General features: G+C 59.9%; 195 protein-coding genes, 5 tRNA genes, 1 other RNA gene and 3 pseudogenes (2 of these 204 running past the window's edge). 100 read left to right on the top strand and 104 right to left on the bottom strand.

Features of this window, described 5'->3' with window-relative positions; genetic code table 11:
- Nucleotides 1–1,186, top strand: partial view of an MFS transporter gene (locus tag BLV61_RS07780; protein WP_090463994.1) — the 3' portion only. It extends 689 nt beyond the left edge of the window; 1,186 of the gene's 1,875 nt are visible here — the last part of the coding sequence; the start codon falls outside the window, past its left edge; it ends in the stop codon at nt 1,184–1,186.
- Between the two features lie 123 nt (nt 1,187–1,309).
- Here BLV61_RS07780 and sugE read toward each other — a convergent pair whose 3' ends face one another.
- From sugE to rdgC, 3 genes are all read right to left on the bottom strand, one after another.
- Nucleotides 1,310–1,624, bottom strand: a complete 315-nt coding sequence (sugE, locus tag BLV61_RS07775) for a quaternary ammonium compound efflux SMR transporter SugE (protein WP_047531759.1) — start codon at nt 1,622–1,624, stop codon at nt 1,310–1,312.
- A gap of 119 nt (nt 1,625–1,743) precedes the next feature.
- Entirely contained in the window at nt 1,744–2,709 is a 966-nt protein-coding gene (locus tag BLV61_RS07770) for a bile acid:sodium symporter family protein (RefSeq protein ID WP_047531756.1), read from the bottom strand.
- A 145-nt stretch (nt 2,710–2,854) separates the two neighbouring features.
- Nucleotides 2,855–3,775 carry a recombination-associated protein RdgC gene (rdgC, locus tag BLV61_RS07765; protein WP_008060875.1) on the bottom strand — a complete coding sequence of 307 codons (921 nt, stop codon included), beginning with the start codon at nt 3,773–3,775 and terminating at the stop codon, nt 2,855–2,857.
- 160 nt (nt 3,776–3,935) lie between these two features.
- On the opposite strand from rdgC, the gene BLV61_RS07760 reads away from it, so the two are divergent.
- The 4 genes from BLV61_RS07760 (at nt 3,936) to BLV61_RS07745 (ending at nt 4,474) form a co-directional block, all read left to right on the top strand.
- Nucleotides 3,936–4,011, top strand: a tRNA-Val gene (locus BLV61_RS07760).
- A gap of 19 nt (nt 4,012–4,030) precedes the next feature.
- Nucleotides 4,031–4,107 (top strand) — tRNA-Asp (locus BLV61_RS07755).
- A gap of 199 nt (nt 4,108–4,306) precedes the next feature.
- A tRNA-Val gene (locus BLV61_RS07750) sits at nt 4,307–4,382 on the top strand.
- 15 nt (nt 4,383–4,397) lie between these two features.
- A tRNA-Asp gene (locus BLV61_RS07745) sits at nt 4,398–4,474 on the top strand.
- 220 nt (nt 4,475–4,694) lie between these two features.
- Here the strand turns inward: BLV61_RS07745 and BLV61_RS07740 are convergent.
- Entirely contained in the window at nt 4,695–5,831 is a 1,137-nt protein-coding gene (locus BLV61_RS07740) for a catalase family protein (protein ID WP_090463991.1), read from the bottom strand.
- A 28-nt stretch (nt 5,832–5,859) separates the two neighbouring features.
- On the bottom strand, nt 5,860–7,662 hold the full coding sequence (locus BLV61_RS07735; RefSeq protein ID WP_090469805.1) for a di-heme-cytochrome C peroxidase: 1,803 nt from the start codon (nt 7,660–7,662) through the stop codon (nt 5,860–5,862).
- 268 nt (nt 7,663–7,930) lie between these two features.
- Between BLV61_RS07735 and bamJ the strand changes: the two genes are divergently transcribed.
- From bamJ to BLV61_RS07710, 5 genes are all read left to right on the top strand, one after another.
- Nucleotides 7,931–8,644 carry a BamJ family beta-barrel-assembly machinery protein gene (bamJ, locus tag BLV61_RS07730; RefSeq protein ID WP_047531749.1) on the top strand — a complete coding sequence of 238 codons (714 nt, stop codon included), beginning with the start codon at nt 7,931–7,933 and terminating at the stop codon, nt 8,642–8,644.
- A gap of 292 nt (nt 8,645–8,936) precedes the next feature.
- Nucleotides 8,937–9,392: a YkvA family protein gene (locus tag BLV61_RS07725; protein ID WP_047531738.1), complete on the top strand. Its 456-nt coding sequence runs from the start codon at nt 8,937–8,939 to the stop codon at nt 9,390–9,392.
- Nucleotides 9,393–9,506: 114 nt separating this feature from the next.
- Nucleotides 9,507–9,848: a helix-turn-helix domain-containing protein gene (locus tag BLV61_RS07720; protein ID WP_047531735.1), complete on the top strand. Its 342-nt coding sequence runs from the start codon at nt 9,507–9,509 to the stop codon at nt 9,846–9,848.
- On the top strand, nt 9,845–10,216 hold the full coding sequence (locus tag BLV61_RS07715) for a hypothetical protein (protein ID WP_003223109.1): 372 nt from the start codon (nt 9,845–9,847) through the stop codon (nt 10,214–10,216). Before BLV61_RS07720 ends, BLV61_RS07715 begins: the two co-directional genes overlap by 4 nt.
- The gene (locus BLV61_RS07710; RefSeq protein WP_047531724.1) at nt 10,217–10,624 is read left to right on the top strand and encodes an SEL1-like repeat protein; all 408 of its coding nucleotides are present in this window, start codon (nt 10,217–10,219) and stop codon (nt 10,622–10,624) included.
- 124 nt (nt 10,625–10,748) lie between these two features.
- On the opposite strand, the gene BLV61_RS07705 is transcribed toward BLV61_RS07710, so the two are convergent.
- Both BLV61_RS07705 and BLV61_RS07700 read right to left on the bottom strand, forming a co-directional pair.
- Nucleotides 10,749–12,539 carry a bifunctional diguanylate cyclase/phosphodiesterase gene (locus BLV61_RS07705; protein ID WP_047531722.1) on the bottom strand — a complete coding sequence of 597 codons (1,791 nt, stop codon included), beginning with the start codon at nt 12,537–12,539 and terminating at the stop codon, nt 10,749–10,751.
- Between the two features lie 131 nt (nt 12,540–12,670).
- Nucleotides 12,671–14,752 (bottom strand): carboxy terminal-processing peptidase, encoded by a 2,082-nt coding sequence (locus BLV61_RS07700; RefSeq protein ID WP_167361787.1) that lies wholly within the window; start codon nt 14,750–14,752, stop codon nt 12,671–12,673.
- A gap of 138 nt (nt 14,753–14,890) precedes the next feature.
- Between BLV61_RS07700 and BLV61_RS07695 the strand changes: the two genes are divergently transcribed.
- On the top strand, nt 14,891–15,853 hold the full coding sequence (locus tag BLV61_RS07695; RefSeq protein ID WP_090463987.1) for a zinc-binding dehydrogenase: 963 nt from the start codon (nt 14,891–14,893) through the stop codon (nt 15,851–15,853).
- Nucleotides 15,854–15,959: 106 nt separating this feature from the next.
- Here the strand turns inward: BLV61_RS07695 and BLV61_RS07690 are convergent, their stop codons facing one another.
- The 6 genes from BLV61_RS07690 to BLV61_RS07665 form a co-directional block, all read right to left on the bottom strand.
- Entirely contained in the window at nt 15,960–16,613 is a 654-nt protein-coding gene (locus BLV61_RS07690; RefSeq protein ID WP_090463984.1) for an HAD family hydrolase, read from the bottom strand.
- Between the two features lie 110 nt (nt 16,614–16,723).
- Entirely contained in the window at nt 16,724–17,713 is a 990-nt protein-coding gene (locus BLV61_RS07685) for an ABC transporter ATP-binding protein (RefSeq protein WP_047531715.1), read from the bottom strand.
- Complete coding sequence (locus BLV61_RS07680) at nt 17,710–18,510, bottom strand: ABC transporter permease (RefSeq protein WP_047531714.1); 801 nt, start codon at nt 18,508–18,510, stop codon at nt 17,710–17,712. Before BLV61_RS07680 ends, BLV61_RS07685 begins: the two co-directional genes overlap by 4 nt.
- A complete protein-coding gene (locus tag BLV61_RS07675) occupies nt 18,497–19,333 on the bottom strand; it encodes an ABC transporter permease (RefSeq protein WP_161793951.1) in 837 nt (278 codons plus the stop codon). Before BLV61_RS07675 ends, BLV61_RS07680 begins: the two co-directional genes overlap by 14 nt.
- Before the next feature lie 5 nt (nt 19,334–19,338).
- Nucleotides 19,339–20,145: an alkaline phosphatase family protein gene (locus BLV61_RS07670; RefSeq protein ID WP_047531711.1), complete on the bottom strand. Its 807-nt coding sequence runs from the start codon at nt 20,143–20,145 to the stop codon at nt 19,339–19,341.
- 106 nt (nt 20,146–20,251) lie between these two features.
- Nucleotides 20,252–21,316 (bottom strand): ABC transporter substrate-binding protein, encoded by a 1,065-nt coding sequence (locus BLV61_RS07665; protein WP_090463981.1) that lies wholly within the window; start codon nt 21,314–21,316, stop codon nt 20,252–20,254.
- Between the two features lie 372 nt (nt 21,317–21,688).
- On the opposite strand from BLV61_RS07665, the gene BLV61_RS07660 reads away from it, so the two are divergent.
- Nucleotides 21,689–22,402, top strand: coding sequence for a UTRA domain-containing protein (locus tag BLV61_RS07660; protein ID WP_047531705.1), 714 nt, complete (start codon nt 21,689–21,691; stop codon nt 22,400–22,402).
- A 51-nt stretch (nt 22,403–22,453) separates the two neighbouring features.
- Here the strand turns inward: BLV61_RS07660 and BLV61_RS07655 are convergent, their stop codons facing one another.
- The 7 genes from BLV61_RS07655 to minC form a co-directional block, all read right to left on the bottom strand.
- Nucleotides 22,454–24,607, bottom strand: coding sequence for a mechanosensitive ion channel family protein (locus BLV61_RS07655; protein WP_090463978.1), 2,154 nt, complete (start codon nt 24,605–24,607; stop codon nt 22,454–22,456).
- A 77-nt stretch (nt 24,608–24,684) separates the two neighbouring features.
- Nucleotides 24,685–24,861, bottom strand: a complete 177-nt coding sequence (locus tag BLV61_RS31280) for a hypothetical protein (RefSeq protein ID WP_167361786.1) — start codon at nt 24,859–24,861, stop codon at nt 24,685–24,687.
- Between the two features lie 193 nt (nt 24,862–25,054).
- Nucleotides 25,055–26,344, bottom strand: a complete 1,290-nt coding sequence (locus tag BLV61_RS07650; protein WP_047531698.1) for a M18 family aminopeptidase — start codon at nt 26,342–26,344, stop codon at nt 25,055–25,057.
- A gap of 147 nt (nt 26,345–26,491) precedes the next feature.
- The gene (locus tag BLV61_RS07645; RefSeq protein WP_047531695.1) at nt 26,492–27,127 is read right to left on the bottom strand and encodes an RluA family pseudouridine synthase; all 636 of its coding nucleotides are present in this window, start codon (nt 27,125–27,127) and stop codon (nt 26,492–26,494) included.
- 192 nt (nt 27,128–27,319) lie between these two features.
- The gene (gene minE, locus BLV61_RS07640; protein WP_007974947.1) at nt 27,320–27,574 is read right to left on the bottom strand and encodes a cell division topological specificity factor MinE; all 255 of its coding nucleotides are present in this window, start codon (nt 27,572–27,574) and stop codon (nt 27,320–27,322) included.
- Between the two features lie 3 nt (nt 27,575–27,577).
- Nucleotides 27,578–28,390: a septum site-determining protein MinD gene (gene minD / locus BLV61_RS07635; protein WP_047531687.1), complete on the bottom strand. Its 813-nt coding sequence runs from the start codon at nt 28,388–28,390 to the stop codon at nt 27,578–27,580.
- Between the two features lie 200 nt (nt 28,391–28,590).
- Nucleotides 28,591–29,328 carry a septum site-determining protein MinC gene (gene minC / locus BLV61_RS07630; protein WP_047538957.1) on the bottom strand — a complete coding sequence of 246 codons (738 nt, stop codon included), beginning with the start codon at nt 29,326–29,328 and terminating at the stop codon, nt 28,591–28,593.
- Between the two features lie 118 nt (nt 29,329–29,446).
- Here minC and BLV61_RS07625 point away from each other — a divergent pair, with 118 nt between their 5' ends.
- Nucleotides 29,447–30,379 (top strand): lipid A biosynthesis lauroyl acyltransferase, encoded by a 933-nt coding sequence (locus BLV61_RS07625; protein ID WP_047531685.1) that lies wholly within the window; start codon nt 29,447–29,449, stop codon nt 30,377–30,379.
- 146 nt (nt 30,380–30,525) lie between these two features.
- A complete protein-coding gene (locus BLV61_RS07620) occupies nt 30,526–31,677 on the top strand; it encodes a patatin-like phospholipase family protein (protein WP_047531682.1) in 1,152 nt (383 codons plus the stop codon).
- Between the two features lie 98 nt (nt 31,678–31,775).
- On the opposite strand, the gene BLV61_RS07615 is transcribed toward BLV61_RS07620, so the two are convergent.
- The 8 genes and pseudogenes from BLV61_RS07615 to puuE all read right to left on the bottom strand — a co-directional run bounded on the left by BLV61_RS07615 (nt 31,776) and on the right by puuE (nt 39,904).
- Complete coding sequence (locus tag BLV61_RS07615) at nt 31,776–32,561, bottom strand: outer membrane protein OmpK (protein WP_047531679.1); 786 nt, start codon at nt 32,559–32,561, stop codon at nt 31,776–31,778.
- A 376-nt stretch (nt 32,562–32,937) separates the two neighbouring features.
- Nucleotides 32,938–33,723, bottom strand: a pseudogene (locus BLV61_RS07610) (outer membrane protein OmpK).
- Between the two features lie 162 nt (nt 33,724–33,885).
- The gene (locus tag BLV61_RS07605; RefSeq protein WP_090463975.1) at nt 33,886–35,238 is read right to left on the bottom strand and encodes a nucleobase:cation symporter-2 family protein; all 1,353 of its coding nucleotides are present in this window, start codon (nt 35,236–35,238) and stop codon (nt 33,886–33,888) included.
- A gap of 168 nt (nt 35,239–35,406) precedes the next feature.
- Nucleotides 35,407–36,708, bottom strand: a complete 1,302-nt coding sequence (locus BLV61_RS07600) for a urate hydroxylase PuuD (RefSeq protein ID WP_047531672.1) — start codon at nt 36,706–36,708, stop codon at nt 35,407–35,409.
- Between the two features lie 50 nt (nt 36,709–36,758).
- Entirely contained in the window at nt 36,759–37,262 is a 504-nt protein-coding gene (locus tag BLV61_RS07595) for an ureidoglycolate lyase (protein ID WP_007988150.1), read from the bottom strand.
- A gap of 117 nt (nt 37,263–37,379) precedes the next feature.
- Nucleotides 37,380–38,375, bottom strand: a complete 996-nt coding sequence (gene alc, locus BLV61_RS07590) for an allantoicase (RefSeq protein WP_047531665.1) — start codon at nt 38,373–38,375, stop codon at nt 37,380–37,382.
- A gap of 90 nt (nt 38,376–38,465) precedes the next feature.
- A complete protein-coding gene (gene uraD / locus BLV61_RS07585; RefSeq protein WP_047531662.1) occupies nt 38,466–38,981 on the bottom strand; it encodes a 2-oxo-4-hydroxy-4-carboxy-5-ureidoimidazoline decarboxylase in 516 nt (171 codons plus the stop codon).
- Nucleotides 38,978–39,904 (bottom strand): allantoinase PuuE, encoded by a 927-nt coding sequence (gene puuE, locus BLV61_RS07580; RefSeq protein WP_090463972.1) that lies wholly within the window; start codon nt 39,902–39,904, stop codon nt 38,978–38,980. Before puuE ends, uraD begins: the two co-directional genes overlap by 4 nt.
- Nucleotides 39,905–40,338: 434 nt before the next feature.
- Between puuE and uraH the strand changes: the two genes are divergently transcribed.
- Nucleotides 40,339–40,692, top strand: a complete 354-nt coding sequence (uraH, locus tag BLV61_RS07575; RefSeq protein ID WP_047531657.1) for a hydroxyisourate hydrolase — start codon at nt 40,339–40,341, stop codon at nt 40,690–40,692.
- A 186-nt stretch (nt 40,693–40,878) separates the two neighbouring features.
- On the opposite strand, the gene BLV61_RS07570 is transcribed toward uraH, so the two are convergent.
- From BLV61_RS07570 to BLV61_RS07560, 3 genes are all read right to left on the bottom strand, one after another.
- The gene (locus tag BLV61_RS07570) at nt 40,879–41,505 is read right to left on the bottom strand and encodes a LysE family translocator (RefSeq protein ID WP_090463969.1); all 627 of its coding nucleotides are present in this window, start codon (nt 41,503–41,505) and stop codon (nt 40,879–40,881) included.
- 72 nt (nt 41,506–41,577) lie between these two features.
- Nucleotides 41,578–42,927: an NCS2 family permease gene (locus tag BLV61_RS07565; RefSeq protein ID WP_047531652.1), complete on the bottom strand. Its 1,350-nt coding sequence runs from the start codon at nt 42,925–42,927 to the stop codon at nt 41,578–41,580.
- 297 nt (nt 42,928–43,224) lie between these two features.
- Nucleotides 43,225–43,671 (bottom strand): MarR family winged helix-turn-helix transcriptional regulator, encoded by a 447-nt coding sequence (locus BLV61_RS07560; protein WP_090463966.1) that lies wholly within the window; start codon nt 43,669–43,671, stop codon nt 43,225–43,227.
- Nucleotides 43,672–43,753: 82 nt separating this feature from the next.
- Here BLV61_RS07560 and BLV61_RS07555 point away from each other — a divergent pair, with 82 nt between their 5' ends.
- Entirely contained in the window at nt 43,754–44,920 is a 1,167-nt protein-coding gene (locus BLV61_RS07555; RefSeq protein WP_090463963.1) for an aminotransferase-like domain-containing protein, read from the top strand.
- An 84-nt stretch (nt 44,921–45,004) separates the two neighbouring features.
- Here the strand turns inward: BLV61_RS07555 and BLV61_RS07550 are convergent, their stop codons facing one another.
- From BLV61_RS07550 to BLV61_RS07530, 5 genes are all read right to left on the bottom strand, one after another.
- Entirely contained in the window at nt 45,005–45,376 is a 372-nt protein-coding gene (locus BLV61_RS07550) for a glutathione S-transferase N-terminal domain-containing protein (RefSeq protein ID WP_047531644.1), read from the bottom strand.
- Between the two features lie 103 nt (nt 45,377–45,479).
- Complete coding sequence (gene folE / locus BLV61_RS07545; protein ID WP_024076633.1) at nt 45,480–46,025, bottom strand: GTP cyclohydrolase I FolE; 546 nt, start codon at nt 46,023–46,025, stop codon at nt 45,480–45,482.
- A gap of 77 nt (nt 46,026–46,102) precedes the next feature.
- Nucleotides 46,103–46,660: a Smr/MutS family protein gene (locus BLV61_RS07540; RefSeq protein ID WP_047531639.1), complete on the bottom strand. Its 558-nt coding sequence runs from the start codon at nt 46,658–46,660 to the stop codon at nt 46,103–46,105.
- A gap of 87 nt (nt 46,661–46,747) precedes the next feature.
- Nucleotides 46,748–47,068: a hypothetical protein gene (locus tag BLV61_RS07535; protein WP_047531638.1), complete on the bottom strand. Its 321-nt coding sequence runs from the start codon at nt 47,066–47,068 to the stop codon at nt 46,748–46,750.
- 131 nt (nt 47,069–47,199) lie between these two features.
- Nucleotides 47,200–47,790, bottom strand: a complete 591-nt coding sequence (locus BLV61_RS07530) for a cysteine hydrolase family protein (RefSeq protein WP_090463960.1) — start codon at nt 47,788–47,790, stop codon at nt 47,200–47,202.
- A 239-nt stretch (nt 47,791–48,029) separates the two neighbouring features.
- On the opposite strand from BLV61_RS07530, the gene prmB reads away from it, so the two are divergent.
- Entirely contained in the window at nt 48,030–48,938 is a 909-nt protein-coding gene (gene prmB, locus BLV61_RS07525) for a 50S ribosomal protein L3 N(5)-glutamine methyltransferase (RefSeq protein ID WP_047531634.1), read from the top strand.
- 71 nt (nt 48,939–49,009) lie between these two features.
- On the opposite strand, the gene BLV61_RS07520 is transcribed toward prmB, so the two are convergent.
- Together BLV61_RS07520 and BLV61_RS07515 are read right to left on the bottom strand one after the other, a co-directional pair.
- Nucleotides 49,010–49,801, bottom strand: coding sequence for a hypothetical protein (locus tag BLV61_RS07520; RefSeq protein ID WP_090463957.1), 792 nt, complete (start codon nt 49,799–49,801; stop codon nt 49,010–49,012).
- A gap of 139 nt (nt 49,802–49,940) precedes the next feature.
- Nucleotides 49,941–50,894 carry an alpha/beta hydrolase gene (locus tag BLV61_RS07515; protein WP_047531629.1) on the bottom strand — a complete coding sequence of 318 codons (954 nt, stop codon included), beginning with the start codon at nt 50,892–50,894 and terminating at the stop codon, nt 49,941–49,943.
- A gap of 129 nt (nt 50,895–51,023) precedes the next feature.
- Here BLV61_RS07515 and aroC point away from each other — a divergent pair, with 129 nt between their 5' ends.
- The 5 genes from aroC to mtnC are packed head-to-tail and all read left to right on the top strand — an operon-like array spanning nt 51,024 to nt 55,171.
- The gene (aroC, locus tag BLV61_RS07510) at nt 51,024–52,115 is read left to right on the top strand and encodes a chorismate synthase (protein WP_047531627.1); all 1,092 of its coding nucleotides are present in this window, start codon (nt 51,024–51,026) and stop codon (nt 52,113–52,115) included.
- 28 nt (nt 52,116–52,143) lie between these two features.
- Nucleotides 52,144–53,295, top strand: a complete 1,152-nt coding sequence (locus BLV61_RS07505; RefSeq protein ID WP_161793938.1) for an MFS transporter — start codon at nt 52,144–52,146, stop codon at nt 53,293–53,295.
- Nucleotides 53,292–53,918, top strand: a complete 627-nt coding sequence (locus BLV61_RS07500; RefSeq protein WP_047531625.1) for a methylthioribulose 1-phosphate dehydratase — start codon at nt 53,292–53,294, stop codon at nt 53,916–53,918. Before BLV61_RS07505 ends, BLV61_RS07500 begins: the two co-directional genes overlap by 4 nt.
- A 19-nt stretch (nt 53,919–53,937) precedes the next feature.
- Nucleotides 53,938–54,483: a 1,2-dihydroxy-3-keto-5-methylthiopentene dioxygenase gene (locus BLV61_RS07495; RefSeq protein WP_090463953.1), complete on the top strand. Its 546-nt coding sequence runs from the start codon at nt 53,938–53,940 to the stop codon at nt 54,481–54,483.
- A 4-nt stretch (nt 54,484–54,487) separates the two neighbouring features.
- Nucleotides 54,488–55,171 (top strand): acireductone synthase, encoded by a 684-nt coding sequence (gene mtnC, locus BLV61_RS07490; RefSeq protein ID WP_090463950.1) that lies wholly within the window; start codon nt 54,488–54,490, stop codon nt 55,169–55,171.
- 125 nt (nt 55,172–55,296) lie between these two features.
- Here mtnC and BLV61_RS07480 read toward each other — a convergent pair whose 3' ends face one another.
- A complete protein-coding gene (locus tag BLV61_RS07480) occupies nt 55,297–55,575 on the bottom strand; it encodes a DUF3509 domain-containing protein (protein ID WP_090463945.1) in 279 nt (92 codons plus the stop codon).
- A 344-nt stretch (nt 55,576–55,919) separates the two neighbouring features.
- Between BLV61_RS07480 and BLV61_RS07475 the strand changes: the two genes are divergently transcribed.
- The 4 genes from BLV61_RS07475 (at nt 55,920) to BLV61_RS07460 (ending at nt 59,274) form a co-directional block, all read left to right on the top strand.
- Nucleotides 55,920–57,758 carry a long-chain-acyl-CoA synthetase gene (locus tag BLV61_RS07475; RefSeq protein ID WP_090463943.1) on the top strand — a complete coding sequence of 613 codons (1,839 nt, stop codon included), beginning with the start codon at nt 55,920–55,922 and terminating at the stop codon, nt 57,756–57,758.
- A gap of 96 nt (nt 57,759–57,854) precedes the next feature.
- A complete protein-coding gene (locus BLV61_RS07470; protein ID WP_090463940.1) occupies nt 57,855–58,373 on the top strand; it encodes an ankyrin repeat domain-containing protein in 519 nt (172 codons plus the stop codon).
- A gap of 96 nt (nt 58,374–58,469) precedes the next feature.
- The gene (locus tag BLV61_RS07465) at nt 58,470–59,000 is read left to right on the top strand and encodes a hypothetical protein (protein WP_090463937.1); all 531 of its coding nucleotides are present in this window, start codon (nt 58,470–58,472) and stop codon (nt 58,998–59,000) included.
- An 82-nt stretch (nt 59,001–59,082) separates the two neighbouring features.
- A complete protein-coding gene (locus tag BLV61_RS07460; protein WP_047531608.1) occupies nt 59,083–59,274 on the top strand; it encodes a PLDc N-terminal domain-containing protein in 192 nt (63 codons plus the stop codon).
- A gap of 38 nt (nt 59,275–59,312) precedes the next feature.
- Here BLV61_RS07460 and BLV61_RS07455 read toward each other — a convergent pair whose 3' ends face one another.
- A complete protein-coding gene (locus tag BLV61_RS07455; protein WP_090462387.1) occupies nt 59,313–60,275 on the bottom strand; it encodes an IS110 family transposase in 963 nt (320 codons plus the stop codon).
- Nucleotides 60,276–60,705: 430 nt separating this feature from the next.
- Between BLV61_RS07455 and speE the strand changes: the two genes are divergently transcribed.
- From speE to BLV61_RS07420, 6 genes are all read left to right on the top strand, one after another.
- Nucleotides 60,706–61,581, top strand: a complete 876-nt coding sequence (speE, locus tag BLV61_RS07445) for a polyamine aminopropyltransferase (RefSeq protein ID WP_047531607.1) — start codon at nt 60,706–60,708, stop codon at nt 61,579–61,581.
- A gap of 161 nt (nt 61,582–61,742) precedes the next feature.
- Nucleotides 61,743–61,976, top strand: a complete 234-nt coding sequence (locus BLV61_RS07440; RefSeq protein WP_047538952.1) for a hypothetical protein — start codon at nt 61,743–61,745, stop codon at nt 61,974–61,976.
- Nucleotides 61,977–62,187: 211 nt separating this feature from the next.
- Nucleotides 62,188–62,529 carry a ribonuclease E inhibitor RraB gene (locus BLV61_RS07435; protein WP_047531604.1) on the top strand — a complete coding sequence of 114 codons (342 nt, stop codon included), beginning with the start codon at nt 62,188–62,190 and terminating at the stop codon, nt 62,527–62,529.
- Nucleotides 62,530–62,855: 326 nt separating this feature from the next.
- Nucleotides 62,856–64,265 carry a circularly permuted type 2 ATP-grasp protein gene (locus BLV61_RS07430; RefSeq protein ID WP_047531603.1) on the top strand — a complete coding sequence of 470 codons (1,410 nt, stop codon included), beginning with the start codon at nt 62,856–62,858 and terminating at the stop codon, nt 64,263–64,265.
- Nucleotides 64,266–64,277: 12 nt separating this feature from the next.
- The gene (locus BLV61_RS07425) at nt 64,278–65,228 is read left to right on the top strand and encodes an alpha-E domain-containing protein (RefSeq protein WP_047531601.1); all 951 of its coding nucleotides are present in this window, start codon (nt 64,278–64,280) and stop codon (nt 65,226–65,228) included.
- Nucleotides 65,225–66,034 (top strand): transglutaminase family protein, encoded by an 810-nt coding sequence (locus tag BLV61_RS07420; RefSeq protein WP_090463934.1) that lies wholly within the window; start codon nt 65,225–65,227, stop codon nt 66,032–66,034. The genes BLV61_RS07425 and BLV61_RS07420 overlap by 4 nt, the downstream gene beginning before the upstream one ends.
- A gap of 125 nt (nt 66,035–66,159) precedes the next feature.
- Here the strand turns inward: BLV61_RS07420 and BLV61_RS07415 are convergent, their stop codons facing one another.
- Entirely contained in the window at nt 66,160–66,981 is an 822-nt protein-coding gene (locus BLV61_RS07415) for a c-type cytochrome (RefSeq protein ID WP_090463931.1), read from the bottom strand.
- A 595-nt stretch (nt 66,982–67,576) separates the two neighbouring features.
- Between BLV61_RS07415 and BLV61_RS07405 the strand changes: the two genes are divergently transcribed.
- The 3 genes from BLV61_RS07405 to BLV61_RS07395 all read left to right on the top strand — a co-directional run bounded on the left by BLV61_RS07405 (nt 67,577) and on the right by BLV61_RS07395 (nt 71,776).
- A complete protein-coding gene (locus tag BLV61_RS07405; protein WP_090463928.1) occupies nt 67,577–68,782 on the top strand; it encodes an acetyl-CoA C-acetyltransferase in 1,206 nt (401 codons plus the stop codon).
- Between the two features lie 24 nt (nt 68,783–68,806).
- Nucleotides 68,807–70,951 carry a 3-hydroxyacyl-CoA dehydrogenase NAD-binding domain-containing protein gene (locus tag BLV61_RS07400; RefSeq protein ID WP_090463926.1) on the top strand — a complete coding sequence of 715 codons (2,145 nt, stop codon included), beginning with the start codon at nt 68,807–68,809 and terminating at the stop codon, nt 70,949–70,951.
- Nucleotides 70,952–71,047: 96 nt separating this feature from the next.
- The gene (locus tag BLV61_RS07395; RefSeq protein WP_090463923.1) at nt 71,048–71,776 is read left to right on the top strand and encodes an amidotransferase; all 729 of its coding nucleotides are present in this window, start codon (nt 71,048–71,050) and stop codon (nt 71,774–71,776) included.
- A gap of 54 nt (nt 71,777–71,830) precedes the next feature.
- On the opposite strand, the gene BLV61_RS07390 is transcribed toward BLV61_RS07395, so the two are convergent.
- The 3 genes from BLV61_RS07390 to BLV61_RS07380 all read right to left on the bottom strand — a co-directional run bounded on the left by BLV61_RS07390 (nt 71,831) and on the right by BLV61_RS07380 (nt 74,586).
- Entirely contained in the window at nt 71,831–72,802 is a 972-nt protein-coding gene (locus BLV61_RS07390) for a magnesium and cobalt transport protein CorA (protein WP_047531586.1), read from the bottom strand.
- Nucleotides 72,803–72,962: 160 nt separating this feature from the next.
- On the bottom strand, nt 72,963–73,685 hold the full coding sequence (locus BLV61_RS07385; RefSeq protein WP_047531584.1) for a lysophospholipid acyltransferase family protein: 723 nt from the start codon (nt 73,683–73,685) through the stop codon (nt 72,963–72,965).
- A gap of 211 nt (nt 73,686–73,896) precedes the next feature.
- On the bottom strand, nt 73,897–74,586 hold the full coding sequence (locus tag BLV61_RS07380; RefSeq protein WP_090463920.1) for a crotonase/enoyl-CoA hydratase family protein: 690 nt from the start codon (nt 74,584–74,586) through the stop codon (nt 73,897–73,899).
- A gap of 308 nt (nt 74,587–74,894) precedes the next feature.
- Here BLV61_RS07380 and BLV61_RS07375 point away from each other — a divergent pair.
- Nucleotides 74,895–74,984, top strand: a tRNA-Ser gene (locus BLV61_RS07375).
- A 226-nt stretch (nt 74,985–75,210) separates the two neighbouring features.
- On the opposite strand, the gene BLV61_RS07370 is transcribed toward BLV61_RS07375, so the two are convergent.
- On the bottom strand, nt 75,211–76,428 hold the full coding sequence (locus BLV61_RS07370; RefSeq protein WP_425272116.1) for an MFS transporter: 1,218 nt from the start codon (nt 76,426–76,428) through the stop codon (nt 75,211–75,213).
- A gap of 360 nt (nt 76,429–76,788) precedes the next feature.
- Entirely contained in the window at nt 76,789–78,288 is a 1,500-nt protein-coding gene (gene pdxR / locus BLV61_RS07365) for a MocR-like pyridoxine biosynthesis transcription factor PdxR (protein ID WP_090463914.1), read from the bottom strand.
- A 217-nt stretch (nt 78,289–78,505) separates the two neighbouring features.
- Here pdxR and BLV61_RS07360 point away from each other — a divergent pair, with 217 nt between their 5' ends.
- The 8 genes from BLV61_RS07360 to BLV61_RS07325 all read left to right on the top strand — a co-directional run bounded on the left by BLV61_RS07360 (nt 78,506) and on the right by BLV61_RS07325 (nt 83,408).
- Nucleotides 78,506–79,756, top strand: coding sequence for a benzoate/H(+) symporter BenE family transporter (locus BLV61_RS07360; RefSeq protein WP_090463911.1), 1,251 nt, complete (start codon nt 78,506–78,508; stop codon nt 79,754–79,756).
- Between the two features lie 322 nt (nt 79,757–80,078).
- Nucleotides 80,079–80,399, top strand: coding sequence for a YbjQ family protein (locus BLV61_RS07355; RefSeq protein ID WP_047531566.1), 321 nt, complete (start codon nt 80,079–80,081; stop codon nt 80,397–80,399).
- A gap of 141 nt (nt 80,400–80,540) precedes the next feature.
- Entirely contained in the window at nt 80,541–80,729 is a 189-nt protein-coding gene (locus BLV61_RS07350) for a hypothetical protein (protein WP_047538946.1), read from the top strand.
- A gap of 311 nt (nt 80,730–81,040) precedes the next feature.
- The gene (locus BLV61_RS07345) at nt 81,041–81,409 is read left to right on the top strand and encodes a hypothetical protein (protein WP_047531564.1); all 369 of its coding nucleotides are present in this window, start codon (nt 81,041–81,043) and stop codon (nt 81,407–81,409) included.
- Nucleotides 81,410–81,519: 110 nt separating this feature from the next.
- Entirely contained in the window at nt 81,520–81,981 is a 462-nt protein-coding gene (locus BLV61_RS07340) for a glycine zipper domain-containing protein (RefSeq protein WP_425272098.1), read from the top strand.
- Nucleotides 81,982–82,110: 129 nt separating this feature from the next.
- Nucleotides 82,111–82,293 (top strand): hypothetical protein, encoded by a 183-nt coding sequence (locus BLV61_RS07335; protein ID WP_047531559.1) that lies wholly within the window; start codon nt 82,111–82,113, stop codon nt 82,291–82,293.
- 68 nt (nt 82,294–82,361) lie between these two features.
- Nucleotides 82,362–82,574, top strand: a complete 213-nt coding sequence (locus BLV61_RS07330; RefSeq protein ID WP_090463905.1) for a hypothetical protein — start codon at nt 82,362–82,364, stop codon at nt 82,572–82,574.
- A 138-nt stretch (nt 82,575–82,712) separates the two neighbouring features.
- Nucleotides 82,713–83,408 carry an HAD-IA family hydrolase gene (locus tag BLV61_RS07325; protein ID WP_047531554.1) on the top strand — a complete coding sequence of 232 codons (696 nt, stop codon included), beginning with the start codon at nt 82,713–82,715 and terminating at the stop codon, nt 83,406–83,408.
- Between the two features lie 50 nt (nt 83,409–83,458).
- Here the strand turns inward: BLV61_RS07325 and BLV61_RS07320 are convergent, their stop codons facing one another.
- From BLV61_RS07320 to BLV61_RS31275, 3 genes and pseudogenes are all read right to left on the bottom strand, one after another.
- Nucleotides 83,459–84,205 (bottom strand): 3-oxoacyl-ACP reductase family protein, encoded by a 747-nt coding sequence (locus tag BLV61_RS07320; protein WP_090463902.1) that lies wholly within the window; start codon nt 84,203–84,205, stop codon nt 83,459–83,461.
- A gap of 517 nt (nt 84,206–84,722) precedes the next feature.
- Nucleotides 84,723–86,000, bottom strand: a complete 1,278-nt coding sequence (locus BLV61_RS07315) for an O-acetylhomoserine aminocarboxypropyltransferase/cysteine synthase family protein (RefSeq protein WP_047531550.1) — start codon at nt 85,998–86,000, stop codon at nt 84,723–84,725.
- Nucleotides 86,001–86,525: 525 nt separating this feature from the next.
- A pseudogene (locus BLV61_RS31275) lies at nt 86,526–86,636 on the bottom strand (hypothetical protein); the annotation flags it as partial.
- 318 nt (nt 86,637–86,954) lie between these two features.
- On the opposite strand from BLV61_RS31275, the gene BLV61_RS07310 reads away from it, so the two are divergent.
- Nucleotides 86,955–89,117 (top strand): methyl-accepting chemotaxis protein, encoded by a 2,163-nt coding sequence (locus BLV61_RS07310; RefSeq protein WP_090463899.1) that lies wholly within the window; start codon nt 86,955–86,957, stop codon nt 89,115–89,117.
- A 280-nt stretch (nt 89,118–89,397) separates the two neighbouring features.
- Here the strand turns inward: BLV61_RS07310 and BLV61_RS07305 are convergent, their stop codons facing one another.
- The 3 genes from BLV61_RS07305 to BLV61_RS07295 all read right to left on the bottom strand — a co-directional run bounded on the left by BLV61_RS07305 (nt 89,398) and on the right by BLV61_RS07295 (nt 93,031).
- Entirely contained in the window at nt 89,398–90,126 is a 729-nt protein-coding gene (locus tag BLV61_RS07305; protein ID WP_090463894.1) for an aspartate/glutamate racemase family protein, read from the bottom strand.
- 57 nt (nt 90,127–90,183) lie between these two features.
- Nucleotides 90,184–91,725 carry an NCS1 family nucleobase:cation symporter-1 gene (locus BLV61_RS07300; protein ID WP_090463891.1) on the bottom strand — a complete coding sequence of 514 codons (1,542 nt, stop codon included), beginning with the start codon at nt 91,723–91,725 and terminating at the stop codon, nt 90,184–90,186.
- Nucleotides 91,726–92,296: 571 nt separating this feature from the next.
- Nucleotides 92,297–93,031: a phosphoadenylyl-sulfate reductase gene (locus BLV61_RS07295; RefSeq protein ID WP_090463888.1), complete on the bottom strand. Its 735-nt coding sequence runs from the start codon at nt 93,029–93,031 to the stop codon at nt 92,297–92,299.
- A gap of 163 nt (nt 93,032–93,194) precedes the next feature.
- Here BLV61_RS07295 and thrH point away from each other — a divergent pair, with 163 nt between their 5' ends.
- Complete coding sequence (gene thrH, locus BLV61_RS07290; RefSeq protein ID WP_047531540.1) at nt 93,195–93,812, top strand: bifunctional phosphoserine phosphatase/homoserine phosphotransferase ThrH; 618 nt, start codon at nt 93,195–93,197, stop codon at nt 93,810–93,812.
- A 122-nt stretch (nt 93,813–93,934) separates the two neighbouring features.
- Here the strand turns inward: thrH and pabB are convergent, their stop codons facing one another.
- The 4 genes from pabB to rloA form a co-directional block, all read right to left on the bottom strand.
- Nucleotides 93,935–95,278 (bottom strand): aminodeoxychorismate synthase component I, encoded by a 1,344-nt coding sequence (gene pabB / locus BLV61_RS07285; RefSeq protein WP_090463885.1) that lies wholly within the window; start codon nt 95,276–95,278, stop codon nt 93,935–93,937.
- Between the two features lie 145 nt (nt 95,279–95,423).
- A complete protein-coding gene (locus tag BLV61_RS07280; protein ID WP_047531533.1) occupies nt 95,424–96,410 on the bottom strand; it encodes an alpha-L-glutamate ligase-like protein in 987 nt (328 codons plus the stop codon).
- Complete coding sequence (rloB, locus tag BLV61_RS07275) at nt 96,410–97,945, bottom strand: osmotic stress tolerance membrane protein RloB (protein WP_047531531.1); 1,536 nt, start codon at nt 97,943–97,945, stop codon at nt 96,410–96,412. Before rloB ends, BLV61_RS07280 begins: the two co-directional genes overlap by 1 nt.
- Nucleotides 97,946–97,950: 5 nt before the next feature.
- Nucleotides 97,951–98,487: a retropepsin-like aspartic peptidase RloA gene (rloA, locus tag BLV61_RS07270; protein WP_047531528.1), complete on the bottom strand. Its 537-nt coding sequence runs from the start codon at nt 98,485–98,487 to the stop codon at nt 97,951–97,953.
- Between the two features lie 300 nt (nt 98,488–98,787).
- Between rloA and BLV61_RS07265 the strand changes: the two genes are divergently transcribed.
- From BLV61_RS07265 to prpD, 6 genes are all read left to right on the top strand, one after another.
- On the top strand, nt 98,788–99,507 hold the full coding sequence (locus tag BLV61_RS07265; RefSeq protein WP_090463881.1) for a GntR family transcriptional regulator: 720 nt from the start codon (nt 98,788–98,790) through the stop codon (nt 99,505–99,507).
- The gene (gene prpB / locus BLV61_RS07260) at nt 99,504–100,397 is read left to right on the top strand and encodes a methylisocitrate lyase (protein ID WP_047531524.1); all 894 of its coding nucleotides are present in this window, start codon (nt 99,504–99,506) and stop codon (nt 100,395–100,397) included. Before BLV61_RS07265 ends, prpB begins: the two co-directional genes overlap by 4 nt.
- A 146-nt stretch (nt 100,398–100,543) precedes the next feature.
- Nucleotides 100,544–101,671, top strand: coding sequence for a bifunctional 2-methylcitrate synthase/citrate synthase (gene prpC, locus BLV61_RS07255; RefSeq protein WP_047531522.1), 1,128 nt, complete (start codon nt 100,544–100,546; stop codon nt 101,669–101,671).
- Between the two features lie 195 nt (nt 101,672–101,866).
- Complete coding sequence (gene acnD, locus BLV61_RS07250) at nt 101,867–104,461, top strand: Fe/S-dependent 2-methylisocitrate dehydratase AcnD (protein WP_047531520.1); 2,595 nt, start codon at nt 101,867–101,869, stop codon at nt 104,459–104,461.
- A gap of 67 nt (nt 104,462–104,528) precedes the next feature.
- The gene (gene prpF / locus BLV61_RS07245; protein ID WP_090463878.1) at nt 104,529–105,719 is read left to right on the top strand and encodes a 2-methylaconitate cis-trans isomerase PrpF; all 1,191 of its coding nucleotides are present in this window, start codon (nt 104,529–104,531) and stop codon (nt 105,717–105,719) included.
- Nucleotides 105,720–105,861: 142 nt separating this feature from the next.
- Nucleotides 105,862–107,346 (top strand): 2-methylcitrate dehydratase, encoded by a 1,485-nt coding sequence (gene prpD, locus BLV61_RS07240; RefSeq protein ID WP_090463874.1) that lies wholly within the window; start codon nt 105,862–105,864, stop codon nt 107,344–107,346.
- 118 nt (nt 107,347–107,464) lie between these two features.
- Here the strand turns inward: prpD and ppsR are convergent, their stop codons facing one another.
- Nucleotides 107,465–108,283: a posphoenolpyruvate synthetase regulatory kinase/phosphorylase PpsR gene (ppsR, locus tag BLV61_RS07235; RefSeq protein ID WP_047531512.1), complete on the bottom strand. Its 819-nt coding sequence runs from the start codon at nt 108,281–108,283 to the stop codon at nt 107,465–107,467.
- A 175-nt stretch (nt 108,284–108,458) separates the two neighbouring features.
- On the opposite strand from ppsR, the gene ppsA reads away from it, so the two are divergent.
- From ppsA to BLV61_RS07195, 8 genes are all read left to right on the top strand, one after another.
- Nucleotides 108,459–110,834 carry a phosphoenolpyruvate synthase gene (gene ppsA / locus BLV61_RS07230; protein WP_090463871.1) on the top strand — a complete coding sequence of 792 codons (2,376 nt, stop codon included), beginning with the start codon at nt 108,459–108,461 and terminating at the stop codon, nt 110,832–110,834.
- Between the two features lie 193 nt (nt 110,835–111,027).
- Nucleotides 111,028–112,017: an alpha/beta fold hydrolase gene (locus tag BLV61_RS07225; RefSeq protein WP_090463867.1), complete on the top strand. Its 990-nt coding sequence runs from the start codon at nt 111,028–111,030 to the stop codon at nt 112,015–112,017.
- 137 nt (nt 112,018–112,154) lie between these two features.
- Nucleotides 112,155–112,646 (top strand): ribonuclease E activity regulator RraA, encoded by a 492-nt coding sequence (gene rraA / locus BLV61_RS07220; protein WP_047531506.1) that lies wholly within the window; start codon nt 112,155–112,157, stop codon nt 112,644–112,646.
- A 35-nt stretch (nt 112,647–112,681) separates the two neighbouring features.
- Entirely contained in the window at nt 112,682–113,677 is a 996-nt protein-coding gene (locus tag BLV61_RS07215) for a zinc transporter ZntB (protein WP_090463864.1), read from the top strand.
- Between the two features lie 63 nt (nt 113,678–113,740).
- Nucleotides 113,741–113,989, top strand: coding sequence for a hypothetical protein (locus tag BLV61_RS07210; RefSeq protein ID WP_047531500.1), 249 nt, complete (start codon nt 113,741–113,743; stop codon nt 113,987–113,989).
- A gap of 2 nt (nt 113,990–113,991) precedes the next feature.
- The gene (locus BLV61_RS07205) at nt 113,992–114,816 is read left to right on the top strand and encodes a mechanosensitive ion channel family protein (protein ID WP_008048604.1); all 825 of its coding nucleotides are present in this window, start codon (nt 113,992–113,994) and stop codon (nt 114,814–114,816) included.
- A gap of 90 nt (nt 114,817–114,906) precedes the next feature.
- Nucleotides 114,907–115,497 carry an RNA polymerase sigma factor SigX gene (gene sigX, locus BLV61_RS07200; RefSeq protein WP_075949123.1) on the top strand — a complete coding sequence of 197 codons (591 nt, stop codon included), beginning with the start codon at nt 114,907–114,909 and terminating at the stop codon, nt 115,495–115,497.
- A 107-nt stretch (nt 115,498–115,604) separates the two neighbouring features.
- Entirely contained in the window at nt 115,605–116,654 is a 1,050-nt protein-coding gene (locus tag BLV61_RS07195) for an OmpA family protein (RefSeq protein ID WP_047531492.1), read from the top strand.
- A gap of 85 nt (nt 116,655–116,739) precedes the next feature.
- Here the strand turns inward: BLV61_RS07195 and cobA are convergent, their stop codons facing one another.
- From cobA to BLV61_RS07160, 7 genes and pseudogenes are all read right to left on the bottom strand, one after another.
- On the bottom strand, nt 116,740–117,504 hold the full coding sequence (gene cobA / locus BLV61_RS07190) for a uroporphyrinogen-III C-methyltransferase (protein ID WP_090463860.1): 765 nt from the start codon (nt 117,502–117,504) through the stop codon (nt 116,740–116,742).
- 10 nt (nt 117,505–117,514) lie between these two features.
- Entirely contained in the window at nt 117,515–120,232 is a 2,718-nt protein-coding gene (locus BLV61_RS07185) for a nitrate reductase (RefSeq protein ID WP_090463857.1), read from the bottom strand.
- A gap of 20 nt (nt 120,233–120,252) precedes the next feature.
- A pseudogene (locus BLV61_RS07180) lies at nt 120,253–121,488 on the bottom strand (NAD(P)/FAD-dependent oxidoreductase); the annotation flags it as partial.
- A 290-nt stretch (nt 121,489–121,778) separates the two neighbouring features.
- Nucleotides 121,779–123,446, bottom strand: coding sequence for a bifunctional protein-serine/threonine kinase/phosphatase (locus BLV61_RS07175; RefSeq protein ID WP_090463852.1), 1,668 nt, complete (start codon nt 123,444–123,446; stop codon nt 121,779–121,781).
- A gap of 7 nt (nt 123,447–123,453) precedes the next feature.
- Nucleotides 123,454–124,665 carry a nitrate/nitrite transporter gene (locus BLV61_RS07170; protein ID WP_090463849.1) on the bottom strand — a complete coding sequence of 404 codons (1,212 nt, stop codon included), beginning with the start codon at nt 124,663–124,665 and terminating at the stop codon, nt 123,454–123,456.
- Nucleotides 124,666–124,931: 266 nt separating this feature from the next.
- Entirely contained in the window at nt 124,932–125,507 is a 576-nt protein-coding gene (locus BLV61_RS07165; RefSeq protein WP_090463846.1) for an ANTAR domain-containing response regulator, read from the bottom strand.
- 15 nt (nt 125,508–125,522) lie between these two features.
- A complete protein-coding gene (locus BLV61_RS07160) occupies nt 125,523–126,734 on the bottom strand; it encodes a CmpA/NrtA family ABC transporter substrate-binding protein (RefSeq protein ID WP_090463844.1) in 1,212 nt (403 codons plus the stop codon).
- Nucleotides 126,735–126,963: 229 nt separating this feature from the next.
- On the opposite strand from BLV61_RS07160, the gene BLV61_RS07155 reads away from it, so the two are divergent.
- Nucleotides 126,964–127,983: a quinone-dependent dihydroorotate dehydrogenase gene (locus tag BLV61_RS07155; RefSeq protein WP_047531475.1), complete on the top strand. Its 1,020-nt coding sequence runs from the start codon at nt 126,964–126,966 to the stop codon at nt 127,981–127,983.
- 174 nt (nt 127,984–128,157) lie between these two features.
- Here BLV61_RS07155 and rmf read toward each other — a convergent pair whose 3' ends face one another.
- Nucleotides 128,158–128,373, bottom strand: a complete 216-nt coding sequence (gene rmf, locus BLV61_RS07150; protein ID WP_003223300.1) for a ribosome modulation factor — start codon at nt 128,371–128,373, stop codon at nt 128,158–128,160.
- 530 nt (nt 128,374–128,903) lie between these two features.
- Between rmf and rlmKL the strand changes: the two genes are divergently transcribed.
- On the top strand, nt 128,904–131,174 hold the full coding sequence (gene rlmKL, locus BLV61_RS07145) for a bifunctional 23S rRNA (guanine(2069)-N(7))-methyltransferase RlmK/23S rRNA (guanine(2445)-N(2))-methyltransferase RlmL (protein WP_090463841.1): 2,271 nt from the start codon (nt 128,904–128,906) through the stop codon (nt 131,172–131,174).
- 141 nt (nt 131,175–131,315) lie between these two features.
- Complete coding sequence (locus tag BLV61_RS07140; protein WP_090463838.1) at nt 131,316–133,727, top strand: sensor domain-containing diguanylate cyclase; 2,412 nt, start codon at nt 131,316–131,318, stop codon at nt 133,725–133,727.
- A 195-nt stretch (nt 133,728–133,922) separates the two neighbouring features.
- On the opposite strand, the gene dacB is transcribed toward BLV61_RS07140, so the two are convergent.
- The gene (dacB, locus tag BLV61_RS07130; protein WP_047531469.1) at nt 133,923–135,383 is read right to left on the bottom strand and encodes a D-alanyl-D-alanine carboxypeptidase/D-alanyl-D-alanine endopeptidase; all 1,461 of its coding nucleotides are present in this window, start codon (nt 135,381–135,383) and stop codon (nt 133,923–133,925) included.
- 233 nt (nt 135,384–135,616) lie between these two features.
- Between dacB and BLV61_RS07125 the strand changes: the two genes are divergently transcribed.
- The gene (locus BLV61_RS07125) at nt 135,617–135,961 is read left to right on the top strand and encodes a YggL family protein (protein WP_007896965.1); all 345 of its coding nucleotides are present in this window, start codon (nt 135,617–135,619) and stop codon (nt 135,959–135,961) included.
- Nucleotides 135,962–136,073: 112 nt separating this feature from the next.
- On the opposite strand, the gene BLV61_RS07120 is transcribed toward BLV61_RS07125, so the two are convergent.
- On the bottom strand, nt 136,074–137,267 hold the full coding sequence (locus tag BLV61_RS07120) for a benzoate/H(+) symporter BenE family transporter (RefSeq protein ID WP_090463830.1): 1,194 nt from the start codon (nt 137,265–137,267) through the stop codon (nt 136,074–136,076).
- Nucleotides 137,268–137,562: 295 nt separating this feature from the next.
- Between BLV61_RS07120 and BLV61_RS07115 the strand changes: the two genes are divergently transcribed.
- Complete coding sequence (locus tag BLV61_RS07115; RefSeq protein WP_047531465.1) at nt 137,563–138,327, top strand: GntR family transcriptional regulator; 765 nt, start codon at nt 137,563–137,565, stop codon at nt 138,325–138,327.
- Nucleotides 138,328–138,484: 157 nt separating this feature from the next.
- Here the strand turns inward: BLV61_RS07115 and guaD are convergent, their stop codons facing one another.
- The 4 genes from guaD to xdhA all read right to left on the bottom strand — a co-directional run bounded on the left by guaD (nt 138,485) and on the right by xdhA (nt 144,636).
- Nucleotides 138,485–139,789, bottom strand: a complete 1,305-nt coding sequence (gene guaD, locus BLV61_RS07110; RefSeq protein WP_090463826.1) for a guanine deaminase — start codon at nt 139,787–139,789, stop codon at nt 138,485–138,487.
- Nucleotides 139,790–139,814: 25 nt separating this feature from the next.
- On the bottom strand, nt 139,815–140,672 hold the full coding sequence (gene xdhC, locus BLV61_RS07105; RefSeq protein WP_047531461.1) for a xanthine dehydrogenase accessory protein XdhC: 858 nt from the start codon (nt 140,670–140,672) through the stop codon (nt 139,815–139,817).
- Nucleotides 140,673–140,789: 117 nt separating this feature from the next.
- Nucleotides 140,790–143,189: a xanthine dehydrogenase molybdopterin binding subunit gene (gene xdhB, locus BLV61_RS07100; RefSeq protein ID WP_090463823.1), complete on the bottom strand. Its 2,400-nt coding sequence runs from the start codon at nt 143,187–143,189 to the stop codon at nt 140,790–140,792.
- A complete protein-coding gene (gene xdhA, locus BLV61_RS07095; RefSeq protein ID WP_090463820.1) occupies nt 143,182–144,636 on the bottom strand; it encodes a xanthine dehydrogenase small subunit in 1,455 nt (484 codons plus the stop codon). The genes xdhB and xdhA overlap by 8 nt, the downstream gene beginning before the upstream one ends.
- A 267-nt stretch (nt 144,637–144,903) precedes the next feature.
- Between xdhA and BLV61_RS07090 the strand changes: the two genes are divergently transcribed.
- From BLV61_RS07090 to ffs, 6 genes are all read left to right on the top strand, one after another.
- A complete protein-coding gene (locus BLV61_RS07090) occupies nt 144,904–145,563 on the top strand; it encodes a GntR family transcriptional regulator (protein ID WP_047538940.1) in 660 nt (219 codons plus the stop codon).
- A 2-nt stretch (nt 145,564–145,565) separates the two neighbouring features.
- Nucleotides 145,566–149,054, top strand: coding sequence for a chromosome segregation protein SMC (gene smc, locus BLV61_RS07085; RefSeq protein WP_090463817.1), 3,489 nt, complete (start codon nt 145,566–145,568; stop codon nt 149,052–149,054).
- A 238-nt stretch (nt 149,055–149,292) separates the two neighbouring features.
- The gene (gene zipA, locus BLV61_RS07080) at nt 149,293–150,147 is read left to right on the top strand and encodes a cell division protein ZipA (protein ID WP_047531450.1); all 855 of its coding nucleotides are present in this window, start codon (nt 149,293–149,295) and stop codon (nt 150,145–150,147) included.
- 146 nt (nt 150,148–150,293) lie between these two features.
- On the top strand, nt 150,294–152,651 hold the full coding sequence (gene ligA, locus BLV61_RS07075; protein WP_090463814.1) for an NAD-dependent DNA ligase LigA: 2,358 nt from the start codon (nt 150,294–150,296) through the stop codon (nt 152,649–152,651).
- A gap of 109 nt (nt 152,652–152,760) precedes the next feature.
- Complete coding sequence (locus BLV61_RS07070; RefSeq protein WP_090463812.1) at nt 152,761–153,927, top strand: zinc-binding metallopeptidase family protein; 1,167 nt, start codon at nt 152,761–152,763, stop codon at nt 153,925–153,927.
- Nucleotides 153,928–154,156: 229 nt separating this feature from the next.
- Nucleotides 154,157–154,253: signal recognition particle sRNA small type (ffs, locus tag BLV61_RS07065), an RNA gene on the top strand.
- 169 nt (nt 154,254–154,422) lie between these two features.
- Here ffs and BLV61_RS07060 read toward each other — a convergent pair.
- On the bottom strand, nt 154,423–154,749 hold the full coding sequence (locus BLV61_RS07060) for a helix-turn-helix domain-containing protein (protein ID WP_047531444.1): 327 nt from the start codon (nt 154,747–154,749) through the stop codon (nt 154,423–154,425).
- A gap of 287 nt (nt 154,750–155,036) precedes the next feature.
- Here BLV61_RS07060 and BLV61_RS07055 point away from each other — a divergent pair, with 287 nt between their 5' ends.
- The gene (locus BLV61_RS07055) at nt 155,037–156,773 is read left to right on the top strand and encodes a putative bifunctional diguanylate cyclase/phosphodiesterase (protein ID WP_090463809.1); all 1,737 of its coding nucleotides are present in this window, start codon (nt 155,037–155,039) and stop codon (nt 156,771–156,773) included.
- On the opposite strand, the gene BLV61_RS07050 is transcribed toward BLV61_RS07055, so the two are convergent.
- Complete coding sequence (locus BLV61_RS07050) at nt 156,740–157,492, bottom strand: substrate-binding periplasmic protein (RefSeq protein ID WP_090463806.1); 753 nt, start codon at nt 157,490–157,492, stop codon at nt 156,740–156,742. The two genes, BLV61_RS07055 and BLV61_RS07050, sit on opposite strands and share 34 nt — an antisense overlap.
- 137 nt (nt 157,493–157,629) lie before the next feature.
- On the opposite strand from BLV61_RS07050, the gene dnaX reads away from it, so the two are divergent.
- The 5 genes from dnaX to BLV61_RS07025 all read left to right on the top strand — a co-directional run bounded on the left by dnaX (nt 157,630) and on the right by BLV61_RS07025 (nt 163,397).
- Nucleotides 157,630–159,696, top strand: coding sequence for a DNA polymerase III subunit gamma/tau (dnaX, locus tag BLV61_RS07045; RefSeq protein WP_047531437.1), 2,067 nt, complete (start codon nt 157,630–157,632; stop codon nt 159,694–159,696).
- Between the two features lie 67 nt (nt 159,697–159,763).
- Nucleotides 159,764–160,102, top strand: a complete 339-nt coding sequence (locus BLV61_RS07040) for a YbaB/EbfC family nucleoid-associated protein (protein WP_008028561.1) — start codon at nt 159,764–159,766, stop codon at nt 160,100–160,102.
- A gap of 246 nt (nt 160,103–160,348) precedes the next feature.
- Entirely contained in the window at nt 160,349–161,383 is a 1,035-nt protein-coding gene (locus BLV61_RS07035; protein ID WP_090463803.1) for an NADP-dependent oxidoreductase, read from the top strand.
- A gap of 71 nt (nt 161,384–161,454) precedes the next feature.
- Nucleotides 161,455–162,057 (top strand): recombination mediator RecR, encoded by a 603-nt coding sequence (gene recR / locus BLV61_RS07030; protein WP_008050204.1) that lies wholly within the window; start codon nt 161,455–161,457, stop codon nt 162,055–162,057.
- A 191-nt stretch (nt 162,058–162,248) separates the two neighbouring features.
- Complete coding sequence (locus tag BLV61_RS07025) at nt 162,249–163,397, top strand: acyl-CoA dehydrogenase family protein (RefSeq protein ID WP_090463801.1); 1,149 nt, start codon at nt 162,249–162,251, stop codon at nt 163,395–163,397.
- Between the two features lie 135 nt (nt 163,398–163,532).
- On the opposite strand, the gene BLV61_RS07020 is transcribed toward BLV61_RS07025, so the two are convergent.
- The 16 genes from BLV61_RS07020 to ccoN (BLV61_RS06945) all read right to left on the bottom strand — a co-directional run bounded on the left by BLV61_RS07020 (nt 163,533) and on the right by ccoN (BLV61_RS06945) (nt 179,297).
- Nucleotides 163,533–164,081 carry an adenine phosphoribosyltransferase gene (locus BLV61_RS07020; protein WP_047538938.1) on the bottom strand — a complete coding sequence of 183 codons (549 nt, stop codon included), beginning with the start codon at nt 164,079–164,081 and terminating at the stop codon, nt 163,533–163,535.
- Nucleotides 164,082–164,159: 78 nt separating this feature from the next.
- Entirely contained in the window at nt 164,160–164,894 is a 735-nt protein-coding gene (gene fnr, locus BLV61_RS07015) for a fumarate/nitrate reduction transcriptional regulator Fnr (protein WP_047531430.1), read from the bottom strand.
- Between the two features lie 93 nt (nt 164,895–164,987).
- Complete coding sequence (gene hemN / locus BLV61_RS07010; protein ID WP_047538932.1) at nt 164,988–166,370, bottom strand: oxygen-independent coproporphyrinogen III oxidase; 1,383 nt, start codon at nt 166,368–166,370, stop codon at nt 164,988–164,990.
- Nucleotides 166,371–166,563: 193 nt separating this feature from the next.
- Complete coding sequence (locus BLV61_RS07005) at nt 166,564–167,247, bottom strand: sulfite exporter TauE/SafE family protein (protein ID WP_090463798.1); 684 nt, start codon at nt 167,245–167,247, stop codon at nt 166,564–166,566.
- Nucleotides 167,240–167,458 (bottom strand): cbb3-type cytochrome oxidase assembly protein CcoS, encoded by a 219-nt coding sequence (gene ccoS, locus BLV61_RS07000; protein ID WP_047531427.1) that lies wholly within the window; start codon nt 167,456–167,458, stop codon nt 167,240–167,242. The genes BLV61_RS07005 and ccoS overlap by 8 nt, the downstream gene beginning before the upstream one ends.
- A 22-nt stretch (nt 167,459–167,480) precedes the next feature.
- Entirely contained in the window at nt 167,481–169,931 is a 2,451-nt protein-coding gene (locus BLV61_RS06995) for a heavy metal translocating P-type ATPase (protein ID WP_047531425.1), read from the bottom strand.
- Nucleotides 169,932–170,085: 154 nt separating this feature from the next.
- Nucleotides 170,086–170,625, bottom strand: a complete 540-nt coding sequence (locus BLV61_RS06990; RefSeq protein ID WP_047531423.1) for a FixH family protein — start codon at nt 170,623–170,625, stop codon at nt 170,086–170,088.
- Between the two features lie 11 nt (nt 170,626–170,636).
- The gene (gene ccoG, locus BLV61_RS06985) at nt 170,637–172,052 is read right to left on the bottom strand and encodes a cytochrome c oxidase accessory protein CcoG (protein WP_047531422.1); all 1,416 of its coding nucleotides are present in this window, start codon (nt 172,050–172,052) and stop codon (nt 170,637–170,639) included.
- Between the two features lie 340 nt (nt 172,053–172,392).
- On the bottom strand, nt 172,393–173,376 hold the full coding sequence (gene ccoP / locus BLV61_RS06980) for a cytochrome-c oxidase, cbb3-type subunit III (RefSeq protein ID WP_047531420.1): 984 nt from the start codon (nt 173,374–173,376) through the stop codon (nt 172,393–172,395).
- On the bottom strand, nt 173,373–173,558 hold the full coding sequence (locus tag BLV61_RS06975) for a CcoQ/FixQ family Cbb3-type cytochrome c oxidase assembly chaperone (protein ID WP_003175465.1): 186 nt from the start codon (nt 173,556–173,558) through the stop codon (nt 173,373–173,375). The genes ccoP (BLV61_RS06980) and BLV61_RS06975 overlap by 4 nt, the downstream gene beginning before the upstream one ends.
- A gap of 5 nt (nt 173,559–173,563) precedes the next feature.
- Nucleotides 173,564–174,172, bottom strand: a complete 609-nt coding sequence (gene ccoO / locus BLV61_RS06970) for a cytochrome-c oxidase, cbb3-type subunit II (RefSeq protein ID WP_047531418.1) — start codon at nt 174,170–174,172, stop codon at nt 173,564–173,566.
- On the bottom strand, nt 174,172–175,614 hold the full coding sequence (ccoN, locus tag BLV61_RS06965) for a cytochrome-c oxidase, cbb3-type subunit I (protein WP_047531416.1): 1,443 nt from the start codon (nt 175,612–175,614) through the stop codon (nt 174,172–174,174). Before ccoN (BLV61_RS06965) ends, ccoO (BLV61_RS06970) begins: the two co-directional genes overlap by 1 nt.
- A 482-nt stretch (nt 175,615–176,096) precedes the next feature.
- Entirely contained in the window at nt 176,097–177,050 is a 954-nt protein-coding gene (gene ccoP, locus BLV61_RS06960) for a cytochrome-c oxidase, cbb3-type subunit III (RefSeq protein WP_047531413.1), read from the bottom strand.
- Entirely contained in the window at nt 177,047–177,250 is a 204-nt protein-coding gene (locus tag BLV61_RS06955; RefSeq protein ID WP_047531411.1) for a cbb3-type cytochrome oxidase subunit 3, read from the bottom strand. Before BLV61_RS06955 ends, ccoP (BLV61_RS06960) begins: the two co-directional genes overlap by 4 nt.
- Nucleotides 177,251–177,253: 3 nt before the next feature.
- Nucleotides 177,254–177,862, bottom strand: a complete 609-nt coding sequence (gene ccoO / locus BLV61_RS06950; protein ID WP_047531409.1) for a cytochrome-c oxidase, cbb3-type subunit II — start codon at nt 177,860–177,862, stop codon at nt 177,254–177,256.
- Between the two features lie 10 nt (nt 177,863–177,872).
- Entirely contained in the window at nt 177,873–179,297 is a 1,425-nt protein-coding gene (gene ccoN, locus BLV61_RS06945; RefSeq protein ID WP_090463795.1) for a cytochrome-c oxidase, cbb3-type subunit I, read from the bottom strand.
- A 95-nt stretch (nt 179,298–179,392) separates the two neighbouring features.
- On the opposite strand from ccoN (BLV61_RS06945), the gene BLV61_RS06940 reads away from it, so the two are divergent.
- The gene (locus tag BLV61_RS06940; RefSeq protein WP_090463792.1) at nt 179,393–180,070 is read left to right on the top strand and encodes an alpha/beta family hydrolase; all 678 of its coding nucleotides are present in this window, start codon (nt 179,393–179,395) and stop codon (nt 180,068–180,070) included.
- A 201-nt stretch (nt 180,071–180,271) separates the two neighbouring features.
- On the opposite strand, the gene BLV61_RS06935 is transcribed toward BLV61_RS06940, so the two are convergent.
- The 3 genes from BLV61_RS06935 to acnA form a co-directional block, all read right to left on the bottom strand.
- Complete coding sequence (locus tag BLV61_RS06935) at nt 180,272–181,837, bottom strand: methyl-accepting chemotaxis protein (protein ID WP_047531403.1); 1,566 nt, start codon at nt 181,835–181,837, stop codon at nt 180,272–180,274.
- A gap of 105 nt (nt 181,838–181,942) precedes the next feature.
- Nucleotides 181,943–182,734 (bottom strand): CPBP family glutamic-type intramembrane protease, encoded by a 792-nt coding sequence (locus BLV61_RS06930; RefSeq protein WP_090463789.1) that lies wholly within the window; start codon nt 182,732–182,734, stop codon nt 181,943–181,945.
- Nucleotides 182,735–182,925: 191 nt separating this feature from the next.
- The gene (gene acnA, locus BLV61_RS06925; RefSeq protein ID WP_090463786.1) at nt 182,926–185,667 is read right to left on the bottom strand and encodes an aconitate hydratase AcnA; all 2,742 of its coding nucleotides are present in this window, start codon (nt 185,665–185,667) and stop codon (nt 182,926–182,928) included.
- Between the two features lie 222 nt (nt 185,668–185,889).
- Between acnA and rlmM the strand changes: the two genes are divergently transcribed.
- Both rlmM and tusA read left to right on the top strand, forming a co-directional pair.
- Entirely contained in the window at nt 185,890–186,963 is a 1,074-nt protein-coding gene (gene rlmM / locus BLV61_RS06920; RefSeq protein WP_047531390.1) for a 23S rRNA (cytidine(2498)-2'-O)-methyltransferase RlmM, read from the top strand.
- Nucleotides 186,964–187,054: 91 nt separating this feature from the next.
- Nucleotides 187,055–187,306 carry a sulfurtransferase TusA gene (gene tusA / locus BLV61_RS06915; RefSeq protein WP_047531388.1) on the top strand — a complete coding sequence of 84 codons (252 nt, stop codon included), beginning with the start codon at nt 187,055–187,057 and terminating at the stop codon, nt 187,304–187,306.
- 129 nt (nt 187,307–187,435) lie between these two features.
- Here the strand turns inward: tusA and BLV61_RS06910 are convergent, their stop codons facing one another.
- Nucleotides 187,436–188,845: an MATE family efflux transporter gene (locus tag BLV61_RS06910; protein WP_090463781.1), complete on the bottom strand. Its 1,410-nt coding sequence runs from the start codon at nt 188,843–188,845 to the stop codon at nt 187,436–187,438.
- A 225-nt stretch (nt 188,846–189,070) separates the two neighbouring features.
- Here BLV61_RS06910 and pdxB point away from each other — a divergent pair, with 225 nt between their 5' ends.
- On the top strand, nt 189,071–190,213 hold the full coding sequence (gene pdxB, locus BLV61_RS06905) for a 4-phosphoerythronate dehydrogenase PdxB (protein WP_090469797.1): 1,143 nt from the start codon (nt 189,071–189,073) through the stop codon (nt 190,211–190,213).
- 152 nt (nt 190,214–190,365) lie between these two features.
- Here pdxB and BLV61_RS06900 read toward each other — a convergent pair whose 3' ends face one another.
- Complete coding sequence (locus tag BLV61_RS06900) at nt 190,366–190,545, bottom strand: PA1571 family protein (protein WP_047531384.1); 180 nt, start codon at nt 190,543–190,545, stop codon at nt 190,366–190,368.
- A 246-nt stretch (nt 190,546–190,791) separates the two neighbouring features.
- Between BLV61_RS06900 and BLV61_RS06895 the strand changes: the two genes are divergently transcribed.
- Nucleotides 190,792–192,573, top strand: a complete 1,782-nt coding sequence (locus BLV61_RS06895) for an ABC transporter transmembrane domain-containing protein (protein ID WP_167361785.1) — start codon at nt 190,792–190,794, stop codon at nt 192,571–192,573.
- A 77-nt stretch (nt 192,574–192,650) separates the two neighbouring features.
- On the opposite strand, the gene BLV61_RS06890 is transcribed toward BLV61_RS06895, so the two are convergent.
- Nucleotides 192,651–194,579, bottom strand: a complete 1,929-nt coding sequence (locus BLV61_RS06890) for a transglycosylase SLT domain-containing protein (RefSeq protein ID WP_090463775.1) — start codon at nt 194,577–194,579, stop codon at nt 192,651–192,653.
- 214 nt (nt 194,580–194,793) lie between these two features.
- On the opposite strand from BLV61_RS06890, the gene BLV61_RS06885 reads away from it, so the two are divergent.
- Nucleotides 194,794–196,713: an ATP-binding cassette domain-containing protein gene (locus tag BLV61_RS06885; protein ID WP_047531378.1), complete on the top strand. Its 1,920-nt coding sequence runs from the start codon at nt 194,794–194,796 to the stop codon at nt 196,711–196,713.
- A 183-nt stretch (nt 196,714–196,896) separates the two neighbouring features.
- On the opposite strand, the gene BLV61_RS06880 is transcribed toward BLV61_RS06885, so the two are convergent.
- Nucleotides 196,897–197,337 (bottom strand): universal stress protein, encoded by a 441-nt coding sequence (locus tag BLV61_RS06880; protein WP_047531376.1) that lies wholly within the window; start codon nt 197,335–197,337, stop codon nt 196,897–196,899.
- 103 nt (nt 197,338–197,440) lie between these two features.
- On the opposite strand from BLV61_RS06880, the gene BLV61_RS06875 reads away from it, so the two are divergent.
- From BLV61_RS06875 to BLV61_RS06845, 7 genes are all read left to right on the top strand, one after another.
- Nucleotides 197,441–197,878 (top strand): hypothetical protein, encoded by a 438-nt coding sequence (locus BLV61_RS06875; protein WP_047531374.1) that lies wholly within the window; start codon nt 197,441–197,443, stop codon nt 197,876–197,878.
- 594 nt (nt 197,879–198,472) lie between these two features.
- On the top strand, nt 198,473–200,620 hold the full coding sequence (gene fadB / locus BLV61_RS06870) for a fatty acid oxidation complex subunit alpha FadB (protein ID WP_047531373.1): 2,148 nt from the start codon (nt 198,473–198,475) through the stop codon (nt 200,618–200,620).
- Nucleotides 200,621–200,649: 29 nt separating this feature from the next.
- Nucleotides 200,650–201,825: an acetyl-CoA C-acyltransferase FadA gene (gene fadA, locus BLV61_RS06865; protein ID WP_047531371.1), complete on the top strand. Its 1,176-nt coding sequence runs from the start codon at nt 200,650–200,652 to the stop codon at nt 201,823–201,825.
- A 98-nt stretch (nt 201,826–201,923) separates the two neighbouring features.
- Nucleotides 201,924–202,160, top strand: a complete 237-nt coding sequence (locus tag BLV61_RS06860; protein ID WP_034147901.1) for a DUF1653 domain-containing protein — start codon at nt 201,924–201,926, stop codon at nt 202,158–202,160.
- Between the two features lie 113 nt (nt 202,161–202,273).
- The gene (gene topA, locus BLV61_RS06855; RefSeq protein ID WP_047531368.1) at nt 202,274–204,901 is read left to right on the top strand and encodes a type I DNA topoisomerase; all 2,628 of its coding nucleotides are present in this window, start codon (nt 202,274–202,276) and stop codon (nt 204,899–204,901) included.
- A gap of 151 nt (nt 204,902–205,052) precedes the next feature.
- Nucleotides 205,053–205,577, top strand: coding sequence for a DUF6586 family protein (locus BLV61_RS06850; protein WP_090463772.1), 525 nt, complete (start codon nt 205,053–205,055; stop codon nt 205,575–205,577).
- A 94-nt stretch (nt 205,578–205,671) separates the two neighbouring features.
- Nucleotides 205,672–205,905: a hypothetical protein gene (locus BLV61_RS06845; RefSeq protein WP_047538925.1), complete on the top strand. Its 234-nt coding sequence runs from the start codon at nt 205,672–205,674 to the stop codon at nt 205,903–205,905.
- A 93-nt stretch (nt 205,906–205,998) separates the two neighbouring features.
- Here BLV61_RS06845 and sulA read toward each other — a convergent pair whose 3' ends face one another.
- The gene (sulA, locus tag BLV61_RS06840; protein WP_090463769.1) at nt 205,999–206,472 is read right to left on the bottom strand and encodes an SOS-induced cell division inhibitor SulA; all 474 of its coding nucleotides are present in this window, start codon (nt 206,470–206,472) and stop codon (nt 205,999–206,001) included.
- 10 nt (nt 206,473–206,482) lie between these two features.
- Nucleotides 206,483–207,091, bottom strand: coding sequence for a transcriptional repressor LexA (gene lexA / locus BLV61_RS06835; RefSeq protein ID WP_047531364.1), 609 nt, complete (start codon nt 207,089–207,091; stop codon nt 206,483–206,485).
- 229 nt (nt 207,092–207,320) lie between these two features.
- On the opposite strand from lexA, the gene BLV61_RS06830 reads away from it, so the two are divergent.
- From BLV61_RS06830 to BLV61_RS06820, 3 genes are all read left to right on the top strand, one after another.
- A complete protein-coding gene (locus BLV61_RS06830) occupies nt 207,321–208,028 on the top strand; it encodes a TetR/AcrR family transcriptional regulator (protein WP_090463765.1) in 708 nt (235 codons plus the stop codon).
- A gap of 173 nt (nt 208,029–208,201) precedes the next feature.
- Nucleotides 208,202–209,200 (top strand): beta-N-acetylhexosaminidase, encoded by a 999-nt coding sequence (gene nagZ, locus BLV61_RS06825; protein ID WP_177329354.1) that lies wholly within the window; start codon nt 208,202–208,204, stop codon nt 209,198–209,200.
- Nucleotides 209,201–209,212: 12 nt separating this feature from the next.
- Nucleotides 209,213–209,950, top strand: coding sequence for an S-methyl-5'-thioinosine phosphorylase (locus tag BLV61_RS06820; RefSeq protein WP_047531357.1), 738 nt, complete (start codon nt 209,213–209,215; stop codon nt 209,948–209,950).
- A gap of 139 nt (nt 209,951–210,089) precedes the next feature.
- Here BLV61_RS06820 and BLV61_RS06815 read toward each other — a convergent pair whose 3' ends face one another.
- The 3 genes from BLV61_RS06815 to mfd are packed head-to-tail and all read right to left on the bottom strand — an operon-like array spanning nt 210,090 to nt 216,820.
- The gene (locus BLV61_RS06815; RefSeq protein WP_090463762.1) at nt 210,090–212,783 is read right to left on the bottom strand and encodes a DEAD/DEAH box helicase; all 2,694 of its coding nucleotides are present in this window, start codon (nt 212,781–212,783) and stop codon (nt 210,090–210,092) included.
- 10 nt (nt 212,784–212,793) lie between these two features.
- A complete protein-coding gene (locus BLV61_RS06810; RefSeq protein ID WP_047531354.1) occupies nt 212,794–213,360 on the bottom strand; it encodes a CsiV family protein in 567 nt (188 codons plus the stop codon).
- A gap of 10 nt (nt 213,361–213,370) precedes the next feature.
- Nucleotides 213,371–216,820 carry a transcription-repair coupling factor gene (gene mfd, locus BLV61_RS06805; RefSeq protein ID WP_047531352.1) on the bottom strand — a complete coding sequence of 1,150 codons (3,450 nt, stop codon included), beginning with the start codon at nt 216,818–216,820 and terminating at the stop codon, nt 213,371–213,373.
- A gap of 364 nt (nt 216,821–217,184) precedes the next feature.
- Here mfd and BLV61_RS06800 point away from each other — a divergent pair, with 364 nt between their 5' ends.
- The 5 genes from BLV61_RS06800 (at nt 217,185) to BLV61_RS06780 (ending at nt 225,349) form a co-directional block, all read left to right on the top strand.
- Nucleotides 217,185–218,648: a glyceraldehyde-3-phosphate dehydrogenase gene (locus BLV61_RS06800; protein ID WP_047531350.1), complete on the top strand. Its 1,464-nt coding sequence runs from the start codon at nt 217,185–217,187 to the stop codon at nt 218,646–218,648.
- Nucleotides 218,649–219,301: 653 nt separating this feature from the next.
- Nucleotides 219,302–220,507: an HlyD family secretion protein gene (locus BLV61_RS06795; protein WP_047531348.1), complete on the top strand. Its 1,206-nt coding sequence runs from the start codon at nt 219,302–219,304 to the stop codon at nt 220,505–220,507.
- Complete coding sequence (locus BLV61_RS06790) at nt 220,504–221,748, top strand: hypothetical protein (protein WP_090463759.1); 1,245 nt, start codon at nt 220,504–220,506, stop codon at nt 221,746–221,748. Before BLV61_RS06795 ends, BLV61_RS06790 begins: the two co-directional genes overlap by 4 nt.
- 1 nt (nt 221,749) lies before the next feature.
- Nucleotides 221,750–223,900, top strand: coding sequence for a glycosyltransferase family 2 protein (locus tag BLV61_RS06785; RefSeq protein WP_090463756.1), 2,151 nt, complete (start codon nt 221,750–221,752; stop codon nt 223,898–223,900).
- Nucleotides 223,901–223,939: 39 nt separating this feature from the next.
- The gene (locus tag BLV61_RS06780) at nt 223,940–225,349 is read left to right on the top strand and encodes an efflux transporter outer membrane subunit (protein WP_244159835.1); all 1,410 of its coding nucleotides are present in this window, start codon (nt 223,940–223,942) and stop codon (nt 225,347–225,349) included.
- Between the two features lie 104 nt (nt 225,350–225,453).
- Here the strand turns inward: BLV61_RS06780 and tcuC are convergent, their stop codons facing one another.
- On the bottom strand, nt 225,454–226,752 hold the full coding sequence (gene tcuC, locus BLV61_RS06775; protein ID WP_047531340.1) for an MFS transporter: 1,299 nt from the start codon (nt 226,750–226,752) through the stop codon (nt 225,454–225,456).
- Between the two features lie 276 nt (nt 226,753–227,028).
- Between tcuC and BLV61_RS06770 the strand changes: the two genes are divergently transcribed.
- Both BLV61_RS06770 and sthA read left to right on the top strand, forming a co-directional pair.
- Nucleotides 227,029–228,054, top strand: coding sequence for an FAD:protein FMN transferase (locus BLV61_RS06770; protein ID WP_047531338.1), 1,026 nt, complete (start codon nt 227,029–227,031; stop codon nt 228,052–228,054).
- Between the two features lie 207 nt (nt 228,055–228,261).
- Nucleotides 228,262–229,656, top strand: coding sequence for a Si-specific NAD(P)(+) transhydrogenase (gene sthA, locus BLV61_RS06765; protein WP_047531336.1), 1,395 nt, complete (start codon nt 228,262–228,264; stop codon nt 229,654–229,656).
- A 42-nt stretch (nt 229,657–229,698) separates the two neighbouring features.
- On the opposite strand, the gene BLV61_RS06760 is transcribed toward sthA, so the two are convergent.
- Together BLV61_RS06760 and BLV61_RS06755 are read right to left on the bottom strand one after the other, a co-directional pair.
- Complete coding sequence (locus BLV61_RS06760) at nt 229,699–230,421, bottom strand: glycerophosphodiester phosphodiesterase (RefSeq protein WP_047531334.1); 723 nt, start codon at nt 230,419–230,421, stop codon at nt 229,699–229,701.
- Between the two features lie 14 nt (nt 230,422–230,435).
- Nucleotides 230,436–230,686 carry the 3' end of a PilZ domain-containing protein gene (locus BLV61_RS06755; protein ID WP_047531332.1) on the bottom strand. It continues 331 nt past the right edge of the window, so the window shows 251 of its 582 coding nt (coding positions 332–582); the start codon falls outside the window, past its right edge; it ends in the stop codon at nt 230,436–230,438.

Below are 230,686 nucleotides of genomic sequence, written 5' to 3'. Positions count from 1 at the left end.
GCGCTCGATTGTCGGCAACTCATGGTTCTGGTTTGTCGGGGCGATCTATCTGACGCAAATCCCCGCCTATGCCAAGGAGTGGATGCACGGCGACGAGACGGTGGTGACGTTGATTCTGACGGTGTTCTCGGTGGGTATCGCCCTGGGCTCGATGCTGTGTGAGAAATTGTCCGGACGCAAAGTCGAAATTGGCCTGGTGCCATTCGGTTCTTTCGGGTTGACCGTATTCGGCTTGTTGCTGTGGTGGCATTCCGGCGGGATTCCGGACAGCGTCGAGGGCCATGGCTGGCTCGAGATTCTCGGCTTTGGCCACACCTGGCTGGTATTGATCGACATCCTCGGCCTGGGGATTTTCGGCGGTTTCTACATCGTGCCGCTGTACGCGCTGATTCAGTCGCGCACCCCCGAGAACGAGCGGGCGCGGGTCATTGCCGCCAACAACATTCTCAATGCGCTGTTCATGGTGGTGTCGGCGATTGTCTCGATCGTCTTGTTGAGCCTGGTCAAATTGTCGATTCCGCAGCTGTTCCTGGTGGTGTCGCTGCTGAACATCGGCGTCAATGCCTACATTTTCAAAATCGTTCCCGAATTCACCATGCGCTTCATGATCTGGCTGCTCAGCCATTCCATGTACCGCGTGGAGCATCGCAACCTGGATCTGATTCCTGATGAAGGCGCGGCACTGCTGGTGTGCAACCACGTGTCGTTCGTCGATGCCTTGCTGATTGGTGGGGCGGTGCGTCGGCCGATTCGCTTCGTGATGTATTACAAAATCTACAACCTGCCGGTGTTGAATTTCATCTTTCGCACGGCCGGGACGATTCCGATCGCGGGGCGCCAGGAAGACATCCAGATCTATGAAAAGGCCTTCACGCGCATTGCGCAGTATCTGAAGGACGGCGAACTGGTGTGCATCTTCCCCGAGGGCAAACTGACCGCCGATGGCGAGATCAACGAGTTCAAGGGCGGATTGAAGCGGATTCTCGAAGAGACACCGGTGCCGGTGATTCCGTTGGCCTTGCAGGGTTTGTGGGGAAGTTTCTTCAGTCGCGATCCGAATAAAGGATTGTTTCGCCGATTGTGGTCGCGGGTGACGTTGGTGGCCGGGCCAGCGGTGGCAGCGGAGGTGGCGGAGCCGGCCAGATTGCAGCAGTTGGTGGGGGAGTTGCGCGGGGCCGTTAGATAAAAGTTGTTCGCGCGGGCCTCATCGCGGGCAAGCCCGCTCCCACAAGGATTGGTGATGTGCCTTCTGTGTTTGGCACAACACAAACCCTGTGGGAGCGGGCTTGCCCGCGATGGCGTCAGAGGCTTACGCGCTGACCTTGAGCCCAACCAGTCCGGCAATAATCAATGCCACACTGGCCAGCCTCACCAGCGCCATGGACTCGCCAAACAGGATGATCCCGGCGATCACCGTGCCGACGGCGCCGACACCGGTCCAGATCGCATAGGCCGTGCCCAGCGGCAGTTCCTTCATGGCAAGGCCCAACAAGCCAAGGCTGACGCCCATGGCTGCAACGGTCAGTGCGGTGGGGAGAGGGCGGCTGAAACCGTCGGTGTATTTCAGGCCGACTGCCCAGCCGACTTCGAACAGGCCGGCGAAAAACAGAATGATCCAGGACATCAAAGACCTCCATCGATTGACGGGGTCGTCCCCAGATTAATGACTCGATTGAGCCGCGAGGTCGTCCTCGCGTTGCGCAATATAGTGCCCAGCATTAACCCGGGGATCAAGTTTGTGGATCAATCGGTGGCTTGCCGAGCCGCAATTTTCCGGTCTTCCTTCTCGCTCATGCGACGGAAATACGTCGAGAGCAACGCCCCGGAAATGTTGTGCCACACGCTGAACAATGCACTCGGCACCGCCGCCAGTGGCGAGAAGTGCGCACTGGCCAGGGCTGCCCCCAAACCTGAGTTCTGCATGCCGACTTCCAGCGCCAGTGACTTGCGCTGAGCCAATGGCAACTTGAACAGGCGCCCGGTGAAGTAGCCCAGCAGATAGCCGAAGCTGTTGTGCAGCATGACTACCGCCATGATCAGCAAGCCGGACTCGGCAATCTTCGCCTGGCTGGCGGCAACCACGGCTGTGACGATGATCACGATGCTGACCACCGACACCAGCGGCAACACGTCCACCGCGTGGCGAACCCGATCACCCAGCAGGCGCTGGGCAACGACGCCGAGTACGATCGGCAGCAGCACCACTTGCAGGATCGACCAGAACAGCTCCATGAACGACACCGGCAACCAGGCCGAGGCCAACAGCCAGATCAATGCCGGCGTCAGCAGTGGGGCGAGGAGGGTGGTGACGGCGGCGATGGCCACCGACAGGGCCAGATCGCCGCGTGCCAGCCAGGTCATCACGTTCGATGAGGTGCCGCTTGGGCAACAGCCGACCAGGATCACGCCGACGGCGATTTCGGGCGGCAGATGGAACGCCTGGCAGAGTAACCACGCCACGCCGGGCATGATCACGAAATGTGCGACCACGCCCAGGGCCACGCGCCATGGATGGCGAGCGACTTCGGCGAAGTCTTCGAGCTTGAGGGTCAGGCCCATGCCGAACATCACCAACCCCAGCAGCGGCACGATGGCACCCTTCAGGCCGATGAACCATGCCGGTTGCAGAAACGCCACCACGGCGAATATCAGTACCCAGTAAGCGAAGGTGTTGCCGACAAAGCGACTCAATGCAGCCAGTGCGCGCATGGCTTGATCCTTATTATTAAGTAGCAGCAGAAGCCCCCCTGTAGGAGCGAGCCTGCTCGCGATGGCGCGGTGTCAGTCAGCATTAATGTTGAATGTCAGTCCGTCATCGCGAGCAAGCTCGCTCCCACAGTAAAACCACCAGACTTTAGATCCCTTGCGGAGTCTCTTCTCCACCCAATGCCTCAACCAGCGCCGGCAGGAAGTCGCCGAAGGTGAGCATCATCAGGGTGAAGCTGGCATCCAGTTGACCCAGGGCTTCGTCGCCACCGTCCTGTTCCGCCTGGTCTTGCAGCAGGTCTTCGAACTTCAGGCGCTTGACCACCATTTTATCGTCGAGGACGAAGGACAGCTTGTCCTGCCAGGCCAGCGACAGCTGAGTGACGACTTTGCCAGTGCTCAAGTGCAGCTGGATTTCTTCGCTGGTCAGGTCCTGACGCTTGCAACGCACGATACCGCCGTCTTCGTGGGTGTCGCGCAGTTCGCACTCGTCCAGCACAAAGAAATCGTCCGCGGCTTTCTGGGTGGTGACCCACTCGGTCATGGTCGCGGTCGGAGACATTTTTACCGTCAGCGGGCGCACCGGCAGGGTACCGATCACTTCACGCAGGGTGGACAGCAGGTCTTCGGCACGTTTCGGGCTGGCCGAGTTCACCAGGATCAGGCCCTGTTTCGGCGCGATGGCGGCGAAGGTCGAGGAGCGGCGGATAAAGGCGCGCGGCAGGAAGGCCTGGATGATTTCATCCTTGATCTGGTCGCGTTCCTTTTTATAGACCTTGCGCATTTGCTCGGCTTCGATCTCTTCGACCTTCTCCTTGACCGCGTCACGCACGACGCTGCCTGGCAGAATACGTTCTTCCTTGCGGGCGCTGATCAGCAGGAAGTCGCCACTGACGTGCACCAGCGGTGCATCTTCGCCCTTGCCGAACGGCGCGACGAAACCGTAGGTGGTCAACTCCTGGCTTGCACATGGACGCGCCAGTTTGGTGGCCAGTGCAGTTTCCAACGCCTCGGCATCAACAGGCAGATCTTGGGTCAGGCGATAGATAAGCAGGTTCTTGAACCACATGGGGTGAGTCTCTCCTTTATACAAAGGGAGGCATTATTGTCCTCGCGGTGCCATAGGCCAACCCTTCTCTAAGCCTTTGGAAGGCATGAAAAAATTAATTAAAAAAGTGCTTGCCAGAGGTAGGGTCGCTCCGTAGAATGCGCGCCACACCGAACGTGAAGGGTGATTAGCTCAGCTGGGAGAGCGTCTGCCTTACAAGCAGAATGTCGGCGGTTCGATCCCGTCATCACCCACCATTCGCATTCAGTGTTACGCGCAGCGGTAGTTCAGTCGGTTAGAATACCGGCCTGTCACGCCGGGGGTCGCGGGTTCGAGTCCCGTCCGCTGCGCCATATTCGGTAACCTGGAATACTGAACGCCAGGTCACCACGGAAAAGCCCGCTGATGCGGGCTTTTTTCTGCCCCAAGTTTGTATGTTGTTCCTGTGGGTTGCATCGTTTCACCGGTTTTTAGATTTTTTTGAAAAAAACATCAATTAAATCAACACTTTATAAAAACCTGTGGCATAATGTGTCCCGCAACGAAGGTAAAGGGTGATTAGCTCAGCTGGGAGAGCGTCTGCCTTACAAGCAGAATGTCGGCGGTTCGATCCCGTCATCACCCACCACTTTCAACGCTACGCGCAGCGGTAGTTCAGTCGGTTAGAATACCGGCCTGTCACGCCGGGGGTCGCGGGTTCGAGTCCCGTCCGCTGCGCCATATTCGGTAACCTGGAACACTGAACGCCAGGTCACCACAGAAAGCCCGCTCAATGCGGGCTTTTTGCTGTCTGGAATTTGGCTTTTCCTGCGGCGAATCGGCCCTTCGATGGTAAGAGCGAACGTGCTCCGGGCGGCGTTCCGACGATGGTCGTCAAGGATAAAGCTGCAAATCTGCTCCCCCCGTGGTGTTCTCGGGTTTTTCGCGAGCAGGCTCGCTCCTACTGTTCGGCGTTGCGGGCGTGTCGGTAATCGCTGACGGCTTCGTAAACGGCTTTGCGCAACCGATTGATGCCGCCGATAGGACGATGAGCCTCAAGCCCAAACCATGGGTTGAACGACTGATTGTCGCATTGCAGGTTCAGCGCAGGCGTGTCGAAGTCCTGTGCAGGCACGTTGATGCGTGCCACGGTCTGGAAGGGCGCATCGTTCTCGCTCCACTCAATACTGGTGTCTTCGATCGGCATGTACTTGTTTGCGTCCTGGCGCTGGATCTGCAAGACGAAACACGCAGGTACCCGATCTGTCGACAGCTGTTGGTTCAGCGCATTGCGCAGGAAGTTCGGCAATTTCTGGTTTTGCGCAGGCAAGCTGTAGGGCGGGCAGCTTTGCGGGTCGGGCATTACACGAAACTTGGCGTTGGCTTCACCGAATTTGTAAGGCGAAACTGAAAAGTACATGGCCTGGGTCGGGCTCGGCGGCGCGGGTGACAGGGTCTTCAGCGCAATAAACAGGTGACGAACCTCCCAGGTGCGCGGGTCCCAACCCGGAAAAAAGGCCATGATTTTTTTGCCGTCGGCCTGAGCGGCGACGTTTTGACGATACTCGGCGACATCGCTGACGAAAAAGTTCGGGTGGTTGAACATCACGAAGTCCTGTTCGCTTCGATGTGTTTGATCGCTCAGCAGTTGTTTGCCCGGCACATCGAGCAGCTTGATCGCCATGCCCCGGGCATCGCGGATGCTGTCGAACTGCGGATAGGCATTGCCGTTGGACAGGCGCATCGTCGCTTGCCAGGTTTTGCCCGGTTCGCTGAACACACCCTGACGTAAATCGTTCGCCAGGTCCGGCAGCACTTTGACCTCGGCTTGAACGCAGCCGTGGGCCTTGGCATGAGCATCGCGCAGATATCGGGTGTTATCGCGGTGCTGGTCGACGATGCGCACGGCGGTCTGGATGATGTCCTGAGTCATTGCCGCTTCGCCGTCCGGAATCAGCTCTTGCGCCGATACGGGGCCGCGGTGTTGCCAGGCAAACCACGCGGTGATCAGCGCCCAGCCAAGCAGCCCAAGACCCAGCAGCCAGAGCAGCGTCTTGCCGAGAAATGCGCCCAGGCGCAGCCAGAGGGTCATGAGCATGCAGAAATCCTTTTGCAAAGGGCGAGGGTCATGGCAATTGCGACTCAAGAGGGCCGCCCAGCACCTTCAGATACTCCAGCAGTGCCCAGCGCTCCTGTGGTTGCAGCAGTCGGCCGATCACGCCGTTGCCAAGCTTGCCGGCGCGGAACTCGTGGCCGCTGTTGTGGTTGCCGGTAATGCGCGTGTCAAACACAAAGCCATTGGTAAAGGCTTCGGTGCGATAGCCCAGGTGCCTCGGGTCGTACTCGAACGTGCCTTTGTAAAAGGTGGTTGAGCGTTCATCCTGAGGCGAAAGCAATTGATAAAGGCTTGGCACCGAGCCGTTGTGCAGGAACGGCGCTGTCGCCCAGACCCCCGCCAATGGCCGGGCCTTGTAGGCGCGTAACTCGCGAACACCGATCGGCAAGCCGAATCCATCCATTTCAGGTCGCTCGGCGGGTGTGATGCCGGCCTCGCGATAGGCCCGGTTTTCCACAAACGCTGTGACATAGGCCAGCCCTTTGGCCACCGACATCTGGCTCAGATCAAGGGGGGCTTCAGGTTTGGGTTCGACATCCAGTTGATCAAGGTCGGTTTGACTCCACTGCAGCGCCGTCAGGTCGAAGCGATGATTGGCAATGTTGTTGGCAGCGCCGGGGTCGGTGCCGATGTATTCCACCGGGAGCATTTTCAGGTGTTGCACATATCGTCCTTCGCCTTGAGTCGTCCGCGGGACGTGGCAGCCGGCGCAGTTTTCGCTGAACAGTGCGCGACCTTTTGCGGCCAAGGGTTTGTCGATGGGCCCCAACAGTTCTTCGGGCCAGGCGGGCGGTGCGAGCCGTTGCAGGGTTTCTTCGATCAGATGCAAATCACGCACCCGGACGCTGGAAGGGTAACGATCATCGCCCTTGAGCGGTTGCCGATTACGGTCGAAAAAATTCAGCGTGGCGCCTACACCCAAGGCTTCGCCGATATTGCGAGCCATGGGCTGCTGCGCCGAGCCGTTCCATTGCACCCAGTCGAATGTCCACATATCCCATAGCTGTGGATAGTCCACCGGGGCGTCGGCTACGCGATAATTTTCGGGGGTAATGGCATCGCCGAAACTGGCATTGGCGATGCGCCCGAAAGCATCCGTACGCCCCGGCCCTTCTTCAGTCGGGTAGAGCCCGCGATGGGTGTCGTTCCAGGCCACTTTCAAGAAAGTATCGAGCGAGCCTTTGAATTCGTCGCGCAGTTGCTGGCGCCGGGCGTCGTAATCCTGCCCCAGCACCTGACGTGCGAAACGTTCGAATTTCCAGGGGTTGTAATAAGTCGCTGCCAGGCTCGCTACCAAGGCTTGTCCGAAACTGCCACCTTGTAGTGTAGGCACGCTCGAGGGCAGGACATGTTGCGCCGAACCGCCATCGATGCGCACGGCTTGGCCTTTGAAACGCAGTTCCCCGGTATGGCAGGCGGCACAGGTAATATCCAGAAACGTATCCGCGCTTCCGGGATTTTTGTGCCGGGCAAAGCCCACCGGAAGATTTCCGGGGTTGTTCGGCGTGGGTTTCTGATTGGGATCGATTAAAAAGCCGAAGCGTGCGAGGTATTCAGGAGAGGCGAATCGTTGCTGCGAGAAGGGCAGCTCAAGCGCCGTGAACCAATCGTAGTGCAGGCCTTTGACCTGCGTGCCCTGAGGTGTGAAGTAGTAGGTCTGACGGTCGGTATCGCTCCATTGGTCTAGGTAATGCACCTGTTGCGCAGGTGACCAGGCCGGTAGTTTCGGGTTGGCGACATAATACAGGACCACGGCCAGACACAGCCCGACCAGGATTACGATCAGCATCAGCAAACGGAAGAAGAGGCGCAAGATGAACATCCTTGTCGATTATTATTCTTTTATGCCTCAGTGCCAGATCGGCGGCAAGTGGCCATTACGCCAGACATTGTGAGGTAGCAGAACGGCGTCTATGAAAGTCTGATGACGGAAGTTTCATCATCTACACTCCGAAAAGCGTTTAAACACCTGAACTTATCCAAAATTTCCGGCTCTCATGCCGGTAGCCATTGGTCGTGGCCGCCTGATAAGCTCGCGGCTTTACTCGATTGCCCTTTAGGCGCATGAACAAGGAAATAGCATGAAACAGCATCGGTTGGCGGCGGCGGTGGCCCTGGTTAGCCTGGTACTTGCGGGTTGCGACTCGCAGACCAGCGTAGAGCTGAAAACCCCGGCGCAAAAGGCTTCCTACGGCATTGGCCTGAATATGGGCAAGAGCCTGGCTCAGGAAGGCATGGATGACCTGGATTCCAAAGCCGTAGCCCAGGGCATCGAAGATGCCGTCGGCAAGAAAGAACAGAAACTGAAAGATGAAGAGCTGGTTGAAGCCTTCGCAGCGCTGCAAAAGCGTGCCGAAGAACGTATGGCCAAGATGAGCGAAGAGTCGGCAGCCGCCGGCAAAAAATTCCTCGAAGAAAACGCCAAGAAAGCCGGCGTCGTGACCACCGCTTCGGGCTTGCAGTACGAAGTCGTCAAGAAAGCCGATGGCGCTCAGCCAAAGCCGACTGATGTAGTGACTGTCCACTACACCGGCAAGCTGACCAACGGCACCGTTTTCGACAGCTCCGTCGAGCGCGGCAGCCCGATCGATCTGCCGGTTAGCGGCGTGATTCCGGGTTGGGTTGAAGGCTTGCAACTGATGCACGTCGGTGAGAAGTACAAGCTGTACATTCCTAGCGAACTGGCTTACGGCGCACAAAGCCCAAGCCCGGCGATTCCGGCCAACTCGGTGCTGGTGTTCGACCTGGAACTGCTGGGGATCAAGGATCCAGCAAAAGAAGACGCTGCCAAGTAATCAGCGTCCGCTCTAACAACAACGCCTCGCTAATGCGGGGCGTTGTTGCATCTGGTGTGTGGCGCGGGTAAACAAAGCGAACAGATGCAGCAGGCTGGAGTCATAGACATTGTCGGAGCGGCGTTAACCTCGCCAGATCGCCAAGTCAATGAAATATTGGGTTTTTTTAGATGGGTAAAAAACGCCCGATCTGAGTTCGGCCCTTATGAAACGGGGCTTTCAGCCACGAAAAGCGGCTCTGTTCACAAGGTTATCCACAATTTGTGTGGATAACATTTACATGGGAGGCGTGATGAAATCACCCTGGAATTTTGCTCGTTTCCTGCCATTGGCCGGACGACTGCTTGCTCGTGGTCGTTTGCCGACCTTGCTGTTCGCGGTGGCTAGCAAAGGTGCCAGTCAAGGCAATCGGCTGGGCAAACTCAAGGATGATCTGGGCCTGTTGCAGGCACTATGCCTGGCTTATTGGCGCGGTGAATATCGGGCTATCAGCCCTAAAGCGCTGGTGTCGGTCGTGGCGGGCCTGATGTATTTTCTCAGCCCGGTGGACGCGATTCCGGATTTCATTCCGGTATTCGGCATGCTGGATGACATCGCTGTACTGGCCTGGTTGATGAAAGTCCTCGATGACGAACTCAATGCTTTTCGCGAATGGCGTAAACGTCAAATGCCAGAGAAGCTTGCCGTGGTCGAACGCCTGCCCGACACCCCTGAACAACTTCAGCTTCAGGGGCCGAAAAAGAACTGAACTGATTCAATCTCAGCCACAGATAGATACCCCCCGCGACCTTGGCCGCTGTTAGGATTACACTTCTAGGGAAAAGTGCCGACTCGCTAAGTGTTGTTGTCCTACGGGGTAGTCATGGATATTCAGATAATTACACGCGAAGGCGAGCCCGAATATGCGGTTCTGCCGTGGGCTCAGTATCAGGCTCTACTGAAAGCAGCAGGCATTAACGAAGCACCGTCGCGTCCGGCCGCAGCGCCGCTTGCGACAACCCAGGACCCGATTCTTCCAGGTCTTGATCAACTACGCAGTTTGCGCGAAGGGAAGGGCATCGCCATCGAGGCGCTGGCCCGCACGGTAGGCATCAGCCCGTCTTATCTGGCCATGATCGAAAGTGGCGAGCGTCTGCCCGACGCGGCCATCCGCCGAAGCCTGGCCTGGGAATTGACGGTGCCAGGGTGGAGGGATGAATCGTGAGCGTACGCATCAGTCGTCAACATTGGGACGGATTGCTGGGCGAGCTGGATCAGGCGCGCCGTCAGCGTCATCTATTGACCTATCGGGCATTGCTGGAGCGTTTGCAGCTTCCAACGCCCGCCATGCAAACCCTGACTGCCGCGCTCGAGCATCTGGCGGCACTGGATGCCAAAGCCGAACAACCGCTGCGCAGTTCGCTGGTGATCAGCCAGGGCGCCAGCCGCCTGCCACGTACCGGTTTCTTTGAATGCGTCGAGCGCCTCGGGCGATTTTCCGGGCCGTCCGATGGCGTCGCGGCCGCGTCCTGGCATGCCTCGGAAGTGGTGCGCGTGTTCGAGTACGAGTACCCCGAGTCGGCGGAGGCCTGAGTGTTTTTCCGACTCAAGGCGCAGGTCAGTTACTGGCTGGCACGCCGGCTTTTTCACTGGCAATGGTTCGTGCGACAGCCGCGTGGCTGGAGTTGGCTCGAAGGCCAGTTCGCCCGTATGGCTAACCTGGGCGATGTCGACGCTCAGAGCTTCTATGGCCACATCCTGACCTTTCGCGGCGTCGGTCTGGGCGCTCGCGAAGAGGGCATTCGCTTGCTGCGCCTGGCGGCATTGGCGGGTGATGGCAAAGCGGCGTATCAGGTCGGGGTGATCAGCCTCGCCGGGACGCCGAGCAAGGCGCCGGACCCGGCTGAAGCGGCGCGATTCTGGAGCATTGCAGCGAAGGCCGGGCATCCGCTGGCCGAACTCAAGCTCAAAGAGCTGGCGGCTCGAGATGACGGGCTATAGTCCAAAATCGTGTTGTTCCGGCGGGCGGCATCGCGAGCAAGCTCGCTCCCACAGTGGATTTATTGAAGACGCACAATTCGTGTGATTCAGCATTCCCCTGTGGGACACGATGGCGTCAGACCCTTCATCGATGCCCGGCAAGCAGCACATCCTCTTTCTCCGACACCGCCAGGCTGTCGATTAAATGCACGCTGTACCCCTGCACATTCTTCGCGTGGTGTTTAGCCTGTGACGCCATCTCGGCCAATTGGCTGGCATCGAGTTGGCCGCAAACCTGTGGATGCAAATGCACCACGCCGATGGACAGGGACAGCAAGGGGAACTCCTGGCGCAGGCCTTGGCGATTGGGCGCGATAAAGCAGCCGGCTTCGAGGTGTTCGCTGCGATAGAAGCGTCGGCACTGGCTCTGGAAGTCCTCCAGTAACTGATTCAAACGCTTGCGCCAGTCTTCCGGGCCGAGCACCAGCAGGAAGTCGTCGCCGCCGATATGGCCGACGAAGTCGCGGGATGGGTCGACGCGGTCGTTCAGGCATTGCGCCAGGCATAACAGGACTTCATCACCACGGCCGTAACCATAGATATCGTTGAAGGGCTTGAAGCTGTCGATGTCGACGTAGCAGATCATCGATTCCCGTTGCTGTTGCAGCAGCCGCGTCAGGCATTGCTGGATCGGCACATTGCCTGGCAGCAGGGTCAGGGGATTGGCGTAGCGCGCTTGCTGGATTTTCAGTTCGGTAATCAGTTTTAGTACGTCGATCACCCGGCCCAGGCCCAGGTAGCCGCCGTTGAGGGTGATGATGAAGTCTTCTTCGATGCGTTGGCGGGCGCGGCTGGTGATCAGGCGGCTGACCTGTTGCAGTGACTGGCTCACCTCGACGGCGAGGAAGTCATCGTTCATCAGGCGGCTGATGGGTTTGCGGGCGAACAGATCGGTGGCAAACGGCTTGAGCAGGGCGTCGGAGAGTGAATGGCGGTGGACGATGCCACACGGTTGGCCGTGCTCATCCAGTACCGCCAGCGAATTCAGATTGGCCTGGCGGCGGAAGGCTTCCAGTACCGTGGCCGTCGGTGTGTCGCGCGTCACCGCCGGTTGGTCGTTGAGCAGGGCGCTGAGGTCGCTGCCGTCGTCGTTCAACACCACGGCGGTGTTGTCCTGCCGCGGCATCAAGGGGCGGGCATCCCGGGGCGGATGCTCTTGCGGTCGACAGAGCAAATAGCCCTGGACCAGGTCGACCCCCATTTCCGTCAGCACCGCGAGCTCTTCCGGCAACTCGATGCCTTCGGCGATCACCTGTGCGCGTGAGGCTTTGGCGATTTGCAGGATCGAGCCGACGAATTCGCGCTTGAGGGCGTCCTGGTGTATGCCATCGATGAAGTGCCGGTCGATCTTCACATAGTCCGGCCGTAACTCGGACCACAGACGCAAACTCGAATAGCCGGCACCCAAGTCATCCAGGGCAATGGAAAAACCCATCGCCCGATAGTGATGCAGGGCGGTTTGCAGCAACTCGAAATCGTCGGTGGGAGTCTGTTCGGTGAGTTCGATCACGACCTGGCTCGGCGGGATGCCGAAATCGTCCAGCAGTTGCAGGGTGCGGCCGGGTTGGTGCGCGGCTTCGAGCAGGGATTCCGGGGACACGTTGAGGAACAGCTTGCCGGGCAGTTGCTGTTCATTGAAGCGTCGACAGGCGCTTTCACGGCAGGCGATTTCCAGTTCGCTCAAGCGTCCGGCCTGGCGGGCGACGGCAAACAATGCAATAGGGGAGTGCAGCGGGCTGTTGGACGGGCCCCGACTGAGGGCTTCGTAGCCCAGAATCCGTCGTTCAGAAAGGCAAATGATCGGCTGGAACAGACTGTGCAAACCGCTTTGAGTCAGGATTGAACTCAACGCACTCAGCTGTTCTGTTGTGGTCATGGCGATCTCTGGCGATAAAAAAAGGACCGGGCGGGCTCTTGGTAAGAGAGCACGCCCGGTCCTTATTTCACGACAGAATGATGACTGTTTGATGACGCTCCGCAGAGCATCAGCATTAAATTGCCATCATCTTAGTGCTTGGCTACCGCGGTGTTGAGCTTGAGGTAGTCCAACAGAATGCGCCCGGTCTCGCTCAGGTAGGCGTCGTCTTCTGGCTTGGTCTTGTCCGGCTCGGCCGCGATGGCGTCTTCGTCTTCTTTCTTCAGCTCTTTGAGCGGCTCTTCGCCCTTGGCCTTGCGACGGATATTCTCCATGGCCAGTTGCTTGGCTTCGATGTCGGTGTGCTGGGCGCGACGGTCGGCTTCATTGAGGCTGACGGTTTTTTCTGCCATCAGTTTCTGCGCCAGGGCCAGCTTGTCGCGAATGAACACGAACTCTGCGTCCTTGGCCGTGCGCACGTCATGCTCGGATTTGAGCTGGCTGATATACGGTTTGAACGGGTCGACCGAAGGCCTGATCGCGGCTTTGATGGTGTCCCACGGCATGGCTTCCGGCAGGGCGCTCTCGCCGATTTCCTTGGTGTCGATGATCGACGGGTAATCGATGTCCGGCAATACACCCTGATGCTGGGTGCTCTGGCCGGAAACCCGGTAGAACTTGGCCAGGGTCAGCTTCAGTTCGCCATGGTTCAGCGGCTGGATGGTCTGTACGGTGCCTTTGCCGAAGGTCTGGCCGCCGATGATCAGGGCGCGGTGGTAGTCCTGCATGGCTCCGGCGAAAATCTCCGAGGCCGAAGCGGACAGGCGGTTGACCAGCAACGCCATCGGACCTTTGTAGAACGCCCCCGGGTTTTCATCTTCCAGGACGTCGACGCGGCCATCGGCGTTGCGCACCAGCACGGTCGGACCTTTGTCGATGAACAGGCTGGTCAGCTCGGTGGCTTCCTGCAGGGAGCCGCCGCCGTTGTTGCGCAGGTCGATGACCACACCGTCGACCTTGTCTTTCTGCAACTCGGTCAGCAGTTTCTTGACGTCCCGGGTGGTGCTCTTGTAATCCGGATCACCGGCACGGAATGCCTTGAAGTCCAGGTAGAACGCCGGAATCTCGATAACGCCGAGCTTGTAGTCCTTGCCATCCTGTTTCAGGTTGAGGACCGATTTTTTCACCGCCTGATCTTCCAGCTTCACCGCTTCGCGAGTGATCGGCACGATCTTGCTGGTCTGGTCGTTCGGCGCATTGTTGGCCGGAATCACTTCCAGGCGCACCACGGTGCCTTTCGGGCCGCGGATCAGTTTGACCACTTCGTCCAGGCGCCAGCCGACCACGTCGACCATCTCTTTGTTGCCCTGTGCAACGCCGATGATCTTGTCCGCCGGTGCAACCTGTTTGGTCTTGTCCGCCGGCCCTGCCGGCACCAGGCGCACGATCTTCACTTGATCGTTATCGCTCTGCAACACAGCGCCGATGCCCTCCAGGGACAGGCTCATGTTGATGTCGAAGTTTTCCGCGTTATCCGGCGACAGATAGTTGGTGTGCGGGTCGTAGGACATGGCAAAAGTGTTGATGTAAGCCTGGAAGATGTCTTCCGCACGGGTCTGGTCCAGACGCGCCAACTGGTTCTTGTAGCGCTTGGTCAGGGTTTCCTGGATCTGTTTGGGATCCTTGCCGGCGATCTTCTGCCGCAACACTTCGTCCTTGACGCGCTTGCGCCACAGGTCGTCGAGTTCTGCGGTGGATTTGAGCCAAGGGGCGTCCTTGCGATCGATCAGCAAGGTTTCCTTGGTGGTGAAGTCGATCTTGTCGACGCCCTTGTCCAGCTCTGCCAGGGCAAAATCCAGACGCGATTTGACGCGGTCCAGATAACGCTTGTAGATGGTGAACCCGGCGTTGAGGTCGCCGCTTTTGAGGAAGTCGTCGAACTGGTTCTTCCACTTGTCGAATTCGGCGATGTCGCTGGCCATGAAGTAGCTGCGCGACGGATCCAGCAGTTTGAGGTAGCTGTCGTAGATGATCGCCGAGCGCGCGTCGTCGAGCGGCGGTTTGCTGTAATGGTGACGCTTGAGCAACTCCACGACGTTCAGACTGGCGATGACTTCGTCGCGATCAGGTTGAAGCTTGTCCCAGCTGTTGGCTGCGAAAGAACTGCTCGACATCGGCAACAGGCCGATACCGATGAATAGGGCGAGGGCGGTGCTGGGGAACAAACGCTTCATGTTGATTCGACGCGGGGACAATTGATAACGCATATTAGGCCGTCTTTGAAGTCGCCGGTTCCACAAGGGCCGGTCGCATAATGCAAAAAGCCCGGTGCTACAGCTACGGGCTCAGTCCAGACTCACTATGGAGGCACTGTGAAAGCATTGCAAGGCGTTGAAGGTCAAGTGGAGTGGGTAGAAGAGCCGAGTCCGGCATGTGATGTGGGACAAGTTCGCATTCGAGTCGCTGCGGCAGGTCTCAATCGCGCCGATTTGTTGCAGAAAGCGGGCTTGTATCCGCCGCCACCGGGGGCCAGCCAGGTGCTCGGTCTAGAGTGTTCGGGGGTGATCAGCGAGGTCGGGCCGGGTTCGTCCTGGCAACTGGGGGACAGGGTCTGCGCCTTGCTGGCCGGGGGCGGCATGGCCGAAGAGGTGGTTGTCGACGGACGGCATGTGTTGCCGGTTCCCGACGGAGTGTCGTTGGCTGAAGCAGCCGCGTTGCCGGAAGTGTATGCGACCGTTTGGTTGAACCTGTTTCAACTCGCCGGGCTCAAGCCGGGTGAAAAAGTGCTGTTGCACGCTGGAGCAAGTGGAATTGGTTCAGCTGCCATTCAGTTGTGCAAAGCCTTTGGTAACCCGTGCTGGGTCAGCGTGGGCTCCGCCGAACGCCTGGCCTATTGCGAGGCGCTCGGTGCCCAGGGTGGCGTGGTGCGCAGCACCGACCTGGAGAGCTTGCGCGACCTGGGGCCGTTCGATGTCATCCTCGACCCGGTGGGCGGCAACTATTCGGCGTTGAACCTCAAACTGTTGGCGCAGGATGGGCGCTGGGTGTTGATTGGCCTGATGGGCGGTCGCGAGGCGAAGCTGGATCTGGCTCAGGTGCTGTCCAAGCGCGTGCAGTTGCTGGGATCGACCCTGCGCAGTCGCGACGATCAGTTCAAGGCCGATCTGCTCAGCGACTTGAGCCAGCATGTGTGGCCGCTGTTTGCTGAAGGACGCTTGAGTCCGCAGTTGGCCAAGACTTTTGCGATCAAGGACGCGGAAGCGGCGTTCGCGGAACTGGCGAGCAACAAGGTGGAAGGGAAGGTGGTGTTGGTGATCGACGAAAGCTTGAACTGAATCCTGTGGAAGAGTGGCTTGCCCGCGATGAACGATGGCGCGGTTTGACAGAGACACCGCGTCGCCTGAAACGCGGGCAAGCCACGCTCCCATAGGGGAGTCGTTGTCATTTCCAGAGATGGATCGGCCAGCCCGCTTTCTTTGCGTGCTCGAGGAGCACCGGATCCGGATTGACCGCATGCGGGAAATCCACCTTCAACAGCAACGGCAAATCGTTGCGTGAGTCGGAATAGAAACTCGCGCCTTCGAGGTTTTCCTCTTCAGCATCCAGCCATTCCAGAAGCCGGGTGATCTTGCCTTCGCGGTAGGTCAGGGTGCCCACGGTTTTGCCGGAGTAAACCCCGTGCGCTACATCCAGTTCGATGCCGAGTATTTCGTCGATGCCCAGGCGTTCGGCGATCGGTCGCACCAGGTGGGTGCCCGAGGCGGAAATCACCAGAATGCGATCGCCGAGCTTGCGGTGCTCGGCGATGACCCGGGTGGCGCCGCTGAAGATGATCGGTTCGATGACGTCTTCGACCCATGGACCGACCAGGTGCTCGATCTCCTCCGGCGTGCGGCCGACCAACGGCTCAAGGCTGAAGGCCATGTAGTCTTCCATTGCCAGGTGGCCGCGGCCGTAGGCGTCCATCAATTCCTTGTCTCGACGCAGGAAGGATTCACCGTCGACCCAGCCGAGGCGGACCATTTGTTCACTCCACAGCGAGGCGCAGTCGCCGTGGATCAGGGTTTCGTCCAGATCAAAAATTGCCAGGGCCATCGGGTTCTCTCTGGGAACAGCTCAAGCTTAAAGCTACAAGCTGCAAGAAGTGGATTTGGGGGGCTTCAGTCTACAACTTGAAGCTAGCAGCTTGAAGCTTGGCGCTGCCTTCAAGCTACCTCACACAGCGCCGTCGGATCGATGGAAAGCGCCAGACGCTGACCATCGGGATGCAAATCGGACGCCGAACGGTTGAGCACATCCACCACCAACTCCACACCCCGGGCTTCGATCCTGTAGCGGATCACGTTGCCCAGCAGGCTGTGGCTGCGTACCTGTGCGTCCAGCTCGCCATTGAGGCTAAGCTCGATGGCCTCCGGGCGAATCGCGATGCGATGGCTGATTGGCCGCTGCAGCAGCTTCGAGGCCGCATCGGCGTCCAGCAGGTTGTAGTTGCCGATGAACCCGGCCGCGAATACATCCACCGGTGCGGTGTACAGGGTTTCGGCGTCGCCACTCTGTACGATTTTTCCCTGATTCATCAGGAAAATACGGTCGGACATGGTCAGGGCTTCTTCCTGATCGTGGGTGACGAAGATCGTGGTCAGGCCCAATTCACGCTGGATCTGACGGATCTGTTCGCGCAAGTGCTTGCGTATTCGCGCATCGAGGGCCGACAGCGGTTCATCCAGCAGCAACAGGCGTGGTCGCGTGACCAGCGAGCGGGCGAGGGCCACGCGCTGGCATTGGCCACCCGACAGTTGATGCGGGTAGCGCGAGGCAAAGTCGTTCAGCTCGACCAGTTTCAGCACTTCGGCGACGCGTTTCTGGCTATCGTCGGCGTTGACCTTTTGCATGCGCAGACCGAAGGCGACGTTCTGCTCGACGGTCATGTTTGGGAACAGGGCGTAGCTTTGGAACACCATGCCGATTCCACGCTTTTGCGGGCTCAATGGCACGATATCGACACCATCGAGCAGGATCTTGCCACCATCTACCGACGTCAGGCCGGCGATGCAGCGCAACAGCGTCGACTTGCCGCAACCGGAGGGGCCGAGCAGGGTGACGAACTCGCCTTTCTGGATTTCGCAGTTGATGTCGCTGAACACCGTGGTGCCCGCGTAGTTTTTCTGAAGGTGTTGGACGCTGACATAGCTCATTCGCTTTTGTCCTTGTTCAAGATATTGGCCGCCCAGGTCAGAACCAGTACGAAGAAGAAGTAGGAGATCACCAGCGCACTGGTGAAGTGGCCGCTACTGTTACGCATGTTGTTGAGGTACACCTGCAGGGTTTCGTAGCGGGTACCGACGAGGATGTTGGCGAACACAAACTCACCGAACAGGAACGAGAACGACAGCAGCAACGCCACCATCAAGCCCTTGCGCAGGTTCGGCAGCACCACCAGGAACGCTGCTTGAAAGGTGCTGGCACCGAGCAGTTGAGCGGCGTCCATCAGGTCGCGCAGGTTGATCGCTTGCAGGTTATTGGTAATCGCCCGGTACATGAACGGCAACGCCACGGTGAAGTAGCAACCGATCAGAATCCAGGGCGTGCCGACCATCGCAAACGGCCCGGACCCATAGAGCTGCAGCAGTCCGACCGATGACACCACCGGCGGCACCGCGAAGGGCAGCAGGATCAGGATGTTCATCAGCGCGTCGAGTTTCGGGAAGTGGTAATGCACCACGAACAGCAGCGGCAGAATCAGCACCACCGACAGGATCAGCGCGCCGACGCAGACCAGCAGTGACTGACCGAAGGCGTGCAGGAAACGTGGATCGCTCCACAACTGCACGTACCATTTAAGGGTGAACCCGCTGGGCAAGATGGTCGCCGACCAACTGCTGGCTATCGAATAGACAAGCGTGCCGAGCAGCGGCAGCAGCAGGATGGCGAACAACAGGTAAACCACCACCCGATGGTAAATGCCGACGGGGCCCAATTCAGCGCGAGACATGGTAGCTCCTCTTCAACAGCAGCTGATGCACGATGGTCACCAGGGTCATCAAGGCCACCAACACCACGGCCAGGGCACTGGCCAGGTTCGGATCGAGGGAAATGTCCCCCGAGACCATCGCCGCGATACGGATCGGCAACACGTTGAAGTTGCCGGTGGTCAGGGCGTACACCGTGGCATAGGCGCCGAGGGCGTTGGCCAGCAGGATGACGAAGGTGCCGAGCAGCGCCGGGGTCAGCACTGGCAAGCCGATGTGGCGCCAGAACTGCCAGCCGTTCGCCCCGAGCAGCTCAGCGGACTCACGCCAGTCTTCGCGCAGGGCATCGAAGGCGGGGTAGAGCAGCAGCACGCCAAGGGGAATCTGGAAGTAGGTGTAGAGGATGATCAGCCCGGTTTTCGAATACAGGTTGAAATCCTGAATGATTCCCGCCTGCTTGAGCATGATGGTGAAGCTGCCGTTGAAGCCCAGCAGGATGATGAACGCGAAGGCCAATGGCACGCCGGCGAAGTTGCTGGTCATGTTGGCGAAGGCGTTGACGAAGTTGCGCAGTTTCGAATCGACCCTGCGCAGCGAATAAGCGCCGAGCACCGCGATGATGATGCCGAATACGCTGGACCAGAAGCTGATCTCGAGGCTGTACTGGATCGCCTGCAGGTAAAACTTCGAGCTGAAGATCCTGGTGAAGTTGGCCAGGCCCCATCCGGACTCTTCCGATTCCAGGCTGTTGATCATCACCCATGCCAGCGGGGCGATTTCGAACACGATAAAGAACAGTGCGAAGGGCACCAGGCACAAGGCTGCCAGCCATTTGCCGCGAGTCATGGCGTTCACTTGAGCAACTCCCGGCACACAGGTTTGTCATGGGGCACGCCCAGCAGCTCGCAGACCGTGCCGCAAATGTCCGTCTGTTTCGGCGCCGCGTCGGCATTAAAGCTGAAGGCATCGCCAAGCACGAACAGCGGCACTTCGCGTTCTTCGGGCAACAGGCCGTTATGGGATCGGTCGTTATTCATGCCGTGGTCCGCCGTCACCAGTACCTGATATCCGGCGTCGAGCCAGCCTTGCAGGTAGTCGGCGATGATGATGTCGGCCGAACGGGCGCTGTTGCGGTACTGCGGGGTGTCGAGACCGTGCTTGTGCCCGGCATCGTCGATGTTCATGGGGTGGATCAGCAAAAAATTCGGTGCGTGGCGCAGGCGCAGGTTTTCCGCATCGGCGAACAGGTGCGAGTCGGGGTAGTGATCGTTCCAGTAGAAGTGGCCGTGCTGGATCGGCAGGTCCGGGTCGTCGGTATGACGATCCCGGGCAGGTACGAACGGGGAACGGTTATACAGTTCGCTGACCCAGTGATAGGCCGCCGCAGCGGTTTTCAGGCCGGCATCTCTGGCGTAGTGGTAGATGCTGCGCTGGCTGGACAGGCGCGAGACGTTGTTGTGAACGATGCCGCTGTCGATCGGCGTGACGCCGGTCAGGATGCATTCGTAAAGCGGTCGGGACAGCGCCGGCAGCTCGCACTCCAGTTTGTAGAGCGCTGCGCGTCCTGCGCCGACGTAGGCCTGCAGGTGCCCCATGGCATGCCGGGCAACCTCGTAGCTCAGGCCGTCGAGCACGACAAGGATGACGTTGTGCTTCATAGGGGCGATGACTCCGTGAAACGGGATATCGGAACTCACTTGGTCCACTGTGGGAGCGAGCTCCCACAGGGATTTCCATTGGCCCGTCAGTTGGCGGGCTACAGCATCACTTCATTTCGACAATGACTTCTTCGTTCCACTTCTGCGGCAGTGCCTTGGAAGTCTTCTCCCACGCATCCGCGTCCTTGATCGGCGTGACGTTTTTGTACTGCTCGTTAGGCAGCAGCTTGGCCTTCACGTCTTCCGGCAGTTTCACGTGTTCGGCACGGATCGGACGGGCGTTGCCGCGCGCCAGGTTGGTTTGGCCGGCGTCGCTGAAGATGTATTCGCGGGTCAGCTTGGCGGCGTTCGGGTTCTTGGCGTATTTGTTGATGATGGTGGTGTAGCCGGAAATCACCGAGCCATCGGACGGGATCAACACCTCGTAGTCATCCGGATTGGCCATCTTCGCTTTGTAGCTCAGGCCGTTGAAGTCCCAGACCACGCCGACTTCGATTTCGCCTTTTTCCATGGTCGCGATGGTCGGGTTAGCCATCGACAGGCGACCCTGTTTGGCGATATCGGCAAACATCAGCAGGGCAGGTTGCAGGTTTTTCTCGTCACCACCATTGGCCAGTGCGGCGGCCAGAACGCCGTTGGCGGCCTGTGCGGCGGTGCTCACGTCACCGATTGAGACCTTGTATTTGCCATCCTTGAGGTCGGACCACTTGGTCGGTACATCGGAACCGTGCAGCAGTTTCTTGTTGACGATAAAAGCGATGGAACCGGTGTAGGCCAGTGCCCAGTTGCCGTCCTTGTCCTTGGCCCAGTCCGGAACCTGATCCCAGGTCGTCGGTTTGTAAGGTTGCACCACGCCTTGCTTGACCGCGATCGGGCCGAAGGCAGCACCGACGTCGCCGATGTCGGCGCTGGCGTTGTCTTTTTCAGCAGCGAACTTGGCGATTTCCTGTGCCGAGCTCATGTCGGTGTCGATGTGTTTGAGGCCATAAGTCTTGGCCAGGTCGGCCCAGGTGCCTTTCCAGTTGGCCCAGTCATCGGGCATGCCGACGCTATTCACTGCGCCTTCCGCTTTCGCAGCGGCTTCAAGGGTTTTCAAATCATCAGCCGCCATGGCGGCGGTGCACATGGCAATGGTCGAGCCTAACAGTGATGCCAGGAAAAGCTGTTTCATTCCGAAGCTCCTATGGGCGTTTTCAACGCTGCGATTGCGATTGTTTTGGTCTAGGTCAGCAATACCTGAGCCAATTTAAGCGGGCTCGATGACACTTTGATGTCGCTCGTCGCCCTGCAAGACTTTTATTCGCACGGTATTGGAGGGTGCCCGGTAAGCGTAGACCATGGGCAAGGGCCCGCTACACAGGGGACTTGGCCGGTGAATTGCAGGTTTCCAATCGACCCTTGGCTCACGTTTGAGATGACCGTTCGGTAGGTTGTCATCTCTCAGTCATCTGCACTGCCTACGCTTGCAGGACGTTGATTGAACCGATTTGTCGTGCGGTTCCGCCCCGAAACAGTGCTGGTCTAGTCCAGATAGGTAACATTGATGCGCGACGAGGCAACAAAAGCGGTGACAGCCATTGGCCAGGTGCTTCAGGAGCAGCTCGACCACGGGCTATTGGCTCCAGGCAGCAAATTGCCGGCCGAGCGAAAACTCAGTGAGTTGTTCGGCACCACGCGGATCACCGTGCGTGAGGCCTTGTTGCAACTGGAAGCCCAGGGGCAGATCTACCGCGAAGAGCGACGGGGCTGGTTCGTCTCGCCGCCGCGTCTGGCCTACAACCTGATGCAGCGCAGTCACTTTCACGCGATGGTCAGCGCCCAGGGGCGGGTGCCGTCTACCGAAGTGATTTCGGCGCGATTGCAGCCGGCATCCGCGGCGGTCTGCGCCTGGTTGCAACTGCCGGCATTGTCGAGCGTGATTCAGATTTGTCGCTCACGGCGTATCGATGGGCGGCTGGTGTTGTACGTGGAGCACTACCTCAATCCGCAGTATTTTCCGGGGATTCTGGCGTTCGATCTGAATCAGTCGATCACCGAGCTGTACGCGCGACACTACGATTTGCACTATGGCCGGGTGCGCTTCGAGATTGTGCCGACCGCGTTGTCGGCCGATGCGGCGGCGGCTTTGCGCGTTTCGGTGGGCAGCCCGGGCTTGCGCATCGCCCGGGTCAATTACGATCAGCATGAACGCTTGATCGACTGCGATCTGGAGTTCTGGCGACATGATGCGATTCATGTCGGGGTGGATGTGGTCTAAGGGTAGCCTCGAGCTGCAAGGTTAAAGCGACAAGCCCTGGACCGGCCGCGTTCATTCCTTTTGTGGTCCACCACCGGCCGTGATGACCTGCACGCTCATCCGCGGGGTGGCCAGATCCATCCCGGCTTCATCCAGATGCCGTTTCAGCAACAGATTGAATGCCCGGGACACTTCCCATTGTTTGATCGGCGCGGTCTTGAAGCGGGCGCGCAGAATCGCGTTGCCGGACTCGAAGCTTTCCACACCCTGAATCTCCAGCGGCGACCAGATGTCGCGCCGTTGCAGCGGATCGGTGCGCATTTTCTGGCCGACCTCGCGCATCAGTTTGATCGCGTTGTCGATATCCATGCTCGCAGGCACCGCGACCCGGAAGATCGCGTAGCCGAATTCCCGTGAATAGTTTTTGATGCTTTTGATTTCGCTGAACGGAATGGTGTGGACGATGCCGTCGATATCCCGCAGGCGCACGGTACGAATGGTCAGGCCTTCGACCGTCCCCATGTGGCCGCCGACGTCGACGTAGTCATCGATGGCCAGGGAGTCTTCAATGATGATGAACAGCCCGGTGATCAGGTCGGCCACCAGCGACTGGGCACCGAAACCGATCGCCAGGCCGATCACGCCGGCACCGGCCAGCAGCGGCGTGACATTCATGCCCATGTTCGCCAGGGCGACGATCAGCGCGATGATGAAGATTGCCACGAACAGCACGTTTCGAATCAGCGGCATCATCGTTTGCGCACGGGCATTGGCCAGGCCTTTGCGCGAGCGGGTGAGGGCGTGATGCACGGCGGTATCGCTGAGAATCCAGATCAGCCAGGCAAAGATCAGCGTGCCACCGAGGCTGAACAGTTTGACGCTGATCTCATGGCCTTCGCCTTCAGTGAAGCGGATCAGCGACATGCCCCAGACCCGCAGGCCGAGTTCGATGAACGCCAGCCACACCAACAGGTGGGTGAGGGTGTAGAAAAAGCTGTTCAGGCGTTCCGAGTACAGTGCGTGGCGCTTCACGCCGCGTTGCGGCTTGAGGGCATGGCGGCGCACCAGCCCGTTGATCACCATGCACAGCACCAGCAGCACGGTGCAGATCAGCGACTGACGCAGTGCGGTGCTGGTATCGCCAGCCGAGACAAAGGTGGCGAACAGGGAAATCCCGACCAGCACCAGTGCCGGCACGTACCAGAAGGTGCCAAGAATTTCGATGGTATCGCTAAGGGCGCGGCGGGTCAGGCGCCGGGACAGCGGCTGATTGCGGATCAAGTGGGCAATCGGCCGACGGAATCGCAAGATAAACAAGCCGGTGGACAGCGCGGCCAATACATTGGCCGACGTCGCGGCGGTGTGCGCCAAATGTCTGCCAAGGCTGTCGCTCAGTCGTGGGTCGTTCAGCGCTTCACCGAATGCGGCGAAGCTGCCGATCAGCCACAACGGCCGAAAGGCCTGATGCCGAAGGATGTACAAGGCGCGGTGGCGGTGCGGACCTTCGAGCAAGGAAAAGGCGATCACGCAGATCGCGGAAAAACAGGTGCCGACCACCAGCGCATAGGCCAGCACCATGGCCAGGCTTTTGCCCAACGACGAGGGTAGCGCGTAGCTCATGTACACCGTGATGACCAAGGCAATCAGCCAGGGGCCGAGTTTTCGCAACGCGAAACGCAGCATGTCCAGGGCCTTGGGGTGTTGCGGCAGTTCTTCGGTGAGGCCGAAGCGCATGCGCACCCGATGGCTGATCCAGATCAGCGCTGCCGCCAGCAGGCTCCAGACCATCAGGATCATGGCGAAGGCGAAAGCGATGGGTAGCCATTCATTGGCCGGCAGCGCCAGTGCCATCAGTTCGTCCGTGGCCAGGTCGAACTCGTTGGACCAACGGGTGATCGGGCTGTCGGCTTCGGAAAACTGTTTTCCGAGACTGGCCAGGGTCCCGCCAATCAGGCCCAGCACGCCCTCTTCGGTGATGGGTTGGGCCTTTTTCGCGGCGTCGCGCAGCTTCTTCAGATCCGCCAGTAGCTGGTTTCGCTGCTGATCGTTCTCCAGTGATTTGATCACTTCGTCCAAGGATTGCCCCAAGGGTTCCTGTGCCTCGGGCTGGGTTTTCGCCGGGCTGAGCAGGCTTGGCAGACCGACCGCCTGGGCAGGCGCCATCGGCAGCAGCGTCATGAGGCAGAGCAGGAACAGGCACGGTAGGGCGAGCAGGCGAGCGAACACTAGGCGGTCAACCTCGGGGTGAGCGGGTCGATCGAGTGTACGAGCCCGCGAAAATCAATGCGAGTCGGGGGGAGGATTTATTCGTTGAGTTTGGCGAGGATCTTGAACACCACGGTGGCGAGGATGGTGAGCATACCGATCCACATGGCGAACACGCCGAGATTCTTGTCGCGAAAATTGAAGCCGACGGCCAGCAGAATCATCCCGGTCAGAATCGGGATCAGCATGGCGTGGAACGAAGAGAGTGAGATCATGGCGACTGCCTTGTCGAAAGCGATGGTTAAAGTTTAGGTGGCTTTTGGTGGGGCGGGATGATGTGTATCAGAAATGAACCACTGCAATCATGAACTTTGCGTTGAATGAGCTGGCGTCATCGCGGGCAAGCCCGCTCCCACAGGTGAATGCGAATCCTGTGGGGGCGGGCTTGCCCGCGACGTTTTCCAGGGGTTACGGCAGTTCGCGGCTGGCGTAGAACGCGCTCAGCACTTTGACCAGGTGTGCCAGGTCATGGCTGCCGCACAGTTCGCGAATCGAGTGCATGGCGAAGGTCGGCAGGCCGATGTCCACGGTGCGCACCCCCAAGTGGCTGGCGGTGATCGGGCCGATGGTTGAGCCGCAGCCCATGTCGCTGCGCACCACGAAGCTTTGCACTGGCACTTCTTCGGCCATGCACAGGTGGCGGAAGAACCCGGCGGTTTCGCTGTTGGTGGCGTAGCGCTGGTTGCTGTTGACCTTGATCACCGGGCCAGCGTTGAGTTTCGGGCCGTGGTTGGCGTCATGCTTGTCGGCGTAGTTCGGGTGCACGCCGTGAGCGTTGTCAGCCGAGACCAGCAGGGATTTCTGAATGGTCCGTACGAATTCATCACCTTCGGGCAGCAGGCGGCGCAGCGTCTGCTCCAGCATCGGGCCATCGGCGCCGCAGGCCGAGCAGGAACCCACTTCTTCGTGGTCGTTGCAGACCAATACGCAGGTTTCTTCAGTGTCGGCGTTGAGCAGCGCTTGCAGGCCGGCGTAGCACGACAGCAGGTTGTCCAGGCGCGCGCCGGCGATGAAGTCGCCATGCAGGCCGATGACGGCGGCGCTTTGGGTGTCGTAGAAACTCAACTCGTAATCAAGCACGACGTCGGCGTTCAGACCGTGTTCGCGGGCGAGCTGGTCGGTGAGCACGGCGCGGAAATCCACGCGTTCGTCGCCGGCAAATTGTGCAAGCACAGGCGGCAGCTCGGTCTGGGCGTTGATCGCCCAGCCCATGTTGGCTTCGCGATTGAGGTGAATGGCCAGGTTCGGGATGATCGCAATCGGTGCCTTGAAGTCGATCAACTGGCTCTCGACCTTGCCGTCGCGACGGAAGGTCACGCGGCCAGCCAGGGACAGGTCACGGTCGAACCAGGGGGCCAGCAGTGCGCCGCCATAGACTTCGACACCCAGCTGCCAGAAACCCTGGCGCTGCAGTTCCGGCTGCGGCTTGACCCGCAGGCAAGGGCTGTCCGTGTGGGCGCCCACCAGGCGAATACCGCCGTGCAGTGGCGAGTGGCGGCCCATCTTGATCGCGACGATCGAAGAGTCGTTACGGGTGACGTAGTAGCGGCCATTGGTCTCGGTATTCCATGGCTCGCGCTCGTCGAGGCGCTGATAGCCCGCTGCTTCCAGACGCTGAACAAGGCTGGCGGTGGCATGGAACGGGGTGGGGGAGGCCTTGAGGAAGTCGATCAGGCCTTGGTTCAACTCTTCGCGCATGTGCTAACTCCAGACAGCAATGGCGCCAGTTTAACGTATTGGCCTGGTAAATGGCGTCGCACTGATGGTGCGGCTGGTCACCGAAATTGAATCTGGACGAGATCCCTGTGGGAGTGAGCTTGCTCCCACAGGTTTTGCGCCCGTGGTTCAGAACGGTGCCGGGCACTCGAAACGCAGGCGTTCACCGGTCTGGGGATGGGTGAAGCTGAGCATGCTCGCATGCAGGCACAGTCGCGGCCAGGCGGCCAGTGCCTGCTCATGGGCGTAAAGCCCGTCGCCCAGTAACGGATGGCCGATGGACAGCATGTGCACGCGCAGTTGGTGAGAGCGACCGGTGATGGGCGTCAGCTCGACGCGGCACCAGTCGCCGCAACGCTCCAGCACACGCCAGAACGTCAGGGCGTGTTTGCCGAATTCATGGTCGACCACATGACGTGGCTTGGTCGGTGGGTCGTAGCGCAGTGGCAAATCGATGCTGCCGCTGTCGAGTTCCGGCTGACCCCAGCACAGTGCGGTGTAGGCTTTTTCGGTTTCGCGGTCGTGAAACTGCCGGGACAGCTCGCGATGAGTGTCCGGGTCACGGGCCAGCAGAATGATGCCGGATGTTTCCCAATCCAGTCGGTGGACGATTCGCGCTTCCGGGTAGCCATTTTCTTGCAGACGGGTGATCAGACAGTCCTTGTTGTCGTCGGCCCGGCCGGGGACGGAAAGCAACAGGGTCGGCTTGTTCACCACCAGCACGGCGGCGTCCTGGTGAAGGATGTGAATATTGGACAACGGCATTAAAACAGCCTCGTTACAAACGCCAACGGCGGCTCGATCATTCATACGCCCCTCTCTGTGGGAGCCGGCTTGCTGGCGATGCAGGCAACGCGGTCTGACTGTCACAACGCGTTGATGCTATCGCTGGCAAGCCAGCTCCCACAGGGAAGGCGTTTCGAATGATCGAGCCGCCGTGGCTCCTGCCGGATCGACTCAGCGATCTGGCAGGGTGATGTTGAGTTCCAGAATCGAGCAGCTGCCCTGGCTTTCCAGTGCGACGTGCACGTCATCGGACCCGATATTGACGTACTTGCGGATCACCTCGACCAGTTCCTTCTGCAAGGCCGGCAGGTAGTCCGGGGTGCTGCGTTGGCCGCGTTCGTGCGCCACGATGATCTGTAGACGCTCTTTCGCTACCGACGCGGTGCTTTGCTTTTTGTTGGCACGAAAGAAGTCAAAAAGGTTCATTGCTTAGTTGCCTCCAAACAGGCGCTCGAAGAATCCCTTCTTCTGTACATCGAGGAATCGATGATTCACGGACTTGCCCAGCAGGCGATCAACGGTATCGCTGTAGGCCTGGCCGGCATCGCTCTGGTCGTCGAGAATCACCGGCACGCCCTGGTTGGATGCCTTGAGCACCGCCTGGGATTCCGGGATCACGCCGAGCAGGGTCACCGAGAGGATTTCCTTGACGTCTTCCACGCCGAGCATTTCGCCTTTGCTCACACGCTCCGGGTTGTAACGGGTAATCAGCAGGTGTTCCTTGATCGGATCCTGACCTTGTTCGGCACGACGGGACTTGCTGGCCAGCAGGCCGAGCATGCGGTCGGAGTCACGAACCGAGGACACTTCCGGGTTGGTCACGACAATCGCTTCGTCAGCGAAGTACATGGCCAGGTGGGCGCCTTTTTCGATGCCGGCCGGGGAGTCGCAGACGACGAACTCAAACTGTTCCTTGAGCTCCATCAGGACTTTTTCCACGCCTTCAACGGTCAGCGCGTCTTTGTCGCGGGTCTGGCTGGCGGCCAGGACGTAGAGGTTTTCCAGGCGCTTGTCTTTGATCAGGGCCTGTTGCAGATTGGCTTCGCCGTTGACGACGTTGACGAAGTCATACACCACGCGGCGCTCGCAACCCATGATCAAGTCGAGGTTACGCAGGCCGACGTCGAAGTCGACGATAACTGTTTTGTGACCGCGCAAAGCGAGGCCTGTACCGATAGCGGCGCTGGTGGTGGTCTTACCCACACCACCCTTGCCGGATGTAACCACGAGAATCTTGGCCAAGGTGTTTCACCCCTAAGGAAAAAGGACTTTTAGCCCCTGAAAAACATCTCTTGAAAACTACTGCAGTCGGACAGCCTTGGCTGGAACCCGGTACCTGGCGGCGTTTACCCCCGGTAAACACTGCTTTCGACCTTTTTCCTACTTCGTTTGAGCCGTTTTCGCTACGTTTTAGAGATGCTTGGAAAATGCGGCAGTATCCGTTAAAGCCGAATGATGTTCAACACGTCGCCCGACAGGCTGACCTGTACGCCCGAACCCCATAGAGGGTCGCGACGCAAGTCCTCGGAAACCTTGTAATGACCGGCGATGGAGACCAGTTCAGCGCTCATTTGCTGACAGAAAATCCTGGCTTTCGTGTCGCCTTTGACCCCGGCCAGCACACGGCCACGCATGGGGCCGTATACATGGATGTTGCCATCGGCGAGAAGTTCCGCGCCGGGGCTGACCGACGAGATCACTACCAGGTCACTGCCCTGGGCATAGATCTGCTGACCACCGCGCACCGGCGAGGTGATGATTTTCGTCGGCTTGATGGTCGGCTCCGGTGGTTTTTCCGGTTTTTTCACCACCACGCCTTCGTTCAGGTCCAGCGGTCGTTCACGGGCGCCGGAGGGCGGCAACACGGGCAGATCGACGGCAATGGCGGCCGCGATGTCTTCGATGCGGTTGGCGCGGATCGCCAGGGTGCGCAGACCATGCTGGCGGCAGACGCGCATCAGCCCCGGCAAGTCGACGGAGCCTTCGTTGGCCGGCAGTTTGTCCAGGGCCAGTACCAGCGGCGCGTTGCTGAAGAAGTTCGGCGCCTGGGCGACCTTGGCGGCCAGTTGCCGGTCAAGGCTTTCGAGGTCGTTACGGGCCAGTTCCAGCACCGTAATGGCGAGCATGCTGCCCTTCAGCTGGAACACGGGATCTTGGTCTAGCGGTTCGGTTTGGCTCATGGTCGGCATACAACGACTTGTCACTAAAAGTGCCGAGACTTATAACGAGAACGCCCGCAGGCCGCAAGCCGGGTCGAACGATGTAGAATGCGCGGCCATCGTCTTTTCGGAACCTTTAATGGATCGCCCGCGTTTTCGAACAACCTTTCTTTCTCCGCGCTTCTGGCCGCTGTGGTGCGGCCTGGGGCTGTTGTGGCTGATTGTGCAGTTGCCGTATCCGGCATTGTTGTGGATCGGTCGTGTGCTGGGCGCGTTCATGTATCGGGTGGCCGGCGACCGACGGCGCATCGCCAAGCGCAATCTTGAGCTGTGTTTCCCTGAAAAGACCGCTGCCGAGCGCAAACGCCTGCTCAAGGAAAATTTCGCCTCCACCGGCATCGCCTTTTTCGAAATGGCCATGAGCTGGTGGTGGTCACGCAAGCGTCTGGCGAAGCTGGCCCATGTCGAAGGGCTGGAGCATTTGAAAGAGGCCCAGCGCGACGGCAAGGGCGTGATCCTGATGGCGCTGCATTTCACCACGCTGGAAATAGGCGCGGCATTGCTGGGCCAGCAGCACACCATCGACGGCATGTACCGCGAACACAAAAACCCGTTGTTCGACTACGTCCAGCGCCGTGGCCGTGAGCGGCACAACCTCGATTCGCTGGCAGTGGAGCGTGATGACGTGCGCGGCATGCTCAAACTGCTTCGGGCGGGCCGGGCGATCTGGTACGCGCCCGATCAGGATTACGGCGCCAAGCAGAGTATTTTTGTACCGTTGTTCGGCATTCAGGCGGCGACTGTCACCGCCACCAGCAAGTTTGCGCGGCTGGGCAAGGCCCTGGTCGTGCCGTTCACCCAGGAACGCCTGGCGGACGGCAGCGGTTATCGCCTGGTGATTCATGCACCGCTCGAAGGCTTCCCCGGCGAAACCGAAGAGGCCGACTGCCTGCGGATCAACCAGTGGATCGAAGGCGTCTTGCGCGAATGTCCGGAGCAATACCTCTGGGCCCATCGCCGCTTCAAGAGCCGCCCACCCGGCGAGCCCAAGCTGTACGCCAAACGCGGTTGAAGCACGATCTCCTGTAGGAGCGAGCCTGCTCGCGAAAAGCCTGAGAGCGCCGTGGGGTGTCAGCCCCCCGGCGTTATCGTTGACGACCTCGGCGAGCAGGCTCGCTCCTGCAGTGACATCCCATAAAGCACCATGGAGCGTTGTGCATGAGTCCAAGGGAACCGGTTACAGGGTTGATTCTTTCCGGCGGTGGGGCGCGGGCGGCCTATCAGGTCGGCGTCCTGGCGGCGATTGCCGAGTTGTTGCCGTTGGGCGCGGACAATCCGTTTCCGGTGATCGTCGGCACTTCCGCCGGGGCGATCAACGCGGTCAGCCTGGCCAGCGGCGCGACGGATTTTCGCGCGGCCATCGAACGCCTGACGGCGTTCTGGCAAGGCTTTCGCAGTCATCTGGTGCTGCGCAGTGACTGGCCGGGGGTGATCCACCAGGCCAGCCGCTTCGTCAGTCACAGCTTGCTGGGCCTTGGCGCCCGGGTCCCGGTGGCCCTGGTTAATAGCTCGCCGTTGCGCAGGCTGCTCCACGACAGATTGCAGATGGACGGCATTGCCGAAGCCATCGCGCAAAAGCAGTTGCATGCGGTGGCCGTCACCGCCTTCGGATATGAGTCAGGCCAGGCTGTGACCTTCTATCAAGGGGGCGGCACCATCGACTCCTGGCTGCGCCATCGGCGGATCGGCATTCCCACCCAGTTGTCCGTTGATCATTTGTTGGCCAGCTCGGCCATTCCTCTTCTGTTCGCCCCGGTGAAAATCGGCGAGGAGTATTTCGGCGATGGTGCGGTGCGCCAATCGGCCCCCATCAGTCCGGCGCTGCACCTGGGCGCCAGTCGAGTACTGGTGGTGGGCGTCAGCGGCAACCCGCGCGGGGTCGACCCCGAGCAGCCACTGCAACGTGCCTACACCGGTCAACAGCCAACCCTGGCGCAGATCGGCGGGCACATGCTCAACAGTACGTTCATTGACAGCCTGGAAAGCGACATCGAACTGCTGCAGCGATTGAATCAGTTCAGTCATTTGTTGCCAGACGGTACGCCAACCCGGGCGCTGGGCGTGGCGCCGGTGGAGGTGCTGGTGATTTCTCCGAGCCAGCCCATAGACGAGATCGCCGCGCGCCATCGCCAGGAATTGCCTGCGGCGTTGCGCCTGTTCCTGCGCGGGCCGGGTGCGACAAAGACCAGTGGGGCGGGGGTCCTGAGTTATCTGCTGTTCGAGGCGGGGTATTGCAGCGAGCTGATTGATTTGGGGCGGCGGGACGCGTTGGCCAAGAAGGAAGAGCTGCGCCGGTTTCTCGGGTTGTAGGAGCGAGCCTGCTCGCGATGGACGTTAACGATGACGCTGGGAGCCTGACACCCCGTGGCGCTCTCTGATCCATCGCGAGCAGGCTCGCTCCTACAGGATCAGAAGTGGAACTTCACCAGGAAGCTGGTCACGCTCTGGTCGGTCTTGAAGTACTGGCTGTCTTCAATGCCGTACTTGTCTTTCCAATAATCGTACTCAACACCCACATACAACTGTTTCGCGCCGAAATTCAGCGCTTTGCCCAGGTCGTATTTGATCTGCGGATTAAAGTGCAGGTTGGCGTGGTAGGTGCCTTTGGCGTTCTTGTCGTTATCGACCACCCAGTCCATGTAGCCGTCGATCAGTACGTCCGAGTCGCCCACCGCAATGGTGTAGGACCAGACGGGCGTGATCTGCCAGACGTTGTCGCCCGCACGGCTGCCTTCGGTGTGGCGGTTGTAGAAGTTCAACTGGAAGTAGTCGAAACCGGGGATGGCCAGGTCGAAACCGGGACCGATCAGGTAGGACTCGGTATCGTTTTCACCGAACTCGTAAGTCATGGCGAGCAACACGTCTTTGATCGGACCCAACTCGAGTTTCTGATCGAAGATTTTGCCGAACGACAGCCGCGGGCTGATTTCACCGTAGTAGGTGTTCGAGCCGGCGTAACTGTCTTCCTTGCCGTTGTAGAAAATCTTGTCGACGAACATGAAGTTGTCGCCGTATTTCCAGCCATCGGCGTGTTCGAAGGTCACTGTCTGCTGAATGCGCGGGTTGACCTGGAAGTCCTTGCCATACAGATAGGTCAGGCTGTTGTTCTGCCATTGCAGCAAATCGCCGGCCATGGCCTGGCCCCCTGCCAGCATCGATCCGGCCAGCATCAGGCTAGTGCACGTACGTTTCATTCGGTTGCTCCCAAAAATGTCAGTGGTTCCACGTTATTTTTTTAAGGTCGACGCTCTGGTGTGGCGCCTTTTTCTGTAGCGATAAAAATCATCCAATCGGTCAGCTTTAGTGCTGTTAGCAAAAGCTGCGCCAAGGCATTCGAAAAGCAAAAAAACTCCCGCTCGGCTGCTCAAGAACAGTCGATTGAGAGGGGATTGGGGATGCCTTGGTACCGTCCAGCGCCGGGATAAGTTGGCTTTCTGGTCAGGAATTAAATCCGGGCTTTTTTTTAAAGCGGATTCAGGCGGCCGCGGAGAATACTGACTCCTCGGCCAGGTCTCAAGTGCCCCGCAACAGCGCACCGACGGCAGGTCTGGGGCACGATTGCGGGCCATCTTAGAAATGCACCTTCACCAGCAGGCTGGTGGTGTTTTCATGGGTGTCGAGTCTGGAGCTGTTCTCGATGCCGTATTTGTCTTTCCAATAACTGTACTCGGCCCCGACATACACCTGTTTTTCGCGCCAACCCAAGGCTTTGCCCAGGTCGTATTTGATCTGCGGGTTGAAGTGCAGGTTGGCGTGGTAGGTGCCGTGTGAGTTCTGGTCGTTGTCCACGACCCAGTCGATGTAGCCGTCGATCAACAGGCTCGAATTGCCCAATGGAAGGGTATAGGACCAGCCTGGTGTGATTTGCTAGACCCCATCGCCGGGCCGTGAACCTTCGGTGTGGCGGCGGTAGAAGTTCAGGGTCACATAGTTGAATCCGGGCACCTTGAGATCGAAACCGGGGCCGATCAAATAAGCTTCGGTGTCGTCTTCGCCATTCTCGTAGGTCATGGCGAGCAATACGTCCTTGATCGGGCCGAGTTCGAAGCGGCGGTCGAGGATTTTGCCGAACGAGAGGCGCGGGCTGAATTCGCCGTAGTAGGCGTGAACGCCCTTGTTTCGGTCTTTTTCGCCGTTGTAGTAGGTGCTGTCGATGAACAGGAAGTTGTCGCCGTACTTCCAGCGATCGGCGTGCTCGAAGGTCACTGTCTGCTGAATCGGCGGGTTGACCGCGAAATCCTTGCCATACAGATAGCTCAGGCTGTTGGTTTGCCACAGCAGTAAATCGCCGGCCATGGCCTGGCTGGCGGCCAGAAGGCCACCGCCCAACATCATGGTTTTCTGGGTACGAATCATCTGTTGCTCCTTCTTGTTTTTATTTTTCAGGCGCAGGCAACCGCGCCCTTGTAGGAGCGAGCCTGCTCGCGAAAACCTCAAGGACAACGCGTTCATCCTGGATGCACGCGTTATCGTTGACGACCATCGCGAGCAGGCTCGCTCCTACAGGGGGGGTACCTGTCAGTGGGCGTGGCAGTCGTTGATGGCTGCGCGTTCGGCGCCGCCGAGGATGTTGAACAGCAGGTTCAAGGTCAGCGCGCTGAGCGTGGCCATGGCGATACCGCTGTGGGTGATCGGGCTCATCCACACCGGCAGGTGGGCAAAGAACTCAGGACGCACCACCGGGATCAGGCCCATGCCGATGCTGACCGCTACCAGCAGCTGGTTGCGACGGTCAGCGATATCGGCTTCCTGAAGAATCTTGATCCCGGTCGCGGCAACCATGCCGAACATCGCAATGGCGGCGCCGCCGAGCACCGCTGGCGGAATCGACGCCACCAGGAACGCGGCTTTGGGCAACAGGCTGAGGACGATCAGCAAGCCGCCGGCAACGATGGTCACCGATCGGCAACGCACGCCGGTCATCTGCACCAGGCCGATGTTCTGGGCGAAGGAGGAGTGAGTGAAGGTGTTGAAGAAACCGGCGAAGAACGAAGCGCCGGCATCGCACAACAAGCCGCGACGCAGCATGCGTGGGCAGACATCCTGGCCGGTGATCTTGCCCAGGGCCAGGAACATCCCGGTGGACTCGACGAAAATAATCACCACCACCAGGCACATTGAAAGAATCGGCGCGAGCTCGAATTTCGGCATGCCGAAGTGCAGCGGGGTAACGAACTGCAGCCACGGGGCCTGGGTCATGCCACTGAGGTCGACCATGCCGAGCAGGCCGCAGAGTATGTAGCCCAGGCACATGCCGATCAGCACGGAAATGTTGACCCAGAAGCCGCGCATGAAGCGATGTACCAGCAAAATGGTGCCCAGCACCAGCGCGGCGATGGTCAGGTAAATCGGCGAGCCGAACTGGCTGGCCGCAGCACCGCCTCCGGCCCAGTTCACGGCGACGGGGAACAGCGACAAACCGATCGAGGTGATGACCGTGCCGGTCACCAGCGGCGGAAAGAAGCGTACGACCTTGGACATGAACGGGGCGATGATCATGCCGAAGAACCCGGCGGCGATGGTCGCACCGAAGATCCCTTGCAAGCCGATACCGGGCATGCCGGCCATGGCGAACATGCTGCCGACGGCGGCGAAACTGGCGCCCATCATCACGGGCATGCGAATGCCCACGGGACCGATGCCGAGCGACTGAACGATGGTGGCAATGCCGGCCACCAGCAGGTCGGCGTTAATCAGAAAGGCGATTTCTTCACGACTCAGGCCAGCGGCCTGTCCGATGATCAACGGCACCGCGATGGCGCCACCGTACATCAGCAGAACATGTTGCAGACCGACCAGGATCAGTTGCAAAAGGGGCAAACGCTGAATGGCGGGTGCGTCGGGGATGCGCGCTTTGGAGAGCTCGGACATGCAACACCTCGGATCTTTTTTATTCTTGTGATTTACAGCTGCCGGGTTGCTCACAGCTGTTTCTTTGCATCAGGTAAACCGCGTTGCGGCCAATCGCTGGCAAGCCAGCTCCCACACAGGCAGTGCAAAACCCTGTGGGAGCTGGCTTGCCAGCGATGCTTTTAACGATTAGTTGGTCTGGGCGCCCTGAACGATCCAGGCGCCGATCAGGTCGCGTTCCTGCTGGGTCATCTTGGTGATGTTGCCCAGGGGCATGATCTGGCTGGCGACGGCCTGAGCCTGGATACGCGCAGCGTTCTGGCGGATCTGCTCGGGGGTGTCGAACATCACACCGGCCGGGGCCGCGCTGAACAGCGGGCTGGTCGGTTTGGCCGAGTGGCAAACCGCGCAACGTTCCTGAATCACGCTGTGCACCTTGTTGAAGCCAGGACCGGCATTCGACGCTTGCGCCGGTGCGGGGGCCGGTGCTTCTGCAGGTTTGGCTTCGGCGGGTTTCAAACCACCACCCAATGCTGTTTCCGGCAGCGGCTGGTATTCGATCTTCGCAGGCGCCTTGGCCACGTCCGGGCTGGTCATCGGCGCAGGGCCGGTGACGTAGGCCAGGCTGATCATGCCGACCGCTGCCACAGGCAAGGTCCAGGCAAACTTGTGGCTGTCGTGACGGGTGTTGAAGTAGTGACGCACCAACACCGCCAGCACCGCGATCCCGGCCAGGATCAGCCAGTTGTATTGGCTGCCGTAGGTGCTCGGGAAGTGGTTGCTGATCATGATGAACAGCACCGGCAAGGTGAAGTAGTTGTTGTGACGCGAACGCAGCAAGCCTTTGGCTGGCAGCGCCGGGTCGGGCGTGCGGTTCTCGGCAATCGCCGCCACCAGTGCCCGTTGCGCCGGCATGATGATGCGGAACACGTTACCGACCATGATGGTGCCGATGATCGCGCCGACGTGCAGGTACGCACCACGACCGCTGAACACCTTGCTGAAGCCGTAAGCGGCGCCAATGATCAGCACGAACAGGATGAAGCCGAGCAGGGCAGGGCGTTTGCCCAGGGCCGAGTCGCACAGGAAGGAGTAGACGAACCAGCCGATGAACAGCGAGCCGATGCCGATGGCCACGCCTTCAGGGCCGCTCAGGGTGCTGCCGGGGGCCAGCAGGTAGAGCGTCGGGTTGGAGTAGAACACCACGCACAGCAGCGCGATCCCTGACATCCAGGTGAAGTAGGCTTCCCATTTGAACCAGTGCAGGTTGTCCGGCATGGTCGGTGGGGCCAGTTTGTATTTTTCCAGGTGGTAGATACCGCCGCCATGGATCGCCCACAAATCACCGGCCAGACCACTTTTCGGGTTGACCCGATTGAGGTTGTTTTCCAGCCAGACGAAGTAGAACGATGCGCCGATCCAGGCCACACCAGTAATCATATGAACCCAGCGCACGCTCAGGTTCAGCCATTCCAACAGATGTGCTTCCACAGTCTTTACCTCTCGCCTGTCACTCTGTTGTCGAGTGATCAGACCTTCTCTTATTGGTGGGGGGCGAGGATCAAACGCTCATCCTCTTTGAAAAAATGCTCATCGCAGTTATTGCCTGTGCCACTGCGATCAACCACCAGGAAGTCATCCCGCTTTTCGATCGTCAGCACCGGGTGGTGCCAGACGCCGCGATGGTAATTAATGCCCTGCCTGCCGTTGGTGACGAAGGCGCGGACCAAGCCTGATACAGGTTCATCGCCAAGTGGCGCGACCACGATCAGAAAGGGGTTGCCGAGCAGCGGAATGAAAGCCTGGCTGCCCAGCGGATGACGCTCCAGCATGCTGACGGTCAGCGGCATGTCCTGCGCGTCGGCGCGGAAGATGCTGATGATCGCCTTGTCCTCTGGCGTGGCGGTTTCCACCGTCGCCAGTTTATGGAAGCGCATGGTCGAACCGTTGTTGATCATGAAGTGATCGCTGCCGTCGGTCTCGATGACGTCACCGAAAGGGGCGAAGGCTTCTTTGGTCAGCGGTTCAATCGTCAGTGTGCGCATGCTGTTCTTATCCGAATTCTGTGTTGTTGGTTCTGTCGTCATCGCTGGCAAGCCAGCTCCCCTATTTGGAATGCAGTTCCCCGTGGGAGCCAGCCTGCTGGCGATTGGGTTCAACGCTTATTTAGCGACCTTGCCCAAGACACGCAGGCGGCTCACACCACCGTCCGGGAACACGTTCAGGCGGATGTGGGTGATCGGGCCCAGTGCCTTGATCTGCTCGGCGAAGGTATGTTCGGCGTGCATTTCCAGCTTCTGGCTTGGCAGCAGTTCGCGCCAGAACAGCGATTGGGTTTCGATCTGGCTGTCGGTACCGCCCTTGACGAAGGCGCCCTGGATCGAGCAGCTGTCCGGGTAGTTGCCCTTGAAGTGCAGGGTATCGACGATGATTTTCTCGATTTCGCCCGGGTGGCCCAGTGCGACGATCACCCAGTCATTGCCCGGTGTACGGCGACGCGCGGTTTCCCAGCCGTCGCCCATGTTGATGCCACGGCCCGGGTTGAGGATGTTGCTCATGCGACCGAAGTGTTCGTCGGAGCAGGCGAGGGCGCGGCCACCGTTGAGGGCTGCAGCCAGGTCGACTTGCTCGTTGTCGCCCACAGCGGACCAGTCACGGAACGGGATACCGTACACGCGCAGACGGGCTACACCGCCGTCCGGGTAGATGTTGAAACGCAGGTGGCTGAAGGCCTGGTCGTTGTTGATTTCGTGGTAGTGGTGGCTGTTGCCTTGCAGTTCGACGGCGGACAGCACTTCAGTCCACTGGGTGTTTTCGTCTGGCTCGCCTTCGGCCAGGAAGCAGGCTTCCAGGGAGGCCGACGGCGGGAAGTTGCCGGTGAAGAATGAAGTGTCGATGTCGACGCCTTTGATCGAGCCCGGCACGCCCAGGCGGATCACTGCGCTGTCATAGCCTTCGAAGCGCTTGCGGCGCGATTCCCAGCCGTCCATCCACTTGCCGTTGTCATCGAACACGCCCTCCTTCCAGACGGCCGGGGTCGGTTGGAACAGACGATTGGCGTCTGCGAACCAGTCATCGGTGACCGAGATGATTTTGGTGCCCAGGCGGGCGTCGGCCAGGTTGACGAACTTCTCGAAAGGTACGGCGTAAGCTTTCATTCTTCTTGTCTGCCTTTAATAAGTTGGCTTGGGATGCTCTCGGGGCCCTGGGAAACGCAAGCGTTCATGAGGTTTCTCGGGCCAGGATCGCTATAGGGTCAGTAATCGGAACAGGGCGATCTTGTTGATCTCCGCCAGCGCGCACTTGAATTCGGTGTCGACCGAGTTGTGAATGCGCGTTTCGAACGCCGCGAGGATCTGATGCCGGTTGCTGCCTTTTACCGCCATGATGAAGGGAAACTTGAACTTGGCTTTGTAGGCGTCGTTCAGCTCGGTGAAGCGCTGGAACTCTTCGGCCGTGCATTGGTGAATACCGGCGCCAGCCTGTTCATGGGTGCTGGCTTCGGTCAATTGGCCCTGGACGGCGGCTTTGCCGGCCAGGTCCGGGTGAGCGTTGATCAGGGCCAGCTGGCTTTGCTGATCAGCACTCAACAGGATGTCGCTCATGCGCTGGTGCAGGGTTTCGATCTCGTCGATCGAAGCGTCCTGGCCCAGCTCGAAGGCTTTTTCGGCCACCCATGGCGAATGTTCGTAGATATCGGCGAACACGCTGACGAAAGCGTCGCGGCTCAGGGTCGATGGCTTGATGGATTGAAAGGTGCTCATTTGGCAGCCCCTTGGTACGGATGGGTTGCTTGCCAGTGGCGTGCGATGTCGACGCGCCGGCTAAACCACACCTGTTCATGACTTTTAGCGTATTCGATAAAGCGCTTGAGCGAGGCCAGACGCGCCGGACGGCCAATCAGGCGGCAGTGCAGGCCGATTGACAGCATCTTCGGAGCGTCGGCGCCTTCGGCGTACAGCACGTCGAACGCGTCTTTCAGGTATTCGAAGAAGTCGTCGCCCTTGTTGAAACCCTGGACCTGGGTGAAGCGCATGTCGTTGGTGTCCAGGGTGTACGGGATCACCAGGTGCGGCTTGCCGGTCGGGTTGTTCGGTTCCCAGTAGGGCAGGTCGTCGTCGTAGGTGTCGCAGTCGTAGAGGAAACCGCCTTCTTCCATCACCAGGCGACGGGTGTTCGGGCCGGTGCGGCCGGTGTACCAGCCCAGCGGGCGTTCGCCGGTGATTTCGGTGAGGATGCGGATCGCTTCGAGCATGTGCTCGCGTTCCTGGGCTTCATCCATGTACTGGTAGTCGATCCAGCGGTAGCCGTGGCTGCAGATCTCGTGGCCGGCATCGACCATGGCGCGGATCACGTCCGGGTGGCGCTGGGCGGCCATTGCCACGGCGAAGATGGTCAGCGGAATGTCGAATTCCTTGAACAGTTTCAGAATCCGCCAGACGCCGGCACGGCTGCCATACTCGTACAGCGACTCCATGCTCATGTTGCGCGCGCCTTGCAGCGGCTGCGCCGAGACCATTTCAGACAGGAAGGCTTCGGATTCTTTGTCGCCGTGCAGGATGTTGCGCTCGCCGCCTTCTTCGTAATTGAGCACGAAGGACAAGGCGATGCGGGCATTGCCCGGCCAGTGTGGATGAGGAGGGTTACTGCCGTAACCGATCAGGTCGCGTGGGTAGTCAGCGCTCACTGCAGTCTTCCTTCTTATTCGTGGCGGTCAGGGTGGTGTGGCGTGCCTGAAGTGGAAAGACAGGCTGGCGTCACAGCGATGGGCTGATTGTATACAACTTTATATTCACTTTGTAAGCCTGATTTTTTGCATTTTTCATTAACGGTCATCTTTCCGCGCGCTTGATCCCATCCTGCAAGAAACCTGCCTGATTGGTCAGCTAATGGCTGGAGAGATCAACCAGCCTGTGGTTTGCCAGTTAACCGCCGGGAAATCCATGGAGGGCGCTGCTCGCCGTAAAAATGTCGTTTTTATTGTGTACAATTTTTTTGAAAAGTGTCTTAATCAATCGCTCGCCGCAGCTTTTCGTGCTCCGAAACGGTGCGGTCTCCTTTTCAACTGACTTCGGGAGGCGCGAGGTCTGACTGCTCCACGCAGCCAGGCGCGCAGAATCAATGGGACGTTTGACTACACATGTTTTGGACGCTGCACATGGCTGCCCGGGCAGCTCGATCAAGGTCGAGTTGTACCGTGTTGAAGGTTCGCAGCTGGAATGGGTCGCCAGCGCGATAACCAACAGCGATGGCCGTGTCGATGCACCGTTGTTGCAAGGTGATGACTACCGCACCGGGGTCTATCAGATTCAGTTCCATGCGGGCGATTACTACCGCGCCCGTGGCGTTCAACTGCCGGAACCGGCGTTCCTGGATGTGGTGGTGCTGCGTTTTGGCATTTCTGCGGAGCAGGACCACTATCACGTGCCCTTGCTCATTTCGCCCTACAGCTACTCCACGTATCGCGGCAGCTGATCCCCCAAGCAGCTGCCTCAACCTGGAAGCGACTGCGCATATAGCTTCTTTGGTCTTTCGCCCGCTCACACTGCGGGCTTTTTTTCGCCTGGAGAAAAGTGGTGCCTGTGCTGGCGCTTTCGCCGGCAAGCCAGCTCCTACAAGGAATTCGCACGACCTGTGGGAGCTGGCTTGCCAGCGAAGCTCTTAACGGCTGAGCAGGGACGCTGCCCCCGCGCCACTGAACAACCCGGCACTGATCCGGTTAAACCAGCTCTGTCCCTTGCCACTGCGCAGATACCGCGCCGCACCATGGGCACCCAGCCCGTAAGCCAACTTGCACAGCAGGTCCAGCACGGTCCAGGTGGCAATCATCACCAGCAACTGTGGGAGGAACGGCTGCTCGGCGCTCAAGAACTGCGGCAGGAAAGCGGCGAAGAACAGAATGTCTTTCGGGTTGCTTGCGCCCAGCATGAAGGCACGCCCGAACAGGGCACGAAAGCGTGGCACCGGGGCCGATTGGGGCACTTCGGCACCATGGGACGGTTGACGCGATTGCTGCCAGCTCTGCCAGGCGAGGTAGAACAGGTACAGCGCTCCGACGATCTTCAGTGCGCTGAACAAATGCTCCGACGCCAGCAGCAGCGCGCCCAGACCCAGCGCCGAAGCGCTCAGCAGGCCAATCGAGGCCATCACGCCGCCGAGAAAGGCCGGGTAGGAACGCACCAGGCCGTAATTCAAACTGTTGCTGATCATCAGCAAAGACAGTGGCCCCGGTATCAGGATCACCACCAGCGCAGCGCCGCTGAACAGCAGCCAGGTTTCCAGACTCATCACTTTCCTCCATTTGCACAAAAGCCTCACCCGACGGGGTGAGGCTGGTTTGAAGCGCGTACCGCGTAAGGTCTACAAGAAGATGAACTTGGCGATGAAGATCGCGCAGAGCACCCACAGACTCGCGGAAATTTCCTTGTACTTGCCAGTGCCGGCCTTCAGGACCACGTAGGTGATGAAGCCCAGCGCGATACCGTCAGCGACCGAAAAGGTCAGGGGCATCATGATGGCGGTGACGATCGCCGGAATGCTGTCGGTCGCTTCGTCCCACTCAATGTGCTTCATGCCACCCATCATCAGCATGGCCACGTAAATCAGTGCGCCTGCGGTGGCGTAGGCGGGAATCATGCCGGCCAGCGGGGCGAAGAACATGGCTGCAATAAATAGCACACCTACGGTCACTGCGGTAAGACCAGTCCGACCACCAGCTGCTACACCCGCGGCACTTTCCACGTAGCTGGTGACAGGGGGAACACCCACGATCGCGCCGAATACGCTGGAGGCACTGTCGGCTTTCATGGCGCGGGAGAGGTTTTCGATGCGGCCATCGGCGTTGACCAGGTTGGCGCGCTGCGCCACGCCCATCAAGGTGCCGGCGGTGTCGAACATGTGCACGAAGAGGAAGGCCAGCACCACGCTGATCATGCTGACGTTGAACACACCCGCGAGGTTCATCGCCATCCAGGTCGGGGCCAGGCTCGGCGGTGCCGACATGATCCCTTCGTAATGCACCAGGCCCAGGCCCCAACCGGCCAGGGTCACGGTGATGATGCTGATGAGGATCGCGCCGAACACTTTGTGGTAGCTGAGCACGGCGATCATCAGAAAGCAGATGGCGGCCAGCAGCGGGCCGGGCTCGCGCAGGGAACCCAGTTTGATCAGGGTGGCGGGGCTGTCGACGATGATGCCGGCGGTTTTCAAACCGATCAGTCCCAGGAACAGGCCCACACCCGCACCCATGGCGAAGCGAAGGCTCACCGGAATGCTGTTGAGCAGCCATTCGCGCACGCGCGAGAAGGTCAGGATCATGAATAGCACACCGGACACGAACACCGCACCGAGAGCGGTTTCCCAGTTGTAGCCCATGGTGCCGACCACGGTGTAGGTGAAGAAGGCGTTCAGGCCCATGCCCGGCGCCAGGCCGACGGGCCAGTTGGCATACAGGCCCATCAGCAGGCAACCGAGTGCGGCGGCGATGCAGGTGGCGACGAACGCCGCGCCGTGATCGATCCCGGCGTCGGCCATGATGTTGGGGTTGACGAAGATGATGTAAGCCATCGTGATAAAGGTAGTCAGACCGGCAATCAACTCGGTCTTCACCGTGGTGCCATGCAAGCTGAGTTTAAAGATGCGCTCCAGCCAGCCATTGCGTAAAGGCGGCGAGAGATCCAGCGTCGATGCTTCGGATTTGCGGCTTTCCACAGCGAATACTCCTCAAGAGTTTTATTGTTATTTCCTGGGCCGGACCCGAGAGGGTGGCAGCGGCCCTTTGAGGCACTTGCGAATTTGTTGACTGCTTGGTCAGGAACTCGCACGAGGTGGATTATGCTTTTGTGTACAAATAAAGCAAATATTGTTTTTTGTTTTGTAGACGAAAAGTTTGGCAATAGGGATATATGGCCTTCGCGGGGCTCATCGCCAGCAGGCTGGCTCCCACAGGTTTTGTGCTCGCCATAAATCACGGTGGGAGCCAGCCTGCTGGCGATAAGGGCAGAACAGTCAATCAACAACAGCCTGACTTTTCCCAAGAGCCATATTCACCGCCAACCACCCATTCACCGCCGCTTCCCCGGCGTCGGCAAACACCCTTTCCAACAACTTCACCTGCTCACGACGCAGCGCCTGCTCAAACCGCGCACCCTCGGCGGTCAATTCCAGCAGGCGTTTACGCTTGTCGGTCTCGGACGCGACGCTGTTCACCAGATGCATTTCCAGCAATTGGCGCAGCGGCATGTTCAGCGCCTGCTTGCTCACGCCCAGCAAGGCCAGCAACTGCGTCACACTCAAGTTCGGGTAGCGTGCGATGAAAAACACAATGCGTTGGTGCACGCGGCTCAAGCCTCGACGCGCAAGCATTTCGTCGGCCTTGGCGGTGAAGGCCTGATAACCGAAGAAAAACGCTTCCATGGCTTGTTGCTGGGATATCGGGTTTTTAAGGTCAAGCATATTGACGTATCTGCTCAGGCTGACGTAATTTTGGTCAACAAGTTTGACTCATTTCCCTCTGGCCTCGCTACCGGTGATCCCCATGGCTTTTTCCGAACGTGTCTCGCGCCTTAAAAGTTCTCTGATCCGTGAAATCCTCGCTGCCGCCCAGCGCCCGCAAGTGATGTCGTTTGCCGGCGGGTTGCCGGCCGAAGCCATGTTGCCAAAGGTCGAATGGGATCAGATGCCGCTGAGCATTGGCCAATACGGCATGAGCGAAGGCGAACCGGCACTGCGCGAGATGCTGGCTGCCGAAGCCCGGGCGCTGGGGGTGCCGTGCCAGGCGAGCCAGGTGCTGGTGGTCAGTGGCTCGCAGCAGACCCTCGACCTGGCGGCCAAGCTCTACATCGACAAGGGCACCGAGATCCTGCTCGAAGCGCCGACCTACCTGGCGGCACTGCAAATCTTCCAACTGTTCGGTGCCGAGTGCCTGACCGTGCCGCTGCAAGCCGATGGTCCGGACCTGGCGCAATTGCGCACCCGTCTGGAAAAACACCGTCCGGCATTCATCTACCTGATCCCGACGTTCCAGAATCCATCGGCTGTGCGCTATAGCGAAGCCAAGCGCGATGGCGTGGCGGCGTTGCTCGACGAGTTTGGCGTGACCCTGATCGAAGACGAGCCTTACCGCGAACTGACCTTCGACGGTGGCAGTGCGACGCCGATCGTCAGTCGCCTGAAAAAGGCCAGCTGGATTTACACCGGCACCGTGTCGAAAACCCTGCTGCCGGGGCTGCGCGTCGGTTATCTGATCGCCAGCCCGGACTTGTTTGCGCACTTGTTGAAACTCAAGCAGTCGGCGGATCTGCACACCAACCGCGTCGGCCAGTGGCAAGCCCAACAGTGGATAGGCAGCGAAAAATTCCAGCGGCACCTGAGTGAGTTGCGCGATTTCTACCGGGAGCGTCGGGACGCGTTTCAGGCGGCCCTGGAAACCCATTTTGCCGATCTGGCGGACTGGAATGTGCCCCAAGGCGGGCTGTTTTTCTGGCTCACCCTCAAGCAGCCATTGGATACCCGAACCTTGCTCCATACGGCGTTGGCCAACGATGTGGCGTTCATGCCGGGCGAGCCGTTCTTCCCGGATCCCGACAACAACCCCGGGCATCTTCGGTTGAATTTCAGCCACATCGACCCGGCGCGGCTGGATGAAGGGCTCAAGCGGTTGGCGGCGGTGGTGCGTCAGGCGCAGGCGGCGCAAGCAGCCTGAAAACCAATAAACCGGCGCAAGGGCCGGTTTATTTTTTGCCTGAAGATAGGTAGGGACTGGGGTCGTCAGTCCCGCTGAAGTTTTTCAGGCCGCAGCGAAGCGCTTATCCAGATAGTCAATGATCACCTTGGACTCATACATCCAGGTGGTTTGGCCATTCTCTTCGATGCGCAGGCACGGCACCTTGATCTTGCCGCCTTGCTCCAGCAGGGTCTGGCGATCCTGTTCGTTATTCTTCGCATCGCGCAAAGCCACCGGCACATTCAGGCGGCGCAGGGTACGGCGGGTTTTCACACAGAACGGGCAGGCGTGGAATTGATACAGGGTCAGGTCCTTGGCGGCGCTGTTGACCTGGGCCTGAGCCTCGGCCGGGCGCTGCTTTTTGCCGGGGCGAGTGAGAAAGTCGATGAAGATGATCAGTTGGCCAAGGCCGACACGAAGCGCTTTTACGAACACGTTGAAAGCCTCACGAAGCGAAAAATGAAGGGCGCGCAGCTTACCTGATTTTCGCGGACGAAAAAAAACCGGCGATGAATACCGGTTTTTTTCGTGCTGCGAATTACTTGATGAGGCTGAGGAATTCGCTGCGAGTCGCGGCGTTCTCGCGGAACTCACCGAGCATCACCGAGGTGATCATCGACGAATTTTGCTTTTCCACGCCGCGCATCATCATGCACATGTGCTTGGCCTCAATCACCACCGCAACGCCCAGGGCGCCGGTGACTTGCTGGACCGCGTCGGCGATCTGGCGGCTGAGGTTTTCCTGGATCTGCAGGCGGCGGGCGTACATATCGACGATCCGCGCGACTTTCGACAACCCCAGGACCTTGCCGCTCGGGATGTAGGCGACATGGGCCTTGCCGATGAACGGCAGCAGGTGGTGCTCGCACAACGAGTACAGCTCGATGTCCTTGACCAGCACCATTTCGCTGTTGTCGGAGCTGAACAAGGCACCGTTGGTGACTTCTTCGAGCGTCTGTTCATAACCGCGGCAAAGGTACTGCATGGCTTTGGCGGCACGTTTCGGCGTGTCGAGCAGGCCTTCGCGGGAGACGTCCTCGCCCAGTTGGCCAAGGATCTCGGTGTAATTCTGTTCCAGGGACATGAAACTACCTGTGGGATTTTACGCAAAGGGCAAGGGTACGGTGGCGGACACGACGCTGCAAGCATGACGCATCAGCTTTACTCGTCTCGACCTTCCATCATGGTTCGTTTGAGCATCACATACACGGCACCGGCGCCGCCATGTCTGGGCTGGCACGAGGTGAAGCCAAGTACCTGCGTATGCTGGCGCAACCACGTATTGACGTGGCTTTTGATCATTGGCCGCTTACCGTCCAGGCGCACGGCCTTGCCGTGGGTGACGCGCACGCAGCGGATTTCGAATTTGGTCGCTTCGGCCAGAAAGGCCCAGAGGGTTTCCCGGGCCTTTTCCACGCTCATGCCGTGCAGGTCGAGGCTGCCTTCGAACGGAATCTGGCCGATCTTGAGCTTGCGCATCTGGCTTTCCTGCACACCGTCGCGCGCCCACATCAACTCGTCTTCCGGGCCGACATCGATGACGAACTGATCGGAGAGTCCGTCGACGGTGGTGGCGTCGGTGCGCACGGTTGCGGCCTGACGCAGCTTGGCGATCTGTGCGCGGTCAGCCTTGGGTTTGCCGGTTTCGGCGCGATCGTGCTTGATCGGCTTGACGCCTTGGATCGCACTTTTGAACAGGGAAAAATCGTCGTCTTGCATGTCAGCCTCCGCGAAGGGCGGCCAGTTTACCCAACTCCAGGCGAATGGGCGCGCGACAAAACACGCGCGTTCGGTGGGAGCGCGGGTTCAGTCGTGTTTTTTCATCAAATGCGGGGACATGGCCAGCTCTCGCGACTGGCGCGAGCGACGACGGCTACGACGCCAGAGCCAGACACCGAGGTACAGCACGAACAGGCCAATCACCAGAATCACCGCCGCACCGGCGCGGTTGGTGTTCACCTCGCCCAGGGCGGGCGCATGGCCGAGCAGGCTGGCGATACCGGCCATGGCGAGTAACACACCGGACATTGCCAGCAGCGCGGCAAACGCCGCGCCGATTCGAAAACGCCAGTTGCTTTGGCCTTTGGGCCGCAAGCGGCGAGCGTCAAAACCATCGGATAACTTCATTCCGACCTTCCTCAATGGGTATCGGCCCTTCGACCGGGAGTTGACCGGGTTGTTCCTGAGGCTAAGACAATTACGGCTAACGAGAGACTTTTGCGGATGAGCGGCGGTATAGACCGCTCATTGAGCGTCGATCAGATCAGTTCGCGGGTCAGGGCGAGGGTGGCGAAGTTGTCTGCCATGATCGCCATTTCGGCCTGCTGGACGTGCTCGGCGCTCAGGACGCCGCCCTTGTAAGGCAAGTCGCGGGTGGCGCAGGCGTCTTCCACCAGGGTGCAACGGAAGCCCAGGTTCTTCGCGGCGCGTACGGTGGTGCTGACGCTGGAGTGGCTCATGAAACCGCAGACAATCAGGTCGAGGGCGCCCAGATCCTGCAGGCGTTTTTCAAGTGGGGTGCCGTGGAACGCGCTCGGCAGCAATTTGCCGATGATGGTTTCGTCGCCCTGTGGTTCCAGCCCCGGGATGAACTCGCCGCGTTCGCCTTGCGGGTCGAACAGGCCACCCACGGTGCCGAGGTGGCGCACATGCACGATCGGGCGGCCGGCGGCGCGGGCAGCGCCCAACAATTGCTTGATGTTCGCGACGGCAGCGTCCATGCCACTCAGGGCCAATGGACCGTTGAGGTATTCTTTCTGGGCATCGATGATCACAAGCGTCGCATGGCTCAGATTGGCTGCTGCATAACCGCGGCCGCTGAGTTGAAACATCGTTTTTGGAACGGACATTCTGGGGCTCCTTGGAGTGGGGCTTTTGCGACATTGTCCTCTGGCTGAGCGCTTCTGTGAATGGCTACCATTACAAGCGCCGTCGTTACTGGCGTGCAGCGTTGTCAAGTGGTCCGTTTTGTTCAATACCGAGCGTAAAAAAGAGATTAGTCCTACAACAGTGCCAGTGTTTTTCCTGCGTCGTCGCGGCAGCGTTTGACTGATAGAATCGCCCGTCGATTTTTCTGGAGTTTGCCGTCGTGATCACTTCCCGCCTTCGTACCCTGCGTGACCATATCCGTTGGGCCGTCAGCCGCTTCCATGGGGAGGATCTGTTTTTCGGCCATGGCACCGACAACGCCTGGGACGAAGCCCGTCAACTGGTGTTGGGTGCACTGCACTTGCCGTGGGAAATCGCCGACAGCTATCTCGATTGCAATCTGGAAGAAGACGAACTTGTCCACCTGCAGCACTTGCTCAAGCGCCGTATCGAAAAGCGCGTCCCGACCGCCTACCTGCTGGGCGAAGCCTGGTTCTGCGGCCTGTCGTTCATCGTCGATGAGCGCGTGCTGATCCCGCGTTCGCCGATCGGCGAGTTGATCGAAAGTCGCTTTACGCCATGGCTGGCCAACGAGCCTGCGCGAATTCTCGACCTGTGCACCGGCTCCGGCTGCATCGGCATCGCCTGCGCTTACGAGTTCCAGAATGCCGAAGTGGTGCTGGCCGATCTGTCGTTCGAAGCGCTGGAAGTGGCCAACCAGAACATCGAGCGTCACGGCGTCGATGAGCGGGTCTACACCGTGCAAGGTGATGGTTTCGATGGTTTGCCGGGGCAGCGTTTCGACCTGATCGTGTCAAACCCGCCTTACGTCGATGCCGAAGATTTCGCCGACATGCCGGACGAATACCAGCACGAACCGGAGCTGGGCCTTGCCTGCGGTGAGGATGGTTTGAACCTGGTACGGCGCATGCTCGCCGAAGCGGCCGATCACCTGACCGAGAAGGGGTTGTTGATTGTCGAGGTGGGCAACAGCCAGGTACACGTCGAGGCGTTGTACCCCGAAGTCGATTTCGCCTGGCTGGAGTTCGAGCGCGGCGGGCATGGCGTGTTCATGCTGTCGGCTGAACAGTGCCGGGATCATCAGGCGCTATTCGCCTCCCGCGTCTGACCACAATCACTGTGGCGAGGGAGCAAGCTCCTTCGCCACAAAAGCGTCTCAGCGCAGACCGATTTCGGCGGTTACCGGTGCGTCGCAATCCAGATCAACAACCCCGCCTGAAACACCGCAAACGCCACCAGGCAGGTGATGGTGAACCGCAAGCCGGCGTCTTCACGCTTGTACTTGCTGACCTTTTCTTCGTGTTTCTTGAGTTTGACTTCCTGCTCGGCGAGGTTCTGCTCGGCTTGTTGCAGCATCTGCGCCGCCTCGAGAATTTCCACGATCTGCAGTTTTTCCGTGTTCCAGTCACCCGACAGGTCGCCGACCTGGACTTCCTTGACGCTGCCCTTCAAATGCTGGGCGTCGGCGTAAACCACATCGAAACCGTGCACGCGCAAAAAGTGGTCGCGACGCAGACGGGTGTCTTCGTTCAGCGCATCCTTGTTGTTCAGGTCGGTGCCGTCGACGGTGTAGCCGGGCCATCGCATCTTCGCCCAGGTGATGCCCTGGGCCGCCATGAAGCGACCGATACCACGGTTCATCGGTTCGATTTGCAGGCCGCTGTCCGGCCCGAAATGCACGCGCTTTTCGCTGTGGTCGACCCACACGTCCAGATGATTCTGTTCCTTGCGCACGCGTTGGCCGGGCAGGGTGATGCTCATGCGCATCAGGCTGCGCTGCTTGTCGTTGCGCTCGGCATAACCGAACTCGACAAAGCGCAGGGGGCGCCCGCCGGTGTTGCGGTCGGTCTGCAGCGGCGCCAGACGGAGCATCTTGTGGTGCTCGACGTGAACGTCCGCCCAAGGCAGCTCGACCGCTGGCGGTGCGTCTTTTTCAGCGGTGGTGTCGGGTGAAGTCTGGGTATCGGTCATAATGGCGAGATCCTGTCCAAGCTCTGCTTGCCGCCAGCCAGTGCGCTGGCGACAAAGGCTTATCGGCCGTTTTTTTCAAGACTGGAGGGCCACGAAGCGTTCTCGAGCGGTTTTCACGTCGCGATGTCGTTTAAAGCGCTTAACGGATGCGAATTGCGTCAATAAACCCGAGGATTCGAGTGCCCAGTTCGGCCGCCAGGGGCAATTGCGGATCTCTATAGGAGGCCAATTGTCGTTTTACGTCGTTGGGCACGATGCGCATGACGTGGTTCATGCCTTCGATGAGTGCCAGTTCGGCGTCCGGTTTGGCAGCCTTGAGCATTTTGGCGTCATTGACGCCGACCTGAATATCGTTGCTGCCCTGGATGATCAACGCCGGCATTTTCAACTTCGCGAACGCCGCCGCGGGGTCCTGGCGGAACAGCGAAATCAGGTACGGCTGCACGCTCGGGCGGAATATCGCCTGCAAGGGCGGTGGCACGTTATCGTCGGTTTTCCCGGCCTTGAGGCTGTCGAGCAGTTCGTTACTGCGCAGCATCAGTGGCGGCGGCAGATGATTGCTCAGTTGTTGACGCACCACTTGATCGATCGGACGGGCGCTGCCGGACAAGGAAATCACGGCGGCCGCATCGACACTCGGCGCCGCGAGACTGGCGATCAAGGCGCCTTCGCTGTGCCCCAGTAATATCAGCTTGCCGAAGCGCGGATCGGCCTTGAGCTTGCGCCCCCAGGCTTGGGCGTCGGAAACATAGGCGTCCAGCGTCAGGTTGCGCTCGTCAGGGGTCGCCGCCAGGCTCGCCGCAACCCCGCGTTTGTCGTAACGCACGCTGGCGATGTTGTGTTTGGCCAGCACCCAGGCCAGCCGTTTCAGGCTGTCATTGCGCCCGCCGTCGGGGTTATTGCCGTCACGATCGGTTGGGCCAGAGCCGGAAATGATCAGGACAACCGGTACAGGCGTGTCGGACTTTGGCAGCAGCAACGAGCCGAAAAGCTCTCCGCTCCCGGTATCCAACGTGATCGGCCGTTGCAGGACGGTGGCCTGGACGAAACCGGTAAACAGGGTAAGGCTCAAGGCTAGAACTCGCAGCATCATCACGCCATCATGAACGAAGATGCCGGTTGGACTCGCCGACACCCATAAGGTTCGAGGATGAACTACTTGGGTAGCCTGCGTATACTGGCGCGCATTACGTATTCAGGTTCATTTCACGGAGCGTCCTGCATGTCCGGCAATACCTACGGCAAGCTGTTCACTGTCACCACCGCTGGCGAAAGCCATGGTCCGGCGTTGGTCGCCATTGTCGATGGCTGCCCGCCGGGCCTGGAGATCTCCCTGGAAGATCTGCAGCGCGATCTCGACCGGCGCAAGCCTGGCACCAGCCGCCACACTACCCAGCGCCAGGAACCCGACGAAGTCGAAATCCTTTCCGGCGTATTCGAAGGTCGCACCACCGGGTGCGCCATCGGCCTGTTGATCCGCAATACCGACCAGAAATCCAAGGACTACTCGGCGATCAAGGACCTGTTCCGCCCGGCCCACGCCGACTACACCTACCACCACAAGTACGGCGAGCGCGATTATCGCGGCGGTGGCCGCAGCTCGGCGCGTGAAACCGCCATGCGCGTTGCCGCTGGCGCGATTGCGAAAAAATACCTGGCGACCCAGGGCATCGTCATTCGCGGCTACATGAGTCAGCTCGGCCCGATCGAAATTCCGTTCAAGACCTGGGACTCTGTAGAAGAAAACGCCTTCTTCAGCCCGGACCCGGACAAAGTGCCGGAACTGGAAGCCTATATGGACCAGTTGCGCCGCGACCAGGATTCAGTGGGCGCCAAGATCACCGTGGTCGCCGAAGGCGTGATGCCGGGCCTCGGCGAGCCGATTTTCGATCGCCTCGACGCGGAACTGGCCCATGCGCTGATGAGCATCAATGCGGTCAAGGGCGTGGAAATCGGCGCCGGTTTCGCCAGCGTCGCCCAGCGTGGCACCGAGCATCGCGATGAAATGACTCCGCAAGGTTTCCTCAGCAACAACGCTGGCGGCATTCTCGGTGGCATCTCTTCTGGTCAGCCGATCGTCGCGCACCTGGCCCTGAAGCCAACGTCCAGCATCACCACGCCCGGCCGTTCGATCGACATTCATGGAAACCCGGTGGACGTCATCACCAAGGGTCGTCACGACCCGTGCGTCGGCATTCGCGCCACGCCGATTGCCGAAGCGATGATGGCCATCGTGTTGATGGACCACCTGCTGCGCCACCGTGGGCAAAACGCCGATGTGCGCGTGAGCACCCCGGTGCTGGGTCAGCTTTAATGGCTGACCTGATAGCCGCTGCAGTCTGATGGCTGTGGCGGCGCTGCCGTACTGGCGGCTTTCCAGTTTCTATCTGTTCTATTTCGCCTTGCTCGGTTCGACGGCACCGTTTCTGGCGCTGTACTTCGATCACCTGGGATTTTCCGCCGCGCGCATCGGTGAGCTGGTGGCGATCCCGATGTTGATGCGATGCGTGGCGCCGAACATCTGGGGCTGGCTGGGTGACTACACCGGCCGGCGGCTGGCCATCGTGCGTTTCGGCGCGGTCTGCACGCTGCTGACCTTTTCACTGATTTTCGTCAGCAAGACCTACGCCTGGCTGGCGATGGTCATGGCCTTGCATGCGTTCTTCTGGCACGCCGTGTTGCCGCAATTCGAAGTCATCACCCTCGCACATCTGCAGGGCCAGACCTCGCGCTACAGTCAGATTCGCCTGTGGGGCTCCATCGGTTTCATTATCACCGTGGTCGCGCTGGGCCGGTTGTTCGAATGGCTGAGTCTCGACATCTACCCGGCGGCGCTGGTGCTGATCATGGCCGGGATCGTGCTCAGCAGCCTTTGGGTGCCGAACGCGCAACCGGCGCCGGGCCACCGGGTGGCGGGGGAGGGATTTCTCAAGCAACTGCGCAGCCCCGGCGTGCTGGCTTTTTACGCGTGTGTGGCGCTGATGCAGATGAGCCATGGCCCGTACTACACGTTTCTGACCTTGCACCTTGAGCGATTGGGCTACAGCCGCGGGGTGATCGGCATGCTCTGGGCCGTCGGCGTGGTGGCTGAAGTGCTGATGTTCATGGCCATGAGCAAAATCCTCGCGCGATTTTCGTTGCGCCGGGTGCTGCTGGCGAGTTTTCTGCTGGCGGCGTTGCGATGGTTGTTGCTGGGTTCGTTGGCTGAGTTCCTCTGGGTATTGTTGTTTGCCCAGGTGTTGCACGCGGCGACATTCGGCAGCTTTCACGCCGCTGCCATTTCATTCGTGCAACGTAGCTTCGGCGCGCGTCAGCAAGGCCAGGGCCAGGCGTTGTACGCGGCACTGGCCGGGACCGGCGGCGCACTGGGCGCGTTGTACGCCGGTTACAGCTGGAACGCCCTGGGCGCCGCATTGACCTTTAGTATTGCCAGCCTCGCAGCCCTCGCGGCTGCCGTTATCATTGCCACATGTATGCAAGAGGACAGGCCATGAGCCTTACCCGTGAACACCTCGCCCAGGAAATCATCGACGCCGGGCGTTTCCTGTATGGCCGCGGCTGGTCGCCAGCCACCAGCAGCAATTATTCGACCCGACTGTCGCCGACCGAAGCGCTGCTGACGGTGTCGGGCAAGCACAAGGGCCAATTGGGCCTGGACGATGTGCTGGCCACGGATCTGTCGGGCAACAGCCTGGAACCGGGCAAGAAACCGTCCGCCGAAACCCTGCTGCACACTCAGCTCTACAGCTGGCGTCCGGAGATCGGCGCGGTGTTGCACACTCATTCGGTGAACGCCACGGTGCTGTCGCGCCTGACGCCGGAAGACTTCATCGATTTCGAAGATTACGAACTGCAAAAAGCCTTCAGCGGCGTGTCGACCCACGAATCGCAGGTGCGGGTGCCGATTTTCGACAACGATCAGGACATTGCGCGCCTCGCCGCCAAGGTACAGCCTTGGCTCGACGCCCATCCCGATTGCGTTGGCTACCTGATTCGCGGCCATGGCCTCTACACCTGGGGCGCGCGCATGAGCGACGCCCTGCGGCAGATCGAGGCCTTTGAATTCTTGTTCGAGTGCGAGTTGAAAACCCGCTCGCTCTCTCACCGTAAAGCCTGAACCGTCAAGGAGTTGCCCGATGAGCAGCCTGTCCGTCTACCACGTCTCAAGCCCTGACATTCCGAACAAGGTGCTGACCCATTTCGAAGATATCGCCTCGACCCTGGCCGAGCAGGGCGTACGGTTTGATCGCTGGCAAGCGGCGACGAAAATCCAGCCGGGCGCCAGTCAGGAAGAAGTGATCGCGGCCTATCAAGAGCAGATCGACAAGCTGATGACCGAGCGCGGCTACATCACTGTCGATGTGATCAGCCTGAACAGCGATCACCCGCAAAAAGCCGAATTGCGCGCCAAGTTCCTTGATGAGCACCAGCATGGCGAAGACGAAGTGCGTTTCTTCGTCGCTGGCCGTGGTTTGTTCACCCTGCACATCGACGATTACGTCTACGCCGTACTCTGCGAGAAAAACGACCTGATCTCGGTGCCTGCCGGTACCAAGCACTGGTTCGACATGGGCGAGCATCCACATTTCGTCGCGATTCGGCTGTTCAATAACCCCGAAGGCTGGGTGGCCAATTTCACCGGCGAAGACATCGCTGGCCGCTTCCCGCGTCTTGAGGACTGAAACGATGCCGATCAAAGCGATTCTCACCGACATCGAAGGCACCACCAGCGCGGTGAGTTTTGTGTTCGACGTGCTGTTTCCCTACGCCGCGAAACACCTGCCGGACTTTGTCCGTCAGAACGCCGGGCGCAACGACGTCGCTGAACAACTGGCCAGCGTGCGCCGCGACAGCAACGCGCCGGATGCCGACGTCGAGCGGGTGATCGAGATTCTGTTGGGCTGGATTGCCGAAGACCGCAAGGCCACGCCGCTCAAGGCGTTGCAAGGAATGGTCTGGGAGCAGGGCTACCAGGCCGGGCAACTCAAAGGCCACGTCTACCCCGACGCCGTCGAAGCGCTGAAGCGCTGGCACCAGCAGGGTTATCAACTGTTTGTCTATTCCTCGGGCTCGATCCAGGCCCAGCGCCTGATTTTCGGTTGCTCGGAGGCGGGGGATTTGACGCCATTGTTCAGCGGCTATTTCGACACCACGTCAGGACCCAAGCGCGAAGCACAGTCCTATACCAACATCACACGGGCTATTGGCCTGGAAGCCTCGCAGATTCTGTTTCTGTCGGACATCGTCGAAGAGCTGGACGCGGCGCACATGGCGGGGATGGCCACGTGCGGGCTGGCCCGTGAGGGTGGGGAATTGGCGGGGCATGTCACGGTGGACAGTTTTGAGCGGATCGATCCCTCGACGTTCTAAGCCACACATAACCTGTAGGAGCCAGCCTGCTGGCGATGGACCCGAGTGCGCCGGGTTTAACCAGGCCACACGCGTATTCGTTGACGACCATCGCGAGCAGGCTCGCTCCTACAGTTATTTGGGCTTTACAGCGAATGATAGGTCGGCAGGGCAAACCGCTGCTGGCTTTGGAGCATGGAGATTTGTGGCAGTTCGCTGGCCTGTTCGGCGAGGTCGCGACGGATCGCGCTGATGACCCACGACAGTTGATCGCCGTTGTGCAATTGCTGGTAGGAAATCGAGCGCTTGAACACTTTGTCTTCGCCACCGCGCAGGGTCAGCAGAATCCCGCCGTCAGGTCGTGGCTGGGTGGTGACTTCGAAGTTGGAGAACAAGGACGAAAATTTTTCTTGGATCATGCTCATGTCTTTCGGCTCCGTTAGCGCTGGAATGGCAAACATGAGGTGGTAGTTGCAGCGATTGTGCCAGCACGCGAATTTAATGAAATTCTATATAAATCAATAAGTTACGTTTTTAGCTGATTTATATTTCCGTGCAATTTGCATGAAGGGCCATCGTGCATCCTGCATTTTGCGTGGTCGTCGGCGATTCGATGGAACCATTGCGTGCGCAGATGCTCATGATTTCCAACATCGCTGTGGCGGATACAAAACATTTCAAAAACCGCGTGTACAGCTCAAGAACCGTTGACGTATTTTCGGGCTCAATCAACGCCGCCCGACAATAAAAAGATCGAACGGGAGCTACCATGAGCCGCACGCCACGCGACACCATCACCTGGGGCATGATGCTCCGCAAGCTGCCGTCCATTGCCAAAGCCATTCCGCGGGTGGTGAAGGGAATGAAAGTGGCTAACGTCAAGGACCCGACCCAAGCGTGTGGCCTGGGCTGGAGTTTCGAACAAGCAACCTTGCGCAATCCCCAAGGGCCGGCCTTGCTGTACGGCGAGGTCACGCTGACTTATGCACAGGTCAACCAGTGGGCCAATCGCATCGCCCATCACTTGATTGCCCAAGGCATCGGCAAGGGCGATGTGGTGGCGGTGTTCATCGAAAATCGTCCGGAGCTGCTGGTGACGATATTGGCGGTGGCCAAGGTCGGTGCGATCAGTGCGCTGCTCAATACCTCACAAACCCGCGATACCCTGGTGCATAGCCTGAATCTGGTGGCGCCGGTGGCCATCGTCGTCGGCGAAGAGCTGGTGGCGACGTTTCTGGCGGTACGCGAGCGGGTATCGATGGCGCCGGCTCGCACCTGGTTTGTCGCTGATCGGGACACCTACAGCCATCCGGGCGTTTCCCCCGAGGGTTTCATCAACCTGATGACCGCCAGCCTCGACAACGCCTGTGACAACCCCGTCAGCAGCCAGCAGGTGTTTTTCGACGACCCCTGTTTCTATATCTACACCTCGGGCACCACCGGGTTGCCCAAGGCCGGGGTGTTCAAGCACGGGCGCTGGATGCGCAGCTCGGCGAGCTTCGGCATGATCGCGCTGGATATGCGCCCGGACGATGTCGTCTATTGCACCTTGCCGCTCTATCACGCCACCGGACTTTGCGTGTGCTGGGGTTCGGCCATCAGCGGTGCCTCGGGATTCGCCATCCGCCGCAAGTTCAGCGCCAGTCAGTTCTGGAACGATGTGCGCAAATACCGCGCGACCACCCTCGGTTACGTCGGCGAATTGTGCCGTTATCTGGTCGATCAACCGCCCACTGCCGACGACCGCCAGCACGGCGTCACCAAAATGATCGGCAACGGCCTGCGCCCCGGCGCATGGGGTGAATTCAAGACACGTTTCGGCGTGTGTCACATCTGCGAGCTGTACGCCGCCAGTGATGGCAATATCGGTTTCACCAACATTCTGAATTTCGACAACACTGTCGGTTTTTCCCTGATGTCCTGGGAGTTGGCGGTTTACGACCACGACAGCGGCGCGCCGATTCGCGAAGCCAACGGCTTCATGCGCAAGGTGGGCAAGGGCGAGCAGGGGTTGTTGCTGGCGAAAATCGACGACAAGGCGCCACTGGACGGTTACACCGATCCGCAAAAGACCGAAAAAGTCGTGCTCCACGACGTGTTCGTCAAGGGTGACCGCTACTTCAACACCGGCGATCTGTTGCGCAACATTGGTTTTGGCCATGCGCAGTTCGTTGATCGGCTGGGTGACACCTATCGCTGGAAGGGCGAAAACGTTTCGACCACCGAGGTCGAGAACATCCTCCTGCGACACCCGCATATTTCCGAAGCCGTGGCCTATGGTGTGGAAGTGCGCAACACCAACGGCCGCGCCGGCATGGCCGCCATCACGCCGGCCGAATCCCTGGCGACCCTGGATTTCAGCGAGCTGCTGGCCTTCGCCCGGCAACAGATGCCGGCCTACGCCGTGCCATTGTTCCTGCGGGTGAAAGTGAAAATGGAGACCACCGGGACCTTCAAATATCAGAAAACCCGGCTCAAGTATGAAGCTTTCGACCCGGCCCGGAGCGGCGCTGACCCGATCTACGCCTGGCTGCCGGGAACCGAAACGTACGTGCAGGTGACGGAGCAAATGCTGAAGGATATTCACGGCGGTCGATATCGATATTGAATGTGCCTATGGCCCCGCTTCAGAAAAAAGAAGTGACAGTGCCGGGGCTGCTCGGGAAACTGTCGGCTTTGCGAATAACTGAAAGTGGAGCGTTCAATGTCAGATAAAAGCCGCCAGATGACCCCCGAAGAAGCTGCCGAATTTGCCGAACAGGTATTCAACAAGGCGCGGGAGGGCGATGCGGCCATGATGGCTGCGCTGCTGACCAAGGGCTTGCCGCCGAACCTGCGCAATCACAAGGGCGACACCTTGCTGATGCTGGCCGCTTACCATGGTCATGTGGACACGGTAAAAGTCTTGCTCGAACACAAGGCCGATCCGGAAATCCGCAACGACAACGGCCAGAGCCCGATTGCCGGTGCCGCCTTCAAGGGCGACCTGGCGGTGGTCACGGCGCTGGTTGAAGGCGGGGCGCAAGTCGAAGGCTCGTCGTTCGATGGCCGTACGGAGCTGATGATGGCGGCGATGTTCAACCGCGTCGCCATTGTCGACTACCTGATCAGCAAAGGTGCCGATCCGAAAGCCAGGGACGCCAATGGCGTCACCGCGCTGGAAGCCGCCAGGACCATGGGGGCTGTGGACACCGTTGCGCAGTTGGAAAAACTGCTGGGCTGACGCTGTACTTCTGTGGCGAGGGAGCAACCTGCGCAGTACTCACTGAATGCGTTATCCTTCGCGCCCTCAAAACTCCCTCGCTACAGGATCCGCCCCATGAAAGCCGCACTCGTCGAACTCATCAGCAAAATCAGCTCCGGGTGCATGGGCGATGACGAAATCCTCAAGGTCGCTGACGAGGCGGCCCAGGCTTACGCGGACCCCGAGGGTTTCCTGGCGGCCAATCCGGACATCAACTACGACGACACCTTCCCGATCCCGCTGGGCGAGTGGGTGGTCGTCGGCAGTCTGCCGGAGACCGTGATGTTCCAGGCCGACACCTACATGGACCTGTTCGCGCAGATCGTTGCTTCGTTCGGGCCGGGCGTCGACTTCAATATCAAGCCCAAGCAACTGGCCAAGACCGAAGCCCTGACCGCGCTCAATCGCATTCAGGTGCAAATGAGCAGCCTGAACAAGGAAAACGGTGGCTATGTGCTGATGAACTTCAGCCAGTTGCTCGACGACGAACTGCAAGTCGTTCTGGTCTACGGCAACGACGTGCCGCGGGTGCTGGAGCTGTGCGCCGAAGTCGGCATTGCCGCTGCGCCGTCTCTGGAAGCCTTGAAAGTGGCCGTTCACGTTTGAAACCGCAAGCTGTCAATAAAAACGGAACCCTGGCATCGGGCAGCTATCCTAAGAGGGCCAATCACTCTTCAGGAGCGTCACCATGGGTTCCACGTTCAACAGCCTGGTAGGCCTGATCATCCTTGCCCTGGACATCTGGGCAATCATCAACGTACTCAAAAGTGGCGCCGAAACCGGGATGAAAGTCCTCTGGGTGCTGTTGATCCTGTTGCTGCCGGTTTTGGGCCTGATCATTTGGGCGATCGCGGGGCCACGGGGTAACGTCAGAATATGAAGTCATTCTCCCAAGCGACATAAAATCTGTGGGAGATTCTATGTTTGGGGGGAACCCCCAAACATAGAATTTGGTTGGTACTCACTTTGGTTTTTCATCAAGGCAAACACCACTCTGGCCAGTTTGCGAGCCAGAATCACCAAGGCCTGGGTACCTTTGAGGCCTCGGTCCAGGTAACGCTGATAGAACGGTCTCCAGGTTGGTGAGCGGCTGGCAGCCATTGCGCTGTTGTGAAATAAGCGCCGGAACTCCGAATCGCCCCGTTTGGACAAGTAGCGTCTCTGATCTTTCTTGCCTGATTGTCTCACTCGCGGATCCATTCCCAGGAAGGCGATGAAGCCATCGCTGTCGGAAAACTCTCCGCGCATGAAAGCTGTTACCGCCGCTGTGGCCGTCAGGACGCCTATGCCTTCAACGGCTTGGCAGCGTTTTACCTGAGCGTCCATACCCGCTTCGCTAACGATGTTCTTCAGCGCCTTCTGAATGCCTTTTTCAATCTGCTCTACACAGCGCAGGTATTCACCCAGCGCCTCTTCGAGCAAGGGTTCGTCCCTCCAACTTTGCTTGATTGCCACCCGATGTCGAACAAGCTCAGCCCGGCGTCGCAGCAAGCTTTTGAGCTGCGTGTAAGCCTTGGGAGGCGGACTCCAGACCCTGAGCTTGTCGGACTCCTTGCCCAAATAACGCGCCAGCAAGACCGCGTCCAGAGCATCTGTTTTTGCCCGGACACCTATCCCATCGCGGTATTTATTAAGGCGGCTGCCATCAATGACGTAAACGTCATGACCCAGTTCATGAGCGATTTCCGTCGTGTCGAGGTGGTAGGTGTTGGTCGCTTCAAGCGCCAGTGCACAGTTGTCTGGCAATAACTTAAGCCACTTTTTCAGTGCTGATCGTTCATTGGCGACGATCAAAGTGCTCTCTTCGTCGCATCGATAGACAACGATCTCATCCTTCGCCACATCCACACCAACGACCACCTGCGAATCAAGGATTGTCATGGCCCACCCTCCGAGCTAGGGTTTAGAAACTTGTCGGGGTTCACCGTTGCGCTGGCTTGTCGCTATCGTCGGTCCGAGCCGATGCATTCCTTATCGGCGCATTAGGTGAAGGGGTGGGACGATGTCTCCCACGGTCTGTACTGGCTAGAGTCAGATGACGAGCTTTAGTCCCACCCACCCCTTCAAGTCTAAACATACAAGCGAGCCTGCTCGCGATGACGGCGGCACATTCGGAATTGATGTGGCGGACAAATCGCTATCGCGAGCAGGCTCGCTCCCACAGGGCATTGTGGCGAGACATCAAGTGAGGTTCGACCTGTCATCTTCCTCGACGTAGAATGCGCGCCTTTCCCGGTCAATCGAGCCGATCGATTGGCCATCATGGGCGGGTAACCGTCCGTTGCCACCCGCATTCATCGGAGCACTTCCCATGAGCATCACCCCGACCAACGACTACCTGGAAACCCTCTACGAAGGCTATGGCCAGCGTTTTCGCATGGAAAAACTGCTGCACGAAGTGCGCACCGAACACCAGCACCTGGTGATTTTCGAAAACCCGCGCATGGGCCGGGTCATGGCGCTGGACGGCGTGATCCAGACCACCGAAGCCGACGAATTCATCTACCACGAAATGCTGACGCACGTGCCGATCCTCGCCCATGGCACCGCCAAGCGCGTATTGATCATCGGTGGCGGCGACGGCGGCATGTTGCGTGAGGTGGCCAAGCACCGCAGCGTCGAGCACATCACCATGGTCGAGATCGACGGTACCGTGGTCGAAATGTGCAAGGAATTCCTGCCGAATCACTCCAAGGGCGCGTTCGACGATCCACGCCTGAACCTGGTGATCGACGATGGCATGCGCTTCGTCGCCACCACCACTGAAAAGTTCGACGTGATCATTTCCGACTCCACTGACCCGATCGGGCCAGGCGAAGTGCTGTTCTCGGAGAACTTCTATCAGGCCTGCCACCGCTGCCTGAACGAAGGCGGCATCCTGGTCACGCAGAACGGCACGCCGTTCATGCAGATCGAAGAAGTCAAAACCACCGCCGGTCGCCTGCGCAGCCTGTTCCCTGACTGGCACTTCTATCAGGCCGCCGTACCGACTTATATCGGCGGCGCGATGACCTTCGCCTGGGGCGCGACCAATACCGCTTATCGCAAATTGTCCCGCGAAACCCTGCAACAACGGTTCGCCGGCAGCGGCATCATCACCCGCTACTACAATCCGGAGATCCACATCGGTGCCTTTGCCTTGCCGCAGTACGTTTTGCAGGCTGTGAACAAGCCAAGTAACGACTGATAGCGCGTCAATCAAAAAGGGCTGTCCGCGGTGGTGTTCAATCACGCCGCTGACGGCCCTTTTTTCATGAGGCACCAGAGGAAAATCAGTGGAACGATTAGCCAGCTAATCAGGTCGAGATAGAAGTAAGCCCATCCATGGGTTTTATCGAGGAGGCACTGATGCAAAAGTGGAAAATCACTTTCGTGGATGATCACGGTGAAACTGTCGACGAAGTCTTTGAGTGCGACGAGTGCCCGGATAACGAACACGCCGCCCAACTCATCAAGGCCCGGTTGCTCCCCGTCGCCGCCGAACTGGATCTGAACGATCTGGAAGGGCGAACCCCCGATGCGACTGTCAAAAGTCTCAAGGCCCAGAACAGCATTCAAATCCTCGGCATTACGCCAATCTGAACATCTCCTGTCACATTCTCAACCAGGCCTTGGCAGCGGCTCTATCTTGGGGCTAATCTGCAGGCGAGATCAGCGAATGGATCGCTAAGGTCTGGTCTTGTCAGCTCCATGCTTGTTTCCCGTCGGCACATCGGATGCCGTCGTTCGCACCGTTCGGTGGCGGGCGCTGGGAGTACGGAAAGTCTATCCATCAGTTTGAGGAGGACGTTTCATGAGCACAGCCTATCAAGAAGATGTCAGCAGCAGCGTTCTGCGCCGCATGAAAGAGGGCGGTTTCGACTTTTCACGGTTCCATCCCATCGAGTTCTACGCCATTTTCCCGGACGAGGAGCGGGCACGCAGGGCGGCAGGTCATTACCGGGGTGAATCCCTGAATGCGCAAATCAGTGTGCGCGATGACGGCGCATGGGCCCTGGAACTGAGCAAGGTCATGTACGCCACTTACGATGACATCGGCGACTTCGAACAGGGTTTCGAAGCCGTGGTCGAGCCATTGGGCGGCATCATTGAAGGCTGGGGTGTCAAACAGGAGGTACGAGGGCGACTCGCATAAACTTATGAACAGCAGCAAGCATCAGTAACGGCTGACCTTTGGGTTGGCCGTTTTCGTTTTTGTCGCCGGCAAACCGAACGCGACCTCAAAGAGCTCCCATGACGGAATGACCCCCTTCGCCGCCAAGTCGCCTCCCACAGACTATGCTGGTGACAGGCGACTGCAACGCCTTGCAATGAAGCGGGGGCGATCAGGTTGGGGCATTTACCGCACAGGATTGGTGCGGTGTCTGCGTACCGATTATCCAACCGATTGATATCAAAGCGTTTCTGCCGATGGCACGGGCCTTGCGAAGGCCTGTATGTCCGGGTGACAAGGAGTACGGCATGATCCGCACCTATTTTGATGAGATGTACGATGCCGGCGGCCAGGTCCGCCCGCATTATCGGGAGTTTGCCCGTTGGCTGTCCGAAACGCCTGACGAGCTTTTGGCACAACGGCGACGCGAGGCCGATCTGTTGTTTCATCGCGCCGGGATTACTTTTACGCTCTACGGTGATGAGCAGGGGACAGAGCGCCTGATTCCCTTCGACACCATTCCCCGCAGCATTCCCGCCAGTGAATGGCGCATTGTCGAGCGCGGCTGCATCCAGCGGGTCAAGGCGTTGAACATGTTCCTCGCCGACCTCTATCACGAGCAACGCATCATCAAGGCCGGCATCATTCCGGCCGAGCAGGTGCTGGCCAACGAGCAATACCAGTTGGCAATGCAAGGGCTGAATCTGCACCGCGATATTTATTCGCATATCTCCGGTGTCGATCTGGTGCGCGACGGCGATGGCACTTACTACGTGCTCGAAGACAATCTGCGTACGCCGAGCGGTGTCAGCTACATGCTCGAAGACCGCAAGATGATGATGCGACTGTTCCCCGAATTGTTCGCGGCGCAACGCATCGCCCCCATCGACCACTACCCGAACCTGTTGCTCGATACCCTGAAAAGCTCCAGCCCGATCGACAACCCGAGCGTCGTGGTGTTGACGCCGGGGCGCTTCAACAGTGCATTTTTCGAGCATGCGTTCCTGGCGCGGGAAATGGGTGTGGAGCTGGTGGAAGGCGCGGACCTTTTCGTGCGTGACGACAAAGTGTTCATGCGCACCACCGACGGGCCAAAAGCCGTCGATGTGATCTACCGCCGCCTCGACGACGCGTTCCTCGACCCGCTGGCGTTCAATCCGGACTCGATGCTCGGCGTGCCAGGGCTGCTGTCGTCTTACCGATCCGGCAATGTCGTGCTGGCGAATGCCATCGGCACCGGGGTGGCGGACGACAAGTCGGTGTACCCGTTCGTGACCGACATGATCCGTTTCTACCTGGATGAAGAACCGATCCTGAAGAACGTACCGACGTGGCAGTGTCGTAATCCCTCGGAACTTTCCCACGTCCTGGCCCATCTGCCGGAACTGGTGGTCAAGGAAACCCAGGGCTCCGGCGGTTACGGAATGCTGGTGGGGCCGGCGGCGACGGCGGCGGAAATCGAAGCCTTCCGCGCACGGATCATTGCCAAGCCCCATGCCTATATCGCGCAACCGACGCTGTCGTTGTCGACCTGCCCGACCTTTGTCGAAAGCGGCATCGCGCCACGCCACATCGACCTGCGCCCGTTTGTATTGTCTGGTCGCGAAACCCGGGTCGTGCCCGGCGGTTTGACCCGTGTCGCCCTGCGCGAAGGCTCCCTGGTGGTGAACTCCTCCCAGGGCGGCGGAACCAAGGACACCTGGGTGGTCGAGGATTGAAGGAAGCCTGTCATGTTAAGTAGAACTGCCTCGGATCTGTATTGGATGTCGCGTTACCTGGAGCGGGCGGAAAACCTCGCACGGATGCTCGACATCAGTTATTCGCTGTCGCTGATGCCACAGGATGGACGCGGTGACGGCCTGCACGAACTGGCCATGCCGCTGCTGATTACCGGCACCCTGGACGATTACCTCGAACGCCACGGCGAGTTGCATGCCGAACGCTTGCTGCATTTTTTCGCCCTGGATGCGGCCAATCCGGCCAGCATCTACAGCTGTCTCGGTGCCGCGCGGGCCAGTGCCCACGCGGTTCGTGGCCGAATCACCGCTGATATGTGGGAGAACATCAACGCGACCTGGCTGGAAATTCGCGGCATTGCCGAGCAGGGCCTCAGTCGCTACGGCATGAGTCGGTTCTGCGAGTGGATCAAGGAGCGGTCCCACCTGTTCCGAGGCGCGTCCTACGGCACGATCATGCGTAACGATGCGTTCCGCTTCATTCGTCTGGGGACCTTCATCGAGCGAGCCGACAACACCTTGCGCCTGCTCGATGCCCGCTACGAAATGGCCGGTGATCAGGCTGAGGCGGTCAGCGATGGCACGGCCCACGCGTACTACCAGTGGAGTGCCTTGCTGCGGGCCTTGTCGTCCTTCGAGGCCTACACCGAAATTTATCGCGACGCACCCGGCGCCCGGCATGTGGCCGAGTTGCTGTTGCTGCGGGCGGACGTGCCGCGCTCCCTGCGGGCGTGCACCGAAGAAATCGACCAGATCCTTGCCCAGTTGCCGGGAGCCAACGGCCGTCCCGCCCAACGCCTGGCGGCGGAAATGGACGCGCGACTGCGCTACACCGGCATCAACGAAATCCTCGACGAAGGCCTGCACGCCTGGCTCACCGAGTTCATCCCGCTGGTGCGCCAGTTGGGTAACGCGATTCACAGTTCTTATCTGGAGGCTGCATGAGACTTTCGATTAGCCACGAGACCACCTATCACTACGAAGATCAGGTGCGGGCGAGCATCCAGTACCTGCGACTGACCCCCCATGACAGCGAGCGCCAGCACGTGCTCAGTTGGCAGCTCGACCTGCCGCGGCCGGTGCGCGCGCAACTCGATCCGTTCGGCAACATCCTGCACGTGCTGACCATGGACGAACCGCACGAAGCGATCATCATCGGCGCCCGTGGTCAGGTCGACATCGACGAATTGCGCGAAGCCGAGCACGAGAGCCAGTCGGCGCTGCCCTTCCTGCGCTTCACCCGCCTGACCGAAGCCGACGCAGCCCTGCGCGCGTTTGCCGAAAAGGAATGCAAGCAACGCCGCGATCGCACGGCGCTGATCGACTTGATGCACGGCCTGAACCAGCACATGACCTACACGCCGGGCGCCACCGAAGTGGACACCAGCGCTGCCCAGGCCTTCGCCGGTCGTTCCGGTGTGTGCCAGGACCACACCCACGCGTTCATCGCCTGTGCGCGCAGCCTGGGGATTCCGGCGCGGTATGTCTCGGGTTATCTGTACAGCGAAAACAGCGAACACCTGGCCAGCCATGCCTGGGCCGAAGCCTGGCTGGATGACGCCTGGTACAGTTTCGACGTGACCAATGAACTGGCCCGGCCCGAACGTCATTTGAAACTGGCCGTGGGCCTCGATTATCTGGATGCCTGCCCGGTGCGCGGGATGCGCCGCGGCGGCGGGTGTGAACAGATGCATGCCAAGGTGCTTGTTTCACCGACGCCCGCGCCGGTGATCTCCGTGCAACAACAGTAACCGGGGGGAGGGCGCCGACCCCTTATGGCAGCGAGCTTGCTCGCGATGGCAGGTTTTCAGTCAATACTTCCGTGGCTGATACACCGCCGTCGCGAGCAAGCTCACTCCCGCAACGGCGTGTTTTGTCAGGGCTTCACCTTGCGCCCCGCCATATGCTTCAAATACCCCACCAGCATCCCCAGATCCTCATCCGGCAACACCTCGGTTGAAAATCCGGGCATCTTCGCCTGCGGCCACTGACGCAAACTCTGCGGATCACGGATATAACGCTTGAGGAAGTCCGCGCCAAAGTACTCGGTCGGGTTGTACGGAATATTCAGGTCCGGCCCGAATTGCGCGTCCCCGGCACCATTGAGGCGGTGACAGGCCAAGCAGTTTTTCTGGAACAGCGCAAAGCCCTTGTTCACCGGATCGTCTGCCTTTAGCGCAGGATCGGGCAGCAGGGCAGGGAAGCGTTCGGCCACCGGTGCCATGCGCTTGATGCTGGCAACCTCGAACGGCCATTGCTCCGGGCTGATATTGCCCGCCTGCGGGTTGGTCCAGACCAGATAGAACGGCCCGGCGCCGGGCTTGCCTTCGGACAGTGGCGGCCAGGGTTTGGCCGGATCCTCGATCGCCAGCCAGGCACGCGCGCCTTGGGTATTGAGCAGCGGCGCAGCGGCCATCTCGGCAGCAAAACCGTCCAGGGCCACGGCTTGCAAGTGGTCGTCCGGTTTGATGCCGGTCAACAGCACTGACAGAGGCACGGCGCGATAGCTCATATCACGCTTGTAGGAAACGTCATTGGTAACGGTGATGGTCTGGGCTTGAGGATGATTGAGCAACTCCTCGGTCTGCCAGGTGCGGTTGTTCGCGCCCAGCTGCAGGTTCAGCTGTGCGGCATACAGAGGCGTGCTGAGCAGCAAGGCCCCGAATAAAGTGAGCGCTTTCAAAGAATCGCCGTCCATGTCGTGGAAGTGCTGCAAAGGTTGGCACAGCCACGTTGGCCCGGGTAGCGAGCCAGTCACATTTTTAATGTGGCGATCTAAAACACGGATACCGTATTTTTATGAACGACTAGCCGATCACCTTGGTCAGGTTCGGCAAAATCAACAAAAGTGTGGTCGCGAAGAGAATGAGCCCGGCTTGACGAACTTTCGATTGTTTGAACATGGCTTGACCGCCTTTTTTGTTATTTCCTGATGCCTGCCTGCAAATCTCCATGACGGCAGAGCAATTCACTTCCTGTAGTACGAGCGCCTCGGCAAAACCCGACGACAACTTCGTATAACCTCACCTTAGAGCCCGCGTCACGCTTGATTTAGATCCATTTCGTATGGAGCGCTCACCAAATACGATTAAAAAAGCATGAGGCCTATTGCCAGCTTCTTGGGCGGCCTTTTGCTAGACACCTGCGTGTCCGCAAGCCGCGGATTCTGTAGCGGACTACCGTCCGTCTGAGCGCGTCCGTCAACGCCGGTGAGCGCTGCGGTCATTGAATCCCCGGTGGCTCGGAATAAGGTGGAAGCCTCTTCAAAGATCACCACCCGGTTCGAGGACGTCATGACCCAAGCATTGATTTTCGACGCGATACGTACGCCCCGTGGCAAAGGCAAGGCCGATGGCGCCTTGCACAGTGTCAAACCGGTCAACCTGGTGGCCGGGTTGTTCACGGCGCTGCAACAGCGAACCGCCCTCGATACCAGTCAGGTCGATGACGTGGTACTGGGCTGCGTGACACCCGTCGGCGATCAAGGCGCCGATATCGCCAAGACCGCTGCTCAGGTGGCTGATTGGGACGTCAGCGTGGCGGGCGTGCAGATCAACCGTTTCTGTGCATCCGGGCTGGAGGCGGTGAACCTCGGGGCCATGAAGGTCCGTTCCGGTTTTGAAGACCTGGTGGTGGTCGGTGGCGTCGAGTCCATGTCACGCGTGCCCATGGGCAGCGATGGCGGAGCCTGGGCGCTGGACCCGCAGACCAATCTGCACAGCCACTTCACCCCCCAGGGCGTGGGTGCCGATCTGATCGCGACACTGGAAGGCTTCAGCCGTCAGGACGTCGATGCCTATGCACTGCATTCCCAGCAAAAAGCTGCGCGGGCGCGGGCTGATGGTTCGTTCAACAAATCGCTGGTGCCGGTGCAGGACCAGAACGGCATCATCCTGCTCGATCACGATGAGTTCATCCGCGCCGACTCGACCCTGGAAGGCCTGGGCAAGCTCAAGCCCAGTTTCGAGATGATGGGGCAGATGGGTTTCGATGCCACCGCGCTACGGGTCTACAGCCATGTGGAGCGGATCAATCACGTACATACCCCCGGCAACAGTTCCGGGATAGTTGATGGCGCGGCGTTGATGCTGATCGGCTCGGAGGCCAAGGGCCGGGCGCTGGGCTTGCAGCCACGGGCGCGAATCGTCGCCACGGCGGTCACCAGCACCGACCCGACCATCATGCTCACCGGCCCGGCGCCCGCCACTCGCAAGGCACTGGCCAAGGCGGGGCTGCGGGTGGAGGACATCGATCTGTTCGAGGTCAACGAAGCGTTTGCCTCAGTGGTGTTGAAGTTCATCAAGGACATGGCCGTCGACCCGGACAAGGTCAACGTCAACGGTGGTTCTATCGCCATGGGCCATCCGTTGGGCGCCACCGGTTGCGCGATTCTCGGCACCTTGCTCGATGAGCTGGAAAGCCGGCGCCTGCGCTATGGCCTCGCGACGCTGTGTGTCGGCGGCGGCATGGGCATTGCCACCATCATCGAACGCCTCTGAGCCCCGAATTCAAGGACAAGTGACATGACCCAAGCCATACGTTACGAAAAAGGCCAGGACCAGATTGTCGTCCTGACCATCGACATGCCGGGGCAGAGCGCCAACACCATGAACGCGGTGTACCGTGAAGCCATGGCTGACTGCGTCGCCCGGCTGGTGGCCGACAAGGACGCCATCGCCGGCGTCATCATCACCTCGGCCAAGAAAACCTTCTTTGCCGGCGGCGATCTCAATGAACTGATCAAGGTCGGCAAACCTGAGGCCAAAGCTTTTTATGAGAGGGTGCTGACCCTCAAGGGCCAACTGCGCACCCTGGAAACCATCGGCAAACCGGTGGTTGCCGCGATCAACGGCGCTGCCTTGGGCGGCGGCTGGGAAATCTGCCTGGCCTGCCATCATCGCGTGGCGCTGGATCATCCGTCGGTACAACTCGGCCTGCCGGAAGTGACCCTGGGTCTGCTGCCGGGCGGGGGCGGTGTGGTACGCATGGTGCGCATGCTCGGCCTGGAAAAAGCCCTGCCGTATCTGCTCGAAGGCAAGAAAATACGGCCGCAGCAGGCGTTGCAGGCCGGCTTGATCGACGAATTGGCAACGGATCACGAAGAGATGATGGCCAAGGCGCGGGCCTGGATTGTCGCCAACCCGACGGCGGTACAACGCTGGGATGTGAAGGGTTATCAGATTCCCGGTGGCACGCCGTCGAATCCGAAAGTCGCGCAGATGCTGGCCATCGCGCCGTCGATCCTGCGCAGTAAAACCCAGGGCTGCCTGCCGGCGCCGGAGAAAATTCTCTGTGCCGCGGTGGAAGGCGCGCAAGTGGATTTCGATACTGCGCACTTGATCGAAACCCGTTATTTCACCGAGCTGACCACCGGCCAGGTCTCGAAGAACCTGATCGGTACTTTCTGGTTCCAGCTCAATGACATCAACGCCGGTGGTTCGCGGCCCCAGGGCTTCGCCCCATACGTCACGCAAAAAGTCGGTGTGCTCGGTGCCGGGATGATGGGCGCGGGCATTGCCTTCGTCAGCGCCTCTGCCGGCATCAACGTGGTGCTCAAGGACATCAACCTCGCGGCAGCGCAGAAGGGCAAGGCGCATTCGGCGGCGCTGCTGGACAAGAAAGTCGCACGCGGGCAAATGAGCGCCGAGCAGCGCGAAGGCATTCTGGCGCGCATTCAGACCACTGCAGACGATGCCGATCTGGCCGGTTGCGACCTGATCATCGAAGCGGTGTTTGAAGACCGCGATCTGAAGGCCAAAGTCTCCCTGGCGGCGCAAAAGGTCGTCGGCCCGGACGCGGTGATCGCTTCCAACACGTCGACCCTGCCGATCAGCGGCCTGGCCACGGCGGTGCCGGACCAGAGCAAGTTCATCGGCCTGCATTTCTTCAGTCCCGTGGACAAAATGGCCCTGGTGGAAATCATCAAGGGGGCCAACACCAGCGATGAAACCCTGGCTCGCGGGTTTGACTTCGTCCTGCAAATCAAGAAAACGCCGATTGTGGTCAACGACAGTCGTGGCTTCTTCACGTCGCGGGTGTTCGGCACGTTCACCAATGAAGGCATTGCCATGCTCGGTGAAGGAGTCAGCGCGCCGATGATCGAGACCGAAGCGCGCAAGGCCGGTATGCCCATCGGACCTCTGGCAATCTCGGACGAGGTTTCCCTCAGCCTCATGAGCCATATCCGCCAGCAAACCGCCAAAGACTTGCAAGCCGAAGGAAAACCGCTGGTCGAGCACCCGGCCTTCGCCGTGATTGACCTGCTGCTCAACGAGTACAAGCGCCCGGGCAAGGCGGCTGGGGGCGGCTTCTACGAATATCCCGCCGGTGGCCAGAAGTACCTGTGGCCAGAGCTGAAAGCCCGTTTCGAAAAGGCCGACGGGCAGATTTCACCGAAGGATGTGCGCGATCGGCTGCTGTTCGTGCAGGCCATCGAAACCGTGCGCTGTATGGAGGAGGGGGTGCTGACTTCGACGGCGGATGCCAACGTCGGCTCGATCTTCGGCATCGGCTTCGCGGCATGGACCGGCGGTGCGCTGCAGTTCATCAACCAATACGGAGTCAAGGACTTCGTCGCCCGCGCCCAGTACCTGGCCGGACAATATGGTGAGCGCTTCGCTCCACCGGCACTGCTGTTGGAGAAAGCCGCCAAGGGGGAGACATTTTAAGGGGGGATTGACGCGTTCCGGGGCTTGCCTTGCCACTGTGTTTCAAGGCAGGCTCTGGGGGTGTGCATTATTCCCATCACGTGTCAGGTATTTTTTATGTCGTTACGCATCTGCATTCTGGAAACCGACATCCTGCGTCCGGAATTGGTTGACCAATATCAGGGCTACGGGCAGATGTTCAAGCACCTGTTTTCGCAGCAACCCATCGCCGCCGAGTTCACCGTTTATAACGTGATGCAGGGCGAGTACCCCAGTGATGACCTGACGTTCGATGCTTACCTGGTCACCGGCAGCAAGGCCGACTCCTTCGGCACCGACCCGTGGATCCAGACCCTCAAGACTTACCTGCTGACCCGCTACGAACGCGGCGACAAGCTGTTGGGCGTGTGTTTCGGTCATCAGTTGCTGGCCCTGTTGCTGGGCGGCAAGAGTGAGCGCGCAACCCAGGGCTGGGGCGTGGGCACCCATCAATACAAGCTCGCGGCCAAGGCGCCGTGGATGAGTCCGCTGAAAGAAGAGCTGACGTTGTTGATCAGTCACCAGGATCAGGTCACGGCGTTGCCGGAAAACGCCACGGTGATCGCCTCCAGCGATTTCTGCCCGTTTGCCGCGTACCACATCAACGATCAAGTGCTGTGCTTCCAGGGCCACCCGGAGTTCATCCACGACTATTCGCGGGCGCTGCTGGAAATTCGTCAACAAGCGCTGGGCGAAGAGATTTTCTCGAAAGGTATCCAGAGCCTGGAGCATGAACACCATGGCACCACGGTGGCTGAGTGGATGATGCGATTTGTGGCGCACAAGCCAGAAAACCAGGCTGTATAAGACGGCGGCATCACACCTGTGGCAAGGGAGCACGCTCCCTTGCCACACTGTTTGTCAGAGCCAACCCGACCTCTTGAAACTCGCCCACAAACCCACGCACCCCACCGAAATAAACCCCAGCACCGCGAAATACCCGTAGTGCCAGTTCAACTCCGGCATGTTCTGGAAGTTCATCCCGTAAATCCCCGCCACCGCCGTCGGAAACGCCAGAATCGCCGCCCATGCAGCGAACTTGCGCTGCACCACACTCTGGCGCGATGCCTCCAGCAGTACCCCGACCTCAATGGTCTGACTGGCAATATCGGCCAGGGTCGTCAGGTCTTCCATCTGTCGGGTGACATGAATCTGCACATCGCGGAAGTACGGGCGCATGTTCTTGTCGATGAACGGAAAATTCAGCTTTTGCAGTTCTTCGCCTATCTCCACCATCGGCGCCGCGTACCGGCGCAGCCGCAATACGTCCCGGCGCAGACTGTGCAGGTTCTGGATGTCGCGCTCATTGAGTGAGCCGCACATGACGTTGCGTTCCAGTTCATCGATTTGCGCATGAATGGCTTCGCCCATCGGCTGGTAGTTTTCAATCACGAAATCGAGGATGGCATAGAGCACAAAATCTTCCCCGTGCTCCAGCAACAGTGGACGCGCCTCACACCGTTGCCGGACATGGGCGTAGGACGCCGAGTGACCGTTGCGCGCAGTGATGATGTAGCCCCTGCCGGCAAAGATATGGGTCTCGATGAACTGGAGTTTGCCGTCCTCCATGATCGGGGAATAAATGACGATGAACAGGGCATCGCCGAAGGTTTCCAGTTTCGGCCGGCTGTGTTTCTCCAGGGCATCTTCAATCGCCAGTTCATGCAGGTTGAACTGGCGTTGCAGGTTGTACAGTTCCTCTTCGTTCGGCTCTTCGAGGCCGATCCAGACGAAGTGACCCGGCTTTGCAGCCCAGGCCGCGCCCTCGTCGAGGGTGATATTGGTGACTTTTTTACCGGCGCTGTAAACCGCAGCAGCAACAACTCTACCCATGATGTTGGTTCACTTCTAATTGGCAGCAATCTATTGGCAAATGGCCATGGCAGACAGTGTTCAGCTTAACCCTGACTACTGCTTGAGAGTCAGTGAAATCTGTTGAATTCGCAGGCAAAAAATCGCAGGCAAAAGAAAACCCGCACGCGGCGGGTTTTGTTCAAGCGGCTTGCAGTTGCCGGTCCATCGAGTCGATGCATTCACGCATCTGCTCACGGCACTGGGCAATCAGCATCGGTAGGTCATCCAGGCTCAAGCCTGCCGTAGGAATCGCCGGTAGCGAGCGAATCAGAATTTTCCCACTGCGCCATCGGTTCAATCGCATGTGCTTGACGTAACTGCTGACACACACCGGCACGATCGGCACCCCGGCAGCGATCGCCATTTGGAAGGCGCCTTTCTTGAACGGCAACAGCTCCTCGCCCAGATTGCGTGTGCCTTCCGGGAAGACCCAAATCGAGGTGTCTTCGTTTTGCAGGGTGTGGGTGGTGGTCAGCATCGACTGGCGTGCCTTATGCGCGTTGCCGCGATCGATCAACACATTGCCGGCCAGCCAGAACAACTGACCAAACAAAGGCACCCATTTCAGGCTCTTTTTGCCGATGCACACGGTACGGCGGGGCACCACGTTACCAAACACAAACAGATCATAATTGGACTGGTGGTTGGCGATGATCACGCAACTGTCGGGTTTGTCCATCAAGGGTCCGACATCGGCTTTTACCCGCAGGCGCAAAATACGCATTGCCGGCCACGCATAAAGGCGCGCGCACAAACGGCTGTTGTCCGGGTTGAACGGGCGACTCAGGCCGAGCAGGACGCCCAGCACGCCTGCCAGAATAAAGTGCAGGCCCATCAATGACATACGTAAAGCGAACAGCATTTGCAGGCCCCTCGGGACAAAAGGTGGCGCAGTGTACGGATGTGCACTGTTTTCGGCAATTGCCGTTATATAGGTAGGAGATAGCCGATGTTTGAGCGGATGTTTCCGACTGATGGGTCAGACCCGTACTAGAGCAGTTGCGATCTTTTCAACAGACTGCATAGCAAAAAGCCCGACACGATGGTCGGGCTTTTCGTTATTGCCGGCCGGATTAGCCCAGATGTTCCTGATCCAGGATGATCGCGTTATCCAGGGCTTCCAAAAACTCTTTGCGCACTTTCAGTTTGGTGTTCTTGTGCGCGGTCATGTTGATCTTCTTCAACTGACGAGCCGCAGCCAGTGCCGCGCCTTGCAGTTCCTCGGCCGACACCACGACGTCAAGGAAGCCGGCATCCACGGCGCTCTTCGGGTTGAACATCTCACCGTTGATGACCGAACGCGGGAATGCCGATTTGCTCAAGCGATCACGGGCGATCTCGATACCCGCGTGATGCATGGTCATGCCGATCTGCACTTCGTTGAGGCCGATACTGAACGGGCCGTCCGTACCAATGCGGTAGTCCGCCGACAACAGCAGGAAGGCACCCTTGGCCACCGCATGGCCGGGGCAAGCCACGATCACCGGGAAGGGGTGGGACAACAGACGACGGGCCAGTGTCGAGCCGGCAGTCACCAGCGCGACCGCTTCCTTGGGGCCGGACGTCATCACTTTCAGATCGTAACCGCCCGAGAGAATCCCGGGCGTACCGGTAATGATCACCACCGCACGATCAGACACTGCCTGATCCAGCGCAGCGTTAAACGCAGCAATCACGTCCGGAGAGATGGCATTCACCTTGCCATTGCTCAAGGTCAGGGTCGCGATACCGTCTTCGAGATGGTAGGAAATCAACTCACTCATGACGCTATTCCTTTTATTAAAGTTGGGCAGACGTTACCCACCGTCACAGGCCAGGTAAAGCGCCGTGACTGACCCGCCAGTCACGCTTCGCGTGTCCGGCAAGCGTGCTCCGCTACGCCAGCCAAGCGTTGCCCTCTATATAGAAGGGCGGTCGGAGCCGGAGAATGGCCGGTTTGCCATTCCCTTCATCGGTTCAAAACCCTTGATCGAGTTAAGCGCATGAAAATTCTCAAAAAAATGTTTGCCAACAGAAAAGCTTTCGACTACATTAGCGCGCCTCGACAGACAGAACATGTTTGAAGAGATACGGTGAAGTGTCCGAGTGGCTTAAGGAGCACGCCTGGAAAGTGTGTATACAGGAAACTGTATCGAGAGTTCGAATCTCTCCTTCACCGCCACATTCTGAAAACACAAACCCCTGATTTTCCTAGAGAAAGTCGGGGGTTTGTGGTTTTTGGCGTCTGAAAAAGGCTCATATGGGAACATTCATATGAACGCGGGCTGTTGTCACAGTCGCTGACAGGGGGTGAGCCGCTCCTGGTGTTCAGGAAAGCGAAGTGCAGCTTGTGCTTGCGAATCGTCTTGTTGTCCCGTTCGACGATGCCGCAGAGGCCTTATCCCCAGTCATTTAAAGGCCACAGGCAGGGGCGTCGATGTTCTGGTTCTTGCCAGGTACCACTCCTGCATCAGGGTCAGCACGACGGTCAGGCTCATGAATGTCACGCTGGCCCAGAAGATGGCCGTTGGGTGCCCTTGGTCCAGCATCCAGCCGAAGCCGATGGGCCCGATTGCGCCACCGATGTTGAAACCGGTGGAGACGATGCCGAAGGTTTTGCCTTCTGCGCCCTTGGGCGATGCCGCCCGCACGAGCATATCGCGCGAGGGTGCGATCAACCCCGTCAGAAACCCTACGGCGCCAAGAGCGATGATCAATGCCAGTTCGCTCAATCGGGTCGTGGCGACGATGGCCGTCAACACGGCGGCCAGTGCAAAGGCAGTCGCGGCAACCACCCCATGACGTTGGGTACGATCGGCCAGCGCACCGCCGGCGAGCACGCCAAAGGCGCTGGCAAACAGGAACGCCGTCAGCGCCGAGTTGGCCCAGGGCAACGTTGCGCCCTGTCCTTGCATGAGGGCGGCGACAGAAAACTTTTCAATCGCACTGGTGCTCAAGTTCAACAATACGAACAGCAAGGTCAGGCTCAGGATCATTGGCGAGAGCAGTGACAGCCTTCGGGTGCTGGCGATATTGAGTGCAGGTTCGCGTGCGTGGTGAACCCGGGTCACCCGTGCCAGCCCCGAGCCGGGTATCAACAACAGCCCCAGCGCGACAAAACCCACCAGCGCAGCGCCAACGAATGCGAGTCCCGGGTCGCTCGCAGTGGCGATCCCCAACAGAAAAACCGGTGCAATGGCAGCGCCCAGAAACCCGGCAAAGGTATGGACAGAGAATGCTTTGCCGATGTGGGCGGGATTGATTTCTTGAGAGAGCAACGCGTAGTTGGCCGGGTGGTAGACGGCGTTGGCAACCCCGGCCAATGCCATGGCAATCAGCAAACAGCTGTAGCTCGGGAACAGTGCGATCAGCAGGAAGCTGATGCTGCCCAGGGCAACCCCGGCGATCAGCAAACGCCTGGCCCCGTAATGATCAACGACAAAGCCCATAGGGGCCTGCACCAGTGCCGTGACGATATTGAAGATGCTCAGGGCCAGGCCCAGCTCGACATAACCCACGCCAAAAAACACCGGCAGCAGGGGGAACAGGGCCGCCAACACCATGATGTGCAAATGACTGACAAAGTGCGCCGTTGCGACCTGAGGAAGCAATCCGACATGAACGATCGACATGGCTAAACCTGTTCTATGAGCATTAACGCTCTGGCAAGAAGTGGTCTGCCAAACCGGTTGGTTCTGCGCCTTCTGGCGGTCGAAACACTACGGGACCGGGTTGGCTCGGCGCTGATCTTAAGCACGTCATGGTCTTGCGTAATAGTCCATTGTCGGCGAGGTAACCAGACCACTTTAAAAATCGCCAGAGCCCGGGGCGCCGATGTGGCCTGCATACCCGCACGCTCGTCAGCCACGCAGTGCTCGAGGCGCAGGGATTGGTTCTGACCAGCAAGCACTGAGGCTATCCGGGGCGCCGCTACTGCGCCGGTTGCCGCGATGTCGATGCGCGGTATTCCAATGCCAGACGTTGCCCTAGCGGGTTTTCAGTGCATGGGCCAGGTGCTGCATGGCCGCTTCGATTTCATAAGCGGTCAAGGACGAGTAACCCAATAGCCAGCCTTGTTTCTTCTTCTCGCCGGCGTACAAACGGCTCAGACCGGAAAGCTGTATGCCCGCGCTGGCCGCTTGGCGAATGGTTTTTTCCTCAGACCAGCCATCGCGCAGCAGGCAGGGGATTTGCAGTCCGCCGGGAGGGCGCAAGGCGGTAACGATGCCGTCCAAATGCTTGTCGATCGCGTCGAGCATGCTGGTGCGGCGCCCGGCATACAGCTTGCGCATGGCCCGGATATGGGCGTTGTAATGGCCGTCTTCCATAAAGCGCGCCAGGGTCAGTTGCAGGATTTGCGGTGTGTGACCGTCCATCATGCTGCGCGCATAGGTGAAGGCTTTGATCAATTCGTGGGGCAGTACCATGTAGCCCATTCGCAACCCAGGGTAGAGGGTCTTGCTGAAGGTGCCGATGTAGAGCGTGCGCTGGTACTTGTCCAGGCCTTGTACGCAGGCGGTCGGCTGCCCGTCGTAGTGAAACTCGCTGTCGTAGTCATCTTCGATGACCCATTTGCCCTGCTGCGCTGCCCAGTTGATCAACTCAAGACGACGCTCCAGCGGCAGGGACGCGCCGGTGGGGTATTGATGGGAAGGCGTGACATAAACGCAATGGGCACCGCTGCGGTCGGCGTACAGCAGGTCCGTGCGTATGCCCAGTTCATCGACATCAATGGGCAGAACCCTGGTTTCGGCGGTCTCAAAGGCCTTCCTGGCGCCGTAGTAACCCGGGTTTTCCAGCAGGATCGGTTTGCCGACATCCACCAACAACTGCGCACACAGAAAAAGGGCCTGGCGAGTGCTGCTCAACACCATGATCTGGTCGGGGGTGCATTTGGCTCCGCGCTCAAGGTTCAAGTAGGTGGCAATCGCCTTGCGCAGCGGCTCGGCTCCTTGCGGGTCGCCATGCAACAGCACATTGGCGCGATACTCCTTCATGACCCGGCGTTGCAGGCGCTCCCAGACATCGGTGGGGAAGGTGCGGGTTTCCGGCAGGCCGGTCGCAAATGCCTTGATCACCTGCTGATCGTTCACACCGCCACTGTCGAGGATCATCCGCCCGCGCTGGCTCAAGCCCGCCCCCGGTGCCGCCTGGCTGCTTTTGACCTCTTGGGCCTTGATGCGGCGACGTGTCACGCCTCGCAATTCAGTGCCCACCGTTTCGCTGACATAACTGCCGGCCCCCTCGCGCCGCACGATGAAACCGTCCCGATGCAGTTGCACGTAGGCGTTCTCCACGGTGTCGCGGGCAATCCCGAGTGACTTTGCCAACACCCGAGTCGCGGGCAGCTTCAAACCAGGGTCAAGGGCGCCGTCGAGGATCAGCTCACGCAGCGCGCGCTGAATCCGCTGGTGCAGATCCAGCAACTGAAACTCGGCGTCGTTGAGGCGCATTTTCAGCGTTTCCAGTTCGAACGTTTTCGCCATGCGGTCTGCCTTACTTCAATAAATTGGCCTGCAAAGGCAGGCCAGTCTATCCGTAGAATTCACCCCTCGCCACGGCCTTTGTGCGGGGCAAGCACGCACGTTGCGAGCGATTTTGAACAGCGGTAGGTCACACGACTACGACGCAGGTCCGACGGCGTTGCCGTCAATCATCCTCACTCGAGGCCGAATACTTCGTTTCGCAAGGAGCAAAGCCATCATGTCTTCTTCACCATCCTCGTCCACCCTGCGTCTACGCGATCTTGTGCATCCGATTGTCGCCGGCCTGATTTCAGTCATCGTCAATTATGGCGGCACATTCATCCTGGTCTTTCAGGCCGCCAAGGTCGCCGGGCTCAGCCCCGAGCTGACGGCGTCGTGGGTGTGGTCGGTGTCGATTGGCGTGGGTATTACCGGGCTGTTTCTCAGTTGGAAAAGCCGTGAGCCGATCATTACCGCCTGGTCGACACCCGCCGCGGCCTTTCTGGTCGTCGCACTGTCCACCACACCCTACGCCGAGGCTGTGGGTGCATACATCATTTCGGCCGCCGCCTTCGTACTGCTGGGTTTGTCTGGCTGTTTCGAAAAAATCATCCGCCTGATTCCGCCGGGCGTGGCTGCGGGGCTGCTGGCCGGTATCCTGCTGCGGTTCGGTATCGGCGCGTTTGGTGGCATGAGTATTGACCCCGCGTTGGTCGCGTTACTGGTTGCCACTTACGTTGTGCTCAAGCGTTTCACCGCACGCTACGCAGTGGTGGGCATTCTGCTGCTGGGGCTGGCGTTTCTCCTGACGCAGGGGCGTGTGGATCTTTCCGGGCTGGAGCTGCAATTCGCGGCGCCGGTATTCACCCGGCCTGAGTTCTCGATCAATGCGTTGCTCAGCGTGGCGCTGCCGCTGTTTCTGATCACACTCACCGGCCAGTACATGCCGGGCATGCTGGTGCTGCGCAACGATGGCTTCAGCACCAGCGCCAATCCTATCCTGACGGTCACAGGGTTGGGCTCATTGCTGATGGCGCCCTTCGGTTCTCACGCCTTCAACGTTGCGGCCATCACCGCGGCCATCTGCACCGGCAAGGAAGCCTCGGAGGATCCGTCCAGGCGCTGGATCGCCGGGGTTGCCGCGGGTGTGTTCTACATTCTCGTCGGGATTTTCGGGGTGACCCTCGCCGCCGTGTTCATGGCACTCCCGGCCACCTTCATCACGACGCTGGCCGGGCTGGCCCTGCTTGGCACTATCGGCGCCAGCCTGGCCAGCGCCATGGCGGAGGTCAAATCCCGCGAAGCCTCGCTGATCACCTTTCTGGCGTCCGCGGCGAACATCACCTTGCTGGGGATCGGTGGGGCGTTCTGGGGGTTGCTGATCGGTCTGGCGGCCTACGTCTTACTCAATGGCCGTTTGCCGCGTCGCGAGGCGCGGGTCATTCCGGCGGCCGACACCGTAGTAACCACCCAAGGCGCCAACCACTGATGTTCGCTCAACTGGAAACAGTCGCGACCCGGCACCAGTGCCATGGCGTTACCCACGGGTCATCAGCGTCGAGCACTGTCGTCGCAACCTGGCGGCCGTGCAGCAGGTCGAACTGATCGCTTCGGAAAACGATGCCATCGACCTGATCCGCCCAAGGACAAAGGACTGTCCCAAGGCACGCGGTTCTTCAGGGTCTGATTAATCGAGAGTGGGGGGCGAAGTCATGCCGCCCATTTTTTCCAGAGAGGGATGTTGGAGGCGATAGACTGACGTTGCCGGCATTTGATGCGCTGGCTCAATACCTGAGTAAAAAGGAAGGCCCATGATTACGACCACCACCCACGCCATCGAAGGCCGACAAATCACGGCCTACCTGGATATCGTCAGCGCCGAGTCAGTACAAGGCATCAATGTTGTACGTGACGTCTTCGCCGGAATGCGCGACTTCTTCGGTGGTCGCTCCCAGACATTGGAGCGTGCTCTGCAGGAAGCACGAATCCAGGCCACTGACGAAATCAAGGAGCGCGCCCGTGCGCTTCAAGCGGATGCGGTGGTGGGGCTCAATTATGAGATCGCCATGCCGGCCGGGAAGGGAGGAATGGTCGTGGTGTTTGTCACCGGTACGGCGGTGAAGCTCAGGTGATGCGTGGGCCATTCGTCGGGCACTCGGCAAGCTGAATAACAAGTCCAGTAATGACCGGCTAGTCTCAAAGGCTTCGTGATCGGTATTTTTCAGGCAAAGGGCTTGCCGGTATTGATCACGCATTTGATAGGGGGTGAAGAGATGGCTGATCCGTACATTGAAGACGACGGGGCAGAGTTTCCGATCAACAATTGCGTGCAGTGTGGACAGACGGTCTATGTTGCGAGTTTCGGTGAAGACCAGACCGAGGTCGACAAGATCAAATCCAGGGCGCGCCGAATGTTGAAAGCCAAATTTTTACCCAGGGTAGCGGCACCGGTCAGGAAGTAATGAACCGCCAGCAGACCCCGTCATCGAGCGGGGTTTTTTTATGTCTGGCGGATTGTTTAACTGTTTGTTTCTGCGAATTATCTTTCACAAAGTTTTCACATCGCCTTACGTAGGCTCAACTCATCCGTTAGAAAGCAACACCCTGCCCGTTCCCCAGCGGGCTTTTTTTTGCCTGGCATAAAACCTTTTCGATAAATGCTGTCCAACCGTCGCCAATAACGAGGTTGAGCGCACGCCTGTCTGGACTTTTTCGTCGCTAAAGCATTCAATCTCGCCCCTTTCGATTTACACCCTTTTTTGAGGTTTTTGTCATGCGTTTCACTCTGCCTGCTTTGGTTCTGGGTCTTCTGGTTGCTCAAGGTGCAATGGCTGGCGACGGCACGGCTGCCGTTGGTGGTGGTTTGGGCGGCGCCTTGGGTAACGTCGTGGGCCAGAGCATGGGTGGCAGCACCGGCGCAGCGATCGGTGCTGGCGTAGCGGGCGCGGCGGGCAGTGCCGTTGCGGCCAAGAAAGGCCATCGCACCAGCGCCGCCATTGGCGGTGGCGTTGGCGCGGCCGGTGGTTCGGTGATCGGCAACAGCCTGGGCGGCAAGACCGGTTCGACTATCGGTGCAGGTCTGGGTGGTGCATTGGGCGGCGGCGTTGGCAGCAACCTGGCCAAGGGTCACAAGCGTCACTGATCCTGATCGGCTGACTGAAAAAGCCCGGCTCGATGCCGGGCTTTTTCGTTTATGAACGATTTTCCCTACGTCGCCTCAAAGGGGTAAGCCCATTGAATACGAGGCATGCCATGACCCCCATGAGTAAAAGCAAGGAAGTGAAGATGTCCGGCCGTTTGAGGTTGCCTGCATTGGTTTTAGGCCTGTTGCTCACACCGCTGGCGATGGCGGCCGGTGACGGTACGGCAGCGGTCGGCGGCGGGCTTGGCGGTGCGCTGGGGAACGTGGTCGGTGGGCAGATGGGTGGCAGCACGGGTGCCGCGATCGGTGCCGGTGTAGGGGGTGCCGCAGGTAGTGCGGTCGGCGCACCCAAGGGCAGTCGCACAGAAGCCGCGGTGGGCGGTGGGCTGGGCTCCGCGGGTGGCTCGGTGATCGGTAACAGCCTCGGCGGCTCTACCGGCTCCACCATCGGTGCTGGTCTGGGCGGTGCCGCCGGCGGTGCGGTCGGTAACAATCTGGGAAGCGATAACGGCAGCTCCCATTCCGGTGGCGGTCATAAACACAAGAATAAACACAGAAATAAACATCACTGACGCGGTGTCGCAGTTCACCCAAAACCCGGCCAGGCGCCGGGTTTTTCGTTTCCGTCAGCAGGGCGCTGGAACGTTTGACCGAGGGTTGCCTCGAACGTCATACACCCCCAGAACAATGCGAGGCATGCCATGACTCCGGAAACCGAAGGCAAGGAAGAAAAGGGCCCGAGTGGACTGCCGTTCATCAATGATCCCGGTAATGAAGATCCGGGTTCTCTGATGGATGATGCCACGGTGCCGCTCAATGATTCCGATGACGCGGGCGACGTGGGTAACACCGAATTTGAAGATGAGGACGACGACCAGGATTGACCAGGCGTTGCGATTACCCATGCTTTCAAGCGTCAGGGCCCGCATTGCTGGCCCCTTAGAGGTGCAACATGAATGCTGATCCGAATGTTCCCGACACCGACGACACCCCGGAGTATCCACTGCCTTCGCCCACCGACTCCCTCGGGCGCGATCAACGACCTCCTGATGATGACGCGGGTGTCGAGCAGGTGCCCGACGACGATATGAAAAACACTGACGTCGAGGCAGACCCGAAGGATCCGGACATTGCCGGGAATGATTTGTCCGGCGAACCGAGCTGACGTACGGTCGATACACCCTTCGAGTTTTGCCCGTTGCCCTGAGCCAGCTGCGCTCGCTATGCTGCTGAAACCTTTAATCAGTCACCGAGGCGGTCGCAACCGGCCGCCTGGGATGTCGTTGAAAACGGATCAGATGCGATGAGTGCAGCGCTGGATGAGTTCGGCCCGATCAAGGCTGTGATATTCGATATGGACGGCTTGCTGCTGGACACCGAGGGCATCTACACCGAGGTCACGTCTATCATTGCCGGGCGCTATGGGCGGACGTTCGACTGGAGCATCAAGCAAAACATCATCGGTCGTGGCGCGGGTGATCTGGCGCGCTATGTGGTCGAGGCGCTGGATCTGCCCATCAGTGCCGAAGAGTTTCTGGTGATCCGCGAACCGCTCATGCGCGAGCGTTTTCCGACGGCTCAAGCCATGCCTGGCGCACAGGAACTGGTGCGGCATCTGAAGGCCAACAACATCCCCATTGCGGTGGGCACCAGCTCTTCGAGCCAGTCGTTCGGCCAGAAAACCACCTTGCACCGCGACTGGTTCGCGCTGTTCGACATCATCGTCACGGCCGATGACCCGGAAGTCGGCGCAGCCAAACCGGCGCCGGATATTTTTCTCACCGCAGCCCGACGCCTGGGGGTCGCCCCGCAGGATTGCCTGGTGTTCGAAGATTCACCCTTCGGTGTCACGGCGGCGAAAGCGGCGGGGATGACGGCGATTGCGATTCCCGATGCGGCAATGGCTGACGAAAAATACGCACACGCCGATGGCATTCTTCGTACGTTGAAAGCGTTCAAGCCAAGTGCTTGTGGTTTGCCGGCGCTCGAATGGGCCTGACAACGGACAATGTGGGAGCAAGCTCCCACATTTGATTGACGTCTAACGCATCAGGCGCCGAAGCCACCATCGATGGTCAGGCTCGCACCGGTGATGTAGCCCGCCTCGGGGCCGGCGAGGTAGGCGACGAAACTGGCAATCTCTTCGGCTTTGCCATATCGGCCGACGGCCATCAATGGAATCAGGCTGTCGGCGAAGTCACCGTCGGCCGGGTTCATGTCCGTGTCGACCGGCCCCGGTTGCACGTTGTTGATGGTGATGCCTTTCGGGCCAAGGTCGCGGGCCAGGCCCTTGGTCAGGCCGACCAGTGCCGACTTGCTCATGGCGTATGGGCCACCACCGGCAAAGGGCATGCGGTCGGCATTGGTGCTGCCGATGTTGATGATCCGACCGCCAGCGGTCATGTGCCGGGCGGCGGCCTGAGTGGCGATGAACACGCTGCGCACGTTGATGGCCAGGGTCTGGTCGAAGTCTTCGAGTTTGAAATCCTCCAGTGGCGCCACGGCCAGCACGCCAGCGTTGTTGACCAGGATATCCAGCTGTCCGAAGGCGTCGACCGTGGCGGTCACGGCGCCACGAATGGCATCGGCGTCGGCGCTGTCAGCCTTGATGGCCAGGGCTTTGCCGCCGTCAGCGATGATGCTGTTCTGCAACGCTTCGGCCTTGGCCGTGGAGCTGACATAGGTAAAGGCGACGGTCGCGCCTTCAGCGGCCAGTCGTTTGACGATGGCTGCGCCAATGCCACGGGAACCGCCTTGAATCAAAGCCACTTTGCCGCTGAGGTTCTGAGTAGTCATATCGATCTCCAAAGTCCCGAGGCGAGATTGCCTTGGTTGATGGAGCCTAGTATCGATTCGGGTCTTCAGTGCTCAATAAAAAATAACATCAAGGAATACACAGGTCTCCAGAAGATGTAACGGTACGGCATTAATTATTGAAATTAATAAGACGAAACCCTATCAAGATGAAATCTAAGACGTCTGTGGTGTCGCCTAAAACGATTGAAAAAACTACGGGTTAGTAATGTTTGGTTTGTTAGGGGTTGTATTAATAAGTTTAAGGAGAGGCGACTTTTTATAGTCGATTGCAGGTCCGCGGTCAGAGGAAGATTATCAATCACCCTTCCTTGGCGATGCCAGAAGCGCAGATGAAAACGACAAGTAATGAAGTCTTGTTACCCTCCAACTCCACGCCCCAGTGGCGTGGAGTTTTCGGACATGCATCAAAGCACCCAGTTCTGCAGGGTGAGTCCATCATCCTTTTGGTCTGGGCAAATCCAAGCCGACATCCCTGCAGCCTGCATGCTACTTGCCCTTAGAGATGAGTTGAATCCAGCGCTTGCTGCAAATCGTCTATCAGGTCTTCAATCGCCTCAATGCCTACCGAAAGACGAATCATTTCTGGCTTCACCCCGGCCTTCGCTTGTTCCTGTTCGTTCATCTGCCGATGGGTAGTAGAGGCCGGATGGCAGGCCAGAGACTTCGCGTCACCGATGTTCACCAGGCGTTTGAAAATGTGCAGAGCGTCGTAGAAACGGACACCGGCTTCATAGCCGCCCTTCAAGCCAAACGACAGGATCGCCGATGGTTTTCCCTGCATGTATTTCTGCGCCAGTGCGTGGTGTGGATGGTCCGGCAGGCCGGCGTAACTGACCCATTCAACCTCAGCGTGACCTTGCAGGAATTGCGCAACCTTCAAGGCGTTTTCGGTGTGTCGTTCCATGCGCAGTGCCAGGGTTTCCAAGCCTTGCAGTAGCAGGAACGCGTTCATCGGTGCCAGCGCCGCTCCAGTGTTGCGCAGTGGCACAGTGCGGGCGCGCGCGATGAAGGCGGCGGGGCCGAATTTCTCGGTGTACACCACGCCGTGATACGCCGGTTCGGGTTGGTTGAGACCGGGAAATTTCTCCGGGTATTGGCTCCAGGGGAAGGTGCCACTGTCGACGATCACACCACCCAGGGAATTGCCGTGGCCGCCGACATATTTGGTCACCGAGTGCACGACAATGTCGGCACCGAACTGGATCGGCTTGCACAGGATCGGCGTAGCCACGGTGTTGTCAACCATCAGTGGCACACCACGGGCGTGAGCGACATCGGCGAGTGCTTCCAGGTCGATGATATTGCCCGCCGGGTTGCCGATGCTTTCGCAGTACACCAACTTGGTGTTGTCGTCGATCAGTTCTGCGATGGCCTCGGCGGTGTCGTTTCGGGCAAAACGAACATCCACGCCAAAGCTCGGCAGAAGGTGAGCGAACAGGGTATACGTACCACCATAGAGTTGCGGGGTGGTGACGATATTGTCACCGGCGCGGGTCAGGGTCTGGATCGCATAGTGAATTGCGGCACTGCCAGCCGAGACGGCCAGGGCCGCCACACCGCCTTCGAGGGCGGCAATGCGTTGCTCCAGCACATCGTTGGTGGGGTTCATGATCCGCGTGTAGATATTGCCGGGCACGTCCAGGTTGAACAGGTCGGCGCCGTGCTGGGCGTTATCGAATTCGAAGGCGACGTTCTGATAGATCGGCACGGCGACGGCCTTTGTGGTCGGGTCCGACTTGAAGCCGTGGTGCAGCGCTATGGTTGCGTCTTTCATGATTGTTATCGATCTCCTTTAAGTGTCCCGGATTTTGTGTCAACAGCCCTTCGATTAACCGATACCCGGCTCCGAGTTGGTATTGTCCATTTTTTGCTGATGTTTCCCAGCATTTCCATGCTGATTGCCCTGTGTTCTCCTGCTCAAAAAGTGAGCAGGACTCATTGAGCACCTAGCTCAGTTTTTCACTCGGCAAAACCGCCTTTACTGGGGCCGTTTTCGGTCAGCGGCAACACTAACAGTTCCAAGCCATTTGCAGGCTCGCTCTAACGAAACCTGGGATTGTTGCTCCGCCACGTCCGTACATCCGGTCTGCAGGGCAGTACAAGGCCTGGGTGCAGGCTTTGTGCCAGTTGCTAACTTGCTGTTTTTAAAAGAAATTAAATCGACATGGTTAAGCTAAAGTGTCTGTCCAGTGACAGTGTTGATGAAGTTCTGTTGCTGGACCGACAGTCGGTTTAGTGTGGCGCGCAATAGACGAAAGCCAGCGCGAATGCTGGCCTTCCTAAAGGGGATATCAGATTTTCAGGCGGTCTGCTTGCTGCCATCTCCGATCAGCCAGATATAGGGTGGTTCGGTGCCGTTGATCTCCCAGTCGCCGATGATCCGCTCTTCGTGGATCAACGGGGTATGCGAGCCTTGCCGACCTGGGTGCCGTTGGCGACCCATTGCTCGACCTGACGGCGGATGTGGGTAGTCGTATGCGTCCCTGTTAGTGGGCACCTATTGCATCGTGCACCTATTTGATTCACGAATGTTTCATTCGGATAGCTAGCAACGACCTTCTACCCCTCTGAGCGCTACCCAGCGCGGGCATCCTTCAATGTGGCGGATTCCGCGTAATCCAACATTGATTTATGAGCGCTTGAGCGTCAGCGATAGATAGCAAGCTTTCGAATTGGCGTGGTAATTGCCTGCAAGTTTAGTACTTGTATGTCGCCCTTGGGGAAGTGAATGTCGCTATCAAGCAACTCTATGCAGTTATCCTCGGCCGAAAAGCGCTGGTTACCCTGGTTTGGCAAGACCGGAAAACTGGCGATGGGCTGGTCCTGCCGACTCAATCGGCCTGTCTACCCGGTGATGGAGCAGACATTCGAGGCTATCGCCGAAACCCGAGTCAAATTGCTGCACAATTGGACTCGGGAGCAGTGGGAGCACTTGTCCGAACTGGCGACAACCCTTAGCCGCGACTTTTCCAATCTCGACAATCATCCGCTGCTGGACAAGCTAGGTCAGGCCGAGGATTTTTCCGAACTCTTTGTCGTCGATACAGAGGGCGCAGTCATCGTCTCGACCTGGAGTGGTCATAGCAAAAGCGGCCTCTGCAACGCCAAAGCACTGGCCGAAGGTTTGAAAGCGCCGTTTCTCCATGGCCCCTACAGTGATCCCCTGACCTTGCAGATTGGCCCCTCATCCTCGCGCTTTCACGATGAGGTCACGCTGATGTTCTACCAGCCCTTGAAGGCTGGCGGTAAGGTACTTGGCTGTCTCTGCGGGCGCGTGCCAAATGATGTCTTGGGCGACCTGATCCAACGCGAAGCCGGGCATATTTTTGCCGAGTCGGGGGATAACTACCTGTTCATGGTTCAGTCTCGATTCGATCCGGTGATCCAGCCTGGAGTTGCACTGTCCCGCTCACGCTTCGAGGACGGCACGTTCACCCACGGTGATAACCTCAAGACTGGCGTACGGACTCCCTGGAAGACCGTGCAGGTGCAGCGCCACACTGAACTCGAACTGCGCTTCACCGACCCGGCGACCCAGCAACTACACCCTGGTGTGCGGGAAACGATTCGAACCGGTTCCAATCTGTTTGTCACCTATCCAGGTTATTCGGACTACCGGCACATTCCGGTGGTCGGCAAGGGCGTTACGTTCCAGCTGCCCGGTTCGCCTGACCGCTGGGGCATGATGTGCGAAGCGGATTTGGAGGAAGTCTATCGACGGCGTTCGCTGAGTTACGGGTTGATGAAACCTTACCTGGCAACCATGGTTGGCTTGTTCGCCTGCAATTTCCTGGTCCAGCACTACAGTGGTCTGGAGCAGAGCCTGATCGATGTTTGCGAGACATTGAGCATGCTGGCGGCTGCGGTCTTGTTCAGCATTTTTGGCCCGAAGCGGTTGGCTGCGCGGCTAAACGAAATGACCGGTGTGATCAGGACTATCGCTGAAGGCGAGGGCAATCTGCGTCAGCGACTTGATACCACGCGTATGGCCAACGATGAAACCGGAGATATGGGCCGTTGGATCAACAGTTTTATCGACCATCTGGATGCGGTTGTCGGGCAGGTGATCAAGGCCAGCCATAGCGTCGGCAAGACCAACCAATTGATGCTCGGTCGCAGCCAAGATGCCAGTCTCACCTCCAGCGAAGTCGCAGAGGCGGTGCATCACATGATGATCATTGTCGAAGAGCAGTTGGGCGAGATCCAGCAAGCCTCGGCCAGTGCCGAACAAATGAAGCAAGCGATGGATGAAGTGGTCAGCCGGGCGCGCGAGCAATTTCTCGCGGTACAGGTGGGAACCCAATCAATTCGCGACGTCGTGGAGCGGTCCTCTTCGAGTGTGCAGTTGCTTGACAGCCGGATGGCACAAATCGGCAATATCACCAGCCTGATCAGCGACATCACCAATCAGACCAATCTGCTGGCGCTGAACGCCGCCATTGAGGCCGCCCGCGCCGGCGAACATGGTCGTGGTTTCGCGGTGGTAGCCGATGAAGTCAGAACCTTGGCCACACGAACATCCCGCGCCGCTGACGACATCCGGCAGATGGTCGAAGGCCTGCAAAATGAAACGCAAAAAGCCGTGGGTTTTATGGAGAACGGAGTCAAGGATGTTGACAACAGCTTGCGCCTGGCCGAAGAGGCATCCTCGGAAAATGTGCAACTGCATCAGGCAGTGGAAAGCATGTTCAGCATCATTCAGCAGCTTAATGAGCGCAGCCTTGATTATGGAAAAACAATCAAACAGGTCGATCAGTCTTCCGCAGAGATGCGCCAGACGGTGGTCGTGCTGCAGACCAGTGCAGAAACGGTAAGGCTTGACGCCAACAAGTTGCAAAAACTGGTGGGGCTGTTCGAGGTGAGCAATAACTCCCGGCAGAGTACTGCTTGAAGCTTTGCCGCTTACTTGCCATTGCCGCAAATAGACCCCAAGGCCTTTTATTTTTTCGATGCTATTGAGCATTTATCCGCCCTAACCCAGGCGGATGGTTACCTTCATTGAGCAGGTAACCCTGTGTAAACCAACAGTTAATAGTGGTCGCTATGGAAACCTTCAGCAGTATTTCCGGCTCCCACAGTTTTTGTGTCGTTCCACAATGATGCACACGACACCTGACTATGGGAGCGAGGGTTGCCTCAGGCGGTGTTCCGATGATTAACGATGACGCGGTCTACTGCCCAAACCGCCCCGGCCAGCCAATGATGGTTTTCGGCCGAGGCGTCGCATAAGTCCGCACCTTCGACGTCGACAACCCCAGCCGCACCAGCGATTCGGCAATGGTCACCGCCGCCGTCACGCCGTCCACCACCGGCACTCCAGTGCGTTGGCGAATCTGTTCACCCAGCCCGGCCATGCCGCCACAGCCGAGGCAAATCACTTCGGCCTTGTCCTGGGTCACCGCCAGTTCGGCCTGATGCACGATAGCCTCCAGTGCGCGTTGCGGTTCGTGCTCCAGTTCCAGTACCGCCAGACCACTGGCCCGCACCGACGCGCAACGATCCCAGAGCCCGGACAGTTTGAGGCGATCCTCGATCAGCGGCACCGTGCGGTCTAGGGTGGTGACCACCGAATAGGCATGACCGAGGAACATCGCGGTGCTCGCCGCCGCATCGGTGATGTCCACCACCGGCACGTTAAGCAGTTCCTGCAGGCCTTCGCGGCCGTGCTCGCCGTAGCCGGCCTGAATCACGGCGTCGAAGGGTTGGTCGTAGGACATCACCCGATCCATCACGGCAATGGCCGCCAGATAACTTTCGAAGTTGCCTTCGATGGAGTCGGCACCGAAGTGCGGGGTCAGGCCGACGATTTCCGTGCCGGGGGCTGCAACAGCCTGGGCCGAGCGGGCGATGGCCTGGGTGATGGATTCGGTGGTGTTGACGTTGACCACGAGAATTCGCATGGGGAGTCCTTATAGCGCGTTGGTTCTGCGGCCCGGACTCGCCGGGCCGCCAAGTGATTAATGACTGACGTTGTCGACCGCGATCGCTTCGCCGCTGACATCGGCGTAGTGCGGTTGGCGTTTGGCGATGATCAGGTAGAGCATTCCGGCAATCCCGGCGCCGATCAGCCAGGAGAACGGCGATACGAGGTGGAAGCCCGGCACCAGCGCCAGGACGATGGCGATCAGGGCGGCGGGAATGAACGCCGCCACGGCGCGCAAGTTGACCCCGCGGCTGTAGTAATAGGCGCCGTTCGGGTCTTCGCTGTACAACTGCGGCACGTTGACCTGACCTTTTCGCACCAGCCAGTAGTCGACCATGATCACGCCATACAACGGCCCGAGCAGGGCACCGAGGCCAGACAGGAAGTACACGATCACCAGCGGGCTGTTGTAGAGGTTCCACGGCAGGATCAACACAGCGATGGTCGCGCTGATCAGACCGGCCCGGCGGAATGTCAGGTATTTCGGCGCCAGGTTGCTGAGTACGAAGGCCGGGGCGACGAAGTTGGCCATGATGTTGACCGCGACTGTGACGATCAGGAACGCCAGGCAGCCCAGCACCAGAAAGAAGGTGTTGGGGATCGAGGCGATAATTTCTGTAGGACTTTCAATAATGTGGCCATTGATCTGGAATTGTGCGCCGCACAGCAGCACAGTGATCGCGGCAAACACCAGAATGTTGACCGGCAGACCCCAGAAGTTGCCGACCTTGATGGTCTTGCGGCACGGCGAAGAGCGGGCGAAGTCGCAGAAATTCAGGATCAGCGTGCCGTAGATCGCCAGCCATAGCGCGCCGCCGGCAAAGATGTTGCGCCACATCTCGCCACCGGTCAGTGGTTCGCGGATCGACCAGGCGATGGTTGCATTGGCCTGGGTGTACATCCACGCGGCGAGTGCCGCGACGGTCAGCAGGATCACCGGCCCGGCAAAGGCCTCGTAGCGCCGCACCATCTCCATGCCATAGGCGAGGATCGCCAGTTGCACGAACCAGATCGCCACGAAGCACACCCAGCCCAGGGTAGACAGACCGAGGATCGAGTTGTGGTCGTAATCGGCGAAACCGGGGTGGATGGCGGTCAGTAATACGCGGAACACCACCGAGGCCAGGTACGTCTGAATGCCGAACCAGGCGATGGCGATAACGGCGCGAATCAACGCGGGAATCTGCGCACCGTGAATACCGAAACTGATGCGGCTGATGACCGGGAACGGCACCCCGGTCTTCTGGCCCATGTAGCCGGAGAGGTTCATGAAGCAATACACCAGCGCCGCGCCGATCCCCAGGGACAGCAGAATCTGCCAGCCACCCAGGCCCAGCGCATAGAGGCCGATGGCGAACGAATAGTTGGCGATGTTGTGAACGTCGTTGGTCCACAGGGCAAAGATGCTGTAGCGACCCCAGCGCCGGCCTTCGGCTTTGGTCGGCGCCAGGTCTTTGTTGTGCAGGCGCGGGCTGAGTACCACGGGGGATTGCAGGGTTGGGTCGCAAGGCGTGTGCGTAATGTGGGAGGAGGGTAGATCCAGCGCGATATTGTTGTTGGAGAGACGTGTACGCATTCCGGCAGGCTCCTGATGCTCGACGCCGCGATGACTGTGCATGAGCGCATGGGCTCGACAAATCTTCGTCGCGGGGGCGAATACCATGGGTTACGGGGCATCTGCAGCCTGTACGGGATAGGGCGCTTCAGGCTTGCGGATCTGGTGTGTGTATGTTCTGAATTTATTGTATACAAAACATGTATGCACCTTTGCCAGATCTATGCCAGCCAGGAATCTATAAATTCGGCTGCTCATTTCGTTTTGTTATGAGATGGCGCTAAGTGACTGAAAAGATGGCGATATAAATTGACCGTTCGAACAGGTATTTATTTTTCGACAGGCTTTGTGGGAAAGGTCGACGCAGGAGGTCGGAAAGGCAGGATGTAACTTTTTTGGGCGCTGAAACTAAAAGTGCACACATAAATGGCACTGATGGTGACATTCCTGTGTACACATTTTTTGGTTGGTCACGCCCCCTGTAGGAGCGAGCCTGCTCGCGATGGTCGTTAACGATAACGCTGGAAACCTGACACTCCGCGGCGTTCTCGGGTTCATCGCGAGCAGGCTCGCTCCTACGGTGGGTTTACGCTTAGGACTTGCTGATGATATTGCCCGCGTGCAGCCCGCATTCCTTCTGCGTGGCCTCTTCCCACCACCAGCGGCCTTCGCGCTCGTGCTGGTTCGGCAGCACCGGGCGGGTGCAGGGTTCGCAGCCGATGCTGATGAACCCGCGCTCATGCAGGCTGTTGTACGGCAGCTCCAGCATGCGGATGTAACCCCAGATCTCTTCGCTGGTCATTTGTGCCAGCGGGTTGAATTTGTACAGGGTGCGCTCCGGGGTGGAAAACGCGCCGTCGATTTCCATCACGGCGACTGCGCTGCGAGTGCCGGGGCTCTGATCGCGGCGTTGGCCGGTGGCCCAGGCTTTCACGCCTGACAGCTTGCGGCGCAGCGGCTCGATCTTGCGGATGCCGCAGCATTCGCCATGGCCGTCCTTGTAGAAACTGAACAGGCCCTTTTCCTTCACGAACGGTTCAAGTCTGGTGTAGTCCGGCGACACCAGTTCGATGTCGATCTTGTAGTGCTCGCGCACTTGATCGATGAAGCGGTAGGTCTCGGGGTGCAAGCGACCGGTGTCGAGACTGAACACCTTGACGTTCTTGTTCAGCTTCCAGGCCATGTCCACCAGCACCACATCCTCGGCACCGCTGAAAGATATCCACAGGTCATCGCCAAACTCGGCGAAGGCGAGTTTCAGGATGTCCTGGGCGGATTTGTTGGCATAGGTCGTGGCGAGTTCCACGACGTCGAACGTTGGGCTCATCAGGGCGGCTTCCTACAGGTCATTGGCGCTGGGCGCTCTATAGGGGGCCGATGGTAACAAAAAGCTGCGCCGGTCGGGGTGTCCTCTGCGTTGCGCGGTGGGGGAGTAATCGCTAGAGTTCGGGCTCGCTCGACTCAATAAACAATACAAATGGGAGTGTCTTGTGGAAATTGCCTGTCTGGACCTTGAAGGTGTGCTGGTCCCGGAAATCTGGATCGCCTTCGCCGAAAAAACCGGGATCGAATCCCTCAGGGCCACCACCCGGGACATTCCCGACTACGACGTGTTGATGAAGCAGCGCCTGCGGATTCTCGACGAACACGGCCTGAAGCTCGCGGATATCCAGGAAGTGATCGCCACGCTCAAGCCGCTGGACGGCGCCATCGAGTTCGTCAACTGGCTGCGCGAGCGCTTCCAGGTAGTGATTCTGTCGGACACCTTCTACGAATTTTCCCAGCCGTTGATGCGTCAACTGGGCTTCCCGACCTTGCTGTGCCATCGTCTGATCACCGACGATGCCGGCCGGGTGACCAGCTATCAGTTGCGTCAGAAAGATCCGAAGCGCCAGTCGGTGTTGTCCTTCAAGAGCCTGTACTACCGGGTCATTGCCGCCGGTGATTCCTACAACGACACCACGATGCTGGGCGAGGCCGATGCCGGCATCCTGTTCCATGCACCGGACAACGTAATCCGCGAGTTCCCGCAGTTCCCGGCGGTGCACACCTTTGAAGACCTGAAACAGGAATTCATCAAGGCTTCCAGCCGCGCCCTGAGCCTGTAACACGCCCCCTGCAGGAGCGAGCCTGCTCGCGATGGACGTCAACGATACGCGTTTAGTCTGAGCGCGAGCGGGGTCTCCAGGTTCATCGCGAGCAGGCTCGCTCCTACAGGGAACGTTGTTAATCAGAGGCTTTGCAGGGTATCGAGCAACACCTTCACCTTGGTGATCGATTCCTGATATTCGGCTTGCCACTCGGAATCGGCGACAATCCCGCCGCCGCCCCAGCAACACACCTGCCCGTCTTTCATCAGCAAGCTGCGAATGGCGATGGAGCTGTCCATCTCGCCGCGCACGTCCAGATACAGCAGCGAGCCGCAATACAGTCCGCGCCGGGTCGGTTCGAGCTCGTCGATGATCTGCATCGCGCGAATTTTCGGTGCACCGGTAATCGAGCCGCCGGGGAAACTGCCGGCGATCAAATCCAGTGCATCACGATCCTCCGCCAACATGCCGGTGACACTGCTCACCAGATGATGGACGTTCGGGTAACTTTCAAGGCTGAACAATTCCGGCACCGAGACCGAACCGGTCCGGCAGGTGCGGCCGAGATCGTTGCGCAGCAGGTCGACGATCATCAGGTTTTCCGCGCGATCCTTGGCGCTGGCCAGCAGTTCGGCGGCATTCGCCGCATCTTCGGCGGGCGTGACGCCGCGAGGGCGAGTGCCTTTGATTGGCCGGGTTTCAACCCGTCGCTCACTGACTTTGACGAAACGCTCCGGCGACAGGCTCAGCACGGCGGCGCCGTCGGGCAAGCGCTGGAAGCCGGAAAACGGTGTCGGGCACGCCGCCCGCAACGCGCAGTACGCGGCCCATGGATCGCCCTGGCAAGGGGCGCGGAAGCGCTGGGCGAAGTTGACCTGATAGCAGTCACCCGCCTGGATGTATTGCTGAATGCGCTCAATGGCGTGGCGATATTGGTCGGCGCTCAGGTCGGCACTCATCGGCCCTTGCAGTTTGAAAGCCTCGACCGGTTCAATCGCAGGCTGCTCGAACAGCTGTATCAAACGCTCGCGCTCGCTATCAGCCAGCGCAGGATGAAACACCAGCTGGCTGGTCTGCCGTTGGTGATCGCTGATCAGCGCCCAGTCGTACAGGCCGAAGCGCGCATCCGGTAATTGCAGGTCGTCCAGGGCCTGGCTCGGCAGGTGTTCCAGATGGCGGCCGAAGTCGTAGCTCAGGTAACCGATCAAGCCGCCAGCGAACGGCAGTTCACAGGCCAAAGGCAGGGACGCTTCGCCGAGCCGCGTCAGGTTTTCCCGCAGGCGTTGCAGGAAATCAGCGCCGCTTTCGTCGGGCGATACCGTCAGTTGTTCCAGTGGCCAGGCGCTGAGCAGGTCATAGCGCCCGCGTTCGGCACTTGGCCGGCCGCTGTCGAGCAGCACGGCGCCGGGGGCATGGCGGATGGCCGCGAAATAATCGGCGGGGTTGGCGCGATAGGGAAGCGGGTGTACGGAACAGGTCAACATGAGTGAGGGCGATCGGCCGTTGAGGCGGGGTGGCGATTGTAGTCCCCTCGGGGAATTGCTCCTAGAGGGGAAGTCGGGGATTGGCAGGCTGAGGGCGATTGGCGGGGGGGTGTGGCGAGGGAGCTTGCTCCCTCGCCACAGGGGGTCAGCCCTCGACGGTCGGGATATGCCCGAACATCTCCTGCACAAAGGCTACGCGCTCTTCTACGGTTTCGGTCACGCCCCGAGCCTTCAGGTCTTCGAGTCGCGCTTCGACCGCATGGGTGCGCAGGGTCAGGCCGCAGTCGTTGGCGATCTGAATGTTCAAGCCTGGCCGCGCATTGAGTTCGAGAATCAGCGGACCTTTTTCCTGGTCCAGCACCATGTCGACACCGATGTAGCCCAGGCCACACAGCTCGTAGCACCCGGCGGCGAGTTTCATGAAACCGTCCCAGTAGGGCAGTTGCACGCCGTCAACGGCGTTGGTGGTGTCCGGGTGTTTGTTGATGATGTTGTTCAGCCAGGTGCCGCGCAAGGTCAGGCCGGTGGCCAGGTCGACACCGACACCGATGGCGCCCTGGTGCAGGTTGGCCTTGCCGCTGGACTGGCGGGTCGGCAGGCGCAGCATGGCCATGACCGGGTAACCCATCAGCACGATGATGCGGATGTCCGGCACGCCTTCATAACTGATGCTCTTGAAGATCTGGTCCGGGATCACCCGGTATTCGATCAATGCCCGGTCGCGATGCCCGCCGAGGGAGTACAGGCCGGTCAGGATGCTGGAGATATGGTGCTCGATCTCCTCGTGACTGATGATCTTGCCCGATACCGTGCGAAAGCGGCCCTCGAAGCGGTCGGCAACCACAATGATGCCGTCACCGCCGGCGCCCTGGGCCGGTTTGATCACGAAGTCGCTGCGTTCGCCGATGATATCGCCGAGCTTGTCGATTTCCTTTTCGGTGGAAATCACGCCATACAGTTCCGGCACATGAATACCGGCGGCGATGGCACGTTCCTTGGTGAGGATCTTGTCGTCGACGATAGGGTACAGGCTGCGCTTGTTGTACTTGAGCACATAGTCCGCGTTGCGTCGGTTGATCCCCATGATGCCCCGCGCTTCCAGGGCCTTCCAGGTCTTCCAGAAGCCGAACATCAGCTGTCAGCCTTCTTCAGAAAAGCCTTGAACCGCACCAGTTCGGTCAGGCGATAACCGCGATAGCGACCCATCGCCAGCATGAAGCCCACCATGATCAGCAGGATCGCCGGGAAGGTGAAGACGAAGTACACCAGCTCCGGCACGGTCATGATCAAGTGCGCCAGGGAGGCGGCGAAGAGCGTGCCGATCGCCACTTTCATGGCATGGCTTGCACCGCGTTCTTCCCAGGTGATCGACAGGCGTTCAATGGTCATGGTCAGAATCACCATCGGGAACAGCGCCACGGACAACCCGCGCTCCAGGCCAAGCTTGTGGCTGAACAGGCTGATGGCCGCAATCAGTACCACCACGAACGTCAGCACCACGGACAGCCTCGGCAGCATCTGCAGCTTCAGGTGTTCGAGGTAGGAACGCAGCGACAGCCCCAGTGCCGTGATGATGGTAAACAGCACGATGCCGAAACCGAGCTGGGTCTCGCGGAAGGCCAGGGCGATCAGCACCGGGGTAAAGGTGCCCAGTGTCTGCAGGCCGACCAGGTTGCGCAGGATCAGGATCACCAGCACGCCGATCGGGATCATCACCATGATCATGAAGGTCTGCTGGGTTTGCAGCGGCAGGCCGTACAACGAGTATTCGAGGAAGTTGGCGTCAGTGTTTTCGTCGGTCAGCTTCGCCAGGCGAATGGCGTTCATTTCACTGTTGTTCAGGCTGAAGGTCACGTTGGCCTTTTTGCCACCATCGACGGTGATCAGGTTTTCGTCGCCCGTCCACCACAGCAGGCGGTCGGTTGGCAGCCCCTGTTCACCGGTTTCCGGGTTGAAGTACAACCAGTCGGTGCCGTTGAAGCTGCGCAGCCAGAGTTCCGGGGTTTGCGGCTGGTCGGCCACCAGGCGAATGGTGTGGACTTTCTCGATGGGCACGTGGGCGATGGACAGCAGCAGTTCGACGATTCGGGCCTTGTGCACGGTGGATGGATCACCGGCCAGCAGCAGCTTCACGTTGTCGTCGTTGAGGTTGTTGACCCGCTTGATGGCTTCGCCGATGAACGTCTCGACGTCGGCCGAGTGTTGGCGAATCGGTGCGAGCAGGGCTTCGGCAGCGATTTTTTCCGGACCCTCCACGGCGATGCTGTCTCGGAAAGTCGGGCCCTTGACCTTGGACTTTTCACCGGAGTACCGCTTGGTCAGCACCAGGCGGTAATACAGCGTCTGGTTGCCCTTGGCCCGGCGTGCCGACCAGGTGACCTTGCGATTGCCGTCGACCCGGTTCACGGCGACACCATAGTTATTGGAGATGAAGCTCTCGTTGAGGCTGACGAAATCGCGGCTCAGTGGCGGCACGAACATCTGGATCTTGACCGGGTCCTTGGCACTGGCGACGAACTCGACCTTGGCGTCGATGTTCCACAAGTCGTCGGTGGCGTCTTCGGTGACCGGGATCCCGAGCACGAAGATCTGATAGGCCGTGACTGAAATGCCCAGGATCACCAGGATGGCGATCAGCAGTTTCAGATGGAGGGTAAGAGAGCGCATTTAAATTACTCTGCGGTATGAGCGTCGGTGGTGCAGGCGGGTTTGCCGGCAGCATATTTAAGGCTGGGGTCGACCAGCGCGTCGAAGCGTTTGAGCGCTTCGGAGCCAATCAGGAGCGGGTATTGGAAAGCGCTGCGGTCGGTCAGGTTCACTTCGATGCTGCGCAGGGCCGAGCCCATGCAGATATCCAGCTCGATCACCGGGCGGGCCGTGTACTTCTTGCCTTCTTCCGGGTCGTAGTCGCCGGCCCGACGCTTGATCTTGCTGACCCGGGCCAGCGGTCGTTCGATCGGGTGCGAATGGGCGGCGTCGATGGCCAGATAGAAACGCACCCACGACTCGCCGTTGCGTTTGAAGCGCTTGATGTCGCGGGCGCTCAGGGAAGCGGTTTTCGCTCCGGTATCAAGCTTGGCGGCCACTTCGAGGTCGATACCGCCCAGGGACGCGTATTCATTGAGGCCGTATACGGTCTTTTCCCCTGCCGCCGCGAAGCCGGGCAGGCAAAGAAAATAAAGGAATGTGGGGAAGGGCTTGAGTCTCATAAATCCTGGTGCGCAGCGGTCCGTACTTCGATTCAAGGCCCTGGCATCGCTGCACAAGTTCCCTCGTATGCCTATCAGGGTTTTATGACAGACAGTGCAGATGCGGCAAACAAATGCGGGCGGCATTCTAGCACGGTGGTTTTGTGGCGCCAGCGCTGACCGGCGGCTATAAACAGCGGTTCATGTGTGGTGATGGTGCAGACGGTTATTAGACGATTGTCGACAATATCTAATTATCCTTTGACTAAGACGCCTTGATTCGCTAGTTTTTGCGGCATTAGCTTTCAAGGTGTCGACAATATGCTGGATCAACTCGATCCCCCGATGGTCACCCAAGATGATTCGGAAACACTTTCCGAAAACGTCTTCCGGCGCATTCAGGCGGCCATCGTCAAGGGTGAGATCGCCCCGGGCAGCAAAATCTCCGAGCCAGAGCTGGCGCGCACCTATGGCATCAGCCGGGGGCCGCTGCGTGAGGCCATCCACCGCCTCGAAGGCCAGCGCCTGCTGGTGCGTGTACCCCACGTCGGTGCGCGGGTGGTGTCGCTGAACCATGCCGAATTGCTGGAGCTTTACGAAATCCGTGAGTCCCTCGAAGGCATGGCCTGTCGCCTGGCCGCCGAGCGCATGACCCTCGAAGAAATCGACGAACTGCGCCAGGTTCTCGAAACCCATGAACGCGATGAAGCGTTTCAGGCGGGTCGGGGCTACTACCAGCAGGAAGGCGATTTCGACTTCCATTACCGAATCATCCAGGGCAGCGGCAACCGTACCCTGACGCAAATGCTCTGCGGCGAGCTGTATCAATTGGTGCGCATGTACCGCATTCAGTTTTCCACTACGCCCAATCGCCCGCGCCAGGCCTTCGCCGAGCACCACCGAATTCTCGATGCCATCGCCGACCGTGACGGTGAACTGGCCGAGTTGTTGATGCGCCGCCACATCGGCGCTTCCAAACGCAATATCGCCCGTCATTATCAGGACGGCGCCAACCCGACAGCCAAACGAGGTGAGTCATGAGTTTGAACAAGAGCACTCCAGGCCAGCGTTTCCGCGATGCGGTCGCCAGCGAGCATCCATTGCAAGTGGTCGGCGCGATCAACGCCAACCACGCGCTGCTGGCCAAGCGCGCCGGTTTCAAGGCGATCTACCTGTCGGGTGGCGGGGTGGCTGCCGGTTCCCTTGGCGTACCTGACCTGGGCATCACCGGCCTGGATGACGTGCTGACCGACGTGCGTCGCATCACCGACGTCTGCGACCTGCCGCTGCTGGTGGACGTCGACACCGGTTTCGGCTCCTCGGCGTTCAACGTCGCCCGTACTGTCAAGTCGATGATCAAGTTCGGCGCCGCGGCGATTCACATCGAAGACCAGGTCGGCGCCAAGCGTTGCGGCCACCGTCCTAACAAAGAAATCGTGTCGCAGCAGGAAATGGTCGACCGCATCAAGGCCGCCGTCGATGCCCGTACCGATGACAGCTTCGTGATCATGGCCCGTACCGATGCCCTGGCAGTGGAAGGTCTGGAGTCCGCCCTGGATCGCGCCGCCGCGTGCATCGAGGCCGGCGCCGACATGGTGTTCCCGGAAGCCATCACTGAACTGGAGATGTACAAGCTGTTCGCCAGCCGCGTGAAAGCGCCGATCCTGGCCAACATCACCGAATTCGGCGCGACACCGCTGTACACCACCGAGCAACTGGCCGGTGCCGACGTATCGCTGGTGCTGTACCCGCTGTCGGCTTTCCGCGCCATGAACAAGGCTGCCGAGAACGTCTACACCGCGATTCGCCGCGACGGCACGCAACAGAACGTCATCGACACCATGCAGACTCGCATGGAGCTTTACGATCGCATCGACTACCACACCTTCGAACAGAAGCTCGACGCGTTGTTTGCGCAAAAGAAAGGCTGAATCAAACCCTGTAGGAGCGAGCCTGCTCGCGATGGACGCCAACGATAACGCGGTGTCCCTGATGCACCGAGGTGATCCGTCCACCTTCGCGAGCAGGCTCGCTCCTACAAGTTTCCCTAACAAATTCAAGAAGACTGGAGACAGTAATGGCCGAAGCAAAAGTACTCAGTGGCGCCGGACTCCGTGGCCAGGTTGCCGGGCAAACCGCACTGTCCACCGTGGGCCAGTCGGGCGCAGGCCTGACCTATCGCGGCTACGATGTTCGCGAACTGGCAGCTGACGCACAATTCGAAGAAGTCGCCTACCTGCTGCTGTACGGCGAATTGCCGAGCAAGGCACAACTGGCGGCCTACATCACCAAGCTGAGCAAACTGCGCGACCTGCCGCAAGCGCTGAAAGAAGTGCTGGAACGCATCCCCGCCGACGCCCACCCGATGGATGTGATGCGCACCGGTTGCTCGTTCCTGGGCAACCTGGAACCGGAGCTGGACTTCTCCGAGCAACACGACAAGACCGACCGCCTGCTGGCCGCGTTCCCGGCGATCATGACCTACTGGTATCGCTTCAGCCACGACGGCAAGCGCATCGACTGTGTGACCGACGAGCCGTCCATCGGTGGCCATTTCCTGCACCTGCTGCATGGCAAAAAGCCGAGCGAGTTGCATGTCAAAGTGATGAACGTGTCGCTGATCCTCTACGCAGAGCACGAGTTCAACGCTTCGACCTTCACCGCACGGGTTTGCGCATCGACCCTGTCCGACCTGTATTCCTGCATCACCGCGGCTATCGGTTCGCTGCGCGGTCCGCTGCACGGCGGCGCCAACGAAGCGGCGATGGAAATGATCGAGCGTTTCTCGTCGCCTGAAGAGGCGGTCGAGGGCACCCTCGGCATGCTGGCGCGCAAGGACAAGATCATGGGCTTCGGCCACGCGATCTATAAGGACAACGATCCACGCAACGAGGTGATCAAGGGCTGGTCGAAAAAACTCGCCGACGAAGTGGGCGACAAGGTGTTGTTCCCGGTTTCCGAAGCCATCGACGCCACCATGTGGGAGCAGAAGAAACTGTTCCCGAACGCCGACTTCTACCATGCCTCGGCGTACCACTTCATGGGCATCCCGACCAAGTTGTTCACGCCGATCTTCGTTTGCTCGCGCCTGACCGGCTGGGCCGCCCACGTGTACGAACAACGCGCCAACAACCGCATCATCCGCCCGAGCGCCGAGTACATCGGCGTCGAGCAGCGCAAGTTCGTGCCAATCGAACAACGCTGAATGGTCGGGGCCTGCACCGGGATCTGAATTCAACGCAGATCCCTGTAGGAGCGAGCCTGCTCGCGATGGAATGTCATACACATTGGTGTCGACTGACACACCATCGCGAGCAGGCTCGCTCCCACAGTGGAAAGTGTTGACTTCATGCCCGGTGCCATCCCCACCCTTTGTAATTACCGTGACCGAGTCCTGACGATGAACACAAAATTTCGCAAATCGCTGCCTGGCAGCCAGCTGGATTACTTCGATGTCCGTGCGGCTGTCGAAGCCATTCAGCCAGGCGCCTACGACACCCTGCCGTACACCTCTCGCGTGCTGGCGGAAAACCTTGTGCGTCGCTGCGACCCGGCCACGCTTAACGAATCCCTGAAGCAGTTCATCGAGCGCAAGCGCGACCTCGACTTCCCGTGGTTTCCGGCCCGCGTGGTGTGCCACGACATTCTCGGCCAGACCGCGCTGGTCGACCTCGCCGGCCTGCGTGACGCCATCGCCCTGCAAGGCGGCGATCCGGCGCAAGTGAACCCGGTGGTGCCGACCCAATTGATCGTCGACCACTCCCTGGCCGTCGAGCGCGGTGGCTTCGATCCGCAAGCGTTCGAAAAGAACCGCGCCATCGAAGACCGTCGTAACGAAGACCGTTTCCACTTCATCAACTGGACCAAGAAGGCGTTCAAGAACGTCGACGTGATCCCGCCGGGCAACGGCATCATGCACCAGATCAACCTGGAGAAAATGTCTCCGGTGATCCAGGTCCGTGATGGCGTGGCGTTCCCCGACACCTGCGTCGGCACCGACAGCCACACCCCGCACGTCGATGCGCTGGGTGTGATAGCCATCGGCGTTGGTGGCCTGGAAGCGGAAAGCGTGATGCTCGGTCGTGCATCGTGGATGCGTCTGCCGGAAAGCGTGGGCGTTGAATTGACTGGCAAGCTGCAGCCGGGCATCACCGCCACCGACATGGTGCTGGCGCTGACCGAGTTCCTGCGCAAGCAAAAAGTTGTTGGCGCATGGCTGGAGTTCTTCGGCGAAGGCGCTGCCGCGCTGACCCTCGGCGACCGCGCGACCATCTCCAACATGGCCCCGGAATACGGCGCCACGGCGGCGATGTTCTACATCGACCAGCAGACCATCGACTACCTCAAGCTCACCGGTCGTGAAGACGAGCAGGTGCAGTTGGTGGAGAACTACGCCAAGACCACGGGCCTCTGGGCTGACAGCCTGAAGGACGCGCAATACGAGCGCGGCCTGACGTTCGACCTGTCCACGGTGGTGCGCAACATGGCCGGCCCGAGCAACCCGCACGCCCGTGTCGCGGTGTCGGATCTGGCGGCCAAAGGCATCTCCGGCAAGTGGGAAGATGTGCCGGGGCAAATGCCCGACGGCGCGGTGATCATCGCTGCCATCACCAGTTGCACCAATACCAGCAACCCACGCAACGTGATTGCCGCGGGCTTGCTGGCGCGCAACGCCAACAAGCTGGGTCTGACCCGCAAGCCATGGGTCAAGTCGTCCCTGGCGCCTGGCTCGAAAACCGTGGCGCTGTACCTGGATGAAGCCGGCCTGACCACCGAGCTGGAACAACTCGGTTTCGGCGTCGTCGCCTTTGCCTGCACCACGTGCAATGGCATGTCCGGCGCGCTGGATCCGGTGATCCAGCAAGAGATCATCGACCGCGACCTGTACGCCACCGCAGTGCTGTCCGGTAACCGCAACTTCGACGGACGGATCCATCCGTACGCCAAGCAAGCGTTCCTCGCGTCGCCGCCACTGGTGGTCGCGTACGCCATTGCCGGCACCATCCGCTTCGACATCGAGAAGGATGTGCTGGGTGTGGTTGACGGCAAGGAAATTCGCCTCAAGGACATCTGGCCAAGCGACGAAGAGATCAACGCGGTCGTTAAAGCCTCGGTGAAGCCGGAGCAGTTCCGTCAGGTGTACATCCCGATGTTCGCCATCCACGAAGACACTGGCCCGAAAGTCGCGCCGCTGTATGAGTGGCGCGAGATGAGCACCTACATCCGCCGTCCGCCGTACTGGGAAGGCGCGCTGGCCGGTGCCCGTCCGCTCAAGGGCATGCGCCCGCTGGCCGTGCTGCCGGACAACATCACCACCGACCACCTGTCGCCGTCCAACGCGATCATGCTCGACAGCGCAGCTGGTGAATACCTGGCGAAAATGGGCTTGCCGGAAGAGGACTTCAACTCTTACGCGACTCACCGTGGTGACCACCTCACCGCGCAGCGCGCCACCTTCGCCAACCCGAAACTGTTCAACGAAATGGTTCAGGAAAACGGCAAGGTCAAGCAGGGCTCGCTGGCTCGTGTGGAGCCGGAAGGCAAAGTCATGCGCATGTGGGAAGCCATCGAAACTTACATGGACCGCAAGCAGCCGCTGATCATCATCGCCGGTGCCGACTACGGTCAGGGCTCGTCCCGCGACTGGGCGGCCAAGGGCGTGCGCCTGGCTGGCGTGGAGGCGATTGCCGCTGAAGGTTTCGAGCGCATTCACCGCACCAACCTGGTGGGCATGGGCGTGTTGCCGCTGGAATTCAAGCCGGGCACCAATCGTCACACCCTGGCCATCGACGGCAGTGAAACCTATGACGTGGTGGGCGAACGCACCCCGCGCGCCGAGTTGACGCTGGTGATCCATCGCAAGAACGGCGAGCGCGTCGAAGTGCCGGTGACCTGCCGTCTCGACACCGCCGAAGAAGTGTCGATCTACGAGGCCGGCGGCGTGCTGCAACGCTTCGCCCAGGACTTCCTCGAAGAATCGGCGGTTGCCGTTTAACACGCGCAGCACAGACACGGGACTTTTGAGTCCCGTGTCTTTTTCCAGATCAGGAGTAACGAGCACCATGGCTCATGCACCGCAAATCAAGATTCCCGCCACCTACATGCGCGGCGGCACCAGCAAAGGCGTGTTCTTCAGCCAGCGAGACTTGCCTGAAGCGGCCCAGGTTCCAGGCCCGGCCCGCGACGCCTTGCTGCTGCGCGTAATCGGCAGCCCCGACCCGTACGAAAAACAAATCGACGGCATGGGCGGCGCGACGTCGAGCACCAGCAAAACCGTGATCCTGTCGAAAAGCATCAAGGCCGATCACGACGTCGATTACCTGTTCGGTCAGGTCTCCATCGACAAGCCTTTCGTGGACTGGAGCGGCAACTGCGGCAACTTGTCCGCGGCGGTCGGTTCGTTCGCCATCAGCAACGGTCTGGTGGACGCCAGCCGCATTCCGCACAACGGCGTGGCCGTGGTGCGCGTATGGCAGGCCAACATCGGCAAGACCATCATCGCCCATGTGCCGATCACCAACGGCGAAGTGCAGGAAACCGGCGATTTCGAACTCGACGGCGTGACCTTCCCGGCCGCTGAAGTGCAGGTCGAATTCATGGACCCGGCAGCGGAAGAAGAGGGCGGTGGCGGGTCGATGTTCCCGACCGGCAACCTGATCGATGATCTGGAAGTGCCCGGCGTCGGCACCCTCAAGGCGACCATGATCAACGCCGGCATCCCGACGATTTTCGTCAATGCCGAGGACATCGGCTACAAGGGTACCGAGTTGCAGGGTGCGATCAATGGCGACCCGAAAGCGCTGCAGATGTTCGAAACCATCCGCGCTTATGGCGCGCTGCGCATGGGCCTGATTGCCAACATCGACGAAGCGGCCAAGCGCCAGCACACGCCGAAAGTGGCGTTCGTGGCCAAACCGGCCGAGTATGTCTCGTCCAGCGGCAAGTTGGTCTCGGCGAGTGATGTCGACCTGCTGGTGCGTGCGTTGTCGATGGGCAAGTTGCACCACGCGATGATGGGCACGGCGGCTGTTGCCATCGGCACGGCGGCGGCGATTACCGGCACCCTGGTCAACCTCGCGGCGGGCGGAGTCGAGCGCAACGCGGTGCGCTTCGGTCACCCGTCCGGCACCTTGCGCGTCGGCGCTGAAGCCAGCCAGGTCAATGGCGAATGGACCGTGAACAAAGCCATCATGAGCCGCAGTGCGCGGGTGTTGATGGAAGGTTACGTTCGCGTGCCGGGTGATTCGTTCTGATTGACGCATAACCCAGTAGGAGCGAGCCTGCTCGCGATGCACCTGAGAGCACCGCTGGGTGTCAGGCACCCAGCGTTATCGTCGATGACCATCGTCGGAACGCCGCCCGGAGCAAGCTCGCTCCTGCAAGGGGGAATCGAACATGAGCGCCAACGTTGACCTCAATAACCGTCCGGACTACGACCGGGTGCTGCAGGACATCGCCGATTACGTACTCGATTACACCATCGAGTCCCGGGAAGCCCTCGACACCGCTCGCAACTGCCTGATGGACACCCTTGGCTGCGGGTTGCTGGCCCTGCGTTTCCCTGAGTGCACCAAACACCTGGGGCCCATCGTCGAAGGCACTGTCGTGCCGTTCGGCGCTCGCGTGCCCGGCACCAACTACCGCCTCGATCCGGTCAAGGCTGCCTGGGACATTGGCTGCATCGTGCGCTGGCTCGACTACAACGACACCTGGCTCGCGGCTGAGTGGGGCCATCCGTCGGATAATCTCGGCGGGATTCTCGCGGTGGCCGATCACTTGTCGCAAAAGCGTATGGCCAATGGTGAGGCGCCGTTGACGGTTCGCACGGTGCTGGAAGCGATGGTCATGGCCCATGAGATTCAAGGCGTGATTGCGCTGGAAAATTCGTTCAATCGTGTAGGCCTTGATCACGTCATTCTGGTGAAGGTCGCCTCGACGGCGGTCTGCGCCAAGCTGATGGGGGCCAATCGCGAGCAGTTACTCTCGGCGCTGTCTCACGCCTTCGTCGACGGCCAGGCGCTGCGTTCCTATCGCCATGCACCGAATGCCGGCTCGAGAAAATCCTGGGCGGCGGGCGACGCGTCCAGTCGTGGTGTTCGTCTGGCGGACATCGCCATGCGTGGCGAAATGGGCATTCCCGGTGTGTTGAGTGCCAGGCAGTGGGGTTTTTATGACGTGCTGTTCAGCCACACCAATAAGGACCTGGCGCTAAAGCCCGAAGACCAACGGGCGTTCAGTTTTTCCCGGCCGTACGGCAGTTATGTGATGGAAAACGTGTTGTTCAAGATCAGTTTTCCCGCCGAGTTCCACGCACAAACAGCCTGTGAAGCCGCAGTGACCCTGCACCCGCAGGTGCGAAACCGTCTGCACGACATCGACCGGATCGTCATCACCACCCACGAATCGGCGATACGCATCATTTCCAAGGTCGGCCCTTTGGCCAATGCCGCCGACCGCGATCACTGCCTCCAGTACATGACCGCCGTGCCACTGGCATTCGGCAATCTGGTGGCCGAACACTATGAAGATGACTTCCACAAGGCACATCCGATCATCGATGTGTTGCGCGAGAAAATGGTCATCGTCGAAAACCCGGTTTACACCCGTGAGTACCTGGAGGCCGACAAGCGTTCCATTGCCAATGCCATTCAGGTTTTTTTCAAGGACGGTTCCAGCACCGAGAACGTGGTGGTGGAGTACCCGATCGGCCACCGACGGCGCCGTGCCGAGGGTATTCCGCTGCTGGAGGATAAATTCAAGGCGAACTTGCTGACACGATTCATCGGGCAGCGGAGCGCCGAGATTTTTGCGTTGTGCAAGGATCAGGCAGCGCTTGAAGCGACGCCTGTTAATAGATTTGTGGATTTGTTTGTGACCTAGAAGATCGCGTTATCGTTCAATCGACAGCAGGCTGGCTCCCACCGTTGATTTGCGTTCACCGCAAATCAACGGTGGGAGCCAGCCTGCTGGCGATAGGGCCGGAACCGGCGATAGAAACTTACTTGAAGCGCCGTTCGACACCTTTCTCCACCAGAATTTTCGCGGAGATTTCTTCAACGGAAAAATGCGTGGAGTTGATGTGCGGGATGTTTTCGCGGCGGAACAGGTTTTCCACTTCGCGCACTTCGAACTCGCACTGGGCGTAGCTCGAATAGCGGCTGTTGGGCTTGCGCTCGTTGCGTATCGCGGTGAGGCGATCCGGGTCGATGGTCAGGCCAAACAGTTTGTGCTGGTGGGCGCGCAGGGCGCTGGGCAGTTGCAGGCGCTCCATGTCGTCTTCGGTCAGCGGGTAGTTGGCGGCGCGGATACCGAACTGCATGGCCATGTACAGGCAGGTGGGGGTCTTGCCGCAACGCGACACGCCCACCAGGATCAGGTCGGCTTTGTCGTAGTAGTGCGTGCGGGCGCCGTCGTCGTTGTCGAGGGCGAAGTTCACCGCCTCGATCCGCTCCATGTAATTGGTGTTGGCGCCGATGGAGTGGGATTTGCCGACGGTGTAGGAAGAATGCTCGGTCAGTTCCTGTTCGAGAGGCGCCAGGAAGGTCGAGAAAATGTCGATCATGAAACCATTGGAAGTCGCGAGGATCTCACGAATGTCCTGATTGACGATGGTGTCGAAGATAATCGGACGGAAGCCGTCGGTTTCGGCGGCTCTGTTGATTTGTTGTACCATGGCCCGCGCTTTATCCGCGTTGTCGATGTACGGCCGGGTGAATTTGCTGAAGGTAATGTTCTCGAACTGCGCCAGGAGGCTTTGACCCAGGGTTTCGGCGGTAATGCCGGTGCCATCGGAGATAAAGAAAGCAGATCGTTTCATTTGCACCTTGGGCCTTAAGCTAGTAACGAATCTTGGATATGATAGGCGCGATTTGTCGGCCGCCAATGGCCCGCATTCTCACTTATTTTCCAGGTCCAGGCCATACAGCTGGCAAACGCTCTTCCGAGCAAGCCGGCTTCTGAGCTTTTCCAACACAGTTAGTGGAGAGATCACCTTGGTAGAGTACGTAGTTTCCCTCGATAAGCTCGGCGTCCATGATGTGGAGCATGTGGGGGGCAAGAACGCATCCCTGGGCGAGATGATCAGCAACCTTGCAGGTGCCGGTGTATCGGTGCCTGGTGGCTTCGCCACGACCGCTCAGGCATATCGTGATTTCCTGGAACTGAGCGGCCTGAACCAGCAGATTCACGACGCCCTTGATGCCCTGGACGTCGACGACGTGAACGCCCTGGCCAAGACCGGCGCCCAGATCCGTCAATGGATCATGGAAGCCGAGTTCCCTGAAAAACTGAACACCGAAATCCGCACGGCGTTCGCCACGCTGTCCGCCGGCAACCCTGATATGGCCGTGGCCGTGCGTTCTTCCGCTACCGCCGAAGACCTGCCGGACGCTTCCTTCGCCGGTCAGCAGGAAACGTTCCTGAACATCCGTGGTGTCGAAAACGTCATTCGCGCCGCCAAAGAGGTGTTCGCCTCGTTGTTCAACGACCGCGCCATTTCCTACCGTGTCCACCAGGGTTTCGACCACAAACTGGTTGCCCTGTCGGCCGGCGTGCAGCGCATGGTCCGCTCCGAAACCGGCACGGCCGGCGTGATGTTCACCCTCGATACCGAATCGGGTTTCCGTGACGTGGTGTTCATCACCGGCGCCTACGGCCTGGGTGAAACCGTCGTGCAAGGCGCAGTGAACCCGGATGAGTTCTACGTACACAAAGGCACACTGGCCGCCGGTCGTCCGGCGATCCTGCGCCGCAACCTGGGCAGCAAGGCCATCAAGATGATCTACGGCGACGAGGCCAAGGCCGGTCGTTCGGTCAAGACCGTCGATGTCGACAAGGCCGATCGCGCGCGTTTCTGCCTGACCGACGCCGAAGTCAGCGAACTGGCCAAGCAGGCGATGATCATCGAGAAGCACTACAAGTGCCCGATGGACATCGAATGGGCCAAGGACGGTGACGACGGCAAGCTGTACATCGTGCAGGCCCGTCCGGAAACCGTGAAGAGCCGCACCCAGGCCAACGTCATGGAACGTTACCTGTTGAAAGAAACCGGCACCGTGCTGGTGGAAGGCCGTGCTATCGGCCAGCGCATCGGCGCCGGCAAGGTCCGCATCATCAAGGACGTGTCCGAGATGGACAAGGTCCAGCCAGGCGACGTACTGGTTTCCGACATGACCGACCCGGACTGGGAGCCGGTCATGAAGCGTGCCAGCGCCATCGTCACCAACCGTGGCGGCCGTACCTGCCACGCGGCCATCATCGCCCGTGAACTGGGGATCCCGGCCGTGGTCGGTTGCGGTAACGCCACCCAGCTGTTGAAAGACGGCCAGGGCGTCACCGTTTCCTGCGCGGAAGGCGACACCGGTTTCATCTTCGAAGGCGAACTGGGCTTCGACATCAAGAAGAACTCCGTGGATGCCATGCCGGAGCTGCCGTTCAAGATCATGATGAACGTCGGCAACCCGGACCGTGCCTTCGACTTCGCGCAGCTGCCGAACGCCGGTGTGGGTCTGGCCCGTCTGGAGTTCATCATCAACCGCATGATCGGCGTGCACCCGAAGGCACTGCTGAACTACGACGGTCTGCCGTCGGACATCAAGGAAAGCGTCAACAAGCGTATCGCCGGTTACGACGATCCGGTCGGTTTCTATGTCGAGAAGCTGGTTGAAGGCATCAGCACCCTGGCGGCAGCGTTCTGGCCGAAAAAGGTCATCGTGCGCCTGTCGGACTTCAAGTCCAACGAATACGCCAACCTGATCGGCGGCAAGCTCTACGAGCCGGAAGAAGAAAACCCGATGCTGGGTTTCCGTGGCGCCTCGCGTTACATCAGCGAATCGTTCCGTGACTGCTTCGAACTCGAATGCCGTGCCCTCAAGCGCGTGCGCAACGAGATGGGCCTGACCAACGTTGAAATCATGGTGCCGTTCGTCCGCACCCTGGGCGAAGCGAGCCAGGTCGTGGACCTGCTGGCGGAAAACGGTCTGGCCCGTGGCGACAACGGCCTGCGCGTCATCATGATGTGCGAACTGCCGTCCAACGCCATCCTGGCTGATGAGTTCCTTGAGTTCTTCGACGGCTTCTCCATCGGTTCCAACGACCTGACCCAGCTGACTCTGGGCCTGGACCGTGACTCCGGGATCATCGCGCACCTGTTCGACGAGCGTAACCCAGCGGTCAAGAAGCTGCTGGCCAACGCCATTGCCGCGTGCAACAAGGCCGGCAAGTACATCGGCATTTGCGGTCAGGGCCCTTCGGACCACCCGGACCTGGCCAAATGGCTGATGGAACAAGGCATCGAAAGCGTGTCGTTGAACCCCGATTCCGTACTGGAAACCTGGTTCTTCCTGGCTGAGGGTCAGGCGCAGGCTTGATCCGGTGTGAACGGGCCGCTCTCTTGTAGGAGCGAGCCTGCTCGCGATGGTCGTGAACGATCATGCGCGTTTACTGAATAAACGCGTTGTTCTGGAGTCCATCGCGAGCAGGCTCGCTCCCACATGGGCGGTGCCTTTAAGATTCAAGCAGGGCGGGCTCCTCCGGATGCCGCCCTTTTTTGTGCAAGAACTTATGCAAAGCAGTAGCAACCTATTTCCTGTCGCCCTGATCAGCGCCGAGCGGCGCGGCGATCTGAGCGAAGATGTTTATCGTTTAAAACCCGGCAACAGCCCCGACGGTACCGTCGAAATTGCGGTGACTCGCCTCGGCATGGCCGATGAGCCCGCGGTGCGTGGCGTGCCGATCATCCTGTTGCACGGCAGTTTTTCCAATCGACGTTTCTGGTTTTCCGCGAAAGGGCTGGGGCTCGGCGTCTATCTGACGCGCCTGGGCTTCGACGTATGGATTCCGGAAATGCGCGGTCACGGCCTCTCACAGCGCAATCAGAACTACCGCAAGAACCGTGTCGCCGACTACGCTCGTTACGATTTGCCGGCCATTGGCGCGTTCGTGCGTGAGCAAAGCGGCCAGGTCCCACACTGGATCGGCCACTCGCTGGGCGGCATTACCCTGGCAGCCGCATTGGGCGGTCAATACATCGGTGAGCCCGTGGTGGCGTCCGCGGCGTTCTTTGGCGCACAGGTCAGTCGCACGTACTGGCCGTTGAAAATCCCGCCGGTGGAGTGGAGCGGTCGTTTCATTCTCAAGCGTTTTGCCCTGCTGTCGGGTTCACGGCTCAAACGCGGCCCGGAGGACGAGCCGATTGGCCTGGCCCTGGAAAGCATGCGTTGGCACGGCCTGTTCGGGCGCTTTGGTGATGCCGACAAGGACTGGTGGGCGGGTTTGGCCGAGGTCAGATTGCCGGTGCTGGCGGTGAGTGCCGCCGGTGACCATCAGGATCCGGCCTGGGCTTGTCGCAAGCTGTTCGATCAGGTGGGGTCCGAGCACAAGCAATTTATCAACCTGGGTCGCGAGCAGGGCTTTGCCGATAATTTCGGTCACGTGGAAATGTTGGTCAGCAAAGCCGCACAGGCTGAAGTCTGGCCATTGGTGGCCCGTTGGCTGGCGGATCAGCAAACCCCTCTGCTGGGTGAAGCAGCGGATTTGGCCGCGGCGATTTGAGCCCGACGCTCTATCAAGGGCATTTCGCTCTGATCGGCTAGCGGCTAAGATATGACGCATTGAGCTGTTCTGGTCATTTTCGATGACTGAGTCATCACTGATGTTCGTGCTTTCTTCCTCTTCACAGGAGTTTCTCGATGAACCATTACCTAACGCCTGACCTGTGCGACGCCTATCCGGAGCTGGTGCAGGTGCTGGAACCGATGTTCAGCAATTTTGGCGGCCGTGATTCCTTTGGCGGCGAAATCGTGACCATCAAATGCTTCGAAGACAACTCGCTGGTCAAGGAGCAAGCCGAGCTCAAGGGAGATGGCAAGGTACTGGTGGTCGATGGTGGCGGCTCCCTGCGCCGCGCGCTGCTGGGCGACATGATCGCCGAGAAGGCCGCGAAAAACGGCTGGGAAGGGCTGGTGATCTACGGTTGCATCCGTGACGTTGACGTCATCGCGCAAACCGATCTGGGTGTTCAGGCCCTGGCCAGCCACCCGATGAAAACCGACAAGCGCGGTATCGGTGATCTGAACGTGGCCGTAACCTTTGCGGGCGTGACCTTCCATCCGGGCCATTACATCTATGCGGACAATAACGGCGTGATCATCTCGCCAAGCCCGCTTGCAATGCCCGAGTAAGTTTTGGTCGATTTTTTTTGAAGAATGGAATGCGGATGTTCGAGGAAGAAAACGCGCAATGGGGGCTGGTACATGCCCTGGTGCTGGATGGTAAAGGCGGCGCGCGTTCAATAGCCCGGACTGAACTCGATGAATTGCAGCTCCAGGCCCATGAAAGCCTGTGGCTGCACTGGGATCGCAGTCATCCGCAAACCCAGACCTGGCTGCGCAAATCCAGTGGTCTGAGCGAATTCAGCTGTGATCTGTTGCTGGAAGAAAACACCCGACCGCGTCTTTTACAGCTTTCGGACAGCGAACTGCTGCTATTTTTGCGTGGGGTCAATCTGAATCCGGGGGCCGAGCCTGAAGACATGGTCTCGGTGCGAATCTTCGGTTCTGCCCAGCGTGTCATCTCCCTGCGTTTGCGCCCGTTGCGCGCCACGGAGGAACTGCTGGAGCAACTGGCAGAGGGCAAGGGACCGAAAACAGCTTCCGAACTCATCCTGTGCATGGCGCAGTACCTGACCAACAAGTTGCAGGATCTGGTCAGCGACCTCTCGGAAGTGGTCGATGAGGAAGAAGAAAAGCTGGATGCCGACGAACGGTATACACCGGAACACGGAGCTGTTTTGCAGATCCGTCGCCGGGCGGCGGCGTTGAAGCGGTTTCTCGCTCCGCAGCGGGATATTTTTGGTCAGCTGACGCGGATCAAACTGCCCTGGTTCGTTGACGACGATGCTGATTACTGGAACGAATTGAACAACAGTCTGACCCGCTATCTTGAAGAGCTGGAGTTGACCCGGGAGCGGGTAGGGCTGGTCCTTGAGACCGAAGACCGACGATTGAGCGTGCGCATGAACCGCACGATGTACCGCTTCGGAATCATCACCGGGATTTTTTTGCCGATGAGTTTTTTGACCGGTCTGTTGGGGATCAACGTCGGTGGAATTCCATTCTCTGCGAGCCCTTATGGCTTCCTGATTGCCTGCCTGATGATGGTCTCGGTGGCATTGGGGCAGTGGTGGTTATTCCGACGTTTGCGCTGGGTTTGAAAGTGGCCCATGTGACCCGGGTAAATTTGATCGCGTCTTTCACAGACATCACGAGAGGTGCGTATGCACGATCCGTTTGAACAGTCTTTGCGTGACATGCTCAAGGCATCACCGTCCACCCGGGACGACGATGCGTGCCTTGGGCGTGTACTGAAAACCGCCAACCGCCAGGTCGGTGCCGGTGATTTGTTCAGCCTGCTGGGCCGTTGGTTGCCCGCCCTGATGATCGCCGTTAATAATGGATCGGCCCATGTCGCGCCGGTGTCCCGTCTTCGTAAACCTGCTGCCCGCACTGCTGATAAGGCTGATTGAATATGGAACTTGATCTCTGGACTCAGAGCCTCGTCACTGCAATGACTGCGTTATGGACCAAGGTTGCCAACTTCATTCCGAACCTGTTCGGCGCACTGGTTGTGCTGCTGTTGGGTTTTGTCGTGGCCAAATTGCTGGACACGCTGCTCTCCAAATTGCTGGCCAAACTGGGCCTCGATCGCCTGATGGGCGGCACCGGGTTGACCAAGTTGCTGTCTCGCGCAGGCCTTCAAGTACCGATTTCGACGCTGATCGGCAAGATCGTCTATTGGTTCGTTTTGCTGATTTTTCTGGTTTCTGCGGCAGAATCCCTTGGACTTGAACGAGTTTCGGCTACGCTGGACATGCTCGCGTTGTATCTGCCGAAGGTCTTTGGCGCAGCGCTGGTGTTGCTGGTGGGGGTCTTGCTGGCGCAACTGGCCAACGGGCTGGTGCGCGGCGCGGCAGAAGGCGTGGGCCTGGACTACGCTTCCGGCCTTGGGCGAATTGCCCAAGGACTGGTCATCATCATCAGTATTTCGGTCGCGATCAGCCAGTTGGAGGTCAAGACTGACCTGCTCAACCATGTGATTGTGATTGTGTTGATTACCGTTGGTCTGGCGGTTGCGCTGGCCATGGGATTGGGAAGCCGGGAAATTGCCGGCCAGATTCTTGCGGGAATCTATGTGCGTGAGTTGTACCAGGTTGGGCAACAAGTGCGTGTTGGCGAGGTCGAAGGCCAGATCGAAGAGATCGGCACGGTTAAAACCACATTGCTGACCGATGAGGGTGAGCTAGTCTCTCTTTCCAATCGGATCCTTCTCGAGCAGCATGTGAGTAGCCGCTAACCCGGCAAACCCTGCTAATGTATGCCGCCGCAAAATGCCCGCTGATGCTGGCTGCGGCGGACATTGACCTGACTGTCGGCCCGACTTGTTTTGAATAAAGCCCAATCGCTATCCATGCGCTACGACCCCCGCGAGCTCTCTGATGAGGAGTTGGTCGCGCGCTCGCACACCGAGCTGTTTCACGTAACGCGCGCCTATGAAGAACTGATGCGGCGTTACCAACGAACATTATTTAACGTCTGCGCACGATATCTCGGGAACGATCGCGACGCAGACGATGTCTGTCAGGAAGTGATGTTGAAGGTGCTGTATGGCTTGAAGAATTTCGAGGGCAAATCGAAGTTCAAGACATGGCTATACAGCATCACTTACAACGAATGCATCACTCAGTATCGGAAGGAACGGCGAAAGCGTCGCTTGATGGACGCCTTGAGTCTCGACCCTCTCGAAGAAGCGTCTGAAGAAAAGGCGCCGAAACCGGAGGAAAAGGGTGGACTCGATCGCTGGCTGGTGTATGTGAACCCGATTGACCGCGAAATTCTGGTGCTACGATTTGTCGCAGAGCTGGAGTTTCAGGAGATCGCAGACATCATGCACATGGGTTTGAGTGCAACAAAAATGCGGTACAAACGCGCTCTAGACAAATTACGTGAGAAATTTGCAGGTATTGCTGAAACTTAGTTCGGCGCAAATATCTCTTACGTGTAGGCAAGTTCTGATAGACTTGCCGCCGAGTTGTCCCCCGGTTTGCGGGACTGCTTCACAATCACCAGATGGGGATTTAACGGATGAAACTGAAAAACACCTTGGGCTTGGCCATTGGTACTCTTATTGCCGCCACTTCGTTCGGCGCTCTGGCACAAGGCCAAGGCGCAGTTGAAGGCGAGCTCAACTACGGGAAAAAGTACAACGACAGCGTTAACAACGTTGAAGATGGCTACACTCCTGGCGCTTCCATCGGTTACTTCTTGACCGACGACGTGTCGTTGAACGCGACCTACAACGCAGATGACTACACCCGTTCGAACAACGGCACTGGCAGTCAGAAAATCAAAGGCGACCAGTTCGGTCTGAACGCTCAGTACCACTTCAACAACGCTGGCGACGCACTGCGTCCTTACGTTCAAGGTGGTGTTAAGCACGGCAGCATGACCAACGTAGCCGCTGACGGCCACACCGGTCGTGACCAGTCGACTTTCCTGACTGCAGGCGCTGGCGTTAAGTACTACTTCCTCGAGAACTTCTTCGCCCGTGCTGGCGTAGAAGCTGACTACAAGCTGGACAACGGCAAGTGGGACTACATCCCGTCCGTAGGTCTGGGTGTGAACTTCGGTGGCGGCTCCAAGCCTGCTGCTGCTCCAGTTCCAGCACCAGCTGAAGTCTGCTCCGACAGCGACAACGATGGCGTATGCGACAACGTTGACAAGTGCCCTGACACCCCAGCCAACGTAACCGTTGACGCTGATGGCTGCCCAGCAGTTGCTGAAGTGGTTCGTGTTGAGCTGGACGTGAAATTCGACTTCGACAAGTCGGTAGTCAAGCCTAACAGCTACGGCGACATCAAAAACCTGGCTGACTTCATGAAGCAGTACCCATCCACCACCACTACTGTTGAAGGTCACACTGACAACGTCGGTCCTGACGCTTACAACCAGAAACTGTCCGAGCGTCGTGCAAACGCCGTTAAGCAAGTTCTGACCAACCAGTACGGTGTTCAACCGTCCCGCGTTCAGTCTGTTGGCTACGGCGAATCCCGCCCAGTTGCTGACAACAAAACTGAAGCTGGCCGTGCAGTTAACCGTCGCGTAGAAGCGCAGGTTGAAGCTCAAGCTAAGTAATTAGCCCGCAGCTCTGAGAAAAGCCCGGCTTAGGCCGGGCTTTTCTTTGTCTGCGATTTGATGAAGCAAGGGGCAATCAGGCAGATCAGGCGTTTTGATCGGCCACCATCGCGGGCAGGCCGCGTTCCCACTGAGAAGACATTGCGCAGGCCGCCACTGTGCCGATGACCAGAATGGCCGGGCTCTTTAGCTGGAAGGCGCCGGCATCTTCCTCCATCGCCGCCAGGTCACTCCGGCATTCCCGTTGGTGGGGCAGGGACGCGTTTTCAATCATCGCCACTGGCGTATCCGTCGCCATTCCACCGGCCAGCAACTGTTCGCGGATTTCGCCGAGCTTGGCCACCCCCATGTAGATCACCAGGGTTGTTCCGCTTTGGGCCAGTGCCTGCCAGTTCAGACGACTGCCGTCCTGGGTATGGGCAGTGACCAGCGTCACGCCGCGCGCGACACCGCGCAGGGTCAGCGGAATAGCGCATTGTGTCGCGCCCGCGAGTCCGGCCGTGATGCCATTGACCAATTCGACCTCCACCCCACGTTCACGTAACCACGCCGCCTCTTCGCCGCCACGCCCGAAAATGCAGGGATCGCCGCCCTTGAGCCGCACCACGCATTTGCCTTGGCGCGCGTAACGCAGCATCAGTCGGTGAATGAACGCCTGCGGGGTAGAGCGACATCCGCCGCGTTTGCCCACGGGGATGATGCGCGCGCCGACGCAATGCTCCAGTACTACGTCATTCACCAGGTCATCGATCAGCACGACATCGGCCTCTCTCAATGCCCGAACGGCCTTGAGGGTCAGCAATTCCGGATCGCCAGGTCCCGCGCCTACCAGCCAGACTTTTGCGTTCATAGTGTTTTCCTCACGAGGTGACCGCGACCGGTCGCGTGGTGGCGACCAGCAAACGCTTGATTTCCGGGACGCACGAGCCGCATTGCGTACCGCAGCCCAATTCTTGTTTCAGACCCTGCAAGTCCAATCCCCGGGCGATACCGGCGCAAACCGCGCTTTGGCTGACGTTCTTGCAATTGCACAGGGTTTTGTCACCGGCCGCCGACGCGCCTGCCTGACCTGGTGGCGCGCTGAGCGGCGCCAGCAACCAGCGCCGAAGTTGTTCGTCGGCACGACCTTCCCGCCAAAGATTCAGCAGCCAGTGTTGGGCGAGGGTTTCCCCAGCCAGGCGAATGGCGGTAATTCGGCCGTGGTCGATACGGACCCGTTTGCCGATGGAGCGCTGCGGGTCGTCGTAGGCCAACACCGGACCTTCCTGCAGTCCCAGGTGTTGGTCGATATCCCGGAGCCATTGCGGGTCCGGTGCTGTGGCGCTGGCAGCGCGTATAAGCAACGCTGGGCGTTCACGGCCTGTGAGGCTGAGGCTTGCGTAGGAAAACGCCTCACAGAGGGGGCGTAGGGTCTCAAAATGCTGTTGTACATCGCCCTCGATCAGTGCGAACAGTCTCCAGGGCAACTGAACCGGCTCCAGGCGCACGCCACTGTGCTTGAGTTCGGGTTGCTTCGACAGCGGATCAAAGGCGGGGAGGGTGAGGCTGTTCACGCCGCCCTTGAGAAAGCGATCGCCCCAATGCATGGGCAAAAACGCCTGGCCAGGACGTACGTTGTCGTCGCTGCTGACCGGCACAATCACCTCGCCGCGCCGGCTTTTCAGGCTGACAAGGTCGCCTGGTTTCAGGTCATGTTGGTCCAGCTCTTGCGGATGCAGGCTCAAGACCGCTTCGCCCACGTGGCCGAACAGTTGCGCAGCGGTGCCGGTGCGACTCATGCCATGCCATTGATCACGCAAGCGACCCGTGATCAGGGTCAGCGGGAAGTGTGCATCGCGTTGCTCCTTGGCGGCGCGGAAAGGATCAGCGATGAATTGTGCGCGACCGTTGGCGGTCGGGAAGACGCCGTCGCCGTACAGGCGAGCGGTGCCTTCGCTGGCATTCGCGGGGAAGGGCCATTGCTGCGGGCCGATTCGATCGATCAGGCCATGGCTGATGCCGGACAAGTCCAGATCTCGACCGCGGGTCAGTTGCTTGTATTCATCAAAGAGCTGCGCCGGCGTTTCAAAGGCAAACAGGCTGGGTTGTCCGGGGCGTAGATATTTTTCCAGTCGTTGTGCGAAATCTACGGTGATCGCCCAATCGGGCCGCGCTTCACCGGGTGCGACGATGGCCTGGCGGACGTGGGAAATGCGTCGTTCGGAGTTGGTCACCAGGCCGTCTTTTTCGCCCCAACTGGCTGCGGGTAGTAACAGGTCGGCGAATGCGGCAGTTTCGGTGGTGCGAAACGCTTCCTGCAACACGACGAACGGACAGGTTTGCAAAGCAGCGCGCACGGCGTTCTGGTCCGGCATCGATTGCGCCGGGTTGGTGCAGGCGATCCACAGCGCCTTGATCTTGCCGCTGCGCACCTGCTCGAACAGTTCGATGGCGCTCAGCCCGGTGTTGGTCGGGAGCTGTTCGACACCCCAGTAGGCGGCCACTTCAGCGCGGTGTTCGGCATTGGCGGCTTCACGATGCCCGGGCAACAGGTTCGACAGACTGCCGGTTTCCCGACCGCCCATGGCATTGGGCTGACCGGTCAGGGAGAAAGGTCCTGCGCCGGGACGGCCAATTTGTCCGGTGGCCAGATGCAGATTGATCAGCGCGCTGTTTTTGGCGCTGCCAGCGGTCGACTGATTCAACCCCATGCACCACAGGGACAGAAAACGCTCAGAGGTACCGACCCATTCGGCGCACTGGCGCAGCTGTTCGACGCTGATCCCACACAGCTGCGCAACCATCGAAGGCGTGTAGTCGTGCACCAGATGCTTGAGTTCCGTCAGACCTTGGGTGTGCGCCTTGATGAAGTCGTGGTCGACTCGGTTTTCCCACAGCAGCAAGTGCAAAATCCCATGGAACAAAGCGACATCGGTTCCCGGCAGAATCGCCAGATGCAGGTCAGCCAAATCACAGGTATCGGTGCGGCGCGGGTCGATGACGATGACTTTCATCTGCGGGCGGCTAGATTTGGCCTCCTCCAGGCGACGAAACAGCACCGGATGGGCGTAGGCCATGTTGCTGCCGACGATCATCACGCAATCGCTGGATTCCAGGTCTTCGTAGCTGCAGGGCGGTGCGTCGGCGCCGAGGCTGCGTTTGTAGCCCACCACCGCTGAAGACATGCACAGCCGTGAGTTGCTGTCGATGTTGTTGGTGCCCACCAACGCTCGCGCCAGTTTGTTGAAGGCGTAGTAGTCCTCGGTCAGCAATTGCCCGGAAATGTAGAACGCGACACTGTCCGGGCCATGTTCGGCGATGGTGCGGGCAAACACGCTGGCGGCGTGATCGAGGGCGGTGTCCCAATCGGTACGACTGCGGGCCAGGCTTTTGCCCAGGCGCAATGCGGGATACAGCGCTCGCGCGCTCAGGTCACCGGTCAAATGCAGGGTCGAGCCCTTGCTGCACAGTTTGCCGAAGTTGGCCGGGTGGGCTGGATCGCCGCTGACGCCGAGGATGCGCTCGCCGTCGTGCTCGATCAGCACGCCGCAGCCGACCCCGCAGTAACAACAGGTGGACGCAGTGATCTGGCGGTTCATCAGGCGACTTCCCGCGTGGGTCCGGCGTTACCCAAGGCCTGTTCCAGGGTAAAGGAATGGCCGAACATCAGTTGATCGCGGATTTCGCCGATGACCTGGTGCTCGAGGATTTGCCGAAAGTACCAGCCCCCGTCGGCCGTATCGCCGTACAGGCAGGCCCCGACCAGTACGTCGTCCTTGATCACCAGTTTTTTGTAGACGCCACTGATGGGGTCGGTGAGGGTGATGGTTTCGGTGCCTTCACCGCCCATGTAGTCACCGGCGGAAAACAGGTCGATGCCGGTGACTTTCAATTTGGTCGAGGTCACCGAGCCCTTGTAGGTGGCGAATCCCAGTTGTGCGAGGTGATTGGCGCAGACCTTGGCCTGGTCGAACAGCGGTGCTACCAGGCCATAGGCGATGCCGCGATGGCTGGCGCATTCGCCAATGGCGTAGACCCGTGGGTCGTAGGTTTGCAGGGTATCGTTGACCAGAATCCCGCGGCCGCAAGGGAGGCCGGATTGTTCCGCGAGTTCGATGTTGGGGCGGATGCCGGCGGCCATGACCACCAGGTCGGCGGGAATGATGTCGCCGTTCTTGAACTCGACCGAGCCGACCCGGCCATTGCCGGCATCGTGCAACGCCTGGGTTTGTTCACAGAGACGAAAGTGCAGGCCGCGGGCCTCCAGGGCATTTTGCAGCAACTGGCCGCTGGTCTTGTCCAGTTGCCGATCCAGCAACCACTTGCCGAGGTGCACGACGGTGACGTGCATGCCGCGCAGCATCAGCCCGTTGGCAGCTTCCAGCCCCAGCAGCCCGCCACCGATGACCACCGCGTGTTTATGGGTTTTGGCGGTGTCGATCATGACCTGGGTGTCGGCAATGTCGCGATAGCCGATGACGCCCTGCAGCGTGTTGCCGGGAATCGGCAGGATGAACGGGCTGGAGCCGGTGGCGATCAACAGGCGATCGTATTCGGCCATGGTGCCGTCTTCGGCAATGACCCGGCGTCTGACCCGGTCGATTTCCACGACTCTGCGGTTGAGCAGCAACTTGATGTCGTTTTCCAGGTACCAGTCCAGGTCGTTGAGCACGATCTCTTCGAAGGTCTGCTCGCCCGCCAACACCGGCGACAGCAGGATGCGGTTGTAGTTGGTATGGGGTTCGGCGCCGAAGACCGTGATGTCGTACAGCTCGGTGCTCAGTTTCAGCAGTTCTTCGAGGGTACGAACGCCGGCCATGCCATTGCCGATCATCACCAGTTTGAGCTTTTTCATCAGGTCCTCCGGGGAACAACGACCCGCCTCATCAGGCTTTCCAGGTCGTGCTCGACAATTTCGCGCAAACAAAAAAAGGCGTCCCGCCAGTTGCCTGACGGGGACGCCTTTGTCCGGTCCCGTTCTCTCGGGAAGCGCAGTCTTCGTCGTTGAAGCCTGCACGTTATGTGTGATGGGAAGGCTAATGCAGTGCTTGTGCCAAGTCGGACAGATCCGCTGTTCGCGGTGTCTGCAGGCGTTCGCCATCCGGGGGCGGCGCTTTGTTGCACCGATTCAACGCGCGGCGCCCACTAATGGAGCGCCAACACCAGCAGCACCAGATTCGCCACCAGCGACATCAGCGCCAGGGTCCGCCACACCTTCAACGGCTCGCGCTCCAGTAACGGTTTGGGGCGCACGCTCAAACTGCGTCGCTCGCCCTGTTCCATCAGCAATAACCACTCTTCCGCCGTTTCAAAGCGTTGATCCGGATCCGCCGCTACCGCGCGTTCCAGGGTTTGCATCAGCCATTCCGGGAGGTCGGGGCGATAGCGGCTGGCATTCACCGGAACGCCGAACCGTGGGCGTTGGAACGCTTCGATTTCGCCGTAGGGAAAATGCCCGGTGAGCAGGACATACAGGGTCACGCCGACCGAGTACAAATCCTGTTGCGCGCTCGGCGGGTCGCCGCGAAACGCTTCCGGCGCAATGTAGCTGGGGGTTCCGGGCAGGACAGAGGGCTCGTCGAGGGACAGGCCAGGGCAATAGGCGAGCCCGAAATCGAGCAGCCGCAACTCGCCGTCGTCACCCAGCAGCAGGTTATCCGGTTTGATATCGCGGTGCAGAATCTGCCGCCGATGCAGCATGCCCACCGCCCGCAACAGGCGTTCAGCCAGGTCTTGCCATTGGGCCAGCGGCAACGGCCCGACGCGCTCATGCAACTGCGCCAGGGTCGATCCCGAATATTCGCGCATCACGTAGTACAAATGCTGACGCTGACTGGCGGCATGGACTTCAGGGAAATGCCGCCCGGCTACACGCTTGAGAAACCATTCTTCCGACAACAACGCTTGCCCGGCCGGATGATCGTCGCGCAGGTGAGCGGGCAGGGTTTTCAGCAGCCAGGCCTGTCGCTGACTGTCACGCACGCGATAAAGCAGGGATTGCTGGCTCTGGCCGACGATCCCTTCGACTTGCCAGCCCTCGAAATCCTGGCCCGGTTTCAGTGCCGGTGGCAGTGGCCATTGCTGCAGTTGAATCAACGCATCGCCGATGCTGGTTTCACCGAGGGCATCGACCCGGACCAGCAAGGCGCTGGCATTGTCTTGGCTGCCGGCCAGGTGCGCGGCATTGACCAGGGTGTGTGCGGCGCTGTGCAGATCCGGTTGGTCCCGCAGAATCGCGGCAATGGCCGTGTCACCCAAGACCGCCCAGACCCCGTCGCTGAGCAGCACAAAGCTTTCATCGAGGCGCAATTCGCCGTCGAGGAAGTCCAGCACCAGGTGCTGATCGAGCCCCATCGCTCGTTTGAGCACATGCTGCATGCCCGGTTGGTCCCAGACGTGATCCTCGCTGATGCGCTGCAACTGATCGTCATGCCAGCGATACACTCGGCAGTCGCCCACATGGGCCAGGGTGAAACGCCGACCGCGCATGACCAATGCGCTGACCGTGGTCAGCAGGGGTTGTCCACCGCCGTTGGCCTGCAGCCAGCGGTTCTGCGCCAGCAGCAGGCGATCCAGTGCCTGGGCGACGCCCCAGGTTTCCGGGGTGGCGTAGTAATCCAGTGCCAGTGCCTGCAGGGTGGAACGAGCGGCCAGCCCACCGTCGGCGCACTGGCTGACACCGTCGGCGATGGCGAACAGGTAACCCTTGCTCGCCGCCAGCGCCGGGGCCGGTGTGACCAGCCGCAACGCATCCTGGTTTTCTTCGCGCGGGCCGATGGCGCTGGCTTCGGCGAAACTCAGTTGCAGGCTCATCGCCGGCTCAGACCCGTGCAGCGGTCACGGCAGCCGAACCCCAGGTGGTTCTCCAGCGACGTTTCACCCCGTGCAGGCCGAACCAGGCGAGGACGCCGAGGCTGGCGAACAACCACAGTGCCATTTGGTAGCTGCCGGTGCTTTGCTTGATCGCACCCATGCCCGCCGCCAGGGCAAAACCGCCGATGCCGCCGGCCATGCCGATCAGGCCGGTCATCACGCCGATTTCGCGACGAAAACGCTGCGGCACCAACTGGAACACGGCGCCATTGCCCGCACCAAGGCCGAGCATGGTGCAGACGAAAAGTGCCAGCGCAGCGTAGGAACTCGGCAGGTTGAATCCGACGGCAGCAATGCAGATCGCGGCCACGGTGTACATCGCCAGCAGGGTGCGGATGCCGCCGAAACGGTCCGCCAGGGCACCGCCCAAGGGGCGCATCAGGCTGCCGCCGAACACGCAGGCGGCGGTGTAGTAGCCGGCCGTCACCGGGCTCAGGCTGTATTGATCGTTGAAATAGCCGGGCAGGGCGCTGGCCAGGCCAATGAAGCCACCGAAGGTCACGCTGTAGAAAAACATGAACCACCAGCTGTCGCGATCGCCCAAGGCCTTGAAGTAGTCGGCCGTCGACTTGGCTTTCGGCCGTTCAGGCGCGTTTTTGGCCAGCCAGGCGAAAACGATCAACGACAGGATCAGTGGTATGAGGGCAAAGCCGAACACGTTGCTCCAGCCATACGCAGCCGCCAGAACCGGCGCAATCAGCGCGGCGAACACCGTGCCCGAGTTACCGGCGCCGGCGATCCCCATGGCCTTGCCCTGATGCTGCGGCGGATACCATTGCGACGCCAGAGGCAGGGCCACGGCGAACGACGCACCGGCCATACCGAGGAACAAGCCCAGGACCAGGGCCTGCTCGTAGCTGTGGATGCCCAGCTTCCAGGCACCGAACAGCGCACAGATAACGATCACCTGGCCAATCAGGCCAGCGGTTTTCGGCGACAGGCGATCAGCCAGCATGCCCATCATGAACCGCAGTACCGCGCCGGCCAGAATAGGCGTGGCCACCACCAGCCCCCGCTGTTGTGTGGTCAGGTGCAGGTCGGCGGCGATTTGCACGGCCAGTGGGCCAAGCAGGTACCAGACCATGAAGCTCAGATCGAAATAGAGGAAGGCCGCGAACAGGGTCGGGGTATGGCCGGATTTCCAGAAGCTTGAATTCATCGCGCACCTCAGCTGATAGGAGTCTCGAACGGGAGTCATGCAGGTGGGGCGCCTTGAGGGCTGCACCACCAGCCCCGGGCAATGGGGCCAAAACAAAAAAACGCCGCCACCTGATTTGCCATGGGGCAAATGAGGTGAGCGACGTCTTTGTCGTAGGTGGGGCAACCGCCGTTGGTTACCTGTGGAGATTACTTAGCGAGATCTGTGCCAATACTGTGAAACCGAGTGAAGGCCATCGCGAGCAAGCTCGCTCCCACAGAAGCGCTTCAGCCGAGCAGTTCACTCATGGCGATGATCTGCTCCGCCACCTGAATCAGTTTCTGTTGGCGGCTCATGGCCTGGCGGCGCATCAAGGTGTAGGCCTCTTCTTCGTTGCAGTCCTTCATTTTCATCAGTAACCCTTTGGCCAACTCGATGCGCTTGCGCTCGGCGAGCTGCTGGTCGCGGGCGTGCAGTTGCGCGCGCAGGGCCTGGTCGCTTTCGAAGCGCGCCATGGCCACGTCGAGAATCGGCTGCAAGCGCTGAGCGTGAATGCCTTCGACGATGTAGGCACTGACCCCGGACTTGATCGCCTGGCGCATCACATCCGGGTCGTGTTCGTCGGTGAACATCACAATCGGTCGTGGTTGGTCGCGACTGACCAGCACCACTTGCTCCATCACATCGCGGCCCGGTGACTCGGTATCGATCAGAATCACATCCGGACGCACCGTTTCGACGCGCCCGGGCAGGTCGATGATCAATCCTGATTCGTCGATTACCTCGAAGCCGGCCTCGGTCAGTGCCGCCTTCAGGCGTCCGACTTTTTTTGCGGTGTCGTTGATCAGCAGAATACGCAACATGTTCGCAGTCTCCTGTCAGCGGCTGGCTAATCGATGCGAGCTATTGCTCATGGCGTGCAGCTTGAAACTGCGGGCATAACCGGCAGGGTCCGAGCCGTCCCAGACCTTGCCGTCGATCAACTGGCTGCTGCGCATCTCATTGCCCAGTGCGGCGACGCCGACGGCGCAGGCGGCCTCACGATACAAGTCCAGTTGTTGCACCTGGCGGGCCACCGCCAGGTAATCCGGATCGTCGCGCAACAGGCCCCAGCGACGGAACTGGGTCATGAACCACATGCCATCGGACAGGTACGGCAGATTGACCTCGCCCCCACCGTGGAAGCGCAGGGCGTGCGGATCCTGCCAGCGATTGCCGAGACCGTCGTCGTAGTCGCCCAGCAAACGCGGCTCGATGCATTCGAGCGGCGCATCGAGGTATTGCGCGGCACTGAGCAATTGCGCGGTGCTGCGACGATTTTCAGTGCTTTCTTCGATAAAACGACTCGCCTGCAGAATCGCCATCACCAGTGCGCGGGCGGTGTTCGGGTATTGCTCGACGAACGCGCGGGTGCAGCCCAGGACTTTTTCCGGGTGATCGGGCCAGATGGTCTGGGTGGTCGCCATGGTGAATCCGAGGTTCTGTTGCACCGCGCTGGCCGACCAGGGCTCGCCGACGCAGAAACCGTCGATGCGTCCCGCTTGCAGGTGCGCGACCATTTGCGGCGGCGGCACCACGACGCTGTCGACGTCCTGCAACGGGTGAATGCCCTGGCTGGCGAGCCAGTAATACAGCCACATGGCGTGGGTGCCGGTGGGGAAGGTCTGGGCGAAGGTGAGTTTTGGGCGAAGTTGGTGCACGTGCCGGTCCAGTGCTTCAGGACTGGTCACACCCAGCGCTTGCAGGCCGTGGGAGAGGTTGATGCTCTGGCCGTTCTGGTTCAGCCCCATCAGCACGGCCATGTCCGTTGGCGCTATGCCGCCGATGCCCAGGTGCACGGCGTAGATCAGGCCGTAGAGGCTGTGGGCGGCGTCGAGTTCACCGCTGACCAGTTTGTCCCGCAGGTTGGCCCAGGATGACTGGCGCTTGAGGTTCAAGGTCAGGCCGTAAGGCTGGGCGAAGCCCTGGGTGGCGGCGACCACGACTGAGGCGCAGTCGCTCAGGGCCATGAAGCCGAGGTTGATTTCGGACTTTTCCGGGGCATCGCTGCCATTGACCCAGGCCAGCGGGCCGGCTGATGGTTCGTTCATCGCGTCTTCACCTTGCAAAAAAAAGCGCCGTCCCGCGTCCTTGCACGCGCAAGGCCGGATGACGACGCCATTGTCCTGGCACTCATCCCGCCGTTGGCATGAGTGCTGATGACAGGATCGGTGCAAGGCATATGCCATCGTCCGTTGATTGAATCGCGCGCCTCGCCTGCGGGCCGCTTGCCCGGCTATAATCGCTGCCACTTTTCATAGCCCAGAGTCAAACCCGCCCATGTACACCCTGGCCCGTCAGCTGTTGTTCAAACTTTCCCCGGAAACCTCCCACGATCTGTCCTTGGACCTGATCGGCGCGGGCGGGCGTCTGGGGCTCAACGGCTTGTTGTGCAAGGCCCCGGCGAAGGTGCCGGTGACGGTCATGGGCCTGGACTTCCCGAACCCGGTGGGACTGGCGGCCGGTCTGGACAAGAACGGCGCGGCCATCGACGGCTTTGCGCAGCTGGGTTTTGGCTTTGTCGAAATCGGCACCGTCACCCCGCGTCCACAACCGGGTAACCCGAAGCCACGCCTGTTCCGCCTGCCGGAAGCCGAGGCGATCATCAATCGCATGGGCTTCAACAACCTTGGCGTCGATCACCTGCTGGCCCGCGTTGCTGCGTCCAAGTACAAAGGTGTGCTGGGCATCAACATCGGCAAGAACTTCGATACTCCGGTCGAGCGCGCGGTCGACGATTACCTGATTTGCCTGGACAAGGTTTACGCCCATGCCAGCTATGTGACGGTCAACGTCAGCTCGCCGAACACGCCGGGGCTGCGCAGCCTGCAATTCGGTGACTCGCTCAAGCAACTGCTGGCCGACCTGGCCACGCGTCGCGCGGAACTGGCGCTGCGCCACGGCAAACACGTGCCCCTGGCGATCAAGATCGCGCCGGACATGAGCGACGAAGAAACCGTGCAGGTCGCGCAAGCGTTGATCGATACCGGGATGGACGCGGTCATCGCCACCAACACCACCCTGAGCCGCGTGGGCGTCGAAGGCATGGAGCATGGTGACGAGGCGGGCGGTCTGTCCGGCGCACCGGTTCGCGACAAGAGCACCCACACCGTGACAGTACTCGCGGCAGAGCTGGGTGGTCGGTTACCGATCATCGCCGCGGGCGGCATCACCGAAGGCAAGCACGCGGCGGAGAAAATCACCGCAGGGGCGAGCCTGGTGCAGATTTACTCGGGCTTCATCTATAAAGGGCCGGCACTGATTCGTGAGTCGGTAGACGCCATCGCAGCCCTGCGTTGATCCTTGTGGCGAAGGGGCAGCCCCCTCGCCACATGGGTATGCCGATGAGTTTTGGACAGGCATAAAAAAGGGCTCCTCGAAGGAGCCCCTGGGCCGGAGCCCGCCGTCCGGATGGGACGTGCGTGGTTAATTCGTTACGTAATCAGATTGTCGTGTCGGAGTGTGTGCCCTGTATTAGCCGACGGCGTGAAGTTCGTTGAGTCTATGGATTCCCGCAGTGCCGGTCATACCGTCCCAGTTGTCGCCGCGTCCTTCTCGCCAGCCGTTGATCCAGGCTTGGCGTACCGACGGTAGAGTAAATGGGCAAAGCTCACGGGATTTGCCACCAACGCCATATTGATATCCGCGCAAAAACGCTCTTTCCAACGGATCACGCTTAAGTCTTCTCATAGGGTGTTGCCCTCACTTGTTGACTGTTTTCATCGCGTCGACCTCAATCGAGGTCAGGCAGAAAAACTCTGCCGTTGGGGGCTCGCTGCCGGCGTGGCGAGCCAAGGTGTTGGCGTCGTTGCGGCGCCAACCTGAGTTGAGTTCTAACCAATGCGTCACATCGAGGGAATGATCGTTTTGTCATAAGGACGTAACGATAAAGATGCTATGGCCATAAGTAACACGATGTTCGTCGCGTATTTATTGATCAAAGCCCTGTATGATCGGCCCCCCGCAGGATGCCGGGGTTAGACTTTTGGTGAGAATGTCTCGCGTTGCAGTGCGGGATTATTCGACGAAGGGTCGACTTATGACATTTTGTTGCATCAACTTTTTTATCTGTCCTTGCATCTAAGCTCATTTAACCCGAGCAGCAGGGGTGGAACGGCACACCTTCGTGCCACGCGGGCGCTCTTCGAGAAAAGCGCCTGATTGAAAACCGGGCCGGCAATGCGTTGCCGGCTCACTCAGCTAAAGGCTCTGGAACTCCCATGTCCGATCGTTTCGAACTCTTCCTCACTTGCCCCAAAGGCCTCGAAGGCCTGCTCATCGAGGAAGCCGTCGGGCTTGGCCTTGAGGACGCTCGTGAGCACACCTCTGCCGTGCGCGGCATGGCCACCATGGAAACCGCTTATCGCCTGTGCCTGTGGTCGCGCCTGGCGAACCGCGTGCTGCTGGTGCTCAAGCGCTTCCCGATGAAGGACGCCGAAGACCTCTATCACGGCGTGCTCGATATCGAGTGGCAAGACCACATGCTCAACGACGGCACCCTGGCCGTCGAGTTCAGCGGTCACGGCTCGGGCATCGACAACACTCACTTCGGTGCCTTGAAGGTCAAGGACGCCATCGTCGACAAACTGCGCACTCCGCAGGGTGATCGCCCGTCCATCGACAAGCTCAACCCGGACCTGCGCATCCACCTGCGCCTGGACCGTGGCGAAGCGATCCTTTCCCTCGACCTGTCCGGCCACAGCCTGCACCAGCGCGGCTACCGCCTGCAGCAGGGCGCGGCGCCGCTGAAGGAAAACCTCGCGGCCGCCATCCTGATCCGTTCCGGCTGGCCACGCATTGCGGCCGAAGGCGGCGCGTTGGCGGACCCGATGTGCGGTGTCGGCACATTCCTCGTCGAAGCTGCAATGATCGCCGCCGACATGGCGCCGAACCTGCGCCGCGAGCAGTGGGGCTTCACCGCGTGGCTCGGTCACGTGCCGGCGCTGTGGAAAAAACTCCATGAAGAAGCCGTCGAGCGTGCCGCGGCTGGTCTGGCCAAGCCACCGCTGTGGATTCGCGGTTATGAAGCCGACCCGCGTCTGATTCAGCCGGGCCGCAACAACGTCGAGCGTGCCGGCCTGAGCGAGTGGATCAAGATCTACCAGGGCGAAGTGGCGACCTTCGAGCCGCGCCCGGACCAGAACCAGAAAGGCCTGGTGATCTGCAACCCACCGTACGGCGAGCGTCTGGGCGACGAGGCGAGCCTGCTCTACCTCTACCAGAACCTCGGCGAACGCCTGCGTCAGGCCTGCCTGAACTGGGAAGCGGCGGTGTTCACCGGCGCGCCGGACCTGGGCAAGCGCATGGGCATCCGCAGCCACAAGCAGTATTCGTTCAGGAACGGCGCCTTGCCATGCAAACTGCTGCTGATCAAGGTGCTGCCGGACCAGTTCGTCACCGGCGAGCGCCGCACTCCGGAACAGCGTCAGGCCGAGCGTGAGCAAGCGGTCTACGATCAGGCGCCAAGCGAGCCGCAAGAGCGCAAGTACAACAAAAACGGCAATCCGATCAAACCGGCTCCGGCACCTGCGCCGGTGATCGAGCAGCCGCGCCTGAGCGAAGGCGGGCAGATGTTTGCCAACCGCCTGCAAAAAAATCTCAAGGCGCTGGGCAAGTGGGTCAAGCGTGAGGGCATCGATTGCTACCGCGTCTACGATGCCGACATGCCGGAATACTCCATGGCCATCGACCTGTATCACGATTGGGTCCACGTTCAGGAATACGCCGCGCCGAAATCCATCGACCCGGAAAAGGCGTCGGCGCGCATGTTCGATGCCCTGGCGGCGATTCCGCAGGCCTTGAACATCGACAAGAGTCGCGTGGTGGTCAAGCGTCGCGAGCGTCAGAGCGGCACCAAACAGTACGAACGTCAGGCTGCGCAGGGCAAGTTCGTCGAGGTCAATGAAGGCGGCGTGAAGCTGCTGGTGAACCTGACCGATTACCTCGACACCGGCCTGTTCCTCGATCACCGGCCGATGCGCATGCGTATTCAGAAAGAGGCCGCCGGCAAGCGCTTCCTCAACCTGTTCTGCTACACCGCGACGGCCAGTGTTCATGCGGCCAAGGGCGGCGCGCGCAGCACCACCAGCGTCGACCTGTCGAAAACCTACCTGGACTGGGCGCGCCGCAACCTGTCGCTGAACGGTTTTTCCGACAAGAACCGCCTGGAGCAGGGCGATGTGATGGCCTGGCTGGAAAATGCTCGCGAAGAGTACGACCTGATCTTCATCGATCCGCCGACCTTCTCCAACTCCAAGCGCATGGAAGGGATCTTCGATGTGCAACGTGACCAGGTGCAGTTGATTGACCTGGCCATGGCACGTCTGGCGGCAGGCGGGGTGCTGTACTTCTCCAACAACTTCCGCAAGTTCGAGCTGGAACCCAACCTGAGCGAGCGTTATGCGGTCGAGGAAATCACCGCCCAGACCATCGATCCGGATTTTGCCCGTAACGGCAAGATCCATCGTGCCTGGAAAATCACGGCCCGCTGACACCTGGAGGATTGGATCCACAGAGCCTTGATTTTTAAAGGCTCTTGGATTCCTTCCGCACTGGTCAAATTAGTGGCTAATAGCTATAACTCCTCTCACGGCCAAAGGGCTTTCCTGCACCTGGCGTTTTGAGTTGCGTTTATGTCGTTGCACGCCGTGCGCCCAAAGATCCTGGGTTTTATCAGCGAAGACGTTTCGGCCTGGCTGGTCGCGCTGCTGGTATTGCTCGTCGGCGGGGTCCTCACCGGGTTGCTCGCCTGGTCGACCCTGAACCTGTTTCACCATCAACTGCGGCAACGTTTCCAACTGCTGGCCAGTGAGCGTTACAGCCGTATCGAAGAACGCTTTGAAGATCAGGAACAGCGCCTCGATGGCCTGCGCCGGTTCTTTGCCAATTCCGATGCAATCTCCCGTGAAGAATTCAACGGCTATACACAGCCTCTGTTACGCCGTACCCAAGCCTATTCGTTCGCCGAACGCATCAGTGGCGATCAGCGGGCGGCGTTCGAGCGTCGGGTGCGGGATGAGGGCCTGACGAATTTCACAGTGCGCGAGCTCACCGCCGACGGCCAACTGCAACTGGCCGGCGAGCGTGATGAGTACGTGCCGGTACTGTACAGCCAGACACAAAGCAAACTTGGGGCGCCGCTTGGCTACGACTTGCTGGCCCAGCCCTTGCGGCGCGCGACCCTGGAACGGGCCGACCAGCATCGGGGCATGGCGGTGTCGCAACCGATGCATCTGGTCAGTATCGAGCCGGCTTATGCGCGGGGCGTGCTGCTGGTCGCGCCTGTCATGTCGCGCGATGACCCCGATGCAGCGAAGAACAAGCCCTTTGGTTATGTCATGGCGGTGATCAGCATGCGCCAGTTGCTGGCCGACGGGTTGCCAGAGGCCGGGCGTGACTATCTCTCGGTGCGCATTCTCGACTTATCCACAGACGATCAGCACGAAGTGCTGTTTGAGTCACCCAATGCACCGGCCGTCAGTGAATTGTCGTCGACTCGCCTGGTGCGCCTGGCTGATCATGATTATCAGGTCGATATCCAGCCCAGCGAGGCCTTCCTGCAGGCCAACCATTCGTCGGTGACCTCGTTGGTGGTGCTCGGCGGTTTGCTCAGTGTGTTGCTCAGTGCCTTGCTTTATGTGCTGGTCAGTCAACGTCAGCGGGCGTTGAAGCTGGTCGATCAGCGGACCGAGGAACTGCGCGCTCGCGAGCAGGAATTACGCGGCACCCACGGCCAGCTGCGCGGCGTGTTGAATGCCGCGACCCAGGTAGCGATCATCGCCACGGACTTGCGTGGGGTCATCAGCACCTTCAATGCCGGCGCCGAACAGATACTCGGCTACCGCGCTGCCGAAGTGGTGGGGCACATGACCCTGGAAAACCTGCACCTGCCCCGCGAGCTCGCTGCACGTTCGGCAGAGTTGAGCGCGCGTTATGGCAAACCGGTGCCGACCTGCCAGGCGATGCTGGTCGAGGGCAGCGTGGAAGGCAGTGTGGAGGGTGGCCATGAAGGGCGGGAATGGACGCTGGTGCGTGGCGATGGCAGCTATTTGATGGTCAACATGCTGGCGACCCCGGTGCTCGACGAGCAGGGTTTGTGGGTCGGGCACCTGGCCATTTGCATCGACATCACTGAACGCAAACGCGTGCATGAGGCGCTGGCCGCTCGGGACTTGCTGTTGAAGAAACTCAGCGCCCATGTCCCCGGCGGGATCTACCAGTTCAAGATGGAGTTCGACGGACGCTTCAGTGTGATTTACGCCAGCGACGGTATCCGCGAGATCTACGAGCTGGATCCGGACGTTCTGTTGCTCAACGCCGAAGCGATGTTCACGCGGATTCACCCCCAGGACACCACTCGGGTTCGTGCTTCGATCCGCGCCTCTGCCGATACCCTCAGCCCCTGGCGTGAAGAGTACCGGGTGCAGCTTCCCCACCGTGGTCTGCGCTGGGTGCGCGGCGAGGCGACCCCGGAGGAGCTGCCTGGCGGTGGCGTACTCTGGCATGGCTATATCTCGGACATTTCCGATTTGAAACGGGTGGAAGAGGAGCTTCGGGCGTTGTCGGTCACCGACTCCCTGACCGGTATCCACAACCGCCGCTATTTCCAGGAACGCCTGACCAGCGAGATGGCCCGGGTCGAACGCGGCAGTGGAGAACTTTCGGTGATCATGCTCGACATCGACCACTTCAAGCGCATCAATGACCAATATGGTCACGCGGTGGGCGACCGGGTATTGCAGGCCGTGTGCGAGCGCATCGGCCAGCGGCTGCGTCGCACGGATGTGTTCTGTCGACTGGGTGGCGAGGAGTTCATGGTGCTTTGCCCGGATATTGGCAGCGCACAGGCCTATTTGCTGGCGGTGGAGTTGTGGCAAAGCTTGCGCAGTGCACCGATTGATGGCGTGGGGGTCGTCACGGCGAGTTTCGGGATTGCCAGCTGGCGGGTGGGTGAGGGCGCGGATGCGCTGTTGCTGCGGGCGGACTCGGGGGTCTATGTGGCAAAGCTTGAAGGTCGGGATCGGGTTCAGGGCGAGGCGGACTGACCCAGGTCAGACGTAATCCCTGCAGGAGCGGGCCGGCTCCGGGCGGCGTTCCGACGATGGACTCAAGAGCGCCGCGTTTATCCAGGTCATCCGCGTTATCGTTAACGACCCTCGCCAGCAGGCTGGCTCCTACGGGGGGATGTAACGTCTTCCCTGTAGGAGCTAGCCCGCTCCGACACTGGTTTTGCAGTGTTCTTACAGAACCGAAGCGGTCTGCGCCAGTTTCGGCTGGCGGTACAGATCAAGCAGCACCTGATCGAGCACCGACGACGCACCGAACGGAGCCTTGTCGTTGAGGATCGCCACCACCGCCCAGGTATTGCCATTGATATCGCGGCTGAAGCCGGCGATCGCGCGCACCGTGTTCAGGGTGCCGGTCTTGACGTGGGCTTCACCGCGCATCGCGGTCGTTTTAAGGCGTTTGCGCATGGTGCCGTCGGTGCCGGCAATCGGCATCGAACTGATGTACTCGGCGGCGTAAGGGCTGTGCCAAGCGGCTTGCAGCATTGACGCCATTTCCCGGGCGCTGACCCGCTCGGCGCGGGACAGGCCGGAGCCGTTCTCCATCACCAGGTGCGGCGCGGTGATGCCTTTCCTCGCCAGCCACTGACGTACCACGCGCTGGGCAGCCTTGGCATCGTCGGCATCGGCGTCGGTGCGGAATTTCTGGCCCAGGCTCAGGAACAGCTGCTGAGCCATGGTGTTGTTACTGTATTTATTGATGTCGCGGATGATCTCCGCCAGGTCCGGCGAGAATGCCCGTGCCAGCACCTTGGCATCCTTAGGCGTTGGTGCCAGGACATCCCTGCCCTGAATGCTGCCACCCAGTTCTTTCCAGATCGCGCGCACGGCGCCAGCGGTGTAGGTCGCGTGATCGAGCAGCGACAGATAAGTCTGCGAGCTGCAGCCTTCGCCCAGTTGGCCACCCACGGTCACGGTCACGCTGCCATCGGCCTGGGGCACCGGGTTGTAGCGCACGCCGCCAGTGCATTGCTTGGAATTGATGGCCTTGACCTGATTGTCGATGCGGATGCTGGCAATTGGCGGTTCCACCGAAACCAGCACTTTGCCGGAGTCGTTGCGCGCGACGAATCGCAGGGCCTTGAGGTTGACCAGCAGCGCATCGGGTTTGACCAGGAACGGCTTGTTTTCGTCATTGCCGTCGTCGTTGAACTCTGGCAGTTGCGGTTGCACGAAAAAGTTCTTATCCAGTACCAGGTCGCCGGTGACCTGGGTGACGCCATTGGCGCGCAGGTCGCGCATCAGCAGCCAGAGTTTTTCCATGTTCAGCTTCGGATCGCCGCCACCCTTGAGGTAGAGGTTGCCATTGAGGATGCCGCCGCTGAGGGTGCCGTCAGTGTAGAACTCGGTTTTCCACTGATGGTTCGGGCCGAGCATTTCCAGGGCCGCATAGGTGGTGACCAGTTTCATGGTCGAGGCCGGGTTGACCGACACATCGGCGTTGAAAACGGTCGGGGTGCCGGGGCCGGTCAGTGGAATCATCACCAGCGACAGGGCGTTGTCCTGCAATTTGCTGGCCTTTAGGGCTTTTTCAACGTTGGGCGATAACGCGGTATTGATGGGATCAGCGGAAACGGGGAGGGCCAGGGGAAGGAGAAGGCCGGCCAGCAGTAATGGACGCAACGATTTGATCATTTGAAATAAAACCCTACAGCCGAGGGGAAAAGACGAGGGCATGAAGATAAATTCCCTCAGTGGTCATGAAAGTGTCGGCATTATGCCCCAAGGTGTCGTGGCTTGTGCCGTGCCTGACCCTTCTAATCCGCTATTTTTTTACCGGGCGGTAGGGCTGGCGCCGTTCAGAGGCGAGTAATCGGCCGCTTAAACTGCTAAAGTGCCGCCCGTTATTACTTAAGAGGATTGTTCCAATGGCGACTAACCGTTCCCAGCGTCTGCGCAAAAAACTGTGCGTCGATGAATTTCAAGAGCTGGGTTTCGAACTGAACCTGGATTTCAAAGAAGATTTGGCTGATGAAGCCATTGATGCTTTCCTCGACGCGTTCCTCAAAGAAGCCATGGAAGCCAACGGTCTGGGCTATGTTGGCGGCGACGACTTCGGTCTGGTATGCCTGCAGAAGCGTGGCTCGGTGTCCGAAGAGCAGCGTGCTGCTGTTGAAGCCTGGCTCAAGGGCCGCAGTGAACTGACCGAAGCGACTGTCAGCCCGCTGATCGACGTCTGGTACCCGGAAAAGCCGATCAATCCGGTAGCTTGATGTTCAGAAAAACGGCGACCCATGGGTCGCCGTTTTTTTTAAGAGTAAGCCTCGCCGCGGGGTGTCATGTTTCAAGCGTTATCGTTGACGACCATCGCGAGCAAGCTCGCTCCTACAGGGCTTTGCGCCAGTTCAGAATCATCAGCGTCACCACCCCCGCGACAATCCCCCAAAACGCCGAGCCAATGGAAAACAGCGTCAGCCCCGATGCCGTGACCATGAAGGTGATCAGCGCCGCTTCCCGTTCCTTTACCTCACTCATGGCGATGCTCAGACCATTGATGATCGAGCCGAACAACGCCAGCGCGGCAATCGACAGCACCAGTTCCTTGGGCAACGCCGCGAACAAGGCCGACAGCGTTGCGCCGAAAACGCCGGCGATCCCGTAGAAAACCCCGCACCACACCGCTGCCGTGTAGCGCTTGTTGCGATCCTCGTGGGCATGCGGTCCGGTGCAGATTGCTGCGCTGATGGCGGCCAGGTTGATCCCGTGGGAGCCGAAGGGCGCCAGCAGCAAGGAGGCGATGCCAGTGGTGGTGATCAGCGGTGAGGCCGGCACGGTGTAACCGTCGGCGCGCAGTACGGCGATGCCGGGCATGTTCTGCGAGGTCATTGCCACGACGAACAGCGGAATGCCGATGCTGATGGTCGCCGCCAGGGAAAAGTGTGGCGTGGTCCAGACCGGCGTGGCCACTTCCAGGTGAAAGCCGCTGAAGTCCAGCAGGCCCATGAACCCCGACAACGCTGTTCCGATCAGCAATGCTCCCAGCACGGCGTAGCGGGGTGACAGGCGCTTGACCACCAGGTAGGTCAAAAACATGCCCAGCACCAGTGCCGTGCGATGCTGCGCGGCGACGAAAATCTCGCTGCCGATCTTGAACAGAATCCCGGCCAGCAACGCGGCGGCCAACGACGCCGGGATCTTTTTCACCAGGCGCTCGAAGCTGCCGGTCAGCCCGCAAATCGTCACCAGTACCGCGCAGGTTATGTAGGCACCAATGGCTTCGCCATAGCTCACGCCGCCAAGGCTGGTGATCAGCAACGCTGCCCCGGGGGTCGACCAGGCGATGGTAATCGGCGTGCGATAGCGCAGGGACAGACCGATGGAGCACACCGCCATGCCGATGGAAATCGCCCAGATCCACGACGAAATTTGCCCGCTGGTCAGGCCGGCCGCTTGCCCGGCCTGGAACATCAGCACCAGGGAGCTGGTATAGCCGGTCATCATGGCGATGAAACCGGCGACGATGGCCGAAGGTGATGTATCGGCCCATGGGCGCAGTTGCGTGTGCGTGGCGTCGTTCATGACGGTGGTGTTCCCTGTTCTGATAAAGATGTCCGCCACGCCACAATGCCCTTGTGGGAGCCAGCAGGCTCGCTCCCACAAGGGAATTGTGCAAAAGGCGGATTCTGCGATTAAGCCTAAACTCAAACGTAACCAATCGTTGCAATACAGCGGAAGCAACAAACAGCCATACAGTCGTGTTGCCACTATCCATTGTGTACAATCACAGTGTTTTTTACGCGATACTTGCCAGCGACCCACTGTGCCGTATTACAGTCACGGTCAATTCGCCGCAGTTCTCCCGACTCGAGTGCCCATGAACGAACAGTTGCAGCCCCTCAAGAAACAACCGCGAGCAGGCAAAGCCGGCCGCAGCGGTACCCAGGACGATATTGTCTATGCGCATATCTTCGAGGCCATCCTCGAACAGCGTCTGGCGCCCGGCACCAAGTTGAGCGAAGAAGCGCTGGGGGAAATTTTCGGGGTCAGCCGCACCATCATTCGCCGTGCGTTGTCGCGCCTGGCTCATGAAGGTGTGGTGCTGCTGCGTCCGAATCGCGGCGCGGTGGTGGCCAGCCCGAGTGTCGAAGAGGCGCGCCAGGTGTTCATGGCCCGGCGTCTGGTCGAGCGCGCAATCACCGAACTGGCGGTGCAGCACGCCACTGCCGAGCAGATCGCCGAATTGCGTCAGATGGTCAACGACGAGCGCGACAGCTTCTCCCGTGGCGATCGCGGTGCGGGCATCCGCCTGTCGGGCGAATTCCACCTGAAACTGGCCGAAGCGGCGAAAAACGCACCATTGATCAGCTTCCAGCGCAGCCTGGTGTCCCAGACTTCGCTGATCATCGCCCAATACGAAAGCGGCAACCGTTCCCACTGCTCCTACGACGAGCACACCCAGTTGATCGACGCCATCGAGGCGCGCAACGGTGAGCTGGCGGTGGATCTGATGATGCATCACATGGATCACATCGACAGCAAGCTCAACCTTGACGAAGAAAGTGCGTCGGATGACTTGCACGCCGTGTTTTCGCATTTGTTGCAGACCAAGAAACCGGGACGTTCACCAGCGAAAATCTGAAAAACCGCGTCGCGCCTATCGCCAGCAGGCTGGCTCCCACAGGGTTTTGTGTTGAGTGCACATTTGTGGGGGCGAGCCTGCTCGCGAGAGCAATGTGACAGGCAACAAAAATCCCCCGGGCTGAAAGGCTGCGGGGGATTTTTTATGTCGGTGAAACCTAGCGCTGATGCACCAGATTCCCCGCCGCATACGTCTGCAGCACGGTCCGGTCATCCCCCAGGGTCATCAGCACGAACAACGTCTCGGCAATGTTGTTGGCCTGTTTCAGGCGATAGTCCAGCAATGGCGTGGCGTTGTAGTCCAGCACCAGGAAATCTGCGTCCGTGCCCGGCTTCAGGTTGCCGATCTTGTCTTCCAGGCGCAAGGCGCGGGCGCCGCCGAGGGTCGCCAGGTACAGTGACTTGAACGGGCTCAGACGCGCACCTTGCAGTTGCATGACCTTGTACGCTTCGTTCAGGGTTTGCAGCAGCGAGAAACTGGTGCCGCCGCCCACATCGGTGCCCAGGCCGACGTTCAGTTTGTGTTTCTCGGCCATCGGCAGGTTGAACAGGCCACTGCCCAGGAAGAAGTTCGACGTCGGGCAGAACGCAATCGCCGACCCGGTTTCGGCCAGTCGCGCGCACTCGTCGTCGCACAGGTGCACGCCGTGGGCAAACACCGAGCGCTCGCCCAGCAACTGGTAGTGATCGTAGACGTCCAGGTAGCCCTTGCGCTCCGGGAACAATTCCTTGACCCACTCGACTTCCTTGAGGTTTTCACTGATGTGGGTCTGCATGTACAGATCCGGGTACTCACTGAGCAACTGGCCGGCGAGGGTCAGTTGTTCCGGGGTGCTGGTCGGGGCGAAGCGCGGGGTCACCGCGTAGTGCAGGCGGCCCTTGCCGTGCCAGCGCTCGATCAGCGCCTTGCTTTCGACGTAGCTGGACTCGGCGGTGTCGGTCAGATAATCCGGGGCGTTGCGGTCCATCATGACCTTGCCGGCGATCATCCGCAGGTCCAGCTGTTCGGCGGCTTCGAAGAACGAGTTCACCGACTGCGGATGCACGCTGCCGAACACCAGCGCCGTGGTGGTGCCGTTGCGCAGCAGTTCCTTGATGAAGATGTCCGCGACCTGGTCAGCGTGGCCCTTGTCGGCGAACTGGCGTTCGCACGGGAAGGTGTAGGTATTGAGCCAGTCCAGCAGTTGCTCGCCGTAGGCGCCGACCATGCCGGTTTGCGGCAGGTGGATGTGGGTATCGATGAAGCCCGGGGTGATCAGCGCATCCTGGTAATGGGTGATCTCGATGTCTGCCGGCAGGGTCGGCAGCAGCTCACTGGCGTGACCCAGTGCACTGATTTTGCCGTTATCGACCACCAGCAGGCCATCCTCGAAATACTCGTAGGAGGCTTCGATCCCCACTTCAGCGGGGTCGGCGATACTGTGCAGAATGGCGGCGCGGTAGGCTTTGCGAGTCAGAGGCATGGTCATTCTCTATTTATGAAGCTCATCAGTTTGAGGCTTTCAGTTTTGTGGCCTGACTGCGGCGCGACACGGGCAGCAGTTTGGCAATCGGTTCGGCGCTGGCGGTCTGCTGGCCGAAATTGGCGTTATAGGTGGCGATGATTTCGCCGGCGATGGAGATGGCGATTTCCACTGGCAGCTTGCCTTTGACTTCGCCGATGCCCATCGGGCAGCGCATGCGTTGCACGACGCTGTTGTCGAATCCGCGGTCGCGCAGGCGATGTTCGAACTTCACGCGTTTGGTCTTCGAGCCGATCAGGCCGAAGTAAGCGAAGTCGTTGCGCTTGAGGATCGCGGCGGTGAGTTCCAGGTCGAGCTGGTGGTTGTGGGTCATGACGATGCAGTAGCAGCCAGCGGGCAGCTCGTCGATTTCGTCCACCGGTTCTTCACTGACGATCTTGCGCACGCCGTGGGGGATCTGTTGCGGGAACTCTTCCTCCCGCGAGTCGATCCAGCGCACCCGGCAGGGCAGGCTGGCTAGCAGCGGCACCAGTGCGCGGCCGACGTGGCCGGCGCCGAACACGGCGATTTGCGCCTGGACCTGGCCCATCGGTTCGAACAGCAATACGGTGGCGCCGCCGCAGCACTGGCCCAGGCTGGCGCCGAGGCTGAAGCGCTCCAGATGGGTGTCCTGCTTGCCGCTGGCGAGCATCTCGCGGGCGATTTGCATGGCCTTGTATTCCAGGTGCCCGCCACCAATGGTGTCGAACGTCTGGCGGGCGCTGATGACCATCTTCGAGCCGGCATTGCGTGGCGTCGAGCCGAGCTCTTCGATGATGGTCACCAACACGCAGGGTTCACCGCGGTTTTGCAGGTCGGCGAGGGCGTCGATCCAGTTGTACATGTCTCACCTCAACATCTCTGTTGTCTGTTCCGGCCTCATCGCCAGCAGGCTGGCTCCCACATTGGAATGCATTCCCCTGTGGGAGCCAGCCTGCTGGCGATTGGCAGCGCCTCGGTATCAGAGCGAAGCCATCTCGGCTTCAGCCTCGACAGCCTTCGCCATCTTCAGCTGGCGCATCTGTTCACAGCCCCACAACACGCGCTCCGGGGTGGCCGGTGCGTCGATCTTCGGTTGGTGCTTGTAGTCGCCCAGGCTGGCCACGGCGTCCTTGATTGCACACCATGCGGCGATACCGAGCATGAAGGGCGGCTCGCCCACGGCCTTGGAGTGGAACACCGTGTCTTCCGGGTTCTTGCGGTTCTCCACCAGCTTTACCCGCAGGTCCAGAGGCATGTCCGCCACGGCCGGGATCTTGTAGCTGGCCGGGCCGTTGGTCATCAGCTTGCCTTTGTTGTTCCAGACCAGCTCTTCCATGGTCAGCCAGCCCATGCCCTGGATGAAGCCGCCCTCGACCTGACCGATGTCGATGGCCGGGTTCAGCGAGGCGCCGACGTCGTGCAGGATGTCGGTGCGCAACATCTTGTATTCGCCGGTCAGGGTGTCGACCAGCACTTCGCAGCACGCCGCGCCGAAGGCGAAGTAATAGAACGGACGACCACGGGCCTGGCTGCGGTCGTAGTAGATTTTCGGTGTCTTGTAGAACCCGGTACTCGACAGCGACACCTGGGCGAAATACGCCTGCTGGATCAGTGCCTCGAAGGTCAGGATGTGATCGCGAACCCGCACGTGGCCGTTGTGGAATTCCACGTCTGCTTCGCTGACCTTGTATTGCCGCGCAGCGAATTCCACCAGGCGCTGCTTGATGGTTTCGGCGGCGTTCTGTGCAGCCTTGCCGTTCAGGTCGGCGCCACTGGAGGCGGCGGTTGGCGAGGTGTTTGGCACTTTGTCGGTGTTGGTCGCGGTGATCTGCACGCGGTCCATTTCCACCTGGAACACTTCGGCCACGACCTGCGCGACTTTGGTGTTCAGGCCCTGGCCCATCTCGGTGCCGCCGTGGTTGAGGTGGATGCTGCCGTCGGTGAAGACGTGCACCAAGGCCCCTGCCTGGTTGAGGAAGCTGGCGGTGAAGGAAATGCCGAATTTCACCGGGGTCAGCGCCAGGCCTTTTTTCAGGATCGGGCTGTTGGCGTTGTAGCGACGGATCGCTTCGCGGCGCTCGGCGTACTGGCTGCTTTCTTCCAGTTCGGCGGTCATTTCCTCGAGCATGTTGTGCTCGACCGTCTGGTAGTAGTGGGTGACGTTGCGCTCGGTCTTGCCGTAGTAGTTGGCCTTGCGCACGGCCAGCGGATCGAGGGCCAGATGACGGGCGATGGCGTCCATCACTTCTTCAATGGCGACCATGCCTTGCGGGCCGCCGAAACCACGGTAGGCGGTGTTCGACGCGGTGTTGGTCTTGCAGCGGTGACCGTTTATGGTCGCGTCGCCCAGGTAATACGAGTTGTCCGAGTGGAACATCGCGCGGTCGACAATCGAGGCCGACAGGTCCGGCGAGCAACCGCAGTTGCCGGCCAGTTCCAGGGCGATGCCGTGCAGGCGGCCGGTGCTGTCGAAGCCGACGTCGTACTCGACGTAGAACGGGTGCCGCTTGCCGGTCATCAGCATGTCTTCGACGCGTGGCAGACGCATCTTGGTGGGCTGTCCGGTCAGGTGCGCGATCACCGCGCACAGGCACGCCGGGCTCGCCGCCTGGGTTTCCTTGCCACCGAAACCGCCACCCATGCGGCGCATGTCGACGACGATTTTGTTCATCGACACATCCAGCACTTCGGCCACCAGTTTCTGCACCTCGGTGGGGTTCTGGGTCGAGCAGTAGACGATCATGCCGCCGTCTTCAGTCGGCATCACCGAAGAAATCTGGGTTTCCAGGTAGAAGTGTTCCTGGCCGCCGATGTGCAGCGTGCCCTGGATGCGATGTTCAGCGGTGGCCAGTGCGCCTGCTGAATCGCCGCGTTGATGGGTGTGACTGTCGAGCACGAAGTGGCGCTTGCGCAGGGCTTCGACCACATCCAGCACTGGCTCGAGATCTTCGTATTCAATGATCGCTGCCATCGCCGCCTTGCGCGCGGTTTCCAGGTCTTTGGCGGCAACCGCGACCACCGGTTGACCGACGAACTGCACCGTATCGATCGCCAGCAGCGGGTCGCCCGGCAACAGCGGGCCGATGTCTTTCAGGCCCGGCACGTCTTCATGGGTGATGGCGATGCGCACGCCTTCGAAGGCGTAGCAGGGCGCGGTGTCGATGCGGATGATTTTTGCGTGGGCACGGTCCGACAGGCGGGCGTACACGTGCAACTGGTTCGGAAATTCCAGGCGATCGTCAATGTACTGCGCTTCACCGGACACATGCTTGGCGGCGCTGTCATGCTTGACGCTGCGGCCGACACCGGTGGTCAGGTCCTTGGCGAACAGTTCAGCCAGTTCGGCCTGGGTCTTCTCTACGGCGTGATGATTAGACATAAGCGGTCACCCGAGTCTCGATGTGCGGTGTTTGCAGTTCGATGAAGTATTTGCGCAGCAGGTTCTGCGCGCTGAGCAGGCGATATTCCTTGCTGGCGCGGAAGTCCGAGAGCGGTGTGAAGTCTTCGGCCAGGGCCGCGCAGGCGCGTTCGACCGTGGCGTTATTGAAAGGCGCACCCAGCAGCGCCGCTTCGCACGCGGCGGCACGTTTCGGGATGGCTGCCATGCCGCCGAAGGCCACGCGGGCCTCGGCGACCATGCCGTTTTCCAGGCGAATGTTGAAGGCGGCGCACACCGCCGAGATGTCATCGTCCAGGCGCTTGGAGACTTTGTAGGCGCGGAACAGCTGTTCGACGCTGGCGCGAGGCACGATGATCTTCTCGATGAACTCGCTTTCCTGGCGCGCCGTGACGCGGTAATCGATGAAGTAATCTTCCAGGGCCAGGGTGCGGCGGGTTTCGCCTTTGCACAGGACGATTTGTGCGCCGAGGGCGATCAGCAGCGGAGGCGAGTCGCCGATGGGCGAGGCGTTGCCGATGTTGCCGCCGAGGGTGCCCTGGTTGCGGATCTGCAAGGAGGCAAAACGCTGCAGCAATTCGCCGAAGTCCGGGTACTCGGCTTTCAAGGCGTCGTAGCAGTCGGAGAGGGCCGTGGCGGCACCGATTTCCAGGCGATCTTCGAAGCGCTCGATGCGTTTCATTTCGGCGACGTTGCCAACGTAAATCATCACCGGCAGCGTGCGGTGGAACTGGGTGACTTCCAGCGCCAGGTCCGTGCCGCCGGCCAGCAGGCGGGCCTGTGGATAAGCATCGTAGAGGTCGGCCAGGTCGGCCACCGTCAGCGGCACCAGGCAACGTTTGTCGCCACTGTTGAGTTCGCCGATATCGGTCGGGGCAATGGCTTTGAGGCGGGCAATGGTTTCGGCTTCACGGGCATCGAACTGGTCGGGCTGTTTACCGCAGCAGGACTGTTGGGCCGCTTCCAGAATCGGCCGATAGCCGGTGCAGCGGCAGAGGTTGCCGGCCAGGGCTTCGTGGGCTTTATGGGCGTCGGGTTCGGTGCTGTTCTTTTGCAGGGCGAACAGCGACATGACGAAGCCAGGCGTGCAAAAACCGCACTGCGAACCGTGGCACTCGACCATGGCTTTCTGCACGCTGTGCAGCTCGCCTTTGTGCTTGAGGTCTTCGACGCTGATCAATTGCTTGCCGTGCAGGGACGACACGAAGGTCAGGCACGAATTAAGGCTGCGATAGCGAATGTGTTCGCGGCCCTCGTCATCCGTTTGCAACTCGCCGACCACCACGGTGCAGGCGCCGCAGTCACCGCTGGCGCAGCCTTCTTTGGTGCCGGGTTTGCCCACATGGTCGCGCAGATAGTTGAGCACGGTCAGGTTCGGGTCCAGGGCGTGCTCGCTACGGAGTTCCTGGTTTAGTAAAAACTGGATCACGGAAGGCCTCGCAGACTCATTATTGTTGTTAACCGACTTGAACCGAATTTAGCAGGTCTGACTTTTCGGTCAATGATTTTCTGACTTAAAGGTCAGGAAAATGCACTTTGTCGATCGACAACCGGTTTCTTCATTATTGACCCTCGCGGGATAGCCTGCTTTTTGCTCGAATCGTGCCAAAAACCACCAGGCGGGCACTCTGCCCTGTCGTATCAATTGCGCTACACTGCGCCGCTTGTGCAGATCTACGAGTTTGAAGGGACCACCATGACGTTCAAGGCGCCGGACAGCCTCGCCGAGCAAATCGCTCACCACCTCGCCGAACGGATCATTCGCGGCGAAATGAAGCCCGGAGAGCGCATCCAGGAACAGAAGGTCACGCTTGCCCTGAACGTCAGTCGCGGTTCGGTTCGCGAGGCCCTGCTGATCCTTGAGCGCCGTCATCTGATCGCGATCCTGCCGCGACGTGGCGCCCATGTGACCGAACTCACCGCGCACAAGGTGCAGAGCCTGTGCACGCTGATGAGCGAGATGTACATCCTGCTGGGCAATGCGGTGGCCAATGGCTGGCAAGTCCAGGCGGACCTGGCGCCGTTCGTGCAGATCCAGCAGCGCCTGAGCAGCGATTTCGAGCGCCAGGACATTCGCAGCTTCGTCGATGACAGTTTCAGCGTGATGCGCGCCGCGTATCCGTTTGCCAACAACCCGTACTTGCAGGAAACCGTCGAGAATCTGCAGCCGGCCATGAGTCGAGCGTATTTTCTTGCCCTGGACCAGCGCAAAGCGTCGATGAGCGAGTTTCTGGAACTGTTCGAACGCCTGCTTGCGGCCGTGATCGCCCGTGACTTTGCGCAGATTCGCCTGGTGCTGACGGCTTACGCCCAGCGCAGCTGCGATCTGGTGATCTCCGCCCTGACGGACGCCTGATTTTGCGGCTCAAGTGCATCAAGCTGGCGGGGTTCAAGTCCTTCGTCGATCCGACCACGGTGAACTTCCCCAGTAACATGGCGGCGGTCGTCGGGCCCAATGGCTGCGGCAAGTCGAACATCATCGACGCCGTACGATGGGTCATGGGCGAGAGCTCGGCGAAGAACCTGCGCGGCGAGTCGATGACCGACGTCATCTTCAACGGCTCCACCAGCCGCAAGCCAGTGAGCCAGGCCAGTATCGAGCTGGTGTTCGACAACTCCGACGGCACACTGCTCGGTGAATACGCCGCCTACGCGGAAATCTCCATTCGCCGCAAAGTCACCCGCGACAGCCAGACCACCTATTACCTCAACGGCACCAAATGCCGGCGTCGCGACATCACCGACATATTCCTTGGTACCGGCCTGGGCCCGCGCAGCTATTCGATCATCGAGCAGGGGATGATCTCCAAGCTGATCGAGTCCAAACCCGAGGACCTGCGCAACTTCATCGAAGAAGCGGCGGGCATTTCCAAGTACAAGGAGCGCCGGCGCGAGACCGAAAACCGTATCCGTCGCACCCACGAAAATCTTGCGCGCCTGACCGACCTGCGCGAAGAACTTGAACGCCAGCTCGAACGCTTGCACCGTCAGGCCGAGGCCGCCAAGAAGTATCAGGAATTCAAAGGCGAAGAGCGGCAGCTCAAGGCTCAACTGTCGGCCTTGCGTTGGCAGGATCTGAACGACCAGGTTGGCCAGCGTGAAGCGATCATCGGCACCCAGGAAATTTCCTTTGAGGCCTTGGTCGCTGAGCAGCGCAATGCCGACGCGAGCATCGAGCGCCTGCGTGACGGGCATCATGATCTCTCTGAGCGCTTCAATCTGGTGCAGGGGCGTTTCTATTCGGTCGGCGGTGATATCGCCCGGGTCGAGCAGAGCATCCAGCACGGTCAGCAGCGTCTGCGCCAACTGCAGGACGATCTGAAAGAAGCCGAGCGCGCGCGCCTGGAGACCGAATCTCACCTGGGCCATGACCGCACCTTGCTGCTGACCCTCGGCGAAGAGCTGGACATGCTCACCCCTGAGCAGGAAGTCACCAGCGCCGCCGCCGAAGAGGCCGCCGCCGCGCTGGAAGAGTCCGAAACCACCATGCACGGCTGGCAGGAGCAGTGGGACACGTTCAACCTCACCGCCGCCGAACCGCGACGTCAGGCCGAAGTCCAGCAGTCGCGAATCCAGCAGCTGGAAACCAGCCTGGAGCGTCTGGCCGATCGCCAGAAGCGCCTTGGTGAAGAGCGCGCCTTGCTTTCGGCGGACCCGGAAGACGCGGCGATCATGGAACTCAGCGAACAGCTCGCTGAATCCGAGGCGACCCTTGAGGATTTGCAGACCAGTGAAGAAGCCCAGGTCGAGAAGCTTGAGCAACTGCGTCAGCAATTGCAGCAAGCGCTGACGGCGCAGCAGCAGGCCCAGGGCGATTTGCAGCGCCTCAATGGTCGATTGGCCTCCCTGGAAGCTTTGCAGCAAGCCGCCCTGGATCCGGGCACCGGCACCGCTGAGTGGTTGCGTGATCAACATCTGGCGGATCGCCCGCGCCTGGCCGAAGGCTTGAAGGTTGAAGCGGGTTGGGAACTGGCGGTGGAAACCGTGCTCGGGGCTGACCTGCAAGCCGTGCTGGTGGATGATTTCAACGATTTCGATTTGTCCGGGTTTGTCCAGGGCGATCTGCGTTTGCTCAGCCCCGCGGCCGATGGCGTGCGGGTGCCGGGCAGTTTGCTCGACAAGGTCGAGGCGCAGATCGATCTGTCGCCGTGGCTGGGGCAGGTCAAACCGGTCGACAGTCTGGAGCAGGCGCTGGCCTTGCGTGGCCAGTTGACGGTCGGCCAGAGCCTGATCAGCCGCGACGGTTATTGGGTCGGTCGGCACTTCCTGCGTGTGCGCCGTGCCAGCGAAGCGGAAAGCGGCATGCTGGCCCGAGGTCAGGAAATCCAGACACTGGGCCTGGAGCGCGAAGAGCGTGAAGCGGCGGTCGAAACCCTGGAAACCGAATTGCAAAACCTGCGGGCGCAACAGCGTCAGCAGGAGAACGGACGCGAACACTTGCGCCGTTTGCTGCAAGACGAGGCCCGTCAACAAGGCGAATTGAAAGCCCAGTTGTCGGCCGGAAAAGCCAAGGCCGAGCAGTTGACCTTGCGCCGCACGCGTCTTGATGAAGAAATCGAAGAGTTGGGCGAACAACGGGCTCTGGAGCACGAAAGCATCGGCGAAGCGCGCCTGCAATTGCAGGAAGCCCTCGACGCCATGGCGTTGGACACCGAGCAGCGTGAGTTGCTGCTGGCCCAGCGCGACAGCTTGCGTGAGCGTCTTGACCGGGTGCGCCAGGAAGCGCGTCAGCACAAGGATCACGCCCATCAACTGGCGGTGCGATTGGGTTCGCTCAAGGCCCAGCACGACTCGACGCGACAGGCGCTGGAGCGTCTGGAGATGCAGTCCGAACGCCTGACCGAAAAGCGCGAGCAGTTGAGCCTCAATCTGGAGGAGGGCGAGGCGCCGCTGGAAGAGCTGCGCCTGAAACTTGAAGAGCTGCTCGACAAGCGCATGACCGTCGACGAAGAGCTAAAGACCGCGCAGATCGCCCTGGAAGATGCCGACCGCGAACTGCGCGAGGCCGAGAAGCGCCGTACCCAGGCCGAACAACAGTCCCAGCTGATTCGCAGTCAGCTCGAGACCCAGCGCATGGAATGGCAAGCCCTGACCGTGCGCCGCAAGGCCTTGCAGGACCAGTTGCTGGAAGACGGCTACGACTTGCACGGTGTCCTTGCCACACTGACACCCGAAGCCAGCGAGAAGGACGCTGAGGAAGAGCTCGAACGCATAGCCGCGCGGATTCAACGCCTGGGTGCGATCAACCTCGCGGCCATCGACGAATACCAGCAACAATCGGAGCGTAAACGTTATCTGGATGCGCAGAACGATGATCTGGTCGAAGCGCTCGACACGCTGGAGAACGTGATTCGCAAGATCGACAAGGAAACCCGTAACCGCTTTAAAGATACCTTTGATCAGATCAATGGCGGTTTACAGGCACTTTTCCCGAAAGTTTTCGGTGGAGGCCGCGCGTATTTGGAACTGACGGGCGAAGATCTACTCGATACAGGGGTGACGATCATGGCGCAGCCTCCCGGCAAGAAGAACAGCACCATCCATTTGCTGTCCGGTGGCGAAAAAGCCCTGACCGCACTGGCCCTGGTTTTTGCGATCTTCAAGTTGAACCCGGCGCCGTTCTGCATGCTCGATGAAGTTGACGCACCACTGGATGACGCTAACGTTGGACGCTACGCACGGCTGGTCAAAGAGATGTCGCAGACCGTGCAGTTCATCTATATCACCCACAACAAGATCGCCATGGAAATGGCCGATCAACTGATGGGGGTGACGATGCACGAGCCTGGTTGCTCGCGTCTGGTGGCTGTCGATGTCGAGGAGGCGATGGCGATGGTCGAGGCCTGAGGGCCAGCCGCAAGTTGCAGGTTTCAAGCTGCAAGCGAGGCGGCTTGCAGCTTGAAGCTTGATGCTTGTGATTGCGCGGCCCTATAAAGTTGCCTTTGGTCGTGCTAGTTTAATGTCAATTTTTCGTGTACGTGGGCAAAACGCCTGTCAGAACATAGAGTTGGCGCCACGTTTTAAAGCGGTTTACAGGTTGTAAACCCCTTATTTTTCAGCATTTTTTATAGAGGCACGGGATTACATGGAAATCGGTCTGCGCGAGTGGCTGATCGTCATCGGCATTATTGTCATTGCCGGTATTCTTTTTGATGGCTGGCGCCGTATGCGCGGTGGCAAGGGAAAACTGAAATTCCGTCTTGATCGAAGTCTGTCCAATCTGCCGGATGAAGACACCAGTGCCGAACTGTTGGGCCCGCCTCGTGTATTGGACACTCACAAGGAACCGCAACTGGACGAGCACGATCTGCCGTCGGTGAGCATGCCGGCCCGTGAACCGCGTGAGTCGGGTTCCAAACGCGGCAAACGCGGTCATGGCGAACCTTCGCAAGGCGACATGAACCTCAGCCTGGATCTGGACGGTGGCCCGAGCTTCAGCACTCGCGACGACGATTTCGCCGAAGACATCAAGGCAGCCCCTGCGGTCAGCGACAAGGACCATCCGCAAGCCGAAGAAGTGCTGGTGATCAGCGTGATCTGCCGCGACGCCGCTGGCTTCAAGGGCCCGGCCCTGTTGCAGAACATTCTGGAAAGCGGTCTGCGTTTTGGCGAAATGGACATCTTCCACCGTCACGAAAGCATGGCGGGCAACGGCGAAGTCCTGTTCTCCATGGCCAATGCGGTGAAGCCGGGTGTCTTCGATCTGGACGACATCGACCACTTCAGCACGCCGGCGGTGAGTTTCTTCCTGGGCCTGCCTGGCCCGCGCCATCCGAAGCAAGCCTTCGACGTGATGGTGGCGGCGGCGCGCAAACTGTCCCAGGAGCTGAACGGCGAACTGAAGGATGACCAGCGCAGCGTGCTGACGGCCCAGACCATCGAGCACTACCGTCAGCGTATCGTCGAGTTTGAACGTCGCGCCCTGACCCAGAAGCGCTAATCCAATGGCTGGGCAGGCTTCTGTGGCACAGGGGCTTGCCGTGGCAAGGGAGCAAGCTTCCTTGCCACGCTGTCCATAGCCTTGAGCTACTGTATTCAGAAAATTGAGCAGCCTCGGCTGCTCTTTTGCTTTATGAGAGAACACCCATGACTGCCGCCCAAAACCGCATTCTAGAGCTGCGCGCCGAGCTGGATCAGCACAACTATCGCTATCACGTGCTGGCCGAGCCGAGCATTCCGGACGCCGAATACGATCGGTTGTTCAACGAGCTCAAGGCGCTCGAAGCTGCCAACCCGGAACTGATCACCAGTGACTCGCCAACCCAGCGAGTCGGCAGCGCGGCCCTGTCGGCGTTCACTCAGGTGCGCCACGAAGTGCCGATGCTCAGCCTCGGCAACGCCTTCGAAGAAACCGACATGTATGAGTTCGACCGCCGGGTAACCGAAGGGCTGGATCTGCCGGCCGGTGATCTGTTCAGTGGCGGCGCGACGGTCGAGTACAGTTGCGAACCAAAACTCGATGGCCTGGCGGTCAGCTTGCTGTATCAGGACGGCATGCTGGTGCGCGGTGCAACGCGCGGCGACGGCACCACCGGCGAAGACATCAGCGTCAACGTGCGCACCGTGCGCAACATTCCACTCAAGTTGCACGGCACCGGCTGGCCGGCCACCCTGGAAGTGCGCGGCGAAGTGTTCATGTCCAAGGCCGGTTTCGAGCGGCTCAATGCCACGCAACTGGAGGTTGGCGGAAAGACCTTCGCCAACCCGCGCAACGCCGCGGCGGGCAGCTTGCGTCAGTTGGATTCGAAGATCACTGCCAATCGGCCGCTGGAATTCTGCTGCTACGGCATCGGCCAGGTGTCCGCGGATATCGCCGATACGCATATCGGCAACTTGCAGCAACTCAAGGCCTGGGGCCTGCCGATCAGCCACGAGCTCAAGCTGGCGAACGGCATCGCCGAGTGCCTGGATTACTACCGCGACATCGGTGAGCGGCGCAACGCGCTGCCTTACGAAATCGACGGTGTGGTGTTCAAGGTCAACAGCATTGCCGCCCAGCGCGAACTGGGTTTCCGCGCTCGCGAACCGCGCTGGGCCATCGCCCACAAGTTCCCGGCCATGGAAGAGTTGACCGAGCTGCTCGACGTCGAATTCCAGGTCGGGCGCACCGGCGCCGTCACGCCCGTGGCCCGCCTGAGGCCGGTCAAGGTGGCGGGTGTCACCGTGGCCAATGCGACGTTGCACAACATGGATGAAGTGGCGCGCCTGGGATTGATGATCGGCGACACGGTGATCATTCGCCGTGCTGGCGACGTGATTCCGCAAGTGGTTCAGGTCGTGCTCGAGCGTCGTCCGGACGATGCGCGGCCGGTGCATATTCCCGAGCAATGCCCGGTCTGCGGCTCCCATGTCGAGCGCACCCAACTGATCAAGCGCAGCAAGGGCCGCGAGACTGTCAGCGAAGGCGCGGTGTATCGCTGTGTCGGTCGACTGGCCTGCGGCGCGCAACTCAAACAGGCGATCATTCACTTCGTTTCCCGTCGCGCGATGGATATCGAAGGTCTGGGCGAGAAGAGTGTCGAGCAACTGGTGGATGAAGGTCTGGTGAGTTCGCCCGCCGATCTGTACGCTCTGACGTTCGAGCAGATCGTGGATCTGGAAGGCTTTGCCGAACTATCGAGCAAAAACCTGCTTGCTGCAATTGAAGACAGCAAAAAGCCAGGCCTCGCACGCTTCATTTACGCCCTAGGGATTCCCGATGTCGGCGAGGAGACAGCCAAGGTCCTGGCGCGCTCCCTGGGTTCGCTGGAGCGGGTACAGCAGGCTTTGCCGCAAGTGCTGACGTACTTGCCGGATGTCGGGCTGGAAGTCGCCCACGAGATCCACAGCTTCTTCGAAGATGCTCATAACCGGCAGGTGATCGCTGATCTGCTCAAGCATGGGCTGCAGATTCAGGATCAGGGTGAACTGGGCGCCGAGTTTGCCGCCAGCACCACCCTGGGTGGTTTCCTCGACAAGCTGCACATTCCTTCGGTCGGTCCGGGCGGTGCGCAGAAACTCGCCGACAAGTTCGGTTCGCTGCAAGCGGTCATCGACGCCGACTGGCTGGATATGCGACAGGCGTTGCCGGAGAAGCAGGCCAGCTCGGTCCGCGAGTTTTTTGCGATCGAGGAACATCGTCAATTGGCCGAGGCTGCCGAAAAACAGCTGGCTGAGTTCGGCATGCACTGGCACAGCGAGAAAAAAGTCGTCGAAGGCTTGCCGCTGGCCGGTCAGACGTGGGTGTTGACGGGGTCGCTGGAGCTGATGAGTCGCGACGTGGCCAAGGACAAACTCGAAAGCCTTGGTGCCAAGGTGGCGGGTTCGGTATCGGCCAAGACCCATTGCGTGGTCGCCGGGCCGGGTGCAGGGTCGAAATTGACCAAGGCCAATGAGCTTGGCTTGAAGGTGCTGGATGAAGAGGCGTTTGTCGGGTTCCTGAGCGGGCACGGCATTTCGGTCTGACGCCATTCGCTGGCCTGCCCGCGAATCGGTTTCAGCCCCGTTGAAAGTCGCGGGAACGATCGACGGCCAATCATGATCTAGTCTTGGCAAGCCCCAGGGAGAGATCGCCATGTACCGCTACTTCGACCAGCTCAGCTCACGCATCGCTGCGCCTGTCATCGGCGAAAGTTCACGCAATGGCAAGGTCTGGCCGTGCCGTTGCGGGCAATCATTGTTCTTTCGCAACAGTCAGTGCCTGGCCTGCTCGGCAGCATTGGGCTATCACCCGCAGCTCAGTCGTGTCTCCTCACTGCAACCGGGCGCGCAAGCGGATACCTGGTTGCTCGATGTCGACCCTGCCATGGGCGTGTTTCGCCGGTGTGCCAATCTCGACTCCCCGGCAGCCTGTAACTGGGTGTTGCCCGCCAACGATCACGATGCCTTGTGCATCGCCTGCAGCCTGAATCGCACCATCCCCGATCTGTCGATGGCCGAGAACCACGAGCGCTGGCACAAGGTCGAAACCGCCAAGCGGCGGCTTATTGCGCAGTTGATCAGTCTCGGGTTGCAGGTCATCCCGAAAACTGTCGACGAAGATACCGGCCTGGCCTTTGACTTTATCGGCATAGACCTCGAGGGCAAGCCACCGACCACTGGCCACGCCAACGGCTTGATCACACTGGATATCAATGAGGCCGACGACGCCCATCGCGAACGGGTGCGCGTGCAAATGCACGAACCCTATCGCACCTTGCTCGGTCATTTTCGTCACGAAGTCGGGCATTACTACTGGGACCGGTTGATCGCCAGCAGTGATTGGCTCGAAGCCTTTCGCGGTGTGTTCGGTGATGAGCGCGCCAGCTACGCCGAGGCCCTGGAGGGGCATTATCAACAAGGCGCACCGCTTGACTGGCAGCAGCATTGCGTCAGCGCCTACGCCACCATGCACCCCTGGGAGGACTGGGCGGAAACCTGGGCTCACTACTTGCACATGATGGACGCGGTGGACACGGCGCTGGGCTTTGGCATGAGTGCCCGGGAAATGGATTTCGACTACCAGCCGTTCCCTTCCAGCACCCTTTATGATCCTCAGCATCCCGGTGCCGAGGCGTTCCTGTCCTTCGTCAACGCATGGATCGAACTGGCCGGCATGCTCAATGAGCTGTCGCGCAGCATGGGTCAGCCAGATTTTTACCCTTTTGTATTGCCGTCGGCGGTGATTACCAAGCTGCACTTCATTCACCTGGTCATCCAGCGTGAGGGCGGCAGGGCAGACGAGGTGCTGCAGGATCTGTAGGCGCGAGCCCGCTCGCGAAGAGCGTGAGGGCGACGCGTTAATCCAGGCAGCGCGTGTCATTGTCAGTGCCTATGGCAAGCAGGCTCGCTTCTGCATGGACTGATTTTTATCGTTGTCGCATGTCCTTGACGCTGCTCATATTTTTTAATCCGCTCGAACGGTTGTAACTTCGCCGCAGATAGGTACAATGGCGCGGCTCGCCGTCAGGTGAGCGTCGTTATGGTGACCCCATCGGTCCCCCCGCAACGATTACCCGTGAACCTGGTCAGATCCGGAAGGAAGCAGCCACAGCGGGAACATTGTGTGCCGGGGTGTGGCTGGTGGGGTTGCCTCCATAACGCATCGCGAGCCCTCTCTCGCGTTATCTGTTCAAACACACTCTTCATTGCGCTGCCATGGATCTTGTCCATTGCGGTTTTTTGTCGTCTGCGATTTGCGGTTCAGGTGCAAAAAAGGAGGCCGACCTGTCGAGTGCGACAGGTCGGCCTCTCTTTTTCATTTTCTGCCATTAGGCTTGGACAAGGCCTGGTCAACCGCTGCAATCAGCTTTCCCAGATCATTTGGGGTTGCTTTATGAATGACATCGAACAGATACGCCCGCTGTTCATCTTCATCGCCCAAATCTGCGAAAAAGGCTTTCAGCTTCACGCCCAGCACATCGGCTAGTTGGAACAGAACGTCCACGCTGGGGGTATAGGTGCCGGTTTCGAAGCGGCTGATGGTTTTGGGGTCAAAACCGGTTCTTTCGCCAAGTTCAGCCTGAGTAAGCCCCGCGACCTTGCGGTAGCGCCGGATGGCTGGACCCAAACTTGAAATTTGCATTACTCAATTCCCATTTAGAATCAAGAACTTAACGATAGATTTTTGCATTAGACAACTGCTTGATCCATCACCTTGCTTTGCAAAATGTGATGTGTTTCGTAGAATTGCCCGCCAGTCAGGGCTTCAGTGACCGGATTTCAGAAATTTGAATAATGTGAAGAAGCCAGCACGGCACGCGTTCGGGCAGTTGCGTTCCTGTTAAACCAGCTCTCTAAACCTGCCGAATTTACCCTTGTTGGTGTTGCGCCCTTGAATCAGGCGACCGCCAGCAACAGCGAGTCTGACTCATGGATGAGAAATACCGCAGGGCCGTCGATGCCGCCGCTATCTTTTCCGAGACCGACCTTTCCGGCCGGATCACCCACGTCAATGATCAGTTCTGCGCCATTTCCGGCTACAGCCGTGAGGAACTGCTCGGGCAGAACCACCGCATGCTCAATTCCGGCATGCACTCCACGGAGTTTTTTGCCGGAATGTGGCGCACCATCGCCTTGGGAGGCGTCTGGAAGGGCGTAATCTGCAATCGCGCCAAGGACGGCAGCCTGTATTGGGTCGAAAGCTCCATGGTGCCCTTGCTCGACAGCGTCACCGGGCGGGTCGAGCGTTATGTCTCCATACGTTTTGACATCAGTGAGAAGCATCAGTTGCTGCATTCCCTCCAATGGCGGGTCGGGCACGATGTACTGACCGGGCTGCCCAATCGCGTGTTTCTCTCGGAACTGCTGGATCAGGCGCTGGAATTCTCGTGCCAGGAGAGTATCCCGCTGGCGGTATGCATGCTCGATCTCGATGGCTTCAAGGCCGTCAACGATAGTTACGGGCATGCCAGTGGCGATCTGTTGCTGGTGGAAGTGGCCAGACGCCTGCGCGACATCGTGCGCGCCGAGGATGTGGTGGCGCGGCTGGCCGGTGACGAATTCGTGCTCATATTGCGTTATGTGCGCGATCTGGCGGAGCTGCGTGCGGCGCTGAACCGGGTGCTGGGGACGATCTCGGTGCCGTATTCGGTGCACGGCAAAGACATCAATGTGTACGCCAGCATTGGCGTCACGCTGTTCCCCCACGACAACGAAGACGCTGAAACCCTGCTACGCCACGCCGATCAAGCCATGTACGTAGCCAAGCAGAGCGGGCGCAAGCGTTTTCATTTGTTTGACGTGTCACGGGATCGCGAAGGCAAGGCTACGCACCAGACGGTCGAACGGGTGCGTCAGGCGCTGGCCGCCGATGAACTGCGCCTGCATTTTCAGCCCAAGGTCAATATGCGCCGTGGTGAGGTCGTGGGTTTCGAAGCCCTGCTGCGCTGGGAGCATCCGCAGGATGGCCTGGTGGCGGCGAAGGAGTTTCTGGCGCTGGTTGAAGAGACGGACCTGATTATTGATATCGGTGAATGGGTCATGGATCAGGTGTTGTCTCAGTTGGATCGTTGGCAGCAGGCCGGGCATGACTGGCCGGTAAGCGTCAATATCGCCGCGCGGCATTTTCAGCGGGCGGATTTTGTCGAGCGGCTCGGAAACCTGCTTTCGCGCTACGCACGGGTCGCACCGCAAAAACTCGACCTGGAAATCGTCGAGTCGGTCGCCATCGAGAACATTCAGCACGTCAGTGACTGTCTGCGAGCCTGCCAGGCAATGGGGGTGCAGTTTTCATTGGGCGATTTCGGTACCGGTTATTCATCCCTGAGCTACCTCAAGCGCCTGCGCACGCAAACCATCAAGATCGATAAATCTTTTGTGCGCGACATATTGCATGACCACGACGACCTGGCCCTCACGTCCGCAGTGATTGGCCTGGCGCGGGCGTTTGGTCGGCAGGTGATTGCTGAAGGGCTGGAAAGCGTCGAGCACGGTGAGTTGTTGCTGCAGTTGGGCTGCGAAGTGGCGCAAGGCTATTTCATTGCCCGGCCGATGCCGCCCGCAGACATACCGGACTGGGTCGCGGGTTTTGTCGCGCCTGCGCAATGGCGGCTCCTGGATGAAACGGCCCGGGATCAGGGAGTGGCTTCGGACTTGCTGCCAATGTAAAGCCCGATGATGTCGTCGATCTCGCCGGACATTTTCATCCGCAGCAAGGTGCGCAGGATCCGTTGCACCGGCACCTCGGGATCGTTGCGCACATAGCAGCCTACGTGCTGTACCTGCAGCACCGCGACACTCTGCAGTCGCTGCTCCGGCAACAGGCGCTGATTGAACCACTCCAGCGACCATTGATTGCTGACGGCGTACCGATTGCGCCCCGCCTGGAGCTTTTGCAGCACCTGTTCCTGATTGCGAGCGTCGTCGCGGTGCAACTGGCTGCTATCGAACAGCGGCTGCAGGGTCGGATAGCTATAGCCGAGCACCGTGCCGATGGACTGGTGCGATAAATGCTCCGGACTCACTGAGGCGGGGCCGGGAGGGCGACTGATCAGCATGTCGGGTTGGGTCCAGAGCGGGATACTCCAGATGTAGTCGCCGGACTGGTTCGGCAACCAGGACTGCGCGGCATAGCAGCGGATATCGACCTCGCCGTGCTCCATGGCGCTCTGCACCCGCGCCCGAGGCAATACGTGAAATTCCGCCGGGACGCCGACCTGGGTCGCGAGACTGAGCATCACGTCGTACAGAATGCCCTGGGTCGGTTGGCCATGTTCCAGTTGCACCATCGGCATCGCCCAACTGTCGGGCACCACAAAGCGCAACGGCGCACCGGCGGCCGCTCCGTTCTGGCTGATCAACAGCAGTGCCCCCAAGGCCAGCCGCATAAACGCTCCAATGGATCTTTGAAACAAATAGCCCCCAAAATCGAGCTTAGCCAGATTAGACGAGCGCACCGGATGCAATTTTGCCCTTGCTCCGCTAGCATTAGCCGCTTCAGCTTCCTTCGTTGCGACGGTTTTCGATGAGTTATCAGGTTCTTGCACGTAAATGGCGTCCGCGCTCGTTCCGCGAAATGGTCGGCCAGACCCATGTGCTCAAGGCTCTGATCAATGCCTTGGACAGCCAGCGGCTGCACCACGCCTACCTGTTCACCGGTACGCGCGGGGTCGGCAAGACCACCATCGCGCGAATTATCGCCAAATGCCTGAATTGTGAAACAGGTATCACTTCAACACCTTGCGGCGAGTGCTCGGTGTGTCGCGAAATCGATGAAGGCCGTTTCGTCGACCTGATCGAGATCGACGCCGCGAGTCGCACCAAGGTCGAGGACACCCGCGAACTGCTCGACAACGTGCAGTACGCTCCAAGCCGCGGACGCTTCAAGGTTTACCTGATCGACGAAGTGCACATGCTCTCCAGCCATTCCTTCAATGCGCTGTTGAAAACCCTCGAAGAGCCGCCACCCTACGTCAAGTTCATCCTGGCCACCACTGATCCGCAGAAACTTCCTGCAACGATTCTCTCCCGGTGCCTGCAGTTTTCCCTGAAGAACATGACCCCGGAGCGCGTCGTCGAGCATTTGACCCACGTGCTGGGCGTCGAGAACGTGCCGTTCGAAGACGATGCACTGTGGTTGCTGGGGCGCGCCGCCGATGGTTCGATGCGCGACGCCATGAGCCTGACCGACCAGGCGATTGCCTTCGGTGAGGGCAAGGTCATGGCCGCCGATGTCCGGGCAATGCTCGGGACACTCGATCACGGGCAGGTCTATGACGTCCTGCATGCGCTGATCGAAGGCGATGCCAAGGCGTTGCTCGAAGCCGTTCGGCATTTGGCCGAGCAAGGCCCGGACTGGAACGGCGTGCTCTCGGAAATTCTCAACGTGTTGCACCGTGTCGCCATCGCCCAGGCCTTGCCTGAAGGCGTCGATAACGGCCATGGCGATCGGGACCGCGTGCTGGCACTGGCCCAGGCGCTGCCGGCCGAAGACGTGCAGTTCTATTACCAGATGGGCCTGATCGGCCGTCGCGACTTGCCACTGGCGCCGGACCCCCGCGGCGGCTTCGAAATGGTGTTGCTGCGAATGCTCGCCTTCCGGCCCGCCGACACCGCGGATGCCCCGAGGCAACCGCTAAAGCCAGTGGGGATCAGCCAGGCCACAGTTGATTCCGCCAAATCCGTGGCTGCCGCGCCCGTTGTTGCGCCGGTAGTCGCTGCGGCAGTTGCACCCGTGGCGCCCGCACCTGTCGTGGCTCCGGTAGCGTCGCCTGAGCCGGTCGCGGTGCCTGAGCCCGAACCGCTGGTCGAGGCGGTCGTGGTCGAAGAAGTGGTCGACCTGCCGTGGAATGATCCGGTCGAACCGGAAGTCGTTCAGCAGCCAGCGGTCGAGCCGGTACTGGAAACCGCCAGCGAACAACCCGAATTGCCTCCGATGCCGTTGCCGACGCCTGACAGCGCAGTGCCGGACGCGCCGGAGTGGGCCGCCGCGCCTATTCCGGAACCTTCGGTGGCCGAGGTCGATGCCGCCACGCCGGGCATGGACCTGGACGACGAGCCGCCGCTGGATGAGGACTACATCGAGCCGGACATGGACTCCGCCTACAGCTACCTCGACGAACTGGCCAGCGAGCACGCCGCCGAGCCTGCCGCCGAACCGGAGCCCGAGCCTGCCGCCGCGCCGGCCACGGGACTGGCCCTGCAATGGCTGGAACTGTTCCCGAACCTGCCGATCTCCGGCATGACCGGCAGCATCGCCGCCAACTGCACGCTGATCGCCGTTGATGGCGACAATTGGCTGTTGCACCTGGACCCGGCCCACAGCGCCTTGTTCAACGCTACCCAGCAACGCCGCCTCAACGATGCGTTGAATCAGTACCACGGGCGTACGCTGACCCTGACCATGGAACTGATCAAGCCCGAGCAGGAAACCCCGGCCCAGGCTGCGTCGCGCCGTCGTGCCGACCGCCAGCGCGAGGCCGAGGAGTCGATCCATGGCGATCCGTTCATCCAGCAAATGATGCAGCAGTTCGGTGCGGTGATCCGTAACGATACTATTGAACCTGTCGAAGCTCTGGTCAGTCAGGGCTAATAACTGAGGGCGTTCGGCCAGCAGGGCCGGGCGCTGTTTTTATCCAAGTACTTTTGAGGTGATTCCCATGATGAAAGGTGGCATGGCCGGCCTGATGAAGCAGGCGCAGCAGATGCAGGAAAAAATGGCCAAGATGCAGGAAGAGCTGGCCAATGCCGAAGTCACCGGTAAGGCCGGTGGCGATATGGTCACCGTGGTCATGACCGGTCGTCACGACGTCAAGCGCGTGACCATCGACCCAAGCCTGGTCGAAGGCCTGAGCGAAGATGACAAGGAAATGCTCGAAGCGGTGTTCGCGGCAGCGGTCAACGACGCCGTGCGCAAGATCGAAGCCAACAGCCAGGACAAAATGTCCGGCATGACCGCAGGCATGCAACTGCCACCGGGCATGAAACTGCCGTTCTGATTCGCCTTCAGGCGTCAGATGAGCTACAAAAAAATGCCAGGCATCGCGCCTGGCATTTTTGTTCCCGGCTTCCCGGGAGGTGCTATCGGTGAGTCCGCCATTCTCACAGGGTGACGGTGAATCCTGTGGGAGCGAGCTTGCTCGCGATGGCGTCAACTCGGCAAAACGGAAGAATCATCGAACGCAGTACCGCCACAAAGGTCTTCTCCCTATACCACCGAACTCAACGATCAAGGAGACGCTGACATGTCCGACCCCATGACCCTCAACCAACGTATCGTCCTGGCCTCCCGCCCGGTGGGTGCGCCGACGCCCGAGAATTTCCGCCTGGAGCGGGTCGCGTTGCCCGAACTGGCTGAGGGTGAGGTATTGCTCAAGACCCTTTATCTGTCGCTGGACCCTTACATGCGCGGGCGCATGAGTGACGCGCCGTCGTACGCCGCGCCGGTGGAAATCGGCGAGGTGATGACGGGCGGCGCCGTCAGCCGGGTCGAGCGTTCGCTCAATCCCAGGTTCCAGGAAGGCGATCTGGTGGTCGGCGCCACGGGTTGGCAAAGCCATAGCATCAACGACGGTCGCACTATTGTGCCGGTGCCGTCGGGTCTGCCGAGCCCGTCGATGGCCCTGGGGGTCCTCGGCATGCCGGGCATGACCGCTTACATGGTCTTGATGGACATTGGCCAGCCGAAGTCCGGCGAAACGCTGGTGGTCGCGGCCGCATCGGGCGCAGTCGGCTCGGTGGTCGGGCAGGTGGCCAAGATCAAGGGCTTGCGCGTGGTGGGCGTGGCCGGTGGCGCGGACAAGTGCCGCTACGTGGTTGAGGCGTTGGGCTTCGACGCCTGTATCGACCACAAGAGCCCAGACTTCGCCGATGAGCTGGCCCAGGCCTGCCCCAAAGGCATCGATATCTATTATGAAAACGTCGGCGGCAAGGTGTTCGACGCGGTCGTGCCACTGCTCAATCCCAAGGCGCGGATTCCGCTCTGTGGGCTGATCGCTTCGTACAACGCCAGCGAGGCGCCGAGCGGCCCGGATCGCTTGCCGCAATTGCAGCGCACGCTGCTGACCAAGCGCGTGCGAATTCAGGGCTTCATCGTGTTCGACGACTATGGCGACCGTCAGCCGGAATTCGTCAGTGCCATGGCGCCGTGGGTGCGCGACGGCAAGGTCAAGTTCCGCGAAGACGTGGTCGAGGGTCTGGAGCAGGCGCCCGAGGCGTTCATCGGTCTGCTGGAAGGGCGTAACTTCGGCAAACTGGTGGTGCGGGTCGCAAAAGACTGACGCTGCAATTTGACGCTAATCAGAGGCGCGGGTATAAACCGCGTCTCGTTGTTTTGTCGGATTTTTCCCCCATGAGCTTCAGCCCTTTGATTCGCCAACTGATCGATGCCCTGCGAATTTTGCCTGGTGTAGGTCAGAAAACCGCCCAGCGCATGGCGTTGCAGTTGCTCGAACGTGATCGCAGCGGCGGCTCGCGCCTGGCGTTGGCCTTGAGTCAGGCCATGGAAGGTGTCGGTCATTGCCGTTTGTGCCGCACCTTGACTGAAGATGACCTTTGCCCGCAATGCGCGGACACTCGCCGCGACGACACCCTGCTTTGTGTGGTGGAAGGGCCGATGGATGTCTACGCCGTAGAGCAGACCGGGTTTCGCGGTCGCTACTTCGTGCTCAAGGGCCACCTGTCGCCACTCGACGGGCTGGGGCCGGAAGCCATCGGCATTCCGCAATTGATGGCGCGAATCGAGGAGGCGGGCACGTTTGCCGAAGTCATTCTCGCCACCAACCCGACCGTGGAAGGTGAAGCGACTGCGCATTACATCGCCCAATTGCTCAGCAGCAAAGGCCTGATCGCCTCGCGTATCGCCCATGGCGTTCCACTGGGCGGCGAGTTGGAACTGGTGGATGGCGGAACGCTGGCGCATTCGTTTGCCGGGCGTAAGCCGATCAGCTTGTAATGTGTGTCGTTCGAGTTGACGTCATCGCGAGCAGGCTCGCTCCCACAGGTTTTTTGTGTGCACCGCAAATCCAATGTGTGCGAGCTTGCTCGCGATGCGGGCGACACGGTCTATCTGACACACGCACAATCCTGTTGAAAACCAAGCAAGCGCTCGGTTAACGTCGCTGAACCCTTCAGTGGAGTTCGCCGATGCCTGCCTTCCAGGAATACTTCGACCCCAGCCACCAATTGGTCCGCGACAGCGTCAGACGTTTCGTCGAGCGCGAGATTCTTCCGGACATCGACCAGTGGGAAGAAGCCGAAAGCTTCCCCCGCGAGCTTTACCTCAAGGCCGGTGCGGCGGGCATTCTCGGCATCGGTTACCCCGAGAGCCTGGGTGGCAGCCACCAAGGCGATCTGTTCGCCAAGGTCGCCGCCAGCGAAGAGTTGATGCGCTGTGGCTCGGGTGGCCTGGTGGCGGGGCTTGGCTCGCTGGACATCGGCCTGCCGCCGATTCTCAAGTGGGCCAGGCCTGAGGTCCGTGATCGGGTTGTGCCGCAGGTGTTGTCCGGCGAGAAAATCAGCGCTTTGGCCATCACCGAACCCGGCGGCGGTTCCGACGTTGCCAACCTGCAGACCCGCGCCGTGCGTGACGGTGACTTTTACCGGGTCAGTGGCAGTAAAACCTTTATTACCAGCGGCGTGCGCGCGGATTTCTATACTGTCGCCGTGCGAACCGGTGAGCCGGGTTTCGCCGGCATCAGCCTGTTATTGATCGAGAAGGGCACACCCGGTTTCACCGTGGGACGTCAGTTGAAGAAAATGGGTTGGTGGGCGTCGGACACCGCTGAACTGTTCTTCGAAGATTGCCAGGTGCCTGTGGGCCATTTGATTGGCAGCGAGAACATGGGCTTTGCCTGCATCATGGGCAACTTCCAGAGCGAGCGCCTGGCCCTGGCATTGATGGCCAACATGACCGCTCAACTGGCGCTGGAGGAAAGCCTGAAATGGGCGCGGGAGCGTGAGGCCTTTGGCAAGCCCATCGGCAAGTTCCAAGTGATCAAACACCGCCTCGCCGAAATGGCCACGGCACTGGAGGTGTCGCGGGAATTCACCTACCGCCAGGCAGCGAAAATGGCTGCTGGGCTGAGCGTGATCAAGGAAATTTCCATGGCCAAGAACTTTGCGACGGATACGGCGGATCGCATCACCTCGGAGGCGGTGCAGATTCTGGGTGGCATGGGTTACATGCGCGAAAGCCTGGTGGAGCGGTTGTACCGGGATAACCGGATTCTTTCGATCGGCGGCGGTACGCGGGAAGTGATGAACGAGATCATCAGCAAGCAGATGGGGTTGTGAGGCTTGCGGTATAACGACTGACGCTATCGCTGGCAAGCCAGCTCCCACAGAGATCTGCGCGTACACACATCTTGTGCAAGACGAAGAACCCTGTGGGAGCTGGCTTGCCAGCGATGGCGTCAGTGCAGGCGCCGCTTACCTGTCGGTCAGCGCAAACTGCGTCAGGCAGAACGTCGCAATTCCCATGTCTTGCAGACGCTGCGACCCGCCCAGCTCCGGCAAATCAATAATCGCCGCCGCTTCATGCACCCGCGCGCCCATGCGGCGGATCAGGTTAGCCGCTGCAATCAGGGTGCCGCCGGTGGCGATCAGGTCATCGAACATCACCACTGAATCGCCTTCGCAGAGGCTGTCAGCGTGCACTTCCAGAAAGGCTTCACCGTATTCGGTCGCATAGCCTTCGGCCAGCACATCGGCGGGCAGCTTGCCTTGCTTGCGGAACAGCACCAGCGGTTTGTTCAACTGATAGGCCAGTACCGAACCAATCAGGAAACCACGGGCATCCATGGCGCCGATGTGGGTGAAATCAGCCTCGACGTAGCGATGGGCAAAGCTGTCCATCACCAGGCGCAGGGCCGTGGGCGATTGGAACAGCGGGGTGATGTCACGAAAAATCACCCCCGGCTTGGGGAAGTCGATCACGGGGCGAATGAGGGATTTGATGTCGAAGGAGTCGAAGGCCATCGTCAAGGTGTCCTGGCAGGGCTGCAAACGGCGCAGTATACCCGCGGCTGAAACGGTTCGCTCAACCACGGATCGAGATCAGCCTTCGACCGAGCCGCCCGCGAGTGCACAGAGCTGGATCGGATCGAGAATCTGGATTTCCTTGCCTTCGGCGGCGATCAGTTCGTTCTGCTGGAAGCGCGTGAACACCCGCGAAACGGTTTCCACCGCCAGGCCCAGGTAGTTACCGATTTCGTTGCGGGACATGCTCAGGCGGAACTGGTTGGCCGAGAATCCACGGGCGCGAAAACGTGCCGACAGGTTGACCAGGAATGTGGCGATACGCTCGTCAGCGGTCTTTTTCGACAGCAGCAGCATCATCTGTTGATCGTCGCGAATCTCGCGGCTCATCACTCGCATCAGCTGACGGCGCAGCTGCGGCAGTTGCAGGGCCAGTTCGTCGAGACGTTCGAAGGGAATTTCACAGACCGACGTGGTTTCCAGCGCTTGCGCCGACACCGGATGTTTCTCGGTGTCCATGCCCGACAAGCCAACCAGTTCACTCGGCAAGTGAAAACCGGTGAGCTGTTCTTCGCCGACATCGCTCAGGTTGAACGTTTTCAACGCACCGGAGCGTACGGCATAAACGGAGTCGAAGGTGTCACCCTGGCGGAACAGAAACTCGCCTTTTTTCAGCGGGCGTCCACGTTTGACGATTTCATCCAGGGCATCCATGTCTTCCAGGTTGAGCGAAAGTGGCAAACACAGAGGGGCCAGGCTGCAATCCTTGCAATGGGCCTGATTATGAGCACGCAACTTTACTGGCTCAGACATTTCTTCAATCCTTGTGGGAAAACACGCGTAAGACGTAAGGGTAACCCACTGAAGGACATGGAGGCCAGTGTATGGCGGATTTGCCGGCCAGGCTTAGATCACGCGGGAAAACCGTTGGCGATTGTGATGTTCCAGGTACGCATCAAAAACCATGCACACCGAGCGTACCAGCAGGCGGCCGGCCGGCAGCACGGTGATTCGTTCATTGTCGAGTTCGATCAGGCCATCCTTGGCCATATTGTGCAGCTGTGGCCACAGCTCGCCGAAATAGCCCTGAAAGTCGATGTTGAAGGCCTGTTCGATCTGGGCGAACTCCAGGCTGAAATTGCAGATCAGTTGCTGAATGACCGCACGCCGCAGCCGGTCATCGGCGTTGCACAACAGGCCGCGGCTGGTGGCCAGCTGTGAGGAGTCCAAAGCGCTCTGGTACTGATTCAGGTCACTGCTGTTCTGGCAGTACAAGTCGCCGATCTGGCTGATCGCCGACACGCCCAGCCCGATCAAATCGCAATGTCCGTGGGTGGTGTAGCCCTGGAAGTTGCGTTGCAGGGTCGATTCTTCCTGGGCAATCGCCAGTTCGTCGTCCGGCAGGGCGAAGTGGTCCATGCCGATGTAGCGATAACCGGCCGCCGTCAGTTGCTCGATGGTGCGCTGCAACATTTCCAGTTTCTGCGCGGGCGTCGGCAGCTCGTTGCTGTTGATCCGCCGTTGCGGCATGAAGCGTTCCGGCAGGTGAGCGTAGTTGAACACCGAAAGACGATCGGGTTGCAGGTTGATGACTTCTTCGACGGTGCGGGCGAAGTTGTCCGGGGTCTGTCTTGGCAAGCCGTAGATCAGGTCGATGTTGATTGAGCGAAACTGCAAGGTGCGGGCGGCGTCGATCACGGCGCGGGTTTCTTCAAGGCTTTGCAGCCGATTGACGGCACGCTGCACCGCGGGGTCGAGGTCTTGCAGGCCGATACTGACCCGGTTGAAACCCAGCTCCCGGAGCAACCCCATGGTCGACCAATCGGCCTCGCGGGGGTCGATCTCGATACCGTAGTCACCGGAATCGTCGTCCAGCAGATTGAAATGTTTGCGCAGGTGAGCCATCAGCTGACGCAGTTCGTCGTGACTGAGAAAGGTTGGCGTACCGCCACCAAAGTGCAGTTGCTCGACTTTTTGCGCGGGGTCGAGGTGGCAGGCGATCAACTGGATTTCCTGTTCCAGGCGCTGCAGGTAGGGCTGGGCGCGGCCGCGATCCTTGGTGATGACTTTGTTGCAGGCGCAGTAGTAACAGATGTTGGCGCAGAACGGCACATGCACATACAGCGACAACGGGCGCTGAGACTTGCGGCTGTCGCGCAGGGCGTGAAACAGGTCGAACGTGCCGACCTGGCTGTTGAATTGCACGGCGGTCGGGTAGGAGGTATAGCGCGGTCCCGCCAGGTCATAACGGCGGATCAAATCGGTATCCCAACGAATGGCGTCGAGCATCATGCGGGCGTTCCCCCGGATAGGCTGGCAGTGTCGGCCAGTCTAGGGGCTGCGTCGATTGGGCATCTTGATTTGCGTCAAAGTTCGCAATTCGTGCTGTCAGTGCGGGCCTCATCGCGATCAAGCTCGCTTTCCACCGGTGGGGGCGGTCAACGGTGGCCGCGAGGCTGCTCGCGAAGGGCGCGTCGCCGATCTAGTGCCCCATGAGCCAATGCTGATGCGGCCCCGGCAAGGTCCAGATGCCGAACAGCATCACCAGCAACCCGCCGGCCATGCGCACGCTGCGCTTGCGCAACAGCGCCGTCACCCGTTCGGCCGCCAGCCCCGTGGCGAGCAGCACCGGCCAGGTGCCCAACCCGAATGCCAGCATCAGCAACGCACTGTCCAGCGCATTGCCCTGACTGGCCGACCACAGCAGCGTGCTGTAGACCAGGCCGCACGGCAACCAGCCCCAGAGCGCACCCAAGAGCAGCGCACGGGGCACGCTCGACACCGGTAGCAGTGTGTTGGCAACCGGCTGGATATGCCGCCACAGGCCGCGTCCGAGGCTTTCGATGCGGGTCAGGCCGCTCCACCAGCCAGCGAGGTACAAGCCCATCGCGATCAGCAGCAAACCGGCGAGCACCCGCATGAACATCGCCGCCGGACTGTTGGCCACCGCCCAGCCCGCCAGGCCGATCAACAGGCCGGCCGTGGCATAGCTGAGAATGCGCCCGAGGTTGTAGGCCAGCAGCAGGCGAAAGCGGCGGCTGCGTTGTTCCTTGGGGATCGCCAGGGTCAGCGCGCCCATCAGGCCACCGCACATGCCCAGGCAATGACCGCCCCCGAGCAGGCCGAGTATCAACGCCGAGACCAACAGTGGCGCCAATTCAAGCATGGGGCGGCGCCTTGTCGTCGGGTTTGGCCGGATGGCCGCTGGCCTCGTCGACTGCGGCGGTGTGGTTCGGGTCCTGGTCGTCGAACAGGATGCTGTGGGCCGGGCCGTCGAGGTCGTCGTACTGCCCGCTGTCGACCGCCCAGAAGAAGATGTAGACAGCGATGGCCACGATCAGCAGTGCAGCCGGGATCATCACGTAAAGAGCTGGCATCTGGACTCCATGCCCGCGCGGCTCAGGCCGGTAGCGGGCGGGTTTGTGGCGTGCTACTGGTGGCGGGCGCGCTCGGCAGGCGAGTCAGGCGCAGCGCGTTCAGCACCACGGTCAGCGAACTGATGGACATACCGACCGCGGCCCATACCGGAGTGATCCAGCCGAGGGCGGCGAACGGCAACATGAGGCCATTGTACAGCCCGGCCCACAGCAGGTTCTCGATGATTACCCGACGGGTGCGTCGCGCCAGGCTGAAGGCTTGCACCAGGGCATCGAGACGATTGGACAGCAGCACCGCGTCCGCACTGGTTTTCGCCAGATCGGTGGCCGAACCCATGGCCACGCTGATGTCGGCAGCCGCCAGCACCGGCACGTCGTTGACCCCGTCACCGAGCATCAATACCTTGCGACCTTCCTTGTGCAGCTGTTGCAGGACTTGCAGCTTGTCGTCCGGGCGCAATCCGCCGCGGGCTTCGTCGATGCCTAGCTCGGCGGCGACACTGGCGACCATCGGCGAGCTGTCGCCGGACAGCAACAATGTGTGCCAGCCACGCGCCTTGCAGGCATCCAGCAGGGCGCGGGCATCGGCACGCAGGCGGTCGTCGAGGACCAGCCACGCCAGCGGCCCCTGGGTATCGCCGAGCAACAGCCATTGCCCGGCTTCATCCGGCATCGATGGCAGGGCGGTGCCACTGAGTTCGCAGACAAAATCGGGTTGGCCAATACGCAAACGTTGCTCGCCGACCCGTCCTTCGAGGCCGAGGCCGGGGGTGCTGTGCACGTCTTCGGCGGCCAGTGGCGCACGACCAAAGGCGCGGGCAATCGGGTGTTCGGAGCGGTTTTCCAGCGCGGCGGCGAGGCTCAGGCATTGATCGCTGTCCAGGGCGCCGAGAGGGCGGATCGAGCGTAACGCCAGGCGTCCTTCGGTGAGGGTTCCGGTTTTGTCGAAAATCACCGTATCGATCTGGTTCAGGCCTTCGAGCACATGGCCGCGCGTCAACAACAGCCCCAGCTTGTGCAACGTGCCGGTGGCAGCGGTGAGGGCTGTCGGCGTGGCCAGGGACAGGGCGCACGGGCAGGTCGCAACCAGCATCGCCAGGACAATCCAGAAGGCCCGCGAAGCATCCAGCTCCCACCACAGCAGGCCGATGGCAGCGGCGGCGATCAGTGACAGCAGGAGGAACCATTGCGCCGCACGGTCGGCGATTTCCGCCAGTCTTGGCTTTTCAGCCTGGGCGCGATCGAGCAGGCGGACGATGGCGGACAGACGAGTGTCCTGACCCAGGGCCTGGACTTCCACGGTCAACGCGCCTTCGACGTTCAGGGTGCCCGCAGTGACCGCATCGCCCGTGGTCCTGGCCTGTGGCAGGTATTCGCCGGTGAGCAGTGATTCGTCGATGCTCGACTGGCCCTCAAGGATCTTGCCGTCGGCCGGGAGAATCGCGCCGGGGTGCACCAGCACCTGATCGCCGACGCGCAGTTCGCTGAGCAGGATGCGTTCGCTCTGACCGTCCGTACTCAGGCGCAGGCACGAGGCCGGCAGCAAATTGACCAGTTGTGCGGTGGCGGCGGCCGTGCGTTCCCGGGCGCGGCGTTCCAGATAACGCCCCGCCAGCAGGAACAGCGCGAACATGCCGACGGCGTCGAAATACAGTTCACCCACGCCGGTGATCGAGGTCCAGATTCCGGCGATGTAGGCACTGCCAATGGCCAGCGACACAGAAACGTCCATTGTCAGGTGCCGGGTGCGCAGGTCGCGCATTGCGCCTTTGAAGAACGGTGCGCAGCTGTAGAACACGATCGGGGTGGTGAGGAACAGCGCGACCCAGCGCAGGATCGTGTGCAGTTCGGGGCTGAGGTCGATGTTGAATTCCGGCCAGGTGGCCATGGTCGCCATCATCGCCTGGAACCACAGCAATCCGGCGACGCCCAATTGACGCAGGGCCCGGCGGTTTTCGCTGGCCAGTTGTTCGCTGGCGCGGTCGGCCTGGTAGGGGTGGGCGGCGTAACCGATGTGGCGCAACTCGCCGAGCACCTGGCTCAGCGGCAATTGGGCATCGGCCCAACGGACATGCAGGCGATGGTTGGACAGGTTCAGGCGCGCTTCGGCCACGGCGGGCAGTGCACGCAGATGTTTCTCGATCAGCCAGCCACAGGCGGCGCAACTGATGCCTTCCATCAACAGTGTGGTTTCGGCGAGTTCGCCTTCGTGGCGGACAAAGGGTTGTTGCACATCCGCGCGGTCGTACAGCGCCAGTTCGTCCACCAATTGCACCGGTAGCGCTTCAGGGTTGGCCGACGCTTCGCTGCGATGCTGGTAATAGTTTTCCAGCCCGCCGGCAACAATTGCCTCGGCCACCGCCTGGCAACCCGGGCAGCAGAACTCGCGGGTTTGCCCGAGAACCGCCGCGGTGAAACGGCTGCCGGCCGGGACGGGCAGGGCGCAGTGGTAGCAGGGGAGTGGGGTGGTCATCAGGTTTTCACTAGCGCCGCTGAATCTTTGTCTTCAGGAAGGGCCGCATCGCGAGCAAGCTCGCTCCCACAGGGATCATTGGTGATATCAAAATCTGCATACAACAGTGATTGACTGTGGGAGCGAGCTTGCTCGCAATGCGCGAAGCGTGGGTTTATTTTTTCAGGTCTTCCGCGCCTTGCAGCGGCTCGTCTCCGAGCAGCAGGTCCTTGTCATGGCTGACCAGTTCTTCTTCGAACAGACGCCATGTGTGGTCATCCTGGGTGCCGAGCAGTTCGACAAAGCGCCGGCCTTCGACCTTGTCGCTCAATTGACCGATGTAACGGCCCTGTTCGGTTTCACTGCGGGTCAGGACAATCTTGCGGTCCTTTTCCGGTTGGGTCGGCGAGATCAGGTTCAGCTCCACGGTCTTCGGCTGGCTATTGCCGTTCAAGCGCAGATCGACTTCGCCGGTCACGTCATCCAGGTGGACCGCGGCGCGCATCAGCAGGGTCTGGGCGAGCAGTTCACGGTCCAGGGAACGGTTGATGCCTTTGCCGGCCTCGTAGTAGTTGTCGTTGACCAGGTTGTCCGGGTGATTCACCGCAATGGTCACCATGGACAGGGTCAGGGTCACCGAGCAAGCCAGAATCCCGATGATGATCCACGGCCAAAGGTGCTTGTACCAAGGGCTTGCGGCGTTTGCTGCGGGCATGTTCACTTCTCTCAACGATTTTGTGGGCCGATGAATCGGCTCTTGGCTTCAACGTGGATACTGTTGTCATCGGCATCCTTGAGGATGAATTTCACCTCATTGGTGCTCGACGGCAGGTGTTCCGGTGCCACGGACAGTTCAGCCGGCTGGCTCACGATCTCGCCGGCCGCCACTTTGATTTCGCGCTGGCCTTGCAGTTTGAGGTCCGGCAGACCGGCGGCTTCCAGCACGTAGGTATGGTCGCGCTGATCCTTGTTCATGATTTTCAGGCTGTAGACGTTTTCGATTCGCCCTTCGGCGTTTTCACGGTACAGCACGCGGTCCTTGCTGACGTCGAAACCTACCAGCGAACGCATGAAAAACGCAGTGACCAGCAAACTGATCATCGCCAGCAGCACCACGGCATAGCCGATCAGGCGCGGGCGCAGTTTATGGGTTTTCTGCCCGGACAGGTTGTGCTCGGTGGTGTAGCTGATCAGCCCGCGCGGGTACTCCATTTTGTCCATGATGCTGTCACAGGCATCGATGCAGGCGGCGCAACCGATGCACTCGATCTGCAGGCCGTCGCGAATGTCGATGCCGGTGGGGCAGACCTGAACGCACATGGTGCAGTCGATGCAGTCGCCCAGGCCCTGGGCTTTGTAGTCGACGCCTTTCTTGCGCGGGCCACGGCTTTCGCCACGACGCGGGTCGTAGGACACGATCAGCGTGTCCTTGTCGAACATCACACTCTGGAAACGTGCGTACGGGCACATGTAGATGCACACCTGTTCGCGCAGCCAGCCGGCGTTGCCGTAGGTGGCGAGGGTGAAGAATCCGACCCAGAAATACGACCATCCATCGGCTTCGCCGGTGAAAAAGTCGATAACCAACTCACGAATCGGCGAGAAATAGCCGACGAAGGTCATGCCGGTCACAAAGCCAATCAGCAACCACAGGGTGTGCTTGCTGAATTTACGCAGAAACTTGTTGGCGCTCATGGGCGCCTTGTCGAGCTTGATACGCTGGTTGCGGTCGCCTTCGGTGACCTTTTCGCACCACATGAAAATCCAGGTCCAGACGCTCTGCGGGCAGGTGTAGCCGCACCAGATCCGCCCGGCGTACACCGTAATGAAGAACAGGCCGAAGGCGCTGATGATCAAAATGCCCGAGAGCAGGATGAAGTCCTGCGGCCAGAAGGTCGCGCCGAAAATAAAGAATTTTCGCTCCGGCAGATTCCACCAGACGGCCTGATGGCCCGCCCAGCTCAACCAGACCGTGCCGAAATACAACAAGAATAAAAAGGCGCCGCCCATCATCCGCAGGTTGCGGAACAGACCGGTGAAGGCACGGGTGTAGATTTTTTCTCGAGAGGCGTAGAGATCGACGCTGTTGTTCGCGTTTTTACTGGGCGGTGTGACGTCGTGTACCGGAATCTGGTTGCTCATCATTGCATCCCACGGCAGTGGAAAAATGCCCCGGTCAGTACATGCTGGCCGCGGTCAAAAAGAGGTGTTGCAGTGGCGCAATGATACGCCTGTCGCTCTGGCCCAAGGGTGCGACCTTTGGTCGCGTTGGGTGAAATTCATAGATGGTGTAGTGAATGTAACAAAACATGATGCAGGTCAATTGACAGGTGAAGTATAGCTGCCCGGTCTTGAGGTATCGGTGACAACGTTAGCCCACTGTCACGGCAAAGGGGCTGTGTGATCGGGATCATGTCTTGCGGTTACAAAAAAAAGACCCCGTCGAATGACGGGGTCTTTTGCATTGCGTCGAGCGTTTGCCTTACTGAGCGTCTGCCGCCGCAGCCTTCTCGCCGTGAGACAGGCTGTAGACGTAAGCGGCCAGCAGGTGAACCTTGTCGTTACCCTGCAGTTGCTCTTGCGCAGGCATCTGGCCCTGACGGCCGTAACGGATGGTCTGCTGCAGTTGAGCGAAGCTCGAACCGTAGATGAACGCGGCGGGGTGGGTCAGGTTCGGTGCGCCCATTGCCGGGGTGCCTTTGCCTTCCGGACCGTGGCAGGCCACGCAGTTGGCCGCGAACAGTTTCTGGCCGGCAACCGGGTCAGCCTTGGTGCCTTCCGGCAGCTTGCGGCCATCGAGGTTGGTCACCACGAATGCGGCAACGTCGGCAACGCCTTGTTCACCGATCACTTCAGCCCACGCCGGCATGACCGCGTGACGGCCGCCCATGATCGTGGTTTTGATGGTTTCCGGCTCGCCGCCCCAGCGCCAATCGGCGTCGGTCAGGTTAGGGAAGCCATAGGCGCCTTTGGCGTCGGAACCGTGGCAAACCGAGCAGTTGGAGGCGAACAGGCGGCCACCCATCTTCAGGGCTTGCGGGTCCTTGGCGACTTCTTCGATTGGCATGGAAGCGAACTTGGCGAAAATCGGACCGAACCGGGCGTCCGACTTGGCCATTTCCTTTTCCCACTCGTGAACGCCGGTCCAGCCAGTCTGGCCGTTGGCGAACGCGGTCTGCTTCTCGTTATCCAGGTAGTTGTAACCTGGCAACAGGCCTTTCCAGTTGCCCAGGCCCGGGTACAGTACCAGGTAGCCCAGGGCGAAAACGATGGTGCCCACGAACAGCATGAACCACCATTTCGGCAGTGGGTTGTCGTACTCCTCGATCCCGTCGAAGGAGTGGCCAACCGTCTCTTCCGTCACCTCGGTGCGCTGGCCCTTGCGGGTCGACAGCAGCAGCCAGGTCAGGGAAAAGATCGTACCGAGACTGAGGACTGTGACATACAGACTCCAGAATGTAGTCATTCTTTGTTACTCCTAGAAGCTTGCTCGACGTGCTTGATGGCTTCGGGATCATCCGCGAAAGGCAGCAAGGTCGCGTCTTCAAACTCCGACTTGCGCTTTGGGCTGAATACCCACAACGCCAGACCGATGAAGGCCACCATCACGACAACGGTGCCCAGGCCACGAATCATCCCGATATCCATCTAGATCACCGTTTGCTTTTGATGATGGTGCCCAGGCCTTGCAGATAGGCCACCAGCGCGTCCATTTCGGTTTTGCCCTTCACAGCATCCTTGGCGCCGGCGATGTCTTCGTCGGTGTAAGGGACGCCGAGCGTGCGCAAGACTTCCATTTTCCTGGCGGTGTCTTTGCCGTCGAGCTTGTTTTCCACGAGGAACGGGTAGGCCGGCATTTTCGACTCGGGCACGACGTTGCGCGGGTTGTACAAGTGCGCACGTTGCCAGTCATCGGAGTAACGACCGCCGACACGGGCCAGGTCCGGACCGGTACGCTTGGAACCCCACAGGAACGGGTGGTCCCAGACGCTTTCACCGGCGACCGAGTAGTGGCCGTAACGTTCGGTTTCAGCGCGGAACGGGCGGATCATCTGCGAGTGGCAGCCGACACAACCGTTGGCGATGTAAATGTCGCGGCCTTCCAGTTCAAGGGCGGTGCGCGGCTTCATGCCTTCGACCGGCTTGTTGGTGACGTCCTGGAAAAACAGCGGAACGATCTGGGTCAGGCCGCCGATACTGACGGCGATAACCATGAAGAAGGCCAGCAGGCCAATATTCTTCTCGACTGCTTCATGCTTCATCAGTGAGCTCCAACTACAGCAATCTGTTCGGCGGCTTTGGCTTCAACCGGGTTCGAGGCGCGTACGGTACGGAATACGTTGTAGGCCATGAACAGCATGCCGGTGGCGAAGAACGCACCGCCCAGTGCACGGACGATGAAGCCAGGGTGGCTGGCTTGCAGTGCTTCGACGAACGAGTAGGTGAGGGTGCCGTCATCGTTGATCGCACGCCACATCAGACCCTGGGTGATGCCGTTGACCCACATCGAAGCGATGTACAGAACGGTACCGATGGTCGCGAGCCAGAAGTGCGTGTTGATCAGGCCGGTGCTGTGCATCTGCGCGCGGCCGAACAGTTTCGGAATCATGTGGTAGATCGCGCCGATCGAGATCATCGCTACCCAGCCCAGGGCGCCGGCGTGTACGTGGCCGATGGTCCAGTCGGTGTAGTGCGACAGCGAGTTCACGGTCTTGATGGCCATCATCGGGCCTTCGAAGGTCGACATGCCATAGAACGCCAGGGACACGACCAGGAAGCGCAGGATCGGGTCGGTGCGCAGCTTATGCCAGGCGCCCGACAGGGTCATCATGCCGTTAATCATGCCGCCCCAGCTCGGGGCCAGCAGGATGATCGACATCGCCATGCCCAGGGATTGGGCCCAGTCCGGCAGCGCGGTGTAGTGCAGGTGGTGCGGACCGGCCCAGATGTACAGGGTGATCAGTGCCCAGAAGTGCACGATGGACAGGCGATAGGAGTAGATCGGACGCTCGGCCTGCTTCGGAACGAAGTAGTACATCATCCCCAGGAAGCCGGTGGTCAGGAAGAAGCCCACGGCGTTGTGGCCGTACCACCACTGGATCATCGCGTCCGTCGCACCTGCGTAGGCGGAATAGGACTTGAAGAAACTGACTGGCAGGGAGGCGTGGTTGACGATGTGCAGCATCGCGGTCACGAGGATGAAGGCACCGTAGAACCAGTTACCCACATAAATGTGCTTGGTTTTGCGCTTGACGATGGTGCCGAAGAACACCAGAGCGTAGGTGACCCAGACGATGGCCAGCAGAATGGCGAGGGGCCATTCCAGCTCAGCGTATTCCTTGGTGGTGGTGTAACCCAGCGGCAAGGTAACGATGGCGCCGACGATCACCGCTTGCCATCCCCAGAAGGTGAAGGCCGCGAGGCTGTCGGAAATCAGTCGCGTTTGGCAGGTTCGCTGCACGACATAATAAGAAGTGGCAAACAGTGCACATCCACCGAAGGCGAAAATCACCAGGTTGGTGTGCAACGGGCGCAGGCGTCCAAAAGTCGTCCACGGCAGACCGAAATTCAATTCCGGCCATACGAGCTGTGAGGCGATGAAGACACCGAGCCCCATGCCAAGGATCCCCCAGACCACCGTCATGATGGCGAACTGGCGGACTACCTTATAGTTATAAGCAGTCGGACTGATTGCTGTGCTCATTCTAAGGTTCCACGGTTTGGGTGTTTTATTAGGATTAAAAATCGGTCGCAAGTATGTAGAAAGCGGGGGGTCATTGCAACGCGCCATGACCTGGGTCAATGCTTTCAAATGCTGATTCTGCGGCCTTTCCATGCGCCGCGTAAGGACAAATTTGCACGCCGGCAAATTGTCCCGTCGGACTAAATGGGCAAGGGGGTCAGGTCACATGTAACGAGGTGTGTTCAATCGCAACGATCAGATGACCGATGGCAATTCGCGCGACAGCCGGTATCTACCAGCCTTTGCGGCCTGTCATCGAGCTGAATCATCGAACACATCGGTTAGGGTCGACCTGGAACCGGTACTTGCCAGTCCGCATTGGAGCAAGCTTAGACCCGAATCTGGTGAACCGAAAGGAAGACTGAATGAGGGTGCGACAATGGGTCGCAAAGGGGCGGGAAACTGCCGCATTCCGGAGAATGCGGCAGTAGAGCGGTCATCGATTACTCGGTTTTGCCGTCAGCCTGCAAGCGCTCGGTACCGGCAGCGTGCGACAGGCTGTACACATACGCCGCCAGCAATTGAACCTTGTCGTTGCCGAGCAGTTCGCTTTGCGCTGGCATATGGCCCTGGCGACCATGGCGGATGGTTTGTTGCAGCTGCGCCAGGCTTGTACCGTAGATAAAACCGGTCGGGTGCGTCAGATTCGGCGCGCCCATGGCTTCAGTGCCCTGGCCGTTTGCCCCGTGGCAGGCTACGCAGGTGGTGCTGAACAGTTGCTGTCCGGCTTGCAGATCCGCACCGCTGTCGGCGGCCAGCGGCAGGCCGGCCAATCCATGGCGCACATAGGCCGCGACGTTTTTCACGCCGGCTTCACCGAGGATTTCACCCCAGGCCGGCATCGCCGCCATGCGCCCACCCATGATGGTGGTCTTGATGGTGTCAGCGTTGCCGCCCCAGCGCCAATCACGGTCCGTCAGGTTGGGGAAGCCGAATGCACCCTTGGCGTCCGAGCCGTGGCAGACCGAGCAGTTGGAGGCAAACAGGCGCCCGCCCATTTTCAACGCTTGCGGATCCTTGGCTACTTCTTCCAGCGGCATGGCAGCGAATTTGGCGAAGATCGGCCCGAACTTCGCATCAGCCCTGGCCATTTCCTTTTCCCATTCGTGCGCGCCGGTCCAGCCGTTGTCGTAGCCGGGCAGGATGCCTTTCCAGTTGCCCAGGCCCGGATAGAGGATCAAGTAGCCAACGGCAAACACCAGGGTGCCGGCGAACAGCATGAACCACCACTGCGGCAACGGATTATCGTACTCCTCGATGCCGTCGAAGCTATGGCCCATGGTCTGGTCGACGCTGCCCTTGGTTTCGCCCTTGCGGGTGCCGATCAGCAGCCAGGTCAGGCCGATCAGGCTGCCGATGGTCAGTACGCAGATCCACGTACTCCAGAAGGTGGTCATGGCCGGGTACTCCTTGTTGCGGATTCTTGGGGGGTGACACTGTCGGGTTGCGGCTCGTCGGCGAATGGCAGCAGGCGCGCTTCGGCGAATTCCGGATTGCGCTTGCCGTTGAACACCCAGAGCGTCAGGCCGACAAAGGCCACGAACACTACGACCGTGCCCAGGCCGCGAATCATTCCACTGCTTATTTCAAAGACCACGGCTCACCTCTTGCTCTTGATCGCAGTGCCGAGCACTTGCAGGTAGGCGACCAGGGCATCCATTTCCGATTTGCCCTTGAGCGACTCGGTCGCACCGGCGATGTCTTCGTCGGTGTACGGCACGCCGAGGGTGCGCATGGCACGCAGCTTGGTCTCGGTGTGGCTGCTGTCGAGCGCGTTGGCCACCAACCACGGGTAGGCCGGCATTTTCGATTCCGGCACAACGTTGCGCGGGTTGTACAAATGCGCGCGGTGCCAGTCATCGGAGTAACGCGCGCCGACCCGGGCCAGGTCAGGACCGGTGCGTTTCGAGCCCCACAGGAACGGGTGGTCCCAGACACTTTCACCGGCCACCGAGTAGTGCCCGTAGCGTTCGGTCTCGGCGCGGAACGGACGGATCATCTGCGAGTGGCAGCCGACGCAGCCTTCGCGGATGTAGAGGTCGCGGCCTTCGAGTTGCAGCGCGGTGTAGGGCTTCATGCCTTCCACCGGTTTATTGGTCACGTCCTGGAAGAACAGCGGGACGATCTGGGTCAGACCGCCGATGCTCACGGCAAAGATCATCAGCAACAGCAGCAGGCCGACGTTTTTTTCGATTGTTTCGTGTTTCATGGCGGACTCCTCAGGCCATCTGCGCGGCAGCGGCGGCGTCGGCAGGCTGCGAGGCCCGCACGGTGCGCCAGGTGTTGTAAGCCATCAGCAACATGCCGCTGAGGAAGATCGCACCGCCTACCAGCCGCACGATGAAGCCCGGGTGGCTGGCCGCCAGGGTTTCGACGAAGGAGTAGGTCAGCGTCCCGTCTTCGTTGACTGCACGCCACATCAGGCCTTGGGCGATGCCGTTGACCCACATGGAGGCGATGTACAGCACGGTGCCGATGGTGGCGAGCCAGAAGTGCGCATTGATCAGGCCGATGCTGTGCATCTGTGGGCGACCGAAGACTTTCGGGATCATGTGGTACAGCGCGCCGATCGAGATCATTGCTACCCAGCCCAGGGCGCCGGCGTGTACGTGGCCGATGGTCCAGTCGGTGTAGTGGGAGAGCGCGTTGACGGTCTTGATCGCCATCATCGGGCCTTCGAAGGTCGACATGCCGTAAAACGCCAGGGACACGACCAGGAAGCGCAGGATCGGGTCGCTGCGCAACTTATGCCAGGCACCCGAGAGCGTCATCATGCCGTTGATCATGCCGCCCCAGCTCGGCGCCAGCAGGATCAGCGACATCACCATGCCCAGCGACTGTGCCCAGTCCGGCAGCGCGGTGTAGTGCAGGTGGTGCGGACCGGCCCAGATGTACAGGGTGATCAGCGCCCAGAAGTGCACGATGGACAAGCGATAGGAATACACCGGGCGCTCGGCCTGCTTCGGCACGAAGTAATACATCATCCCCAGGAAACCGGCGGTGAGGAAAAAGCCCACGGCGTTGTGCCCGTACCACCACTGAACCATGGCATCGGTCGCGCCGCCATACACCGAGTAGGACTTGGTGAAACTCACCGGCAGCTCAAGGTTGTTGACGATGTGCAGAATCGCCACGGTGACGATGAACGCGCCGAAGAACCAGTTACCGACGTAGATGTGCTTGGTGTTGCGCTTCATGATCGTGCCGAAGAACACCACGGCGTAGGCGACCCAGACAATGGTGATCAGGATATCGATCGGCCATTCCAGCTCGGCGTACTCCTTGGAGCTGGTGTACCCCAGCGGCAGGCTGATGGCGGCCAGCAGGATCACCAGCTGCCAGCCCCAGAAGCAGAACGCGGCGATCTTTGGCGCGAACAGCTGGGTCTGGCAGGTGCGCTGCACCGAGTAGAACGAACTGGCGAACAGGGCGCAGCCGCCGAAGGCGAAGATCACCGCGTTGGTGTGCAGCGGGCGTAAACGGCCGAAACTGGTCCACGGCAAGTTGAAGTTGAGTTCGGGCCAGACCAACTGGGCAGCGAGAAAAACCCCGAGCCCCATGCCGACGATGCCCCACACCACCGTCATAATGGCGAATTGGCGGACCACCTTGTAGTTGTAGGCGGTACTGATAGAAGTGTTCATGGTTCCCCATCCACGGTTCAGCTGAAGTGAGCGCGCTCGCGCAAGGCAGCGCACTCTTCGGCCGGAGTTATAGGCAGACTAAAAGCGAGGCAAGCATGGACAAGAAGCACATGGCCGGTATTGACGGGGATCAATGGGCGCAGTGCGTGCGGGATCATGGATGGCGGTGGGATGCCGGCGTGGCGCCCGCGCACGCGACCTTGATCCTGGCCCATGGTGCCGGAGCGCCGATGGACAGCGACTGGATGAACGACATGGCCACACGCCTCGCGGCGCAAGGCGTCAACGTGCTGCGCTTTGAATTTCCTTACATGGCGCAGCGGCGTGTCGACGGCGGCAAGCGCCCACCCAACCCGGCACCGAAGCTGCTGGAGTGCTGGCGCGAGGTGTACGCCGTGGTGCGACGTCATGTCACTGGGCGCCTGGCCATCGGCGGCAAGTCCATGGGCGGGCGGATGGCCAGTTTGCTGGCGGATGAAATGGGTGCTGATGCGTTGGTGTGCCTGGGCTATCCGTTTTATGCGGTGGGCAAGCCGGAGAAACCGCGAGTAGAGCATCTGGCGGGGTTGAAGGCGCGGACGCTGATCGTGCAGGGCGAACGGGATGCGCTGGGCAATCGCGAGGCGGTCGAGGGGTATGTGTTATCGCCGAGCATCGAGGTGTTCTGGCTGGTGGCGGGGGATCACGACTTGAAGCCGTTGAAGGCTTCGGGGTTTAGCCATGAGCAGCACTTGGCGGCAGCAGCGCAGAAGGTGGCTTCATTCCTTCAATGAGGTTTTGCTGAGGTTGTGATGATCCCATCGCGAGCGGGCTCGCTCACACAGTGATGGGTTGTGTGGCTTGATGGGCTGAACCACGCGAAGCCCTGTGGAAGCAGCTTGCTCGCGATGAGGGACTGCCAGGCGGCATCCCGTTCACAGGCTCAAAAAAACCCGGAAGCTTTCGCGATCCGGGTTTTGTTTTTCCAGCAGCAATCAGCGGTTGAACCGCTCCACCAACGAATACTGGGTATTCGCGGTTTTGGTCAGCTCTTCACTCAGCAGCGCCGAGTTCTGAGCCTGTTCCGAGGTCTGGTCAGCGAGGATGGAAATGTTGCTGATGTTGCGGCTGATCTCCTCGGCGACCGAGCTTTGCTCTTCGGTCGCGGCAGCGATCTGGGTGGTCATGTCCGTGATGTTGGCCACCGCTTCGCTGATGCCGACCAAGGCCTGATCCGCTTCCAGTACCCGCGCCACGCCTTCTTCAGCCTGACGATGCCCGGCTTCCATGGTCTGCACCGCTGTGCTGGCCGTTTGCTGGAGCTTGGCGATCAGGGCGTGAATCTGCCCGGTGGATTCGCTGGTGCGTTGCGCCAATTGGCGTACTTCATCGGCCACCACTGCAAAACCGCGACCCATCTCACCGGCGCGGGCCGCTTCGATGGCAGCGTTGAGTGCCAGCAGGTTGGTCTGGTCGGCGATGCCTTTGATTACGTCGACCACGCCGCCGATTTCGTCGCTGTCCTTGGCCAGTTGGGTCACGGTCTGTCCGGTTTCCCCGACCACCACCGACAGGCGCTGAATGGCTTCGCGGGTTTCCCCGGCGATGTCACGGCCGCGACTGGTCAGGCGATTGGCTTCCTGGGTAGCGTCGGCGGTGCGTTGCACGTGGCTGGCGACTTCCTGGGTGGTGGCGGCCATCTCATTGACGGCGGTGGCCACCTGCTCGGTTTCGACGCGCTGGCGCTCCAGGCCCGAGGAACTGTTGTGGGCCAGGGTGTCGGATTGTTTCGCCTGGTCGGTCAGGTGCTCGGCGGTGTCCTGCAGGCGGGTCAGGCAGGTTTTCAGGCGGGCTTCCTGGCTGAGGATCGACATCTCCAGGCGTGCCTGGGCACCGCTGCTGTCGGTATACATCTGCGCGATCAGCGGGTCGGACGTGGTCTGCTCGGCCAGTCGCAGCAAGCGCTTGATCCCGCGTTGTTGCCAGCTCAGGCCCATCAGGCCCAGCGGCACCGAGAGACCGGCGGCCAGGGCAAACCCCCAGTGGGAGTTCAGCGTGGCGCCAATCATGAAACTCAGTTGGCTGACCAGGATGAACGGCAACCAGTCCTGCAGTATCGGCAACCATTTATCGGAGGAAGGAATGGCCGACTTGCCCTGATTGATGCGCTGGTAAAGCGCTTCGGCACGGCGGATCTGCTCGGCGGTGGGCTTGACCCGCACCGACTCGTAACCGATCACCTGATTGCCTTCGAAGATCGGTGTCACATAGGCGTTGACCCAGTAGTGATCACCGCTCTTGCAGCGATTCTTGACGATACCCATCCATGGCAAGCCTTGTTTCAGTGTTGCCCACATGTGCGAGAACACCGCGGCCGGGACGTCGGGGTGACGCACCAGGTTGTGCGGGGCACGGATCAGTTCTTCCTGAGAAAACCCGCTGATGTCGACGAAGTCGTCGTTGCAGTAGGTGATCAGGCCTTTGGCATCAGTGGTGGAAATCAACCGTTGCTGAGCTGGAAAGGTCCGTTCGCGTTGTGTAATTGGTTGGTTGTTACGCATGGCTTTTTTTATCCGCAAGGCTTTCAAGTGCTGTATCGGCACCCATGGCCATTTGTTGAGACGATTTTTCGATTATCGGTGGCGCGTCGCAAAATGACCCATGCGTCAGCCCGTGAGCATTGGATAGGTGAACAGTCCGAAGTGCAGCAGGTTCAAACCGAAGTGGGTGGCGATGGCGGCAGACAGTCCGCCAAAACGGTAGGCCAGACCATAACCGACGCCGGCCAGGCTCGCCAGCAGTACCCATTGCCAGCCCGCACCGGCATGCGCCAGGCCGAACAGCAGTGAGGTGAGCAGCAGGGCGAGGTTTTCGCCATAAGCCAGGTTTTTCAGGCAACGGTTCAGGCCACCCTGTATATAGCCGCGAAAGAGTGCTTCTTCGACCAGTGTTACCAGTAGCAAGTTGTTGAGCAGCCAGATCCAGGCCTGGTCCGGCCATTTCGGCGCCCAAGCGATGACGCCCAGCAACAGCGCGCCACCCAGTGCCAGCACCGCACTCAAGGTCAACGCCAGCGCGGTGGCATACAGGGACACTCGCAACGACCGCTGGCCGACAATCCATGGGCACACCAACAACAGCCAGAAACCGATCAGGGGTTTGTCCAGATTCAGGTACATGGAAAACGGCAAGGCGTCGTCGGTGAAGCGCTGGGGGGCGATAACGCGACCATTGTAGAAACCGGGCAGCCAGTGCAGCGCCAGTGCCAGGGCCAGAAAGATGAACAGGCCGTGGCCGAGGTAGCGGCCGAACTGAATTGTTTGCTGGCGAGCGGCGAAAGCGGCCATCAGCAACAACGCGACGGAGATTCCGGCGAACCAGCCGAGGTGACCATAGGCCAGGGCCATGCCGTAGCCGAGGGAGAGCAGGGCCAGAAATGTCCATGGCAGGGCGAGCATTGCAAGTCCTTGTGTCTGACGTGCTGTGGGGTGACCCCATCTCCGGTGCAGGAGCGAGCTTGCTCGCGATAGCAGAGGGTCATTCATCATCGTCCATGAATGGTACACCGTCATCGCGAGCAAGCTTGCACATGGATTTTTGTGATCCCAAAAAAACACCGCCCGAAGGCGGTGTCTTTGTCAGCACGCCGTCATGAGGCAATCAACTGGCGCAACACGTAATGCAAGATCCCTCCCGACTTGAAGTATTCCACTTCGTTCAGCGTATCGATTCGGCACAGCACCTCGATTTTCTCGCTCTTGCCGTCTTCACGGGTGATGACCAGGTTCAGGTTCATCCGTGGCGTCAGCTCGACGCCGGTCAGACCCTGGATGTCCAGGGTTTCCTTGCCGGTCAGGTTCAGGCTTTTGCGATTTTGATCGAGTTTGAACTGCAGCGGCAGCACGCCCATTCCCACCAGATTGGAGCGGTGAATACGCTCGAAGCTTTCGGCGATGACCGCTTTGACCCCCAGCAGATTAGTGCCCTTGGCCGCCCAGTCCCGGCTCGACCCGGTGCCGTATTCTTGCCCTGCGATCACCACCAGCGGCGTGCCCGAGGCTTGATAGCGCATCGCCGCGTCGTAGATCGCCAGTTTCTCGCCGGTCGGTATATAGAGGGTGTTGCCACCTTCTTCGCCGCCGAGCATTTCGTTGCGAATACGAATATTGGCGAAGGTGCCGCGCATCATCACTTCATGGTTGCCGCGCCGCGAACCGTAGGAGTTGAAGTCCCGTGGCTCCACGCCTTTCTCGCGCAGATAGCGCCCCGCCGGGCTGTCGGCCTTGATGTTGCCGGCCGGGGAAATGTGGTCGGTGGTCACCGAATCGCCCAGCAGCGCGAGGACGCGGGCGCCGGCAATGTCCTTGACCACGGGGGGCGGCCCGCCGATGTCATCGAAGAACGGTGGATGCTGGATGTAGGTCGAATCCGCCTGCCAGACGTAAGTCGCGGCCTGCGGCACTTCGATGGCTTGCCACTGCTCGTCGCCGGCGAACACTTCGGCGTACTCCTTGTGGAACATCGCGGTGTTGACTTGCTCCACGGCTTCGGCGATTTCCTTGCTGCTCGGCCAGATATCGCGCAGGTACACCAGGTTGCCGTGTTGGTCTTTGCCCAGCGGCTCGGTGCTGAGGTCGATGCGCACGGTGCCCGCCAATGCATAGGCGACCACCAGCGGTGGGGAGGCCAGCCAGTTGGTTTTCACCAGCGGATGCACCCGGCCCTCAAAGTTGCGGTTGCCCGAGAGCACCGAGGCCACGGTCAGGTCGGCCTGCTGGATGGCTTTTTCGATCGGTTCCGACAGCGGCCCGGAGTTGCCGATGCAGGTGGTGCAGCCGTAGCCGACCAGGGCGAAACCCAGTTGATCCAGATACTGCGTGAGCCCGGCTGCCTTGTAGTAGTCGGTGACCACTTTCGAGCCAGGAGCCAGCGAGCTTTTCACCCAGGGTTTGCGTTGCAGGCCTCTTTCCACGGCTTTTTTCGCCACCAGCCCGGCGGCCATCATGACGCTCGGATTGGAGGTGTTGGTGCAGGAGGTGATCGCGGCAATCACCACCGCGCCGTTTTTCAGCCGATGGGTCTGGCCTTCGTATTCATAGTCCGCTTCGCCGGCCATGTCCGCATTGCCCACGGCCACACCGCCACCGCCCTCGCTTTCGAGGCGGCCTTCTTCCTTGCTGGTGGGTTTGAGCTGGACGCCGAGGAAATCGCTGAACGCTTGCGCGACGTTCGGCAGCGACACGCGGTCTTGCGGGCGTTTCGGCCCGGCGAGGCTGGCTTCGACGCTGCCCATGTCCAGCGCGAGGCTGTCGGTGAATACGGGTTCTTTGCCCGGCAGGCGCCACAGGCCCTGCGCCTTGCTGTAGGCCTCGACCAATTTGACGGTCGAGAGGGGGCGGCCGGACAGACGCAGATACTCCAGCGTCACCTCGTCCACCGGGAAGAAACCGCAGGTGGCGCCGTATTCCGGGGCCATGTTGGCGATGGTCGCGCGGTCGGCCAACGGCAAGTCAGCCAGCCCGTCACCATAGAATTCGACGAACTTGCCGACCACGCCTTTCTTGCGCAGCATCTGGGTGACCGTCAGCACCAGGTCGGTGGCGGTGATGCCTTCCTTGAGTTTGCCGCTGAGCTTGAAGCCGATCACTTCGGGAATCAGCATCGACACCGGCTGGCCGAGCATCGCCGCTTCCGCTTCGATCCCGCCAACGCCCCAGCCGAGCACGCCAAGGCCGTTGATCATGGTGGTGTGGGAGTCGGTGCCCACCAGTGTGTCCGGGAAGGCGTAGGTGCGTCCGTCCTCGTCCTTGGTCCAGACCGTGCGACCGAGGTATTCGAGGTTCACCTGGTGGCAGATCCCGGTGCCCGGCGGCACCACGCTGAAGTTGTCGAAGGCGCTCTGGCCCCAGCGCAGGAAGGCATAACGTTCGCCGTTGCGCTGCATTTCGATGTCGACGTTCTGTTCGAAGGCGCTGCTGCTGGCGAATTTGTCGACCATCACTGAGTGGTCGATCACCAGGTCTACCGGCGACAGTGGATTGATTCGTTGCGGATCACCGCCAGCCTTGGCCATCGCCGCACGCATGGCCGCCAAGTCGACCACGGCGGGCACGCCAGTGAAGTCTTGCATCAGCACCCGCGCCGGGCGGTACTGGATTTCGCGGTCGGAGCGGCGTTCCTTGAGCCAGGCAGCAATCGCCTTGAGGTCGGCGCCGGTGACGGTTTTTTCGTCTTCCCAGCGCAGCAGGTTTTCCAGCAGCACTTTCAACGACATCGGCAGCTTGTCCAGATCGCCCAGGCTCTTGGCGGCATCCGGCAGGCTGAAATAGTGATAAGTCTTGTCGTCGACTTGCAGGGTTTTAAGGGTGTTCAAACTGTTGAGGGAGGGCATTGCAATCACTCCTTTGAGTCCGCACGGCTACGGACGGAGGGGACGGGCAGAGCATTAAACCTAGCCCTGTTTTGAGTAGCTGGCTAATTACTGGACTCTATCGATAAGTCCGAGGTTCCGAAGTCAGTTATCATGCGCCGGTTTTCGTGACAGGCTTTGCTTCAACGCAAGTCTGGGCATCGCGCAGTGGTTGAATGTCTCGCCATCTGCCCAGGAGTAAGAATGAACACCCTCTTTATGCACTGCCGGCCGGGCTTCGAAGGTGAAGTCTGTTCCGAGATTTCTGACCTCGCCGCGCGGCTGAACGTGGCCGGTTATGCCAAGGCCAAGACCGCCAGCGCCTGCGCCGAATTCGTCTGCACCGAAGAAGACGGCGCCGAACGGTTGATGCGCGGTCAGCGTTTCGATCAATTGATCTTCCCGCGCCAGTGGGCTCGGGGGATCTTCATCGATTTGCCGGAAACCGATCGCATCAGCGTGATCCTCGCCCATATGGCCGACTTTCCGCTGTGCGGCAGCCTGTGGCTGGAGATGGTCGATACCAACGACGGCAAGGAACTGTCGAATTTCTGCAAGAAATTCGAAGTCCACCTGCGCAAGGCGCTGATGGCTGCCGGAAAACTGGTGGAAGACGCCCACAAGCCACGTCTGTTGCTGACCTTCAAAAGCGGCCGCGAAGTGTTCATGGGCCTGGCAGAGGCGAACAACTCGGCGATGTGGCCGATGGGCATTCCACGTTTGAAATTCCCCCGCGAGGCGCCAAGCCGCTCGACACTGAAGCTGGAAGAGGCGTGGCACCATTTCATCCCGCGCGACCAGTGGGATGAGCGCCTGCACGGCGACATGACCGGCGTCGATCTGGGCGCTGCGCCCGGTGGCTGGACCTGGCAACTGGTCAATCGGGGCATGCTGGTGACTGCCATCGACAACGGCCCGATGGCCGAAAGCCTGATGGATACCGGGTTGGTGCAACACCTGATGGCCGACGGTTTCACCTTCAAGCCCAAGCAACCGGTGGACTGGATGGTGTGCGACATCGTCGAAAAACCGGCGCGTAACGCCGCGATGCTCGAAGAATGGATTGGCGAGGGGCATTGCCGCGAAGCCGTGGTCAACCTCAAGTTGCCGATGAAACAGCGTTACGCCGAAGTGAAGCGCCTGCTGGAGCGGATCGCCGACGGCTTCAAGGCGCGGGGCATCAAGGTCGAGATTGGCTGCAAACAGCTGTATCACGACCGTGAGGAAGTGACCTGCCATTTGCGTCGACTGGATGTGAAGAAGCCGAAGTCCCGCTGATCAGATAAAACCTGTGTGTGCGGGCGTAATGCCACAGATGACCGAACACCCGGCAATGCGCGAGAATGCCGGCAAGTTTCAGGAGTAAATCATGAGTGAAATGATCGATACACCGGTTGATGGCACTCTGGACGCCACCGGCCTCAACTGCCCGGAGCCGGTCATGATGCTGCACCAGCACATCCGTGACCTGGCGCCTGGCGGTCTGCTGAAGGTGATCGCCACCGATCCTTCGACCCGGCGCGACATCCCCAAATTCTGCGTGTTTCTCGATCACGAACTGGTCGGTCAGCAGGAAGAGGCAGGCACTTACCTGTACTGGATCCGCAAGAAGTCCGAATAACCGACGCTGACCTCTGTAGGAGCGAGCCCCGCTCGCGATGGACGTTAACGTTAACGCGCATTTGCTGGATAAGCGCGGTGCCCTTCATGTCCATCGTCAAATCGCCCAGCTCGCTCCTACAGCATTGGGTCAACCCAGCGAATGACTGATACGAATCCGCTTGCGCGCACTGCGTGTCAGGCGGATCGACAGCATCAGCGCCGCACAGCTCAAGCCCACGATCAAGCCCTGCCATAGCCCGCTCGGGCCACTCGGTGCGCCGAACCAATCGGTCAGGCCAAGGACGTAACCCACCGGCAAACCAATGCCCCAATACGCGAACAGCGTCAGGATCATCGTTACCCGGGTGTCCTGATAACCGCGCAGCGCACCGGCCGCCGTGACCTGTATCGCATCGGAAAACTGGAACAGTGCCGAGTAGACAATCAGCATCGCCGCGACGTTGACTACCGTCGGGTCGGCGGTGTAGATCGTTGCGATGTGCTCGCGCAGCAACAGCATCATGCTCGCCGACAAACAGGCGTAAGCCAGGGCCGTGCCCATGCCGACCCCGGCGGCGAAGCGTGCTTCGCGCGGCTCCTGACGGCCCAGCGCTTGGCCGACCCGTACCGTCACAGCCATGCCGAGGGAGTAGGGGATCATGAACACCAGCGAGCTGAAGTTCAGGGCGATCTGATGCCCGGCGACCACGGTGGCGCCGAGGCTGCCGATCAGCAGGGCGATCACGGCAAAGATACTCGACTCGGCGAACACCGCGATGCCGATAGGCAGGCCGATACCCAGCAAGCGCTTGATCACCGACCATTGCGGCCAGTCGAAACGGCTGAACAGTTCACTCGACTGGTACGCCGGCGCCCAGCGCTCCCAACCGGCCATGCCCAGCGCCATGACCCACATCACGATCGCCGTGGCCCAACCGCAGCCGACGCCACCCATGGCCGGGACACCGAAGTGGCCATAAATGAAGATGTAGTTCAGAGGAATATTCAGCGCCAGCCCGCACAGACCCAGCACCATCGCCGGGCGGGTACGGCCCAGGCCATCGCTGAAACAGCGCAGCACATGGTAAATGGCGACGGCAGGCAAGCCGCTGGCGATGCCATGCAGATACTGCATGCACGGGCCAATCAGTTCGGGGTCGACCTTCATGACCCGCAAAACCGGTTCGGCACTGAACAGAATGCCGGTCGCCATCAACCCCACCACCAGCGCCAGCCACAGCGCCTGACGCACGATCGGGCCGATTTCGCTGTGGGTGCCGGCGCCGAAACGCTGGGCGACTTTCGGCGTGGTGGCCAGCAAAGTACCGGTCATCAGCAGGAACACCGGCACCCAGATCGAATTACCGAGTGCCACGGCGGCCAGGTCACGCGGACCGACCCGCCCGGCCATCACGGCATCGACGAACCCCATGGCCGTGGTCGCCAGTTGCGCGATCATGATCGGCAGCGCCAGGGCGAGCAGGTTTTTCAGCTCAAGGCGAACCCGGGCCGGGCGATTGAGGGGTGTTGCGGTGGGACGGTCAGTCACAGAATTCAAGGGTAAAACGTCCAGAAGGTATTGATGCGCAGGCGCGCATTCTACGCGTTGACGTAACGGTCAGGAAAAGACCTGTGTTACCGATTTGTAATCGAGCTCTTGAATGAATCCTCATGCTCCCTCGCCACAGGAAATATGCAGTCCTTCATATCCAGGATGCACAATGCACGCTGGCTCACCACCCGCCTCTACGCCTACACTGCCGATCCGCCTAAGGAGCCTGCCATGCTGATTGTTGCCGACGAAAATATCCCCCTGCTCGATGCTTTCTTTGCAAGTTTCGGTGAAATCCGCCGGGTGCCAGGACGTTCCATCGACCGTGCCACCGTCGAACAGGCCGATGTGTTGCTGGTGCGCTCGGTGACCAACGTCAACCGCGCGTTGCTCGAAGGCAGCAAGGTGCGTTTTGTCGGTACCTGCACCATTGGCACCGATCACCTGGATCTGGATTATTTTCAACAAGCCGGGATCACCTGGTCCAGCGCGCCGGGTTGCAACGCCCGTGGCGTGGTCGACTACGTGCTCGGCAGTCTGTTGACCCTGGCTGAAATCGAAGGCGTCGATCTGACTCGGCGAACTTACGGTGTGGTCGGCGCCGGTGAAGTGGGCGGACGTTTGGTCAAGGTCCTGCAAGGGCTGGGCTGGAAGGTACTGGTCTGCGATCCGCCGCGCCACGCCGCCGAAGGGGGCGATTACGTCAGCCTGGAGCAGATCATCGAACAGTGCGATGTCATCAGCCTGCACACACCGCTGACCAAGCAGGGTGCTCATTCCACCTGGCATTTGTTCGATCAAAAGCACCTGAACCGACTCAAGCCCGGCACCTGGCTGATCAATGCCAGTCGTGGTCCAGTGGTGGATAACAGCGCCCTGCGCCAGGTGCTGTTGCAACGTGAAGACCTGCAAGCGGTGCTCGATGTCTGGGAGGGTGAGCCGGAGGTCGATGTGGCACTGGCCGAACTCTGTGTGCTGGCCACGCCGCACATTGCCGGTTACAGCCTGGATGGCAAACAGCGCGGAACGGCGCAGATCTACCAGGCGTATTGCGATTTTCTCGGACAAACGGCCGAGGTCAGCCTGAGCGATTTGCTGCCGGCGCCATGGTTGTCCGAAGCGACCTTGAGCGCTGAAAGCGATCCGGCCTGGGCATTGGCGATGTTGTGCCGCGGCGTGTACGACCCGCGCCGTGACGACGCGGATTTCCGCCGCAGCCTGGTCGGCAGCGTGAGCGAGCAACGTGCGGCGTTCGATGCTTTGCGCAAAAATTATCCATCGCGACGTGAGATTGATGGGTTGAAAGTGCGCATTGAAGGGGATTCGCCGGCGTTGCGGCAGATCGTAGCGGCGTTGGGCGCGTCGGCCCTCTGAAAACCGAGTAGGGCCGATCGAGGGCAAGCCACGTTCCCACAGGTCATGCGGCAACATGGGCGTCGCATTGATTGCGTGGGGAGCAGCACTCTCAAAAAGCCGCATAAAAAACCCGGCCAACAGGGGCCGGGTCAAAGAAGACGGTGGCTATATCACTTTTGTTCGGCAGGCTTGACCAATCGCTTTTCCAGCTCACGGCACGCGGCCTGGATCATGTCTTCAGTGATCGGTACTTCGCGGCCATCGGCATCGATTATCGAGCAACCCAGAGACTGGTTTGGCTGTGTGCGGATTACTTGAATCTTGTCATTTCTGCTGTTTTGCAAGGACATGGCCTGTCTCCTCTTCAGGTGTGTGCTTACTGTAGAACCGCCAGGTGACCAGGCTGTGACAGCTCCCTGCGATCTTTACACGGCGGCAAGCCCAGTCCACCAGAAATGGCGCGAGGTTGCCACCCGAACCTTAGACCAATAGCGTCTAGCGCCTAGTAGCGGCGGTCATAATTAACCTGACTCATTGTGATTTACCAGGTTCCATCCCATTTGGCCGGACTAGGCTGACCTTATTAACCGTTCTGGATGATGCCAATGCTTTCTGTTCGTCACCGTCGTGCGATTCGCCTGGCCAGTCGTTTCATCGCGCCTTATCGCTGGCACGCGTTCGGTGCCTTGCTCGCGTTGATCGTCACGGCGGGTATCACGTTGTCCATGGGGCAGGGCATTCGCCTGCTGGTGGATCAGGGCTTCATGACCCAATCACCGCACTTGCTCAATCAGTCCATCGGCCTGTTCATGTTGCTGGTGTTCGGCCTGGCGGTCGGGACCTTTGCGCGTTTTTATCTGGTGTCGTGGATCGGCGAACGTTGTGTCGCCGACATCCGCCGTCAGGTATTCAACCACTTGATTTACCTGCATCCCGGGTTCTACGAAAACAACCGCAGCTCTGAAATCCAGTCGCGGTTGACCGCCGATACGACGTTGCTGCAATCGGTAATCGGCTCTTCTTTGTCACTTTTTCTACGCAATCTACTGATGGTCATCGGCGGGATCGTCCTGCTGTTTGTGACCAACCCCAAACTCACCAGTATCGTCGTCGTCGCTTTGCCTCTGGTGATCGCGCCGATCCTGATTTTCGGTCGCCGGGTACGCAACCTGTCGCGTTTGAGTCAGGACCGGATTGCCGATATCGGCAGTTATGTCTCGGAAACCCTGGGGCAGATCAAAACCGTGCAGGCCTACAACCACCAGTCTCAGGACGAGCGACGTTTTGCCTTGACCGTGGAAGAAGCGTTCGACACGGCACGCAAGCGTATTTTCCAGCGGGCCTGGTTGATCACATTGGTGATCGTGTTGGTGCTGGGCGCAGTCGGCGTCATGCTGTGGGTCGGTGGCATGGACGTCATTGCCGGGCGAATTTCTGCCGGCGAGCTGGCGGCCTTTGTCTTCTATAGCCTGATCGTCGGCAGTGCATTCGGCACCCTGAGCGAAGTGATTGGCGAGTTGCAGCGCGCGGCGGGCGCAGCCGAGCGGATCGCCGAGTTGCTGCGTTCGGAAAACATCATCCAGCCACCCGGCACCGATCGGGTGACCTTGCCGGAGCGGGTGAAGGGGGATCTGGTGCTGCGAGATGTGCGGTTTTCCTACCCCTCGCGTCCCGAAAGCTATGCCGTCGACGGTCTGAACCTGACCATCAACGCGGGTGAAACCCTGGCACTGGTCGGGCCATCGGGGGCTGGCAAATCGACGGTATATGACCTGCTGCTGCGCTTTTACGACCCCGCCGAAGGCTCCATCCTGCTCGAAGGCGTGCCGCTGACCCGGCTCGATCCGCTGGACCTGCGTCGTTGCTTTGCCCTCGTCTCGCAAACGCCGGCGCTGTTTTTCGGCAGCATCGAAGAGAACATCCGCTATGGGAAGCCGACGGCAACGCTGAGCGAGGTTCAGGAGGCGGCGAAAGTCGCCTATGCCCACGACTTTATCGAAGCCATGCCCCAGGGTTACCAGACCCACCTGGGGGACGGTGGCCTTGGATTGTCCGGCGGCCAGCGCCAGCGCCTGGCAATTGCCCGCGCCCTGCTGGTCGACGCGCCAATCCTGCTGCTCGACGAAGCCACCAGCGCCCTCGATGCCCAAAGCGAACACCTGATCCAGCAAGCCCTGCCAACGCTGATGAAAAATCGCACCACCCTGGTCATCGCCCATCGCCTGGCCACGGTGAAAAACGCCGACCGGATCGCTGTGATGGATCAGGGGAAACTGGTCGCGGTGGGCACGCATCAGGAGTTGATTGCCAGTAATGCGTTGTATGCGCGGCTGGCGGCATTGCAGTTCAGTGATGGCAAGGCACTGGTCGAGCTCTAGGGGCTGGCTTGCCAGCGAAAGCGGTGCATCACGTGCACCGCGTTTCGCCATTCGTCAGTACGTCGACTCCCACACGATCATTGATCGTCGAAGTACCGCTCGTGCCAATCCACCAACGGTTGCGGTGAGTTGAGTTTCTGGCCGTAGATCACCGAATAAGACAGCACGTTCTGTACATACTGACGGGTTTCGTCGAAGGGGATGCTTTCCACCCACACGTCGAAACTCAGGTGGTCGGCGCCGCGCAGCCACTGGCGTACACGGCCGGGGCCGGCGTTGTAGGCGGCGGAGGCGAGGACGCGGTTGCCGTTGAATTGACTGTGGACCTGGCTCAGGTACGCGGCACCGAGCTGGATGTTCTTGTCCGGCTCCAGCAACTGCTGCGGCGAGGCAAAGGGAATGCTGAACTTGCGCGCGGTTTCCTTGGCGGTGCCGGGCATCAGTTGCATCAAGCCCGACGCGCCGACACCGGAGCGGGCATCGTCCATGAAGGCGCTTTCCTGGCGAGTGATGGCGAATACCCAGCTCGAATGCAGGCCACGGTTTCTGGCTTCACGCACCAGGGATTCGCGGTGCGCCATCGGGAAGCGGATGTCCAGGTCGTCCCAATACTGAGCCTGACTGATTGTACGGATCGCCGGGAAATACCATTTCAGGTCATAGGCCAGTTTGGCCTGGGCAACCATTTCCTCGCGACTGAAGTGGCGGCTGACGTGGTACCACTCGCGACGACCGTCGACAATCTGCCCGCGGGCGTGAAACTCCAGGGCTCGGCGAATGCCGGGGGTGTTGCGCACTTTATTGATCGTCGCCTGGCTCAGCACCAGCGGTTTGTTGACCAGTGAATAGGGCGACTGCGAACGATCGGCGGCGAGGAAACCATAAAAGTCGCGTTCGCGGGCGAGGGTTTTATAGAGCGTCTGCGCTTCAGGGTTCTGCGGTTGTGCCAGTTCCAGGCTGCGGGCCTGCCAGTAGCGCCAGCGGTTGGTGGTGGCCAGGTCTTGCGGCAGGCGACGGGTCAGTTGATAGGCGTCGTCCCAGCGGGCCAGGCGCAGCAGCAGGCGCAAGCGCCATTCGGAAACGGTGTTGTCCCGCAGTTCGGGGTCGTACTTGGTCATCACGTCCAGCGCGCGACTGTCGAAGCGGCGCGCGAGCGTCAGGCCGATTTCACGGGCAATCGCCACTTTTTCGTCACGGGAAAAGTGCATGCTGCTGGCATAGCCATCGAGCAGTTCCATGGCCTTGTCCGGATCCTGGCGGGCGAGGCGGCGCAGGCCAAGGCTGACGATGTCCGACATCGGTTCGTCGGCTGGCGTGAAACGCGACGGCTGATTGAGCAGCTCGGGCTTTTGCGCCACATCGATCAACAGGCGACCGCGAGGGGCGAGGGTGGTCAGGCCGTTGGCCAGGCTGCTGGCCAGCGGGTAGTTGCGCGACTGGGCGGCAAGCTTGGCGCGCTCCCAGCGTTTTTGCTCGGTCAACTGACCTTCGGCGGCCCACATGCCGAACAGTGCGTCGCAGGCGGCCGGCAGGGATTTGCCTGTCAGCCAGAGTTTGTTGGTGTTGGCGTAACCTTCGGACTTGAGGTTATGGCTGATCTGATACTGCGCATTCAGGCAGTCCAGTTCGGTGAAGTTCATCTTCGGGTCGTAATATTTGACGAACGTCTGCCAATCGCCGCGATCGGCCATCCAGCGCAGCCAACGCAATTTCATCCAGTTGGCTTGTGGCAGGTCGCCATGTTCGGCGAGGAATTTTTCAATTTCGTCATTGCTCGCGGTTTTCAGGCGCGCGGTCAGTTCGTCATAGGCCAGGTAGGGTTCCAGCGGGTAATCGCTGAGGGCCTGGCTGTAGCGGAAATAAGGACCGCTATCGCCCTTGGCCAGGGCACGTTTGGCTTCGTCGTAATATTGGCGCTGGGTAGACAGGTCTACCGCCTGGGCGGAATTAACGGCAGCGGCAGACAGTAAAAGACATGAAAAAAGCTTGAAAATGCGACTGCGCATGGGACATCCGGGCAGAGAAATCATGAACAAGTGCAGACAATGCCAACACTTAATTAACTGTAGCTTAGCCTTTTGCCAGCAGGGGACGAAAGCTTTGCCCACCTGTCTGTATAAGTTCGCAACATTTGTTGTGCAGAGTGCTTCGACAGTGAAATTGCCGGCCTTCTGAGGCCTCAAGTCAGGTAGAATGCGCGCCCGGTTTTTGGAGAAGCTCATGACCCTGCTCAAATTCAGCGATGTGTCCCTTGCTTTCGGCGCTATGCCGTTGTTGGACAAGGTGTCCTGGCAGATCGCCCGTGGAGAGCGGGTGTGCATCATCGGCCGCAACGGCACTGGCAAGTCCAGCATGATGAAGCTCGTCAAGGGCGACCAGAAGCCCGATGACGGCTCCGTTTGGCGCGCACCCGGGCTCAAGATCGGCGAATTGCCGCAAGAATTGCCGGTAGCCGACGAGCGGACCGTGTTCGACGTGGTGGCCGAAGGCCTGGACGGCGTGGGCGCATTGCTCGCCGAATATCACCACCTGAGCCAGAACATCGTCACTGACGCCGACCTGGACAAGCTGATGCACGTCCAGCACGATCTCGAGGCCCGCGACGGCTGGCGTCTGCAGACCCTGGTCGACAGCACCCTCAGTCGTCTGCAATTGCCCGCCGACAAGACCCTCGCCGAGTTGTCCGGCGGCTGGCGTCGTCGCGTGCTGCTGGCCCAGGCACTGGTTTCCGAACCTGACCTGCTGCTGCTCGACGAACCGACCAACCACCTGGACATCGGCGCGATCGCCTGGCTCGAAGAAGCGCTCAAGGACTTCCAGGGCGCCGTGCTGTTCATCACGCACGACCGTTCTTTCCTGCAAAACCTTGCAACCCGCATCCTCGAACTCGATCGCGGCGGCTTGATCGACTGGAACGGCGACTACGCCAGTTTCCTCGTGCACAAAGAGGCTGAGCTGGCCGCCGAGGCGACCGCCAACGCGCTGTTCGACAAGCGTCTGGCTCAGGAAGAAGTGTGGATTCGCCAGGGCATCAAGGCTCGTCGTACCCGTAACGAAGGTCGCGTGCGCGCCCTGAAGGCGTTGCGTGTCGAGCGCAGCGAACGTCGTGAGCGTACCGGCAAGGCCAATATCCAGTTGGAAACGGCCGACAAGTCCGGCAAGCAGGTGATGGTCCTCGAAAATGTGAGCTTCGCTCACCCGGGCGGCCCGTTCCTGATCAAGGACTTCTCGATGGTGCTGCAACGCGGCGACCGCATCGGTCTGCTGGGTGCCAACGGTACCGGTAAGACCACGCTGCTGAAACTGATGCTCAGCGGCTTGCAGCCCACCAGCGGCAAGGTGGAAGAAGGCACGAAGATCGATGTCGCCTATTTCGACCAGTTGCGCCATCAACTGGACCTGGAAAAAACCGTGATCGATAACGTCGCTGAAGGTCGCGACTTCATCGACATCGACGGCCAGAGCCGCCATGTCCTGAGCTACCTCGGCGACTTCCTGTTCAGCCCGCAGCGTGCCCGTACGCCGGTCAAGGCGCTGTCCGGTGGTGAGCGTGCCCGTCTGTTGCTGGCCAAACTGTTCAGCAAGCCGGCGAACCTGCTGGTCCTCGACGAGCCGACCAACGACCTCGACGTCGAAACCCTCGAACTGCTGGAAGAGGTCTTGCTGACCTTCAACGGCACCGTGCTGATGGTCAGCCACGACCGGGCATTCCTCGATAACGTGGTGACCAGCACCCTGGTCTTCGAAGGTGAAGGCAAGGTTCGCGAATACGTCGGTGGTTATCAGGACTGGCTGCGTCAGGGCGGCTCGCCGCGCCTGTTGGGCGTGACCGAGAGCAAATCCGGCAAGGCCGACCTGAACTCCGCCGTCGTCAAAGCCGAACCTGCGCCCGTCGCGGTGGCGGTCGAAGCGCCGGTGGCGAAGAAAAAGCTCAGCTACAAATTGCAGCGTGAGCTGGAAGCTTTGCCGGGGCAGATCGAAGCCATGGAGCAGCAGATCGCTACCGTCGAGGCGCAGATGGCTGATGCTGGTTTCTACCTGCGTCCGGCCGCTGAAACCGCTGCGGTGATCGCTCAATTGGCGCAGTTGCAGGCTGAACTCGACGTGATGGTCGAGCGTTGGGCCGAGCTGGATGCCTGATTGATCCTGCAATGAAAAAGCCCGGCTTCATTCGCGTGAACGCCGGGCTTTTCATATGCCGTGCTGAATATCCCGTAGGAGTGAGCATGCTCGCGATGAATCCGGGAGCTCCGCGGGGTGTCAGGCTTCTCGCGTTACCGTTGACGACCCTCGCGAGCGAGCTTGCTCCTACAGGGGGTGTTGTCAGCTTTTGTTTTGCAGGCGCACCGCCAGCACATCGCAAGGCGCACCGTGCAGTACATCGTTGGCGGTTGAGCCCAGCAGCAGTGCCAGGCCGTGTCGCCCGTGACTGCCGACCACGATGATGTCGCACCCTTGCTCCTTGGCCAGGTGGTGAATTTCCTGGCGTGGCTGGCCGTAGGTCAGGTGGCTGTACTCCCTGGACAGCTCCGGGTATTTCACGATCAACCGGTCAAGACGCTCTTTGGCCTGATCGAATTGCTGTTGTTGCAGTTGTGACAGGTCCATCGGCACGTCACCGCCAAAGGCCATGGCCATCGGCTCGACAATGTGTACCAGGGACAATTTCGCACTATTGCTCACTGCCAGTTCGCGAGCACGGTGGATTACAGGGTCGCACTCTTCGGTTAGGTCTACAGCGACCAGAATATGGTGGTAGGGCATGAGGTGCTCTCCTGAGGGTTGCAATATTGATAAGTATGGCTGGTTTCAAGCGTATTGGTTTCAAAGCGACTGAATACGCTCATCAAGAATCGGGAGTACAGATATGACGGTCTGGATAGTGGTGTCAATCCTGCTGGTGGTACTCAGTCCGCTGGCATGGTTGCGACCGTCTCGCCACCAGAGTGGCCGCATGGCGCTGCGGATGGAGGCGCGACGCATCGGGTTGGCGATGCAGCTGGCGCCGCAGGAATGGCCGCACTGGCTTGGCCAGGAGCCGCCCAACCCTTGTGCGCAGTACCACAGACCGCGGCGTGGCAATAAACCGGCGTGCTGGAGTTACTGGCAGAAATCACCGGGTGTCTGGGTGAATCAGTGGCAGGAAGTCTGTGAGGATCGGTCACTGCTCAATCATTTCGAAAAATTGCCAGACAATGTCTACAAGGTCGAGGCCGATAAACAAATGATCGCCCTGTATTGGGGCGAGAAGGGCGAAGCCGAGGTATTGCAACAAATCGATGCCACCCTCAAAGCTCTGGCCTGAAACACAATCCATGCAGCAGCGAGCCTGCTCGCGATGAACCTGAGAGCGCCACGGGGTGTCAGGTGCATTGCTGGCAACCCGGCTCCCACAGGTTTTTATGCAGGCAATAAAAAGCCCGACAACATCATCGGGCGGGTTGGCCAGGCAGGCCGGTAAATTCGGTGTGGGCTGATCTTACGCTGGGCGTTCGCCAAAAGCGTTCAAATTTTTCTCCTGAGTCTCGCCAGCGTAGCTCGTTAAACGCGGGCTGCCGCGAATTAGGGCGACTTTTCTAATGATTGATCCTATGAATGACTTCACATGCTTCGGCGTGTTGAAGGTCTTCGCAGTACGGAAATGACCGGAAAGTCGCGTTTCAACCCCCTGTTTCGGGCGATTGACAATTGTCGGAAATTCCGTGAAGGTGACGTACCCAAATCAAACGGGCGTATGAATTGAGCGTTTGTATTTCAGATCGCTCCTACAGAATCCCGACTATCGCGTTGGCGGGTGTGTCGGGTGGATAGGCGTAGCATCGACGTTTAACGTCCCTGCCGAGCCATTCGCCTGCGTCCGACGTGTACTGTTCAGCTTCCATATCGTGGAGATCAGTTGATGATTTACGAAGGTAAAGCCATCACGGTTAAGGCTCTTGAAAGTGGCATCGTCGAACTGAAATTCGACCTCAAGGGTGAGTCCGTCAACAAGTTCAACCGTCTAACCCTGAACGAACTGCGTCAGGCCGTAGACACCATCAAGGCAGATGCTTCGATCAAGGGTGTGATCGTCAGCAGTGGCAAGGACGTCTTCATCGTCGGCGCCGACATCACCGAATTTGTCGACAACTTCAAGCTGCCGGATGCAGAGCTTGTTGCTGGCAACCTCGAAGCCAACAAGATTTTCAGCGATTTCGAAGACCTCAACGTCCCGACCGTCGCCGCGATCAACGGCATCGCTCTGGGTGGCGGTCTGGAAATGTGCCTGGCAGCGGACTACCGCGTCATGTCCACCAAGGCCAAGATCGGTTTGCCTGAAGTCAAACTGGGCATCTACCCGGGCTTCGGCGGTACCGTTCGCCTGCCGCGCCTGATCGGTGCCGACAACGCCATCGAGTGGATCGCCGCCGGCAAGGAAAACCGTCCGGAAGACGCGCTGAAAGTCGGTGCCGTCGATGCCGTGGTGGCTCCTGAAAAACTGCAGGAAGCTGCGCTGGAACTGATCAAGCGCGCCATTTCCGGCGAATTCGATTACAAGGCCAAGCGCCAGCCGAAGCTGGAAAAACTGAAGCTGAACGCGATCGAGCAAATGATGGCTTTCGAAACCGCCAAAGGTTTCGTGGCGGGTCAGGCTGGCCCGAACTACCCGGCGCCGGTCGAAGCGATCAAGACCATCCAGAAAGCCGCGAACTTCGGTCGCGACAAGGCTCTGGAAGTCGAAGCGGCCGGTTTCGTGAAGCTGGCCAAGACCTCTGCTGCGCAGAGCTTGATCGGCCTGTTCCTGAACGATCAGGAGCTGAAGAAAAAGGCCAAGGCCTACGACGAAATCGCCAAGGACGTGAAGCAGGCTGCCGTACTCGGCGCCGGCATCATGGGTGGCGGTATCGCCTATCAGTCGGCGTCCAAAGGCACGCCGATCCTGATGAAGGACATCAACGAGCACGGTATCGAGCAGGGGCTGGCCGAAGCCGCCAAGCTGCTGGTTGGCCGCGTTGAGAAAGGCCGCATGACCGCCGCGAAAATGGCTGAAGTGCTCAACGGCATTCGTCCGACCCTGTCTTACGGTGACTTCGGTCACGTTGACCTGGTGGTTGAAGCGGTCGTCGAGAACCCGAAGGTCAAGCAAGCCGTTCTGGCTGAAGTCGAAGACCAGGTCAAAGAGGACACCATCCTCGCCTCGAACACCTCGACCATTTCCATCAGCCTGTTGGCCAAGGCCCTCAAGCGTCCGGAAAACTTCGTCGGCATGCACTTCTTCAACCCGGTGCACATGATGCCGCTGGTCGAAGTGATCCGTGGCGAGAAGTCCAGCGAGCTGGCCGTTGCCACCACCGTTGCCTACGCCAAGAAAATGGGCAAGAACCCGATCGTGGTCAACGACTGCCCGGGCTTCCTGGTCAACCGTGTCCTGTTCCCGTACTTTGGCGGTTTCGCCAAGTTGGTCAGCGCCGGTGTGGACTTCGTCCGTATCGACAAGGTCATGGAAAAATTCGGCTGGCCTATGGGCCCGGCCTACCTCATGGACGTGGTCGGCATCGACACCGGCCACCACGGCCGTGATGTGATGGCTGAAGGTTTCCCGGACCGCATGAAAGACGACCGTCGTTCGGCCGTTGACGTGCTTTACGAAGCCAAGCGCCTGGGCCAGAAGAACGGCAAGGGCTTCTACGCCTACGAGACCGACAAGAAGGGCAAGCAGAAGAAGGTCGCCGATCCGTCGGTCCTGGAAGTGCTCAAGCCAATCGTGTTTGAACAGCGCGAAGTCACCGACGAAGACATCATCAACTGGATGATGATCCCGCTGTGCCTGGAAACCGTGCGTTGCCTGGAAGACGGCATCGTCGAAACCGCTGCCGAAGCCGACATGGGTCTGGTCTACGGTATTGGTTTCCCTCCATTCCGTGGCGGTGCGCTGCGCTATATCGATTCGATCGGTGTTGCAGCGTTCGTTGCCCTGGCTGACCAGTACGCTGATTTGGGCGCGCTGTACCACCCGACCGCGAAGCTGCGCGAAATGGCCAAAAACGGCCAGAGCTTTTTCGGTTAAGCGCCCCCAACTAGAGTGAGAGTGAACTTATGAGCTTGAATCCTAGAGACGTCGTGATTGTCGACTTCGGTCGTACTCCGATGGGCCGCTCCAAGGGCGGCATGCACCGCAACACCCGCGCCGAAGACATGTCGGCGCACCTGATCAGCAAACTGCTGGAACGCAACGTCAAGGTCGACCCGAACGAAGTCGAAGACGTGATCTGGGGCTGTGTGAACCAGACCCTGGAACAGGGCTGGAACATCGCCCGCATGGCGTCGCTGATGACCCAGATCCCGCACACCTCGGCTGGTCAGACCGTCAGCCGTCTGTGCGGCTCGTCGATGAGCGCGCTGCACACTGCCGCGCAAGCGATCATGACCGGTAATGGTGACGTGTTCGTCGTTGGCGGCGTCGAGCATATGGGTCACGTGAGCATGATGCACGGTGTCGATCCGAACCCGCACATGTCCCTGTACGCGGCGAAGGCCTCGGGCATGATGGGCCTGACCGCTGAAATGCTGGGCAAAATGCACGGCATCACTCGCGAGCAGCAGGATGCTTTCGGCATGCGCTCCCACCAGCTCGCCCACAAGGCGACCGTGGAAGGCAAGTTCAAAGACGAAATCATCCCGATGCAGGGCTACGACGAGAACGGTTTCCTGAAACTGTTCGACTACGACGAAACCATTCGTCCGGAAACCACCCTGGAAAGTCTGGCGGCCCTCAAGCCGGCCTTCAATCCAAAGGGCGGTACCGTGACGGCGGGTACTTCGTCGCAGATCACTGATGGTGCTTCGTGCATGATCGTGATGTCGGCGCAGCGCGCACAGGACCTGGGCATCCAGCCTATGGCGGTGATTCGCTCGATGGCAGTGGCAGGTGTGGACCCGGCGATCATGGGCTATGGTCCAGTACCGGCCACACAGAAAGCACTGAAGCGCGCGGGCCTTGGCATCAACGATATCGACTTCTTCGAGCTCAACGAAGCTTTCGCCGCACAGGCCTTGCCGGTGCTGAAAGATTTGAAAGTGCTCGACAAGATGAACGAGAAGGTTAACCTGCACGGCGGCGCGATCGCCCTGGGTCACCCGTTCGGTTGCTCCGGTGCGCGTATCTCCGGCACTTTGCTCAATGTAATGAAGCAAAATGGCGGCACCTTCGGGGTAGCGACCATGTGCATTGGTCTCGGCCAAGGCATCTCCACCGTCTTCGAACGCGTTTAAGCGTTTCGCTGATGGAAGCCGGGGCCAAGTGCCCCGGTTTTTGTTTTTCCGGATTTATTTTTATTTTATTTTGAAAAGATTTGAGTGAGGGCCGAAGCATGCCGATACAACCTGGGCTCTACCAACATTACAAAGGTCCGCAGTACCGTGTATTCAGTGTTGCACGGCATTCGGAAACCGAAGAAGAAGTGGTCTTCTACCAAGCCCTGTATGGCGATTACGGCTTTTGGGTGCGTCCCTTGAGCATGTTCCTGGAGTCGGTCGAAGTTGACGGCGAGCAGGTGCCACGCTTTGCTTTGGTGCAAGCCGAACCGAGTGTTTTTTCCAAGCCATAAGCTGAGTGCGCGCAAAACCCTGCGCTTGACCTCACCTTGTAGCCACTATATATAGCGGTGCCGCGTCAGGCGCCAACGCCTTTCACTTCTAGAATTCAGGAATTTTCTGATCCATGGGCAAATCGCTGGTCATTGTGGAATCCCCGGCTAAGGCCAAGACCATCAACAAGTATCTGGGTAACCAATACGTGGTGAAGTCGAGTATCGGCCATATCCGAGACCTGCCCACCAGCGGTTCGGCTAGCGCCAGCAAAGAGCCAGCCGCCAAGCGCGGCAAGGCTGCTGCGGGTGAAGTGCCGGCACTGTCGCCGAAAGAAAAGGCGCGCAAGCAGCTGGTCGCTCGCATGGGAGTCGATCCCGATCATGGCTGGAAAGCCAAGTACGAGATCCTTCCAGGCAAGGAAAAGGTCATCGAAGAGCTGCGCCGGCTCGCCAAGGATGCTGACACCATCTATCTCGCAACCGACTTGGATCGCGAGGGGGAAGCCATTGCCTGGCACCTGCGCGAAGCCATCGGTGGTGACGACAGCCGCTACAAACGCGTGGTGTTCAACGAAATCACCAAGAAGGCTATTCAGGAAGCCTTCTCCCAGCCGGGCGAACTGGATATCGATCGCGTAAATGCCCAGCAGGCCCGTCGTTTCCTCGACCGCGTCGTGGGTTACATGGTGTCGCCACTGCTGTGGGCCAAGATTGCCCGTGGCCTGTCCGCCGGCCGTGTGCAGTCGGTAGCCGTGAAACTGGTGGTCGAGCGTGAGCGTGAGATCCGCGCGTTCATCCCGGAAGAGTATTGGGAGGTTCACGCTGACCTCGGCACCGCCAAGGGTGCAACCGTGCGTTTCGATGTCGCCCGCGAGAAAGGCGAAGCCTTCAAACCGCTCAACGAAGCCCAGGCCATGGCCGCGCTGGAGAAGCTCAAGGCTTCCAGCTACAGCATCGTCAAGCGCGAAGACAAGCCGACCAGCAGCAAGCCGTCGGCGCCGTTCATCACCTCCACCCTGCAGCAGGCCGCGAGTAACCGCCTGGGCTTCGGTGTGAAGAAAACCATGATGATGGCCCAGCGTCTGTATGAAGCCGGCTACATCACTTATATGCGTACCGACTCCACCAACCTCTCGGCTGACGCCGTGGCGATGGCGCGTACTTATATTGAAGGCGAGTTCGGCAAGAAGTACCTGCCGGAAACGCCGAACGTCTATAGCAGCAAGGAAGGCGCACAAGAGGCTCACGAAGCGATTCGTCCGTCCGACGCCAACACCGAGCCAAGCAAGCTCTCGGGCATGGAACGTGACGCCGAGCGCCTCTACGAGCTGATCTGGCGCCAGTTCCTGGCTTGTCAGATGCTGCCGGCCCAATACCTGTCGACCACGGTCACCGTCGGTGCCGGTGACTTCGAGTTGCGTGCCAAGGGCCGTATCCTCAAGTTCGACGGTTACACCCGCGTCATGCCGCAAATCGCCAAGCCGGGCGATGATGACGTACTGCCGGACATGGGCCAGGGCGACGCGATGAAGCTGATCAAGCTTGATCCGACCCAGCACTTTACCAAACCGCCGGCGCGTTATTCGGAAGCCAGCCTGGTAAAGGAAATGGAAAAACGCGGCATCGGTCGTCCTTCGACCTATGCGGCGATCATTTCGACCATTCAGGACCGCGGATACGTGGCGCTGCACAACCGTCGTTTCTATTCGGAAAAGATGGGTGACATCGTCACCGAGCGTCTGGCCGAAAGCTTCTCCAACCTGATGGACTACGGTTTCACTGCCGGCATGGAAGAGAACCTCGATGACGTGGCCCAGGGCGAACGCGACTGGAAAAACGTGCTCGACGAGTTTTACGGCGACTTCAAGAAAAAACTCGAATTGGCCGAAAGCCCGGAAAACGGCATGCGGGCCAACCAGCCGGTGATGACCGATATTCCGTGCACGACCTGCGGTCGCCCGATGCAGATTCGTACTGCATCGACCGGCGTGTTCCTCGGTTGCTCGGGCTACAGCCTGCCACCGAAAGAGCGCTGCAAGGCCACCGTCAACCTGGTTCCCGGCGATGAAATCGCCGCGGACGACGAGGGTGAGTCGGAGTCCCTGGTGTTGCGCGGCAAGCATCGTTGCCCAATCTGCAGCACGGCGATGGACGCTTATCTGCTCGACGAGAAGCGCAAGCTGCACATCTGCGGTAACAACCCGGATTGCGCGGGCTACGAAATCGAAGAAGGCACCTACCGCATCAAGGGCTACGAAGGTCCGAGCCTGGAGTGCGACAAGTGCGGCAGCGAGATGCAGCTCAAGACCGGCCGTTTCGGCAAGTTCTTCGGTTGCACCAACCCGACGTGCAAGAACACTCGCAAACTGCTGAAAAGTGGTGATGCGGCGCCGCCGAAGATGGATCCGGTGAAGATGCCTGAGCTGAAATGCGAAAAGGTCAACGACACCTACATCCTGCGCGACGGTGCGTCCGGTCTGTTCCTGGCGGCCAGCCAGTTCCCGAAAAACCGTGAAACTCGTGCGCCACTGGTCATGGAAATCTTGCCGCACAAGGATGAGATCGATCCGAAGTATCACTTCCTCTGCGAAGCGCCGAAGAAGGATCCGGACGGTCTCCCGGCAGTGATCCGTTACAGCCGCAAGACCAAAGAGCAATATGTGCAGACAGAGGTCGACGGCAAGCCAACTGGCTGGAAAGCGTTCTACGACGGTGGCAAGTGGAAGGTCGAGGACAAGCGACCGGCTGCGAAGGCATAAAATCGCAAGACATTGTAGGAACGAACTCGCTCGCGATGAGCGTGAGAGCAGCGCGGGCATTCTGAAGGCCCGCGTCATCGTTGGCGTCCATCGCGAGCTCGCTCCTGCATGACCTGCCTGAAGCAATTATTTCGTTGTGGAGACTGCCGTCATGGCCAATGAGCTCTATACCCGTACCAATCAAAAGATTTATTTCGCCGGACTGTCTCTGGAGGCGCTCGCCAGGGCCGAAGAGGGGCGGGCGATGAACTCTCTCGCGCTGATTCAGGCCTGTCGTGAGTCGGCGCTGTTTCACCTGTACGGTGCGCTGCTGGGTTTGTGTCACGAGATCGCCGGTTTCTACCGTTTGCCTCAGGCCAATGCGTCTCGGGCCGAATCGTTGCTGACTCGCGAAGTCCTGGACACCATTGCTATTCCTGAGCTGGCCGAGATGATCGAGCTGGCGAACAACCCGCAAACCTGGTTGGCCAAGTTGCTGGCGGCCCATCAGGCATTGTTTCAGCCTCCGCGGGCGCCGCACAAGCCGAAAGGGGATGTGACGCAGCCGCTGATTCTTGCGGTGAATCTGGACGAGGAAGAGGCGCCGGACGAGTTGAACCGCGAAGAACTGGAAAGCTGGCGTCAGAACCTGAAAGGGTTGGCTATTCGGTTTCGTGACGGTTTGAATGAGTGCTGACAGAAACGCTTTTGCGATGGCATCTGGTCAAGATCCCGAGCGAAGCCTGACCGATGCCTATATAATGCCCGCCTTTCGTGGAGAACAGACCTTTATGCCAACGTCCTTTCTAGAAATTGTCGAGTTACCAGACGGCCGAATCGAGCTTCGCCGGGCTGAGGACGAGGGTTCTCTGGTTACTTTGGATTTCTCCGAGGACGCAAAAGCGTTCCTGCAAGGCCAGCACGTGGAAGTCGCCAAGGCGATGTTGAGCGTCGGCGTTCAGATGGCCGGGCGGCTGGTGGAAGGCGAACTCGACAAGGAAGAGGGACCGCGGGTCCTTCATTGATCCCGCCCGTCGGTTTTTCAGGATGTACTTACCGATCGGCTTCTCTGTCCCTGGAGAAGCCTCGCGCCATTCAAGGCGCGTCATGTTTATCAGTTAACCCAGTCGAATGTTCAGGCTTTGAGCGTCCCCGGTCCGGGCAGCGCTGATCAACTGTTGTCGCGAGTTGGCGGTCAGCGTATTGAGCCAACTGACAACTGTATGGCTGCGACCCAGGCGTAGGGCTTCGCAGGCCAGTTGTTGAGCGCTCTGGGTGCCGCGCGGTTGCAGCAGCAGAATACGTTCGCGGTTAAGACCGGCGTCCCGCAGCCAAGCTTGGGTCAGGCTGGCAGGCGGGGCGATCAGCGTCAGCCAGCGCGCATCCTGATCCTGGCTCAACTCCCTGAGGATGGGCGCCAGAAGGTTCAGGCAATTCCCGGCTGCACCACGCAGAGACAACTCACTGAAGACCTCGGGTTCGGTGCTCCATGGCGACTCGACCACTTCCTTCAGAATCGGCGCCAATGGCTGCGCCATGAACGCTTCGAACAACGGCAGTTGGGCTTGCTGTGATGTATGTGGGAACTGCATAAAGCCTCCTTTAGCGGCGAATGACGCCGACACTCAAGCCTTCGATCACCAGTTCCTGATCTTTAAGGTTCACTTCGATTGGGGCGAATTCAGGGTTTTCGGCGATCAGCCAGACTTTGCTGCCATCGCGCTTGAAACGCTTGACGGTCACTTCGTCGCCGATCCGTGCGACCACGATCTGGCCGTTACGGGCTTCACGGGTGGTGTGCACGGCCAGCAGGTCGCCGTCGAAAATACCCACGTCTTTCATGCTCATGCCATGAACTCGCAACAGGTAGTCGGCGCGGGGATGGAAGAACGAAGGATTGATGTTGCAGGATTCCTCGACGTGTTGCTGAGCGAGGATCGGTGCGCCAGCGGCCACACGGCCGATGATCGGCAGGCTGGAGTCGTCGGCCTTGGCCTCGAACCCGGGAATGCGAATCCCGCGGGAAGCACCGGGCGTCATTTCGATCGCGCCTTTGCGGGCAAGCGCCTTGAGGTGCTCTTCTGCCGCGTTTGGCGATTTGAAACCCAGTTCCTGAGCGATTTCCGCACGGGTTGGCGGGTAGCCGTTGTCTTCTAGGCAGCGTTTGATGAAGGCCAGAATCTCTGCTTGGCGTGGCGTCAGCTTTAGCATAATGATCGCTCTGTCTTTTTATACAGTGACTGGGATTATATACAGTGAAACGGTCTTGGCAATGCCCCTTTTCTGGCATGGCGCCAGACGGTCGATCAGCCAGCTGATTGAAGCTGTCTGGTTGTATGGTTAAATGTATGACTGACCATTCCCGAAACGAACCGCCAGACTTGACAACACGTAGACTGAAACGTATGTTTCAAACAAGTGTTTGTCAGGCGGAGTAGTCATGGCCCAGTCGGAAACCGTAGAACGCATTCTTGATGCTGCCGAGCAGTTGTTCGCGGAAAAAGGTTTCGCCGAAACCTCGTTGCGTCTGATTACCAGCAAGGCCGGTGTCAATCTGGCTGCGGTGAATTATCACTTCGGGTCAAAAAAAGCGCTGATCCAGGCGGTCTTTTCCCGTTTTCTGGGGCCGTTCTGCATCAGTCTCGATAAGGAGCTGGAGCGGCGCCAGGCCAAGCCAGAGAACAAGGCGACACTTGAGGAGTTGCTTGAAATCCTCGTCGAGCAGGCTCTCGTCGTACAGCCACGCAGTGGCAACGATCTCTCTATCTTCATGCGTTTGCTGGGGCTGGCCTTCAGTCAGAGCCAGGGGCATTTGCGTCGTTATCTGGAAGACATGTACGGCAAGGTGTTTCGCCGCTACATGATGCTGGTCAACGAAGCCGCGCCGCGTATCCCGCCGATCGAACTGTTCTGGCGCGTGCACTTCATGCTGGGGGCCGCTGCGTTCAGCATGTCCGGCATCAAGGCCTTGCGCGCCATCGCCGAAACCGACTTCGGGGTCAACACCTCCATCGAGCAGGTCATGCGACTGATGGTGCCGTTCCTGGCGGCCGGTATGCGTGCCGAGTCCGGTGTCACCGATACGGCCATGGCCAGCGCGCAGTTGCGTCCGCGTAGCAAGTCGACACCGGTTGCCGCCAAGGTTTAACCCTGCACGGGTGGGCGCGGCAGCTGACATCCGCTAAGCTAGCCGCCCATGCCGACTCTCGTTCTGAATCCGCTCCCTATTGATATCGTCGACCTGCCGGGCAGTGCCCATGGCGGCGGTGAATGTGTGCGAGCCGGGTTTTTCGTTATCAAGGAATCTCTATGACTGCTGGCCTGCAAGGCTCGTTGATGGTGGACGTCGCCGGTACCTGGCTGACGGCTGAAGATCGCCAATTGCTGCGCCAACCCGAGGTGGGTGGCCTGATTATTTTCGCTCGCAACATCGAGCATCCGCGTCAGGTCCGCGAGTTGAGTGCCGCCATCCGTGCCATCCGCCCTGATCTGTTGTTGGCGGTGGATCAGGAAGGCGGGCGCGTTCAACGTCTGCGCCAGGGCTTCGTGCGCCTGCCGGCGATGCGTGCCATTGCCGATAATCCGAATGCTGAATACCTGGCCGAGCAGTGTGGCTGGATCATGGCGACCGAGGTGTTGGCCGTTGGCCTGGACCTGAGTTTCGCGCCGGTGCTTGACCTCGACTACCAGCGCAGCGCCGTGGTCGGCACCCGTTCGTTCGAAGGCGACCCACAACGTGCGGCGCTGCTGGCTGGGGCATTCATCCGCGGCATGAACAGTGCGGGCATGGCGGCCACCGGCAAGCATTTTCCCGGTCACGGTTGGGCCGAGGCTGATTCCCATGTAGCGATTCCAAACGACGAGCGCAGTCTCGACGAAATCCGCGCCAACGACCTGGTGCCGTTCGCCAGGCTGAGCAAGCAACTGGCAGCGGTCATGCCGGCACACGTCATCTATCCGCAAGTCGATTCCCAGCCTGCCGGTTTCTCCCGGCGCTGGTTGCAGGACATTCTGCGCGGTGAGCTGCAATTCGACGGTGTGATCTTCAGTGATGATCTTTCCATGGCGGGCGCCCATGTTGTGGGGGATGCCGCCAGCCGTATCGAAGCGGCATTGAGCGCCGGGTGCGACATGGGCCTGGTGTGCAACGATCGCGCGGCCGCCGAGCTGGCCCTGAGCGCCGCGCAACGCCTGAAGGTCAAGCCGTCCGCGCGCATTGCGCGGATGCGCGGTCAGTCGTTCGCGAACATCGAATACCGTCAGGATCCGCGTTGGCTGATCGCCGTCGGCGCGCTCAAAGACGCTCAATTGATTGATTAAGGACGGTTCGTTATGACGGTTTACGCGATTATCGGTGGTACTGGCCTGACTCAACTCGAAGGCCTGAGCATTCGTCAGTCATTGGCGGTGGACACCCCTTATGGCGCGCCTTCTGCCGAGGTGCAGATCGGTGAGTACGCGGGCAAGGAAGTATTGTTCCTTGCCCGTCATGGTCACCCGCACCGTTTTCCGCCGCATCAGGTGAACTACCGTGCCAACCTTTGGGCGCTGAAGCAGGCCGGAGCCGAGGCCATTCTCGCGGTCAACGCCGTCGGTGGCATTCATGCGGCGATGGGCACCGGGCATTTTTGCGTGCCGCATCAGTTGATCGATTACACCAGCGGTCGCGAGCACACCTACTTTGCCGATGACCTGGAGCACGTTACGCACATCGACTTCAGCTATCCCTACAGCGAATCGCTGCGTCAGCAGTTGATCGCGGCGCTGGCTGCAGAAGGTGTCGGTTACAGCAGTCATGGCGTGTATGCCTGCACCCAGGGGCCGCGACTGGAAACCGTGGCCGAGATCGCGCGTCTGGAGCGTGACGGGTGTGACATCGTCGGCATGACGGGTATGCCGGAAGCCGCTCTGGCTCGTGAGCTGGAGCTGGATTACGCCTGTCTGGCGCTGGTGGTGAATCCGGCAGCGGGCAAGTCGACGGCGGTGATCACCATGGCGGAGATCGAGCAGGCGTTGCATGACGGGATGGGCAAGGTGAAGTCGACGTTGGCGCGGGTGCTCAAGGGCTGAGTCAGGCTTGGCACCGAGTCGCTTCCATCGCGGGCAAGCCGCTCCCACATTGTTCGCGTCGCATACAAATTTTGTGAACGCCACTGAACCTGTGGGAGCGGGCTTGCCCGCGAAGGCGCTCTACCGGGCGCCGCCGTTCTCAGCGCTTCTCCAGCTTGTCCGGTAAGGGCGCGAACAACGCCTCGATATCATCGCTCTGCAGTTTCCAGTCCCCGGCCTGACGCCCATCCAGTACGCCCGCCGCGAGATCGGATTTTTCCTTCTGCAGATGCTGAATCTTCTCTTCCACCGTGCCGCGCGCAATCAGCTTGTAGACGAACACCGGTTTCTCCTGGCCGATGCGATAGGCGCGGTCGGTTGCCTGGTTTTCTGTCGCGGGGTTCCACCATGGATCGTAATGAATCACCGTGTCTGCTTCCGTCAGGTTGAGGCCCACGCCACCGGCCTTCAGGCTGATCAGAAAAATCTGACGCTTGCCGCTCTGAAATTCTTTTACTGGCGTGCGTCGATCGCGGGTCTGTCCGGTCAACAGGGCGTAGGTCACACCGCGTTTGTTCAGTTCATCTTCGATCAGCGACAGCATCGAAGTGAATTGCGAGAACAGCAGAATCCGCCGTCCTTCCTCAAACAGCTCTTCGAGCATTTCCATCAGGCTGTCGAGTTTGCCCGACGTACTGCCACGTGCCGGCAGGGTGGCGTCGTTGACCAGGCGTAAATCGCAGCACACCTGCCGCAGTTTCAGCAGCGCCTCGAGGATGATGATCTGGCTGCGCGCCACGCCTTTGCGGGTGATCTCGTCACGAACTTTCTTGTCCATGGCCAGGCGCATCGTTTCATAAACGTCGCGCTGGGCTTCGTTGAGCTCGACCCAGTGGATGATCTCGGTTTTCGGTGGCAACTCGGTCGCCACCTGTTCCTTGGTGCGACGTAGCAGGAAGGGTTTGATCCGACCATTGAGGTGTTGAAGTCTGACTTCACTGGCGCGCTTTTCAATCGGCACGCGGTAATCGCTGTTGAAGCTTTTGACGTCTCCCAGCCAGCCCGGCAGCAGGAAGTGAAACAGCGACCACAACTCACCCAGGTGGTTTTCCAGTGGTGTGCCGCTCAGGCACAGGCGCTGGCGCGCATTCAGTTCGCGCGCTGCCTGGGCGGCCTTGCTGTTCGGATTCTTGATGTATTGCGCTTCGTCCAGCACCAGTACGTGTAATGGCTGAGCCGCCAGGCGTTCGACATCCTTGGGCAGCAAGGCGTAGGTGGTCAGGATCAGGTCGTAATCGGCCAGGTTGTCGAAATGCTTTTTGCGGCTGGCGCCATACAGCGCCAGCACCTTGAGCTGCGGTGTGAAATGCGCCGCTTCGTCGAGCCAGTTGGGGATCAGGCTGGTCGGCATCACCACCATGCATGGCCGGTCCAGGCGTCCGGCGTTTTTTTCGGTCAGCACATGCGCCAGGGTTTGCAGGGTTTTACCCAGGCCCATGTCGTCCGCGAGGATTCCGCCGACTTCCAGTTGCCGCAGCGATTGCATCCAGCTCAAGCCTTCCAGCTGATACGGCCGCAGTGTCGCGTTCAAGCCTTCCGGCGCCGTGGCGGTGTAGTCCTTGATATCCCGCAGGCGCTGGGCAAAGGTACGAATCTGCTCGCCGCCTTCCCACAACAATGGCAGGTCTTCCAGCGGATTCAGGCGCGTGGCGTCGGCCTTGCTCAGGCGTAATGTGGTGTTACCAGGCTCTTGCAGGTAGAACTCGCCGAGGGTTGCCAGCACCGGTTTCAAGCGCCCGAAGGGCAGGGCGACTTGCAAGGGGCCGTGTTCGGAGTTCGGCCGGTTGGGAATGTTCACCAGAATCAACTCATCGTCGCGCCGTCGGGCGAGGCGTTCCGGGTTGAGGATTTCGGTGTGGGAGCGCATCAGGTTCAACAGGATCGGCAACAGACTCAGCCGCTCGCCATTGACGATGATGCCCAGTTCCAGGTCAAACCAGTCGCGTTCCGGCGCCTGTTCGACCGTGGCGTACCAATCGTCCACGGCAGTCAGGTCGAATCCGAAGTCTTCGTTGATCTGCAGCTCCCAGCCCTGAGTGCGTAGCCTCGGCAGTTCATTGAGGGTGAAGGTCAGCCAGGCGCTGTCATTGACCATCTCGAACAATTCGCCCGCACTTTCCGGCAGCGCTTTGCTCTGGCGGGTGGCGACTTTGAAGCCGAGGATCCGCAGTTGTTCCCGGTAGGACTGTTCCACGTCCGGATGGCGTTTTATCCGCAGGGTCTGTGTTTCCTGGCGAATCAGGATGTCGGTGTTTTTCTGTCCGGAGACGTACTCGTCCAGATAGCTGAAGGACAGCGCTGCGCGATGCTGGATATAGCGCTGCATCTTGCCATTGCGTGGCTCGAAGGCGCTGAACTCGATGCTCGCCAGCCACAGGCGCGGCACGGGTTGCACGTTATCCACCAGTACTTGGGGCGGTGCTTTCGGGTTGCGGTTTTCCAGTACGCCTTGCAGCTTCTCCAGAAGCTCGGCGTCTTTGGCGGCAGCGGGGTAATCGAGGGTTTCCTGCACCTGAAGCAAGACCGCCGCGCAGTGTTTGCAATTGTTGTGGACCGGACAAGAGCAGGTGGCATCGACCATCAGCAGAGTGCCTTTGGCTGACTCACGCAGGCGAATGGTCTGACGATAAACGTTACCGCCAGAGCCTTCGCACGCAGCGATGATGGTCGCGTCGCCGGCCTCGACTATCCTGACGCGGTTCTCCAGGGCGTAGCGGCGGCCGCGTTCGAGGCTCTGTTCCTTGAAGCGGCTGACCCAGGAGGGTGCCAGGGGTTTGCTCAGGGTCGCGGACATAAGGACTCAATCAGTCCGGAATTTCATCGGGGGCTGGCCGAGGTGCGGGGGCGGTCAGCGAGGTGATCTTGATCAGCAGGCCAAGGTGGCCGGCGTCGAGAAAATTCAGCTGTCCATTTTTGGTGTGGCTCTGGGTTTTCAAGCGTTCACTGGCGGTGACCACGCCATCGGCGTTGATCTGGTTGATCCAGAAGTCTGCGTCGACGTCGGTGAAACGACCCAGTTTCAGGCTCAGTGTGCCCTCGATCGGGAATTGGCCGAATTGATCCTTGCCCTCGCTGATCGCGACTTTGGTGGCTTGCTCGCCAAGGGTTTGTTGCCAGGCCTTGTGCAGCAACACGGTGTAGTCAGTGCTGGCGCTGAGTTTTGTCACTTCGCCATTGAGGCTCGGCGTGCGCAGGCTGTCGGGGCTGATGGACTGTGCGCCGGCGGCCCAGTCTTCCGGCGCGGCGCGACTGACGATGGCCGGCACAGCGTTTTGACGGACCAGAATCATTTCGACTTGATACAGATCGGCGGCAAACGCCGTGGGAGTGACCAGGGAAATCATCAAGGTCAGTAAGCGAAACAGGCGCATGCGGCGTCCTTCAAGCAGTTTTCGGGATGAGGCGCTCAAGCAGCGCCTCTACAGTATTAAAGCGCTCTTCCGCGCGTTCCATCGGGACCATGAATTTAAACACCGTGGCCCCTTCGAATTTGTAGCGTTTGGGCTGGCTCTGGATCAGTTTGATCAGGGTCAGCGGGTCGACCGGGGTTTGCGCCGCGAACTCGATACGGCCACCTTGCGGACCGCCGTCGACTTTCTTGATGCCCAGCAACTCGGCCTGCAATTTCAGGGCGGTGATGCGCATCAGGTTTTTGGTCGGCTCCGGCAGCAGGCCGAAACGGTCGATCATTTCCACTTGCAGATCTTTCAGTCCTTCCTCATCGGTAGCTGAAGCGATGCGTTTGTAGAGAATCAGTCGTGCGTGGACGTCTGGCAGATAATCCTCGGGAATCAGTGCCGGCACCCGCAAGTTGACTTCCGGACCACCGCCCAGGGGTTGGTCGAGGTTCGGCTGTTCGCCCTTGCGGATCGACTTCACTGCGCGCTCGAGCATTTCCATGTACAGCGTGAAACCGACTGCCTGGATCTGTCCGCTCTGGCCATCGCCGAGCAATTCGCCGGCGCCGCGGATTTCCAGGTCATTGGTGGCGAGCACGAAGCCCGCGCCGAGGTCCTGGGTGTTGGCGATCGCTTCCAGGCGCTTTTCCGCGTCCGGGGTGATTTGCTGGCGCGGCGGTGTCAGCAGGTAGGCATACGCCTGGTGGTGACTGCGTCCGACCCGGCCGCGCAACTGGTGCAACTGCGCCAGGCCGAACTTGTCGGCGCGCTCGATGATGATGGTGTTGGCGCTGGGCACGTCGATGCCGGTCTCGATGATGGTCGAGGCGATCAGCACGTTGAAGCGCTTGTGGTAGAAGTCGCTCATGACCTGTTCGAGCTCGCGTTCGCGCATCTGCCCGTGACCGATGCCGATCCGTGCCTCGGGCACCAGTTCGGCGAGATCGGCGGCGCATTTCTCGATGGTCTTCACGTCGTTGTGCAGGTAGTAGACCTGGCCGCCACGCAGCAACTCGCGGAGCAGGGCTTCCTTGACCGTGCTTTTGTTCTGTTCCATGACGAAGGTCCGCACGGACAGGCGACGCGCCGGCGGCGTGGCAATGATCGACAGGTCGCGCATGCCCGATACCGCCATGTTCAGCGTGCGCGGAATCGGTGTGGCGGTCAGGGTGAGAATGTCGACTTCGCTGCGCAGTGCCTTGAGCTGTTCTTTTTGGCGCACACCGAAACGGTGTTCTTCGTCGATGATCACCAACCCGAGGTTTTTGATTTTGACGTCGTCCTGCAACAACTTGTGCGTGCCGATGACGATGTCGATCTTGCCTTCGGCCAGATCCGCCACCGCCGCATTCACTTCCTTGGTCGACTTGAAGCGGCTCATCACTTCCACGGTCACCGGCCAATCGGCGAAACGGTCGCGGAAGCTGTTGTAGTGCTGTTGGGCGAGCAGGGTGGTCGGCACCAGAATCGCCACTTGCTTGCCGCCGTGCACGGCGATGAACGCGGCGCGCATGGCCACTTCGGTCTTGCCGAAACCGACGTCGCCACACACCAGGCGGTCCATCGGTTTTGGCGCGAGCATGTCTTCGCGCACCGCTTCGATGGTGGTTTGCTGATCGGGCGTTTCTTCGAACGGGAAACCGGCGCTGAAAGTGGCGTAATCGGCTTTCGGGTCGGCGAAGGCATAGCCTTCGCGGGCGGCGCGACGCGCATAGATGTCGAGCAATTCGGCCGCTACGTCGCGAACTTGTTCAGCGGCTTTGCGCTTGGCTTTCTGCCAGGTCTCGGAGCCGAGGCGGTGCAGCGGGGCCAAGGCATCGTCGCTGCCGGTGTAGCGGGCGATCAGATGCAGGTTGGCTACCGGTACGTAGAGCTTGGCGCCCTCGGCGTATTCCAGGGCGAGGAATTCGGCGGTCTGGCTGTCGATTTCCAGGGTGGCGAGGCCGAGGTAGCGACCGACCCCGTGATCGATATGCACCACCGGCGCGCCTTCGCGCAGTTCGGTGAGGTTCTTGATCACGGCATCGTTGTTGGCGTCGGCGCGTTTTTCGCGACGACGGCGCTGCATGACGCGCTGACCGAACAGCGGGCTTTCGGCAACCAGGGCCAGGGCTGGATCGTCCAGCAGCAAGCCTTCATCGAGCGGCGCGATCGTGATCGCCAGGCGTTCCTTGCCGGCGACAAAGTCCGGCCAGCTGTCGACGGTTTTCGGTCGCAGTTTCAAACGTTCCAGCAGTTCCAGCAGCACTTCGCGGCGGCCTGCGGATTCGGCGGTAAACAGCACGCGTCCGGGAAACTGGTCGAGAAAACCCGCCAGCGCCGCCAGCGGTTGGGTGGCTTTGGCTTCGATAGCCAGGTTCGGCAGTTCCCGGGCAGGGAAGCGTTCGCGACCGACGCCCGTTTCCACGTCCTGTTGACTGGCGACCACCCGTGGCCAGTTCTTCAGGCGCGCAAAGCAGTCTTCCACCGGCAGGAACAGCTCGGCGGGCGGTAATAAAGGACGGGATGGGTCGACGCGCCGCTCTTCATAGCGATTGCGCACGTCGTTCCAGAAGTTTTCCGCCGCCTGTTCGATGCCTGGCAATGAGAACACTTGAGTGTCCTGGGGCAGGTAGTCGAACAGCGTTGAGGTTTCTTCGAAGAACAACGGCAGGTAGTACTCGATGCCGGCCGGGGTAATCCCGCTGCTCAAGTCCTGAAAGATCGGGCAGCGGCGGAAGTCGACGTCGAAGCGCTCGCGGAAACGTGCCTTGAAACGGGTCACGGCTTCTTTCTGCAGCGGGAATTCCTTGGCCGGTAACAACTTGACCGAATCGACCTTGTCGATGGAACGCTGGTTCTCCGGATCGAAGGTGCGCAGGGTTTCGATTTCGTCGTCGAACAAGTCGATCCGGTAAGGCAGCTTGCTGCCCATCGGGAACAGGTCGATCAGCGAGCCGCGCACCGTGAATTCGCCATGCTCGTACACGGTATCGACGTAGCGGTAGCCGGTGGCTTCAAGGCGAGTGCGCATTTGCTCGACGTCGAGCTTCTGTCCGACCTCCAGCACCAGGCTGCTGCCGAGCAGAAATCTGGTCGGTGCCAGGCGGTGCAGGGCGGTGGTGATCGGCACCACCAGCACACCGTGCGCCAGTTCGGGCAGTCGATACAGGCTGGCGATGCGCTGGGAAATGATGTCCTGGTGCGGCGAGAACAGATCGTAGGGCAAGGTTTCCCAGTCGGGGAAATGCAGCACAGGCAAATCCGGGGCGAAGAAACTCAGCTCCTGTTCCAGCCGTTCGGCGCTTTGGCTGTCGGCGGTCAGTAGCAGGGTAAAGCGCTTGGCCGCGCTGGCGGCCTCGGCGATGGCCAGGCTCAGGGCGGCACCGGGCAGGTTGCCCCAATGCTGTTTACCTGCCTCGGCAGGGAGATGCGGTAGACGCAGAACGGGCACGGAAGGTTGAGCTCCAAGCGTTGCGACAAAGTCGGTAATTGTAGCGGCCTCGGGTGCCGCCTGTCAGTTGCAGACTGTGTCTATTACGCCGGTTTGGCGAAATGTAGTGGTAAAGACAAAAAACGCCTGTTTTTTATCAAGAATTATTGAATATGTAGTGGTAAAACGAATGAGTGTTACGGAGGGTTACGCACAACGCGACGTAGCCCACTGAAAAAGTGAGTGGGCTGCAAGCCCCGGTTTTATTGGGTTTGCGCGATGTGTGATTTTTTTGAACGGAGAATTGTTACGGATCGCACGACAGGCGCGCATTGCTACGCGAGTCACTCGGCGGCATAATGTAGCCCCTTTTTTCTGCCCCTACATGTGGAAGGTTCCCGTGACTCAGAAGCCCGACCAGTGTCTTGGTGAATGGATCGACCGTGAAGCACTCGCAGAAGCGATGATTCCGCTTATCGGTCAGCTCTACCGCAATAACAACGTGGTGAGCTCGATCTATGGCCGCAGCCTGATCAATCGTTCAGTCATTGCGATTCTCAAAGCTCACCGCTTTGCTCGTCATCGTCAGTCCGACGACAGCGAGCTGTCCGTCCACGAAACATTCCCGCTGCTCAAGGCGATGAGCGAGCTCAAGCTCGGCGCCGCTTCGGTAGACCTGGGCAAGCTCGCGGTCAAATTCAAGACCCAGGGCAATGGTCGCACTGTCGAGCAGTTCGTCCGTGAAGAACTGGCTGACGTGGTTGGCCAGCAGAACGCTTCCGCTCGCAAAGGCACCGACGTGGTCCTGTACGGCTTCGGTCGTATCGGCCGTCTGCTGGCGCGCATCCTGATCGAGAAAACCGGTGGTGGCGACGGCCTGCGTCTGCGCGCCATCGTTGTCCGCAAGGGCGCCGAGAACGATCTGGTCAAGCGTGCGAGCCTGCTGCGTCGCGATTCGGTTCATGGTCCGTTCGATGGCACCATCACCATTGATGAAGCCAACAACACCATCACCGCGAACGGCAACCTGATCCAGGTTATCTACGCGAAAAACCCGACTGAAGTGGATTACACCCAGTACGGCATCAAAGACGCGCTGCTGGTGGATAACACTGGCGTATGGCGTGACGCCGATGGCCTGGGCCAGCACCTGGCCTGCCCGGGTATCGACCGCGTTGTCCTGACCGCGCCTGGCAAAGGCAAGCTGAAGAACATCGTTCACGGCATCAACCATGCCGAGATCACCGCTGACGACAAGATCATTTCGGCCGCTTCCTGCACCACCAACGCCATCGTGCCGGTGCTGAAGGCCGTGAATGACAAGTTCGGCATCGTCAACGGCCACGTTGAAACGGTTCACTCGTACACCAACGACCAGAACCTGATCGACAACTTCCACAAGGGCGATCGCCGTGGCCGTAGCGCCGCGCTGAACATGGTCATCACCGAGACCGGTGCTGCCACTGCCGCTGCCAAGGCCTTGCCTGAGCTGGCCGGCAAGCTGACCGGTAACGCGATCCGCGTTCCGACGCCAAACGTGTCGATGGCCATTCTCAACCTGAACCTTGAGAAAGCCACCACCCGCGACGAGATCAACGAGTACCTGCGCCAGATGGCCATGCACTCCGATCTGCACAAGCAAATCGACTACGTCAGCTCGCAGGAAGTGGTTTCCACCGACTTCGTTGGCTCGCGCCACGCAGGCGTTGTGGACGCTGAAGCGACCATCACCCAGGACAACCGCGTTGTACTGTACGTTTGGTACGACAACGAGTTCGGCTACAGCTGCCAGGTGGTTCGCGTGATGGAAGACATGGCCGGTGTAAACCCGCCAGCGTTCCCGCGCTAAGCCTTAGCGGTACATGAAAACGCCCCGACATAGTCGGGGCGTTTTTGTTTGGGCGATTGTCGTGTCCAAATCACGCGGTAAACACAAAAACCTGTAGGAGCTGGCTTGCCAGCGAAAGCGGTCCGTCAGTCGATATTGATGTTGGACTATTCGCTGGCAAGCCAGCGCCAACAAGTACCACTACTTATATCTTTTTAATCTTTCCGATAACGAATTGAGAATTATCTAAAATACGATACAAAGTTCATTTTTAAATTAAAAATAAAAACCTGTAGTAAAAATAAGTAGTTGTCGCATATTTTATTCAGTAATAGTTTCAGTGGATCCAATTTTGTAAATGGTACATATTTGACGTCATTTAATTGTCCGATTCAAATGCTTGACACCCCTCGGGACTGAATCTAGTGTCGCCAGTGTAAGCGCCCGCTCTGCCACGGGCCTGTCGAGTCTTTTCGTTATTGCTGTACAACAACTCTCCAAAAAGACAGGAATCTCATTCCTGCTCACATCACCATAAAATCCAATAAAACGTCGTCGGCTTAGTTGCTGTTCGATCGATCAATTTCGTTTTGCTCACCCTGCCAAAAGTGTTTCGCAGTCACGGTTTGTTATTGCCTGGCTGATATGCGGTTGGTCTATCGGGAGAGTCAGACATGGCAGAAGAACGCTCAAAGCTATTGTCACTGTTGCCACGCCTGGTGGGGTTGGGTGTCCTTGGATTTATCGTCTGGTTACTGTTGTCGACCTTGCTGATGCCGTTGGTGTCCGCCTCGGCGACACGGGCGATTTTGAATGCGCCGGTGATTCTGTTGACCACTCCGATTGATGGCGTGGTGAGTTCGTTGGAGGTCAAGCCCGGCATGACTTTCAGTCAGGGTCAGAAAATTGCGGTAGTGGAAAATCCGCGAGCCAACCAGGAAACCCTGCTGACCCTGCAAACCCGGCGCCTGACCCTGGAGCAGCAGCTGTCCTCGTCAACCAGTCAGGCCGAGCACGATCAGCGGTACTACGAGGAACTGGAGAAAACCAGCGAGCAGTATCAGGCCGCGTTTCACACCCGCCAGTTGTTCACTCAAAAAGCGCTCAAAGCCGAAAACAGTGCGGCCAGCGCACGGTTGATAGACGCCCAGGAAACCGTCGAGCGCAATCTCGAGTTGTTCGTCCAGGGGGCTGTGAGTGGCGCGGTGGTTGCGTCGTCGAAAGCCCAGTTGGCTTCGTTGCAAGGGGCGGCGGAATCGGTGCGTTCGCAATTGCGGATCACCGACGGCGACGTCAGTGCGGCAAGCAAGCAGGTTTACCTCGATCCCGATCAACTGCGCATGTTCGATCTCAGCGCGCAGATGACCACGCTCAAACTCAGTCTGGAGAACCAGGCCCGCAACCGCCGGGCGTATCAACAGGAACTCGACAACCTCAATCAGCTGATCGAAACCGAGCAGAACCGGGTCAAGTTGATGGCCGGCTACGACGTCGTTGCCTACTCGCCCGGTACCGTCCAGGAGTTGCTGGCGCCTCAGGGCACGCTGGTGCAGGCCGGCTCGACCTTGTTGCGCGCCACCGATTGCGGACAAAGCTACGTGATTGCGGTGTTCCCCGAGCGCATGGCCAGCAAGATCGACCGCGACAGCGTGCTCACGGTGAAAATCCGTGGGTTGAATGAACCCCTCAAGGCCAGCGTGGTGCAGTTGCTGTCCAGCACGTCGGACATTCGCGCCAACACCTACAGCGTGCCGTTCCCCTATGCCGAGCAGAATTCGGTGTACGTCGTCGGCACGTTTGCCTCAGACCTGACCGACGCCCAGCGAGCCATGACCTGCAACCCAGGGTTGTGGGCCAGTGCCGAGGTGTCGCGGCCATGAACATTGTTCTGCGCGGGGGATTGAGCTTGATGCTGCTCGTCAGCGGGGTGTCTGCCATGGCGGCTCAGCCGAGGCCGCAACTGGCGGCAATGACCTGTGCGGCGCTGGATCAAGCCGTCACAGCCCTGCCGACGGGGCCGGTGCTGGTGGCCAGTTACCCGCCGCTGGATGGGCATCCTGCGCCGATCCTGGCGTTGCGCGGCGTGGCGTTCACTTACGATAACGCGCTGGCCAGCATTGCCTTGTTTGCGTGCGGCAAGGCGGAGTCGGCGCGGCGGATCGCCGATGCACTGGTCTTCGCGACACGGCACGATCCGGAATATCAGGACGGACGCCTGCGCAATGCCTACGCCGCCGGTGCCGTGGGTTCCCCGTCGATGAAATTGCCGGGTTACTGGAGCGTCGAGCGCAATGCCTGGAATCAGGACGCGTACCAAGTCAGCAGCGCCACCGGCAATCAGGCGTGGGCAGCCCTGGCGCTGTTGGAGGCCTACCGGCAGAGCGGCGAAGCGTCTTACCTGGAGGCTGCACGAAAAGTCCTGTACTGGTCGCAGAAAAACACCTATGACGGGCAATCGCCCGCCGGTTTCAGTGGTGGCTACTACGGGTACTTTTCCAAACAGATCCAGCAGAACTGGAAATCCACCGAGCACAACGTTGACCTCGCCGCGGCGTGGTCGGCACTCGACGCGGTGGCACCCGATAGTGATTCGGCAGCGCAGGCGCAGATTGCCCGGCAGTTTGTCTCGAGCCAGTGGGACGCCGGGGAAGGGCGCTTCCTGATCGGCACCGGTGCCGATGGGCGGACGTCGGACCGCGTGCGATCAGGGCTCGATGCGCAGATTTGGCCTTTGATAGCCCTGCATGATCCACCCAGGGACTGGCGTCGGGTCTTCGCCTTCATCGATCACGCTCACCGTGCTGGCGAGGGGTATGGATTCAATCGCGACCCCGATGGCCTGTGGACCGAAGGCACCGCGCAAGCCGCTGCCGTGGCGCGCTTGAGTGGCTTGAGCGACAAGGCGCAGCCGCTGTGGAGCGTGCTGCTGGCGCAAGAGGCTGGCAATGGATGGCTGTTCGCAACGCCGGCACCGCGCATCAGTACCGGACTGGCCATCGGTCCGGACTCGGTCACCAATGACTTTTTCTACTACCACCTGCCTCACTTGGGCGCCACAGCGTGGGCGGCGATTGCGGCCACCGGCGTCAATCCTTTTACCGGCTCTCAAGAGGCTGACTGACATGCAGGCACTGGATTCGCTGCAACTGCTGCAAATCAATTTCTGGACGCTGGCGGCGGTGGTGTTGTTCACCTGCCTGACCCACCGTGATCAATGGGCCGCGCGGGCCGGTTTCGGCGCTGTCACCGCATTATTGCTGGTCAACTACGCGGCCTGGAGAATTCGCGACACGTTGCCCGACGGCCACTCCGGATTCGCCACGGTCTGGGCCTATGCCTTCCTGTTTTTCGAGATGCTGGCGATTGGTTACACGCTGTTCTCCATCGTCGTGATGCTCTGTCGCACGGATCACCGCAAAGAGGCCGATGCCGGTGAGCGACGTCTGCGTGCGCAAGGCAGTGCGGTGCCTGCGGTGGATATCTTCATCGCCACCTACAACGAAGGCCTCGATATTCTCGAAAAAACCATCATCGCTGCCCAGGCGATCGACTACCCGAATTTCACCATCTGGGTGCTCGACGACACCCGGCGTGACTGGTTACGCGATTACTGTGCCGAGGTGGGCGTGCAATACGCGCGGCGCCCTGACAATTCCCACGCCAAGGCCGGCAACCTGAACAACGGCTTGCGCCAGTCGGCGGCCGCCAGCAATGCGCCTTACATTCTGGTGCTCGATGCCGACTTCGCGCCGCAGCAACCGATCCTGATGCGCACGCTGGGGTTGTTCGACGACCCCAAGGTCGGCCTGGTGCAAACGCCGCAGTTTTACTACAACCCCGATCCGATCCAGCACAACCTCGGCACGTCGGCCTGCTGGGTGGATGAGCAGCGGGTGTTCTTCGATGTGTTTCAGCCGGCGAAGGATGGCTGGGATGCGGCGTTTTGTGTCGGCACGTCCTTCGTGGTGCGGCGCGATTTGATTACCGAAGTCGGCGGTTTTCCTACCGGTTCGGTGTGCGAAGACATCTACACGACCTACCGCTTGTTGCAAAAAGGCTACGTCACCCGTTGGTTGAATGAGCGTCTGTCGATCGGTTTGTCCGCCGAAGGCCTGACCGAGTACATCAACCAGCGCGGGCGCTGGTGCCTGGGCACGATCCAGGTGGCACTGCTCAAGGAAGGCCCGCTGCGCGGCAGCGGCTACACGCTCAACGACCGGTTGCATTATGTGCATGGCCTGATGCACTGGTTTTCCAAGCCGTTCATTTTGATGATGCTGGTTTCGCCGGTGCTCTACTGGTACTTCGGCATCGCCGGGTTCTACGCCAGCCCGGTGGACTTCCTGGCCTTCGGCATGCCGGCGCTGATTGCCTTCTGGGGCTATGGCACCTGGGTCACCGACCGGCGCACCTTGCCGATTTTCACCGAGGTCACGCAGATCGTTGCCTCGCTGGCCGTCACCGCGACCATTGCCAGCGCCATGATCCGACCGTTCGGGCGGCCGTTCAAAGTCACCGCCAAGGGGATTGATCGCTCACGCACGATGGTGCACTGGAAGTTGTTCGGGTTCTTTTTTGCCTTGACGCTGTTTTCGCAGATCGGTGCCTACATCGCCATCAGTACCGCTGCTTCGTTTGACGGCAACATGATGTTCAATCTTTGCTGGACGGTGGTCGCGCTGATCTACAACCTGGCCACGCTGGTGGCTTGTGTCGACCGGCCACGGTTGCATGGCGAGGAACGTTTTCCATTCGATAAGGCCACGGGGTTTCGCTTCGGCGGCAAAGTCCTGCCCGGTCGCCTGGTGGACATCTCCCTCAGTGGCACGTCCTTGACCTGCGCCTTTGCGTCCTCGATCAAGCCGGGGCTGTGTGGTCAGGTGTGGGTCGACAAGCTTGGCTGGCTGGACGTGGAAGTCATGCGCAATCACGGCGACGACCGATTGGGCTTGAGGTTTGCCGACCTGGACGAAACGCTGCGGCGGCGGTTGATCGCACGGTTGTTCAGTGATGCGTCGATCAACGTCGTCAGCAAGGCGGAACCGGCGCAGGCCTTTGGCACGTTACTGCAGCGTTCCCTGTTGGGTGAGAAGCGACTGGCGCCGCGTGCGCCGAAACCGGTCAAGGCGCCGTCTTACGTCTCGCCTGCACGCTGGCGGCCGGTCCGGGTCCGTTCGCGTCAACCGTCTCTGCCGTCCCTCAATGTCAGTCACTCAAGCCTGTGGACACTGCTTCTTTCTCCCTTGCGAGCTTTGCTCGGCCAACGCTTGTAGGTGCGCGCCATGAACAGTTGCTTATCCACGTCTTGCTTCATGTCTTTGCTGCTGCTCGGTGGTTGTTCGCTGGAACCGACCTACGAGAAGCCCGATGCACCCATCGACCAGCAATGGCCGGTGAACACCGCCGGTGAGTGTTGCAAGGGCAAGCAGGCGTTCGACAAAGACTGGCGCGGTTTTGTGGTCGATGACCGACTGCGTCAGTTGATTGAAATGGCCCTGGTCAACAACCGCAGCCTGCGTCAGTTCGCGGCCAGTGTCGAAGAAGCGCGGGCCGGTTATGACAGTGCCGAGTCGGGGCTTTTTCCTACCATTGGCATCGACACTTACGCCGGGCGCAGCAAGCTGCCGCCCCTGGTGCGCACGCCTGGTGGTGGCGCCACGGCCGGCAGTATCGCCAATACGTTTCAGGCCACGGCGGGCTTTACGTCCTACGAGTTGGACTTTTTCGGCCGCCTGCGCAGTCAACGCAATGCGGCGGGGGCACGCTTCGAGGCGTCCGAGGCGGACTATCAAACGGCACGGCTGGCGCTGATCGGCGAAGTCGCCAGCACCTGGTTGAGCCTCAAGGCCAATCAGCATTTGCTGGATCTTGCGCAGAGCACCTACCAATCCCAGGACCGCTACGGCCAACTGTTGCGCAAGAGCTACAACCTCGGTTCCAGTGCCCGGATCGACGTGCACCAGGCCGACGCGCAAACCAATACGGCGGCGGTGCAGGTCAACACTTACCGCATGCAAGTGGCGCAGAACACCAATGCGCTGCGGGTGCTGGTGGGACAACCGATACCGGTGGGGCTGTTGCCCACCGGGGCGCTGGGTGAGCAGATGGCGACACTGGATGTGCCGGCCGGCTTGCCCTCGGCGCTGGTTGAGCGCCGGCCGGACATCATGTCGGCCGAGGCGCAGTTACGCGCAGCCAATGCGGATATCGGCGCGGCACGCACGGCGTACTTCCCGACCTTTTCCCTGACGTCGACACTGGGCAGTCTGACTGGGGACTTTTCCCGTTTGCTCAGCGGGCCGGCCGAGTTCTGGTCGTTAGCCCTGGCGGGTTCGTTGCCCTTGATCGACGGCGGTGGCCGACGAGCACAGGTGGATGCCAGCCATGCGCGCTTCGACGGTCAGGCTGCGGCGTATGAGGCCACGGTGCAGAACGCGTTTCGTGAAGCCGCCGATGCCTTGAATGCCCGGCAGGAGATGCTCACGCAAGTGGAGTTCCAGAAAAAACTGGTGGGGGATTACCAGGAAGCCTATCGGCAGTCACGCCTGCGTTTCGAGGCAGGCATGGACAGCTACTTCTCCACTATGGACGCCCAGCGTTCGTTGTTTGATGCGCAGCAGAAGTGGGCGCAGCTGGAACTGGCTCGGGAGATCAATCAGGTGACGTTGTACAAGGCGCTGGGAGGCGGGTGGAGTCAGTCGTTGAAGATGGCAGATCGGTGAATCTTCGGTGTCTGTTCAGGCCTCTTCGCGAGCAAGCTCGCTCCCACAGGTTTTGTGGTGTTCACAAATCCTGTGGGGGAGGGCTTGCCCGCGATAGCGATCTGTCAGGCGCCGCCAGCCACTGAGGCGCGTGCCGTGCGCAGTTCGTGCTTGTTGCCGCGGAACAGTACCAGCGTCGCGATCAACCCCAGCATCGCCGCAGCGCTGAGCCATATCCCCGGTGCCGCTTTGTTGTCCAGCACATGGATCAGGTAAGTACAGGCCGCCGGGGTAAAACCGCCGAAGGTCGCGGTCGCCAGGCTGTAGGCCAGGGAGAAGCCGGTTGTACGAACTTCCACTGGCATGATCTCGGTCAGGGCCACCACCATGGCGCCGTTGTACGAGCCATAGAGGAACGACAGCCAGAGTTCGACGATCAACAGATGGCTGAAGCTCGGGTTCGCCACCAGCCACGACAATGCCGGGTAGGCGGTGAGAATCGCCAGAATGGTCGCCGCCAGCAGCAGGGGTTTACGTCCGATCTTGTCTGACACTGAACCCATCACCGGCAGCCAGAAGAAATTCGAGAGGCCGATGCACACGGTGACCAGCAAGGCATCCATGTCCGACAAGTGCAGTTCGGCCTTGCCAAAGGTCGGGGTGTAGGCGGTGATCAGGTAGAACGACACCGTGGTCATCACCACCAGCGCCATGCCGGCGATGACGATGCCGAAATTCTGACTGATCGAACGGACAATTTCGCGCAGGGTTGGACGATGCTTGCGGGCCTGGAATTCTGGTGTTTCTTCCAGCGAACGACGTATCACGAAGATCACCGGCACGATCATGCAGCCGATCAGGAACGGAACGCGCCAGCCCCAATCACCCATTTGTTCCGGGCTGAGCCAATGGTTCAAGCCAACACCCAGCAGCCCGGCGAATACCACCGCGGCTTGCTGGCTGGCGGACTGCCAACTGACGAAGAACCCTTTGCGTCCCGGCGTGGAAATTTCCGCCAGGTACACCGACACGCCCCCCAGCTCCACCCCCGCCGAGAAACCTTGCAGCAGTCGACCGAACAGCACGATCAGCGGAGCGGCGACACCGAGGGTCGCGTAGCCCGGCACGCAGGCGATCAATATCGTGCCGGCGGCCATCAAGGCCAGGGTGATGATCAGCCCCTTGCGACGACCGTGGCGGTCGATGTAGGCACCGAGGAAAATCGCCCCCAACGGGCGCATCAGGAAGCCCGCCCCGAAAGTGGCCAGCGAGAGCATCAGGGACGCAAAAGCGCTATCGGCAGGAAAGAAGGTTTTGGCGATGGCTGTGGCGTAGAAGCCATAGACCATAAAGTCGAACATCTCGAGGAAGTTGCCGCTGACAACGCGAAAAATCGCCTTGCCTTTGCCCGTATTAGAGGACATTTGAACGTACTCGCTGTTGGCTGTTTTATTGGAGATCCTTGATTCAGACGCGTCCCTTCCTGTCGCTGAAAGGCAAGGCACCTTTGGCGAGCATTTTGTAACAATATGTGTGGCGATATGGATAGGCAACCATTAATTAGCTAGCTGCTTAAACGTTTTTGCCATTACACGGTTCGAATGGCGCACTGGAGCGAATTAAGTGGGACACGCAGCGCAAAAATGTCGGGGCCTGTCGCATAATCGCTGGCCTTGGCGTTGTGCCATGGACTGTCGGGGATGCAGGGTTTGTTGAATGGGCGGCTGTTTGGTCTCGTGTCTCTGATCGTCGTGTTGTCCGCCTGCGGCAACGGCGACTCCATGGAAAGCTTTGGCGGCCCGACCATGGGCAGCACGTATTCGATCAAGTACGTGCGCCGTGCCGGTCTCCCGGCGGCGGCAGATGTTCGTGTCGAGGTGGAAAAAATCCTCGCTGACATCGACCGGCAACTGTCGACCTACCGCAGCGATTCGGATATCGAGCGCTTCAATGACCTGCCCGCCAATCGCTGTCAGAAAATGCCTGCGTCCATCCTCAAATTGATCCGCGTGGGTGAACAACTGTCGGAACAAAGCGAAGGCTCCTACGACCTGACGGTGGAACCGCTGCTCAACCTTTGGGGGTTTGGCCCGCAGGGGCGCGAGGAAAAAGTCCCGGCTGAACAGGCGTTGGCGCAGGCGCGGCAGCGAGTCGGTTATCAACACCTGCGCATCGAGGGCGATCAGCTGTGCAAGGATGCTGCAGTCGAGGTCGACTTCAACAGCATTGCCGCCGGTTACGCGGTCGATACGATTGCCGCACGACTCGAAGCACTGGGCATTCACGACTACCTGGCCGAAGCCACTGGCGAACTCAAGGCCGCGGGCAAGAAGCTTGACGGTTCGCCGTGGCGCATCGCCCTGGAAGAGCCTCGCGACGATCAACAGGTCGCTGAGCGTATCGTCGCCGTCGACGGTTTCGGCTTGTCCACCTCCGGCGACTACCGAAATTATTTCGAGCAGGGTGGGCGGCGCTATTCCCATACCTTCGATGCCCGCACCGGTGCGCCGGTCTCAAGCACGCTGGCGTCCGTCACGGTCATTCATCCTTCAGCGTTGATGGCCGATGGCTTGTCGACGCTGTTGTTGATTCTTGGCCCGGAGCGCGGTTGGGACTACGCGGAAAAACACGATATCGGCGCATTTTTTGTGATTCGTGCCGATACAGGTTTCGTCACACGTACCAGTCACGCTTTTGAACGGGTCACGGGTGGGAAAACCGAATGATCAGGGCGTTTCAAGCACTGAAGACTGACGTTGTAGCGCAGGCAAAACTAGCCTACGACGCGACCAAGGGTTAATGTGCGCGGCGTTGACGCTTCTATAGACTGTGTCCGGGTTCTGCACTGGCCCCAAATTGTTCCTTCATGCCACAGATTGGCGTGATTTAGCCGCAGGTGCCGATGGCGCCACGGCCTGTTCTGAGGAGTACGCATGGCTGTCTACAACTACGACGTGGTGGTGTTGGGTTCCGGCCCGGCGGGGGAAGGCGCGGCAATGAACGCCGCCAAAGCGGGACGCAAGGTGGCGATGGTCGATAGCCGTCGCCAGGTCGGCGGCAACTGCACTCACTTGGGCACCATCCCGTCCAAGGCACTGCGTCACTCGGTCCGGCAGATCATGCAGTTCAACACCAACCCGATGTTCCGGGCCATTGGTGAACCGCGCTGGTTCTCGTTCCCGGACGTGCTGAAAAGCGCCGAAAAAGTCATCGCCAAACAAGTCGCCTCGCGCACCGGCTACTACGCCCGTAACCGCGTCGACGTGTTCTTCGGCACCGGCAGCTTCGCCGACGAGCAAACCATCGAAGTGGTCTGCGCCAATGGCGTGGTTGAAAAACTGGTGGCCAAGCACATCATCATCGCCACCGGCTCGCGTCCGTATCGTCCGGCCGACATCGATTTCAACCACCCGCGTATCTACGATAGCGACACCATCCTCAGCCTCGGCCACACCCCGCGCAAACTGATCGTTTACGGCGCCGGCGTGATCGGTTGCGAATACGCATCGATTTTCAGTGGTCTGGGTGTACTGGTTGAGCTGGTGGACAACCGTGGTCAGTTGCTGAGCTTCCTCGACTCGGAAATTTCCCAGGCGTTGAGCTACCACTTCAGCAACAACAACATCACGGTTCGCCACAACGAAGACTACGACCGCGTCGAAGGTGTGGACAACGGCGTGATCCTGCATCTGAAGTCCGGCAAGAAGATCAAGGCCGACGCCTTGCTCTGGTGCAACGGCCGTACCGGTAACACCGATCAACTCGGTATGGAAAACATCGGCGTCAAGGTCAACAGCCGCGGCCAGATCGAAGTCGATGAGGCTTATCGCACCTGCGTGCCGAACATTTACGGCGCCGGTGACGTGATCGGCTGGCCGAGCCTGGCCAGTGCCGCCCACGACCAGGGCCGTTCGGCCGCTGGCAGCATCGTCGACAACGGCAGCTGGCGCTTCGTCAACGACGTACCGACCGGGATCTACACCATTCCGGAGATCAGTTCGATCGGCAAGAACGAGCAAGAGCTGACCCAGGCCAAAGTGCCGTACGAAGTGGGCAAGGCGTTCTTCAAGAGCATGGCGCGGGCGCAGATCGCCGGCGAGCCGCAAGGCATGCTGAAGATCCTGTTCCACCGCGAAACCCTGGAAGTGCTGGGCGTGCATTGCTTCGGTTATCAGGCGTCGGAGATCGTGCACATCGGTCAGGCGATCATGAGCCAGCCGGGCGAGCAAAATACCCTGAAGTATTTCGTCAACACCACGTTCAACTACCCGACCATGGCCGAAGCCTATCGGGTAGCGGCGTACGACGGCCTCAACCGGCTTTTTTGAGTGGCTCCGGCCGGTGGCCTGAGCCGGCCGGGGAGACCGATTTCAGCAATTCTCGAGCGTGGCAATGGCCAAACCGGGAAAGTCTGTAATCAGGCTGTCAACGCCGAAGTCAGCGAGTCTGCGCATCAGCGCAGGCTCGTTGACGGTCCATACCGACACATGCAACCCCTGACGCTGCGCCTTCTCCAGGCGTTCCGGCGTGCACAGGGTCCAGTTCAGCGCCAGAATCCCGCAGCCATAGCTTGCCGCGACCTTCAGCGGGTCGAGCCAGGCGTACTCGGCGACCAGTCCGCGGGACACGTCCGGCACCAGGTCCAGCGCAGCCTTCAGCACTTCCCGCGAGCTGGAGGTGATCGTCACCTTGTCCATCAGGCCATGCCGTTGCGCCATTTCACGAATCGCCAGCACGGTGGTTGCCGCGCGGGTGCGTGAAGCGCTTTTGACTTCCAGTTGCCAGTGATCGAAATCGCATTCTTCGAACAGAGAGTCCAGGGTCGGGATCGGGCATGGCTTGATCCAGCCCGGGCCGCCCTTGCGCGCGTCGTAGGTCACCAGCTCCGCCGCCGTGTGCTCGACCACCTTGCCGCGACGGTCGGTGGTGCGCTTGAGGGTCGGGTCGTGGATGACCATCAGTTCGCCGTCCATGGACAGGTGCAAGTCCAGTTCGCAACGGCGTACGCCGTGCTTGAGGCATTCCTGAAAGCTGGTCAGGGTGTTTTCCGGTGCTTCGCCCTTGGCGCCGCGATGGCCGTAGATGAGGGTCACGGTTCTTCCTTAAATTAATTGCCTGATTCGATTTGTTCGCGGGCCAGGCGTCGTTCCTGGGCCTGCTTTTGCAAGATGTAGCGGGCCAGCAGTTGCCGCTGCGCGTCGGTCGGGTGTTCGAACTCGGTGCCGACGGCGTAGCTGTCGCCCTTGCGGTCACAATGGGTGACGCGAGCGCGCAACAACAGGCCAAGGGCTTGCGGCATCAGCACCAGTTTGACCGACAGGTGTGCTCCGGTGGCAATGGGCGTGGGGTGCTGGAAGT

It is taken from the genome of Pseudomonas mohnii (assembly GCF_900105115.1).
GTDB classification, from domain to species: Bacteria; Pseudomonadota; Gammaproteobacteria; order Pseudomonadales; family Pseudomonadaceae; genus Aquipseudomonas; species Aquipseudomonas mohnii.
Note: the sequence above shows the minus strand (reverse complement) of the source record. Positions and strands in the feature narration are given on the sequence as shown.

Bases quoted from the DNA above. Each gene is read 5' to 3' on its own strand.
- BLV61_RS07195 (WP_047531492.1), top strand. From the start codon at position 115,605: ATGAAACTGAAAAACACCTTGGGCTTGGCCATTGGTACTCTTATTGCC.
- sugE (WP_047531759.1), bottom strand. From the start codon at position 1,624: ATGTCCTGGATCATTCTGTTTTTCGCCGGCCTGTTCGAAGTCGGCTGG.
- BLV61_RS06935 (WP_047531403.1), bottom strand. From the start codon at position 181,837: ATGCGTAACAACCAACCAATTACACAACGCGAACGGACCTTTCCAGCT.
- BLV61_RS06940 (WP_090463792.1), top strand. From the start codon at position 179,393: ATGGACAAGAAGCACATGGCCGGTATTGACGGGGATCAATGGGCGCAG.
- BLV61_RS07420 (WP_090463934.1), top strand. From the start codon at position 65,225: ATGAGACTTTCGATTAGCCACGAGACCACCTATCACTACGAAGATCAG.
- BLV61_RS07295 (WP_090463888.1), bottom strand. From the start codon at position 93,031: ATGAGCCCAACGTTCGACGTCGTGGAACTCGCCACGACCTATGCCAAC.
- fadB (WP_047531373.1), top strand. From the start codon at position 198,473: ATGATTTACGAAGGTAAAGCCATCACGGTTAAGGCTCTTGAAAGTGGC.
- BLV61_RS07115 (WP_047531465.1), top strand. From the start codon at position 137,563: ATGAACGAACAGTTGCAGCCCCTCAAGAAACAACCGCGAGCAGGCAAA.
- alc (WP_047531665.1), bottom strand. From the start codon at position 38,375: ATGAAAGCTTACGCCGTACCTTTCGAGAAGTTCGTCAACCTGGCCGAC.
- BLV61_RS07300 (WP_090463891.1), bottom strand. From the start codon at position 91,725: ATGCGTACACGTCTCTCCAACAACAATATCGCGCTGGATCTACCCTCC.
- BLV61_RS07310 (WP_090463899.1), top strand. From the start codon at position 86,955: ATGTCGCTATCAAGCAACTCTATGCAGTTATCCTCGGCCGAAAAGCGC.
- BLV61_RS07520 (WP_090463957.1), bottom strand. From the start codon at position 49,801: ATGACCGATACCCAGACTTCACCCGACACCACCGCTGAAAAAGACGCA.
- BLV61_RS07070 (WP_090463812.1), top strand. From the start codon at position 152,761: ATGTACCGCTACTTCGACCAGCTCAGCTCACGCATCGCTGCGCCTGTC.
- BLV61_RS06790 (WP_090463759.1), top strand. From the start codon at position 220,504: ATGAACATTGTTCTGCGCGGGGGATTGAGCTTGATGCTGCTCGTCAGC.
- BLV61_RS07670 (WP_047531711.1), bottom strand. From the start codon at position 20,145: ATGAAGCACAACGTCATCCTTGTCGTGCTCGACGGCCTGAGCTACGAG.
- BLV61_RS07210 (WP_047531500.1), top strand. From the start codon at position 113,741: ATGCACGATCCGTTTGAACAGTCTTTGCGTGACATGCTCAAGGCATCA.
- rloA (WP_047531528.1), bottom strand. From the start codon at position 98,487: ATGAGACTCAAGCCCTTCCCCACATTCCTTTATTTTCTTTGCCTGCCC.
- BLV61_RS07605 (WP_090463975.1), bottom strand. From the start codon at position 35,238: ATGTCCGAGCTCTCCAAAGCGCGCATCCCCGACGCACCCGCCATTCAG.
- BLV61_RS07665 (WP_090463981.1), bottom strand. From the start codon at position 21,316: ATGAAACAGCTTTTCCTGGCATCACTGTTAGGCTCGACCATTGCCATG.
- sulA (WP_090463769.1), bottom strand. From the start codon at position 206,472: ATGCAGTTCCCACATACATCACAGCAAGCCCAACTGCCGTTGTTCGAA.
- rlmM (WP_047531390.1), top strand. From the start codon at position 185,890: ATGAACACCCTCTTTATGCACTGCCGGCCGGGCTTCGAAGGTGAAGTC.
- prpB (WP_047531524.1), top strand. From the start codon at position 99,504: ATGAGTTTGAACAAGAGCACTCCAGGCCAGCGTTTCCGCGATGCGGTC.
- BLV61_RS07055 (WP_090463809.1), top strand. From the start codon at position 155,037: ATGGATGAGAAATACCGCAGGGCCGTCGATGCCGCCGCTATCTTTTCC.
- BLV61_RS06930 (WP_090463789.1), bottom strand. From the start codon at position 182,734: ATGCTCGCCCTGCCATGGACATTTCTGGCCCTGCTCTCCCTCGGCTAC.
- rlmKL (WP_090463841.1), top strand. From the start codon at position 128,904: ATGTCCGATCGTTTCGAACTCTTCCTCACTTGCCCCAAAGGCCTCGAA.
- minC (WP_047538957.1), bottom strand. From the start codon at position 29,328: ATGAGCCAAACCGAACCGCTAGACCAAGATCCCGTGTTCCAGCTGAAG.
- BLV61_RS07020 (WP_047538938.1), bottom strand. From the start codon at position 164,081: ATGGCCTTCGACTCCTTCGACATCAAATCCCTCATTCGCCCCGTGATC.
- BLV61_RS07355 (WP_047531566.1), top strand. From the start codon at position 80,079: ATGATTACGACCACCACCCACGCCATCGAAGGCCGACAAATCACGGCC.
- BLV61_RS07395 (WP_090463923.1), top strand. From the start codon at position 71,048: ATGTCGTTACGCATCTGCATTCTGGAAACCGACATCCTGCGTCCGGAA.
- prpD (WP_090463874.1), top strand. From the start codon at position 105,862: ATGAGCGCCAACGTTGACCTCAATAACCGTCCGGACTACGACCGGGTG.
- BLV61_RS07495 (WP_090463953.1), top strand. From the start codon at position 53,938: ATGAGCAGCCTGTCCGTCTACCACGTCTCAAGCCCTGACATTCCGAAC.
- BLV61_RS06810 (WP_047531354.1), bottom strand. From the start codon at position 213,360: ATGCGCCTGTTTCGCTTACTGACCTTGATGATTTCCCTGGTCACTCCC.
- BLV61_RS07690 (WP_090463984.1), bottom strand. From the start codon at position 16,613: ATGGCCCTGGCAATTTTTGATCTGGACGAAACCCTGATCCACGGCGAC.
- BLV61_RS07385 (WP_047531584.1), bottom strand. From the start codon at position 73,685: ATGCTGTTCGCTTTACGTATGTCATTGATGGGCCTGCACTTTATTCTG.
- BLV61_RS07430 (WP_047531603.1), top strand. From the start codon at position 62,856: ATGATCCGCACCTATTTTGATGAGATGTACGATGCCGGCGGCCAGGTC.
- BLV61_RS31280 (WP_167361786.1), bottom strand. From the start codon at position 24,861: ATGATCTCACTCTCTTCGTTCCACGCCATGCTGATCCCGATTCTGACC.
- ccoN (WP_047531416.1), bottom strand. From the start codon at position 175,614: ATGAGCACAGCAATCAGTCCGACTGCTTATAACTATAAGGTAGTCCGC.
- BLV61_RS07620 (WP_047531682.1), top strand. From the start codon at position 30,526: ATGAGTCCAAGGGAACCGGTTACAGGGTTGATTCTTTCCGGCGGTGGG.
- hemN (WP_047538932.1), bottom strand. From the start codon at position 166,370: ATGCTCGACGCCATTCGTTGGGATACCGATTTGATCCGCCGTTATGAC.
- tcuC (WP_047531340.1), bottom strand. From the start codon at position 226,752: ATGTCCTCTAATACGGGCAAAGGCAAGGCGATTTTTCGCGTTGTCAGC.
- BLV61_RS07650 (WP_047531698.1), bottom strand. From the start codon at position 26,344: ATGCGCGAAGAGTTGAACCAAGGCCTGATCGACTTCCTCAAGGCCTCC.
- BLV61_RS07685 (WP_047531715.1), bottom strand. From the start codon at position 17,713: ATGAGCTATGTCAGCGTCCAACACCTTCAGAAAAACTACGCGGGCACC.
- recR (WP_008050204.1), top strand. From the start codon at position 161,455: ATGAGCTTCAGCCCTTTGATTCGCCAACTGATCGATGCCCTGCGAATT.
- topA (WP_047531368.1), top strand. From the start codon at position 202,274: ATGGGCAAATCGCTGGTCATTGTGGAATCCCCGGCTAAGGCCAAGACC.
- BLV61_RS07595 (WP_007988150.1), bottom strand. From the start codon at position 37,262: ATGCGCACACTGACGATTGAACCGCTGACCAAAGAAGCCTTCGCCCCT.
- xdhC (WP_047531461.1), bottom strand. From the start codon at position 140,672: ATGTACAACTGGATCGACGCCCTCGCCGACCTGCAAAACCGCGGTGAA.
- dnaX (WP_047531437.1), top strand. From the start codon at position 157,630: ATGAGTTATCAGGTTCTTGCACGTAAATGGCGTCCGCGCTCGTTCCGC.
- BLV61_RS06885 (WP_047531378.1), top strand. From the start codon at position 194,794: ATGACCCTGCTCAAATTCAGCGATGTGTCCCTTGCTTTCGGCGCTATG.
- ccoP (WP_047531413.1), bottom strand. From the start codon at position 177,050: ATGACCACCTTCTGGAGTACGTGGATCTGCGTACTGACCATCGGCAGC.
- BLV61_RS07390 (WP_047531586.1), bottom strand. From the start codon at position 72,802: ATGGGTAGAGTTGTTGCTGCTGCGGTTTACAGCGCCGGTAAAAAAGTC.
- BLV61_RS07465 (WP_090463937.1), top strand. From the start codon at position 58,470: ATGAAAGCCGCACTCGTCGAACTCATCAGCAAAATCAGCTCCGGGTGC.
- BLV61_RS07025 (WP_090463801.1), top strand. From the start codon at position 162,249: ATGCCTGCCTTCCAGGAATACTTCGACCCCAGCCACCAATTGGTCCGC.
- ligA (WP_090463814.1), top strand. From the start codon at position 150,294: ATGACTGCCGCCCAAAACCGCATTCTAGAGCTGCGCGCCGAGCTGGAT.
- prpC (WP_047531522.1), top strand. From the start codon at position 100,544: ATGGCCGAAGCAAAAGTACTCAGTGGCGCCGGACTCCGTGGCCAGGTT.
- BLV61_RS07570 (WP_090463969.1), bottom strand. From the start codon at position 41,505: ATGAGTCTGGAAACCTGGCTGCTGTTCAGCGGCGCTGCGCTGGTGGTG.
- rmf (WP_003223300.1), bottom strand. From the start codon at position 128,373: ATGAGAAGACTTAAGCGTGATCCGTTGGAAAGAGCGTTTTTGCGCGGA.
- acnA (WP_090463786.1), bottom strand. From the start codon at position 185,667: ATGCCCTCCCTCAACAGTTTGAACACCCTTAAAACCCTGCAAGTCGAC.
- BLV61_RS07165 (WP_090463846.1), bottom strand. From the start codon at position 125,507: ATGTTGCGTATTCTGCTGATCAACGACACCGCAAAAAAAGTCGGACGC.
- BLV61_RS07335 (WP_047531559.1), top strand. From the start codon at position 82,111: ATGACTCCGGAAACCGAAGGCAAGGAAGAAAAGGGCCCGAGTGGACTG.
- pabB (WP_090463885.1), bottom strand. From the start codon at position 95,278: ATGTTGACCTGTTCCGTACACCCGCTTCCCTATCGCGCCAACCCCGCC.
- lexA (WP_047531364.1), bottom strand. From the start codon at position 207,091: ATGCTAAAGCTGACGCCACGCCAAGCAGAGATTCTGGCCTTCATCAAA.
- BLV61_RS07330 (WP_090463905.1), top strand. From the start codon at position 82,362: ATGAATGCTGATCCGAATGTTCCCGACACCGACGACACCCCGGAGTAT.
- BLV61_RS06795 (WP_047531348.1), top strand. From the start codon at position 219,302: ATGGCAGAAGAACGCTCAAAGCTATTGTCACTGTTGCCACGCCTGGTG.
- BLV61_RS06860 (WP_034147901.1), top strand. From the start codon at position 201,924: ATGCCGATACAACCTGGGCTCTACCAACATTACAAAGGTCCGCAGTAC.
- BLV61_RS07500 (WP_047531625.1), top strand. From the start codon at position 53,292: ATGAGCCTTACCCGTGAACACCTCGCCCAGGAAATCATCGACGCCGGG.
- BLV61_RS06890 (WP_090463775.1), bottom strand. From the start codon at position 194,579: ATGCGCAGTCGCATTTTCAAGCTTTTTTCATGTCTTTTACTGTCTGCC.
- BLV61_RS07625 (WP_047531685.1), top strand. From the start codon at position 29,447: ATGGATCGCCCGCGTTTTCGAACAACCTTTCTTTCTCCGCGCTTCTGG.
- BLV61_RS06895 (WP_167361785.1), top strand. From the start codon at position 190,792: ATGATGCCAATGCTTTCTGTTCGTCACCGTCGTGCGATTCGCCTGGCC.
- BLV61_RS06785 (WP_090463756.1), top strand. From the start codon at position 221,750: ATGCAGGCACTGGATTCGCTGCAACTGCTGCAAATCAATTTCTGGACG.
- BLV61_RS06880 (WP_047531376.1), bottom strand. From the start codon at position 197,337: ATGCCCTACCACCATATTCTGGTCGCTGTAGACCTAACCGAAGAGTGC.
- BLV61_RS06770 (WP_047531338.1), top strand. From the start codon at position 227,029: ATGCAGGGTTTGTTGAATGGGCGGCTGTTTGGTCTCGTGTCTCTGATC.
- BLV61_RS07435 (WP_047531604.1), top strand. From the start codon at position 62,188: ATGAGCACAGCCTATCAAGAAGATGTCAGCAGCAGCGTTCTGCGCCGC.
- BLV61_RS06800 (WP_047531350.1), top strand. From the start codon at position 217,185: ATGTGGAAGGTTCCCGTGACTCAGAAGCCCGACCAGTGTCTTGGTGAA.
- BLV61_RS07540 (WP_047531639.1), bottom strand. From the start codon at position 46,660: ATGCAAGACGACGATTTTTCCCTGTTCAAAAGTGCGATCCAAGGCGTC.
- ccoP (WP_047531420.1), bottom strand. From the start codon at position 173,376: ATGACTACATTCTGGAGTCTGTATGTCACAGTCCTCAGTCTCGGTACG.
- ccoG (WP_047531422.1), bottom strand. From the start codon at position 172,052: ATGAGCAACCAGATTCCGGTACACGACGTCACACCGCCCAGTAAAAAC.
- BLV61_RS07125 (WP_007896965.1), top strand. From the start codon at position 135,617: ATGGCGACTAACCGTTCCCAGCGTCTGCGCAAAAAACTGTGCGTCGAT.
- ppsR (WP_047531512.1), bottom strand. From the start codon at position 108,283: ATGAAACGATCTGCTTTCTTTATCTCCGATGGCACCGGCATTACCGCC.
- BLV61_RS07455 (WP_090462387.1), bottom strand. From the start codon at position 60,275: ATGACAATCCTTGATTCGCAGGTGGTCGTTGGTGTGGATGTGGCGAAG.
- BLV61_RS07675 (WP_161793951.1), bottom strand. From the start codon at position 19,333: ATGACTCGCGGCAAATGGCTGGCAGCCTTGTGCCTGGTGCCCTTCGCA.
- BLV61_RS07315 (WP_047531550.1), bottom strand. From the start codon at position 86,000: ATGAAAGACGCAACCATAGCGCTGCACCACGGCTTCAAGTCGGACCCG.
- BLV61_RS07345 (WP_047531564.1), top strand. From the start codon at position 81,041: ATGCGTTTCACTCTGCCTGCTTTGGTTCTGGGTCTTCTGGTTGCTCAA.
- dacB (WP_047531469.1), bottom strand. From the start codon at position 135,383: ATGATCAAATCGTTGCGTCCATTACTGCTGGCCGGCCTTCTCCTTCCC.
- BLV61_RS07700 (WP_167361787.1), bottom strand. From the start codon at position 14,752: ATGAAGCGTTTGTTCCCCAGCACCGCCCTCGCCCTATTCATCGGTATC.
- zipA (WP_047531450.1), top strand. From the start codon at position 149,293: ATGGAAATCGGTCTGCGCGAGTGGCTGATCGTCATCGGCATTATTGTC.
- folE (WP_024076633.1), bottom strand. From the start codon at position 46,025: ATGTCCCTGGAACAGAATTACACCGAGATCCTTGGCCAACTGGGCGAG.
- BLV61_RS07725 (WP_047531738.1), top strand. From the start codon at position 8,937: ATGAAATCACCCTGGAATTTTGCTCGTTTCCTGCCATTGGCCGGACGA.
- BLV61_RS07425 (WP_047531601.1), top strand. From the start codon at position 64,278: ATGTTAAGTAGAACTGCCTCGGATCTGTATTGGATGTCGCGTTACCTG.
- BLV61_RS07560 (WP_090463966.1), bottom strand. From the start codon at position 43,671: ATGCTTGACCTTAAAAACCCGATATCCCAGCAACAAGCCATGGAAGCG.
- BLV61_RS07475 (WP_090463943.1), top strand. From the start codon at position 55,920: ATGAGCCGCACGCCACGCGACACCATCACCTGGGGCATGATGCTCCGC.
- pdxB (WP_090469797.1), top strand. From the start codon at position 189,071: ATGCTGATTGTTGCCGACGAAAATATCCCCCTGCTCGATGCTTTCTTT.
- BLV61_RS06780 (WP_244159835.1), top strand. From the start codon at position 223,940: ATGTCTTTGCTGCTGCTCGGTGGTTGTTCGCTGGAACCGACCTACGAG.
- BLV61_RS07555 (WP_090463963.1), top strand. From the start codon at position 43,754: ATGGCTTTTTCCGAACGTGTCTCGCGCCTTAAAAGTTCTCTGATCCGT.
- cobA (WP_090463860.1), bottom strand. From the start codon at position 117,504: ATGAACGCAAAAGTCTGGCTGGTAGGCGCGGGACCTGGCGATCCGGAA.
- xdhB (WP_090463823.1), bottom strand. From the start codon at position 143,189: ATGTCTAATCATCACGCCGTAGAGAAGACCCAGGCCGAACTGGCTGAA.
- speE (WP_047531607.1), top strand. From the start codon at position 60,706: ATGAGCATCACCCCGACCAACGACTACCTGGAAACCCTCTACGAAGGC.
- BLV61_RS07265 (WP_090463881.1), top strand. From the start codon at position 98,788: ATGCTGGATCAACTCGATCCCCCGATGGTCACCCAAGATGATTCGGAA.
- BLV61_RS07090 (WP_047538940.1), top strand. From the start codon at position 144,904: ATGACGTTCAAGGCGCCGGACAGCCTCGCCGAGCAAATCGCTCACCAC.
- tusA (WP_047531388.1), top strand. From the start codon at position 187,055: ATGAGTGAAATGATCGATACACCGGTTGATGGCACTCTGGACGCCACC.
- rdgC (WP_008060875.1), bottom strand. From the start codon at position 3,775: ATGTGGTTCAAGAACCTGCTTATCTATCGCCTGACCCAAGATCTGCCT.
- BLV61_RS06990 (WP_047531423.1), bottom strand. From the start codon at position 170,625: ATGCCCGCAGCAAACGCCGCAAGCCCTTGGTACAAGCACCTTTGGCCG.
- mtnC (WP_090463950.1), top strand. From the start codon at position 54,488: ATGCCGATCAAAGCGATTCTCACCGACATCGAAGGCACCACCAGCGCG.
- acnD (WP_047531520.1), top strand. From the start codon at position 101,867: ATGAACACAAAATTTCGCAAATCGCTGCCTGGCAGCCAGCTGGATTAC.
- BLV61_RS07460 (WP_047531608.1), top strand. From the start codon at position 59,083: ATGGGTTCCACGTTCAACAGCCTGGTAGGCCTGATCATCCTTGCCCTG.
- BLV61_RS07340 (WP_425272098.1), top strand. From the start codon at position 81,520: ATGACCCCCATGAGTAAAAGCAAGGAAGTGAAGATGTCCGGCCGTTTG.
- BLV61_RS07535 (WP_047531638.1), bottom strand. From the start codon at position 47,068: ATGAAGTTATCCGATGGTTTTGACGCTCGCCGCTTGCGGCCCAAAGGC.
- ccoO (WP_047531418.1), bottom strand. From the start codon at position 174,172: ATGAAGCATGAAGCAGTCGAGAAGAATATTGGCCTGCTGGCCTTCTTC.
- BLV61_RS07060 (WP_047531444.1), bottom strand. From the start codon at position 154,749: ATGCAAATTTCAAGTTTGGGTCCAGCCATCCGGCGCTACCGCAAGGTC.
- BLV61_RS06850 (WP_090463772.1), top strand. From the start codon at position 205,053: ATGGCCAATGAGCTCTATACCCGTACCAATCAAAAGATTTATTTCGCC.
- rloB (WP_047531531.1), bottom strand. From the start codon at position 97,945: ATGCGCTCTCTTACCCTCCATCTGAAACTGCTGATCGCCATCCTGGTG.
- BLV61_RS07705 (WP_047531722.1), bottom strand. From the start codon at position 12,539: ATGACCACAACAGAACAGCTGAGTGCGTTGAGTTCAATCCTGACTCAA.
- BLV61_RS07280 (WP_047531533.1), bottom strand. From the start codon at position 96,410: ATGTTCGGCTTCTGGAAGACCTGGAAGGCCCTGGAAGCGCGGGGCATC.
- BLV61_RS07740 (WP_090463991.1), bottom strand. From the start codon at position 5,831: ATGCTCATGACCCTCTGGCTGCGCCTGGGCGCATTTCTCGGCAAGACG.
- BLV61_RS07305 (WP_090463894.1), bottom strand. From the start codon at position 90,126: ATGCGAATTCTCGTGGTCAACGTCAACACCACCGAATCCATCACCCAG.
- BLV61_RS07480 (WP_090463945.1), bottom strand. From the start codon at position 55,575: ATGAGCATGATCCAAGAAAAATTTTCGTCCTTGTTCTCCAACTTCGAA.
- BLV61_RS07160 (WP_090463844.1), bottom strand. From the start codon at position 126,734: ATGAACGAACCATCAGCCGGCCCGCTGGCCTGGGTCAATGGCAGCGAT.
- BLV61_RS07360 (WP_090463911.1), top strand. From the start codon at position 78,506: ATGTCTTCTTCACCATCCTCGTCCACCCTGCGTCTACGCGATCTTGTG.
- BLV61_RS07040 (WP_008028561.1), top strand. From the start codon at position 159,764: ATGATGAAAGGTGGCATGGCCGGCCTGATGAAGCAGGCGCAGCAGATG.
- ccoN (WP_090463795.1), bottom strand. From the start codon at position 179,297: ATGAACACTTCTATCAGTACCGCCTACAACTACAAGGTGGTCCGCCAA.
- BLV61_RS07215 (WP_090463864.1), top strand. From the start codon at position 112,682: ATGTTCGAGGAAGAAAACGCGCAATGGGGGCTGGTACATGCCCTGGTG.
- BLV61_RS07615 (WP_047531679.1), bottom strand. From the start codon at position 32,561: ATGAAACGTACGTGCACTAGCCTGATGCTGGCCGGATCGATGCTGGCA.
- BLV61_RS07680 (WP_047531714.1), bottom strand. From the start codon at position 18,510: ATGTCTCGCGCTGAATTGGGCCCCGTCGGCATTTACCATCGGGTGGTG.
- pdxR (WP_090463914.1), bottom strand. From the start codon at position 78,288: ATGGCGAAAACGTTCGAACTGGAAACGCTGAAAATGCGCCTCAACGAC.
- BLV61_RS07400 (WP_090463926.1), top strand. From the start codon at position 68,807: ATGACCCAAGCCATACGTTACGAAAAAGGCCAGGACCAGATTGTCGTC.
- BLV61_RS07205 (WP_008048604.1), top strand. From the start codon at position 113,992: ATGGAACTTGATCTCTGGACTCAGAGCCTCGTCACTGCAATGACTGCG.
- BLV61_RS07405 (WP_090463928.1), top strand. From the start codon at position 67,577: ATGACCCAAGCATTGATTTTCGACGCGATACGTACGCCCCGTGGCAAA.
- aroC (WP_047531627.1), top strand. From the start codon at position 51,024: ATGTCCGGCAATACCTACGGCAAGCTGTTCACTGTCACCACCGCTGGC.
- BLV61_RS07645 (WP_047531695.1), bottom strand. From the start codon at position 27,127: ATGCCGTTGTCCAATATTCACATCCTTCACCAGGACGCCGCCGTGCTG.
- BLV61_RS07350 (WP_047538946.1), top strand. From the start codon at position 80,541: ATGGCTGATCCGTACATTGAAGACGACGGGGCAGAGTTTCCGATCAAC.
- BLV61_RS06900 (WP_047531384.1), bottom strand. From the start codon at position 190,545: ATGTCCTTGCAAAACAGCAGAAATGACAAGATTCAAGTAATCCGCACA.
- fadA (WP_047531371.1), top strand. From the start codon at position 200,650: ATGAGCTTGAATCCTAGAGACGTCGTGATTGTCGACTTCGGTCGTACT.
- uraH (WP_047531657.1), top strand. From the start codon at position 40,339: ATGGGACGTTTGACTACACATGTTTTGGACGCTGCACATGGCTGCCCG.
- BLV61_RS07515 (WP_047531629.1), bottom strand. From the start codon at position 50,894: ATGATGCTGCGAGTTCTAGCCTTGAGCCTTACCCTGTTTACCGGTTTC.
- BLV61_RS07320 (WP_090463902.1), bottom strand. From the start codon at position 84,205: ATGACTACTCAGAACCTCAGCGGCAAAGTGGCTTTGATTCAAGGCGGT.
- BLV61_RS07415 (WP_090463931.1), bottom strand. From the start codon at position 66,981: ATGGACGGCGATTCTTTGAAAGCGCTCACTTTATTCGGGGCCTTGCTG.
- BLV61_RS07005 (WP_090463798.1), bottom strand. From the start codon at position 167,247: ATGCTTGAATTGGCGCCACTGTTGGTCTCGGCGTTGATACTCGGCCTG.
- BLV61_RS07440 (WP_047538952.1), top strand. From the start codon at position 61,743: ATGCAAAAGTGGAAAATCACTTTCGTGGATGATCACGGTGAAACTGTC.
- BLV61_RS07720 (WP_047531735.1), top strand. From the start codon at position 9,507: ATGGATATTCAGATAATTACACGCGAAGGCGAGCCCGAATATGCGGTT.
- ccoO (WP_047531409.1), bottom strand. From the start codon at position 177,862: ATGAAACACGAAACAATCGAAAAAAACGTCGGCCTGCTGCTGTTGCTG.
- BLV61_RS07050 (WP_090463806.1), bottom strand. From the start codon at position 157,492: ATGCGGCTGGCCTTGGGGGCACTGCTGTTGATCAGCCAGAACGGAGCG.
- BLV61_RS07770 (WP_047531756.1), bottom strand. From the start codon at position 2,709: ATGCGCGCACTGGCTGCATTGAGTCGCTTTGTCGGCAACACCTTCGCT.
- bamJ (WP_047531749.1), top strand. From the start codon at position 7,931: ATGAAACAGCATCGGTTGGCGGCGGCGGTGGCCCTGGTTAGCCTGGTA.
- BLV61_RS07185 (WP_090463857.1), bottom strand. From the start codon at position 120,232: ATGAACCGCCAGATCACTGCGTCCACCTGTTGTTACTGCGGGGTCGGC.
- BLV61_RS06820 (WP_047531357.1), top strand. From the start codon at position 209,213: ATGACGGTTTACGCGATTATCGGTGGTACTGGCCTGACTCAACTCGAA.
- fnr (WP_047531430.1), bottom strand. From the start codon at position 164,894: ATGTCTGAGCCAGTAAAGTTGCGTGCTCATAATCAGGCCCATTGCAAG.
- BLV61_RS07530 (WP_090463960.1), bottom strand. From the start codon at position 47,790: ATGTCCGTTCCAAAAACGATGTTTCAACTCAGCGGCCGCGGTTATGCA.
- BLV61_RS06845 (WP_047538925.1), top strand. From the start codon at position 205,672: ATGCCAACGTCCTTTCTAGAAATTGTCGAGTTACCAGACGGCCGAATC.
- uraD (WP_047531662.1), bottom strand. From the start codon at position 38,981: ATGAGCACCTTTCAATCCATCAAGCCATCGACCCTGAGCCGCGACGCT.
- BLV61_RS07380 (WP_090463920.1), bottom strand. From the start codon at position 74,586: ATGAGTGAGTTGATTTCCTACCATCTCGAAGACGGTATCGCGACCCTG.
- prpF (WP_090463878.1), top strand. From the start codon at position 104,529: ATGGCTCATGCACCGCAAATCAAGATTCCCGCCACCTACATGCGCGGC.
- BLV61_RS06995 (WP_047531425.1), bottom strand. From the start codon at position 169,931: ATGACCACCCCACTCCCCTGCTACCACTGCGCCCTGCCCGTCCCGGCC.
- BLV61_RS07505 (WP_161793938.1), top strand. From the start codon at position 52,144: ATGGCTGTGGCGGCGCTGCCGTACTGGCGGCTTTCCAGTTTCTATCTG.
- BLV61_RS07120 (WP_090463830.1), bottom strand. From the start codon at position 137,267: ATGAACGACGCCACGCACACGCAACTGCGCCCATGGGCCGATACATCA.
- minE (WP_007974947.1), bottom strand. From the start codon at position 27,574: ATGAACCTTTTTGACTTCTTTCGTGCCAACAAAAAGCAAAGCACCGCG.
- BLV61_RS07225 (WP_090463867.1), top strand. From the start codon at position 111,028: ATGCAAAGCAGTAGCAACCTATTTCCTGTCGCCCTGATCAGCGCCGAG.
- BLV61_RS07155 (WP_047531475.1), top strand. From the start codon at position 126,964: ATGTACACCCTGGCCCGTCAGCTGTTGTTCAAACTTTCCCCGGAAACC.
- BLV61_RS07325 (WP_047531554.1), top strand. From the start codon at position 82,713: ATGAGTGCAGCGCTGGATGAGTTCGGCCCGATCAAGGCTGTGATATTC.
- BLV61_RS06815 (WP_090463762.1), bottom strand. From the start codon at position 212,783: ATGTCCGCGACCCTGAGCAAACCCCTGGCACCCTCCTGGGTCAGCCGC.
- BLV61_RS06830 (WP_090463765.1), top strand. From the start codon at position 207,321: ATGGCCCAGTCGGAAACCGTAGAACGCATTCTTGATGCTGCCGAGCAG.
- BLV61_RS07035 (WP_090463803.1), top strand. From the start codon at position 160,349: ATGTCCGACCCCATGACCCTCAACCAACGTATCGTCCTGGCCTCCCGC.
- rraA (WP_047531506.1), top strand. From the start codon at position 112,155: ATGAACCATTACCTAACGCCTGACCTGTGCGACGCCTATCCGGAGCTG.
- BLV61_RS07470 (WP_090463940.1), top strand. From the start codon at position 57,855: ATGTCAGATAAAAGCCGCCAGATGACCCCCGAAGAAGCTGCCGAATTT.
- guaD (WP_090463826.1), bottom strand. From the start codon at position 139,789: ATGCCTCTGACTCGCAAAGCCTACCGCGCCGCCATTCTGCACAGTATC.
- BLV61_RS06875 (WP_047531374.1), top strand. From the start codon at position 197,441: ATGACGGTCTGGATAGTGGTGTCAATCCTGCTGGTGGTACTCAGTCCG.
- ccoS (WP_047531427.1), bottom strand. From the start codon at position 167,458: ATGCCAGCTCTTTACGTGATGATCCCGGCTGCACTGCTGATCGTGGCC.
- BLV61_RS07175 (WP_090463852.1), bottom strand. From the start codon at position 123,446: ATGAGCCTGCAACTGAGTTTCGCCGAAGCCAGCGCCATCGGCCCGCGC.
- sthA (WP_047531336.1), top strand. From the start codon at position 228,262: ATGGCTGTCTACAACTACGACGTGGTGGTGTTGGGTTCCGGCCCGGCG.
- BLV61_RS07660 (WP_047531705.1), top strand. From the start codon at position 21,689: ATGCGCGACGAGGCAACAAAAGCGGTGACAGCCATTGGCCAGGTGCTT.
- BLV61_RS06975 (WP_003175465.1), bottom strand. From the start codon at position 173,558: ATGGATATCGGGATGATTCGTGGCCTGGGCACCGTTGTCGTGATGGTG.
- BLV61_RS07170 (WP_090463849.1), bottom strand. From the start codon at position 124,665: ATGAATTCAAGCTTCTGGAAATCCGGCCATACCCCGACCCTGTTCGCG.
- BLV61_RS07140 (WP_090463838.1), top strand. From the start codon at position 131,316: ATGTCGTTGCACGCCGTGCGCCCAAAGATCCTGGGTTTTATCAGCGAA.